Annotated in this window: 218 protein-coding genes, 3 tRNA genes and 12 pseudogenes (2 of these 233 only partly in view); 129 read left to right on the forward strand and 104 right to left on the reverse strand. The window is 62.5% G+C overall.

The features are described from left to right. Positions 1-12,985, forward strand: partial view of a hypothetical protein gene (locus ACG873_RS06385; RefSeq protein ID WP_394890958.1) — the 3' portion only. 5,396 nt of this gene lie to the left of the window's left edge; 12,985 of the gene's 18,381 nt are visible here — the last part of the coding sequence; its start codon lies off the left edge, out of view; the stop codon is at positions 12,983-12,985. 421 nt (positions 12,986-13,406) lie between these two features. After that, the gene (locus ACG873_RS06390) at positions 13,407-14,219 is read left to right on the forward strand and encodes a SapC family protein (RefSeq protein ID WP_394890959.1); all 813 of its coding nucleotides are present in this window, start codon (positions 13,407-13,409) and stop codon (positions 14,217-14,219) included. A 276-nt stretch (positions 14,220-14,495) separates the two neighbouring features. On the opposite strand, the gene ACG873_RS06395 is transcribed toward ACG873_RS06390, so the two are convergent. From ACG873_RS06395 to ACG873_RS06410, 4 genes are all read right to left on the reverse strand, one after another. Further along, positions 14,496-15,428: a tyrosine-type recombinase/integrase gene (locus ACG873_RS06395; RefSeq protein ID WP_394890960.1), complete on the reverse strand. Its 933-nt coding sequence runs from the start codon at positions 15,426-15,428 to the stop codon at positions 14,496-14,498. Between the two features lie 269 nt (positions 15,429-15,697). Further along, entirely contained in the window at positions 15,698-16,891 is a 1,194-nt protein-coding gene (locus ACG873_RS06400) for a porin (protein ID WP_394890961.1), read from the reverse strand. Between the two features lie 254 nt (positions 16,892-17,145). Beyond that, positions 17,146-17,236 (reverse strand) — tRNA-Ser (locus tag ACG873_RS06405). 172 nt (positions 17,237-17,408) lie between these two features. After that, positions 17,409-17,633, reverse strand: a complete 225-nt coding sequence (locus ACG873_RS06410) for a hypothetical protein (protein ID WP_394890962.1) — start codon at positions 17,631-17,633, stop codon at positions 17,409-17,411. 45 nt (positions 17,634-17,678) lie between these two features. On the opposite strand from ACG873_RS06410, the gene ACG873_RS06415 reads away from it, so the two are divergent. Continuing rightward, positions 17,679-18,851, forward strand: a complete 1,173-nt coding sequence (locus ACG873_RS06415) for a porin (RefSeq protein ID WP_394890963.1) — start codon at positions 17,679-17,681, stop codon at positions 18,849-18,851. A gap of 392 nt (positions 18,852-19,243) precedes the next feature. Then, entirely contained in the window at positions 19,244-20,371 is a 1,128-nt protein-coding gene (locus ACG873_RS06420; RefSeq protein WP_394890964.1) for a porin, read from the forward strand. Between the two features lie 115 nt (positions 20,372-20,486). On the opposite strand, the gene ACG873_RS06425 is transcribed toward ACG873_RS06420, so the two are convergent. Then, positions 20,487-21,374 (reverse strand): alpha/beta fold hydrolase, encoded by an 888-nt coding sequence (locus ACG873_RS06425; protein WP_394890965.1) that lies wholly within the window; start codon positions 21,372-21,374, stop codon positions 20,487-20,489. A 119-nt stretch (positions 21,375-21,493) separates the two neighbouring features. After that, positions 21,494-23,578, reverse strand: coding sequence for a lytic transglycosylase domain-containing protein (locus tag ACG873_RS06430; protein ID WP_394890966.1), 2,085 nt, complete (start codon positions 23,576-23,578; stop codon positions 21,494-21,496). A gap of 224 nt (positions 23,579-23,802) precedes the next feature. On the opposite strand from ACG873_RS06430, the gene dapA reads away from it, so the two are divergent. From dapA to ACG873_RS06445, 3 genes are all read left to right on the forward strand, one after another. Further along, positions 23,803-24,684 carry a 4-hydroxy-tetrahydrodipicolinate synthase gene (gene dapA, locus ACG873_RS06435; RefSeq protein WP_394890967.1) on the forward strand — a complete coding sequence of 294 codons (882 nt, stop codon included), beginning with the start codon at positions 23,803-23,805 and terminating at the stop codon, positions 24,682-24,684. Positions 24,685-24,910: 226 nt separating this feature from the next. Beyond that, positions 24,911-25,387 (forward strand): SsrA-binding protein SmpB, encoded by a 477-nt coding sequence (gene smpB, locus ACG873_RS06440; RefSeq protein ID WP_394890968.1) that lies wholly within the window; start codon positions 24,911-24,913, stop codon positions 25,385-25,387. Positions 25,388-25,583: 196 nt separating this feature from the next. Next, positions 25,584-26,180: a GH25 family lysozyme gene (locus tag ACG873_RS06445; RefSeq protein ID WP_394890969.1), complete on the forward strand. Its 597-nt coding sequence runs from the start codon at positions 25,584-25,586 to the stop codon at positions 26,178-26,180. Here ACG873_RS06445 and ACG873_RS06450 read toward each other — a convergent pair. Then, a complete protein-coding gene (locus tag ACG873_RS06450) occupies positions 26,164-26,844 on the reverse strand; it encodes a uracil-DNA glycosylase (RefSeq protein WP_394890970.1) in 681 nt (226 codons plus the stop codon). The genes ACG873_RS06445 and ACG873_RS06450 overlap by 17 nt on opposite strands. Beyond that, positions 26,841-27,431 (reverse strand): NYN domain-containing protein, encoded by a 591-nt coding sequence (locus tag ACG873_RS06455; protein WP_394890971.1) that lies wholly within the window; start codon positions 27,429-27,431, stop codon positions 26,841-26,843. The genes ACG873_RS06450 and ACG873_RS06455 overlap by 4 nt, the downstream gene beginning before the upstream one ends. Positions 27,432-27,709: 278 nt before the next feature. Between ACG873_RS06455 and rpoZ the strand changes: the two genes are divergently transcribed. The 10 genes and pseudogenes from rpoZ to ACG873_RS06505 all read left to right on the forward strand — a co-directional run bounded on the left by rpoZ (position 27,710) and on the right by ACG873_RS06505 (position 38,111). Next, positions 27,710-28,108: a DNA-directed RNA polymerase subunit omega gene (gene rpoZ, locus ACG873_RS06460; protein ID WP_394890972.1), complete on the forward strand. Its 399-nt coding sequence runs from the start codon at positions 27,710-27,712 to the stop codon at positions 28,106-28,108. A gap of 131 nt (positions 28,109-28,239) precedes the next feature. Next, positions 28,240-30,465 carry a RelA/SpoT family protein gene (locus ACG873_RS06465; protein WP_394890973.1) on the forward strand — a complete coding sequence of 742 codons (2,226 nt, stop codon included), beginning with the start codon at positions 28,240-28,242 and terminating at the stop codon, positions 30,463-30,465. A gap of 15 nt (positions 30,466-30,480) precedes the next feature. Beyond that, positions 30,481-31,059: an orotate phosphoribosyltransferase gene (pyrE, locus tag ACG873_RS06470; protein ID WP_394890974.1), complete on the forward strand. Its 579-nt coding sequence runs from the start codon at positions 30,481-30,483 to the stop codon at positions 31,057-31,059. Positions 31,060-31,061: 2 nt separating this feature from the next. Then, a pseudogene (acpS, locus tag ACG873_RS06475) lies at positions 31,062-31,464 on the forward strand (holo-ACP synthase). A 91-nt stretch (positions 31,465-31,555) separates the two neighbouring features. Beyond that, positions 31,556-32,305 carry a signal peptidase I gene (gene lepB, locus ACG873_RS06480; RefSeq protein WP_394890975.1) on the forward strand — a complete coding sequence of 250 codons (750 nt, stop codon included), beginning with the start codon at positions 31,556-31,558 and terminating at the stop codon, positions 32,303-32,305. 7 nt (positions 32,306-32,312) lie between these two features. Then, positions 32,313-33,032, forward strand: coding sequence for a ribonuclease III (gene rnc / locus ACG873_RS06485; RefSeq protein WP_394890976.1), 720 nt, complete (start codon positions 32,313-32,315; stop codon positions 33,030-33,032). Beyond that, positions 33,029-33,943, forward strand: coding sequence for a GTPase Era (era, locus tag ACG873_RS06490; protein ID WP_394890977.1), 915 nt, complete (start codon positions 33,029-33,031; stop codon positions 33,941-33,943). Before rnc ends, era begins: the two co-directional genes overlap by 4 nt. An 18-nt stretch (positions 33,944-33,961) precedes the next feature. Beyond that, complete coding sequence (gene recO / locus ACG873_RS06495) at positions 33,962-34,723, forward strand: DNA repair protein RecO (RefSeq protein ID WP_394890978.1); 762 nt, start codon at positions 33,962-33,964, stop codon at positions 34,721-34,723. Beyond that, the gene (locus ACG873_RS06500; RefSeq protein ID WP_394890979.1) at positions 34,720-35,238 is read left to right on the forward strand and encodes a PaaI family thioesterase; all 519 of its coding nucleotides are present in this window, start codon (positions 34,720-34,722) and stop codon (positions 35,236-35,238) included. The genes recO and ACG873_RS06500 overlap by 4 nt, the downstream gene beginning before the upstream one ends. A gap of 137 nt (positions 35,239-35,375) precedes the next feature. Beyond that, entirely contained in the window at positions 35,376-38,111 is a 2,736-nt protein-coding gene (locus ACG873_RS06505) for a DUF2339 domain-containing protein (protein ID WP_394890980.1), read from the forward strand. 10 nt (positions 38,112-38,121) lie between these two features. Here the strand turns inward: ACG873_RS06505 and ACG873_RS06510 are convergent, their stop codons facing one another. Beyond that, entirely contained in the window at positions 38,122-39,357 is a 1,236-nt protein-coding gene (locus ACG873_RS06510; protein ID WP_394890981.1) for an MFS transporter, read from the reverse strand. Between the two features lie 234 nt (positions 39,358-39,591). On the opposite strand from ACG873_RS06510, the gene ACG873_RS06515 reads away from it, so the two are divergent. From ACG873_RS06515 to ACG873_RS06535, 5 genes are all read left to right on the forward strand, one after another. After that, positions 39,592-40,110 (forward strand): sigma-70 family RNA polymerase sigma factor, encoded by a 519-nt coding sequence (locus ACG873_RS06515; protein ID WP_394893383.1) that lies wholly within the window; start codon positions 39,592-39,594, stop codon positions 40,108-40,110. After that, the gene (locus tag ACG873_RS06520) at positions 40,107-40,901 is read left to right on the forward strand and encodes an anti-sigma factor family protein (RefSeq protein WP_394890982.1); all 795 of its coding nucleotides are present in this window, start codon (positions 40,107-40,109) and stop codon (positions 40,899-40,901) included. The genes ACG873_RS06515 and ACG873_RS06520 overlap by 4 nt, the downstream gene beginning before the upstream one ends. Positions 40,902-41,102: 201 nt before the next feature. Then, entirely contained in the window at positions 41,103-41,585 is a 483-nt protein-coding gene (locus ACG873_RS06525; protein ID WP_394890983.1) for a GNAT family N-acetyltransferase, read from the forward strand. Beyond that, the gene (locus ACG873_RS06530; RefSeq protein WP_394890984.1) at positions 41,582-43,045 is read left to right on the forward strand and encodes a RimK family protein; all 1,464 of its coding nucleotides are present in this window, start codon (positions 41,582-41,584) and stop codon (positions 43,043-43,045) included. The genes ACG873_RS06525 and ACG873_RS06530 overlap by 4 nt, the downstream gene beginning before the upstream one ends. 132 nt (positions 43,046-43,177) lie before the next feature. Next, complete coding sequence (locus ACG873_RS06535; RefSeq protein ID WP_394890985.1) at positions 43,178-43,861, forward strand: response regulator; 684 nt, start codon at positions 43,178-43,180, stop codon at positions 43,859-43,861. Positions 43,862-43,926: 65 nt separating this feature from the next. On the opposite strand, the gene ACG873_RS06540 is transcribed toward ACG873_RS06535, so the two are convergent. After that, positions 43,927-44,211: a hypothetical protein gene (locus tag ACG873_RS06540; protein ID WP_394890986.1), complete on the reverse strand. Its 285-nt coding sequence runs from the start codon at positions 44,209-44,211 to the stop codon at positions 43,927-43,929. On the opposite strand from ACG873_RS06540, the gene ACG873_RS06545 reads away from it, so the two are divergent. After that, positions 44,195-45,787, forward strand: a complete 1,593-nt coding sequence (locus ACG873_RS06545) for a sensor histidine kinase (protein WP_394890987.1) — start codon at positions 44,195-44,197, stop codon at positions 45,785-45,787. The two genes, ACG873_RS06540 and ACG873_RS06545, sit on opposite strands and share 17 nt — an antisense overlap. A gap of 6 nt (positions 45,788-45,793) precedes the next feature. Here ACG873_RS06545 and ACG873_RS06550 read toward each other — a convergent pair whose 3' ends face one another. After that, positions 45,794-46,117: a hypothetical protein gene (locus ACG873_RS06550; RefSeq protein ID WP_394890988.1), complete on the reverse strand. Its 324-nt coding sequence runs from the start codon at positions 46,115-46,117 to the stop codon at positions 45,794-45,796. Between the two features lie 247 nt (positions 46,118-46,364). On the opposite strand from ACG873_RS06550, the gene ACG873_RS06555 reads away from it, so the two are divergent. Further along, positions 46,365-46,535 carry a hypothetical protein gene (locus ACG873_RS06555; protein ID WP_394890989.1) on the forward strand — a complete coding sequence of 57 codons (171 nt, stop codon included), beginning with the start codon at positions 46,365-46,367 and terminating at the stop codon, positions 46,533-46,535. Positions 46,536-46,608: 73 nt separating this feature from the next. On the opposite strand, the gene ACG873_RS06560 is transcribed toward ACG873_RS06555, so the two are convergent. Together ACG873_RS06560 and ACG873_RS06565 are read right to left on the reverse strand one after the other, a co-directional pair. Then, positions 46,609-47,220: a YfbR-like 5'-deoxynucleotidase gene (locus ACG873_RS06560; RefSeq protein WP_394890990.1), complete on the reverse strand. Its 612-nt coding sequence runs from the start codon at positions 47,218-47,220 to the stop codon at positions 46,609-46,611. Then, on the reverse strand, positions 47,220-48,101 hold the full coding sequence (locus ACG873_RS06565) for a YgfZ/GcvT domain-containing protein (protein WP_394890991.1): 882 nt from the start codon (positions 48,099-48,101) through the stop codon (positions 47,220-47,222). The genes ACG873_RS06560 and ACG873_RS06565 overlap by 1 nt, the downstream gene beginning before the upstream one ends. A gap of 85 nt (positions 48,102-48,186) precedes the next feature. Between ACG873_RS06565 and ACG873_RS06570 the strand changes: the two genes are divergently transcribed. Further along, positions 48,187-49,518: a dihydroorotase gene (locus tag ACG873_RS06570; RefSeq protein WP_394890992.1), complete on the forward strand. Its 1,332-nt coding sequence runs from the start codon at positions 48,187-48,189 to the stop codon at positions 49,516-49,518. Here ACG873_RS06570 and ACG873_RS06575 read toward each other — a convergent pair whose 3' ends face one another. The 3 genes from ACG873_RS06575 to ACG873_RS06585 form a co-directional block, all read right to left on the reverse strand. Next, a complete protein-coding gene (locus ACG873_RS06575; RefSeq protein ID WP_394890993.1) occupies positions 49,519-50,139 on the reverse strand; it encodes a class I SAM-dependent methyltransferase in 621 nt (206 codons plus the stop codon). A 101-nt stretch (positions 50,140-50,240) separates the two neighbouring features. Further along, positions 50,241-51,032 (reverse strand): hypothetical protein, encoded by a 792-nt coding sequence (locus ACG873_RS06580; RefSeq protein ID WP_394890994.1) that lies wholly within the window; start codon positions 51,030-51,032, stop codon positions 50,241-50,243. Between the two features lie 76 nt (positions 51,033-51,108). Further along, positions 51,109-51,372 (reverse strand): hypothetical protein, encoded by a 264-nt coding sequence (locus ACG873_RS06585; protein ID WP_394890995.1) that lies wholly within the window; start codon positions 51,370-51,372, stop codon positions 51,109-51,111. 255 nt (positions 51,373-51,627) lie between these two features. Between ACG873_RS06585 and ACG873_RS06590 the strand changes: the two genes are divergently transcribed. Both ACG873_RS06590 and ACG873_RS06595 read left to right on the forward strand, forming a co-directional pair. Continuing rightward, the gene (locus ACG873_RS06590; RefSeq protein WP_394890996.1) at positions 51,628-51,978 is read left to right on the forward strand and encodes a hypothetical protein; all 351 of its coding nucleotides are present in this window, start codon (positions 51,628-51,630) and stop codon (positions 51,976-51,978) included. Next, complete coding sequence (locus ACG873_RS06595) at positions 51,962-53,434, forward strand: hypothetical protein (RefSeq protein WP_394890997.1); 1,473 nt, start codon at positions 51,962-51,964, stop codon at positions 53,432-53,434. The genes ACG873_RS06590 and ACG873_RS06595 overlap by 17 nt, the downstream gene beginning before the upstream one ends. A gap of 819 nt (positions 53,435-54,253) precedes the next feature. Here the strand turns inward: ACG873_RS06595 and ACG873_RS06600 are convergent. From ACG873_RS06600 to ACG873_RS06610, 3 genes are all read right to left on the reverse strand, one after another. Further along, on the reverse strand, positions 54,254-54,376 hold the full coding sequence (locus ACG873_RS06600) for a hypothetical protein (protein WP_394890998.1): 123 nt from the start codon (positions 54,374-54,376) through the stop codon (positions 54,254-54,256). Positions 54,377-54,505: 129 nt separating this feature from the next. After that, positions 54,506-54,664, reverse strand: coding sequence for a hypothetical protein (locus ACG873_RS06605; RefSeq protein ID WP_394890999.1), 159 nt, complete (start codon positions 54,662-54,664; stop codon positions 54,506-54,508). Positions 54,665-54,766: 102 nt separating this feature from the next. Continuing rightward, the gene (locus tag ACG873_RS06610; protein WP_394891000.1) at positions 54,767-55,030 is read right to left on the reverse strand and encodes a hypothetical protein; all 264 of its coding nucleotides are present in this window, start codon (positions 55,028-55,030) and stop codon (positions 54,767-54,769) included. A 605-nt stretch (positions 55,031-55,635) separates the two neighbouring features. Between ACG873_RS06610 and ACG873_RS06615 the strand changes: the two genes are divergently transcribed. From ACG873_RS06615 to ACG873_RS06630, 4 genes are all read left to right on the forward strand, one after another. After that, on the forward strand, positions 55,636-56,181 hold the full coding sequence (locus ACG873_RS06615; RefSeq protein WP_394891001.1) for a hypothetical protein: 546 nt from the start codon (positions 55,636-55,638) through the stop codon (positions 56,179-56,181). Between the two features lie 12 nt (positions 56,182-56,193). Further along, complete coding sequence (locus ACG873_RS06620) at positions 56,194-56,826, forward strand: hypothetical protein (RefSeq protein ID WP_394891002.1); 633 nt, start codon at positions 56,194-56,196, stop codon at positions 56,824-56,826. A 246-nt stretch (positions 56,827-57,072) separates the two neighbouring features. Next, complete coding sequence (locus ACG873_RS06625; protein WP_394891003.1) at positions 57,073-57,543, forward strand: HK97 family phage prohead protease; 471 nt, start codon at positions 57,073-57,075, stop codon at positions 57,541-57,543. Positions 57,544-57,640: 97 nt separating this feature from the next. Continuing rightward, a complete protein-coding gene (locus tag ACG873_RS06630) occupies positions 57,641-58,024 on the forward strand; it encodes a hypothetical protein (protein WP_394891004.1) in 384 nt (127 codons plus the stop codon). 90 nt (positions 58,025-58,114) lie between these two features. Here ACG873_RS06630 and ACG873_RS06635 read toward each other — a convergent pair whose 3' ends face one another. After that, on the reverse strand, positions 58,115-58,390 hold the full coding sequence (locus tag ACG873_RS06635; protein WP_394891005.1) for a hypothetical protein: 276 nt from the start codon (positions 58,388-58,390) through the stop codon (positions 58,115-58,117). Positions 58,391-59,063: 673 nt separating this feature from the next. On the opposite strand from ACG873_RS06635, the gene ACG873_RS06640 reads away from it, so the two are divergent. Further along, positions 59,064-60,107, forward strand: coding sequence for an Ig domain-containing protein (locus ACG873_RS06640; RefSeq protein WP_394891006.1), 1,044 nt, complete (start codon positions 59,064-59,066; stop codon positions 60,105-60,107). Between the two features lie 41 nt (positions 60,108-60,148). On the opposite strand, the gene ACG873_RS06645 is transcribed toward ACG873_RS06640, so the two are convergent. Continuing rightward, a complete protein-coding gene (locus ACG873_RS06645; RefSeq protein ID WP_394891007.1) occupies positions 60,149-60,310 on the reverse strand; it encodes a Flp family type IVb pilin in 162 nt (53 codons plus the stop codon). 461 nt (positions 60,311-60,771) lie between these two features. Between ACG873_RS06645 and ACG873_RS06650 the strand changes: the two genes are divergently transcribed. The 4 genes from ACG873_RS06650 (at position 60,772) to ACG873_RS06665 (ending at position 63,234) form a co-directional block, all read left to right on the forward strand. Beyond that, positions 60,772-61,185 carry a hypothetical protein gene (locus ACG873_RS06650; protein WP_394891008.1) on the forward strand — a complete coding sequence of 138 codons (414 nt, stop codon included), beginning with the start codon at positions 60,772-60,774 and terminating at the stop codon, positions 61,183-61,185. A gap of 1,201 nt (positions 61,186-62,386) precedes the next feature. Then, complete coding sequence (locus tag ACG873_RS06655; RefSeq protein ID WP_394891009.1) at positions 62,387-62,689, forward strand: hypothetical protein; 303 nt, start codon at positions 62,387-62,389, stop codon at positions 62,687-62,689. Between the two features lie 9 nt (positions 62,690-62,698). Next, the gene (locus ACG873_RS06660) at positions 62,699-62,953 is read left to right on the forward strand and encodes a hypothetical protein (protein WP_394891010.1); all 255 of its coding nucleotides are present in this window, start codon (positions 62,699-62,701) and stop codon (positions 62,951-62,953) included. 80 nt (positions 62,954-63,033) lie between these two features. Beyond that, positions 63,034-63,234 carry a hypothetical protein gene (locus ACG873_RS06665; RefSeq protein WP_394893384.1) on the forward strand — a complete coding sequence of 67 codons (201 nt, stop codon included), beginning with the start codon at positions 63,034-63,036 and terminating at the stop codon, positions 63,232-63,234. Here ACG873_RS06665 and ACG873_RS06670 read toward each other — a convergent pair. Continuing rightward, entirely contained in the window at positions 63,231-63,572 is a 342-nt protein-coding gene (locus ACG873_RS06670) for a hypothetical protein (RefSeq protein WP_394891011.1), read from the reverse strand. The two genes, ACG873_RS06665 and ACG873_RS06670, sit on opposite strands and share 4 nt — an antisense overlap. 521 nt (positions 63,573-64,093) lie before the next feature. Between ACG873_RS06670 and ACG873_RS06675 the strand changes: the two genes are divergently transcribed. The 3 genes from ACG873_RS06675 (at position 64,094) to ACG873_RS06685 (ending at position 65,533) form a co-directional block, all read left to right on the forward strand. Further along, the gene (locus ACG873_RS06675; RefSeq protein WP_394891012.1) at positions 64,094-64,402 is read left to right on the forward strand and encodes a hypothetical protein; all 309 of its coding nucleotides are present in this window, start codon (positions 64,094-64,096) and stop codon (positions 64,400-64,402) included. 278 nt (positions 64,403-64,680) lie between these two features. After that, positions 64,681-64,923: a hypothetical protein gene (locus ACG873_RS06680; RefSeq protein ID WP_394891013.1), complete on the forward strand. Its 243-nt coding sequence runs from the start codon at positions 64,681-64,683 to the stop codon at positions 64,921-64,923. Positions 64,924-65,239: 316 nt separating this feature from the next. Beyond that, on the forward strand, positions 65,240-65,533 hold the full coding sequence (locus ACG873_RS06685; RefSeq protein ID WP_394891014.1) for a hypothetical protein: 294 nt from the start codon (positions 65,240-65,242) through the stop codon (positions 65,531-65,533). A gap of 333 nt (positions 65,534-65,866) precedes the next feature. On the opposite strand, the gene ACG873_RS06690 is transcribed toward ACG873_RS06685, so the two are convergent. Continuing rightward, positions 65,867-66,304 carry a MucR family transcriptional regulator gene (locus tag ACG873_RS06690; RefSeq protein WP_394891015.1) on the reverse strand — a complete coding sequence of 146 codons (438 nt, stop codon included), beginning with the start codon at positions 66,302-66,304 and terminating at the stop codon, positions 65,867-65,869. Positions 66,305-66,570: 266 nt separating this feature from the next. Between ACG873_RS06690 and ACG873_RS06695 the strand changes: the two genes are divergently transcribed. From ACG873_RS06695 to ACG873_RS06705, 3 genes are all read left to right on the forward strand, one after another. Beyond that, positions 66,571-66,813 (forward strand): helix-turn-helix domain-containing protein, encoded by a 243-nt coding sequence (locus ACG873_RS06695; protein WP_394891016.1) that lies wholly within the window; start codon positions 66,571-66,573, stop codon positions 66,811-66,813. Next, entirely contained in the window at positions 66,797-67,102 is a 306-nt protein-coding gene (locus ACG873_RS06700) for a helix-turn-helix transcriptional regulator (protein ID WP_394891017.1), read from the forward strand. Before ACG873_RS06695 ends, ACG873_RS06700 begins: the two co-directional genes overlap by 17 nt. A gap of 187 nt (positions 67,103-67,289) precedes the next feature. Beyond that, positions 67,290-68,159, forward strand: coding sequence for a tyrosine-type recombinase/integrase (locus tag ACG873_RS06705; RefSeq protein ID WP_394891018.1), 870 nt, complete (start codon positions 67,290-67,292; stop codon positions 68,157-68,159). A gap of 148 nt (positions 68,160-68,307) precedes the next feature. Here ACG873_RS06705 and ACG873_RS06710 read toward each other — a convergent pair whose 3' ends face one another. Together ACG873_RS06710 and ACG873_RS06715 are read right to left on the reverse strand one after the other, a co-directional pair. Then, positions 68,308-68,685, reverse strand: coding sequence for a TIGR02301 family protein (locus tag ACG873_RS06710; protein WP_394891019.1), 378 nt, complete (start codon positions 68,683-68,685; stop codon positions 68,308-68,310). Positions 68,686-68,733: 48 nt separating this feature from the next. Continuing rightward, positions 68,734-69,159 carry an NUDIX hydrolase gene (locus ACG873_RS06715; RefSeq protein ID WP_394891020.1) on the reverse strand — a complete coding sequence of 142 codons (426 nt, stop codon included), beginning with the start codon at positions 69,157-69,159 and terminating at the stop codon, positions 68,734-68,736. 113 nt (positions 69,160-69,272) lie between these two features. Between ACG873_RS06715 and ACG873_RS06720 the strand changes: the two genes are divergently transcribed. Next, positions 69,273-70,031, forward strand: a complete 759-nt coding sequence (locus ACG873_RS06720; RefSeq protein ID WP_394891021.1) for an SOS response-associated peptidase — start codon at positions 69,273-69,275, stop codon at positions 70,029-70,031. Here ACG873_RS06720 and ACG873_RS06725 read toward each other — a convergent pair. Further along, complete coding sequence (locus ACG873_RS06725; protein ID WP_008836087.1) at positions 70,028-70,183, reverse strand: hypothetical protein; 156 nt, start codon at positions 70,181-70,183, stop codon at positions 70,028-70,030. The two genes, ACG873_RS06720 and ACG873_RS06725, sit on opposite strands and share 4 nt — an antisense overlap. Positions 70,184-70,575: 392 nt before the next feature. Here ACG873_RS06725 and cysS point away from each other — a divergent pair, with 392 nt between their 5' ends. The 7 genes from cysS to rarD all read left to right on the forward strand — a co-directional run bounded on the left by cysS (position 70,576) and on the right by rarD (position 77,112). After that, entirely contained in the window at positions 70,576-72,108 is a 1,533-nt protein-coding gene (cysS, locus tag ACG873_RS06730) for a cysteine--tRNA ligase (protein ID WP_394891022.1), read from the forward strand. Next, positions 72,105-72,488 (forward strand): VOC family protein, encoded by a 384-nt coding sequence (locus ACG873_RS06735; protein WP_394891023.1) that lies wholly within the window; start codon positions 72,105-72,107, stop codon positions 72,486-72,488. The genes cysS and ACG873_RS06735 overlap by 4 nt, the downstream gene beginning before the upstream one ends. 93 nt (positions 72,489-72,581) lie before the next feature. Further along, the gene (locus tag ACG873_RS06740) at positions 72,582-73,073 is read left to right on the forward strand and encodes a GFA family protein (protein WP_394893385.1); all 492 of its coding nucleotides are present in this window, start codon (positions 72,582-72,584) and stop codon (positions 73,071-73,073) included. Further along, entirely contained in the window at positions 73,070-73,546 is a 477-nt protein-coding gene (locus ACG873_RS06745) for a GFA family protein (protein ID WP_394891024.1), read from the forward strand. The genes ACG873_RS06740 and ACG873_RS06745 overlap by 4 nt, the downstream gene beginning before the upstream one ends. Then, positions 73,543-74,502, forward strand: coding sequence for a prolyl aminopeptidase (gene pip / locus ACG873_RS06750; RefSeq protein ID WP_394891025.1), 960 nt, complete (start codon positions 73,543-73,545; stop codon positions 74,500-74,502). Before ACG873_RS06745 ends, pip begins: the two co-directional genes overlap by 4 nt. Beyond that, positions 74,499-76,115: a citramalate synthase gene (gene cimA / locus ACG873_RS06755; protein ID WP_394891026.1), complete on the forward strand. Its 1,617-nt coding sequence runs from the start codon at positions 74,499-74,501 to the stop codon at positions 76,113-76,115. The genes pip and cimA overlap by 4 nt, the downstream gene beginning before the upstream one ends. A gap of 85 nt (positions 76,116-76,200) precedes the next feature. Beyond that, entirely contained in the window at positions 76,201-77,112 is a 912-nt protein-coding gene (rarD, locus tag ACG873_RS06760) for an EamA family transporter RarD (RefSeq protein WP_394891027.1), read from the forward strand. Here the strand turns inward: rarD and ACG873_RS06765 are convergent. Together ACG873_RS06765 and ACG873_RS06770 are read right to left on the reverse strand one after the other, a co-directional pair. Further along, the gene (locus tag ACG873_RS06765; protein ID WP_394891028.1) at positions 77,109-77,462 is read right to left on the reverse strand and encodes a DUF1428 domain-containing protein; all 354 of its coding nucleotides are present in this window, start codon (positions 77,460-77,462) and stop codon (positions 77,109-77,111) included. The two genes, rarD and ACG873_RS06765, sit on opposite strands and share 4 nt — an antisense overlap. 83 nt (positions 77,463-77,545) lie before the next feature. Then, positions 77,546-78,157 carry a TIGR00730 family Rossman fold protein gene (locus ACG873_RS06770; RefSeq protein WP_394891029.1) on the reverse strand — a complete coding sequence of 204 codons (612 nt, stop codon included), beginning with the start codon at positions 78,155-78,157 and terminating at the stop codon, positions 77,546-77,548. A gap of 114 nt (positions 78,158-78,271) precedes the next feature. Here ACG873_RS06770 and ACG873_RS06775 point away from each other — a divergent pair, with 114 nt between their 5' ends. The 5 genes from ACG873_RS06775 to ACG873_RS06795 all read left to right on the forward strand — a co-directional run bounded on the left by ACG873_RS06775 (position 78,272) and on the right by ACG873_RS06795 (position 84,017). Beyond that, the gene (locus tag ACG873_RS06775; RefSeq protein WP_394891030.1) at positions 78,272-80,134 is read left to right on the forward strand and encodes a LysM peptidoglycan-binding domain-containing protein; all 1,863 of its coding nucleotides are present in this window, start codon (positions 78,272-78,274) and stop codon (positions 80,132-80,134) included. A gap of 50 nt (positions 80,135-80,184) precedes the next feature. Next, positions 80,185-80,517 (forward strand): ArsR/SmtB family transcription factor, encoded by a 333-nt coding sequence (locus ACG873_RS06780; protein ID WP_394891031.1) that lies wholly within the window; start codon positions 80,185-80,187, stop codon positions 80,515-80,517. A gap of 22 nt (positions 80,518-80,539) precedes the next feature. Next, positions 80,540-82,417 carry an ABCB family ABC transporter ATP-binding protein/permease gene (locus ACG873_RS06785; RefSeq protein ID WP_394891032.1) on the forward strand — a complete coding sequence of 626 codons (1,878 nt, stop codon included), beginning with the start codon at positions 80,540-80,542 and terminating at the stop codon, positions 82,415-82,417. Between the two features lie 88 nt (positions 82,418-82,505). After that, the gene (locus ACG873_RS06790) at positions 82,506-83,204 is read left to right on the forward strand and encodes a phosphatidylserine decarboxylase (protein ID WP_394891033.1); all 699 of its coding nucleotides are present in this window, start codon (positions 82,506-82,508) and stop codon (positions 83,202-83,204) included. After that, positions 83,205-84,017: a CDP-alcohol phosphatidyltransferase family protein gene (locus ACG873_RS06795; RefSeq protein WP_394891034.1), complete on the forward strand. Its 813-nt coding sequence runs from the start codon at positions 83,205-83,207 to the stop codon at positions 84,015-84,017. A 1-nt stretch (position 84,018) separates the two neighbouring features. Here ACG873_RS06795 and ACG873_RS06800 read toward each other — a convergent pair whose 3' ends face one another. Both ACG873_RS06800 and ACG873_RS06805 read right to left on the reverse strand, forming a co-directional pair. Next, positions 84,019-86,250, reverse strand: a complete 2,232-nt coding sequence (locus ACG873_RS06800) for an AMP-binding protein (protein WP_394891035.1) — start codon at positions 86,248-86,250, stop codon at positions 84,019-84,021. A 318-nt stretch (positions 86,251-86,568) separates the two neighbouring features. Further along, a complete protein-coding gene (locus tag ACG873_RS06805) occupies positions 86,569-87,489 on the reverse strand; it encodes a DMT family transporter (protein WP_394891036.1) in 921 nt (306 codons plus the stop codon). Positions 87,490-87,647: 158 nt separating this feature from the next. Here ACG873_RS06805 and ACG873_RS06810 point away from each other — a divergent pair, with 158 nt between their 5' ends. Then, positions 87,648-88,175, forward strand: a complete 528-nt coding sequence (locus ACG873_RS06810; protein WP_394891037.1) for an OsmC family protein — start codon at positions 87,648-87,650, stop codon at positions 88,173-88,175. A gap of 9 nt (positions 88,176-88,184) precedes the next feature. Here ACG873_RS06810 and ACG873_RS06815 read toward each other — a convergent pair whose 3' ends face one another. Continuing rightward, positions 88,185-88,811, reverse strand: a complete 627-nt coding sequence (locus ACG873_RS06815; RefSeq protein ID WP_394891038.1) for a hypothetical protein — start codon at positions 88,809-88,811, stop codon at positions 88,185-88,187. Between the two features lie 89 nt (positions 88,812-88,900). Beyond that, positions 88,901-89,662, reverse strand: coding sequence for an SDR family NAD(P)-dependent oxidoreductase (locus tag ACG873_RS06820; protein ID WP_394891039.1), 762 nt, complete (start codon positions 89,660-89,662; stop codon positions 88,901-88,903). 190 nt (positions 89,663-89,852) lie between these two features. On the opposite strand from ACG873_RS06820, the gene ACG873_RS06825 reads away from it, so the two are divergent. Beyond that, a complete protein-coding gene (locus ACG873_RS06825) occupies positions 89,853-90,257 on the forward strand; it encodes a DoxX family protein (RefSeq protein ID WP_394891040.1) in 405 nt (134 codons plus the stop codon). 320 nt (positions 90,258-90,577) lie between these two features. Here ACG873_RS06825 and purF read toward each other — a convergent pair. The 4 genes and pseudogenes from purF to ACG873_RS06845 form a co-directional block, all read right to left on the reverse strand. Beyond that, positions 90,578-92,048, reverse strand: a pseudogene (gene purF, locus ACG873_RS06830) (amidophosphoribosyltransferase). 60 nt (positions 92,049-92,108) lie between these two features. Beyond that, positions 92,109-92,762, reverse strand: coding sequence for a CvpA family protein (locus tag ACG873_RS06835; RefSeq protein ID WP_394891041.1), 654 nt, complete (start codon positions 92,760-92,762; stop codon positions 92,109-92,111). A 100-nt stretch (positions 92,763-92,862) separates the two neighbouring features. Then, positions 92,863-94,260: a DNA repair protein RadA gene (gene radA, locus ACG873_RS06840; RefSeq protein ID WP_394891042.1), complete on the reverse strand. Its 1,398-nt coding sequence runs from the start codon at positions 94,258-94,260 to the stop codon at positions 92,863-92,865. Between the two features lie 161 nt (positions 94,261-94,421). Beyond that, the gene (locus ACG873_RS06845) at positions 94,422-95,912 is read right to left on the reverse strand and encodes a replicative DNA helicase (protein WP_394891043.1); all 1,491 of its coding nucleotides are present in this window, start codon (positions 95,910-95,912) and stop codon (positions 94,422-94,424) included. Positions 95,913-96,080: 168 nt separating this feature from the next. Here ACG873_RS06845 and ACG873_RS06850 point away from each other — a divergent pair, with 168 nt between their 5' ends. Further along, positions 96,081-96,230, forward strand: a complete 150-nt coding sequence (locus ACG873_RS06850; protein ID WP_394891044.1) for a hypothetical protein — start codon at positions 96,081-96,083, stop codon at positions 96,228-96,230. Beyond that, complete coding sequence (locus ACG873_RS06855; RefSeq protein WP_394891045.1) at positions 96,227-97,210, forward strand: NAD-dependent epimerase/dehydratase family protein; 984 nt, start codon at positions 96,227-96,229, stop codon at positions 97,208-97,210. Before ACG873_RS06850 ends, ACG873_RS06855 begins: the two co-directional genes overlap by 4 nt. Before the next feature lie 54 nt (positions 97,211-97,264). Here ACG873_RS06855 and ACG873_RS06860 read toward each other — a convergent pair whose 3' ends face one another. The 4 genes from ACG873_RS06860 to rpsF all read right to left on the reverse strand — a co-directional run bounded on the left by ACG873_RS06860 (position 97,265) and on the right by rpsF (position 100,210). Further along, on the reverse strand, positions 97,265-98,554 hold the full coding sequence (locus ACG873_RS06860; protein WP_394891046.1) for a class I SAM-dependent methyltransferase: 1,290 nt from the start codon (positions 98,552-98,554) through the stop codon (positions 97,265-97,267). Positions 98,555-98,673: 119 nt separating this feature from the next. After that, the gene (rplI, locus tag ACG873_RS06865; RefSeq protein ID WP_394891047.1) at positions 98,674-99,249 is read right to left on the reverse strand and encodes a 50S ribosomal protein L9; all 576 of its coding nucleotides are present in this window, start codon (positions 99,247-99,249) and stop codon (positions 98,674-98,676) included. 218 nt (positions 99,250-99,467) lie between these two features. After that, positions 99,468-99,716, reverse strand: coding sequence for a 30S ribosomal protein S18 (gene rpsR, locus ACG873_RS06870; protein WP_006203718.1), 249 nt, complete (start codon positions 99,714-99,716; stop codon positions 99,468-99,470). After that, entirely contained in the window at positions 99,716-100,210 is a 495-nt protein-coding gene (gene rpsF / locus ACG873_RS06875) for a 30S ribosomal protein S6 (protein WP_394891048.1), read from the reverse strand. Before rpsF ends, rpsR begins: the two co-directional genes overlap by 1 nt. A gap of 406 nt (positions 100,211-100,616) precedes the next feature. On the opposite strand from rpsF, the gene ACG873_RS06880 reads away from it, so the two are divergent. Next, complete coding sequence (locus tag ACG873_RS06880; protein ID WP_394891049.1) at positions 100,617-102,233, forward strand: pilus assembly protein TadG-related protein; 1,617 nt, start codon at positions 100,617-100,619, stop codon at positions 102,231-102,233. A gap of 38 nt (positions 102,234-102,271) precedes the next feature. Here ACG873_RS06880 and ACG873_RS06885 read toward each other — a convergent pair whose 3' ends face one another. Next, entirely contained in the window at positions 102,272-104,197 is a 1,926-nt protein-coding gene (locus tag ACG873_RS06885) for an LTA synthase family protein (RefSeq protein WP_394891050.1), read from the reverse strand. Between the two features lie 184 nt (positions 104,198-104,381). Between ACG873_RS06885 and fabD the strand changes: the two genes are divergently transcribed. The 7 genes and pseudogenes from fabD (at position 104,382) to gmk (ending at position 110,802) form a co-directional block, all read left to right on the forward strand. Further along, entirely contained in the window at positions 104,382-105,323 is a 942-nt protein-coding gene (gene fabD / locus ACG873_RS06890) for an ACP S-malonyltransferase (protein WP_394891051.1), read from the forward strand. A gap of 63 nt (positions 105,324-105,386) precedes the next feature. Then, positions 105,387-106,124, forward strand: coding sequence for a 3-oxoacyl-[acyl-carrier-protein] reductase (fabG, locus tag ACG873_RS06895; RefSeq protein ID WP_394891052.1), 738 nt, complete (start codon positions 105,387-105,389; stop codon positions 106,122-106,124). Between the two features lie 219 nt (positions 106,125-106,343). Further along, entirely contained in the window at positions 106,344-106,580 is a 237-nt protein-coding gene (locus tag ACG873_RS06900) for an acyl carrier protein (RefSeq protein ID WP_008836051.1), read from the forward strand. A gap of 34 nt (positions 106,581-106,614) precedes the next feature. Continuing rightward, positions 106,615-107,877, forward strand: coding sequence for a beta-ketoacyl-ACP synthase II (gene fabF, locus ACG873_RS06905; RefSeq protein WP_394891053.1), 1,263 nt, complete (start codon positions 106,615-106,617; stop codon positions 107,875-107,877). A 100-nt stretch (positions 107,878-107,977) separates the two neighbouring features. After that, positions 107,978-109,164: pseudogene (mltG, locus tag ACG873_RS06910) on the forward strand (endolytic transglycosylase MltG). An 84-nt stretch (positions 109,165-109,248) separates the two neighbouring features. Then, on the forward strand, positions 109,249-110,139 hold the full coding sequence (locus tag ACG873_RS06915) for a YicC/YloC family endoribonuclease (protein WP_394891054.1): 891 nt from the start codon (positions 109,249-109,251) through the stop codon (positions 110,137-110,139). Between the two features lie 6 nt (positions 110,140-110,145). Further along, positions 110,146-110,802 (forward strand): guanylate kinase, encoded by a 657-nt coding sequence (gmk, locus tag ACG873_RS06920; protein WP_394891055.1) that lies wholly within the window; start codon positions 110,146-110,148, stop codon positions 110,800-110,802. Between the two features lie 11 nt (positions 110,803-110,813). Here gmk and ACG873_RS06925 read toward each other — a convergent pair whose 3' ends face one another. The 7 genes from ACG873_RS06925 to lptF all read right to left on the reverse strand — a co-directional run bounded on the left by ACG873_RS06925 (position 110,814) and on the right by lptF (position 118,772). Continuing rightward, positions 110,814-111,155 (reverse strand): ASCH domain-containing protein, encoded by a 342-nt coding sequence (locus tag ACG873_RS06925; RefSeq protein WP_394891056.1) that lies wholly within the window; start codon positions 111,153-111,155, stop codon positions 110,814-110,816. Between the two features lie 7 nt (positions 111,156-111,162). After that, the gene (gene rsmA / locus ACG873_RS06930) at positions 111,163-111,987 is read right to left on the reverse strand and encodes a 16S rRNA (adenine(1518)-N(6)/adenine(1519)-N(6))-dimethyltransferase RsmA (RefSeq protein WP_394891057.1); all 825 of its coding nucleotides are present in this window, start codon (positions 111,985-111,987) and stop codon (positions 111,163-111,165) included. Continuing rightward, positions 111,987-113,006 (reverse strand): 4-hydroxythreonine-4-phosphate dehydrogenase PdxA, encoded by a 1,020-nt coding sequence (pdxA, locus tag ACG873_RS06935; protein WP_394891058.1) that lies wholly within the window; start codon positions 113,004-113,006, stop codon positions 111,987-111,989. The genes rsmA and pdxA overlap by 1 nt, the downstream gene beginning before the upstream one ends. A 6-nt stretch (positions 113,007-113,012) precedes the next feature. Beyond that, positions 113,013-113,948, reverse strand: coding sequence for a SurA N-terminal domain-containing protein (locus ACG873_RS06940; protein ID WP_394891059.1), 936 nt, complete (start codon positions 113,946-113,948; stop codon positions 113,013-113,015). A gap of 92 nt (positions 113,949-114,040) precedes the next feature. After that, positions 114,041-116,476 carry an LPS-assembly protein LptD gene (locus ACG873_RS06945; protein WP_394891060.1) on the reverse strand — a complete coding sequence of 812 codons (2,436 nt, stop codon included), beginning with the start codon at positions 116,474-116,476 and terminating at the stop codon, positions 114,041-114,043. A gap of 11 nt (positions 116,477-116,487) precedes the next feature. Continuing rightward, positions 116,488-117,573: an LPS export ABC transporter permease LptG gene (gene lptG / locus ACG873_RS06950; protein WP_394891061.1), complete on the reverse strand. Its 1,086-nt coding sequence runs from the start codon at positions 117,571-117,573 to the stop codon at positions 116,488-116,490. After that, on the reverse strand, positions 117,570-118,772 hold the full coding sequence (gene lptF / locus ACG873_RS06955) for an LPS export ABC transporter permease LptF (protein WP_394891062.1): 1,203 nt from the start codon (positions 118,770-118,772) through the stop codon (positions 117,570-117,572). Before lptF ends, lptG begins: the two co-directional genes overlap by 4 nt. Before the next feature lie 357 nt (positions 118,773-119,129). Here lptF and ACG873_RS06960 point away from each other — a divergent pair, with 357 nt between their 5' ends. The 6 genes from ACG873_RS06960 (at position 119,130) to ACG873_RS06985 (ending at position 124,056) form a co-directional block, all read left to right on the forward strand. Then, complete coding sequence (locus ACG873_RS06960; RefSeq protein ID WP_394891063.1) at positions 119,130-120,629, forward strand: leucyl aminopeptidase; 1,500 nt, start codon at positions 119,130-119,132, stop codon at positions 120,627-120,629. Positions 120,630-120,650: 21 nt separating this feature from the next. Next, positions 120,651-121,100 (forward strand): DNA polymerase III subunit chi, encoded by a 450-nt coding sequence (locus ACG873_RS06965; RefSeq protein ID WP_394891064.1) that lies wholly within the window; start codon positions 120,651-120,653, stop codon positions 121,098-121,100. Positions 121,101-121,152: 52 nt separating this feature from the next. Continuing rightward, complete coding sequence (locus tag ACG873_RS06970) at positions 121,153-121,764, forward strand: hypothetical protein (protein ID WP_394891065.1); 612 nt, start codon at positions 121,153-121,155, stop codon at positions 121,762-121,764. 10 nt (positions 121,765-121,774) lie between these two features. Then, entirely contained in the window at positions 121,775-122,635 is an 861-nt protein-coding gene (locus ACG873_RS06975; RefSeq protein ID WP_394891066.1) for a 23S rRNA (adenine(2030)-N(6))-methyltransferase RlmJ, read from the forward strand. Between the two features lie 82 nt (positions 122,636-122,717). After that, complete coding sequence (locus ACG873_RS06980; protein ID WP_394891067.1) at positions 122,718-123,194, forward strand: hypothetical protein; 477 nt, start codon at positions 122,718-122,720, stop codon at positions 123,192-123,194. Between the two features lie 160 nt (positions 123,195-123,354). Then, positions 123,355-124,056: a ribonuclease T2 family protein gene (locus ACG873_RS06985; RefSeq protein ID WP_394891068.1), complete on the forward strand. Its 702-nt coding sequence runs from the start codon at positions 123,355-123,357 to the stop codon at positions 124,054-124,056. Between the two features lie 89 nt (positions 124,057-124,145). Here ACG873_RS06985 and ACG873_RS06990 read toward each other — a convergent pair whose 3' ends face one another. Next, on the reverse strand, positions 124,146-125,318 hold the full coding sequence (locus ACG873_RS06990; protein WP_394891069.1) for an acyl-CoA dehydrogenase family protein: 1,173 nt from the start codon (positions 125,316-125,318) through the stop codon (positions 124,146-124,148). A gap of 194 nt (positions 125,319-125,512) precedes the next feature. On the opposite strand from ACG873_RS06990, the gene ACG873_RS06995 reads away from it, so the two are divergent. Both ACG873_RS06995 and ACG873_RS07000 read left to right on the forward strand, forming a co-directional pair. Then, positions 125,513-126,235, forward strand: a complete 723-nt coding sequence (locus tag ACG873_RS06995; RefSeq protein ID WP_394891070.1) for a winged helix-turn-helix transcriptional regulator — start codon at positions 125,513-125,515, stop codon at positions 126,233-126,235. Positions 126,236-126,321: 86 nt separating this feature from the next. Next, positions 126,322-126,918, forward strand: a complete 597-nt coding sequence (locus ACG873_RS07000) for a glutathione S-transferase (RefSeq protein ID WP_394891071.1) — start codon at positions 126,322-126,324, stop codon at positions 126,916-126,918. Positions 126,919-126,988: 70 nt separating this feature from the next. Here ACG873_RS07000 and ACG873_RS07005 read toward each other — a convergent pair whose 3' ends face one another. After that, positions 126,989-127,654 (reverse strand): outer membrane protein, encoded by a 666-nt coding sequence (locus tag ACG873_RS07005; protein ID WP_394891072.1) that lies wholly within the window; start codon positions 127,652-127,654, stop codon positions 126,989-126,991. A gap of 395 nt (positions 127,655-128,049) precedes the next feature. Between ACG873_RS07005 and ACG873_RS07010 the strand changes: the two genes are divergently transcribed. The 6 genes and pseudogenes from ACG873_RS07010 to ACG873_RS07035 all read left to right on the forward strand — a co-directional run bounded on the left by ACG873_RS07010 (position 128,050) and on the right by ACG873_RS07035 (position 134,773). Continuing rightward, a complete protein-coding gene (locus ACG873_RS07010; RefSeq protein WP_394891073.1) occupies positions 128,050-128,814 on the forward strand; it encodes an SDR family oxidoreductase in 765 nt (254 codons plus the stop codon). After that, a complete protein-coding gene (gene uvrC, locus ACG873_RS07015) occupies positions 128,811-130,901 on the forward strand; it encodes an excinuclease ABC subunit UvrC (RefSeq protein WP_394891074.1) in 2,091 nt (696 codons plus the stop codon). Before ACG873_RS07010 ends, uvrC begins: the two co-directional genes overlap by 4 nt. Before the next feature lie 93 nt (positions 130,902-130,994). Continuing rightward, on the forward strand, positions 130,995-131,585 hold the full coding sequence (gene pgsA / locus ACG873_RS07020) for a CDP-diacylglycerol--glycerol-3-phosphate 3-phosphatidyltransferase (RefSeq protein ID WP_394891075.1): 591 nt from the start codon (positions 130,995-130,997) through the stop codon (positions 131,583-131,585). 8 nt (positions 131,586-131,593) lie between these two features. Continuing rightward, the gene (gene moaD, locus ACG873_RS07025) at positions 131,594-131,848 is read left to right on the forward strand and encodes a molybdopterin converting factor subunit 1 (RefSeq protein ID WP_394893386.1); all 255 of its coding nucleotides are present in this window, start codon (positions 131,594-131,596) and stop codon (positions 131,846-131,848) included. Between the two features lie 4 nt (positions 131,849-131,852). Beyond that, positions 131,853-132,325 (forward strand): annotated as a pseudogene (locus ACG873_RS07030) (molybdenum cofactor biosynthesis protein MoaE). A gap of 201 nt (positions 132,326-132,526) precedes the next feature. Continuing rightward, positions 132,527-134,773, forward strand: a complete 2,247-nt coding sequence (locus ACG873_RS07035; RefSeq protein WP_394891076.1) for a putative bifunctional diguanylate cyclase/phosphodiesterase — start codon at positions 132,527-132,529, stop codon at positions 134,771-134,773. A 68-nt stretch (positions 134,774-134,841) separates the two neighbouring features. On the opposite strand, the gene ndk is transcribed toward ACG873_RS07035, so the two are convergent. Beyond that, the gene (gene ndk, locus ACG873_RS07040) at positions 134,842-135,264 is read right to left on the reverse strand and encodes a nucleoside-diphosphate kinase (RefSeq protein WP_394891077.1); all 423 of its coding nucleotides are present in this window, start codon (positions 135,262-135,264) and stop codon (positions 134,842-134,844) included. Between the two features lie 95 nt (positions 135,265-135,359). Further along, on the reverse strand, positions 135,360-136,052 hold the full coding sequence (locus ACG873_RS07045) for a glutathione S-transferase family protein (RefSeq protein WP_394891078.1): 693 nt from the start codon (positions 136,050-136,052) through the stop codon (positions 135,360-135,362). A 70-nt stretch (positions 136,053-136,122) separates the two neighbouring features. Here ACG873_RS07045 and ACG873_RS07050 point away from each other — a divergent pair, with 70 nt between their 5' ends. Both ACG873_RS07050 and ACG873_RS07055 read left to right on the forward strand, forming a co-directional pair. Continuing rightward, positions 136,123-136,635: a DinB family protein gene (locus ACG873_RS07050; protein WP_394891079.1), complete on the forward strand. Its 513-nt coding sequence runs from the start codon at positions 136,123-136,125 to the stop codon at positions 136,633-136,635. Beyond that, positions 136,628-137,944 (forward strand): amidase, encoded by a 1,317-nt coding sequence (locus ACG873_RS07055; protein ID WP_394891080.1) that lies wholly within the window; start codon positions 136,628-136,630, stop codon positions 137,942-137,944. The genes ACG873_RS07050 and ACG873_RS07055 overlap by 8 nt, the downstream gene beginning before the upstream one ends. Positions 137,945-137,946: 2 nt before the next feature. Here the strand turns inward: ACG873_RS07055 and ACG873_RS07060 are convergent, their stop codons facing one another. Next, a complete protein-coding gene (locus ACG873_RS07060; protein ID WP_394891081.1) occupies positions 137,947-138,708 on the reverse strand; it encodes an ABC transporter permease in 762 nt (253 codons plus the stop codon). Next, the gene (locus ACG873_RS07065; RefSeq protein WP_394891082.1) at positions 138,705-139,631 is read right to left on the reverse strand and encodes an ABC transporter ATP-binding protein; all 927 of its coding nucleotides are present in this window, start codon (positions 139,629-139,631) and stop codon (positions 138,705-138,707) included. The genes ACG873_RS07060 and ACG873_RS07065 overlap by 4 nt, the downstream gene beginning before the upstream one ends. Positions 139,632-139,883: 252 nt before the next feature. Here ACG873_RS07065 and ACG873_RS07070 point away from each other — a divergent pair. Together ACG873_RS07070 and ACG873_RS07075 are read left to right on the forward strand one after the other, a co-directional pair. Continuing rightward, positions 139,884-141,760 (forward strand): annotated as a pseudogene (locus tag ACG873_RS07070) (ATP-binding cassette domain-containing protein). Positions 141,761-141,824: 64 nt separating this feature from the next. Beyond that, positions 141,825-143,933, forward strand: a complete 2,109-nt coding sequence (locus ACG873_RS07075; RefSeq protein ID WP_394891083.1) for a molybdopterin-containing oxidoreductase family protein — start codon at positions 141,825-141,827, stop codon at positions 143,931-143,933. 16 nt (positions 143,934-143,949) lie between these two features. On the opposite strand, the gene ACG873_RS07080 is transcribed toward ACG873_RS07075, so the two are convergent. From ACG873_RS07080 to purM, 4 genes are read right to left on the reverse strand one after another with little or no spacing between them, the layout of a single operon-like run. Next, complete coding sequence (locus ACG873_RS07080) at positions 143,950-144,471, reverse strand: hypothetical protein (RefSeq protein WP_394891084.1); 522 nt, start codon at positions 144,469-144,471, stop codon at positions 143,950-143,952. Between the two features lie 54 nt (positions 144,472-144,525). Continuing rightward, a complete protein-coding gene (locus ACG873_RS07085) occupies positions 144,526-145,038 on the reverse strand; it encodes a SixA phosphatase family protein (RefSeq protein WP_394891085.1) in 513 nt (170 codons plus the stop codon). Between the two features lie 28 nt (positions 145,039-145,066). Next, entirely contained in the window at positions 145,067-145,780 is a 714-nt protein-coding gene (gene purN / locus ACG873_RS07090) for a phosphoribosylglycinamide formyltransferase (RefSeq protein WP_394891086.1), read from the reverse strand. Beyond that, a complete protein-coding gene (gene purM, locus ACG873_RS07095; protein ID WP_394891087.1) occupies positions 145,777-146,841 on the reverse strand; it encodes a phosphoribosylformylglycinamidine cyclo-ligase in 1,065 nt (354 codons plus the stop codon). The genes purN and purM overlap by 4 nt, the downstream gene beginning before the upstream one ends. Positions 146,842-147,027: 186 nt before the next feature. Between purM and ACG873_RS07100 the strand changes: the two genes are divergently transcribed. The 4 genes and pseudogenes from ACG873_RS07100 to ACG873_RS07115 all read left to right on the forward strand — a co-directional run bounded on the left by ACG873_RS07100 (position 147,028) and on the right by ACG873_RS07115 (position 150,315). Beyond that, the gene (locus ACG873_RS07100; RefSeq protein WP_394891088.1) at positions 147,028-147,585 is read left to right on the forward strand and encodes a CDP-alcohol phosphatidyltransferase family protein; all 558 of its coding nucleotides are present in this window, start codon (positions 147,028-147,030) and stop codon (positions 147,583-147,585) included. Continuing rightward, on the forward strand, positions 147,557-148,735 hold the full coding sequence (locus ACG873_RS07105) for an AI-2E family transporter (protein WP_394891089.1): 1,179 nt from the start codon (positions 147,557-147,559) through the stop codon (positions 148,733-148,735). The genes ACG873_RS07100 and ACG873_RS07105 overlap by 29 nt, the downstream gene beginning before the upstream one ends. Positions 148,736-148,740: 5 nt before the next feature. Further along, positions 148,741-149,443: pseudogene (gene hdaA / locus ACG873_RS07110) on the forward strand (DnaA regulatory inactivator HdaA). A 392-nt stretch (positions 149,444-149,835) separates the two neighbouring features. Continuing rightward, a complete protein-coding gene (locus ACG873_RS07115) occupies positions 149,836-150,315 on the forward strand; it encodes a GGDEF domain-containing protein (protein WP_394893387.1) in 480 nt (159 codons plus the stop codon). 144 nt (positions 150,316-150,459) lie between these two features. On the opposite strand, the gene ACG873_RS07120 is transcribed toward ACG873_RS07115, so the two are convergent. Next, entirely contained in the window at positions 150,460-151,260 is an 801-nt protein-coding gene (locus tag ACG873_RS07120; protein WP_394891090.1) for a class I SAM-dependent methyltransferase, read from the reverse strand. Positions 151,261-151,555: 295 nt separating this feature from the next. Between ACG873_RS07120 and ACG873_RS07125 the strand changes: the two genes are divergently transcribed. Continuing rightward, complete coding sequence (locus ACG873_RS07125) at positions 151,556-152,806, forward strand: glycoside hydrolase family 5 protein (RefSeq protein WP_394893388.1); 1,251 nt, start codon at positions 151,556-151,558, stop codon at positions 152,804-152,806. Between the two features lie 39 nt (positions 152,807-152,845). On the opposite strand, the gene ACG873_RS07130 is transcribed toward ACG873_RS07125, so the two are convergent. Further along, positions 152,846-153,706, reverse strand: a complete 861-nt coding sequence (locus ACG873_RS07130) for an endo alpha-1,4 polygalactosaminidase (protein ID WP_394891091.1) — start codon at positions 153,704-153,706, stop codon at positions 152,846-152,848. 198 nt (positions 153,707-153,904) lie between these two features. Further along, complete coding sequence (locus ACG873_RS07135) at positions 153,905-154,225, reverse strand: hypothetical protein (protein ID WP_394891092.1); 321 nt, start codon at positions 154,223-154,225, stop codon at positions 153,905-153,907. A 715-nt stretch (positions 154,226-154,940) separates the two neighbouring features. On the opposite strand from ACG873_RS07135, the gene ACG873_RS07140 reads away from it, so the two are divergent. The 5 genes from ACG873_RS07140 (at position 154,941) to ACG873_RS07160 (ending at position 157,858) form a co-directional block, all read left to right on the forward strand. Then, on the forward strand, positions 154,941-155,264 hold the full coding sequence (locus tag ACG873_RS07140; protein WP_394891093.1) for a hypothetical protein: 324 nt from the start codon (positions 154,941-154,943) through the stop codon (positions 155,262-155,264). After that, positions 155,245-156,123, forward strand: coding sequence for a DUF7146 domain-containing protein (locus ACG873_RS07145; RefSeq protein ID WP_394891094.1), 879 nt, complete (start codon positions 155,245-155,247; stop codon positions 156,121-156,123). Before ACG873_RS07140 ends, ACG873_RS07145 begins: the two co-directional genes overlap by 20 nt. Continuing rightward, positions 156,123-157,274: an AAA family ATPase gene (locus ACG873_RS07150; RefSeq protein ID WP_394891095.1), complete on the forward strand. Its 1,152-nt coding sequence runs from the start codon at positions 156,123-156,125 to the stop codon at positions 157,272-157,274. The genes ACG873_RS07145 and ACG873_RS07150 overlap by 1 nt, the downstream gene beginning before the upstream one ends. A 179-nt stretch (positions 157,275-157,453) precedes the next feature. Continuing rightward, the gene (locus ACG873_RS07155) at positions 157,454-157,672 is read left to right on the forward strand and encodes a hypothetical protein (RefSeq protein ID WP_394891096.1); all 219 of its coding nucleotides are present in this window, start codon (positions 157,454-157,456) and stop codon (positions 157,670-157,672) included. Between the two features lie 9 nt (positions 157,673-157,681). Further along, positions 157,682-157,858 (forward strand): hypothetical protein, encoded by a 177-nt coding sequence (locus tag ACG873_RS07160; RefSeq protein ID WP_394891097.1) that lies wholly within the window; start codon positions 157,682-157,684, stop codon positions 157,856-157,858. On the opposite strand, the gene ACG873_RS07165 is transcribed toward ACG873_RS07160, so the two are convergent. The 3 genes from ACG873_RS07165 to ACG873_RS07175 all read right to left on the reverse strand — a co-directional run bounded on the left by ACG873_RS07165 (position 157,859) and on the right by ACG873_RS07175 (position 158,697). Continuing rightward, the gene (locus ACG873_RS07165) at positions 157,859-158,017 is read right to left on the reverse strand and encodes a hypothetical protein (protein ID WP_394890999.1); all 159 of its coding nucleotides are present in this window, start codon (positions 158,015-158,017) and stop codon (positions 157,859-157,861) included. Positions 158,018-158,119: 102 nt separating this feature from the next. Beyond that, the gene (locus tag ACG873_RS07170; RefSeq protein ID WP_394891098.1) at positions 158,120-158,383 is read right to left on the reverse strand and encodes a hypothetical protein; all 264 of its coding nucleotides are present in this window, start codon (positions 158,381-158,383) and stop codon (positions 158,120-158,122) included. A 50-nt stretch (positions 158,384-158,433) separates the two neighbouring features. Next, on the reverse strand, positions 158,434-158,697 hold the full coding sequence (locus tag ACG873_RS07175; RefSeq protein WP_394891099.1) for a hypothetical protein: 264 nt from the start codon (positions 158,695-158,697) through the stop codon (positions 158,434-158,436). A 390-nt stretch (positions 158,698-159,087) separates the two neighbouring features. On the opposite strand from ACG873_RS07175, the gene ACG873_RS07180 reads away from it, so the two are divergent. Together ACG873_RS07180 and ACG873_RS07185 are read left to right on the forward strand one after the other, a co-directional pair. Beyond that, positions 159,088-159,276: a hypothetical protein gene (locus tag ACG873_RS07180; RefSeq protein WP_394891100.1), complete on the forward strand. Its 189-nt coding sequence runs from the start codon at positions 159,088-159,090 to the stop codon at positions 159,274-159,276. 20 nt (positions 159,277-159,296) lie between these two features. Next, positions 159,297-159,512 carry a hypothetical protein gene (locus ACG873_RS07185; RefSeq protein WP_394891101.1) on the forward strand — a complete coding sequence of 72 codons (216 nt, stop codon included), beginning with the start codon at positions 159,297-159,299 and terminating at the stop codon, positions 159,510-159,512. A 283-nt stretch (positions 159,513-159,795) separates the two neighbouring features. On the opposite strand, the gene ACG873_RS07190 is transcribed toward ACG873_RS07185, so the two are convergent. Further along, a complete protein-coding gene (locus ACG873_RS07190; RefSeq protein WP_394891102.1) occupies positions 159,796-160,248 on the reverse strand; it encodes a phasin in 453 nt (150 codons plus the stop codon). A gap of 333 nt (positions 160,249-160,581) precedes the next feature. On the opposite strand from ACG873_RS07190, the gene ACG873_RS07195 reads away from it, so the two are divergent. Then, on the forward strand, positions 160,582-162,003 hold the full coding sequence (locus tag ACG873_RS07195; RefSeq protein WP_394891103.1) for a hypothetical protein: 1,422 nt from the start codon (positions 160,582-160,584) through the stop codon (positions 162,001-162,003). Positions 162,004-162,448: 445 nt separating this feature from the next. Here the strand turns inward: ACG873_RS07195 and ACG873_RS07200 are convergent, their stop codons facing one another. Beyond that, positions 162,449-162,700: a hypothetical protein gene (locus ACG873_RS07200; RefSeq protein ID WP_394891104.1), complete on the reverse strand. Its 252-nt coding sequence runs from the start codon at positions 162,698-162,700 to the stop codon at positions 162,449-162,451. A gap of 89 nt (positions 162,701-162,789) precedes the next feature. On the opposite strand from ACG873_RS07200, the gene ACG873_RS07205 reads away from it, so the two are divergent. The 5 genes from ACG873_RS07205 to ACG873_RS07225 all read left to right on the forward strand — a co-directional run bounded on the left by ACG873_RS07205 (position 162,790) and on the right by ACG873_RS07225 (position 164,978). Then, entirely contained in the window at positions 162,790-163,413 is a 624-nt protein-coding gene (locus ACG873_RS07205; RefSeq protein WP_394891105.1) for a hypothetical protein, read from the forward strand. Further along, a complete protein-coding gene (locus tag ACG873_RS07210; RefSeq protein WP_394891106.1) occupies positions 163,410-163,607 on the forward strand; it encodes a hypothetical protein in 198 nt (65 codons plus the stop codon). Before ACG873_RS07205 ends, ACG873_RS07210 begins: the two co-directional genes overlap by 4 nt. Next, positions 163,594-164,157, forward strand: a complete 564-nt coding sequence (locus ACG873_RS07215; RefSeq protein ID WP_394891107.1) for an HK97 family phage prohead protease — start codon at positions 163,594-163,596, stop codon at positions 164,155-164,157. Before ACG873_RS07210 ends, ACG873_RS07215 begins: the two co-directional genes overlap by 14 nt. A gap of 111 nt (positions 164,158-164,268) precedes the next feature. Then, positions 164,269-164,613 (forward strand): hypothetical protein, encoded by a 345-nt coding sequence (locus ACG873_RS07220; RefSeq protein WP_394891108.1) that lies wholly within the window; start codon positions 164,269-164,271, stop codon positions 164,611-164,613. Positions 164,614-164,615: 2 nt separating this feature from the next. Then, positions 164,616-164,978, forward strand: a complete 363-nt coding sequence (locus ACG873_RS07225) for a hypothetical protein (protein ID WP_394891109.1) — start codon at positions 164,616-164,618, stop codon at positions 164,976-164,978. Positions 164,979-165,007: 29 nt separating this feature from the next. On the opposite strand, the gene ACG873_RS07230 is transcribed toward ACG873_RS07225, so the two are convergent. The 5 genes from ACG873_RS07230 to ACG873_RS07250 all read right to left on the reverse strand — a co-directional run bounded on the left by ACG873_RS07230 (position 165,008) and on the right by ACG873_RS07250 (position 168,339). After that, positions 165,008-165,832 carry an IS5 family transposase gene (locus ACG873_RS07230; protein ID WP_394885740.1) on the reverse strand — a complete coding sequence of 275 codons (825 nt, stop codon included), beginning with the start codon at positions 165,830-165,832 and terminating at the stop codon, positions 165,008-165,010. 92 nt (positions 165,833-165,924) lie between these two features. Further along, positions 165,925-166,491 carry a hypothetical protein gene (locus tag ACG873_RS07235; RefSeq protein ID WP_394891110.1) on the reverse strand — a complete coding sequence of 189 codons (567 nt, stop codon included), beginning with the start codon at positions 166,489-166,491 and terminating at the stop codon, positions 165,925-165,927. A 36-nt stretch (positions 166,492-166,527) separates the two neighbouring features. After that, the gene (locus ACG873_RS07240; protein ID WP_394891111.1) at positions 166,528-166,779 is read right to left on the reverse strand and encodes a hypothetical protein; all 252 of its coding nucleotides are present in this window, start codon (positions 166,777-166,779) and stop codon (positions 166,528-166,530) included. Positions 166,780-167,334: 555 nt separating this feature from the next. Next, positions 167,335-167,514, reverse strand: coding sequence for a CsbD family protein (locus ACG873_RS07245; protein ID WP_394891112.1), 180 nt, complete (start codon positions 167,512-167,514; stop codon positions 167,335-167,337). A 561-nt stretch (positions 167,515-168,075) separates the two neighbouring features. Next, positions 168,076-168,339, reverse strand: coding sequence for a hypothetical protein (locus ACG873_RS07250; protein ID WP_394891113.1), 264 nt, complete (start codon positions 168,337-168,339; stop codon positions 168,076-168,078). A gap of 150 nt (positions 168,340-168,489) precedes the next feature. Here ACG873_RS07250 and ACG873_RS07255 point away from each other — a divergent pair, with 150 nt between their 5' ends. Both ACG873_RS07255 and ACG873_RS07260 read left to right on the forward strand, forming a co-directional pair. Next, positions 168,490-168,786 (forward strand): DUF982 domain-containing protein, encoded by a 297-nt coding sequence (locus ACG873_RS07255; RefSeq protein ID WP_394891114.1) that lies wholly within the window; start codon positions 168,490-168,492, stop codon positions 168,784-168,786. A 506-nt stretch (positions 168,787-169,292) separates the two neighbouring features. Continuing rightward, complete coding sequence (locus ACG873_RS07260; protein WP_394891115.1) at positions 169,293-169,553, forward strand: exopolysaccharide production repressor protein; 261 nt, start codon at positions 169,293-169,295, stop codon at positions 169,551-169,553. A 49-nt stretch (positions 169,554-169,602) separates the two neighbouring features. On the opposite strand, the gene ACG873_RS07265 is transcribed toward ACG873_RS07260, so the two are convergent. Together ACG873_RS07265 and ACG873_RS07270 are read right to left on the reverse strand one after the other, a co-directional pair. After that, on the reverse strand, positions 169,603-169,827 hold the full coding sequence (locus tag ACG873_RS07265; protein ID WP_394891116.1) for a hypothetical protein: 225 nt from the start codon (positions 169,825-169,827) through the stop codon (positions 169,603-169,605). Positions 169,828-169,916: 89 nt separating this feature from the next. Then, the gene (locus ACG873_RS07270; RefSeq protein ID WP_394885781.1) at positions 169,917-170,225 is read right to left on the reverse strand and encodes a DUF1236 domain-containing protein; all 309 of its coding nucleotides are present in this window, start codon (positions 170,223-170,225) and stop codon (positions 169,917-169,919) included. 395 nt (positions 170,226-170,620) lie between these two features. Between ACG873_RS07270 and ACG873_RS07275 the strand changes: the two genes are divergently transcribed. Then, complete coding sequence (locus tag ACG873_RS07275; protein ID WP_394891117.1) at positions 170,621-170,833, forward strand: hypothetical protein; 213 nt, start codon at positions 170,621-170,623, stop codon at positions 170,831-170,833. A gap of 394 nt (positions 170,834-171,227) precedes the next feature. Further along, positions 171,228-171,377, forward strand: a complete 150-nt coding sequence (locus ACG873_RS07280) for a DUF1059 domain-containing protein (RefSeq protein WP_394893390.1) — start codon at positions 171,228-171,230, stop codon at positions 171,375-171,377. Between the two features lie 684 nt (positions 171,378-172,061). On the opposite strand, the gene ACG873_RS07285 is transcribed toward ACG873_RS07280, so the two are convergent. Then, positions 172,062-172,499 carry a MucR family transcriptional regulator gene (locus ACG873_RS07285; RefSeq protein ID WP_394891118.1) on the reverse strand — a complete coding sequence of 146 codons (438 nt, stop codon included), beginning with the start codon at positions 172,497-172,499 and terminating at the stop codon, positions 172,062-172,064. A gap of 203 nt (positions 172,500-172,702) precedes the next feature. Here ACG873_RS07285 and ACG873_RS07290 point away from each other — a divergent pair, with 203 nt between their 5' ends. After that, positions 172,703-172,954, forward strand: a complete 252-nt coding sequence (locus tag ACG873_RS07290; protein ID WP_394891119.1) for a helix-turn-helix transcriptional regulator — start codon at positions 172,703-172,705, stop codon at positions 172,952-172,954. 161 nt (positions 172,955-173,115) lie between these two features. Here the strand turns inward: ACG873_RS07290 and ACG873_RS07295 are convergent, their stop codons facing one another. Then, positions 173,116-173,463 (reverse strand): hypothetical protein, encoded by a 348-nt coding sequence (locus tag ACG873_RS07295; protein WP_394891120.1) that lies wholly within the window; start codon positions 173,461-173,463, stop codon positions 173,116-173,118. Between ACG873_RS07295 and ACG873_RS07300 the strand changes: the two genes are divergently transcribed. Beyond that, a complete protein-coding gene (locus tag ACG873_RS07300; RefSeq protein WP_394891121.1) occupies positions 173,463-173,888 on the forward strand; it encodes a tyrosine-type recombinase/integrase in 426 nt (141 codons plus the stop codon). The two genes, ACG873_RS07295 and ACG873_RS07300, sit on opposite strands and share 1 nt — an antisense overlap. On the opposite strand, the gene ACG873_RS07305 is transcribed toward ACG873_RS07300, so the two are convergent. From ACG873_RS07305 to ACG873_RS07315, 3 genes are all read right to left on the reverse strand, one after another. Continuing rightward, positions 173,859-173,935 (reverse strand) — tRNA-Arg (locus ACG873_RS07305). The two genes, ACG873_RS07300 and ACG873_RS07305, sit on opposite strands and share 30 nt — an antisense overlap. 60 nt (positions 173,936-173,995) lie before the next feature. Further along, positions 173,996-174,301: an ETC complex I subunit gene (locus ACG873_RS07310; RefSeq protein ID WP_394891122.1), complete on the reverse strand. Its 306-nt coding sequence runs from the start codon at positions 174,299-174,301 to the stop codon at positions 173,996-173,998. 28 nt (positions 174,302-174,329) lie between these two features. After that, a tRNA-Pro gene (locus tag ACG873_RS07315) sits at positions 174,330-174,406 on the reverse strand. Between the two features lie 339 nt (positions 174,407-174,745). On the opposite strand from ACG873_RS07315, the pseudogene ACG873_RS07320 reads away from it, so the two are divergent. The 3 genes and pseudogenes from ACG873_RS07320 to ACG873_RS07330 form a co-directional block, all read left to right on the forward strand. Next, positions 174,746-175,739: pseudogene (locus ACG873_RS07320) on the forward strand (mechanosensitive ion channel family protein); the annotation flags it as partial. Between the two features lie 273 nt (positions 175,740-176,012). After that, positions 176,013-176,813, forward strand: coding sequence for a hypothetical protein (locus ACG873_RS07325; protein WP_394891123.1), 801 nt, complete (start codon positions 176,013-176,015; stop codon positions 176,811-176,813). Between the two features lie 155 nt (positions 176,814-176,968). After that, positions 176,969-177,485: pseudogene (locus ACG873_RS07330) on the forward strand (DUF6065 family protein). Positions 177,486-177,526: 41 nt separating this feature from the next. Here the strand turns inward: ACG873_RS07330 and ACG873_RS07335 are convergent. The 10 genes and pseudogenes from ACG873_RS07335 to ACG873_RS07360 form a co-directional block, all read right to left on the reverse strand. Further along, complete coding sequence (locus ACG873_RS07335; protein ID WP_394891124.1) at positions 177,527-179,407, reverse strand: hypothetical protein; 1,881 nt, start codon at positions 179,405-179,407, stop codon at positions 177,527-177,529. A 300-nt stretch (positions 179,408-179,707) separates the two neighbouring features. Next, positions 179,708-180,181: a hypothetical protein gene (locus tag ACG873_RS07340; protein WP_394891125.1), complete on the reverse strand. Its 474-nt coding sequence runs from the start codon at positions 180,179-180,181 to the stop codon at positions 179,708-179,710. Between the two features lie 120 nt (positions 180,182-180,301). Next, positions 180,302-180,538, reverse strand: a pseudogene (locus ACG873_RS07345) (hybrid sensor histidine kinase/response regulator); the annotation flags it as partial. 280 nt (positions 180,539-180,818) lie between these two features. Further along, positions 180,819-182,399 (reverse strand): annotated as a pseudogene (locus tag ACG873_RS07350) (response regulator); the annotation flags it as partial. Further along, a complete protein-coding gene (locus ACG873_RS32570; RefSeq protein ID WP_417568625.1) occupies positions 182,399-184,072 on the reverse strand; it encodes a response regulator in 1,674 nt (557 codons plus the stop codon). The gene ACG873_RS32570 and the pseudogene ACG873_RS07350, both read right to left, overlap by 1 nt. A gap of 248 nt (positions 184,073-184,320) precedes the next feature. Further along, positions 184,321-185,640 (reverse strand): annotated as a pseudogene (locus ACG873_RS32575) (GAF domain-containing protein); the annotation flags it as partial. Continuing rightward, complete coding sequence (locus ACG873_RS32580) at positions 185,549-186,058, reverse strand: HAMP domain-containing protein (protein WP_417568626.1); 510 nt, start codon at positions 186,056-186,058, stop codon at positions 185,549-185,551. The gene ACG873_RS32580 and the pseudogene ACG873_RS32575, both read right to left, overlap by 92 nt. Before the next feature lie 42 nt (positions 186,059-186,100). After that, positions 186,101-186,469: pseudogene (locus ACG873_RS32585) on the reverse strand (HAMP domain-containing protein); the annotation flags it as partial. Next, positions 186,366-188,048, reverse strand: coding sequence for a HAMP domain-containing protein (locus tag ACG873_RS32590; protein ID WP_417568623.1), 1,683 nt, complete (start codon positions 188,046-188,048; stop codon positions 186,366-186,368). The pseudogene ACG873_RS32585 and the gene ACG873_RS32590, both read right to left, overlap by 104 nt. Before the next feature lie 385 nt (positions 188,049-188,433). Next, entirely contained in the window at positions 188,434-189,603 is a 1,170-nt protein-coding gene (locus tag ACG873_RS07360) for a cystathionine beta-lyase (protein ID WP_394891126.1), read from the reverse strand. Between the two features lie 397 nt (positions 189,604-190,000). Here ACG873_RS07360 and ACG873_RS07365 point away from each other — a divergent pair, with 397 nt between their 5' ends. The 5 genes from ACG873_RS07365 to ACG873_RS07385 all read left to right on the forward strand — a co-directional run bounded on the left by ACG873_RS07365 (position 190,001) and on the right by ACG873_RS07385 (position 195,054). After that, positions 190,001-191,029 carry an amino acid ABC transporter substrate-binding protein gene (locus tag ACG873_RS07365; protein ID WP_394891127.1) on the forward strand — a complete coding sequence of 343 codons (1,029 nt, stop codon included), beginning with the start codon at positions 190,001-190,003 and terminating at the stop codon, positions 191,027-191,029. Between the two features lie 75 nt (positions 191,030-191,104). Further along, on the forward strand, positions 191,105-192,292 hold the full coding sequence (locus ACG873_RS07370; protein WP_394891128.1) for an amino acid ABC transporter permease: 1,188 nt from the start codon (positions 191,105-191,107) through the stop codon (positions 192,290-192,292). Between the two features lie 3 nt (positions 192,293-192,295). Beyond that, on the forward strand, positions 192,296-193,456 hold the full coding sequence (locus ACG873_RS07375; protein ID WP_394891129.1) for an amino acid ABC transporter permease: 1,161 nt from the start codon (positions 192,296-192,298) through the stop codon (positions 193,454-193,456). Between the two features lie 19 nt (positions 193,457-193,475). Then, positions 193,476-194,279 (forward strand): amino acid ABC transporter ATP-binding protein, encoded by an 804-nt coding sequence (locus tag ACG873_RS07380; RefSeq protein WP_394891130.1) that lies wholly within the window; start codon positions 193,476-193,478, stop codon positions 194,277-194,279. A 103-nt stretch (positions 194,280-194,382) separates the two neighbouring features. Then, positions 194,383-195,054 (forward strand): TIGR02117 family protein, encoded by a 672-nt coding sequence (locus ACG873_RS07385; RefSeq protein ID WP_394891131.1) that lies wholly within the window; start codon positions 194,383-194,385, stop codon positions 195,052-195,054. Positions 195,055-195,061: 7 nt separating this feature from the next. Here ACG873_RS07385 and ACG873_RS07390 read toward each other — a convergent pair whose 3' ends face one another. Continuing rightward, complete coding sequence (locus tag ACG873_RS07390) at positions 195,062-196,276, reverse strand: FAD-dependent monooxygenase (protein WP_394891132.1); 1,215 nt, start codon at positions 196,274-196,276, stop codon at positions 195,062-195,064. Positions 196,277-196,300: 24 nt separating this feature from the next. Then, positions 196,301-196,543: a zinc-finger domain-containing protein gene (locus ACG873_RS07395; RefSeq protein WP_394891133.1), complete on the reverse strand. Its 243-nt coding sequence runs from the start codon at positions 196,541-196,543 to the stop codon at positions 196,301-196,303. A 156-nt stretch (positions 196,544-196,699) separates the two neighbouring features. Here ACG873_RS07395 and ACG873_RS07400 point away from each other — a divergent pair, with 156 nt between their 5' ends. Next, positions 196,700-198,904, forward strand: coding sequence for an RNA degradosome polyphosphate kinase (locus ACG873_RS07400; RefSeq protein ID WP_394891134.1), 2,205 nt, complete (start codon positions 196,700-196,702; stop codon positions 198,902-198,904). After that, positions 198,904-200,442, forward strand: a complete 1,539-nt coding sequence (gene ppx / locus ACG873_RS07405) for an exopolyphosphatase (protein WP_394891135.1) — start codon at positions 198,904-198,906, stop codon at positions 200,440-200,442. Before ACG873_RS07400 ends, ppx begins: the two co-directional genes overlap by 1 nt. A gap of 17 nt (positions 200,443-200,459) precedes the next feature. On the opposite strand, the gene ACG873_RS07410 is transcribed toward ppx, so the two are convergent. The 4 genes from ACG873_RS07410 to ACG873_RS07425 all read right to left on the reverse strand — a co-directional run bounded on the left by ACG873_RS07410 (position 200,460) and on the right by ACG873_RS07425 (position 203,763). Next, entirely contained in the window at positions 200,460-200,861 is a 402-nt protein-coding gene (locus ACG873_RS07410) for a DoxX family protein (protein WP_394891136.1), read from the reverse strand. A 122-nt stretch (positions 200,862-200,983) separates the two neighbouring features. Further along, positions 200,984-201,406, reverse strand: a complete 423-nt coding sequence (locus ACG873_RS07415; RefSeq protein WP_394891137.1) for a DoxX family protein — start codon at positions 201,404-201,406, stop codon at positions 200,984-200,986. A 102-nt stretch (positions 201,407-201,508) separates the two neighbouring features. Next, positions 201,509-202,918 carry a class II fumarate hydratase gene (fumC, locus tag ACG873_RS07420; RefSeq protein WP_394893391.1) on the reverse strand — a complete coding sequence of 470 codons (1,410 nt, stop codon included), beginning with the start codon at positions 202,916-202,918 and terminating at the stop codon, positions 201,509-201,511. Positions 202,919-202,998: 80 nt separating this feature from the next. After that, positions 202,999-203,763 (reverse strand): NIPSNAP family protein, encoded by a 765-nt coding sequence (locus tag ACG873_RS07425; RefSeq protein WP_394891138.1) that lies wholly within the window; start codon positions 203,761-203,763, stop codon positions 202,999-203,001. 94 nt (positions 203,764-203,857) lie between these two features. On the opposite strand from ACG873_RS07425, the gene ACG873_RS07430 reads away from it, so the two are divergent. Then, entirely contained in the window at positions 203,858-204,466 is a 609-nt protein-coding gene (locus tag ACG873_RS07430) for a TetR family transcriptional regulator (protein ID WP_394891139.1), read from the forward strand. A 38-nt stretch (positions 204,467-204,504) separates the two neighbouring features. Here the strand turns inward: ACG873_RS07430 and ACG873_RS07435 are convergent, their stop codons facing one another. The 7 genes from ACG873_RS07435 to ACG873_RS07465 all read right to left on the reverse strand — a co-directional run bounded on the left by ACG873_RS07435 (position 204,505) and on the right by ACG873_RS07465 (position 212,951). Further along, entirely contained in the window at positions 204,505-205,281 is a 777-nt protein-coding gene (locus ACG873_RS07435; RefSeq protein ID WP_394891140.1) for a sulfite exporter TauE/SafE family protein, read from the reverse strand. A 472-nt stretch (positions 205,282-205,753) separates the two neighbouring features. Beyond that, on the reverse strand, positions 205,754-207,409 hold the full coding sequence (gene groL, locus ACG873_RS07440) for a chaperonin GroEL (RefSeq protein ID WP_394891141.1): 1,656 nt from the start codon (positions 207,407-207,409) through the stop codon (positions 205,754-205,756). A 63-nt stretch (positions 207,410-207,472) separates the two neighbouring features. Beyond that, the gene (gene groES / locus ACG873_RS07445) at positions 207,473-207,769 is read right to left on the reverse strand and encodes a co-chaperone GroES (RefSeq protein ID WP_214393390.1); all 297 of its coding nucleotides are present in this window, start codon (positions 207,767-207,769) and stop codon (positions 207,473-207,475) included. A 239-nt stretch (positions 207,770-208,008) separates the two neighbouring features. Continuing rightward, on the reverse strand, positions 208,009-208,314 hold the full coding sequence (locus ACG873_RS07450) for a hypothetical protein (protein ID WP_394891142.1): 306 nt from the start codon (positions 208,312-208,314) through the stop codon (positions 208,009-208,011). Between the two features lie 522 nt (positions 208,315-208,836). Continuing rightward, complete coding sequence (locus ACG873_RS07455; protein WP_394891143.1) at positions 208,837-209,469, reverse strand: LysE family translocator; 633 nt, start codon at positions 209,467-209,469, stop codon at positions 208,837-208,839. 181 nt (positions 209,470-209,650) lie between these two features. Beyond that, on the reverse strand, positions 209,651-211,627 hold the full coding sequence (locus tag ACG873_RS07460) for a pilus assembly protein TadG-related protein (RefSeq protein WP_394891144.1): 1,977 nt from the start codon (positions 211,625-211,627) through the stop codon (positions 209,651-209,653). Between the two features lie 136 nt (positions 211,628-211,763). Then, positions 211,764-212,951: an EAL domain-containing protein gene (locus ACG873_RS07465; RefSeq protein ID WP_394891145.1), complete on the reverse strand. Its 1,188-nt coding sequence runs from the start codon at positions 212,949-212,951 to the stop codon at positions 211,764-211,766. Positions 212,952-213,154: 203 nt separating this feature from the next. On the opposite strand from ACG873_RS07465, the gene ACG873_RS07470 reads away from it, so the two are divergent. Next, positions 213,155-214,015, forward strand: coding sequence for a TIGR01459 family HAD-type hydrolase (locus ACG873_RS07470; RefSeq protein ID WP_394891146.1), 861 nt, complete (start codon positions 213,155-213,157; stop codon positions 214,013-214,015). An 11-nt stretch (positions 214,016-214,026) separates the two neighbouring features. Next, a complete protein-coding gene (locus tag ACG873_RS07475) occupies positions 214,027-215,004 on the forward strand; it encodes a bifunctional riboflavin kinase/FAD synthetase (RefSeq protein WP_394891147.1) in 978 nt (325 codons plus the stop codon). Positions 215,005-215,022: 18 nt separating this feature from the next. On the opposite strand, the gene ACG873_RS07480 is transcribed toward ACG873_RS07475, so the two are convergent. Then, a complete protein-coding gene (locus ACG873_RS07480) occupies positions 215,023-215,457 on the reverse strand; it encodes an RES family NAD+ phosphorylase (RefSeq protein ID WP_394891148.1) in 435 nt (144 codons plus the stop codon). Further along, positions 215,458-215,907 carry an antitoxin Xre/MbcA/ParS toxin-binding domain-containing protein gene (locus ACG873_RS07485; protein WP_394891149.1) on the reverse strand — a complete coding sequence of 150 codons (450 nt, stop codon included), beginning with the start codon at positions 215,905-215,907 and terminating at the stop codon, positions 215,458-215,460. A gap of 293 nt (positions 215,908-216,200) precedes the next feature. Here ACG873_RS07485 and ileS point away from each other — a divergent pair, with 293 nt between their 5' ends. Beyond that, on the forward strand, positions 216,201-219,359 hold the full coding sequence (gene ileS, locus ACG873_RS07490) for an isoleucine--tRNA ligase (RefSeq protein WP_394893393.1): 3,159 nt from the start codon (positions 216,201-216,203) through the stop codon (positions 219,357-219,359). A 176-nt stretch (positions 219,360-219,535) separates the two neighbouring features. After that, entirely contained in the window at positions 219,536-220,231 is a 696-nt protein-coding gene (locus ACG873_RS07495; RefSeq protein WP_394891150.1) for a hypothetical protein, read from the forward strand. Between the two features lie 3 nt (positions 220,232-220,234). Here the strand turns inward: ACG873_RS07495 and ACG873_RS07500 are convergent, their stop codons facing one another. Next, positions 220,235-220,684 (reverse strand): nucleoside deaminase, encoded by a 450-nt coding sequence (locus ACG873_RS07500; protein ID WP_394891151.1) that lies wholly within the window; start codon positions 220,682-220,684, stop codon positions 220,235-220,237. Positions 220,685-220,761: 77 nt separating this feature from the next. Here ACG873_RS07500 and ACG873_RS07505 point away from each other — a divergent pair, with 77 nt between their 5' ends. The 5 genes from ACG873_RS07505 to ACG873_RS07525 form a co-directional block, all read left to right on the forward strand. Beyond that, positions 220,762-222,687, forward strand: coding sequence for a pseudouridine synthase (locus tag ACG873_RS07505; protein ID WP_394891152.1), 1,926 nt, complete (start codon positions 220,762-220,764; stop codon positions 222,685-222,687). Then, positions 222,668-223,222 carry a 16S rRNA (guanine(966)-N(2))-methyltransferase RsmD gene (gene rsmD / locus ACG873_RS07510; protein WP_394891153.1) on the forward strand — a complete coding sequence of 185 codons (555 nt, stop codon included), beginning with the start codon at positions 222,668-222,670 and terminating at the stop codon, positions 223,220-223,222. Before ACG873_RS07505 ends, rsmD begins: the two co-directional genes overlap by 20 nt. Before the next feature lie 174 nt (positions 223,223-223,396). Further along, positions 223,397-224,821, forward strand: a complete 1,425-nt coding sequence (locus ACG873_RS07515) for a M16 family metallopeptidase (RefSeq protein WP_394891154.1) — start codon at positions 223,397-223,399, stop codon at positions 224,819-224,821. Positions 224,822-224,841: 20 nt separating this feature from the next. Then, the gene (locus ACG873_RS07520; protein ID WP_394891155.1) at positions 224,842-226,200 is read left to right on the forward strand and encodes a M16 family metallopeptidase; all 1,359 of its coding nucleotides are present in this window, start codon (positions 224,842-224,844) and stop codon (positions 226,198-226,200) included. Then, positions 226,197-226,804 carry the 5' portion of a patatin-like phospholipase family protein gene (locus ACG873_RS07525; protein WP_394891156.1) on the forward strand. Its footprint extends 238 nt past the window's final position, so only the first 608 of its 846 coding nucleotides appear in the window; the start codon lies at positions 226,197-226,199; its stop codon lies beyond the right edge, outside the window. Before ACG873_RS07520 ends, ACG873_RS07525 begins: the two co-directional genes overlap by 4 nt.

The following is a 226,804-nucleotide window of genomic DNA, read 5'->3' on the forward strand; positions in this document are numbered from 1 at the left end:
CATTTCGGGCACGGTCGAAGTTTCTGGATCGCTCTCCCGCACGGGCGGCAGTGTTGGCCGTATCCTCGAAATAGGCTTGGTAAGTGCGATCAGCGGCGACATTGCACTGAACGACCTCGCAATCGAGTCGAGCGCCGGCGGCGGCATACGGATCGACCAGATTGATGCCGGTGCGTCCGTCCAGTTCGACCAGAACTCGACCATCGATCTGACCGGAACCAGCGGGGGCATCGAGCTGACCGATGTTGCCGGCGTCGTCTCCATCGACGCGGCCGTAAACATCCAGAATCCAACGTCCACCGGAATCTCTGTGTCCGACACCACGGGAACGGTTGCGTTCGGCGGCCCTGTCACGGTGAGTTCCGGCGCCGTCAATGCGGTCGCCCTGTCCAACAATGCCGGCGGTACTATTACTTTCGACGGCGCGCTCGACATCGACACGAGCACGGGCGTCGGCTTCAGCGCTGACGGCGGCGGCGCCGTCTCCATCGGCGGCGCGGGCAGCCAAACCATCGACACGGAGGGCGGGACCGCGCTCCAACTGTCGGGCGTCGAGATCGGCTCCATCGATATCGACCAGATTACGGTCACAGACGGCTCCGGGACCGGCACGGACGTTGCCGTGTCCATCGATGGGACAACCGGTGGAACGCTGGCTTTGGGCGGGGTGTCGACTGAAAACGCCACGAGCACCGGCGTATTCATCGCCAACGCTGCCGGCACTTATAATTTCAACGGCGTGACGTCGGTCGAAGGCTCGCAGGGCGTAGGCATTCACATCGTCGGGTCCGCCGGCGCAATCTCCTTCGCCGAAGTCGATTTTGATGACATCGACATACAGGGCACATTCCTGGTTTCGAACGACTCGGTCGCCATTCGCGGCGGCACGATCGGCCGCACGGGCGACGACGCCATTTTGAGCAGCGACACGTCGCTGACGGTTCAGGACCTGACGATCGGCGCCGGCGCCGGATCGGCTGTGAACGGCATCCGGATCGTCAATTGGGACCAGGACCGGACCGTCGCGATCGAAAACCTGAATACCACATCGACGTCGGGTATCGGCGGTTCGGCGGTCAGCGCAACGGCCACCGGGTTAGGGACGCTGACGCTCAACCTAAGCGACAGCGTGCTCCGCTCCACGGGCACGGCGTTTGACGTATTCGCGAGTACAGGGCTGGCGAATACGATCCGCCTCACCACGGATAGCAACAGCTTCGAAACCGCAACTGGCGTGCCAACGGTGCGCATCGACGGCCAAAACCTGTCGGCTACCGAAAACACGATTGTCGTGCAGTCCTTCGCCGATAACACCATCATCGGCAACGGCGTTGGCGGCGGCGTATCCTTCAGCGATGCCACCTTCGACGCCGACCCGGACGCGACGGGCATCCAGCAGCCGGCAGCAGGCGCCTTTCAGATCGGCCAGGGTACGGCCGCTGGACAGCGCGTGCAGGGCGCCGGCCTGACCTTCACGAACACCAGCGGTGACATCGGGTTCACCGCCCTCGACATATTCAACAGCGCCGGTACCGGCCTCCTGGTTTCGACGTCCGCTACCGATTTCACGCTCGGGTTGGCGGCCGGCACGCTCGACACGGCCGGCGGGCCGGCCATCTTTCTCGACGGCGTGAATTCGGCGATCACGTTCACGAACGTCACCTCCGCAAACAGCGCTACCGAAGGCCTTACGTTCAATGACGTGAGCGGCGCGTTCGCCGTGACTGGGACGACGACCGTAACCAATCCGGGCGCCACCGGAATAACGATCGGCGCGAACCAGGCGGCGATCACGTTCGGCACCGTGGCGCTGAGCAACATCGGCGCGAACCGGACGGGCCTGGCGCTAACCGGCACCAACGGCGGCAGCATCGCTTTCGGGTCGCTTTCGATAGCGCTGGCCGGCGACAACGCCGTCGGCGTCGCGCTCAACGACGCCATAATGAACGGCGACCTCAGCGCCACCGATTTCGACCTGACCAGCACCAGCAATGTCGGGACCATCGGCGTCAATCTGGTGAACACCACCGGTTCCGGCACGATCCGCCTCGGCGACACTGTGGCGGATGGCGGGCAGAGCGCCTCGATAACGGGCGTCGACGACGGCGTGCTTTTCTCCAGCACGACGAATGTGAATTTCATCTTCGGCGATGGCGAGAACATCACCGATATCGGCTCGCTCATCGACGCCGTCACGCCGGTGAACACGATTGACACGCTTCCGCTCGCCGGAAACTACAATTTCCTCGATGCGACGCTGGTCGGCGATACCTCGTTCCTGCAGGGGTTGTCCTATTTCGTCGTCGACAATCTCGGGACCAGCGGCCTCGGCACTTTCGATGACCCTGGCACGATCGCGGAGGCCGAGGCGTCGGGCGCCGCCGTCATCGTGCTGGTCGACCGCACCCTCGACAACACCAGCAACCTGATCGACCTTCTTCTGCAGGCAAGCGGCGGCAGCGCAAATTCGCTCGACCTGGACGATGGCCAGGTCCTGATCGCGCTCAGCGCGGGTGAGGGGATCGATGTCGCCCCGCTTGGTGCGCTCGCCACCGGCGCGCCGCCCTCGTTCCAGTTCTCGGCCATCGGCGGCACGACGATCACCGCGCCGACAACCGGCATCGACAACGTCCTGCCGACGCTGACCACCGGGGTCGGCAATACGGTCAACCTTGCAGGCCAGGCCGGCGTCCAGAACTTACTGATCGGCAACACCGGCGCGGGCGACGGCATCTTCGGCTCGTTCGGCACGGGCGAGAACCTGACGATCCGCAACTCGACCATCGGTGGCGCGACCGCGCTCAACATCTCGGCGACAGCCGGCGTGACGGTCTTCGCCTTCAACGACCTGACACTTGAGGGCACGCTGCGGCTGGACGGGACAGGCGGCGACCTGACGGCGACCGGCACGGGCGTGAACACGATTGCCGTCGCTGGCGGGCAGGCCGTCCTCATCCGGGACGTGCTCGCCGACATCACGCTCGCCTCGATATCCGGCTCAGGAGGCGCGGTCCCGCAGAATGGGGTCGAATTCCTTGATTTGGCAGCCAATTCGGATTTTGCAGTCACCGGAACGACCACGCTCGACAATTATGCCGGCGGCAACGCGATCTTGATCGACGGCATTGCCCAGGACGATGTGTCTGTCTCGTTCGGCCAGACCGACATCAATACCATCTTGAACGGCACCCCGGCCAACGGCGGCGTCCTGGTCAGCAATATAATTGGTCAGAACACGACGATTGATTTCGGCGCGGTCAATTTCGGCAGCGCGGCGGTCACGCGATCGAATGTCGGGCTGGAACTTTCCGCGATCAGCGGATCAGGCTTCGATCTCGACATCGCCAGCCTGACCGTCAACAACGCCGTCGGCGGCATCCTCGCTGGCGGCGTGAATGCAGGGTCCGTAACGCTCGGCGGGTTGTTCTCTTCAACCAACCTCCTTTCGGCGGCCATAGACGTTTCAAACTCGGCGGCCGAGTTCGGGTTCGACGGCACAGCCACGGTCACCAATGCCGGAGCCGGTCTCGGCGGGGGCATAAGGCTGTCCGGCAACAGCGGCCCGGTCGTCTTCGCGCAGCAAACCACGATCAGCGTCGGAGACGCGACCGGTGTCGAGATCTCCGGCGCGACCGGCGCGACCAGCTTCAACGGGCTGGACATCACCGTCGGAAACGCCACCGGCTTTGCCGCCGGAACCGGCGCGGCGGGCACCGTCGCCGTGCTGGGGGCGGACAACGACATCACCGTCGCCAGCGGGGTGGCGCTCGATCTCGCGGCGCTGAGCGTAGGGGCGGGCGGGCTCAATTTCGACATGGTTGCCTCCGGAGGCGGAGCAATCGGCATTTCCGCGAGTGGCCTGAACCTCGCCGCCGGCGATGTCGCCATCGCGTCGGTAGATCTCGACGGTCACGCCCCCGCGTCGGTCGTCCTCCTGAACATCAACGGCGCAGGAGGAAGTTTCACCATCGGCGGCGGCGATATCGATGCCGCCGGAACCGGCGTGCTGGTGGCGGGCGGCAATTCTGCCGTCATCAACATCGCGACCGCCGGCGGCCTTACCATCGACGGCGGCGCGATCGGACTGGACCTGCAGCACAGCGCAGGCACCGTCAATATCGGCACGGGTTCCGGTTTCGTGGCGGTCGGCAATACGGCTAGGCCGGTAGCCGGCCTGGTATTCGCCTCGTCCGGCATCGTCAACATCGGCAATGCCGCCAATGCTTCTTCCATCGGCGCCGTCTCGCATGCGATCTCGCTTGACTCGGCAGGCACGCTCAATGTCGTGAACCTCACGGCGCGCAGCACCGGCGGCAGTGGCATCGCGGCCGCCAATTTCGGCGGCAGCGCCAGTTTCAACGGGCTTACCATCCTGGGCATCGCCGGCGCGAACAATGCGATCGCCATCGTTCAGGCCGCCAATTCCAGTACGTTCGACTTTACCGGCCTGACCATCGGCGGCTTTGCCGCGCTGGCCACTGGCAACGGCATCGACATCGCCGCGAGCGGCGCCGGCAGTGTCGAGTTCAATCTGATTTCCGGCAATTCCGTCGCCTCACCCGGCACGGGCCTGAACGCGTTCCAGTCGGCCGGCGCGACGGGCACGGTGGCGCTGGGACTCGACGGAACCGTTTGGGAAACGATCGCAGCGGGCACGCCCGCCATCTCGGTCGGTAGCGATACGCCCGGCGGGACATTCATCACTGCCTTCGGCTCCAACACCGTCACCGGCAATGGCGTCGGCGGCGGGATTTTCTTCAATGGCGTCAGTTTCGACGCTGATGCCGATGTCGGCAACGGCATCCAGCAGGTGGTCGCCTCCGGCCCGAACCGGATCGGAACCGGCGCCGCAAATCGGGTTTCCGGCGCTGGCCTGTCCTTGCTCGACACCAGCGGCAGCCTCGATGTCGGCGCGCTGGATATCTTCAACGACAGTGGAGCAGGGGGCTTTGCGCTGGTCGTCGACACCACGACGCTCGGAACGACCTTTGCCTTTGAAAGCAATGGCGGCACGATCGACAACGCGAATGGCGGCGCGGTTCGCGTCGATACGGCGACGCTATCGGGTTCGTTCGCCTCGACCAGCGCCACATTTGCTTCGGGCAGCGGCATCGACCTGCAGCGTGTTGCCGGCGGCTTCGATTTCGGCGGCGGCGCGCTCATCAACAATGGCGGTTCCGCGGCGTTCAACATCGGTGCGGCGGCGACAAATCTGTCCGGCGGCTCGGCCGTCATCTCCTACGGCGGGAATGTCGTCACCGGCGCTGGCGCGACCGGCCTGGCTGTTTTCATCGCCGAACTCGACGGCGGATCGGTGACGCTGTCGGGCAATCTGATCGATTCGAGCGCGGCAGCCGGCGGCGGCATCCTGGTCCAGAACCTCGACAACGGTGCGGCGAGCGTGACCTTCTCCGGCAACAGCGCGATCAGGACCGGCGCCGCAACGGGCGTGACGCTTGCCGACAATGCCAGCGGCACGATCGGTTTCACCGGCGGACTGACGATCGCCACCACGACCGGCACCGGCTTCCTGGCGTCGGGCGGAGGCGTGGTCAACGTCGGAGCGGCCGGTTCGCAGACGATCGGCACCGAGGCGGGAACAGCGCTGAATCTTAACGGAGTTACGCTTGGCAGCGTCAATTTCGACCAGATCGAGATTGTCGACACCAACGCCACCGGTACGGACAGCGCGGTCATCCTTGACGCCACTTCGGGCGGAACGCTGACTCTTGGCGGCTTGTCGACCGAGCGCGCGATCAGCGACGCCGTCTCGATCAGCAACGTCGTCAGCGGCGTCTACAACTTCGGAAACACGAGCGTTCTCAGCACCGGCTTCGGCTCCGATGTCGTGAGCATCTTCAATTCGGCCGGCTCGTTCACCTTCGCGGATCTGGATGCATCACAGCTCACCGGCATGGCGTTGAACCTCGACGCAAGCAGCGCGACCGTCACCGTCTCTAGCGGCACGATCGTGAAGGGTAGCGTCGGCAGGGCGATCTCCGTGACGGGCGGGGATACCAGCACCGTCGTCTTCGACGCGGCGGTCACCGCAACCAACGGTACCGGCCTGCTGTTCGACGACGCGGACGGTTCCTACAGCTTCGGCGCAGCGCTCGTGCTCAGTGATGCGGGCTTCGCCTCCGGCATCGGCATCGACATCCTCAACGATTCCGACGGCGGCTTCACCTTCGACGATGTGCAGATCACCAATACGGCGGCTGCCACCGCGCTCGGAGACGACATCCTGCTCGGCGCGGCGGCGATCGCGGTGGATATCTACGACAGCGCCGATGCAACGACGAGTTTCGGCGATCTCGACATCGTCTCGGCGGCCGACATCGGGGTGGCCGCACGCGACGGGGGCACGGTGAATGTCGGCTCGGCGGGCGATCCGAGCACCATCAATGCCGGCTTCGGACTGGTTTATTACGATTCCTCGGGCTCGGTCATCAATGCCAACATTACCGCTGGCACGCTTGTCGCGCCCGGCGACCTTTGGATCGAGACGACGGCGAGTTCGTCGTTCGGCTTCTACCCGCTGGATGGCCAAACCGGCGTAAGCCTCATTGCCGATCAGGCCGATACCAGCTTCTCCATGGCCGACAGCACAATCTTCGGCGCAGGCGGCTTGATCAGCGCCAATGTCGGCTTTGTCGATCAGCAGATCGCCCTGGACCGGAACGCCTTCAGCAGCGATGGCGGCCCCGGAATCTACGTCAATGGCTTCGGCCCGGGCGGCGTCTTCGTCACCAGCCTCGACAGCAACACGATGGACGACAGCGACGGCAATCCTCAGTTCGACGAAGCTGGATTCGTCTTCGATACCGTCACGTTCGACGCCGATCTGTCGAACGGCGTCATCGACATCGTGACTGGTGGCGCGACCCGCATCGGCAGCGCCGGGATCCGCGTCAACAATATCGGCCTGCAATTGATCGATGTCGAAGGCGCGCTGTCCTTTAGCGATCTCGACATCGCCACCGAAGGCGAGTTGGGCCTCGACGTGTTCGGCGCCGGCCCGACGCCGGCCGGCTTCGAATTGGATATCCTTGCAGGCGATATCGACGCCCTGGACGGGCAGGCGCTATATCTGGAAAACGCGACGCTCGACGTGACGCTATCCTCGGTCACCAGCACCAACGCTTTTGGATGCTGCTTCTCGACCGGCGACGGCATTGCATTGATAAACCTGGCAGGCAGCTTCGAGGTCACCGGAACGACAACGGTCACCGGAGCGCAGGCCAACGGCATACTGATCGAAGACAGCGCCGCTTCGATCGCCTTCGGAACCACTAACGTCGTCATGACCGGCGGACCGGGCAAATCCGGCATCGACTTCGCCGGCACGAATGCGTCGGTGACCTTCGGCACGACGACCGTTTCGGGCATCGGCGAGAGCCAGACCGGCATTGATTTCTCCGATGCCGAAACTACCGCGACCTTCGGCCTGACAACGATCACTTCGCCGACCGGCAGCGGCGGCAGCATCGGCATCGACCTTTCCGGCACGCTCGGCAACCGCACGATCACCTTCGCCCAAGGATCGAATATCGACAATCTCAATGTCGGGGTACAACTCGGCACCGCCGGGCGAGGTGGGGCGACGGCGAACGCGACCTTCACCTTCGGCGACGGCAATGCCGTGGACGGCCTGGAATCCTTCATCACGGCAGCCGCCGGCGGCTATACGGTCGATACGATCGGCCTCGATCCGGCTTCGGGCTCCTACGATTTCGACGATGTCTTTTTCATCGGCGACGCCAATCTGGTGGTTGCGCCCGATTCGGCGACCTTCGTCTCTCAGAGCGGTGGACAGTTCACGGCGGGCGGCGCATTGGGCCTCAGCCAGACCATCGATACGATCTCACTGGCCGACGCGGATGCGCTGACGGCGGCGGGAACCGTTTTCGCCTTTGTCGGCCCGATCAACCTCGCGGCAGCCGGCTTCGACCTCGATGCCGGCCAGTCGATCACCGGCTTCGGCAACGGCAACATCGTGTCCTTCGGCACGATCCAGCCGGCCAACGTCTTCGGCGATCTCGGCGCGACCGGCGCCGCTGTCACCGGGAACGAGACGACCATCATCGGGACCGACACGCTGTTCACGCTCGCTGGCGGCAACGAAATCCGGCACACGACGTTCGACCTGAGCTCGGGCGTGGTGGGCAGCGCCGTTTTCTCCGCTACCACCATAGGCGCCGGCAACGACATAACGATCGAGGGCGTCACGATCACCGGCGTCGGGCAGGGCAGGGTCGCCTTCGATCTGACCGATCTCGCCTCCGATGTGTTCATCCAGAACAACGACATCGCCATCGCCGGCACTTTGCTCGACGTCTCCGGCGGTTCGGGCGACATCACCATCACGCGTGGCACGCTGCCTAATGGCGGCCCGGCCGGCACGCTGTCCGCCGCACGGGTCATCGTCAATGGCAAAACCGCGGGCGCCACGGTCGCTTTCACCAACGGGCTGACGCTGTCCAGCGGCGCGGACGACGCCGTCCTCCTGACGGGCAATACAGGTGCGGCGGTCTCCTTCGCCGGCGGCCTCGACATCGCCTCGACCACCGGCCGTGGCTTTGTCGCGACAGGCGGCGGCACGATCAATGTCAGCGGCGCGGGCAACACGATCGCGACGACCACCGGGACCGCCATCGACCTCAACGGCGTGGGCATCGGCGGCGACGGCATGAATTTCGCCACCGTGGGGGTCAACGGCGCGGCGACCGGCATCAATCTCACATCGATCATGTCGGCAGGCGGCGGCGTTGCGCTCGGAACCGTCAACCTGCAGAACGTCACCTCGCGCGGCGTCGACATCGAGACCGCGCTTGGCGCGGCCCTTTCCATAACCGACCTCGACATCGGATTGGCCGGCGGTGCAGCGATAGGCTTCGACCTCAGCAGCGTCGCCGGCCTGAACGCCGATATCACCGTCAATAATCTCGGCATTACCAGCGCGGCAGCAGGCACGACGATCGGCGTCGACCTGAGCGGCGCCGCCGGCTCGGGCGTGGTGCGGTTCGGCGGTGATGCCGCGGCCGGCGACAATGCGACGATCTCCGGGGTCCTCAACGGCGTCATGTTCTCGGCAACGACCGATCTCGGCGAGGACGGCGTCTCTCCCGGCCTGGTATTCGGGGATGGCGAGGGCTCGGACATCGAATCGTCGATCGCGAGCAGCGGGCTGGCGATCGCCGGCACGCTTCCCGGCAATGGCGACTACAACTTCCAGGATGTCGATTTCGGCGCGAGCAGTGTCAGCAATCTGAGTCCGGTGTCGATCTATTACGTAGACCCGGAAGGCAATGGCGACGGCTCGCTCTCCAATCCGGGCAGCATCGGCGGCGCCGAGGGTTCGACCGCAAACGTCATCGTGTTGATCGACAATTTGGTCGATGGCTTGTCGGGCATCATCGACATGCTGACGCAAACCAGCGCCGGCAACGTCAATTCGCTCGACCTCAGGGACGGCCAGGTGCTGATCTCGTTCAGCAGCGGCTCACCGGCGACAATCGACGTGGCGGAGCTCGGCATCAATCCGGGCGGCGGCGCTCCGTCGACTTTCTCGTTCACCGGCGTGCAGACGTCGACGGTCATCGACCGGCCGGGCGGCCTCGACACGGAGCGCCCGACGCTGACCACCAGCGCCGCGGCAGGAACCGTGCTGCTGCCGACGCTGACCGACGGCGTCGGCCGCATCACTTCCGGTATCGACAATGTGCTGATGACCAACACCGGCGCGAGCGGCGACGGCGTCAATCTCTACAACGACGATCTGTCGACCTTCGTCATCCGCAACAGCTCCATCACCGCGAACGGCAACGCCATCGATATCTGGGACCAGGACAGCGTGGGCCTAGCGGCCGATACGCTGATCCTGTCGATCGACGGCAATACGCTGCGCTCGAACCTCAATCTCACGGCGGGCTTCGATGGCCAGACCCTCGGCTTGACATCGAACACCGTCGCCATCCGATCCTTCGCCAACAACGTTCTCGTCGGCGGCGCCACTGGCGGTGGCGGCATCCTCTTCAGCGGCGTCACCTTCGATGCCAGCGACGCTGCAGGCATCCAGGCCGTGAATGCGGGCAGGCTTTCGATCGGCGCGGCGGGAACGCCGCAGCAGGGCTATGGCCTGTCGATGAACAATGTTTCGGGCACACTCAATTTCGCCGACCTCGACATCGTCAACAATGGCGGCACTGGCCTGTTCGTCGATAACGACGCGGCCAATGACGGCACCAAAGACACGGACTTCACGCTGACCGTCGACAGCGGCGGCGTCGGCAATGCCACCATCGTCACCACCAATGGAACGGCGCTCGATGTCGACCCACTGACTTTCAATGCGGTATTCAGCGCGATTACGGCGAGTGGCGACGTCAACGGCATCCGGCTGGACGGGCTGACTGCGACATCCTCGCTACGCGTCAGCGGTGCCACGAGCATCACCGGGACCAGCGGCTTCGGCCTCTCCTTCACCAACAACGCCGCCGGCGCGACCTATCAGTTCGACGGTGCGCTCACCATCGACAATAGCCTCACTGGCGAAGGCATCCTGCAAACGAGCGGCGTGCTCACGGCGGCCGGCCAGGTCGTTATCACTACATCGATCGGCGTGGGAATTTCGCAATCCGGCGGCACCGCCAACTTCAATGCCGGCCTGACGATCGCCTCCACGACCGGCACCGGCGTATCGGCTACGGGCGGTACGATCAACGTTGCAGCGTCCGGCACCCGCACCATCAATTCGACTGCCGGAAAGGCACTTGACCTGAACGGCGTCACCGCCAACATCAACCTGCAATCTGCAGCCGCGGGCGGTGGCAACATCGGCGTTAGTCTCGTAGGCATGTCCGGCTCGCTCGATGTCACCGGCACGGTCACGATCAACGATTCGGGCGCCGATGGCATGTGGATCTCCAACTCGCCGGGCACGGTGACCTTTGGGAGCGTGGCCATCAACGGCTCCGGCGGCACCGGCATCGAGATAACCGGCGCCAACGGCGTTATCGCCATCAATGGCGGCAATATCGGCGGCAGCGACGACCCGAATAGCCTCGGCGTTTTCATCGACGGCGGCACCGCCAACGTCACCATCAATGCCGCGATCACCAAGGCTAGCACTGGCAAGATCGTCCAGGTGTTGAACCGAACCGGCGGCACCGTCACCTTTGGTGGCAATCTCAGCGCGACAGGCGGCTTCGACAACGGCATCGACGTCCATTTCAACAGCGGCGGCGCGGTCAACTTCACCGGCACGACCAAGACGCTGAGCACCGGCACAAACACGGCGGTTTCGCTCGCCGACAACGCCGGCGCGACGATCAACTTCACCAATGGCGGACTGGACATCGACACCACCACCACCGGCGTCGGGTTCAACGCCACGGGCGGCGGCACGGTGACGGTTCAGGGCGCGGGCAACAGCATCGCTTCGGTGAGCGCAGCCGCGCTGAATGTGCAGAACACATTCATCGGCGCGAGCGGCTTGACGTTCCAGAGGATCGATGCGGGCAATGCGACGGCGGACGCCGACCCGGCAAACGGCATCGTGTTGAACACTACCGGCACCACGGCCGGCACTCATGGCGGGCTGACCATCACCGGGACAGGCACAACAGATGGTTCGGGCGGCGTCATCCAGAACATCGGCACCCGTGGCGTCTCGATCATCAACGCGAGGGCGATCTCCCTTAGCAACATGACCCTGACCAATGCCAACATGACCGACGGCACGTCGCTCGATCTCGACATTTCCGCCTCGAATGCCGCCATCTATTTGAGCGGCGTCACCGGAGCTGCGCTTAACAACATCGACATCAGCGGGACGGCGGATAACGGCATAACCGGCCTCAACGTCAGCGATTTCACGATGGACAACAGCACCATCACCCAGGCCGGGAACAACGCTAACGAAAGCGGGATCGAGTTCAGCAACCTGTCGGGCACCTCGTCCATCTCGAACTCAAGCATCACCTTCTCGGAGACCAACAGCCTCGACGTCGTCAACACCGACGTCAATCTGAACCTGACCCTCAATAACGTGACTTTCAGTGACACCCAGACCGTCTCGTCGGGCGGTGCGACAAACCTGAATGGCGAAGGCGGGTTCCAGTTCAGGAGCTTCAGCAGCGCGGCCGGGGCGCCGGTGACCGACATCAACGTCCTCGACAGCGACTTCCTGCGTCTGCGTACCCAGGGGATTCAGGTCATCGGTGAGGATGATTCGGTCGTCAATGTCGACATCACCAACAACGTGATGAGCAGCGAGGCCGGCGTTGCCGTCGTCGATCCGAGCATCAATATCGGCGCCGGCATCGATATCAACGGCAACGACATCGCGAACGTCACCTTCAATATCATAGGCAATACGATCCAAAGCCGTGGTGGCGCGGCGGCCAATATCACGTCGTTCCTCGACTCCAATGTCGAGGGCCGGATTAACAATAACACAATCACTGTGAACGGAATCGGATCGGGCGTGCGCACCGTCGCGCAAGAGACTTCCAACATGATCGTGGAAGTTCGCAACAACAACATTACTATGGGGCCGGCCAACAACAGCACCTCCATTGACGCGCAAGCCCGCTTCCAGACTGCGCGGCTCGATCTGACGCTCGACAACAACACACTCAACTCCGACCCGACCGCGGTCGCCGACATCAACATCACTTCCGGGTCGTCGACCGCCGGCGAGAGCAACCAGGTCTACGTCAACATCATCAACAACACCGTCGTGGCAGGCGGCCCGACCAACATCCTGCGACTGCGTGTCTCCGACCTGAGCGATACCAACAGGCTCTTCCTGCAGGGATTTGTCGACGGAGGCGGCGGAATTGAGGATGACGCTGTCGCCACCTGGAACGCGAACGGAAACACACCGACGGCGACTACGGCGAACGTGAATGTTAGCCTGACCCTCAGCGCGATCGGGCCGGGCGCTGGCGTAGCGCTGGTGCCGGACAATCCGGCGCCTTAGTCGGCCGTCGACAGGCCGCGTCGTGGGTCTGACCAAAGACATGCCAGATTGACCATTGCCGCGCGGTCTTCGTCCATCAGCTCGGCGAAAGGCGGTTGCCAGGCGAGTGTATTCGCCGGGGACGAACGTCTATTAGGCAGCTCTCTCCCGTAGGAGACGGCTTGGCACGTGGCGTGCCAAAGCCTTATCGGCCTGTGCAGCAGAAGGGACGGCGGGCCGACGAAGATCGGCGAGCGCTTTCGCGCAACGCTGTTCCCGGCGGTCTTGCACCCTTCGGACTAGCGCGACATTGATGAATGCTGTTGTGCGTCCCGAATTCCGAGTGCTTGAAATGGCGTCGGCATCGTTTGCGCAAAATTGCTGGCTCGCGTAGAAAAACCTCGGGGTGCGCTCAGGCGCTCGACACAGGGGAGTAGACGATTTGGCCGATGCAAATGGAGAGGCTGCCGTAGCAGAAGCCAGCGGCAGGGAGGCGGCGTCTCCGAAGACGCAATTGCCGATGTTCTACCGGAAGCCGGAGGCCCTGCATCCGGCACGGCACGGCGCGCTGAGCCTCATAACCAGGCCGGATTTCAGTTTCGCCGCCACTGCGCACGCAATACCGATCATGGCCTCCGAAATGCCGGCGGCCATGCGTTCTTATCCGATCGTCTTCGTCGGCCCGCAAAAAGCGCCGGTCGTCATCACCGGCCTGCGGCAGAACGAGAACCTGTTCGTGGAGCCGGACGGCTCGTGGACCGCGCCGCACTATGTGCCCGCCTATGTGCGCCGCTATCCTTTCGTGCTGGCGGAAGACAAGCAGCCCGCGGAGCGGCTGACGCTGTGCATCGATCGCGACAGCGACCGCATCGTCGGGGCCGCGCCGCCAGCCGGCGACGGCTCCCTGGCCACGCCGCTGTTCGACGGCGCCGAACCCAGCCAGGCTACTCGCGGCGCACTGGAATTCTGCAACCAGTTCCAGATGGGCTTCGCCGCCACGCGCGCAATGATCGAGAGCATCGACGCGCTCAACCTGTTTGCGCCGCGCAAGAGCACGGTGACGCTGGAAGGCCGCGAGGTGCTCAACTTGACCGATTTCCAGGTCGTCGACGAGGCCGCCCTGAACGCTCTTGGCGACGATGACTTCCTTCAGCTCAGAAGATCCGGCGCCCTCGCCCTGATCTATTGCCATCTTGCGTCGTCGAACAGCTGGAATTCCTTGGCCTTTCAGGCGAAGTCCCGGAAGTCGAAATAGCTCCAGGCGTGTTCCGCTGACAGCGGGGCAGGGGATCGAGCCACGCCTGCGATGACTTCCGCGCTGTGGCGCAAGTGCTGTTGCGCCGGTCCCTGGTCCAGCAACAGGAAGGGCCATAGGCGACCCCGTCCGGGATGGCCGATGCGCCAGGGAATCGCATGTGGTTTGCCGAGCTGAATTCCCTCCACTCCGCTTCGCGGAAGTGGGTCGAAGCCCCAGGCGATTGCCTTGCCGAGCGCGCTCACCTCGCCCAAACCCACAAAACGCCGTTTAGCCTCAGGCCGTCCTTGATTTGCGTTCGAGAACGACGACGCAGGAATCGAGATCGTTGGTCGCGAGATGCGCGTAACGCATGGTCATTTGAAGGGTTTGATGGCCGAGCCACATCTGGACTCGCCTGATGTCGATGCCGCCCTGGACGAGGCGTGACGCACAGGTATGGCGCAAAATATGGGGAACCACCTGCTTGTCCGTTCCCAATCCGATCTCCGCCTTGGCATCGTTCCAGATTGCGCGGAAATTGGCCTGGTTCAGCATCGAGAACGGCCCCTTCTTCCGGGCGCCTTCGCCGGATAGCGATTCCAGCGCCCGCCCCGTGAGCGGCACGGTTCGGCTGCGCCCCGACTTGGTTATCCAGAAGGAAACGCGATGATCGTGCACATCATTCCAGATAAGCCCGATCGCTTCGCCCAGGCGGCAACCCGTGTCGACCAGGAAGATGCACAGCCGGTAGCTGTTCTCGCATCTGGCCTTCACGGCCAAGAACAGGCGCTCTTCTTCTTCGCGGTCCAGAAAGCGGATTCGTCCGGCACGCTCTTTTTGTCGGCGGAATTCCGGAAGGTTGTGGATATTGCCCATTTTATACGCCTTGCGCAGCAATTTGCTGAGCGCCGCCATCTTTCGATTGATGGTTGCGTTGCTGTTACCGCGTTCGCGCAATTTTCCGATCAGGCCGTCGACGGTATCCTGGTCAAGAACGCTGAAGCGCTCTCCAAGCAGTATCTCGTCTAGTTCTCCAACGAAGGAGCTGACATTGTATTTGTGGTTTCCATCGTCCCACAAAATGTCTTTATAGAGGGAAAAGAGGTCAGCTATACTGAAAGCTTCAACTTTTTTCAGCTTGGACAGTCCGTAGTCTGCCGTTTGCGAGCTGTAGGAAGTGAAGGATATACCTTCCTTCCATAGCGAATTTCCGTCGTCAAGTTTCATAGCTTAAGCGCCCCCGCCCGCATAAAAGACGGCAAAGCATAAGCACGAAATGTACGAACATAACAATAGCGAGAGACATCCTTCGCCTCAGACCGCAATGTGCAAAATTCCGCAGCCCAAATGCGGAGATTTCGCTCTACGTTTACCCCCTCCCGTCAGCCCCCCTGATTTGTTGCCCGTCAAAATCGCGCCGAAGCAGCTATTCACGATCGGTCTTCGAAAAAGCTGACCCGGACAAACTTGTCCGGGTCAGCTTCACACCCGTTCGATTAGAACGTGCGCTGGAAGCGAACCATGCCGCCGAAAGCGTCGTTGTCATCGCCGAGATCGTCGTCGAAGTTGTCGACATAGACAATTTCAGGCGTGATCACGAGGCCAGGAACGAGCTCGTAAGCAACATTGAGGCCGGCCGAGAAGTTCTCGGCTTCGTCGTAAGCGAGCTGGGCGTTGATCTTGGTCTTTTCCGAAACGGTGTACGTGGCACCGCCCCAGACAGCCCAGTCGCCGCCCCAGCTGCCGTAGTAGTTCGGGCCGCCGTTGACGAATCCAAAGCCGCCCGCGTCAACGAAGTCATCATCCTTCGACGCATAGCCGGCCATGACGAAGAGCGCGAGCTGTTCGGTGGCGTTCACATCCAAGCGTGCCTTGGCTGCCCACTCTTCCCACACCGAGTCATAGCCGACGACAGCCGAAACACCGCCCCATGCCGCCGTGTAGGCAACGCCGCCGGTAACATGCGGGACATAGCTGTCGACGGTGTAGATGTCGGAGATGGAGCTAACTGCATCGACAACACCGTCACCATCGGTGTCGATGCCGAAGGCTTCATCATCGCCGTCGCCCATTTCAAGAGCGATGGCGGCGGAGAAGCCGTTTGCGCCGGTCCAGGTGTAGGCGATCTGATGCGTATCGAACGGGCCATAGCCAACCGCGATATCGTCCAGGATCACGGCGCCGGCATAACCGGTCCAGGTGGTGAACAGCGAGTCGGTCTTGCCGATGCGGAAGCCGCCGAGTTCAATATAGACATGGTTGACGTCGATCGCCGATTCATTGTCGGTGAATCCGCCGTTAACGGCGGTGTTGAAATTGTACCTGATCTCGCCATAGCCACGCAAAGTGCCGAGCTCGGTTTCAGAACGGGCATCGACGCGCAGATCGAAACGAGCACGCTTTTCATACGTGTCGTTTTCCTCGAGTTCGCCTTCGGCGAAATCCTTCTTGTCGATGACGTCCTGGTTGCCGATGGCGTCGCCAACGCGGATGTCATAGCGGACGTAGCCGCTGATGCGCAGGCAGGTCTCGGTGCCCGGGATGTAGAAGAAGCCCGTGCCGTACACGTCGCAGACGCGCACATATTCCATGGGCTCCGGTTCGGCGATCACGACCGCATCGGCCGCGCGTGCGCCGGAAACTGCGACGAGGGCCGCAGCTGAGCCGAGAAGAAGGCTCTTAATGTTCATTTTCTGACCTCCAGTCAGAATCTGAAGGCTGCATCGACCGGAAACTGACTACCACTTTGATTAATATGAATAAATTGCCGCAGGCCTGCTCCAGTGCTTGCGTGAAAACGATGAGATCGAGGGGAATCGCGACGAGCGCGCGCCACAGCTGCTCGGCCGCGGTCAGTCGCCATTTGCGAAATGTAGGGTGGATTCTGGCTCGATCGGGTGCGTTTCCCGAAAGGGCGGACCGTTTTTCCGTCAAATCCAGATGCTGGCGGAGAGGAAGGGATCCGAACCCTCGAGAAGCTTTTGACCTCTACTCCCTTAGCAGGGGAGCGCCTTCGACCACTCGGCCACCTCTCCAGCGCACCGCTGGATAGAGAAAACGGACGCGACAATCAATAAGGCCGCTTTATTATATCGAAAATAACCGCAGGCCGCATCTCGAGGTTCCGCGCGCCTGGCGCCAGGGCATCAACCGATTCGTCAGTGCGAATCGCACAAAGCCAAGGGTTTCCGGCGTTTCCAGATCATTTCAGCGCGGCTCCGGCTCCGCATGATTAACGAGTTCTTTCCGGCCGGCGATAAATCGTGTCATTTGTGCCACAGCGATGCGGGATAGCGTGCCGTCATCGCCGCCGCGGCAACGATCATGGTTGAACGCCGTCCCCCCGTGAGTATTGTCGGTCTCGAGGAAGGGGCGTGCATGCGCATCTTTTTCGACATTGGGGATGGGGCAGGGAAAGCTGTCCTTCAGCAAAAAATACCCAGACCCGCTTTTTAACTTTTGACTGGAGGTCAGAAAATGAACATTAAGAGCCTTCTTCTCGGCTCAGCTGCGGCCCTCGTCGCAGTTTCCGGCGCACGCGCGGCCGATGCGGTCGTGATCGCCGAACCGGAGCCCATGGAATATGTGCGCGTCTGCGACGTGTACGGCACGGGCTTCTTCTACATCCCCGGCACCGAGACCTGCCTGCGCGTCGGCGGTTATATCCGCTACGACATCGGCATCGGCGCTCTCGGGCAGCAGGACGTGCTCGACAAGGAAGACTTTGTCGAAGGCGGTTTCGTCGACGAGAACGACACCTACTATAAGCGCGCCCGCTTCCAGCTGCGCGTCGACAGCCGTTCCGAAACCGAGCTCGGCACACTGCGCACCTACGCCGCGATTAACTTCCAGTGGACGTCGAGCGACAGCACGCAGAACGAAAGCTTCGGCGGCGCTGGTGTTACCGACGCACAAGACGATTTCGCCATCGAGCATGCCTATATCGAACTCGGCGGCTTCCGCATCGGCAAGACCGACTCGCTGTTCTCGACCTTCACCGGCTATGCTGGTGGCATCATCAACGATGACCTGGTTCCCTTCGGACCGTTTGAAACGCACCAGATCGCCTACACCTTCACCGGCGGCAACGGCTTCTCGGCGGCGGTCGCTCTCGAATTGGGTGATGGTGATACCGGTTACACAGGCCTCTCCAACGACTTCACGCTGGACAGCTATGTCCCGCATGTGGTCGGCGGCTTGGCCTGGACGCAGGCCTGGGGCGGCATTTCGGCCGTCGCCGGTTACGATGCCAACTGGGAAGAGTGGGCCGGCAAGGTTCGCCTGGACGTGAACGCCACCGAACAGCTCGCCCTCTTCATCATGGGCGGCTACAAGTCCGGTGCGGATGACGACTTCCTCGGCATCGAGGATCTCGACCGTCCGAACTACTACGGCAACTGGTCGGGCGATTGGGCTGTCTGGGGCGGTGGCACCTTCACCGTTTCGGAAAAGACCAAGATCAACGCCCAGGTCTCCTATGACGAAGACGAGAACTTCGCAGCGGTTGCGAACGTCAACTACGAACTCGTTCCGGGCCTCGTGATCACGCCTGAAATCATCTATGTCGACAACTTTGACGACGACCTCGATGATGATGATGATGATGAAGACGAAATCGGCGGCTTCCTCCGCTTCCAGCGCACGTTCTAATCGACTTTATAGGATCGATCAGAAAAAACCCGGCGGGCAACTGCCGGGTTTTTTTGGCCGCCTGCTGGCTTCGGCGAGCGAAAATGGATGGAGATTGCACGGACCAGTATGCCTTCCGGCTCGACGGGCCACCGCCGGGTTTTCATTGGGACAACCGATCGCTCGCGGCTATGCGCTGCCGGCGAAGCCCGTGCGAATAAAGCGGTTGCGGGCCGAGCACCGCTACTCCGGGCAGCAGATGCGCAATCGCTAAAATAATGGTTCACCATTGAACAAATCTTGAAGTCAGGGCAAACAAGGATCGTCCGGGAGGGGGCAACTGATTCCGCCGGGTTAAGCGTGTCACAAACCATTGCTACAGCTTAGCCTCGCCCTAATCCTAAGGAGCTACCATGAACTTCAAAACCCTGCTTTTCGGTTCGGCCGCGGCTTTAGCCACGGTTTCGGTCGCCCGTTCGGCCGATGCCGTTGTCATCGCCGAGCCGGAGCCGATGGAATATGTGCGCGTCTGCGACACCTACGGCACCGGATTCTTCTACATACCCGGCACCGAGACCTGCCTGCGCATCGGCGGCTATCTCCGCTACGACATCGGCGTCGGCTTCCTCGGGCACGAGGACGTCTTCGACAAGGAAGACCTGGCGAACGGCATCGAAGACGAGAACGACACCTACTACAAGCGGGCCCGCGCGGCTTTGCAGATCGACTCCCGCTCCGAAACGGAACTCGGGACTTTGCGCACCTACGCGCATATCAACTTCCAATATACGACCGACGACGATGACGGCATCACCGATGCGAGGGACGCGTTCGAAATGGAGCATGCCTATATCGAACTCGGCGGCTTCCGCGTAGGCAAGACCGATTCCCTGTTCGTCACCATGACCGGCTTTGCCGGCGGCGTGGTGAACGACGATCTCGTCGACTACGAACCCGACCGCACCCATCAGATCTCCTACACCTTTACGGGAGCCAACGGCTTCCAGGCTGCTATCGCGGTGGAAGAGGGCGACGGGGAACGAGATTTCGACCTTGACGATGACGGCGTTACCGATTTCACCGCAAGCTATACCCTCGACAGCTACGTTCCGCACGTCGTCGCGGGCGCATCGCTGACCCAGGGCTGGGGCGGCGTATCGGCGGCCGTGGGTTACGACTCGGTATGGGACGAATGGGCCGGCAAGGCGCGCCTCGACGTGAATCTGACTGAGGCCATCTCGGCTTTCATCCTGGCCGGCTACAGCTCGACCGACACTGGCAGCTATTACGCGACCTGGAGTGGCGACTGGGCCGTCTGGGGTGGCGGCTCGATGGAGGTTACGGAAAAGGCGACCATCAACGTGCAGCTGTCCTATGACGAATCGGAAGACTTCGCGGCGGTCGCGAATGTGGCCTACGAACTGGTTCCCGGCCTGCGGGTAACGCCCGAAGTTGCCTATTTCGACAATTTCGACGACGAAGATGACGAGGACGATGGCGACGAGATTGGCGGCTTCCTGCGCATCCAGCGTTCGTTCTGACAGCAAACGTAGTCGACACTTTATCCAAACCCGGCGGGCGACCGCCGGGTTTTTTCGTCCCTTAGGGCGCCGCGCGTCCTTTGGGACGCAAGGACGCTCTGAAACCATGCGTTAGTCAGGCGGGCTGCTCAGCCCGATCGAGAAACGCCTCGATCCGGGCGGGAAGCGCTCCGGTTTCGAGCATCGGGACGTGGCCCTGGCCCTCGACGGTGATGGTTTCGATGGCAGGGTGACGCTGCACCATCTCCTCCAGCGTCGCCGCCGACAGCAGTCTGGAGTTCTCGCCCCTGATCGCAAGCATCGGAACGCCGGTGAGTCCCTGGAACTGCGGCCACAAAACGGGGAGAGGCTGGGCGAGATCGAGGCTGGTGATGGTTTTCAGGAGCGCCGGATCGAAATCCGGCACCGGCTTTCCATCTTCGTCGCGGTAAAGCGCACGCACCATCCGCTCCCAATCACGGTCGGTCAAAGCCGGAAACGCCGGGCCATGGGTGGTGCGCTGCAGGGCGACCGCGTCGGCGAAGCTCGCCGGCTGCGGGGCGCGCTCGAGATAGGCGCGGATATGGGCGAAGCCTTCGCCTTCGACCACCGGGCCGACATCGTTGAGCACAATCGCTTTCAGTAAGGCGGGCCGCATCGCCGCCAGAACGTGAACGATCAGGCCGCCGCGCGACCTGCCGATGAAGGCCGCGTGCTCGATGCCGAGCGTGACAAGGCCGGCAAGAATGTCTCCGGCCTCGACGCCGATATTGTAGTTCTGCCAGTTCTCGTCATAGGCGGAATCGCCGCGCCCGCGGTAATCGAAGGCCACCACCTTGCGCGGCCTTTTAGCCTTGTGCGAGAGATGCAAGGCGAGTTCGTGGAAATCGCGCGCGTTGCGGGTCAGTCCGGGCAGGCAGACGACGGGGCGCGCGCCGTTGGCACCGTCTCCATAGACCCGGGCATGAAGCTTCAGCCCGTCGGTCGAAGAATAGTAGAAATCGCTGAAGCTTTCTTCCGCCATCGCCCGTTTTCCTGCCTGTGCATCTCGTCAGGACGTACAGGCGAGGGCATTCCGGGTCAAACGGGGAGTGCGTCGGAGATCAGACGGGGTATGGTGGCTGTCACCGATGCCGACGCTGCTCAGCGGCCTTTGACCAGATCGCCGACGATGTCGAATTTTCCCGACAGGCGCATCTTGTAGACTTGGTAGTTTTCCATGACGCGCTGGACATAGCTGCGCGTCTCCGTGAATGGGATGCGCTCGATCCAGTCCACCACCGCGTCGATGTCCTGGCCGCGTGGGTCTCCGTAGCGTTTGATCCAGTCCAGGGCGCGGCCCGGCCCCGCATTGTAGCCTACGAAAGTCAGCACATACGAGCCGTCGAAACGGCCGAGCTGGTCGCCGAGAAAAGCGGCCCCGAGCGTGGCATTATAGCCGGCGTCGGTGGTTAGCCGCGCCTTCGAATAAGTCATGCCGGCCTTCTTCGCCATCTCCTTCGCGGTCCCGGGAAGGAGCTGCAGCAGCCCGTGCGCTCCGGCGCCTGAAACGGCGGCGATGTTGAACTCGCTCTCCTGGCGCGCGATCGCGTAGGCAAGCGCCTTGCCGGAGCCGGAGATGTTCGCCGAGGTGGGGATTGCCCCCATCGGATGGGATAGCGAACCGATGTCGATGCCGCGCGAAGACGCGATCTTGCCGACCTTCAGCGCCAGGAAATGGTCGCCGCGATTTTCCGCCATGACGGCGAGCAGCGTCAATTGGCCAGGGCTGGTGAGTTCCGCCGCGAGGTTGCGGGAGAGCATATCTGCAAGGCTTTCCTGGCCCATGGCCTTTAGCCGCTTGATTGCCCTTACGGGTTCGCGGCCCACGAAATTCTCGTGGTCGGCCATTGACGGGTGCGGATAGCCAACGTTGATGCGTCCGAGCCCGATACGCTGGGCCGCAAGCTGTCCGTAGAACGTCGTGCGATAGGCGCCGGCGCGCTCGAAATAGGCTTTCGCTTCGCCGGGCGCACCCGCTTCCGCGGCGCGGCCCAGCCAGTAATAGGCGCGCGAAATCGAGATCGGCCCTTCGGCGACTTCGGCGATGCGGGAAAAATGCCGCGCGCCGGTTTTGGCGTCGCCCAGTCCGCGAAACGCATACCAGCCGGCGTGAAACTCGGCGTCGGCTATGTTTTTCGGATCTTCCGCCGCATGAGCGGCGGCGATCCGGTAGGCTGTCTTGAAGTCTCCCAGATCGACCAGTTCGCGCGACAGCACCCGTCGCTCTATCCACCATGCATCGGGATCTACGAGAGACACGCCGTGCGTGGGAACCTTGAGCATCACCTCCGCTGCCTCGGTGAACTTCTTGCTCCGGCGAAGATATTTGGCCTTGGCGAAAAACCAGCCGGCCGAGCGCTGATTGGCCGGCACCTCGTCCAGGAGCTTGCCGGCGGCACGTTCGCCCCGGATCACCGCCGCCCAGGCATCGGCCAGCGATTCCGCACCGGCGAGCGCGGCGACGCGCTTCGCCGAATTGATCCGTTCCGCATGGAGCATTCGTTCCATGCGCGCGCGATGGTCGGCAGCCGGGATCAGTTCGCCGAATTCCTTTATGACCGCGATCTCTCTCCTCGGCTCAAGCTTTTCCGTGCGCCAGAGCGGCGACAGCACCGCCCGCGCCGCTTCGCGGTCGCCGAGCGTGATATGCGAACGGGCGAGGAGGATCACGCCTTCCGAAGTCTGTGGCGGGCTATTTTCAAATCCCCGAATGACGGCCGCCGGGTCGGGCTTCTCACGATAAAGGGCCCGTTCGGCCTGGCGGCGCAACGCATCCTTCCCCGGCCAGTCTGGCAGCGCCTGCGCCGCCGCGATATCGCTGTTCGTAGTCAGCCCGCCGCCTTTCACAGCGATTGCCCAGGTCAGGATGTGGCGATCGAGCGACCGCTCCGGAAGGCTGTCTCGCACATCGCGAACCTCTCCGATATCTCCGGCCGAAAGCGCTTCAAGGCCGGATTTCAGCTTCGCGGTGCTGCCGGCGATCGACATGTCGGGGCGGATCGCAACCGAGGCAGGGGTTGCCTGCGTGCCAAAGTTCTTCTCGATGGCGGCCTTCGGCGGCGATGGAAGGATCGGCGCATACGGAAGCTCGCCGGTTTGCCCAAACGCGGCGATAGGACTGAAGGCGGCGACCGCCCACGCAAGCGCGAGGCTGGCTGACCAGTGGATCGGCATGAAATTCGTCATCCCCGTCCCCACACGATACAAACGGAAGCGGTCGGGGCATCCTACGCGCTGCCGGTGAAAAGGAGGTAAGCCCACGGCCGTCGTCCGCACTCCGTCGGATCGCGACCTGTCCACTCTCTTGCCGCCCATCCGTGGCAAGACTATGGTGCGCGGCTTCGCTTTCGGATAGAAAGCCGCGACATCAAGAAGGGCCGGCCGGCAAGGCCGCATGGAGTTGGACTTAAATGCTGAGAGGCTCGATCACCGCACTCGTGACCCCGTTCGAAAAGAATGGCGGCTTCGACGAGAAAGCCTTTCGCGCATTTGTCGAGTGGCAGATCGCCGAGGGCACCAAGGGGCTCGTTCCGGTCGGCACGACGGGTGAATCGCCGACGCTCTCGCATGACGAACATCGCCGGGTGGTGAAGGCCTGCGTGGAAACCGCCAAGGGCCGTGTGCCGGTCGTCGCCGGCGCCGGATCGAACAACACCGACGAAGCGGTCGGCCTCGTGCGCTATGCCGAGGAGGTGGGCGCCGACGCAGTCCTTGTGGTGACGCCTTATTACAACAAGCCGACCCAGCGCGGACTCTACGAGCATTTCGCCGCCGTGGCCCGGTCAACCAGCCTGCCGCTCATCATATACAATATCCCGCCGCGTTCGGTGATCGACATGATGCCGGAAACGATGGGCCGGCTGGCGCACGACTTCAAGAATATCGTCGGCGTCAAGGACGCCACCGGCAAGGTCGAGCGGGTGTCGGAGCAGCGCATGACCTGCGGCAAGGACTTCATTCAGCTTTCAGGCGAAGATGCATCCGCCCTTGGTTTCAATGCACATGGCGGGGTAGGCGCTATCTCGGTCACGTCGAATATCGCTCCCAGGCTTTGCGCCGAGTTTCAGGAAGCGACGCTGAACGGCGACAAGGAGAAGGCGATCGATCTGCAAGACCGCCTGATGCCGCTTCACAAGGCGATCTTCATCGAGCCGGGCGTATCGGGTGCAAAATACGCGCTGTCGCGGCTCGGAAAGGCAGAAAACGTGGTGAGATTGCCGCTGATGACCGTCGAAGCTGAAACCGCCGAGAAGATAGACGCGGCGATGAAGCATGCCGGGCTGATCAATTAGGCCGGCTCTTGCCAAAGATCATCGCCGCGGCCATGTGATGGTTCCCTCGTTGTGCGTCCTTCGAGGCTCGCTATCGCTCGCACCTCAGGATGAGGAAGTTTTGCGCCGTTGAGCGTCAATCCGGAAGCGATTGCCTGCCAGGAGGTAAGTCGCGCACAACCTCCCGCATCCTGAGGTGCGAGCGATAGCGAGCCTCGAAGGACGCACCTAAAGTGTACATGACGTCATGAACCAGAAGAAAGCCGACCCGAACAACAAGACCGTCGCGGAAAACCGCAAGGCACGCTTTTCCTATGAGGTGCTCGACACGGTCGAGGCCGGCCTTGCGCTGACCGGCACCGAGGTCAAGTCGCTGCGCCAGGGGCAGGCCAACATCCAGGAATCCTATGCCTCGGTCGAAGGCGGCGAGATCTGGCTGATCAATTCCTACGTGCCCGAATACCTGCAGGCCAACCGCTTCAACCACGAGCCGCGGCGCCGCCGCAAGCTCCTGCTCAACAAGCGCGAGATGGCGCGGCTGGCGCAGAGCGTCGAGCGCGAAGGCATGACCATGGTGCCGTTGAAGATCTACTTCAACGACAAGGGCCGCGCCAAGCTGCTGCTTGCCGTCGCCAAGGGCAAGAAACTGCACGACAAGCGCGAGACCGAAAAGCAGCGCGACTGGGCGCGGGAAAAAGGGCGGCTGCTGAAGGAGCGGGGATAGAACCCATCCCAAATGGCTGCCTAGCAAAGAACTAAATCCGGCCCAATTTCCCGCTGAGGCTCCAGCCAACGTCGAGAGGGTGGATTCGGTGGCTCGGATTGCAATTGCGCTGGTACTTGTCGTCTGTTTCGCTGCCGGCGGCGCGATTGCATATGTCTACTTCCTGAGTTTCTCACCCGATCGAAGCAGATACCCCGTGCGCGGCATCGATGTCTCCAATCATCAGGGGGCAATCGACTGGCAGCGGGTAGCGGACAATGATGTTGCTTTCGCGATCATCAAGGCGACAGAGGGCGGCGACTTTGTCGACAAATCTTTTGCGCGCAATCTGAAAGGCGCGCAGGCGGCAGGCCTGGCTGTCGGCGCCTATCATTTTTTCACGTTCTGCCGTCCGGGCGCGGACCAGGCTGCCAACTTCCTTGCGACCGTCCCGCGCAATCGCCCGCTTCTGCCACCGGTGATCGACATCGAATTCGTAGGCAACTGTGATCAGCGGCCGCCAGTCGACGAGGTGCGGGCGCAGGTAAAGGCTTTCCTCGACCCGGTCGAGGCAGCTTTCGGCAGGGCGGCGATTGTCTACCTCATCGGCGAAGCTGCGGACGCTTATGGCATAGCAGTGCCCGTGCGTCAGCGCTGGGTGCGATCGCTTGCTTACCATCCGGGGCACGAGGACTGGATCTACTGGCAATATCACGACAAGGGCCGCATCGCCGGTATCGAGGGCGATGTAGACCTGAATGTCCTGCAGGGCGACGAATCCGCCGTAAAACGAATACTCAATCCAGATTCCTGAGCCCGGAAAGGAACTCCGCCAACTCCCCGAACACGCCCACGAACATCTCCGTCGTCAAGCGCCCGGTATTGGTGTTGTAGCGCGAGCAGTGGTAGCTCGAAAAAAGCCGCACGCCGCCGGCGGTCTGGCCGGCGCCGTGCCTGAACGGGTAGTCGGCCACGCGCTTTCCAAGGGCGCGGACGGTCGACTGGTGGGCGATAGTGCCGAGCGCCAGGATCGCTTCCAAGTTCTTGAAACGGTGGATCGTCGGCCGCAGAAAACCCCGGCAGGTGTTGATCTCGGCTCCGATCGGCTTGTTTTCAGGCGGCACGCAGCGGACAGCGTTGGTGATTGCCGTTCCGATCAGTTCAAGGCTGTCGTCCGGCCGCGCCTCGAAGCGGCCGCGGGCGAAGCCGAAGCGGATCAGCGTGTTGTAGAGCAGGTCGCCGGCAAAATCGCCGGTGAAGGGGCGCCCAGTCCGATTGGCGCCGCGCAGGCCGGGCGCCAGACCAACGATCAGAAAACGCACCGCGTCCTCGCCTTCGGGCGGCAGGAATGTTGGTACCGGTCCGTTGAACCAAGCCGGCTCGCGCATACGCCAGACCGTCCTGAACTCGGCGAGCCGTGGGCAGAGCGGGCAGTCGTGCGACGGCTCGGCGGTGGATGGACGGCTCAACGCGATCAAAAATCGCTTTCCTCGGTTTCGGAGGCTTCGGCGGGTTCGGCACGGCGCACCGGCCGCTCCGAAGGATCGCGTCCGATCTCGCTCCTGAGCGACACAAGGTCGATAAAGTGGTCGGCCTGGCGGCGCAGGTCGTCCGATATCATCGGCGGCTGCGAAGCCATGGTGGAAACGACACTGACCTTGCAGCCGCGTCTTTGCAAGGCCTCGACCAGCGTGCGGAAATCGCCGTCACCGGAAAAGATCACGTAGTGGTCGACCTTCTCGACAAGTTCCAATGCATCGACGGTGAGTTCGATGTCCATATTGCCCTTGATCTTGCGGCGGCCGGTCGAGTCGGTGAATTCCTTCGCCGGCTTGGTGATCACCTTGAACCCGTTGTAGTCGAGCCAGTCGATCAGCGGGCGGATGGAGGAGTATTCCTGATCCTCGACAAGCGCGGTGTAGTAGTAGGCCCGCAGCAGGTATCCCCGCTTCTGGAAGCTGGCGAGCAGTTTGCGGTAGTCGATGTCGAAACCGAGCGCGCGCGAGGTGGCGTAGAGGTTGGCTCCGTCTATAAAAAGAGCGATCTTTTCGCGAGGATCAAACATGGCCGTAATATCCCTACAAAAATAGCAATCACTTTAAATACGCGGGCGCAGGCCCCTCGGTTGCACGGGAAATACGTTCCGGCCGCCTCACCATGAAATTAGAGTTTGCCTCGGCCCATTCCAAGGCTTGACGGTCCGGAAGCAAGAAAATGTGATCTCGTGCCGGATCGGCCGCCCGCGCGGCTGTTCAAAAAAGCCTTCAAGCTTGTATTTGACGCGCGCTCGGGTTATGGACCGCGCCTGTTTTCCATTACATCATCGTATGAAAGGGGCAATCCATGGCCCGCGTAACCGTTGAAGATTGCATCGACAAGGTCGATAACCGGTTTGAACTGGTGCTCCTGGCCGGCCATCGCGCCCGTCAGATATCCCAGGGCGCGCAGATAACCGTGCCGCGCGACAACGACAAGAACCCGGTCGTGGCGCTGCGCGAGATCGCTGAAGAGACGCTGTCGCCGGGCGATCTCAAGGAAGATCTGATCCACTCGCTGCAGAAGCATGTCGAGGTCGACGAACCCGAGACCGACGGCCAGGAACTGACCGACCAGACCGACGCCGCGGCGATCGCTGCCGATACGGACGAGGAGGACAACGTCACCTTCGACCGCATGACCGAAGAGGATCTGCTCGCCGGCATCGAGGGGTTGGTGGCGCCAGAAAAGAGCGACGACTACTAGGGAGAGCTCTCTCCGTAGCGCTTGAAACAAAGGCCGGCACTTTCGTGCCGGCGGTTTCGTGTTTATCTATGGCATGCGCCGTATCGTCCGATGCGGCGCATGATCTCTTTTACAGCCCCGGGACTTAGCCCATGATGCGTCAGTATGAGCTTGTCGAGCGCGTCCAGCGCTACAAGCCCGACGTGAACGAGACGCTGCTCAACAAGGCCTATGTCTATGCGATGCAAAAGCATGGGCACCAGAAGCGCGCATCGGGCGATCCCTATTTCTCGCATCCGCTGGAAGTGGCGGCCATCCTCACCGACATGCACATGGACGAAGCGACGATCGCCGTCGCGCTCCTGCACGACACCATCGAGGACACGACGGCCACCCGCCAGGAGATCGACGAACTGTTCGGCCCCGATCTCGGCAAGCTCGTCGAGGGCCTGACCAAGCTCAAGAAGCTGGATCTTGTCTCGAAAAAAGCCGAGCAGGCCGAGAACTTGCGCAAGCTGCTGCTGGCGATCTCGGAGGATGTTCGTGTTCTCCTGGTCAAGCTCGCCGACCGGCTGCACAATATGCGCACGCTCGACCATGTTCCCGACGCGAAGCGCCTGCGCATCGCCGAGGAGACCATGGAGATCTATGCGCCGCTTGCCGGGCGCATGGGCATGCAGGGCATGCGCGAGGAACTAGAGGAACTGGCGTTCCGGTACATAAACCCGGAAGCCTACCGTACGGTCACGGCGCGCCTTGCCGATATTTTCGAGCGCAACCGAGGTGTGGTCGAGGAGATCGAAAAGTCGCTGTCGGCCTTGTTCGAGAAGCATTCGATCGAGGCGGTCGTGAAAAGCCGCCAGAAGAAGCCGTGGTCGGTTTTCCGCAAGATGGAGGCGAAGGCGCTTTCCTTCGAGCAGCTTTCCGACATTTTCGGCTTCCGCGTCGTCGTCGGCACGGTCGAGGATTGCTACCGCGCGCTGGGTGCCATCCATACAACCTGGTCGATGGTTCCGGGACGTTTCAAGGACTACATCTCGACGCCGAAGCAGAACGATTACCGCTCGATCCACACCACAATCGTGGGCCCGTCACGCCAGCGCATCGAGCTGCAGATACGCACCCGCGAGATGAACAAGGTCGCCGAATACGGCGTCGCCGTGCATGCCCTCTACAAGGACACCGGTGGCAAGGTGAACGGCTCGGTCCCGTCGATCTCGAAGGAGACCAACGCCTATGCATGGCTGCGACGAACCATCGAGCAGCTTGCCGAGGGCGACAATCCGGAGGACTTTCTCGAAAACACCAAGCTGGAACTGTTCCAGGACCAGGTGTTCTGCTTCACGCCGAAGGGCATGCTGATCGCCCTGCCGCGCGGCGCAACTCCCATCGATTTCGCCTACGCGGTCCACACTGATGTCGGCGACACTTGCGTGGGCGCCAAGGTCAATGGCCGCATTATGCCGCTGATGACCGAACTCAAGAATGGCGACGAGGTCGAGATCATCCGCTCAAAGGCGCAGGTGCCTCCCGCCGCCTGGGAATCAATCGTGGTTACCGGAAAGGCGCGCGCCGCGATCCGCCGCGCCACCAAGAACGCCATCCGCAAGCAGTACTCCGGGCTCGGCATCCGCATACTCGAACGCGCCTTCGAGCGCGCCGGCAAGCAGTTCTCGAAGGACAGCCTGAAGCCGGTGCTGCATCGCCTGGCGCGCAAGGACATCGACGATGTGGTGACGGCGGTGGGCCGCGGCGAACTGTCGTCCACCGACGTCATGAAGGCCGTCTATCCCGATTTCAAGGACGAGCGTGTTACACCGGCGCCCAAGCTGCGCGAGGAGGGATGGTCGAAGATCCGCAACGCCGCAGGCATGCTGTTCCAGATACCCGGCCGTTCGTCGCGCAAGGACAAGAGCCAGCCCAAGGAAGACGCCGTGCCGATCAGGGGCATAAGCGGCGACCTGCCGGTCCGTTTCGCTCCGGAGGGCGCGGTGCCCGGGGATCGGATCGTCGGCATCATGCAACCGGGCGCGGGAATCACCATTTATCCGATCCAGTCGCCTTCGCTGACCGATTTCGACGATCAGCCGGAGCGCTGGATCGACGTTCGCTGGGATATCAACGAGGAAACCAAGGAGCGGTTTCCGGCGCGGATTTCGGTTACCGCGATCAATGCACCGGGTTCGCTGGCGGAAATCGCGCAGGTGGTCGCGGTCAACGACGCCAATATCCATACGCTTTCCATGGTCCGCACCGCGCCCGATTTCACCGAGATGCTGGTCGATCTCGAAGTGTGGGACTTGAAGCATCTGAACCGGCTGCTGTCGCAGCTCAAAGAAAATTCGAGCGTCAGCGAAGCGCGGCGCGTCAACGGCTGAAGCATCGGGACGGCAATGGACAAGACAGAAGTTCTGGATATTTTTCGCGACGCAGGCGCGGTGCTGGAGGGACATTTCATCCTAACTTCCGGCCTGCGAAGCCCTATTTTTCTGCAAAAGGCTCGCGTGTTCATGCACGCCGACAAAACCGAAAAACTTTGCCGGGCTCTTGCCGAAAAAATTCACGCCGAAGTGCCGGGCAGGATCGACTATGTGGTTGGACCGGCGATCGGCGGCCTGATACCCGCTTACGAGACCTCGCGACACCTTGGAGCACCGGCGATCTGGGTCGAGCGCGAAGACGGCAAGTTCCGGCTGCGCCGGTTCGAAATCGAAAAGGGCGCACGGGTCGTGATCGTCGAGGATATCGTCACCACCGGGCTTTCGATACGCGAAACGATTGACTGCCTGCGCGAGATCGGCGCCGAGGTGGCTGCCGCCGCCTGCATCATCGACCGCTCCGCGGGAAAGACCGATGTCGGGGTGCCGCTGATCGCGCTCGCCGAATACGAGGTGCCGGCCTATCCGGCCGATAGACTGCCGCCGGAGCTTGCGGCGTTGCCGGCGGTCAAGCCGGGCAGCCGGAATATCTGATCATGATCATCGGCCTCGGCAGCGATCTGATAGATATACGCCGCATCGCGAAGTCGCTCGAACGTTACGGCGAACGCTTCACCGCTCGCATCTTCACCTGAGGTCGAGCAGGCCAAATCCGATCGGCGCAAGGAGCGCGCCGCCTCGTACGCCAAACGCTTCGCCGCTAAGGAGGCCTGCGCCAAGGCGCTGGGCACCGGGATGTCGCAGGGCGTGTTCTGGCGCGACATGGGCGTGGTCAACCTGCCGGGCGGCAAGCCGACGATGCGCCTGACCGGCGGCGCGGCGGCGCAACTCGAAAAAATGCTGCCGCCGGGACATCGCGCGGCGATTCATTTGACGATCACCGACGATTTTCCGATGGCGCAGGCCTTCGTGATCGTGGAAGCGCTGCCTGCCGAATAACGGCCATGTTCTTGGGGCTTGTCGCCTCGGCACAGACGTTGCCCAGCGCGCGGCGAGCCCTTATACCCAACCGAAGAAATCTGAGGACGACATGAGCGTGGCTGAAAAAACCGAGAAGAAAAGCGGCGGACTAAGCGAGACCGTCAGCGTCATCGTGCAGGCCCTGATCCTGGCGCTGGTGATCCGCACCTTCCTGTTCCAGCCCTTTTCCATCCCCTCGGGCTCGATGCGGCCGACGCTTCTGGAAGGCGACTATCTTTTCGTCACCAAATGGGCTTATGGCTACTCGCGGCATTCGCTGCCGTTCTCGCCGAATCTCTTTTCCGGCCGCATCTTCGGCAGTCCACCCGAGCGCGGCGATGTCGCCGTGTTCAAATATCCGCCCAACCCGTCGCTCGACTACATCAAACGCGTGATCGGTCTCCCTGGCGATCGGATTCAGATGAGGGAAGGCCAGCTTTTCATCAACGGTGAAGCCGTGCCGCGCGAGAAGGTCAGTCAGATCGACAATCCCGACATCACCGAGGTCAGTGGTCCGGTCGACGTCTATCGGGAGGTGCTGCCGAACGGCGTCGCCTATGACACGCTCGACCTCACGCCGAGAGGCATCGGCGACGACACGCGCGAATTCGTCGTGCCGGAAGGCCACTATTTCATGATGGGCGACAATCGCGACAACTCCACCGACAGCCGCTTTACCGTTGGATTCGTGCCGGAGGAAAACCTTGTCGGGCGCGCCAACATCATCTTCTTCTCGATAGCCGAAGGCGCAAGCCCGCTCGAAATCTGGAAGTGGCCCTCGCAGATGCGTCCGTCGCGCCTTTTCAATTTCGTACGCTGACGAAGCTATGGCCGCCAAGCGACTAGACGAACATGCCCTCGCCGAGGCGGTCAGGGAGCGAACGGGCTATGCATTCCGTGATACCGCGATATTGCGGCGCGCGCTGACGCATGCGAGCAAGCGCGGTTCCGACGGGGCGGACAATGAGCGGCTCGAGTTCCTGGGCGACCGGGTGCTCGGCCTCATCATCGCCGAAATGCTTTTTCTACGCTATCCCGACGCCCGCCAGGGAGAACTCGCCGTGCGTTTGAACGCGCTGGTGAGCGGCGAAAGCTGCGGCGTGATCGCCATTGAAATCGGGCTGGACAAGCTTATTCACGCCGACCCTGTGGCGAAGTCCGCGAAGGGTCGAAGGGTCGGCAACGCGCTTGCCGACGCCGTCGAGGCGCTGATTGCGGCGATCTATATCGACGGAGGCCTCGAAGCGGCCCGCGCATTCGTCGCCCGCCATTGGGAGCATCGTGCGGAGACCGTGGCCAAATTGCTGCGAAGCGCCAAAACCGAGCTTCAGGAATGGCTTGTGCAGCGCGACGGATTGCGGCCGATCTATTCGATCGTCAGCCGCGAAGGGCCGGATCACGAGCCGGTCTTTACGGTTTCGGTGACGGCGGATGGCTTTGCGGCCATCAGCGGCGCCGGTCCCTCGAGGCAGGCTGCCGAGCAAGCTGCCGCCGCCGCCTTCCTGATCCGTGAAGGCGTGTGGGGCGAGGAAGGAATGCCATCGTGACCGAACCGGAAAACCCTGTCGAGACGCGGTCGGGCTTCGTCGCCCTGATCGGTGCGCCCAATGCTGGCAAGTCGACCCTAGTCAACCAGCTTGTCGGGGCCAAGGTGTCGATCGTCACCCACAAGGTGCAGACGACGCGCGCCATCGTCCGCGGCATCGCCACCCGCAACAATGCCCAGATCGTCTTCGTCGACACGCCGGGCATTTTCCGCCCGCGGCGGCGTCTCGACCAGGCGATGGTGACCACCGCCTGGGGCGGCGCGAAGGACGCGGACGTGGTGCTGGTGCTGATCGACGCCGAACGCGGCATAAAGGGCGACGCCGACGCCATGCTGACCAACCTTGCCAGTGTCCGCCAGCCGAAGATCCTGGTGCTGAACAAGCTCGACCGGGTCAAGCCCGAAAGCCTGCTGGCGTTGGCTGCCACCGCCAATGAACGCGTCGACTTCCAGCGCACCTTCATGGTTTCGGCGCTGACCGGCGCCGGTTGCGACGCAATTCTCGACCACCTCGCCGAAACTCTGCCCGTCGGCCCATGGTTTTATCCGGAAGACCAGATTTCCGACCTGCCGATGCGCCAGCTCGCCGCGGAGATCACGCGCGAAAAGCTCTATCTGCGCCTGCACCAGGAACTGCCCTATTCCTCGCATGTCGAGACTGAGAGATGGGAAGAAAAGCCGGACGGTTCGGTGCGCATCGAGCAGGTGATCTACGTCGAGCGCGACAGCCAGAAGAAGATCGTACTGGGCCACAAAGGCGAGACGATACGCTCGATCGGGCAGGCGGCCCGCAAGGATATCGGCGAGATCCTCGAACAGAAGGTCCATCTCTTCCTGTTCGTGAAGGTGCGCGAGAACTGGGGCGACGACCCCGAGCGCTACCGCGAGATGGGGCTTGAATTCCCGCACTGAGGAGTAAACTCTCCGGCGATGGAATGGCGCGACGAAGGAATCATACTCGGCGCCCGCAAGCATGGCGAAACCAGCGTCATACTTGAGGTGATGACACGCGCGCATGGCCGTCATCTCGGACTGGTGCGCGGCGGGCGCTCGCGCAAGCAGCAACCGCTTCTGCAGGCGGGCAACCGCGTCGACCTGATCTGGCGCGCGCGCCTCGACGAGCATCTCGGCACGTTCCAGGTCGAACCGCTCGAACTCAACGCGGCGCGGCTCTTCGACAGCGCGGTCGCCGTCTTCGGGCTGCAGACCTTGGCCGCCCACCTTCGGTTGTTGCCCGAGCGCGACGCCCATGCGGGGCTCTACGAGATGCTGGTGCTGATGATCGAGCATCTCGACGATCCCGATGCCGCCGGCGAACTCGTCGTCCGCTTCGAAATGCTCGTGCTCGACGAACTCGGTTTCGGCCTCGATCTGACGCAATGCGCCGCCACCGGCGCGCGCAGCGATCTGGCCTATGTGTCGCCCAAGACCGGTCGGGCGGTTTCGCGCGCCGCCGGAGCGCCCTGGAGTGCGAAAATGCTGCCGTTGCCTGCCTTCCTGCTCGGCAATTCCGGCCTGCGCGCCGACCGCACGTCGATCGAGGATGCCTTCCGGCTGACCGGCTTCTTTTTCGCGCGCCATGTCTACGAGCCGCGCGGAATGGACTCGCCCGATGCCAGGGCAGCATTTCTCACAGCGCTTCGAAAGCACTGTCCTAACGAACCGCACAGTACCGGAGAACATGCCGCATGAGCGAGGTCGAACTGTTTCCGGGTTATGTGTCCCCACTCGGCCTCGGCACCATCCCTTTCGAAGATATCGCCAGATTTTCTGGCATCGAACTTCTGCAGCGGATCATCGACCGGGAATACGCCGCGCCGCCCATCTCGGCGCTTCTGAATTTCGCCCTGACCGAAGTCTCGGAAGGCCGGGCCGTGTTTCGCGGCCTGCCCGGCGAGCGTCACCTCAACCCGCTGGGTGGCGTCCATGGCGGCTGGGCCGCCACCATTATGGATTCGGCGCTCGCCTGTTCGGTCCAGACGCTTCTGGAGAAGGGCGAGGCCTACACCACCGCCGAGTTCAAGGTGAATTTGATCCGGCCGATCACGCCGAAAACCGGAGAGGTCGTCTGCGAGGGACGCGTCGTGCACAAGGGCCGCACGCTCGCCGTCTCGGAAGCGACGCTGAAGGACAGGGACGGAAAACTGCTCGCCTTCGGCACAGAAACCTGCTCGATTTTTCCAATGGCTAACCTGGCGGCGCGCTAGAGGCGATTCATTCCGATGGGATCGGAATGGGCTGTAACCTGTTGACTAGATTAACAATCTAGTCCGAAAGTCTGCAACTTTTCGGGATTGTGCTATAGCAAGTACGAACTGCCACGGCTGAATTCGGGGGAACGGCCATGTTTTTCGACAGCTTCGGGCTCCTGGGCACGCTCGGCCTCCTGGCGCTTGTCGTGATCGTCATTCGCCTGAATACGCGTCTGAAGCTGGTCGAGCGCGAGCTTGGCGCGCTGCGCTCCCTCGTGCTTCCCACGCCGCAAGCTGCCGCGACCTCGGCCGCGGCGGAAGGACAAGCGCCGGCCGCCGCAATCGAGCGGGCCGGCGAACCCATCGTAGACGACGCGGTTTCCGAGGCCGCGGAGCAAGCTGTCGGTGAGCCTGCCGAACCAGCCGGGCCATGGGGAACGCGCGAGGGGAGGGATGCGGCCAGCGCCGCGCCTGCCCCAACTGCAAGGCCGCCAGCCGCGAAGGCCGACATAGAAACGGCGCTCGGCACGCGCTGGGCGGTCTGGGTTGGCGGCATAGCGCTGGCGTTCGGCGGCGTGTTCCTGATCCGCTATTCGATCGAGGCCGGCATCTTTGGCCCTGGCGTGCGCCTGACAATGGCGGCGCTGCTCGGCCTCGCGCTCGTCGGCGCTGGCGAGTTCATCCGCCGCACCGGTTTCGAGATACCGCTGAACGGCGGCAACAACGCTTACATCCCCGGCATATTGACCGCCGCCGGCGCGTTCACCCTATTCGGGGCGGTCTATGCCGCGCACGGCGTCTATGGCTTCATCGGCCCGGGTCTCGCCTTCGTTCTGATGGGGGTAATCGGTGTCGGCGCAGTCGCGGCCGCGCTCCTGCACGGGCAGGCGCTGGCCGGTTTCGGTCTGCTCGGTTCGTTGGTCACGCCGCTGCTCGTCGCGTCCGAAGTCCCGAACGCCTGGGCGCTGTTCGGTTATCTGGCGATCGTGCTGGTGGCCACGACCGCGATTGCCAGGCTGCGCGACTGGCGCTTGCTTGCCGGCGCGGCCTTCGCCGGAACAGGGCTCTGGTGCCTGGTCTATATGGCCGGATCGAACACCGTCGACTTCACTGTCGTGCTTTTCATCAACCTGGCCATACTGCTATCGCTGGCTTTCGTCTGGCTGGGCGGGCGTGCCCGGGGCGAAGAAGCGCCGGTTGCCTTCGACTGGCCGACGGCCATTCCGGCATTGTCGGTTGCGCTTGCGGCACTATCGCTGCTGATCAACCCGGACTATCAGGCCGCGGGCGGCGCGCTCTACGGGGCAATCCTGATCGCGGCGATGGTCGCTGTAGCGCTCTATCGCCCGGGCGCGCTCGCGCTTCTCCATGCCGCCGGTGCGGCGTCCGTCGCCGCTTACGTGCGTGCGGCGCTGAGCGGCACCTTCGCGTTCGATTTTGCCGGCGGAAGCCTCGTCGTCGAGGGCTTTCCCGCCGCTCCGTTTTCGACGCTCATGCCTTACATCGGAGCCACAATTGGTGCGCTCTTCCTGACCACGGGGCTTTGGAGCGCAAGAAATCTGGCGGCATCGGCACCGGTTCGCGGCGCGCATTGGGCAGGCTGGGCTGCAGCCGCGCCCCTCGTCATCCTCACGGCGGTCTGGATCATTTCCGGAAATCCCGACCGCGACTACGGCCTCGCCGCCGTGGCGCTGTTGCTCGGCGCGATCCTGGCAACTGGCGGCGAAATGATCGCCAGGGCCGAAAACCCGCCGCTCGCCGGCGGCCTATCCGTTTCCTTCGCGCTGGCGGGAGCGGGCGTCGCTTTCGTGCTGATGCTGCACATGGCGTTCGGGCCCGGCCTGACGACGGTTCTTGTCGGCGCGGCAGCGGCACTGCCCCCACTGGCGACGCGGCAACGTAGCTATCCCGTACTGGGCTGGCTTTGCGTCGGCGCGGTGATCGTCGTGATGGCGCGCGTCGCGGTTGACCCGACGATCGTCGGCCAGGAATTCCTCGGCAGGACGCCGGTGTTCAACGCCCTCCTGCCCGGCTACGGCATCCCGGCGCTCGCCTTCGGCTTCGCGGCGTGGCAGTTGGCCCGGACGACGGCCGGACGGCCACGCCTGGTCATGGAAGCGGCGGCTGCGCTGTTTTCGCTTCTGACGGTGGCGATGCTGGTGCGCCACGCCATGCATGGCGGCGTGATCGACGCCAGCGAGCCCACTCTCGCCGAGCAGTCGATCTATACGCTGCTCGCGCTCGGGACAGGGGCGATCCTCATTGCGCTCGACATGCGGTCGCCGAGTCCCGTGCTGCGCTACGGCTCGATTGCCGCCGGAGTTGTGTCCGCCATTCTCATCGTCGCGAACCACTTCTTCATCCTGAATCCGCTGTTTACCGATGAGTCGACAGGACGAGTCCCGTTCTTCAACCTGCTATTTCTGGCTTATCTTTTGCCGGCAATCGCCGCCGGAGCGTTGGCGCTCTATGCGCGCGGCAAACGCCCGCGCTGGTATCCGGCGATGCTGGCGCTGGTTGGAGCCGCACTCGCCTTCGCCTATGCGACGCTGTCGGTGCGGCGGCTGTTCAAGGGCGAGTTCATCGGCTTCTGGAGCGGGCTGGGCCAGCTCGAGACCTATTCCTATTCGGCGCTCTGGCTGGCCATGGGCGTCGGCCTGCTGGTCGCCGGCGTCTGGCAGAAGTCGTACATTCTGCGCATCGCATCGGGTGCGTTGATCGCGATCGCCGTCGCAAAGGTATTCCTGTTCGACATGTCCGAACTGGAAGGCGTGCTGCGTGCGCTGTCCTTCATCGGCCTCGGCGCCGTGCTGATCGGCATCGGACTGTTTTACCAGCGGCTGCTGACGCGGGCAGCCAGGCCGGACGAGCCCGCAGAGGCGCAGTAGGCGAAATAACCTACTCCGCCGCCGCCAACTGCATCCGTTCGACCGGCCGTTCCTTGATCGGCCAGTGGACCACGGCCGCGAACAGGCCGAGCGCGACGCCGAGCCACCACACCGGGTCGTAGGTGCCGAAGCGGTCGTAGAGGTAGCCGCCGAGCCAGACGCCGAGGAACGAACCGATCTGGTGCGACAGGAATACGAGGCCGCCCAGCAGTCCGAGATGGCGCGTGCCGAACATGATGGCGACAAGCGCGTTGGTCGGCGGCACCGTCGAGAGCCACAAGAGACCCATCACGATCGCAAAAACGATGACGCTCGTCGGCGTCTGCGGCAGGAGCAGGAATGCCGTCACGGCGATCGACCGCCCGATGTAGATCCAGGCGAGGAAGATCGGCTTGGAATATCTCTGGCCGATCACGCCGGCCGCAAGCGAACCGATGATGTTGAAGAAGCCGATCAGCGCCAGCGCGATGACCGCGTAGCGCGCGTCGATGCCGAGATCGCCGATATAAGCGGGAAAATGTGCGGTGATGAACGCCACCTGGAACCCGCAGACGAAGAAGCCGGAGACGAGAAGCACATAGCTCCTGTGCGCGAAGGCTTCGCGCAGCGCATGGCCAACCGACTGCTGCGCCGCCTTTTGCGCCGCATGCGTATTGTGCGAACTGCCGTAGAGCGGCATCGCCAGCACCGGAATGATCAGCATCGCCGCGCTCATGTAGATCAGCGTATCCGACCAGCCGTAGGCGTCGATCATGCCCTGGCTGATCGGTGCGAAGATGAACATGCCGGCGGAGCCCGCCGCGGTTCCGATGCCGAAGACGATGGAGCGCTTTTCGGGCGGCGTGTGGCGGGCGAAGGCCGCGAGAACGATCGAGAACGACCCCGCCGCGACGCCGAGGCCGACCAGCACGCCGCCACCTATATGCAGCGCCGTGACGGAGGAGGCCGTGGCCATCATGTAGAGGCCGGCGGCGTAGATGACGCCGCCAAGCGCCAGCACGCGCCAGGTGCCGTAGCGGTCTGCGATAGCTCCGAAGAAGGGAAGGCCGAGGCCCCAGAACAGATTCTGCAACGCCATCGCCAGGCCGAACGTTGTGCGGTCCCAGCCCTTTTCCGCCAGCATCGGCAACTGGAAAAAGCCCATCGCCGAGCGTGGGCCGAATGTCAGCGCGGCGATCAGGCAGCCGCAAATGATGATCAGCCATGGCACAGATTTCGCCGGGGCCGCGTTCGCCGTTATCGCCATCGCCGTATCTCCATTCGCTGGACGCCGACTTTTTAGCCGATCGGCCCGACGCAGCAAAATGAATTGCTCATGCATGATGCTTCAATATCGTTGATGCGAGCGGCAGGAGCGGGACGAATCCGGCCAGGTGGAGCGTTGTTCATTAAGCAGCAATCCTGCTATCTCGACCGCGCATTGTCCCTTGCGGACGGCGGCCCGAACTGGAATCAGGGTGGCGGGGACAACGGACGCGCGATGGACGACCGGAAGGCAGCGATACTTGCCGAAATTCCACGCTTGCGCCGCTATGCGCGCGCGCTGCTGCGCAACCGCGACGCCGCCGACGATCTCGTTCAGGACAGCCTCGAGCGTGCGCTGCTGCGCATGGACAATTGGCGCACCGGTGACAGCCCACGCCGCTGGCTGTTCACCATCATGCATCATCTGTTCGTTGACCAGATGCGCAAGGTCAAACGTCGGGGCGAAACCGCGATGCTGCCGATCGATACGAGCGAAGCGATGTCGCAGCCCGCTCACCAGGCCGAGGACGTCGCCTCCCGCGAGATACTGGACGCGTTGCAAGCCATTAGCCCGGACCGCCGCGCTGCCATACTGATGGTCGCGGTAGAGGGATTTTCCTACGCCGAAGCAGCCAATGTGCTTGGCGTGCCCGCTGGTACGCTGATGTCGCGGATCGCGCGCGGGCGGGACGAACTGCGCAGCCTGCTGGATGACGGGGCGCGCCGTCGATCGATCAGGGTGGTAGAGCCATGACCTCCCGAGAATTCACCGAACGCGATATCCATCTGGCGCTGGACGGCGAACTTCCCGCGGACGAGCGGGCCGGCTACGAGCGCTGGCTCGATGCCCATCCGGACATGAAGGCGCGAAGCGGACGCTATCAGGCCGACAGCGACCTGTTGCGCAGCGCGCTCGCCGGCGTGCTCGACGAAGCCGTGCCCGACCGCCTTGCGAAGATCATGACCGGCGAAGCCCCACCGGTGCGCAATTTAGCGCCGCCGCGCTGGCGGATGGCCGCGGCCGCCGCGTTGATATTCGCGGTTGGTGGCCTGGGTGGCTATTTCCTGGGGATTTCGGGGTGGCGGCCCGTCGACGCCACAGCGGCCCAACTGGCGGACGGCGCGATCGCCGCCCACGCGATCTACGCGGCCGAGAAGCTGCATGTCGTCGAAGTCGGCGCGGACCAGAAAGAGCATCTGGTCAACTGGCTGTCCAAGCGCATCGGCGTGACGCTGGTAGCGCCCGACCTAACGGCGAACGGCTTCGAACTGATAGGGGGCCGCCTGCTGCCTGCGGCGGCAACAAAAACGGCCGCGCAGTTCATGTACCAAGATCGTACCGGCAACCGCGTCTCGCTCTACGTCGCCCGCGACGCCTCGAGCACCGAGACGGGGTTCCGGCTGCTCGAGGAGGGCGACACGCGCGCGCTCTACTGGCTGGACGACGGCTATGGCTGCGCCATTGCAGGCAATTTGCCGGAAAAGGATCTTCTGACCATCGCCAATTCCGCCTATCGCCAATTGCTCGAAGGTATGGAGGGTTGAACGGTCGCCCGCCGATGTTGGTTGGGCCACTGTCGTGCCGCCGATGAACCACCGCCGGTGGTAGACAATGGCTAGCTTGTCCAGTCACAATTCAGCCCGAATCGAGGAGCGATTCGCATCCGATGCTTCAGCTGACGCTGGGCAGGGGACGCCCGCGAGTTAGCCTGATCTTCACCCTTCCGACTGAGGTTTCCGGTCCGCATGCCTGCCGAAATCCGCCCGGCCCGCGCGTCTGACGTCGATGCCCTGGCGGAGCTCGAAAACGCGGCCTTTCAGGCGGACCGCATTTCGAAGAGATCGTTTCGCAGAATGATCGGGAGTCGTTCAGCCACGATTCTGGTCGTAGCCGGGCAAGACGCCGTCGTCGGCTATTGCGCCGTCCTGTTTCGCGCCGGCAGCCGCAAAGCGCGCCTCTACTCGATCGCGGCCGCTCGCGGCAGCGGCATCGGCCGGGCGCTGCTGGGCGCTGCCGAAGACACGGCGGCCGCCCGCGGCTGCGAGGAAGTACGCCTGGAAGTGCGCGAGGACAATGCGCGGGCGATAAGCCTTTACGAGAAATGCGGCTACCGCCGCTTCGGGCGCAAGCCCGGTTACTATGCAGACGGCGCGGCCGCGCTTCTGTACGAAAAGCCGCTTCATTTGGCCGAACCGGCCGCCACCCACCGAAAGCGTGAACGATCATGACGTGGGTCATACTTACCGGCCGGCAAAGCCATCTCGATCAGGTTGCGACGCCGCACAAGATCATCACCAACCGCGACTACCTCGCGCATCCGGCCCTGTTCCGCGGGCAGCGCCCGAAAGTCATCAACCTTTCGAGCAGCTACGCCTATCAGAGCCGCGGCTACTACGCGTCGCTGCTGGCGAGCTCCCGAGGTCACAAGGTCATCCCGACCGTCGAGACGATGATCGATCTTTCCGAGCACAAGCTCTACGAAAACGCGCTGCCCGAACTGGAGCTTGTGCTCAATAAATGCCGCAAGGAGCTTGGCGGCTCGTATCCCGTGAAAGTCACGTTCTTCTTCGGCATCGGGCCCTCCAAGGCGTGGGACCGTTTCGCCAAGCTCCTGTTCGACTGGTTTCGCGCACCGGCCCTGGAGGTCGTAATCAGGGACAGCCAGCAATGGGCTTCTATCCACAAGATCGGCTTCTACCCGCTCACGCGCATGAGCCCCGAGGAAAAACCCCGGTTCCTGGAGAGCCTTGCATCCTACACCAACCGCGAATGGCGTGACACCAAGACCAGGACGCCGGCGCGCTACGCCTTCGCCACGCTCGTCAATCCCAACGAGGAACTGCCGCCATCGGAGATCAGTTCGCTGCGCTACTGGGCCAAGATCGCCGAGAAGATGGGCGTTGAAGTCGAGCCGATCACCAGGAAGGATCTGGCAAAGCTCGCCAATTACGACGCGCTATTCATTCGCGAGACCACGTCAATCTCGAACCATACCTATCGCTTCGCGCGGCGCGCGCAGCAGGAGGGCATGCCGGTCATCGACGATCCGCTGTCGATGATCCGCTGTACCAACAAGGTCTATCTCAACGAGCTGATGACCTACAACAAGGTGCCGGTGCCGCCCACCGTGATGATCGCGGGCTTGTCCGACCTGGAGGTGGCGGCGCAGACGCTGGGCTTCCCGCTGGTTCTGAAAATCCCCGACAGCTCGTTTTCGCGCGGCGTGAAGAAGGCGTCGACCTTCGAGGAGCTGAAGACGCTGGCGACCCTCTGGCTGGAAGATTCGGATCTTTTGATCGCCCAGAAATTCATCCCGACCGAATATGACTGGCGCATAGGCGTGCTGGGCGGCCAGCCGCTTTTCGCCGTGCATTACCTGATGGCGAAGAAGCACTGGCAGATCGTCAATCATGAGCGGTCCGGCAAGCCGGACCAGGGCGGCATCCGGACCTTCACATTGAAGGACGCGCCCGCCAACGTCGTGGAGACGGCGGTCAGCGCTGCGCGCTGCATCGGAGACGGCCTCTACGGTGTCGACCTGAAGGAAACCAGCGAAGGTGTCTTTGTCATCGAAGTGAACGACAACCCGAATCTGGACCATGGCTGGGAGGACTCCGGCGAAAAGGATGAGGTCTGGGTGCGGCTGACACAGTGGTTTCTCGATAGGCTGGAGCGCCAGGGGCGGTAAGGCCTACAGGAGTGCACTTCTGCCCGCTCCGATCCGCCGCTCGAAGATCGATAGCCCCATGATTATGGCTGTCGCGGATTGTGCGGCGGCGTATAGTTCGGGCTTGAGCTACGGGGGACTCCAACGGATCGCATGGCGCCGCAATCGGCCGAAGCACGGCCTGACAAGACGATCACGGTGCTGCTCGTTGAAGACGACAGCCCAACCTGTGCGCGCTTGCGTGACGCGCTCGCAGGCGCCGGCGAATTCGAAGTCACGACGGCCGCTACGCTGAAGGAAGCGCGGGCCGCGCTGAAAGATGTGCGCCCTCGGGTGCTGCTGACCGACCTGCAACTGCCGGACGGCCACGGGATGGACCTGATCCGGCAGACGCGACTGGACTGCCCGGACACCGAGATCATGGTGATTTCCATTCTGGGCGACGAGCAAAGCGTCATATCGGCGATCATGGCCGGCGCTACCGGCTATCTGCTCAAGGATGCATTCCCGACCGATATCGCTGCCACTGTCCGCGAACTGGTTGCCGGACATTCGCCGATCTCGGCTTCTATCGCCCGCTTTATTGTTCGCCGCACACAACGCGCCGCGGCGGGTGCGGCACATCCCGCACTCAACACCGCCAAGCTAACCCCGCGCGAGATCGACATTCTGTGGGGCATTGCAAAGGGGTTCAGCTACGCCGAGATCGCCGGCCATCTGGGGCTCTCGCGCCAAACGGTGCCGGGCCACATCAAGAGCATATACCGCAAGCTGGAGGTCAATACTCGAGGCGAGGCGGTCTTCGAGGCGCTTCAGCAAGGCCTGATCCGGCTGTGAGCGTCGCGGAGGCGATCGAGGCTTCCGTCCCGGCGCGTCAATGGCGCTACCGGCTCGGCTTCTACTTACTGATCCAGGCATTGATCGTGCTTGCCTGCATCTTCGTTTTGCGCCTGTCGCCTCCGGAACCATCCGCCCGCTATCAGGTAATCGAGGCGATGCTGAGCGAAGACGGAGTGCAACGGCCTGTGCGCCTGCCATACCATCTGCCTGCGCGCTTCACCTCGAGCCGATCCGCAGGTTTTTTCCCTCTCGTTCGACCGGCCGGCGGGTGCGGCCGCCCAGACCTGGTCGGTCCTGCTGCCCCGCTTCATCAGCGGCGTCGAGGTCGCGGTGAACAGCTCGATCATTCTCGACAGCCGCATGCATCCGTCCGCCAACAGGCCCGACCGGAACACGCCGGAGATTGCCACCATTCCGGCCGTGCTGCTCCATGACGGCCCCAATGCATTGACGGTCAAGCTTCATGCCTGGGGGCCTCTCACCGGATTTCTCGACCGCGTGTTCGTCGGGCCGGACCAGGAACTTCGCCCGGCCTATCAGAGCCGGGCGCTGCTTTTTATGACGCTGCCGGTCGTGTTTTCCGCATGGCAGGCCATCCTTGCCGTGCTTCTCGGGGTTATGTGGCTGAAGCGGCGTCACGAGCCCACCTACGGAGTGCTTGCAGCCGCGATGGCGCTTGGCCTCCTCCAGGCCTTCGTTTCCGCGCCGGTAGGGCAAACGGACCATGCAGGCCTGAACTCCATGCTGATTGCTTCGGCGCCGCTCGAGTCCGCCTGCGTCGTGTTCTTCGTTTTTGCATTTCTGGGGCTGAAATGGCCGAAATACTGCTGGGCTCTTTTCCTGCCGGGCCTCCTCATAGTCGCGATGGCGCTGCTTGGAGATTCCGCACTGGTGAGGCGGACTTACCTGTTTCTAGGTCCGCCCACGGTTTTCGTGTCGCTCCTTCTCATCTGCGCGATCGTAGGGCGGGCGGCGGTGACGCGCGGCGATGGCGTTGCGCTGCTTCTCGGCTGCGCGGTCACGGTCGTCCTGATCTTCCTGGTGCACGATCTGCTTCTGGCGTTCGACGTCGTGGTGGAAGGGCGCATCCTCGTTTCGCGCCTGTCTTATTCGGCGCTGTTGGTGGCGATCGGCATCGGCCTCATCGGGCGTTTTGCCACGGCGCTGAACGAGATCGACGGTTTTGCCGGCCGTCTCGTCACCCTCGTCCGTGAAACCGAGGAAAAGCTGCGGGCAAGCCTCGCACTGGAGGAGGAACGAGCGCGGGCGGCAGCGCTCGCGAACGAACGCAACCGGCTGACGCGTGACCTGCATGACGGCCTCGGAGGACAGCTCGTCAGCATCGTCGCGCTCAGCGAACGCGGTGCCTGGGAGGGCGACCGGATCGGCGAGGCAGCCCGCGCGGCGCTCAAAGATCTGCGGCTCGTGATAGACGCCATGGACGATATAGACGGCGACCTGATGCTGGCGCTCGGCGCCTGGCGCGAACGCACTACGGCGCAACTCCGTCCGCATGACCTAGCGCTCGATTGGCATGTGCTGATGCCGGCGGGCATGCCGGTTCATCCGGAACTCAGGCCATGGCACGTGATCCAGATACTGCGCCTGCTCGACGAGGCCGTCACCAACGCGGTGAAGCACGCCGGCGCGAAGCGGATCGGCATCAGGATCGAGACGGTCGACGATACGGTTGAAGGCCAGCGGGGCCGCATCACGGTGGAAGATGACGGGCGGGGGTTTGTCGCGTACGACAATGGCCGCAGGGCAGCGGATGCCCCGAATACGGCGCGCGGCCTTGCCAATATGCACAAGCGCGCCGCGCGTTGCGGCGCGCAACTGGAGGTGACATCAGGAAGCGGCGGGACCAGAGTTCGCCTCGATTTGCCCCACCGCTTCCCGGATGTCGAGCTGGCGAGTGGCTGAGCCAGGTCAGCGCCGTCCGACGCGGTTGACCGGCCCGCCGCGATTGCCGACCCGGCCGGGAGCCACGCCAACGCCCGGGGCTCCAACGCCCACCCGCGGCGCCACCACGACAGGCGCCACCACGACCGGAGCCACTACGACAGGCGCGGGCCTCACCACCACGCGCGCGACAGGCGCCGTCGGACGGACCACGCAACCCCTGGGCACACCCACGGTCTTGCAGTAGACCACCGCGGCTTCGGCCGATGCCACGCCCAAAGGCGTCGCCGCCAGGGCGGACAATGCGAAAAGCGCCGCGGCGGGGTGCGGCAAACGGATTCGACGAATCATGACGTTCTCCTCATTCGGCGCCGATTCTGCGAGTGATCAAGCGAACGACGCCGCTTCGTATACGTCTCTCGGCGCGCTCGGCGACATGCCATGATCATGGCATAGGCCGCCGACGGTTCGTCTCCGATGGTTCGCCGGCGCCCGCCCTGCGGAGGGTCCGGGCATCGACTCACGCTTGAAAGGACAATCGATGATGAAACCGGTTTTCGTTGCACTCATGCTCGTCGCGGCAGGCAGTTCGGCGGCAATGGCGCAAGCCTCGCTGAGCAATGAGGAAAAAGCCGCCTGCCGCTCCGATGCGATGAAGCTTTGCTCCGCTGCTGTCGGCAAGCCGGCGCAGATGAATGCCTGCCTTCGGGACAACAAGGCCGAGCTCTCCGAAGCGTGCCGAAAGGTTGTGGAAGCGCACGGCGGCTGATCGCTGCATTTGCGGGACTGGCCAGATGCGGCGACAATTTGGCCATCCTTCACAAAGGGCCTCGACTGTCGGATTACCTGCCGCGCAATTTCTGAATGGCCTCGAAGCGTTTCAGGAACGCCTTCTGTACGGCTTTGGTCGAGACGGGCAGGATTTCCAGCCCGTCGGCCGAAATGCCGCGCGGCCTTCCAAAGAACTGGGTGGCCTCCGCCACCGAGAAGCCCGCAAGCATCGTCGCCTCGAAATACGCGGCGACCTGGTCTGCTCGCTTGATGTCCTTCTTCAGCGTCTCGCCGATCTCGGCCGGGAGGCAGAAGCTGATATGGATCGAGCGCTGCAGCCGCTCCTCGACGGCCTTGTAGCCGCCGCCGACCACCGATTTGAAAGGCGAGATCATGTCGCCTATGACGTACTCCGGGGCGTCGTGCAGCAGGGCGGCGAGTTGCTTGTCCGGCGACACGTCCTTCGCCTGCCTGGAATAGATCGCCTCGACCAGCAGCGAGTGCTGGGCGACGGAGAAGGCATGGTCGCCGCCGGTCTGGCCGTTCCAGCGAGCGACGCGCGCCAGGCCGTGGGCGATATCGGCAATCTCGATGTCGAGCGGCGAAGGGTCGAGCAGATCGAGGCGGCGGCCCGACAGCATGCGCTGCCAGGCGCGCGGCGGCGCTCCGGCCTTGTCGGCCATCAGGCGTCACCTGCCGCGGCCGTCTCCTGGGGGAACGAAAATGTCGCCCATGGCGGTATCGCAAGTGAGAGCGGGACGCCGCCGGCAAGGATGGGTACGCCTTCGTCCATCGCCGCCTTGACCTTGTCGATGCGCACAATCGCTAGGCCGGAACTGCCCGCGACGGAGCCGAGCGTTCCGATCGACCGGCCGTCGGCAAGCACATCCGTACCCGAAGGCGGCAGCGCTCTTTCGGTCGAAGCGATCAGCGTGCGCCGGCGCGCGGTGCCGCGATGCTGCATGCGTGAGACCACTTCCTGTCCGACATAGCAGCCTTTCCTAAAGCCGATGCCGCCCATCTGGTCGAGCAGGATATCGTGCGGAAAGGCGTCGCTCAGCTGATAGTCCGCTCCGCTTTCCGCGATACCATGGCTGATGCGGAATGCATGCCACGCGGCAACGTCGCCGCTGGTCGACTGTCCGTAGTGCCTTGTTACCTGCGCCGGCGCCGGAAAGCGCAGGTCGCGCAATCCGGTTGATTCAGTTTGCGAAGAGCTTGAATCGGAAGCTGAGGCCTCCGAAGCATCCTGCCACCTAACGGAGACAAGTGCTTGATCCTGCACCGAAATGTCGACCTTGGCGCGCAGCCTGTAGAGCATCAGACGGCGGACGAAATCGTCCGCCACGTCCCCCCGGCATTCGAGGATGAAGCCGGTTTCGCCATCGCGGGAGATCAGAAAATCGAAGAGAATCTTGCCCTGCGGTGTCAAAAGCGCGCCCGGTTTCGCTTCGCCGGCCGGCAGCGCGTCGAGATCGGCGGTCACTATGTTCTGCAGGAAGTGCTCCGCGTCCGCTCCCGATACGGATATGAGCGCACGATCGTCTAGCTGGGCGGTGGGCATGGGCGGCAACGCACCTGATGTTGCAAATCGGTCGGCCATTACGTAAGCCGCACGCAACGCGCGAGCAAGAGCCAGAGGCAGGCAGATGACGGCGACTTTCGATCTCGTCCTGAAGGGCGGCACGGTGGTCAACCAGGACGGGGTCGGCCGGCGCGACGTTGGCGTGACCGGCGGGCGCATCACCGCGATCGGCGATCTCGCGCAGGCTTCCGCAGGCCAGATCATCGAATGCCGCGGCCTTCATGCCCTACCCGGCGTCGTGGATACGCAGGTCCACTTCCGCGAGCCGGGCCTGGAGCACAAGGAAGATCTGGAATCCGGTTCACGCGCAGCGGTTCTCGGCGGCGTCACCGCCGTCTTCGAAATGCCCAACACCAATCCGCTGACCACGAGCGCAGAGGCGCTGGCCGACAAGGTGGCGCGCGCCACCGCCCGCATGCATTGCGACTTCGCCTTCTGGGTCGGCGGCACGCGCGAAAATGCGCGCGACGCCGCCGAACTGGAGCGGCTGCCCGGCGCGGCCGGCATCAAGGTATTCATGGGTTCGTCGACCGGCGACCTGCTCGTGGAGGACGATGAAGGCGTGCGCTCGATCCTGATGAATACCCGCAGGCGCGCCGCCTTCCATTCGGAAGACGAATTCAGGCTGCGCGAGCGGCTGGGCGAACGCATCGATGCCGATCCATCGTCCCATCCGGTCTGGCGCGACGAGATCGCGGCATTGCGCTGCACCGAGCGGCTGGTGCGCATCGCCCGAGAGGCGCGGGCCCGCATCCATGTGCTGCATATCTCGACGGCCGAGGAGATCGCGTTCCTCGAGGGGCACAAAGACGTGGCGAGTTGCGAGGCGACGCCGCATCACCTGACGCTGTCGGCGGACGACTATGCACGCCTCGGCACGCTGATCCAGATGAACCCGCCGGTGCGCGACAAACGGCACCGCGACGGGATATGGCGCGGCATTTCGCAGGGTGTTATCGACGTGCTTGGCTCCGATCACGCGCCGCATACCCTGGAGGAAAAGGCGAAGGCCTATCCGGCTTCGCCATCGGGAATGACGGGCGTGCAGACCTTGGTGCCGATCATGCTCGACCATGTGAATGCGGGACGGCTGACGCTCGAACGCTTCGTCGACCTCACCAGCCACAGCCCGCATCGCCTGTTCGGCATGGCCCGCAAGGGTCGAATTGCGGCCGGCTACGATGCCGACTTCACCATTGTCGACCTGAAACGGCGCGAAACCATCACCAACGCGCAGGCCGGCTCGAAGGCGGGCTGGACGCCCTACGACGGTAAGCAGGTGACTGGCTGGCCTGTCGGCACCATCGTACGTGGCCGGTGCGTGATGTGGGAAGGCGAGATCGTGGAAGCCGGGCAGGGGCGGGCAGTCGAATTCTCCGAAGCGCTGCCCCTATAGTCAGCGATCCGACGAGCGGACCGTGGAAATAAAATGGAGGCTGCGGTCGAAGGCGAGGCTGAACGGCTGCGGGTAAAGATCGAGGCTCTGGTTCCACGTAACCGGGGCGATCCCGACCTGCTCGAAAACCGCATCCCATTCCGCTTTCGACAGATAATTGTAGGGCAGCCGCACATCGTGGCCCCTGTTGCCCACCCAGTCCATCAACCGCAGCGTCGGAAAGGCGCCAAATCCTTCGCGCAAATGGTCCTTGATGACCACGCCCAGTTTGGCCACCCGCGAGCATTCGGCGAGAACTTGGGCGGGGTCGTCGGTGTGATGCAGCACATCGACGATGGTGACCCAGTCGAAGGACCTGTCGTCGAACGGAATGCGATCGCCGTCATAGACCGTCACCGGAATGGCCGCCTGCGGGCGCAGCAGGACATCGATGCCCTGGAAGTTGAGCTGGGGCTTCAGCGCCATGATCGCCTGCGCGATCGAGCCGTCGCCGCAGCCGACGTCGAGCACCGTTTCTCCGCTTTCGATCTCTTTTGCGAGATGCCCCGACAGGACGCGCACGCGCCGCTGGAAGACGGCTACATCATGAACGCTATTCAGGACCTGCTTGTGAATACCCATCTCGGCTCCTGGCAAGGCTATGCGCCGCTGCTGTCGCGGCACGTGGATATCCGCCTACAGCATAAGAATTAAGATAGGGTGAGACTTGCGGGGGCGGAGAGCTATTCCCCCGCCACAAAGAACGCCCAGCGGCCGTCCGGGGTTATGCCGAGGCGGTAGAAAATATACGAGCCGAAGTTCTTCATGTCCTCGTAGTCGCCGGCGGTCACGATCTTGAACAGTTCTACATGCTGGCGCGCGTCCAGCCTGTCCAGCGGAATGCCGAAGAAATAGGGCCAGACATAGAGTTCCTCCGGGGTTCCAGCGTCCAGGTGGACATAGCCGGCGCTCAGGACTTCCTCCATGATGGCGAGGATCTCGCGACCTTCACTGTCTCCCGACAGAGTTTTAAGGTGCGCGATGGGGTCTCCCTCGATGCCGCTCAGCGAGAGCTGGGTCATGTCGTCGCCAAGTCCGATCAGCGGCCGCAGCTTCTCGATGTCGCCGCTCTTCGCCGCCTCGATCAGCAGTTCGCGCATGCGCTTCACGTCGGGCGGCAGCCTTTCAAGGTCGTAGATCACCTCCGGGATCGGCGTCGCGGCTTCGATATCCGGCTGTTCGGCGTCCTGAGGCGTTTCCGACTCGGACGGACCGGTCTTTTCGGGATCGATTGGCTGGCCGGTAGTCGGCGGCTGCACCGGGTCGGGAAACGGCACCGTGTTTTCGAGGCTGTCGTCGGAAGGGGCAGGCGCGTTCGGCGCCGGCAGTTCTTCACGCTTGATCTCGCTCAGCGCGAAGGTCGGCGTAGTGGCGAATATCCCAAACGGCAGAGCAAGGCTGATTCCTACTGCCAGGCGCGCGAGCAGTCCGGCGGCAGCGCCGCATAGGCGCGTTTCGCCTGTTCCATGATCCATTCCGCAGTTTCTCCGGGCGCGCAGCCATTGTCGCCCCCCACGCCCTAGCACAATGAAAAGCCCTAGGCGGAACGTGTCAATGTCGCACGCGCACCGGCTCGAACTCGCCGGCAATGACTTTCTCGCGCATGCGGTCGAGCAGCGCCAGGGCCGCGTCCTCGCCATTGGTGCGCAAAATCTCGGCAAATGCCGTTGCGAGCGCGGCCTCCGCGATAATTTCGGATTCGATGCCGGCTGAAAGCCCTTCCGCCCAAGCCTCATTATGACATTCGACGGCGGTCAGGCGCTTTTCTTCCCGGACCAGTGCATCGAGATCGCTAACACTCTGTTCAACTGCCACTTTTACCACCCTTCCAAGTTCGGAGCCGGCGATTTCGGACCAACTTGAGCTATTCCCTTAATGTCCCGATAAATACGGCGGTATTAAGTTATTGAATTTACGCTATTTTTTTGGCTGAGTTTTACAATAGCGTTGTAGTTTTACAAACCACCATACCGAGTCACGGCAATCTTAGTTCATTAACCGGCTGTCCGACACCGAAAGCTCAAATTTAAGTTAATCCAAAGCGGGGTGATTAAGCCTTAATTCAGGTGTGTGGCGAGAACGCCACAATTCATCAAACCACAAGACACCGCCGGAACCAACCGGCGACTCGCCTTTCTCACCAACCAAAATCTGGAGCAGTTAATGCAGATCCTGCATATCCATCCGGAGCCGCCAGGCGGTTCCGGCAGCACCGTCGCGCGGTTTGATCTCGCGCTTACCGACGAATGCCGATTGTTCGGCCTTCGCCTTACCGCACGCAGTGCCGGCGGCTATGCCGTGTATTCCCCGAACGCCCACGGCACTCGCGTCGCAACGTTCTCGCCGAACCTTGTCCAAGAAATCGCCCGCGCCGCTCTCGCCGCGCTTGAGGAGCTGAAGCCGCATGACCGTGGAAAATAAGGCGCCTGCCGAGGCCAGGCTGCCAAAGCCAGAAAGCCTAGAGGCTAAATTCAAACTCCTATCAATGTTGCCATACGACAGCCGCGTCCGCAGAAAACACGCGCTCGTGTTCGGCTTCATTCTGGATTGGTTCCATTCGAAATACGGCGATGCCCTCGCCAGTGTGCGGCACGTGGTCAGCACCATCAAGGAGCGCGACCCAGCCGGAAAAGGGCTGTACGCGGGAGACGTCCATAGCGCGCTCTCCGACCTCGTGGCGTGGGACTTTCTCCATCAGGAAAAAGGTAGCGGTCGGCGCGCCAGCCGTTATGTGCCAAACTGGTCGCTGGTCTGTAGCGTTCGGGAAACTACGAACACTACGGAATCGACGGAAGTTGAAATTAGCGTTCGGGAAACTCCGAACGCAGATGTTCGGGAAACTCCGAACGCTACGGGCGATAGTGTTCGGGATTTTATGAACGAAGACCCATCTACCCGGACCCGGCCACAAGACCGGGTTAACGGGATAGATGGAATTGAATGCGCCGCGCCTACGGCGCCGCTTTCGGCTGGGCTTTCGCCCGCCGACGCGGGGACGGCGCAAGAAGCGACAAAAGCCAAAGACCCATTCGAGCAGCTTTGGCGCGCGTACGACCACAAGCAGAAAAAGAAAGAGAGCCGAGCAGCTTATACGAAGCTCGCGCCCGACGCCGACCTGCATGCCACCATGATGGAGTCCGCGATTGCCTGGCAGGCTTCATGGTCCGCACAGAACAAGCGGGACGCGCCGCGCTATACGTTGGCAAAGTGGATAGAGCGCGAAGACTACGAGTGCTCGCCGCCTACCGCATATAAGCCAAAAGAACGGAAGGCAAAGGACCGGCCAGCCGCCAATGACAACCGGTCGCGGGGCAAGCTGTCCGACCAGCTTCGCATCCTTGAGGTTGAAGCAATCGGCAACCCATTCGGCGACTATCGATATCGCATCAAGCTGGACGGGCCGGCCGGGGAGCAGGAGCATGTGCTGAGGGTGCTGAACGAGAACGGCGTGGCGGAGGACAATGAGGCTTTTAACAAGATCCAGCGCGCCTTCGGCTCCGACACTGCTGAATGGCCGGGCCAGCGCTGCCGCGTTGAAATGGACGACGGCCGCATCGTTGACGTCGTTCCGCAGAAGGCGCCTGCCCGCGTAGTCGAAATCGCGGAAGCCGATGCGGTTGTGGTCGATGATGCAAAGATCATCGTGGCGAAGCTTACCGATGCGGATGGCAAGCCGGAAGGAACGATTGATATCGTCTACGAGTCCGATGACGAGGGGGAACAGAGGGCCGGACAGGAAAGCCTCAAGAGTCTCTGCCGCGCGGTCGACGTTGATAGCCTTGGTGACACTGACGAACTCCTGTTCAAACCGTTCATTCTGACCGCAACGGGCGAGTTCAAGCGGATACCGACTGAGCAATTGGTGGTGGCAGCATGACCCTGCCTTCGCTGCATGACTTTCGCCAAACCGGCCGACCGGTTTGGTGCCTCACCAGCCAACAGGAAGCCACAATGACGCCGGCACCGATCGACTTCACCCGCACCACCAGCCGCGAACCCGCCAGCGAATCCGCCAGACCATTCCGCGGGCGGCGCCTGAGTTGGGCCGAATTTTTCAAGGAGAGGCCGGATCTGCGGCCGGCGAATGATAATCAAGAGTGCGACGTGCGCCCAAACTCTTAGATGTCGGGCGCCTTCTTGCGGCGGTCTTTCTGGCTGCTGGCTTACGCGGTGGCGGCGTAGCCGCCGACCGACGTTCGGCGTCGTAGACGACCAACGCGGCAAACGCCAGAATAGCAAGCACGGCTAGCCGGATCATTTGGTGCGCTTCCTTTCCCGCTCAACACAGGCGGCGCGCCTTGGTTCCGGCCAGACCTGCGCGGCCTTGCCAATCACAACGGGGAGTGCGACGTGCGCCGCGCTCGAAAATCTGTGATCTAAAATAGGGCCGGTTGCGGCGGCCAACAAATGTAGGCAGATTGTTTTGGAGCACCCGAACGGGAGGTGCCTAAACACCTCCCGAACGCGGGTATAGCTCCAGACCGGCAAGTCGGAGGTTGCGGCAGTTGTCATTTGCTAGGTGACGCCGCAACCTCCAGCCGATCAAGGTGAATCTACACGATCGGCGCTCCGACATGCGCCGTCCGCAACCGAAAAAGGCCTGCTGTCCACAAATAGTTTTGTTCTTTTTCTGTTCCGGGCTCTCATGTATCGAACATGATAACGGCAAGCAGTGCTTAACGATGCGGCAATCGCCTTACTGGGGCAAGGAAACCGCAGGCGGCTGCTCGCCGACAGTGTCGGACTTGCGCACCAATTCTGCGAGACCGTAGGCGAAGGCGGCAAGCAGGGCCGCCACGATCAGCAGGCGCGCGGGCATGGCGAATTGTACCACGCTCGCCGTAAACGATGAACCTGGCGCGGGCTGTAAGTGGAGCTTTATCGCGAGCGGCCGGACCTGCGGGCGGACAATGACAACGAGCGGCTGGCCAACCGGCCGTCCGCATAATCAGAAGAAAAAGTATCCGACCGCAATGCCGAGAACCCCCAACACGGCGGGGAAAAAGAAGTCCATTGCCCGCGTCGCGAGGGATGGATTTTCTTTGGCCATTGGACCGTCGAAATTGAAATGGTGTTGAGAAGGCTTTGTCATCGCCGTGGCGGCCACCCGTTTAACTTCGAACAGGCTGCCACACGGTCGTTAACGAGTGACAATCAAAACTCGTGCAATGTTAGCAATGGCTAAATCAAAGCAGTCGGTTGTTTCCCGTTAGTGCAGCGTTCTCGATCGGTCCTCAACAAAGGTACTGATACCCTCGTCTTCAATGACTTGCATTGCGGTATCGAGCGCCGCCTGGTCGGTTTCAAATTTATCGTCAAAAACAGTCGAGGCGCCCTCGTGGTCCACTACTTCAAGGGTCCAAGCGGTTTCGTACTCCAGGCGGTAAATTTGGATATCGACCGACACGCCTCCGGCCGTGACGCGGCTGCAAAGCGCAGACACGATAACGGTGGGATTGCTCTTGTCCTGCATAATAATAGCTTACGCGCCCGGCGCTGGAGAAGGCAAGGCGCCGCTCCGGCCGGGCCTTCGACTCATCGATGGTATGCTATTGGCCAGGGAGGTGTTCGCCGATCTGCGTGCATTCGCACACGAAGATAACGCGGCCTCGGAGACGAATGATACGCTGCCAATCCGGCATGCCTATGCGCTCGGCCGGAAAGCGGGCGATCTTCCGGTAAAAATCAATGTCGCGGCCAACCAAAACATGCGGGCGATTAGGTCGGTCGCATAGGGGGTGGGGGCCGCCTACCCCTCTTTGTGCTATACTGATATTCCGAATTGAATGACGCCTCGCCCTAACCCGGTGAGGCGTTTCTGATTCCGCGCCGTTCCATGTGTCCGGCGGGGATCACCGGCGAAGAAGTTCCGCGGAGCTTCGCCGGGCCATTTCTGCGGGGACGTTCTGCTAGGTTCTTCCCTGCTCGCCGGCTGCTTGTTCCCTCCCAAGCGCCGGCACCCTTTCTGTCATCCGCACGGCCGCTGCCGGCAGTGCGTTGATCGATCCCGCCTGACGCTCCGCGTCGGCGGGCTACCGTTTTAACCAGACATTCCACACTTTTGGAAAGGAGCCGCCCATGGCCACCGCGAGGCAGGCATGTGAAATTCTAGACGCTACACTCCGGCTGCCGGATGGCACTGCACGCTGGCACGCCGACCGCCTCCGCGGTGTCGGCCACCTGGCTAGCACACAAGGACGGCCCACACAGGCCACTAGTAACGACGTGGCGTTGATACTGCTCAGTCTCATGCTCGGCTCGCCGGCAACGTCCGCAGCCGACATGGTGCCCGCCTACGCCGCGCTGCGCCCTATTGAGGGCGGGCCATCGCTCGGCGACGCGCTGGCCGGCTACATTGATCGGCCAGACGACTTTTTCGAGCTTTCCGTAAATACGATCTCGCCCGGCGCAACGCTGACCTTCGGCGGTGAAGATCACGGCATGCGGGTCGCAACATACGCCACCGAAGATTACCAACCGCGGCCCGCCTTTGACCGCGTCGCGATCATCGGCGCCGACACGATGACGCGACTGTCATCGGCAATCTCAGCAGCGCCGCCTGTGCGGGTTGGTCCGCGCCGTGTGGGCGATCGGTACCGGCGTCTCGAATACGCAATCCAATAAATAGGACTACAGATGTTCAAGAAACCTACCAAAGCAACCGCGCCGACCTTGCGCTTCGATCTCCGTGACGAGGATCCCACCTACGCCACGTGGTCCGAAAAGGTACTAGAGTTCAAAGCGAGTGTGTCCAAGCTCGACCAAGAGGAATCAGACCTGTTGGGGCGTCTTGCCGCTCGCCCGAAAAAACATTCGGACAGCGCCAATTTGGCCGTCTCCAAGCTTCTCGGCGACGAAGTTGATGAAGCCGATCCGGCTTCGGTTGGCCTTTCTATCCGACTGCGGGAAGTGCAGTCTCAACGCCGCGACGTCCGAGCAGCTCTAGCAATTGCCGAGGAACGTAAGGCTGCAGCACGGAATGCTGCGTCTCGCAACATATGCGAGCGACTGCTGCCCGACTACAAAGTCCGCGTGACCGCGCTGGCCGAAACTCTGATCTCTGCGCATAAGGCTAACGCCAGCCTCTACGAACTCACAAGCGCACTCGATGCCGCGGGCGTGACGTGGACTGGCGTGTTGCCGCCCATTCCCGGACGCATGCTCGGCGCCACTTACGACAAGTCAAATCGCGTCGGGCTGTGGCTCAAAGAAGCTGCAGGCCACGACCTTATAGACCGGAAAATTATCCCATCGGAGTTGGCGGCGTGAAAGAATTTAGAGATTACGAAGATGGTGAGATCTCGCAGGGAGCGCGCAACTAAGCGCAATGGCGACGAGGCGAAACTGTGCCGCATGACAGTCAAATCGGCAAGCGGAACCACCAGGTCGGAAATGCTTCCGTCTGACCCACAGGAGGTGGCACGCATCCTCAAAGAGCGTCGTAGCAAATCGCCTGCCAAGCGAGTCAAGGATAGGCTTGCCGCGGAGATGACAAAGCGCATCGGCAGAAGGTAGATGTGGTTTACGGAGAGCGGGCGAGCACCGTTGCCAGGCAGCAGAACTGTGGCCGGCTACTGTTTAGAATGGGGCGTCCCGTCACCTGTGCGCGACGGATTTGACGAGTGCTTCACACCTCACTCAGTCGAATGGCCGTCCGATTTACGCCTGTGTCGTAACCATGAAAAGACGCGGCCACTTACTCGACTTGGCCATGGCTTCCGGCTCGCATCTGACAGTCGCGGCCTTTGGGCCGAGGCGGACGCTGACGCCATCTATGATGGTGACGGCGTCCTTCATGGCGCCCGGTTTGGTGCCTTACGCGGTTGGTCGGTGTCGTTCGTTGCGTGCCGCGAACGTTGGGACCGCTCCGGCGACAGACCATTGCGCATCATCGAAGGCGCACGGCTTCTGGAGCTGTCCATCGTCGACCGTGGAGCGCATCGAACCTCAATCGGCGTGCTGTCACGGATGCAGCGCGCGGCATGACCCGGAGGGGCGAGTCGATCGCGTCGAACCGCTTACCCTTTTAGACCGCTTGGGGGGTTTGCGCACATTTCCACACATCCAACAATGGAGGTACGCCTTGGCGCCACCACGTAAACCGCTGTACCTGGCCCATTTGACGGGCGCGGTGGCAAAGAATCCGCAGCGCTATCGTACCCGCCACGAGCCTTCTGGCTTCGGCCTGCTCGCCGAGCCGAGCGAATGGCTCTCAGACGGCGCTAAGAGTGCGTGGCGGGAGATGGTACCCACCATGCCTTGGCTGAATACAACCCACCGATTCATTGTTGAAATCGCGGCTATTTTGACAGCGAAGATGGCGGCCGGTGAGCTTGGCGTGCCTGGGATGCAGTTATTGCGTGTTGTGCTTGGGAAGTTGGGAGCATCGCCTGCAGACTTCGGCAGGGTTAAGTGGGCGCCGCCGGTCGATGATGAGGACGATCCGGCTGCGGAGTATTTTAGGTGAGAGCGGATGATTCAGTGCTGCCTAAGGCGCATGAGAAGGCCGCTAAGGGCAAACCAGAAGCAAGGCCGGGAAAGAAGAAGCCCGACAAGGCTACTGCAAAGTAGCGTTCTGCTCAGCAGCCTGTTCTGTCTTGAGATTTTCAATCTGCCGAAGAATGCCTTTTGCCATGTCCTCAGCGCCGGCAAGCGGCATCACCAGCCGACCGATCACAACGCGGTCCAAATTGGCCGGTGATTGTGAGTAGTCCGAACGGAGCGTTTCAAAGGTGATCCTCATGCAACCGGCAAAGGTGAAGAATCCCAGGGCCGCGTCGGCAAACACGTCTGGCGAATGCGGGTTGTGGAGTATAACTGGCCCATTGCTCATGACTGTCCCCTCAGTTGGCGGTTTTGTTGATTACCGCGCCGAGACGTTAGGCGATCCGTTCAGGGTTTGGGAGTCTTCCTGCGAAGCAAAAGACGACGACGCGCCTTCTGCTTAGGTGTTACCGGCTTCACCAATCCGCCGATAGGTGATGGCCTCCCCAAAAATGGGCCGCCTCAATGGGCTGCCTTTTCGTTGCCGCAGAAGGCCGGCGCCATTCGGGGGGTAGTGAACAGCGCCGGCCCAGGCAGTCCTTAAAGGTCCACCGCAGCTACAACGTAACGTAGCGTAAGCCTCCCGCAAGCCGCACTTTCGCAACTCCACAGGAATCCCGCATGACCAATTCCCAACCCGCACGCGCGGGATCGCCCCCGCTTGCCGCGTGGGCGGCCTTCACCGCTTCAATTTCAATCATTCTCGCGCTCGCCTGGTGGCCGGCGGTCTAACGGAAAGGTCACAACATGCCGGTTCCCACGCACGGATTCTTCCCACGCATCGAAGCGGTCACGGTTCCCGGCTTCGGGCGCTTTGATCTGACGACATGTGAAGGCTTGCGCGCCTGGATTGGCGTCTGCGCTGCCAGCACCGGGCTTGCGATCGGCGACGAATATTCATGCTCCACAAATGGCGGCGACGGCTGCCGTGGTGGCTGGAAACAGGGCAAAAGGAGATTTAGATGCTACCAGGATTTAACATGGGCCAGATGATGGTTCATCGACCGGCTGGCGGCGGCGCGCTCGCCATCTCGGGCACACCGGTTCTCACCGCGACTGAGGGCACGGCTTATGCCGGCTTCACGGTCTCCGCGACGGGCGGCACTGCGCCCTACACCTTCAGCGTTGCCAGCGGCGCGCTGCCCACCGGAATCACTCTGAACTCCTCGACCGGTGCCGTGTCCGGCACGCCGACAGTCAGCGGCAGCTTCGCCGGCATTGTCATGCGCGTGACCGACAATGCGAGCGCGACGGCCGACCTTGCGGCGTTCACGCTGGAGGTGGAAGCGGCCGGCATCCTCGACGGTCTTTCCCCAACCGGCGCATGGTCGATGTCTCGCGATCTACTCACGGCCTTTGCTGGCTCACGCTACACCGATGTTTCCGGTGCTGTGTCGTCGTGGAACGACCAATCGGGCAACTCGCGGCACATGGCCCAGGCCACGGCGGGCAATCGCCCGCTGGTCGCCACTGCGGGACCAAATAGCATCGCGTGCGCCGACTTCGACGGGACCGACGATATCCTGGTCGGTTCCATAGCCATATCTAATTTCATATCAGCCAGCGCCGGCTACTTGGTTGTGTCTTTCCTCGCCGACACCATCACAGTGAATAACGCGAACGCTTGGAGCAATCACGCGATTATCGAGGACTTCGGCCAGTTCTTAGGCCTTCATCTGCGCGACACCGGCAGCCCGGACACGATCTCGGCATACAACTGGGATGGAAACGCCGACGTTGCCGCCCGCGTCGAAATCAATGCCGGAACGGCCAATGTGGCCGAATGGCGGCACGAAGGCGGGAATGTCTATGTCCGCGTCAATGGCGGCACGGAAGCGTCGGCCGCCTCGGGCAACACTCAATTGCTGACCGGCCAGCTCCGCTTCGGCGGCGCTAGCGCATGGCTCGATGGCAAGATTTTTGAGGTCGCAACATTCTCGACAGTGCCTGCGTCAGGCGACCGTGACGCGATCGTCGCCGATTTCATGACGCAGGTTGGTATCTAAGAAGAGGCCGGTGCTCCACATGGGCACCGGCCTTCTTTGTCTTAGAGCGCCGTGGCGAGCGAACCCCAACGGGCAGTAACCCAGGCTGCTACGATGACGATCGAAGCGATCACCGCGACGGTGATCATCCCGATCAGGATGGTATATTCAACCATCGCCGCGCCGTCTTCGTCAGCGATGAATTTTGCAAGAAGCTTTTTCATTTAAATTCCCCTTACCCTTTGACGCGACGGGCCCGTGTCGCAGCAAGCAAAGCAGCAGCCCGTCCAAAAATGATCCTCTTCTTTCAGCCGGCAAGGAGTCAACAGGGTTTAACGAAACGTTAACCCTCGAATACCTGGTAGAGACATACCTTTGACGAGGTAAGCCCGTGTCTCGCCTACGCTTTTTGCCACACTTACCTATATTGGATGATGGCCACCCCACTTCAGCGGGAGAGGCCGTTAAAGGCCGGCGGCTGGGGTTGCGAAAAAGCTCAAAAGCAACACCAACCGCCGCGCCGCGCCCCATATCAGGACGTGCCGAACTGCTCCCAAGGGTAAAGAAAGCAGTTACCGGCGGAAGCAGCATCATCCAGTTTTCCTGAAAACTCAATCTGCCGGTAGCTACATAGACGTTGACGTTACCTTGCCGCTGCGTGATCCTTGGCTGGGGAGGCAGGGGCATGCTCCGGCTGATTGAAAACAAGCCACGACGGCAGGAAGACGATCCTTGGCGTCGACGGCTGCGGCGGCAAACAAAAGCTGCGCCGACAGGCCTAAGCATCAGATTCTTGCTCGCGTCAGCGACCGTCCTCGTTGCAGGTGCAGCCGTCCTTTACCTTCTCATCGAGGGGCCGGGCCGGCTTCCGACGGTTCACCGTTTCGGCGTATCTGACTCAAACGTCCGTACCGTCGCCCGCCAAAACGTTCCTGGCTGCGACATCAAAGGAAACATCAACAAGTGGGGCGAGCGCATTTATCACATGCCGGGCCAGGAATATTACTCCGAGACGGGCATCAGCCTCGCTCGGGGCGAGCGTTGGTTTTGCTCGCAGTGGCAGGCGTGGTGGGCCGGCTGGCGAAAGGCGAAGGTTTAGCAAGGGAGGGAACAAATGACAGGATTCACTGACAAAGAAGTCGCTGTTGAGTTGGAGCGAAGGCGCAATGCCCAGCGCGGAAGCGAGACAGGGCGAGAACCCTCCACGCGGGTGCACCAGGAATCGCAGAACGACATGACTTGCATTCATTGCGGGCGCGGCTTCCGCAGTTACACGTCATCTGCCGGAGAACACGGGCTTTGCGACGACTGTCTACACGCCGACTGATGCAGGCTCCCGCACCATAGCTCTTGCATCGGGCCCGCCGACCAAGCGGTCAAGGCGCGCGCCCGCCGCGCCCCTATTGCGGAGGCCGGTTTCTTCGCGCGAGCAGTTCAGCGTTTATGGCGTAGCGATCGCCAGCATGCTGTGCAATCAGAGCCCGCGCTTCTTTCAGGCTGACATTGCCTAGCTTCATCAAGTAACCTGCTTCGTAGGGCGATGGGGCGTAACAAGGCTTCCGCTTGCGCAGCTTCAGGCGGACGTTCCCATCTTGGTGCAACATGGCGTGGCTCCTCCGTTATGCCGGAGGTGCAGCAAAACTCGTGCCAGAGTAGGCAGGTCTACAACAGGCGGGCTAACTCGGCCAACGCAGCGATTATCGCGACCGCCAGTTGCGTGGCCATAGCCGACATGAAAAACGTCTGAACCAGCGATAGTGCGAGATCGAGCTGAAACATGCGGCGAGCTGTTACAGAACAGCAAATCCGACCGCGAGCCCCAAAAGCGAGGCGGCAAGGATGATCTCTGTGACATTGATCGACATTGATTCCTCCTCCCCAGCGCACTGCAGAATGGAGAGGAGGCGGTGTCCTGTCCAATCACCTTGGATGGCTCGCTAAAATCCGGCGTGTGTCGGTGAAAAGGGGCACGAAAAAGGCCGGCGCACCGCGGAGTAGCGAGGAGAGGGGACGACGCGCGCCGGCCTTCCGCCATATGGGGATATGGGCAGGGTTGATTATACGTCAGTGCAACCCTGATTCATGCTTGGCCAATCGAATAGGCTCACTCCTTCGGAGTATGGGCGGCCCGTCTCGGCGTTGCTTTGTTTGAGTGCGGCGTCGTCCCTTCCGGTCGGGGAACGCTGCACTGACAAGATATGTATTCCCGGACAAGTTGCTGGACCCGAAGGTAACGACAATTTTCGGCTTGGTAAGTAGATTGTTTCTCAATGTGCGAGGGAGATGCGGGAGTTCCCAAAATGAAGGCAAAGATCAAAGGCGAAGCTCGGCGCGAGATGATTGTGGAGGGGTACGCTAACAACGAACCATTGAAAGATATTGCGGCCAAGATTGGCTGCTCACTGGCGAGTTTAAAAGTCAGTGCAAGTCAACTCGGTTGCACTCGAACGCACAAGGAAGCGGCGGCATTTCGGCGCGGATTCTATATCCCGGAACATAAGCGGGACGATTATTACCAACTGATGGTCGCGGGAAACTATCGCGCTCGCGAGTGCGCGCTGATTCTGGGGCTTTTAGGATCGGGATCAAGAAGTCCGCAGTGAGCTGTGCAAATGCCCCGACGCTACGACACCCAAAAGGATCCCGACGAGCTGTGGACGGTGTACGATAAGTTCACCGGATGGCCCGCCGAACTGGACGGCCTTGTTCTAACTGGGCTAAGCGAGCGGGCCGCCAAAAAGTTCGTTGGCACGCTTAGCCTGAGGGACCACATCGACCGAATGGCCAGGGAGTATCGTGTAAAGAACGCCCGCCGGCTGGTTAGCCAGCGCGCGTTAGGCTGGGCCGCTATACTACTGCGGAAATGATCCGAGAGACCTAAATCCAGAACATAAAGGGCGCGGGCCAAGTTCAGCACATAGGCAGCGCCCGCAAGGCAGCCGAATGGCTGCTCAACGAATGGCCTACCGAAATTGACGCCGCCAAGCAACGCGCTGCGCGGAAAGCCTGCCTGGAGGCTCTGGAATGGCCAATGCAAGGCGGCTGCGGCCCGAAAGGCGTTCCGCGAGGCTGCGGAGGAGGCGGGCATATTGATCGGCGACGACAATCGGCCGCCGCCACGGCCCGCGAAGCGCAAGCGATAGCCTAGATTATATATGCGTCAAATTCCTCGATCGACGCAAAGCTCATAGGGCCGGTCATCGTTTCAGCCACCACCGATCCGTCAGTGTAGAGCGTTACCTTTCGGCCTTTGTGCACCGTTTCTGACTGCACTTGCTTCTCCGTAGGAGCTGTCGCCGGTGCTTCCCCGACGACGGGTGCGGCCTTGTTCGCGGCCCTACTCACCAGATCCCGAAAGCCATCCGTGTTTCTCTCAATGTTGCCCAGATGCACAACAGCTTGGCCAAACGCTGCCAAGAGGATGCTATTGAGTATTCCAGCAGCGAAGAGCGGCGCCAACGAGCGCGGTAGTTCGTCATTGGTCAAGCTTAGAAGCATTCCGATGCCGCTGAGACATGCGAGCACGACACCTATCACGAGAACAGCCTGGCCCATCTCTCCCCCCCAAGAGCGAAGCATCACCCAAGCGCGTCCAACGCGCAAGCGTCGCAAAGCAACTACCCCGCCAACGCCAACCCAACGGCTATGCCAAGGCCGATAGCCAGGCCGGTCAGGAGGTTGCCACCGCGCTCGCGATCACGGGGCGCCAGTCGAAGGGCTGGCGCTGAAGCAAGGCGGCGAGTTCGTCAAAGATCGTATCCATTTGCTTCATCCCAATTGGAGTCCAAATTTGGATGAAGTATCGTGCGAGTCAACGACAGTACTTATGCGTTTCCGCCTAGGAAGTCAAGAGTAATATGCGAAAGCGCCTAAGGATTATATGCGAAAACGCCTACGCGGAAAGTAGGGGATAACTGCAAAACCCGGATAGACACTCAGGCGAACGCGACATCACCATCTATGCGCACTTGAAAATGGCTTCAAGTGATCCAGATGGAGACACCAAAATGTTTCAGGAATTCGAAGGACGAGGCGGCTTCCAGTTCGGGATCGGTGAATATGTCGATCACTGCGATGGCGGCTTCCTGGCGGTAGTGCACGCCCGAACCAAGGCCCGTCTTGGCTCTGGCGTGAGTGGCCCGGAGCTGTACACCGTGGAATTACTCGCCGGGCCGATCGCAGGCGAGTGCCGCATGATGCTTGGAGACGCTCTCGTGTCTGTGGCGGACTGGCGGCCGCCAGGGGGCTGCGCGCCTGGATTACCCGCACTTGAGCCGCACGCCCGGTCCACCCTCGATGCATTCGCCATCCGCTAAGAAAATCACGCCGTGCGCCTCAAGGGCCATGCGGATGTCTTGAACTGTTCGCTCACGCAACAGATCGCCCCGCTCCAGTCTGGTGATCGTGTTTGTCGAAACCTTTGCTGCCTCAGCAAGTTCTCGCACCCCAAGCTGAAGCGCTGCCCTCGCCATTCTGCATTGTGATCCAAACAAAGTGCTACCTCGTAGCGATTTCGCGTTGACGTCCGCATTCGATTGCGTATAATGAGACACAGTAGCGATTCCGCTACCTAAGCGCAATAAGGAGCAACGCCATGAACGCCAACGTAGTTAACGCCGAGCCAGGCGACATCGAACGCTACATAGCCACGCACAACGCCCTAGAATGCCTTGCCCGCAAGATGGCCCCGATGCCGGATGATGCCATGAACGCCCTCGTGGACGCGATCTCCGTCGTCAAAGCCAACATCCTCGCACTGCTGCCGATATCGAACGACAAGATCGCGGCCGAGGTCTTGGCACCATTTATCGGTCGGTTGGTGGAGGATGCCTCCTGACATGGGGACGATTGCAACCCGGCCGCGGGCAGCATTGATAGAATACCGATTCTATTCGCCTACGCGTCAATCTAAATATTCTCATAGAAGTCAAATAGCTTCTTGGACAAGCGAGGCGAAAACGACTATGTCTTGCTTGTTCTTCGGAACGCTTCGCCTTCGGGCCATGTCTCGCACTCGCAGCCTTCGGGCCAGCCCCAACCTAGCGAGACTCTTCAACGCATCAATGCCTGCCGTTGGCAGGAACGGAAAGCTTTGTCCGTCGCAATTCCGCGGCGGCGATCAACGTGCGCTTGCGCGCAATGAGGAGAGAGACATGGATCAAGAATCGCTTGCAGAGTTCTTCAACGATCAGGCCGACTGGCGGGATCAGAAGGCACGAGAATATCCGGATGATGAGCGAAATCGCGCGGCCGCAGAGCATCTACGGATGCTCGCCAAATCTGCTTCCGATTGCACTCAGTCAGTAATCACCGCGGCCGAGGAGTTGAGCGAGGACGCTCCTGATACGGAAGTATGGCATGAGCAGCTAAAGCAAGTGGGCTTTCATTATTTTCCAACCACGGCCGAGCAGTTTGTTCGGGACTTCATAGCAGCCAGGACCTGCTAGAGGCGCCAGACAGCCGTAAAAAAAGCCCGCTGCGGGAGGGGGATCGCGCAGCGGGCTCGATGGGGCGCTCTTGATGCAAAGCGCCTACCAGATCGAAGAACGAGCTTTGATGAATATTGTTCCCTTTGGAACACTATGAAAAAAGCCCGACCGGCTGGGCGGGGATAGGGATGGGGCCGGCCGGGCTGTTCGGCGAGTTGCGGTGCCGATGCGGGCGATCGGCTTGCGCCATATATGCCCACCTTCGTCTTCGTATCCACAATATGTTGGGATTCCTGTCGCGCCAGCAAGGACGGGAAAACAGTTGACGCTCCCACGGCAGCCCGCCGCGGTTTACGCAGCCTTGCGACCACGGCGGCCTTTCAGCTTTTCACCTGGCTTGCGGCCGAGACCCATGCTCTTGGCCAAAGTCGAGCGGGTGGCGGCGTAGTTCGGCGCGACCATGGGATAGTCGCTCGGCAGTTTCCATTTCGCGCGGTATTCGTCCGGCGTCATGCCGTAGTGCGCGCTGAGATGTCGCTTCAGCGATTTGAACTTCCTGCCGTCCTCGAGCGAGATAATGTAGTCCTGCGTTACCGATTTCTTGATCGGCACTGCCGGCTTTTGCGGTTCAGCCTCGGCAAGAATTGCGGCGCCATTGACCTGGCCAAGCGCTGTGTAGATGTCAGCAATTAGCTTTGGCAGTTCGCTGGCCGGGACGGGGTTGTTGCTCACATAAGCGGCCACAACGTCGGCCGTGAGTTCGATGTGCAATTCGCTTTTCTCGGTCATTGAAATTCTCCCTCAAATTCGCGCGCTTTGTTTAGCCGCGAATGCAGGGGAGGGCAATTGTGCTGCATGCCGATCGGCCCACTAGTGTTCCGACAAGTCTCACCGACCATGTGCTTGCAGGAAAGGCCCGCTGCGGCTGGCTTTTCGTGTCGCGGAAAATCGTGTCGCCAAAAAAGCAGCACAATGTAGCATTGACTGTCGAGGCGAAAACAACTACATTGTATCAATAATGGCTAAACTTCCTCCAATGCCGGGATTCTGAACGTATGATGCTCTACCGCACTGCGCGCACCCTCGCGCGCCTGACAGTTCGCGAACTCGCGGCCGAGGCAGACGTGTCGACGGCAACCATCACCAAGCTTGAAAACGGCAAGGACTTGAAGCCGGCGACGCTCCACAAGATTCGCACTGTGCTGGAGGAGCACGGGGTCGAATTCATCCCGCATAAGAGGTGGGCCGAATGGGTACAGCCGAGGTTTGGGGGGAAGCGTGATGATAGCCGCCAATGACAATGTCCGCCACTATCCACCAGAATGGTGCTCGGCGGAGACGATGGCGTATCTACTCGACGTCGGCGTGAGCACCTTCCGGGCCTACACCGCTGGCGGCTTGTTGCCGCCAGGCGTGCGACGCGGTGGATCCGTTCGGTGGCGCCGACAGGCCACCTTGGATGCATGGGACGGCACGACTTCCAAGCCAGTGTCGAGAGCGGTCAACGACAATTCCGAAGATAATGTGCAGCAACAGATTGTAGCGAGCATCAAACGCCATGGCGCGACCAAGAAAGCACGGGGCTGAGCTACCGCCGCACGTCCATCGCGTGATGGCCAAAGGTAAACCGTACTATTTTTACCAGCCGTTCCGCGGGACCGTGAGGCAGGGCGCACGCGTGGCTCTGCCACGAGATGCGCAATCGGTGGAGTTTTGGGACGCGGTTAGGCGGCTTGCCGGGACAGTGCCGGGATACAGCGGGACGCTTGCGGCGATGATCGATGCCTACATAGCGTCACCTGAATTCAGTCCACCCAATGACGGAGTGAAGCGCAAGGTGTTGTCGGAAAGCACCCGCTATACTTACAAACTTCACCTCGGCTATTCGCGAAGCGCTATAGGCAAGTTTTCGCCAGACGTGATCAAGCCATCCGCCGTGCTTACCTTGCGCGATGAGTACGCTGACCAGCCCGGCTCGGCGAACATGATAATTCGCGCATTGTCCGCCTGTTACGAATGGGGCCGACTTCGCGACTTCGCGACAAACAACCCTGCCAAGGGCGTGCCTACTTTCACGCTTGGCGAACACGAGCAATGGGCAGAGCCGATGGTTGATTTGCTGTTGGCTGAGGGAAGTCCGCTTATTCGCCGGTTCGCGCTCATTACACTGCACACGGGCCAGCGCATCAGCGATGTATGCCGCATGACGACCGATGATGTTGTGGACTGCGAAATCCGCGTGAAGCAAAAGAAGACCGGCAAGGAACTCTGGATTCCTTTGTCTCCCGACTTGCAGGCGGAATTAGACGGAATTTCCGGGCCGCTGCTGGCCAATGGTAAGAGCAAGGTTTTTTCCAGCGGAACGTTTCGCGACGTTTGGGATACGGAACTCAGCGGGGACACCCTAGCGCCCATCAAGGCCGCCGGGCTTGTACCGCATGGCTTGTGTAAGAACGCACACAGCCGTTTGCGCGAGGCAGGGCTTAGCACCGAGCAAATCCAAGCGATTACCGGCCGCTCGCCGAAGATGGTCGATTACTATTCTAAAGGCGCTGACCAGCGGGTGCAGGCGCGTGCTGGAATGGAGAAAATGAAGGAGGCCGGGGTCAAAAAGGTTTTACAAACGGCTGATATTCCTCAATGAAATCAAGCGCCATTTAGCAAGAGTTTGTAAAACAAAATGCGCATGAAAACAACGAGTTAAGTGGCAATTGTTGTAATGTCCCGTTAAGAGTCCTAGCACACGAATTCGCGCCTGTACGCCTGCCATTGCCGGAAAAGTTAACCCCGGCTTAATTTCCGTAGCGGCCGGCGACCTCGCGCGTCAGCTCCTCGCCCTCCTTCATATAGCGGCGGATCGCCTCGGTGGCGGAGGCCGTGCAGCTTGTGTAGGTGCCGGCGTAAGCGCGATAGCCGCGATTGAAGCTGGCGATGAATTTGGCGCGCCGCGCCGGATCGGGGTTTTCCGCTAGCAGCAGCTTCTCCATTTCGCCGCGCCATTGCTCGCCCGGTTCGCCGCAAAGGTTGCGCAGGAAATGCAGGGAGCCGAGAATTTCGGCAAGCCGCACCAAGCTGGGCTCGAACGGGGCTTCCGCCGCACGCGCCGGCGGCGGAAAAGCCGTCGTGCTGAAGGCGACAAATGCGACGAAGAACAATGAGGCTCGGCCCATAAGCCTTTGTGGCGAAACAAATTGTCTGCCGCAAGCCGGGGAGGATAGCTAATCCCCGCGAATTGCCGTCCAACCGATGAGTTCGCGGGAGACGTCCAGAATGGAATCTGTGAGCGGGAGATTCTCCATCTCCGCCAATGTGTAGAAGCAGGCCTCTTCGGCATCGCTGGCGCAGGCCGGTTCGCCACTTGCCGCTTCTCCGGTAAACACCTCAAGCCGGTAGGTGATCTCCTCGCCGTCGACCTGTGTGTCGATCAGATATTCGCGCAACGGTGACAGAACGGCTGCGATCATACCGGTTTCCTCCAAAAGTTCGCGCCGCGCTGCGTCTTCGCTGGTTTCGCCGGGCTCGACCCGCCCGCCCGGAAAGGCATAGAGCCCGCGCGACGGCTCCAGCGCGCGCTTGACCAGCAGCACAGTTTCCCCACGCAGCAGGGCTACCGATACTGCTGCGATCGTCCGCCTCTTCGTCATATCCGCCGGCTCCGCTGATTGTTGAGGATAGCTTGGGGCGACCTTTGGATAGCGGTTGCGGCGAGGCTTTTCCATGGCCACATTGCCGGCTGCTGTCAAAGGGATCGATGACAATGTGCGGACGCTTTGCGCTGACCGCGACGCCGGAGGAGATCGAGGCGATGTTCGCGCTCCTCGACGTCGTCGCGTTTCCGCCCCGCTACAACATAGCAGCGACGCAACCGATCCTGATGGTGCTGGCCGGCGAAAGGCAGGAGCCGGGCGCGAACCGGCCCGACCGGCGCTCGCTTCTGGTGCGCTGGGGGTTCATTCCGGCATGGGCCAAGGACACCAAGACATTTCCGCTGCTGCTCAATGCCCGCTCCGAAACCGCGATTGAGAAAGCCGCGTTCCGTAACGCGATGCGCCATCGCCGGGCGCTCATTCCGGCCTCCGGGTTTTACGAGTGGAAGCGGGACGGCAGCAGCAGGTCGCAACCTTACTGGGTGCGCCCGAAGCATGGCGGCGTTGTCGCATTTGCGGCGCTGATGGAGATGTATGCCGAGCCGGGCGGATCGGAGATCGACACTGGCGCAATCCTGACCACGGCCGCCAACGGGGATATCGCCCATATTCACGACCGCATGCCGGTGGTTATTCAGCCGGAGGATTTTTCGCGCTGGCTCGACTGCCGTACGCAGGAGCCGCGCGATGTCGTTGATCTGATGCGTCCGGAGCAGCCAGATTTCTTCGAAACAATTCCGGTTTCGGATCTGGTCAACAAGGTCGCCAACACGGGGCCCGACCTTCAGCGCAGGGTGGAGCCGACAGCAACCGCCCCACGGGAGCCAGCGAAGAAAGCGCCGGCGGCCGATCAACTGACGCTTTTTTAGGCTGCCTTGCTGGGTGTGGGCGGAGCGGGCTTGCGCTTCTTGGCCGCCAGAAGGGCGGCGACGATGGCCGCGGGTCCGATCGCGCGATAGTGGCGCGTCAGCATGGCGTACTGGGCGCGAGCGCGTTCCTGATCGCTCTTGAAGGCTGACATGGTTCTCTTCCCTAAGGTCAATTCTGTATTTGGCCGTCCAGATGATGGCCGATTTGGTCCAAATCGTGACGTCGGACTGCGTTCCGCGCCGGCTTCCCGATTCATGTTTAGACATGTTTAATAAAACCTTTGGGTTTTCGTTCCGACATAGGAAAGGCGACCAGTTTCCTGCGAAGTTGCGACTTGACGGCAACACCCGCCAGGCGCGATAAAGCTGCCCATGAAAACGTATCGCGCCATTTGTGGCATTTGCATTATTGGCTAGCGCTCGCGCTGGTCCGGACGTTTTCGCCTTTTCTCTCGACAGACAGGACAAACGCCCCGGCCAGCAGGCTGGAGCACGATCGCGCCTGCACTGCGATCGGGCTTCGTGAAACCGGACTGGATTTCGAATGGCGGACGGACAAAAGGGCCTGAAACTCTACAACACGCTGAGCCGCGCGAAGGAGGACTTTGTTCCGATCGATGCGGAGAATGTCCGCATGTATGTCTGCGGCCCGACAGTCTATGACTTCGCCCATATCGGCAACGCACGGCCGGCCATCGTCTTCGACGTGCTTTTCAGGCTGCTTCGCCATCTCTACGGGCCGGACCACGTCACCTATGTGCGCAACATCACCGACGTGGACGACAAGATCAACGCGCGCGCCGCGCGCGATTTTCCCGACCTGCCTCTCAACGAGGCGATTTGCAGGGTCACCGAGACCACAAACGCGCAGTACCAGAAAGATGTCGCGGCGCTCGGCTGCCTAGACCCAACCTTCCAGCCGCGCGCCACCGATTTCGTGCTGCCCAGGCCGGACGGCAAGGCCGACATGGCGACGTTGATTCAGCGTCTGATCGAACGCGGCCATGCCTATGAAGCCAAAGGCGAAATCCTGTTCGATACGGCGTCCATGGCCGACTACGGGCAGCTTTCGAAGCGCAATCTCGACGAGCAGCAGGCTGGCGCGCGCGTCGCGGTCGAGGCGCGCAAGAAGAACCCGCAGGATTTTGTGCTCTGGAAGGAATCATCCGCCGAGGAGCCGGGCTGGGATGCGTACTTCACGCTGCCAGGCGGCAGGGCCGTCACGATCCGCGGCCGGCCGGGCTGGCACATCGAATGCTCGGCCATGGCGGAGGCATATCTCGGCGAGGTCTTCGACATCCATGGCGGCGGCCTCGACCTGATCTTTCCGCACCACGAGAACGAGATCGCGCAATCGCGCTGCGCCCACGGCACCGACGTGATGGCGAAATACTGGATGCACAACGGCTTCCTCCAGGTCGAGGGCCGCAAGATGTCCAAGAGCGAGGGGAATTTCGTCACGATCAACGAGTTGCTGAGCGGCTGGAACGGTTATGCTTGGCCAGGTCAGGTAGTCCGCTTTGCCATGCTAGCAACCCACTATACGCAGCCGCTAGATTTTACCCAAGTGGGGTTGGAGCAGGCTTCGATCGCGTTGTCGGAATTTTCAACTTGGGCATACATCGATGACGATGCTGAACCGTCAGAAGAATTTATCGCCGCCTTGCTGGATGATCTCAACACTCCTCGCGCAATTGCTGAACTGCATCGGCTAGCACGTGCCGCAAGATCAGGAGTGAATTCGCTAGCGGAAAGAATGACGATCCCCGACGCGATGCTCAGTGATGAGGATTTTTCTCCCGACCGGCAACTTTACGCCGGATTGCGTTGGCTCGGCATTGGCTTGAAAACGTTTGACCGCTCTTGGCTCCAACATCAAATGAACGCGACTATTACAGATGCAAGTGCAAAAGTAATCAATGCAGCTATCGATGAACGCCTCTCTTACATCCGCGAAAAAAACTGGGCCGAGGCGGACCGCATCCGCGACGAGCTTCTGGCGCAGGGCATCCAGTTGAAGGACGGTAAGGACCCCGTCACTGGCGAGCGCGTGACCACTTGGGAGGTGAAGCGGTGATCGATCATACCGGAATATCCGTCGCAAATTTCGACGCCTCGAAGGCGTTCTACGACCGAGCGATGGCGCCGCTCGGCGCGTCGCTGCTTTATATGGTGCCGGCCGAATTCACCGGCGGCGCCAAGGTCGGCGGCTACGGCCGCGACCGGCCGACATTCTGGCTGCATGAGAACGCAAATACCGGGCCTGGCCGGCATTATGCGTTCACGGCGCGCTCAAGGGCCGAGGTCGACGCCTTTCACGCGGCGGCGCTCGCCGCCGGCGGCAGGGACAATGGCGCGCCAGGTCCCCGCCCGCACTATCATGCGAACTATTACGGTGCCTTCGTATTCGATCCGGACGGCAACAATATCGAGGCGGTCTGCCATGCGCCCGAATAGGCCGACGGTGGCGGAAAACAAGGCGATTTCAGGCGGATGCGTGCGGCGGCGGAATCCGTTTCGCAGCCGGACGAGAGAGGGAGCGTCGCCATGCTGAGCCTTGACAACAAGCCGCTCTATACCGGCGGCTGCCAGTGCGGCGCGGTGCGCTTTCGCGTCGAGGGCGCGCTCGGCGACGCCTCGGTCTGCCATTGCCGCATGTGCCAGAAGGCGTCCGGCAATTTCTACGCCGCGCTGGTTTCCGTGCGCGACGCGAAGCTTGAATGGACGCGCGGCGAGCCGAAGCGCTTCCAATCGTCGAATTATGCGTTTCGCGGCTTCTGTCCCGATTGCGGCACCCCGCTAACCTTTGAGGCGCCGGAGGGCATGGCGCTGGCCATCGGCGCGTTCGACGAACCGGCCGAGATTGCTCCGCGTATCCAGTGGGGGATCGAGGCGAAGCTGCCCTACGCCGACGGCATTCCCGCGCTACCCGGCGCGGAGACCATCACCGATGAAGAGACAAACTCCTACCTGGCCCACCTCGTCTCCTATCAGCATCCAGACCACGACACCGAAACTTGGCCGCCGGAGGATAGATCATGACCGAGACCGTTAGAACCGGGGGATGCCAATGCGGAGCGGTGCGTTTCCGCATCCGCGGCGCGCTTGGACGCGCCTCCATCTGCCATTGCCGCATGTGCCAAAAGCAGTTCGGCTCGTTTTTCTCCGCACTTGTGACCGTTCCCAAGGACGGGGTCGAATGGGTCCGCGAAGAGCCCAGCTATTTCCAATCTTCCGTCAACATCGACCGGGGCTTTTGCCCGAGATGCGGAACGCCGCTGACCTATCGCTATCCCGGCGGGCTGGACATCGCGATCGGCACGTTTGACGATCGTTCCGATCTCGCGCCGAAGATACAGATAAACTACGACGCGCGTCTGCCGTGGGTGGAAACCATTTTCGACCAGCCGGTTCTTGACGATCCCGATCATTATGCCCGGCAAGAAGCAATCATCTCTTTCCAGCATCCCGATCGCGAAACGCCGGTCTGGCCGGCCCAAGGTTTGAAATTATGAGCACTGAACTGCGCACATTCTACCCCGAGATCGAGCCCTTCGAGACCGGCATGCTCGACGTCGGCGACGGCCACACGATCTATTGGGAGCGCGTTGGGACGGGCGGCGCGAAGCCGGCGGTATTCCTGCATGGCGGGCCTGGTGGCGGCTCTTCGCCCAAGCAGCGGCGGGTTTTCGATCCGAAACTCTACGACGTGATCCTGTTCGACCAGCGCGGCTGCGGAAAATCGACGCCTCACGCCGGGCTGGAGGCCAACACGACCTGGCATCTGGTCGCCGACATCGAGCGCCTGCGGGAGATGGCCGGCTTCGACAAATGGCTGGTGTTCGGCGGCTCGTGGGGCTCGACGTTGGCATTGGCTTACTCCGAGACACATCCGGAGCGGGTTTCGGAACTGGTGGTGCGCGGCATCTATATGGTCACTCGCCCCGAGCTCGAATGGTTCTATCAGTTTGGCGTCTCGGAAATGTTCCCGGACAAATGGGAGCGTTTCGTTGCGCCTATTCCCGAGGCCGAGCGCGGCGACATGATGGCGGCCTACCGCAAGCGGCTGGTGGGTAACGATAGGCAGGCCCAGGTCGAGGCGGCGCGCGCCTGGAGCATTTTCGAGGGCGAGGTGATCACCTTGCTGCCGGAGCCGGAGACCAGCGGCAAGTTCGGCGAGGACGATTTCGCCGTCGCCTTCGCCCGCATCGAGAACCACTATTTCGTCAATGGTGGCTGGCTAGAGGACGGGCAGCTGCTCCGCGACGCCGGAAAGCTCAGGGACATTCCGGGCGTTATCGTGCATGGCCGTTACGACATGCCGTGCCCCGCGAAATATGCTTGGGCCTTGCACAAAGCCTGGCCGGAAGCCGAGTTTCACCTGATCGAGGGCGCCGGACACGCGTTTACCGAGCCGGGCATTCTCGACCAGCTGATCCGGGCGACCGATAGGTTCGCAGGGAAATCATGACCCGCGAACGGATCCACCTCTTCGACACGACGCTGCGCGACGGCCAGCAGACGCCGGGCATCGACTTTTCCGTCGAGGACAAGATCGCCATCGCGAAACTGCTCGACGAATTCGGAATGGACTATGTCGAGGGCGGCTATCCAGGCGCCAACCCGACGGACACGGCGTTCTTTGCCGAGAAGCGGACGCAATCGGCGAAATTCGTCGCGTTCGGCATGACCAAGCGGGCAGGGGTGTCGGCCTCCAACGATCCCGGTCTCGCCGCACTGGTCCAGTCGAAATCCGACGTCATCTGCTTCGTAGCCAAGAGCTGGGACTACCATGTGCGCGTCGCGCTCGGCTGCACCAACGAGGAGAACCTGGATTCCATCAAGGCGTCAGTCGAAGCGGCCATCGCGGCAGGCAAGGAGACGCTGGTCGATTGCGAGCATTTCTTCGACGGGTTCAAGGCCAATCCGGATTACGCGCTGGCGTGCGCCAGGACGGCGTTCGAGGCCGGCGCGCGCTGGGTGGTGCTCTGCGACACCAATGGCGGTACGCAGCCGTTGGAAGTGCGCGACATCGTAGCGAAAGTGATCGCGGCGGGAGTTCCGGGCGAAAACCTCGGCATCCACGCGCATGACGACACCGGTCAGGCGGTCGCAAATTCGCTGGCCGCGGTCGAGGCCGGCGTGCGCCAGATCCAAGGCACGCTGAACGGCATCGGGGAGCGCTGCGGCAATGCAAATCTGATTTCCATCATCCCGACGCTGGCCCTGAAGCCGGCTTTTTCCGAACGGTTCGAGACCGGCATCTCGACGGAAGCGCTCGCGGGCATATCGCGCTTGTCGCGCGCGTTCGACGAATTGCTGAACCGCGCCCCCGAAGCGCAGGCGCCTTATGTCGGCATGTCGGCCTTCGCCACCAAGGCGGGCATCCACGCATCCGCGCTGGCCAAGGACCCCGCCACCTACGAACACGTGCCGCCTGAGGCGGTCGGCAATCGGCGCAAGGTCATGGTCTCCGACCAGGGCGGAAAGGCCAATTTCGTCGCCGAGCTGAAAAGGCGCGGCATCGAGGTGCCGCAGGGAGGTGACCGGCTCGACGCGCTGATCAGCGTTGTGAAGGCGCGCGAGGCGGAGGGCTACGCCTATGAGGGCGCGGATGCCAGCTTCGAGCTTCTGGCGCGCAAAATGCTGCACACGGTGCCGGAATTCTTCCGCGTCACCTCGTTCCGCTGCATGGTCGAGCGGCGGTTCGACGCCATAGGCCAGCTGAAGACCGTGTCGGAGGCGATCGTGAAGGTGCTGGTCGACGGCGAGGAGAAGATGTCAGTCGCCGAGGGCCACGGGCCGGTCAATGCGCTCGATCTGGCGCTGCGTAAGGATCTCGGCAAGTTCCAGCACGAGATCGGCGACCTCGAGCTGGTCGACTACAAGGTCAGGATCCTGAACGGAGGCACCGAGGCGATAACCCGCGTGCTGATAGAATCGCGCGACGCTACCGGCGCGCGCTGGTGGACGGTCGGGGTGTCGGACAACATCATCGACGCGTCTTTCCAGGCATTGATGGATTCGATCGTCTTCAAGCTGATGAAGAACCGCGAGATGGCGGGGCTGGTGGCGGCGGAATAAGCGCGACCCGACCTATAAGCGCAACACCACGGCGCATCAGAAAATTGAAATAGTGCTCCGGCACGTTGCGGCCCATATGAGCCCGATGACGACAGAGACCCTGACCGCCAGAGACAGCGCGACGCGCGGATTCTTGTTCGCACTGTCGGCGTATCTTCTTTGGGGCTTCCTGCCCTTTTACATGAAGGCCGTGGCGCATATTCCGGCGGCCGAAGTGGTGGCCCACCGCATAATCTGGTCGGTGCCGATCGCCGGGGCGCTGTTGATCTGGCTGGGCCGTACCGCCGACATCAAGACGGCGCTGCGTTCGCCGCGGACGCTAGCCATGGGCGGCCTCACCGCTGCGCTGATCACGGTGAACTGGGGCGTCTATGTCTGGGCCATCGCCGCCGACCGGGCGCTGGAAACCGCACTCGGCTATTACATCAATCCGCTGTTCAGCGTCTTTCTCGGCGCCGTGCTTCTCGGCGAAAAGCTTAGCCGCGCGCAGACCGCGGCGATCGCGCTCGCGGTGGCGGCGGTAGCTCTGCTGACATGGGAGGCCGGCGGCCTGCCCTGGGTCTCAATAGCGCTGGCGCTCAGCTGGGGATTTTACGCGTTCTTCAAGAAGACCCTGCCGATCGGGCCTGCGCAAGGCTTCTTCCTCGAGATACTGGTCCTGAGCATACCGGCGATCTGCTATATAGGCTGGCTGGGAGCTTCGGGCGCCGGCCATTTCGGACGAACCGGAGCTGTCGATATCTGGCTTCTTCTTGGCTGCGGCCTGACTACCGCGGTGCCGCTCATTCTTTATGCAAACGGCGCGAAGCTGCTTCGGCTGTCGACCATCGGGATCATGCAGTACATCGCGCCGACGATGATTTTCGTGATCGCGATCTTCATCTTCCATGAACCGTTCAGCAGCAACCGCGCGATCGCGTTCGCGATGATCTGGGCTGCCCTCGCGCTCTATTCCTGGTCGATGTTCTTCCCCGGGCGGGCTAAGAGCGATTCCTAGAATTCGACAATCGACCGGAAGCCGCCATAGATCATGCGCTTACCGTCGAACGGTGAATCCTCCATGTCCATCTTCAGCCGCGGGTCGGCCATCACCTTCTCGTTTATGGCATCGCGCTTCTCGCGCGATTCATAGGTGATCCAGGAGAATATGACCGTCTCGCCGTCCTTCTGCTGCACCGCGCGCGGAAATGAAGTGAGTTCACCGTAAGGCACGTCGTCGGCGACGCATTCGACAAAAGACAGCGCGCCGTGCTCCATCCACACCTCGCCGGCCTTCTGCGCCATCTTCTTGTATTCATCGAGCTTGTCAGCCGGCACGGCAAGCAGAAAACCATCGACATAGGGCATGGGACGCTCCTCATCTTCGGGTTTGCGGGATGGCAGGCAACGACCTGAGCGGGGTTTGGTTCCCCCGGCCGCGGGACATGGGCCTACATCTTGTCGATGAGCGACTGCACTCCCTCGGTCGGCGCATCAACCGACGCACCTTCCGTGAGCAGGGCGGCGACGACCGCCTCGGCGCGGTTGATGACCAGCGGCTTGACCAGATGCGCTGTGTGGACGAAACCCTCCGCGCGCATATGGTCGAGCAGGTTCATCATGGGATCCCAGAAACCTTCGACATTCACGAACACGATTGGCTTGCGATGGTGGCCGAGCTGGGCCCAGGTCATGATCTCGACGATCTCCTCCACGGTGCCAATGCCCCCCGGCAACGCCACAAAGGCGTCCGATTTCTCGAACATCATGTGCTTACGCTGATGCATGTTCTCGGTGACGACCAGTTCGTCGAGCCTGCCGAGCGCAGGTTCGGTCGCTTCCCGGTTGACGAGGAAGCGCGGGATAATGCCCGTCACTTTCCCACCGGCGCGCATAGCGCTTTCGGCGACAGCGCCCATTATGCCTTTCGTGCCGCCGCCATAGACGAGCCGCAGGCCGGCTTCGGCGATCGAGCGTCCAAGCGTGTGTCCTGCTTTCATGTAGACGTTGCTGCGGCCCGGCGAAGAGCCGCAATAGACGCAGACGGATCGAATCGTGTTCATGCTCAGATTGGTGATTGCCTACGGAACTGCGGTCAAGTGTTGACTGGGGCTTTTTCTTGTCGATCCGGCCAAAACAGGTTAGACCCGGCTTTAGGTGGCTAAGGGGCAGGCAATATGGCGTTGACACCGATAAAGGCTCTTCTGTTTCTCGCGGGCGGCGCAGCCGCCGCGGGCGGGGTGGCCTATGTGTCTGGCGTGTTCGATCCCTACCTCGACGGCGCCGATGCAAAGATGGCCTCCGCTCCGGTCCCCGAGGCATCCGAAACGCCGGCTCCCGGAACATCCCAGGCCAATCCCAAGACGGCGAGGCTGCCTCAGCCTCCGGGCGCAAATGCTCCTGCCGGCGAAGCTCCTGTTGCGGGAACGCCTGCCGCGCAGGAAGTCATGCCGCCATCGTTCGATGTGGTTCGCGTCGAGGGAGACGGCTCGATCGTCATCGCCGGCAAAGCCGTGGCGAAAGCAACGGTCGAGATCGTCACCGGCGCACGCGTTATCGGCAACGCGGTCGCGGGACCCGACGGCGATTTCGCCGTGGTGATCGACGAGCCGCTGAAACCCGGCGGATATCAGATCGTGCTGCGTTCGACCGCGCCAGACAATGTGGTGGCCACCTCGCTGGAAACCGCCGTCGTCTCCATTCCCGAAAAACCGGATGGCCAGGTGCTTGCGCTGGTGGAGAAGCCGGGACAGCCGAGCAAGCTGATCACTGTCCCGGAGCCGCAACCCGCTCCGCCGCTGAGCGGCGCGAAAGCACCGACTTCCGGCGAGCCGGCCCCGCCTCAGGACGCCGCGGGCGCGTCGACCAAACCGCCGGAAGCTTCGGCCTCGGCCGGTGGGTCTTCGCCGGCTGCGGAGCCCCCAGCGGCGAACCAGCCTGCTACTGCGCCGGTGCCGCCGGGAACGCAGACGTCCGAGCCAGCGCCCGCCAAGCCCGCTCCAGCCGGACAGCAAGCCGAGGCGAAGCCGGATCCCGCGCCGGTCGAACTCACGCCGAGCGCGCCACCCGGCGAGCCGCAGGTCGCGGTCGAGGCTGTCGAGATCGAGGGCCGCAAGGTGTTTGTCGCCGGCCTCGCGGATGCCGGGCGCAAGGTTCGCGTCTACGCCAATGACATATTGCTCGGTGAAGCAGAGGCATCGCCCAGCGGCCGTTTCCTGATCGAGACAGAGCGGGATCTTCCAGTCGGCGACTACATCATTCGCGCAGACGCGCTGGAGCCGGACGGCGTGAAAGTCGCAGCACGCGCGGCCGTGCCGTTCGAACGCGAGGAAGGCGAAAACCTTGCCGCAGTGGCGCCGTCGGCATCTCCGCCGGTCGCGGCCGAACCAGGGTCGGCATCCGGCGCTCCGACGACGGCCGCACCTCCGGCAGGAGACGCGCAGGCCCTCACGGAAGCGCCTGCTTCCGGCGAAACCGCCAAGCCGGGCGATGCGCCGGCTGCGCCCGGCGTGACGACGCCAAGCGCTCCTCCGGCCGCAGCGGATGTTTCGCCGCCAACCGCGCCTTCCGGCACGGCGGACGCCTCGAAGCCTGCGGCGCCAGCGCCGTCGGAAGCTGCGGGAGCGCCCGCGACGCCGCAAGTCGAGCAACCCGGCCAGTCGGCCGCCGCTCCCGCCGAAAGCGGAACCGCACCGGCGACTGCTGCTGCGCCGACTGCTCCCACGGAGCCGGCGACGAAACCTGCGACTGGCGCCGATATTGCGACCGCGGCCGAAGCCACGCCGCTCGCGCCGAAGCTCGAAAGCGCAGACGGAGCCGTCATCATTCGCCGTGGCGACTCGCTGTGGCGGATTTCCCGGCGGGTTTACGGGAAAGGCGTTCGTTATTCGACCATCTACCTGGCCAATCAGGAGCAGATCAGCAATCCCGACCGCATCTGGCCGGGACAGGTGTTCAAGGTTCCGGAAAAGACCAGCGAAGGCGAAGAGGCCGACATGAAAGCGGTCGGCGAGCAGGCGACAACCACCACCACGCAGTGATCGTCGCGGAGCTTGCAGTAGAGGACTTCATCGTTTATCGTCGATAGACGATGAACGTTTCTCCGCCTATCGATTTCAGGGAATGCGGTTCCGCGTCGGCCAAGGCGCTTGCGGCGAAACTTGCAGCCCTGTCGCACCCAGCCCGGATTGAAATCCTGAAGCATCTTTCCGGCAATCGGGCATGCTGCTGCAAGGATGTGGTCCAGCAACTGGACCTCGCGCAATCGACGGTATCGCAGCACCTGAAGGTGCTGGTCGAAGCGGGGCTGGTGCGGTTCTCGGCGGAGCGACAGCGTTCGCGCTACGAAATCGACCGCGAGGCGCTGGCCGACATGTCGGCCTCGGTTGCAACGCTCGTAGATACCTGCTGTTCCGGCCGCTAAAATCAAACTGAAGGCAAGAAACTTGGCCGCAAAAACCGTCTCCGCAGGCTCGACCTTCAGCACGCTGCTCAATTTGTGGCCATACATGTGGCCGGCCGATCGGGCCGACCTGAAGGCGCGGGTGGTGTGGGCGACAGTGTTCCTGTTCGTGGCCAAGCTCGTGCTTGTGGCGGTGCCGTACTTCTTCAAATGGGCGACGGATGCGCTGGTGGGCGATGCCAAAACGCCGCCGCCGCTTCCCGATTTCATGGTCGGGCCGGTGGCTTTGGTCATCGCCTACAATATCGTGCGCGTGGTGCAACTCGCGTTCAACCAGTTGCGCGACGCGCTTTTCGCGCGCGTCGGCCAGCATGCCGTCCGCCAGCTCGCTTACAGAACATTCGTGCACATGCACGATCTGTCGCTCCGCTTTCACCTTGAGCGGCGCACCGGTGGGCTGTCGCGGGTCATCGAACGCGGCACCAAGGGCATCGAAACGATCGTCCGCTTCACCATCCTGAACACCGTGCCGACGGTGCTCGAATTCGCGCTGACGGCGGTGATCTTCGCGGTTGCCTACGGCTGGGTTTATGTGCTGGTCGTCGCCGTCACGGTGGCGGCCTACACCTGGTTCACCGTCTGGGCGAGCGACTGGCGCATCACCATCCGCCGCGAAATGAACGATTCCGATACCGACGCCAACACCAAGGCAATCGATTCGCTGCTCAATTTCGAAACGGTGAAATACTTCAATAACGAGCACATGGAAGCGCAGCGCTTCGACCGCTCGATGGCGCGCTATGAAGTAGCGGCGACGAAAACCTGGACCTCGCTCGGCTGGCTGAACTTCGGGCAGGGCGTCATCTTCGGTGGCGGGATGGTCATCGTCATGTGGCTTTCGGCTCTCGAAGTGATGGCTGGCACCCAGACGATCGGTGACTTCGTCTTCATCAACGCCATGCTGATGCAGCTTTCGGTGCCGCTCAACTTCATCGGCTTCATCTACCGCGAGATCCGTCAGGGCCTGACCGACATCGAGCAGATGTTCGATCTCCTGGACGTGAGGCAGGAGGTGGTCGACCGGCCAGGAGCGAAGCCGTTGGCCATCACCGAGGGCAGGGTCGAGTTTCGCGACGTTCAGTTCTCCTACGATCCCAACCGGCGGATCCTGAAAGGCGTGAGCTTCGAGGTCCCGGCTGGCAAGACGATCGCGATTGTCGGGCCATCGGGGGCGGGCAAGTCGACCGTGTCGCGGCTGCTGTTCAGGTTCTATGACATCCAGGGCGGCGCCATCCTGATCGACGAGCAGGACATCCGCGACGTGACCCAGGAGAGCCTGCGCGCCGCGCTCGGCATGGTGCCGCAGGACACGGTGCTGTTCAACGACACAATCGCCTACAATGTGCGCTACGGGCGCCCGAACGCCACCGACGATGAGGTGGAGAAGGCCGCCGAACTCGCCCAGATCGGTGGTTTCATAAAGAGCCTGCCGGGTGGGTATAAGTCGATGGTCGGGGAGCGCGGGCTAAAGCTGTCGGGTGGCGAAAAGCAGCGCGTGGCGATTGCCCGTACCATCCTGAAGGCGCCGCCGATCCTGATGCTGGACGAGGCGACCTCGGCGCTCGACACCCACACCGAGCGCGAGATCCAGGCCGCGCTCGACATGGTCAGCCGGGGACGTACCACGATCGTGATCGCGCATCGCCTGAGCACCGTGATCTCCGCAGACGAAATCATTGTGCTCAAGGACGGGCAGATCGCCGAGCGCGGCACCCATGCCGATCTGCTGGGCCAAAAGGGCCTTTATGCCTCCATGTGGGACCGCCAGCGCGAGGCCACCGAGGCCGAGGAGCGCCTGCGCATCGCTCGCGAATCTGACGAGTTCGGCGTGGTGGTTCGCCGCCGCACAGCCGAAGTGTGACCCTTCTGGATCAGGCCGGGATTGCCGCGTTGCGGCGGACGGTGCTTTCGGCTAAGCAGACCGCATTCAATCGGAGCCGCCCAGCGCGATGAGCCTCGTCGACACCGTCAAGAACGTTTTCGTGCCGATCCATCGCGAAGGCTATCCGTTCATCGGCGCGTTTGCCGGCGTGACGCTGATCCTCGGCCTGTTCTCGACGAGCCTGTTCTGGATCGGTTTGATCCTGACCGCCTGGTGCGCCTACTTCTTCCGTGACCCGGAGCGCGTCACGCCGGTCGACGACCGGCTGGTTATCAGCCCGGCCGACGGCGTTGTTTCGGCGGTCGGTCCGGCGGTTCCGCCGCGCGAATTGGGCATCGGAACAGCCGAGATGACCCGGATATCGGTGTTCATGAACGTCTTTTCCTGCCATGTGAACCGCTCCCCGGTGCGCGGCCGCATCACCCGGATCGAGCATCGGCCCGGCAAGTTCCTCAATGCGGAACTGGACAAGGCGAGCAGCGAGAACGAACGCAACGGCCTCGTCATCGAAAGTCCCAACGGCACCATAGCGGCCGTGCAGATCGCCGGCCTAGTCGCAAGACGCATCCTCTGCTGGGCCGAAGCGAACGGCAATATCGCGGTCGGGGAGCGTTTCGGGCTGATCCGTTTTGGATCACGGGTCGACGTGTTCCTGCCGCTCGACGCGACGCCGCGCGTCGCCGTCGGGCAGACCGCGGTTGCCGGCGAAACCGTCATCGCCGAATTCGGCGGCGGCGCGGCGACGCCGCTGGTGAGGGTGTCGTAGGTGGCCACCCCATTCCAGCCATTCGAACCGCATGGGCGGGGAGGGCCGCGCATTCGCGAAATTCCGCTGCGCCTGGTGCTGCCCAACCTGATCACTGTGCTGGCCATTTGCGCCGGGCTTTCGGGCATCAGGCTTGCCTTCGAGGGCCGGTTCGAGACCGCCGTGGCGATGGTGCTGATCGCAGCCTTCCTCGACGGCATCGACGGCCGTATCGCCCGGATGCTCAAGGCAACGTCGAAATTCGGCGCGCAGATGGATTCGCTTGCCGACATCGTCAATTTCGGCGTGGCGCCGGCGCTTGTGCTCTACGCCTATCTGCTCGACCAGGCTGGCTCGCCAGGCTGGATCGCTGCACTTCTGTTCGCCATCGCCTGCGGCCTGAGGCTGGCCCGCTTCAATGTGCTCGACGAGGATTTGAGCCGCCCGGCCTGGCAGGCGGAGTATTTCGTCGGCGTGCCGGCTCCCGCCGGGGCAGTGGTCGTGCTTCTTCCAATCTATCTGGTCTTCGTCGGCGCCATCGAGCCCGGCCGCACGGTTGCTTTCATCAGTTCCGGATTTACCGTCCTCATCGCGATCCTGCTGGTCAGCCGGCTGCCGATCTATTCCGGCAAGAAGTTCAGGATTCCCGGCGACAAGGTGCTGCCGGGGATCTTGGCGGTGGTGTTCTTCGTGTTGTTGTTGTCGACGTACACCTGGGAAACGCTGGCGGTTTCGGTGATAGCTTATCTCCTGTTCCTGCCGCTCAGCGCGCGCGCCTATTCGCGGCGGGCCAAGCTCGAAGAGGCGAAAGCCGCCGAGCCTTCGGCAGAATAGATCATGCCGCCGCGCTGAGACCCAGCCGGTCGAGCGCCAGAAGCCGCGCCGAGGCGTAATCGGTCTTGCCCGAGCCGAGCAGCGGGATCTCGGGAACCTTGACGATGTCCTGCGGCACCATCAGCTCGGTGGCGCCCGACAGTTTCCCGAACTGCCGCAGCATGCCCGGGTCGGCATCTCCGGCTGTGGTGACCAGGACGATGCGCTCGCCGCGGCGCTTGTCCGGCACGGAAACCACGGCGTGGCGTTCTTCCGGCCACAGCGACTGCACCAGCATCTCGACCGCGCCAAGCGAGACCATCTCGCCGGCAATCTTGGCGAAGCGCTTGGCGCGGCCGCGTATCGAGATGAAGCCGTCGCGGTCGACCGAGACGATGTCGCCGGTATCGTGCCAGCCGCCCGCGAGCGGCTGCAATTCTCCGGGGCGATCGGCCGTCATGTAGCCCAGCATCATGTTGGGGCCGCTGAGCCAAAGCCTGCCGCCGTTCTCGACGCCTTCGACTGGCTCCAGCCGCATGCGCATGCCCGGCAGCAGCCTGCCCACCGTGCCCTCCCGGTTGTGCGTCGCGGTATTGACGGCGACCACCGGCGCGGCCTCGGTCAGCCCGAACCCTTCTATGATCTCGGCGCCGAAGCGCTCGCGCCAGATGCGGCGGGTCTCGCCCCTCACGCTCTCGGCGCCCGAGACGACGAAACGCAGGCTGGAGAAATCGTCGTCGCCGGCCGTCCTCGCGTAGGCGGAGAGGAAAGTGTCGGTGCCGAACATGAAGGTTGGACGGACTTTTGCCGCGACTTCCGGGATGAGCTTGTAGTGCAGCGGCGACGGATAGAGGAACAGCTGGACGCCCGAGACCAGCGGCAGGATGGTCCCGCCGGTAAGCCCGAAGGAATGGAAGACCGGCAACACGTTCAACAGCTTGTCTCGCGGCGAGATAGAGATGCGAGCCTCGACCTGCGCGGCGTTGGCCAGGAGATTGCGGTGCGACAGCACGACCGCTTTCGGCGCTCCTTCGGAGCCCGAGGTGAAGAGGATGACCGCCGGCCCCGCGGCATCGGGCTGTGCGGCGACAGGGCGGCGCCAATTGAGGGCGGCGGCCAGCTTCTCCGCGGCGCTTACGCCGTCGCGCAGCTCCTCCAGCCAAACGAACGACGCGCCGCCTACTTCGGCGGCCGCGACTATGTCGGCCAGTCCGGCCTTTTCGATGAATGCGCGCGAGGAAACCACCGTGCGGATCTGGGCGGTGCGGACCGCCGCCGTAACGCTGGCCGGGCCGGCGGTGTAATTGATCATGGCGGCGACGCGCCCTGCCGACATCAGGCCGAGCAGTGACAGGACCACGCCGTTGGCATTGGGAAGCAGGATGCCGACCGCCTCGCCGGACGTGGTCAGAGCCGAAAAGCGGCCGGCGAGCACGCGCGCGCCGACGAACATCCGCTTATAGGTCATGGAGCCGCTGACCACATCCTCGATGATCGGGTGGTCCGGTCCGTAGCGGTCGGCCGCGTCGCGGATCGCCTGAAACAGGGTCAGGTTGGGATCGGTGGCCGCGAAACGGGCCTCCGCCAGCCGGTCGAACAGCGCGTTGGAGGCAGGCCCGGACTGGGCGCCAGACCGGACTGTCAGCTCGGCTACGGTCATGGGCGGCAAGGTCGAGATTGTGAGGCGCGGGAACAGCCGGCGCGGCGCCTTCTCGGCCGGGACCAGCGAGAACGGCAGGTGCCGCGCGCCGCCCACGAAGACCGGCACGATGCGGGCATCCGCCTGCATGGCGATGCGCGCTACCGCCCGGTAGAGCCGCAACGACTTGGTGTCGGGCTCTATGTTTTCGGGGATATAGACCGCCAGGCGGCCCTTGCCTTTTAGCACGCGGACCAGGCGGCGGCTGACGAAAACATGCTCGGCGTTGAAGGCGATGGTGCGGGCAAGCTCCCGCCACGGTTCGAGCCAGGGCGACTTCGCCGACCACAGGTCGAGAATGTGCAGCGTGTTTTCCGGAAGAAGCGACAGCATGAGCGCGGGATCGAGGCGCGACTGGTGCGACACCACGTAAATCACCGGAGCGGCAGCCCTTTGGGCATCGCGCATCGCTTCGTCCTGGACGCGATAGGCGAGCTTCAACGGCACGTAGAGCAGCGCCTGGTGCACGCTGATGCCGAGGCGCAGCTTCTGCAGCAAGGCGAAGGCCGCATAGGCAAGCGCGATTCCAAGCAGAATCAGGCTGGTCAGGACCATGCCGCAACCTCCCAACGCATTGTCACGCCGCCAGCGGACGCCGCGACGAAAAAATAGACTAAGCTGGGGGAACGTCAATGCGTTGTCTTTGAGGTGAGGTTTTCTCCGCGTTTCCATCGCCAAGGGGGCAAACGGGGGAGAAGGCAGCGCCTGCTCAGGCTTTGGCTCGGCGGCGGGACGATCGCCGAGGCCTTCTCCCTAAAGAAAAAGCCGGCCTTGCGGCCGGCTTAGTAAGGAGGACGGGCGAGGGGGTTTGGGCATGGGGACAGCCCGTCCGAGCAACAAACACCCGAAACCGGATATGGTTCCAAGAAAAATTCAATTTTTCTTCGCGACAGCGCATTTTTCCAAAATCGCCGGTTCGGCGCGCGCCACCGCGAGGTCGCGCGCCCCATGCGCGAACACCGCCGTGAGCACGATCGCGCCGCCGATCAGGCTGGCCACTGGCGGAAATTCGGTCAGGAACAGCCAGCCGAACAGGATGGCGAAGGGCACTTCTGCGGAGCCGAGCAGGCCGGCCTCGGCGGCGGGGATGAGCCGCGAGCCTTCGGTCCACAGCACGGAGGCGATGGCGAAGGACACGCCGAAGGCCGCGAGCAGGACCGCGTCGCGCATCGAGATTGCAAGGGGATCGGTGACGAACCAGCCGAACACGAACAGGAGAAAGGCCGACACCGCGCCTGCCCAGACCACCGGCGTGTCGCGGAATTTGCGGATCAGGACCATGTAGAGCGCGCTGCCCAGCGTCATCAGCAGAGCCAGCCCGTCGCCGAAGGGCCGGCCGGTGCCGATGCCTGAAAACACCATAAGGCCGACGCCGGAAAGCGACAGGGCTGCCGCAAGCATGGTTTGCGAGCGTATCTTTTCGCGCACCAGAAGCCAGGCGAGAAGGGCGGCGACGAAGGGCGCAGTCGCGTAGATGATCGCGACATTGGCGACATAGGTGTTCTTGAAGGCCGCGATAAAGGCGATGCTGGCCAAGGCTCCGACCACCGCCATCAGCCAGCCGCGCCAGCCGAGCCTGAGCGGTCGCGGTGCGGCCTCGCGGGAGCGCCGCCAGAAGACGTAAGCCGTTATAAGCAATGCGCCGACCAGCCCGCGCCAGCAATTGATCGTCAGCGGATCGGCGTCAATCGACTTGGTGAGCACGCCGGCAAGGCCGAACACGGCGGCCGAGCATGTGACCAGCGCGATGCCGAGGCTGTGTGTTCGAGCTTCGCCTGTTCCGGCCCGGTCCATGCCCATATCTCCGCCTACCGGCCCTCAATCTATGTCGGCCCAACTGCCAAAGCCTGTCAGGAGATTCCGGCGCCGACATCGGTTGCGCCGCCGATTTTGACATGTGATCCGTCATGACTAGCATGGCGGCAGATGGATCACTTGGGAAGGAGGCAGCCATGGACGCGGCGGAATTGAAGAATGTGCAGGGGCCGCTGAAACAGGCCTATCGCGAGGATGCCGAAAGCGCCGTGATCACGCTGCGAGCGAAGGGCTCGGTCGACGACCAGAAGATAGCCTGCAAGGTCGAGACCGGGAGGGCTATCGCGGTCGCCGGGCTGCATCCCGCGACCGGCGGCTCCGGGCTCGAACTCTGCTCCGGCGACATGCTATTGGAGGCGCTGGTGGCGTGTGCCGGCGTGACGCTGAAGGCGGTGGCGACCGCGCTGGAATTCCGGCTCGACGGCGCGAAGGTGGAGGCCGAGGGCGACCTCGATTTTCGCGGCACGCTGGGCGTCGCCAAGGATGCGCCAGTCGGCTTTCGCACGATACGGCTGCGCTTCGAACTGGACACAGACGAGCCGCAGGATCGGATCGACACGCTGATCAAGCTGACGGAGCGCTATTGCGTGGTATTCCAGACCATCAGCCAGAAGCCGGAACTGTTGGTGACGGCCGAGCCGCATCGCCTGGCTGCGCGGATGTGACGTGGACGCTCAGTTGGTTGCGAAGCAGTAGAGCAGGCCGTCACCGCCGGTGCTCTTGAGCGCTTCCAGACTGCACCCGCCCCGTGAAGGATGCGCAGCGTTCCAGGATTTCGCGGTGGGCAGCGTGTCGGGACCCATGCGGTCGTGATGGCCAGTCATAGCGGCGCCTTCCGCACCGCCCAACGTCCAGTCGCCGCAAGTCTGGTCGGCCGCCACGGTGCCATCGGCCTGGCTTCCGGTCAGAATATCGTGCCGGTTGGGCTCGTCGCCGCGGCCGCTGACCACCTCGCCCTTCTCGGTGAGCGCGGTCTGCTTGGTGATGTTATTGGCGTCACTGTGTAGCGAGGCGACGTCGTCGGCGATCTTCTCGCCCTTCTGGTTGAACCACGGACCGGAGCCGATACGGTCCTTGGCGTTCTCGCTGCTGGTCGAGAGATAGGCGCGCCAGGTCTTGCCGCTGGAACCCGCGGCTTCGGCGAGGCTCTGGCAATGTGCGTCCGCGCCTGCGAGACCGCCGAGATTGGCGCTGCCGAGGCCCTGGCTGGTTATGAAGAAGCTCATCGCATTGTCCTGCGCGCCGGCGAGCGAGATTGTCGCGGCGAGCGCGGTGGACGCCAGAAAGAGACTGCGTTTCATGGAATTTCCTCCCGGATGCAACCTGCCCGGGAGGAAATTAGGGCTGGCGCAAAATTACGGCGAATCACAAGCCCGTGTTGGCCGGGCTCCTATTCGGGCAGCCGGTAGGAGACAAAGCGGTCGTTGCGGGCCTGGTAGATCTTGCCTGTTTCCTTAAGCGCGGGGCTCGCCAATGGCAGCACCTTGGCCGCGATCTCGGACGGGTGAGGGAGGGTTTCGGGGTTTTCGCCCGGCATCGCCTGCGCGCGCATGGCGGTGCGGGTCGCGCCGGGATCGAAGCTGTTGACGCGGAGCGCGATGTTCTTCGTTTCGTCGGCCCAGGAGCGGGCGAGCGCCTCGACGGCTGCCTTGGAGGCGGCGTAGGGAGCCCAGAAGGCTCCAGCCGAGTGGGCCGCCCCCGACGACATGATGATGGCGCGGCCGGCGTCCGACTTGCGCAGCAGCGGATCGACCGAGCGGATCAGCCGCCAGGTGCCGGTGACGTTCACCGCCATCACCTTCTCGAAAACCTTGGCCTCGACATGGCCGATCGGCGCGATGACGCCCAGCACGCCGGCACTGGCGACGAGAATGTCGAGCTTTTTCCAGCGCTCGTGGATCGCGCCGCCGAGCCGGTCGATGCCGGCCATGTCCGTCAGATCGAGTGGAACCAGCGTCGCCTCGCCCTTTCCGGTGCGCGCGTTCTCGGCCTTGATCTCGTCGTCGAGTTCTTCAAGGCCGCCGACGGTGCGAGCGACCGCGATGACATGAGCGCCGGCGGCCGCCATCTGCTTTGCGATGTGGTAACCGATGCCGCGCGAAGCGCCGGTGACGAGGGCGACGCGGTCGGTGAGTTCGGGGGTGGGGATCATGCGGGCATCCAATTCGGGCCTGTCGAAACCGGCACCAGATAGGACTTATTTGCCGAGAACGGAACCCTGGAATACAGATTCGCAATCCGACTTGAGTCTCGACACGCGCAATCTTCAGCGGCCGATGTCGGAAACGCGCGCTGCCCACCGTCCTAGATGTAAAATGAACATCGTTGGAGGAATTGGACCCATGAGCAAGACCGTTGCAATCCTTGTCGCAAGGCTGATCTTCGCCGGCATCTTTGCGATGGCGGCGAGTTTCAAATTTGCCGGAATGTCGGATACGGCCGGCTACATCGCAGCGGCGGGATTTCCGTTTCCGCTGCTTCTGGCCTGGCTCGCCGCGATCTTCGAAACCGCGCTCGTCCTCGCTTTCCTGACCGGCGCCTTCTTCTCGGAAGCCGCACTGCTCGCCGGGGTCTATGTGATCTTCCTGGCCTTCGCCTTCCACGGCCCGTCGCACTGGGAAGGCAACCAGGTCGAGTTCGGCTTCTTCGTCGACCACTTCACCTTCCTGGCGGGGCTTCTGTTTGCGGCCGTTCACGGGCCGGGCGAGCGGCTGGCTGTGCGCCGGAGTTTTATCTGGAAAGACTAATGCCCTCGAATAGCAGGTAGAGAGCCAGGAGCAGACCGAAACTCGCGATCAATTGAATAAGAAACCAAGAACTTATGGCCAGCCAGTAGCGTGTAGGTTCCGTTCCGCGACGATAGTCACGTCCTCGTGCCGGCATGGTTCCGGACCTAATCGCCTGTGGACTAATCGCCTGTGGAATTGTCCGGATGACATGATTTGTCACAAGCCAAAACATCCAAGCAAATGCGATTATCGATGCCAGCTTTAGGAAGGTCTCATACATAACGCTTCCGGGATGAACGTGCCGAGGTCAATGTGGCAACACAGGTTATCGGCGTTTCCTACTGCCCGCCGGTCGCCAGGAGCGACAGGGTGCGGACGTTGTCGGAGCCTTCGAAATCGGCGAGCCGGGTCGGGTAGTCGGCGGTGAAGCAGGCATCGCAGAATTGCGGCTGCTCGTTGTTGCGGGCCGGTTCGCCGACGGCGCGGTACAGCCCGTCGATCGACAGGAAACCGAGCAGAATCCACCCGGATAAAATCGGCCATTTCCTCAACCGACATGCGCGACGCGAGCAGCTTCGCGGTCTCGGGCGTGTCGACGCCGTAGAAGCAGGACGAGCGCGTTGGCGGCGATGCGATGCGCATATGTACTTCCTTGGCGCCGGCTTCGCGCACCATCTGCACAATCTTCTGGCTGGTCGTGCCGCGCACGATCGAGTCGTCAACGAGCACGACGCGCTTGCCCTCGATCATCTTGCGGTTGGCGTTGTGCTTGAGCTTGACGCCCATGTGACGGATGGAATCGGTCGGCTGGATGAAGGTGCGGCCGACATAGTGGTTGCGGATGATGCCGAGTTCGAAGGGCAGGCCGGCCTGCTGGGCAAAGCCGATCGCCGCCGGCGTGCCCGAATCTGGCACCGGAACGATGATGTCGGCGTCTACAGGGCTTTCGATCGCAAGTTCCGCGCCGATGCGTTTTCTCACGTCATAGACGTTGCGGCCTTCAACCGACGAATCCGGCCGGGCGAAATAGACATATTCGAAAACGCAGAAGCGCGATTTCTGCGGCTCGAACGGGAACAGGCTCTCGATGCCCTTTGTGGTGACGACGACCATCTCGCCGGGCTTCAAATCGCGGACGTATCTTGCACCTATGATATCCAGCGCGCAGGTCTCGGAGGCGAGGATCCAGGCGCCGTCGAGATCGCCGAGCACAAGCGGGCGGATGCCGAGCGGATCGCGGCAGCCGATCATCTTCTTGGAGGTGAGCGCTACCAGCGAGAACGCGCCCTCGAGCGTCCGCACGGCCTCAATGAAGCGTGCATTGACGTCCTTCTCGCGGCTGGTGGCGACGAGATGGAGGATGGTCTCGGTGTCGGAGGTCGAGGAGAAGATCGCGCCCTGCTTCTGCAGCGTGCGCTGGACGGTCATGGCGTTGGTGATGTTGCCGTTGTGGGCGATGGCGAAGCCGCCGTCGGCGAGTTCGGCGAACAGCGGCTGGACGTTGCGCAGGCCGGAGCCGCCGGTGGTGGCGTAGCGGGTATGGCCGATGGCGCGGCTGCCCTTGAGGCTCTCGATGACGCGGGGCTTGGTGAAAGTGTCGCCGATCAGGCCGATATGGCGCTCGACATGAAATTGCGTGCCGTCATAGGAGACGATGCCCGCCGCCTCCTGGCCGCGATGCTGGAGCGCGTGCAGGCCGAGCGTGACGATTGCCGCCGCGTCCTGCCGGCCAAAAATACCGAACACGCCGCATTCGTCGTGGAAATGATCGTCGGCCTCGGCCAGCAAGGTGTCGTCTGCATGCGCCATGGTGGGCGGTCTCTCGTCAGAAAGCACTCATATAGGACGACCGCGCGCTGCGCGCCACCGTCAATTGTTTGCCGGCGGCGCTTCCCCGGCAGGCGCTTCGCCCGCCGGCGCTTCCTCGGAGGGAGGCGTCTCGGTCGGGGCGGCTTCGGCTGGCGGCGTTTCGGCCGCGGGCGGCGCGTCCGTGCCTGCCTCCGGTTCCGCCTCGTCCAGCTGCAGCCGCTTCAGGATCGAGTTTTCGGGGTCGTCGGGCAGCATCGATTCCAGCGTGTTGCCGATCGATTCGAGCAGCGGGCGCGATTTCGCCTCGGAGATCCAGGCGGGCGGATTGGTTCCGACCAGCCAGTTGAAGAACAGCAGGCCGACCGCGACGACCAGTATGCCGCGCGCCGCGCCATAGAGAAAGCCGAGCGTGCGGTCGAGCGCGCCGACGCGGCTGTCGATGATGAAGTCGGCGATCTTCATGGTGATGACCGTCACCACGATCAGCGCGATGATGAAGACGATGCCGGCTGCTGCCGCCATGGCGAGCTGTTCCTGGTCGATATAGGGCTGCACATAGGGCAGCACCGCCGGATAGAAGAAGAACGCCGCGGCCGCCGCCGCCACCCAGGAGGCGATGGAGAGGATTTCTCGGGAGAAGCCGCGGACCATGGCCAGCATCGCCGAAACCAGGGTGAAGCCGACGAGGATTCCGTCAAGCAGCGTTATCGGCATTGTTTCCCACTCCATCTGGCGGTGTGTCGATATTCAGGTGGGCCAGCCTGCAAAATGGCGGCGTTCTGAAATCCACACACCCTTACCGGTCGCCGCCGGTTCAGTCTTCCGCGTTCCGGCGCAATGTGCCCGCGATCCGCACCACCAGATCGGTGAGCGTTTCGGGCTGAAAAGCGCCGAATCCGTTTCCCCCGGAAATTTCCTCGCTGCCGCGCGGCAGAACCGCCTGTCCAAATCCCAGCTTTTCCGCTTCCTTGAGCCGTTGCTGCGCATGCGCAACCGGCCTGATGGCGCCCGAAAGGCTGATTTCGCCGAAATAGACGCAATCGGCGGGAAGGGCAATACCGGTGAGCGACGAAACGAGCGCGGCGGCGACGGCGAGATCGGCCGCGGGTTCGGTGATGCGGTAGCCGCCGGCGACGTTCAGATAGACGTCATGCGTGGCGAAGCGGACGCCGCAGTGGGCTTCAAGCACCGCGAGGATCATGGACAGCCGAGCCGAATCCCAGCCGACGACCGCGCGGCGCGGCGTGCCGAGCGGCGAGGGCGCGACCAGCGCCTGGATCTCGACCAGCACCGGCCGCGTACCTTCCATGCCGGCGAAAACCGCCGCACCCGGCGACTTGGCGTGGCGCTCGCCGAGAAAAAGCTCTGACGGATTGGAGACTTCGCGGAGACCCTTGTCGGACATTTCGAAGACGCCGATCTCGTCGGTCGGGCCAAAGCGATTCTTGACCGTGCGCAGGATGCGGTAGTGGTGGCCGCCTTCGCCCTCGAAATAGAGCACCGCGTCGACCATGTGCTCGACGACGCGGGGACCGGCGATCTGGCCTTCCTTGGTGACATGGCCGACGAGAACCACCGCCGCGCCGGTCGACTTGGCGTAGCGGATCATCGCCTGCGCCGACGAGCGCACCTGCGTCACCGTTCCCGGGGCCGAATCAGCCATGTCGGTCCATAGCGTCTGAATGGAATCGAGGATGAGGAGGTCGGGGCGGCGGCCGTCGGCGATGGTCGCCAGAATGTCCTCGACGTTGGTTTCGGCGGCAAGCTCGACCGGGGCCGCGGCGACACCGAGGCGTTGGGCGCGCAACCTGATCTGGGCGACAGCCTCCTCGCCCGAGACGTAGACAATGCGGTGGCCCTTGGCGGCGAGAGCGGCGGCGGCCTGTGTCAGAAGCGTCGACTTGCCAATGCCGGGATCGCCGCCGACGAGCAGCGCCGAGCCGCGCACAAAGCCACCGCCGGTGGCGCGGTCGAGTTCGCCGATGCCGGAAGCGATGCGCGGCGCGTCCTCGATGTCGCCCGACAGCGTGGTGAGCGCCACCGCACGGCCCTTGCGCGGGGAGCGAAGACTTGCGGGACCGCTGCCGATGCCGCTGTTGGTTCCTTCCTCGACGAGCGTGTTCCACTCGCCGCAGGCGTCGCACTTACCGGCCCAGCGCTGATGCACCGAGCCGCAATTCTGGCAGATGAACTGGATGCGGGATTTAGCCATGGCGACCCTAACCCTCCCCTTGCGGGGAGGGTCGGCGCGTAGCACCGGGGTGGGGGTGGTGAAGAATACAGGGTTCTTGTGGGATGGAGCACGTCGTCTCCACCCCCCACCCGGCCCTGCGGGCCACCCTCCCCGCAAGGGGGAGGGTAAGGCGGCCGGGCCTACTCATACCGCTCCGGCAGATGATGCTCTTCCGCTAGGTCGGAGAAGCGGGTGAATTCGCCGGTGAAGGCCAGGGACACTGTGCCGGTCGGGCCGTGGCGCTGCTTGGCGATAATGACTTCGGCCTTGCCGCGCACCTCGTTCATTTCGGTCTCCCACTGCGTGTATTCGAGCGTGCCTGGCTTGGGTTCCTTGTTCTTGAGATAATATTCCTCGCGGAAGACGAAGAGCACGACGTCGGCGTCCTGCTCGATGGAGCCGGATCCGCGCAGATCGGAGAGCTGCGGCCGCTTGTCGTCGCGGCTTTCGACCTGACGCGAGAGCTGCGAGAGTGCGATGATCGGAACGCCGAGTTCCTTGCCGAGCGCCTTGAGGCCGGTGGTGATCTCGGTGATTTCCTGGACGCGGTTCTGGGAGGATTTTGAGGAAGAGCCCTGCATGAGCTGGATATAGTCGATGACGATGACGTCGAGGCCGCGCTGGCGCTTCAGCCGACGTGCGCGCGCGGCAAGCTGGGCGATCGAGATGCCGCCGGTCTGGTCGATGAACAGCGGGATTTTCTGCATCGTCTGCGAGCAGGCGACGAGCTTTTCGAAATCGGTCTCGGTGATCTCGCCGCGGCGGATCTTTGACGACGGGATTTCCGTCTGCTCGGAAATGATGCGGGTGGCCAACTGCTCAGACGACATTTCGAGCGAGAAGAAGCCGATGACGCCGCCATTGGCCGCTTTGAACGAACCGTCGGCCTGCTGCGCCGGCTCGTAGGCATGGGCGATGTTGAAGGCGATGTTGGTGGCGAGCGAGGTCTTGCCCATGCCGGGACGACCGGCGAGCACGATAAGATCGGAAGGCTGCAGCCCGCCCATGCGGCGGTCGAGGTCGCGCAGGCCGGTGGCGATGCCGGACAGATGGCCGTCGCGCATATAGGCGGCGTTGGCCATGTCGACGGCCGTTTTTACAGCGTCTGTAAAACTTTCGAAGCCGCCGTCGTAGCGGCCGGTCTCGGCAAGCTCGAACAGCCGGCGTTCGGCATCCTCGATCTGGTCGGAGGGCGACATGTCGACGGGCGCATCATAGGCGATGTTGACCATGTCCTCGCCAACCGTGATCAGTGCGCGGCGGGTGGCGAGGTCGTAGATGGCCCGGCCGTAATCGGCGGCGTTGATGACGTTAACGGCCTCGGCGGCGAGGCGGGCGAGATAATGCGCGACGGTCATATCGCCGACCTTCTCGGTGGCCGGCAAGAAGGTTTTTGTCGTCAGCGGATCGGCCTTCTTGCCCATGCGGATGAGCTCGGCCGAGACCTCGAAGATCTTGCGGTGCAGCGGCTCGTAGAAATGGCCGGACTTTAGGAAGTCCGAGACGCGATAGAAAGCGTCGTTGTTGACCAGGATCGCGCCGAGCAGCGCCTGCTCGGCCTCGATATTGTTGGGCGCCTCGCGATAAAGCGGTTGCTCCGCCACGCCGAATTTGCGCGCTGCCTCTGCCATTTCTGTCCCCGGTTCTGGTCTTGCATCTTGGGTATCAGAAGCTGCGGCCGGCGACCGAACAAAAGTCAGGTTTTCCTGCTTGTGCCCGCGATCCACAGGAGTTGGGAAAATGCCTCCGGCCGTCAGATTCCCGGTTGACGCGAATCAGGTTGGTAGCATAGCGCGCGAATGGAGAACAAAACAAGAAAATGCGGTGCGCTGTCACTTCGGTTGGCCGCGATGGACATGAAACGTTCGTTGCAGGAATTCACCGTAACAAGCCTCCCTGCTAAGTTCGGCGTCGATTCCGTGGGTCAGGCGAAAAGCGAGGCGGCATGAGAGTTCTGGTTACGGGAAGCGCCGGTCATCTCGGCGAGGCGCTGGTCCGCGCCTTGAGGAATTTGCACCATGACGTCGCGGGTCTCGATATCGCGTCGTCGCCATTCACGACCGAGACCGGCTCGATAACCGACCGCTCTTGCGTGGAGCGGTGCATGGTCGGCGTGGAGAAGGTGTTTCATGCGGCCACCCTGCACAAGCCGCATGTCGCCACCCACAGCCGGCAGGATTTTGTCGACACCAACATTTCGGGCACGCTCAACCTTTTGGAGGAAGCCGCGAAGGCGGGCGTGAAGTCATTCGTCTATACGAGCACGACCAGCGTCTTCGGCGACGCGCTCGTGCCGCCGGCCGGCGCTCCGGCTGCCTGGGTAACCGAAGAGGTCAACGCCGTGCCCAAGAACATCTACGGCGTCACCAAGGCGGCGGCCGAGGACCTTTGCCAGTTGTTCAGCAGGAACAACGGGCTTGCGTGCATCGTGCTCAGGACCTCGCGCTTCTTTCCGGAAGAGGACGACAGCAGGGAAGTGCGGGAGACCTATTCGGACGAGAACCTGAAGGCGAACGAGTATCTCTATCGCCGCGTCGACATCGAGGACGTGGTGAGCGCGCATTTGCTTGCCGCGGAACATGCGCCGGCGATCGGGTTCCGCAAATACATAATCAGCGCGACCACGCCCTTCCTGCCCGAAGATCTGGCCGACCTGCGCGCTGATGCGCCACGCGTGGTGGGAAAGCGCGTTCCGGGCTACGAAGCGGAATACCGGCGGCGGGGCTGGAAAATGTTTCCGACCATCGAGCGGGTCTATGTGAACGAGCGCGCGCGAACCGAACTCGGCTGGCGACCGCGCCATGATTTTGGGTCGATCATCGGACGGCTGGGCAAAGGCGGCGAGGTCGCCAGTCCGCTCGCCCGAATAGTCGGGTCGAAAGGGTATCACCCCGAAGCGTTCGCCGAGGGGCCGTATCCCGTCGAATAAGTATTTGGCTGCGGTCGGCCCAAAGACACCTGGCGGGAGACGAAGTAGCTGTACTTATTCTCCGGGCTCCGGCATCCGCTTCTTGCGCGGTTTTCGGGCAGCGGCGGGCTTTCGGTGCGCCTCCTCGTGGATGGCCAGGGCCTTCTCGCATTTGCCGATATAGTCGCGGGTGATCGGCAGCGTATCGTTGCGGCGCGTGAGCTGAATCTGGAAAACCATCAGATCCTGCCAGCGGAACGAGGCTTCCGAGCCGGCGAGATAGAACTCCCACATACGGCAGAAACGCTCGTCGTAGATCTCCCTGACGTGGTCGCGATTGGCGAGGAAGCGTTCGCGCCAGTGCTTAAGCGTCTCGGCGTAGTGCAGGCGCTGGATCTCCACATCGGCGAGCATCAGCCCGGAGTTTTCGATCGCCGGCAGCACTTCGGACAGCGCCGGGATGTAGCCGCCCGGGAAAATGTGCTTGCGGATGAAGGCGTTGGTAGCCCAGGGCTGGCCGTTGCGGCCGATCGAATGCAGAAGCATCACGCCGTCGGGCTTGAGCAGCGACGCGCATTTGTTGAAGAAGGTGGCGTAGTGGTTGACGCCGACATGCTCGAACATGCCGACCGAGACAATGCGGTCGAAGCGTTCGGTGAGTTCGCGGTAATCCCTGAGCTCGAAATGGACGTGGTTTTCCAAGCCCTCGGCATGGGCGCGCTCGGTGGCGACCGCGTGCTGTTCGGTCGAAAGCGTGACGCCGAGCACCTCGGCCTCGAAGCGGCGCGCCAGATAAAGGCCGAGCCCGCCCCACCCGGAACCGATGTCGAGCACGGTCTGGCCAGGCTTCATTCCGAGCTTGGCGGCGATGTGGCGCTTCTTGGCTATCTGCGCCTCTTCCAGCGTCATGCCGGGGCGCTCGAAATAGGCGCAGGAATATTGCATGTCGGCGTCGAGGAAGAGTTTGTAGAATTCGCCCGAAAGGTCGTAATGGCGCTGGACGTTGCGCCGGGCGCGAGCGGCCGTGTTGACCTGCTGGAAACGGCGGAACGCATGGCGCAGGCCTTCGACGGCCTTCGTCCATGACGCCTCGATGCCGCCCGGTCCCATATTCTGGTAGACGATGCGCAGGAGGCCGAGCATGTCGCCCTCGACGACCTCCAGCTCGCCTTCCATGAAGGCTTCGCCCAGCGCCAGCATGGGATCGAAGGTGATGGCGCGTTCGGCGTGAATTGTCTTGATCACGACATGGACGGGATCGCCGCTGCCGTCGCCGAAAACATGGTTGGTTCCGTCCGGGCCTGTGACGGTGAGATTTCCCGTCCTTACCAGCCGTTCGACAACACGCTGCAGCAGTTTGTTCATCGCAAATCCCGATCATCGCGAAGCGAAATCAAGCCCATGCGGTCCCCACTAGATTCCAAATAGCAAAAAAAAGCCCGGGCACAAGGCCCGGGCATTGGTCCAGCACTATGCGAACCGGATCAGGCTTCCTCGCCTTCTTCCGCGTTCGGATCGAAGAAATTGTCCGGGCGCGCATTGTCGTTGATGTCTTCGCCGTAGATCGCCTCGGCGGTGGTCAGCGTCTCGCCCTTCGCCTGGCGCTCTGCTTCGTCGGCCGTGCGCGCGATGTTGAGCGTGATCGTGACCTCGACCTCCGGGTGCAGCGCGATCGCCACATTGGTGAGGCCGATCGTCTTGATCGGCTGGTTGAGCTCGACCTGGTTGCGGCTGACCGAAAAACCCTCGGCGGTGACGATCTCGGAAATGTCGCGGGTCGAGACCGAACCGTAGAGCTGACCGGTTTCGCCGGCCGAGCGCACGACGATGAAGCTCTTGCCGTCGAGCAGGTCGGCAATCTGCTGGGCTTCCGACTTGCGCTCGAGATTACGCGTCTCGAGCTGGGCGCGCTGGCCTTCGAACTTGTTCTTGTTGGCCGCGTTGGCGCGCAGCGCCTTGCCCTGCGGCAGCAGGAAATTGCGGGCGAAGCCGTCCTTGACCTTGACGGTGTCGCCCATCTGGCCGAGGCGGGAAATGCGTTCGAGAAGAATGACTTCCATTGTCTTGTCCTTTCAGAGCCTGAAGCGGCTGATTCAAAAGACGAGGTCAGGAAGCAAGTGGCGGCGCGGGCCGCTTGTGTCGCTGTCCTGCCTGTCGCGGCAGTTAGGGTTCAGAACCAAAGAACCCAACCCTGGATTTTCATGTCGCCCCTGAGAACCGCGCCCGTCGCGGAAGGGGAATGGCTGCGGGCGGCGAAACCGCCCGCAGCCGAAGAGATTTACCTGACGACGTAAGGCAAGAGACCGAGGAAACGGGCGCGCTTGATCGCCTTGGCGAGTTCGCGCTGCTTCTTCTGGCTGACCGCCGTGATGCGCGACGGCACGATCTTGCCGCGCTCGGAAATGTAGCGCTGCAGCAGACGCACGTCCTTGTAGTCGATCTTCGGAGCGTTGGCGCCGGAGAACGGGCAGGTCTTGCGGCGGCGATGGAACGGGCGCCGGGTCGGGATCTGATTGATGTCGACCATTATTCTGCACCTCCTTCAACGCCTTCGCGCGGACGGCGCGGGCCACGATCGCCACCTTCGCGGTCGCCGAACGAGCGCGGGCCGCGATCGCCGCGGTCACGATCGCCGAACGAGCGCGGGCCACGATCGCCACGGTCGCGGTCGCCGAAGCCGCCGCGGTCGGAACGTTCTTCGCGCTTCTGCATCATCGCGGAGACGCCTTCCTCATGCTTCTCGACCTTGACGGTCAGGAAGCGCAGCACGTCCTCGGAGAGGCCCATCTGGCGCTCCATCTCGTTGAGGGCGGCCGGAGGACAATCGAGGTCCATCAGCGTGTAGTAAGCCTTCCGGTTCTTCTTGACCCGGTAGGTGAGGGACTTCAGTCCCCAGTTCTCGACCCTGCCGATCGACCCGCCATGCGAGGAGACGACATCCCTGTAATGTTCTACAAGGGCGTCGACCTGCTGCTGCGAGAGGTCCTGCCGGGCAAGAAACACATGTTCGTATAGAGCCATTGTTCTTTGCCTTTCTTCGTTTCCCTGTCGGCCCCGGCGGCTAAAGCCTCTGCAACTTCTCTTGGATCCTGCGGGAGCCTGACGGCGCTCGAGGAGAAGAAAGGAGCATGACGAGACGGTCGAGAGCGGAGACACGGGAGGCGGAAGCACTTTTGCTTCACACGGCGACTTTCCTGAAGAAAACCTCCGGCCCTCCGTTCAGCCCCCAGCTGGGACCGGCAGATTGCGCGGGTCTATACAGGGTTTTGGCGCGGATGCAAGGCTTGCCGGAGCCCGTGCGGCAAAGCGCCTTCGTGGCCAAGCACAGCATTGGTTAACCACGGCCGCAATCGCGGCCACACATCAATCCAATTTTCATCAATCCCTCGCAGAAATCGCGATGCGGGTTTTTCATTTGGGGTTTACGATGCTTCTCAAACGGTTCTGGCGCTCGACCGCTGGCAATTTCAGCATGATGCTGGCTGTGGGTCTGCCGGCTATGCTCGGGTCCGTCGGCCTTGCCGTCGACGTGACCAATCTTATGACGGCCAGGACTAATTTGCAGAACGCGCTGGATTCGGCGGTGCTTGCCGCCTCACGCCTCATGGATGGATCGCAGTCTCGCGAGGAGACTTTCGACGGCTTCTTCGCGGCGAACGTGCTCGGCCGAAACGGGATCGAGAACGCGGAAGCCGATTTATCGGTGGAGGAGGGGCCTAATTACATCAAGACGACTGCCACCGCGCATGCCGACGTCAAATTGCATTTCGCCTTCCTCTTCGGCAGGAGCGCCAGAGTGACAGCCGAGGCCAGCGCCTATGAATCGACCGCGAACCTCGAAGTGGCCCTGGTGCTCGACAATACCGGCTCTATGGGAGACACAAACATGAAGGCGTTGCGGGAGGCCGCGACCGACCTGATAGAAACCCTGGAAGCCGAGCAGATTGAAAAGTCCGAGCGCGAAATTCGCGCGGCTCTCGTTCCTTTCGCCACGGCGGTGAACGTGAATGGCGAAGGGTTCAAGAAGTCCTGGATCGACACGAGGAAGAGACTGCCCGACAACGACCCGAGCTTGAACGGGACAAATTTCGAGCTCGAAGACGGGAAGCGCCTGGGCCATTGGGAACTGTTCAAGAGGCTTCATGCAAAAGCCAAAGTGGACGTCGAATGGAAAGGGTGTGTGGAAGCGCGGCCCGCCAGATACAACGCCGACGGCACGCCCAAACTGGGCGACACGCCCAATCTGGACGATACCGCGCCCGACAAGTCGAAGCCCGAAACCCTGTTCGTGCCGTATTTTGCTCCGGACGAACCCGGGGAAGCCAGGGCCGCCATCAACAATGCAAACAGCCTGAACAACACCTATCTCGACGATGAGGACGCACCGAAGAATGCGGACGCACGGACTATTCAGAAGTCGCTGGCCAAATACAGCGCCAAGGACATCGACAACGTCATCAGCGAGAAGGCTCCGCTGACCAGCGGTCCGAATTATGCTTGCCCAACACCGATCGCGCCGCTTACCGACGATCTTGAGGAGCTAAAGGACGAAATCAAAAACATGGTCTATTGGTATGGCTCAGGCACCAATGTTTCGGAAGGCCTGGCATGGGGAATGCGGGTTCTTTCGCCGGGCGAGCCATACACGCAAGGAAATCCCTTCGACGCCAAGGAAACCACCAAAATGGTCGTAGTATTCACCGACGGCGACAACAACGTGTTCGGCGCGGCGAACGCCCTGATCAACAAGTCGGATTACGGCTCATACAATTTTCTCGACACGGGTCGCATGGGAACGACCAACCGGAACACGGCGCTGGACAATGTAAACAAGCTGACCCTTGGCGCATGCACGTCGCTGAAGGATAAGGACGTGCGGATCTTTACCGTGGTTCTGGGCGCCGATTCTCAGAAAAACCGCGATCTCTACAGCGCCTGCGCCACAAGCACGGCCGACTACTATCCGACGAAGAACCCCGAACAGCTCAAGGCCGCCTTCAAGCAGATCAGCTACTCAATCTCCCAGCTTGCGGTTACAAACTGACGGGGCAGGCAAATTGCCTTCACAGCCTTCACCAGGACTCAACTAGTGCTTCGCTTTTCCTTTTTCGGCGCCGGGAAGAAAGCCTTCTCGCCGTGGCGCTTGCCGAACATGATGTCGAATTGCAGCAGGCGGAAGTCGCGGATAGCCGGATCGATCTCCTTCGCCCGCCCCCAGTCGAATGTCGCCATGCCCCGCGGCGTCACGAGCACGTTGCGGTCCACGACGCGATAACGCTGGCGCATCTCGCCGAGGAAGCCGGTGTAATAGGGGTGGCTCATGCCGGCCGTCTCCAGCACGTGGAGCGGCAGGAAGGACGGGCTGATCGAGCCGAGATGGTCGACCGGACCCTTGCGGTTCGACCAGATCACCAGCGGCGTTTCGTGCTGGATGCGCATTTTCGCGAGTGGCGCCTTGCGCTCGGCGACCGGGTTTTTCATGAACCCGGTCTCGACGAAGACGGGGCCGAGCGGCGGCAAATGGTCGCCGAAGAAGGCGATGACGGTTGGGCGCTCTCGCTTTTCAGCCCACTCGATCAGCCGAGCCAGGCCCTGGTCGGCATCGGCGGCTCCCTCGGCGAAGGTCAGGATCGAACCCCTGCTCCAGGCGCTCACCGAGGTTTCGACCTTGTGGCTGGTGGTGGGGTAGCGGTTCGGCTCGTAGGGGCCATGGCTCTGCAGCGTCACGGCGAAGAAGAAGAACGGCTCGGCGGTCACTTCGGCCTGGCGGATGATTTCTTCCGTGAGGGCGGCATCGGAGACGAGCGGTCCGCGCGTGGCCAGCGGCGGCAGGTTCTCTTCCGACATGAAGCTGTCGAAGCCGAATGCCTCATAAACCGGCGTGCGATTCCAGAACCAGCCTTCGAACGGGTGGATTGCGCGGGTGGCGTAACCCTGACTCTTCAGGAAGGTGGCGAGCGAGGGCAGTGGCTCGCGGACATATTGCTGATAGGGAATGCTGCCATAGGGCAGGAAGGCATTTGAGAAGCCGGTCAGCGCCTCGAATTCGACATTGGCCGTCATACCGCCGAATTCCGGCGAAAACACATGCCCGGACTGCACCGCGCGGACATTGGAAACCGGGTCGGGCGTGATCGTGACGCCCGGCAGCCGGGTGGGATCCCAGAACGATTCGCTCATCACGATGATGATGTCGGGCCGTTCCGGCGGAACCGACGCCGAGGCCACGGGGCGCCTGACGGCCTCTATCGCCTCCTTTGAATAGCCCTCAGGGGCCTTGACCTTGGCCATCGGCACGTTGAGCGCAAAGGCGATGGCGAAGCCGTTCGAGGCGTAGTTTTCCTTCTGGTCCCACATCATCGGGATGATCTGAAGCCGGTCGCGCGCCCAGGAGAAGGTCGCGTAATCCATGATCGAGCCGAAGAACAGCAACGCCGGCAAAGCGACCGCGAGCCGCGCGGCGCGGGCGCGCATCGGCAGGGCGGGAACCTTGCGCCGCCAGAATCGCCAGAGCGCCACCAGAAGCGCGATCGCGGCGATCGTGGTGACGACGAGCATGATTGCCAGCAGCGGGCGCTCGCGAACCAGCAGCGGCGTCAGTTCCACGATCTGGCGCGCATAGAGGAAATCGGTCGGGTAGAGCGGATCGCCGAGGTAATGCGCTTTCTGATGACCCACAAAGGCTAGGAACAGGACAGCGGGCGCGACCACCAGCAGCGCGTGATAGGCGCGGCCGAGCAGGGCGTCGAAAAAGACGATGAGCAGCGCAAACAGGATGATGGTGGTCCAGCCGGGGCGGAACGGCTGCTGGAAGAAAAGCAGCGTTTCGGGGAGCGAGCCGCGCACGATCCATTCGACCGAAAACACCAGGACTGCCGAAACCAGGAGCGTCAACGCCGCCGAACCGGCAATGCGCAATAGACGGACACGTCGCCGCGTTTCGGCCAAATTCCCTTTTCCCGAGGCTTCCCGCGTCGCCGAAACCCGGTCTGCGACAATCTTTGCCAACTTAATGTCCTCAATGCGTAATAAAAAACGTCATGCAACTGTCATTGTTCCGTCACAGAAGCTAGCGCGTGTGGCGGAAATAAGAAGTTCAGCAGCGCTTTGTTCCAAAGCAGGAGGCACGGGCTTGACTCGCCGGCCCGCGTCACGCCACACGGCAGCGGAGAAGAAATCGCGGAGCGAGATCATGGCCGTCGCATTCACTTTTCCGGGGCAGGGGAGCCAGGCCGTCGGAATGGGCAAGGACCTCGCCGACACGTTTCCCGAGGCACGCCGGGTATTCGACGAGGTTGATGACGCGCTCGGCCAGAAGCTCTCGAAAATCATGTGGGAAGGGCCGGAAGAGACCTTGACGCTGACCGCCAACGCGCAGCCCGCGCTGATGGCGGTGTCCCTCGCAGCGGTGCGGGCGCTTGAGGCGCGAGGCTTCTCGCTGAAGGACAAGGTTTCCTATGTTGCCGGCCATTCTCTCGGCGAATATTCCGCACTTGCCGCCGCAGGCATGTTCACGGTGGCCGACGCCGCCCGGCTGCTCCGCATCCGCGGCGATGCGATGCAGGCTGCGGTTCCGGTCGGCGAAGGCGCAATGGCCGCGATCATCGGACTGGAGCAGGGCGATGTCGAGGCGGCCTGCACGGAGGCCGCCAAGGGGTCGGTGTGCCAGATCGCCAACGACAATGGCGGCGGACAACTGGTGATTTCGGGCGCCAAGGCGGCGGTCGAACTCGCGGCCCGGCTCTGCACCGAAAAAGGCGCCAAACGGGCATTGATGCTTTCAGTCTCCGCTCCCTTCCACTCCGCTTTGATGGGTCCGGCCGCAGAGACGATGCGCGAAGCGCTGGCCAGCGTGAAGAAAAGTGCTCCGGCAGTGCCAGTGGTGTCGAACGTCTCGGCGACGCCGCTTAGCGATCCGGACCAGATCGTCGCCCGCCTCGTCGAGCAGGTGACCGGCCGCGTGCGCTGGCGCGAGACGGTGGAATGGTTCGGCGCCAATGGCGTGACGACACTTTACGAAGTGGGAGCAGGGAAAGTGCTCTCAGGACTGGCGCGGCGGATCAACAAGGAGATCGCTACCAGCGCGATCAACAATCCGGCCGATGTCGAGGCGGCGGTTGCGGCGTTAGGGTGAACGATTAAGCTAGAACACTCCCTTACCAAGGGAGTGCCCTATCAATTGGAACGGGAGTCAAAAATGTTTGATCTGACCGGCCGCAAGGCGCTCGTCACCGGGGCGAGCGGGGGTATCGGCGAGGCGGTGGCGCGCGCGCTGCATGCGCAGGGCGCGATGGTCGGCCTGCACGGCACGCGGGTGGAGAAGCTGGAGGCGCTGGCCGCCGAGCTCGGCGACCGCGTGAAAATATATCCGGCGAACCTGTCGAATCGCGACGAGGTCAAGGCGCTTGGCGCAAAGGCCGAAGCCGATCTCGAAGGCGTCGACATACTGGTCAACAATGCCGGCATCACCAAGGATGGGCTTTTTGTCCGCATGTCGGACGCGGATTGGGATGCGGTGATGGAAGTCAACCTGACGGCGGTGTTTAGGCTCACCCGGGAATTGACCCATCCGATGATGCGCCGCCGCAACGGCCGCATCATCAACATCACCTCGGTGGTCGGCGTCACCGGCAATCCCGGCCAGGCGAACTACTGCGCCTCCAAGGCAGGCATGATCGGCATGTCGAAATCGCTGGCGCAGGAGATCGCGACGCGCGGCGTGACGGTGAATTGCGTGGCGCCGGGCTTCATCGAATCGGCCATGACCGACAAGCTGAACGACAAGCAGAAGGAAGCGATCATGGCCGCCATCCCGGCCAGGCGCATGGGCACCGGCGCGGAAGTCGCCTCGGCGGTGGCGTACCTCGCTTCCAACGAGGCTGCTTACATCACGGGCCAGACTATTCACGTGAATGGCGGCATGGCGATGATCTAGCGATGCGAGATATCCAACAGCCTTACCTCTGGTGTCGGTTGAGAAGCCGTTTTCGCCTTGGACGTGCGCGTTTTTTCGTGTAATGCCGCGCTTAACCCGGCGGTTCGCACCAGTCGCGCCGCGGGCGGTTGCGTTCCTGCAGGGAACATTCTTTCAGCTTGATTAGCGGCATTCCGGCCGCTAACGAAGACAGACAAACACACAGACGAGGATGCCCAAATGAGTGACACCGCAGAGCGCGTCAAAAAGATCGTTGTCGAACATCTCGGCGTCGAAGCCGAGAAGGTGACGGAAGCGGCGAGCTTCATCGACGACCTCGGCGCCGACAGCCTTGATACGGTTGAACTCGTCATGGCCTTCGAGGAGGAATTCGGCGTCGAGATCCCGGACGATGCGGCCGAGACGATCCTGACCGTCGGCGACGCCGTGAAGTACATCGATAAGGCGTCGGCCTGACGCTTTGCCAGGCGCAAGCTTCGGGAATTCCGCGATGAGGCGAGTAGTCGTCACCGGCATGGGCCTGCTCTCGCCGTTCGGCGTGGGCGTCGAACACGGCTGGCGCGAACTGCTGACTGGCCGCAGCGCCGCCAAGCGGATTACCGAGTTCGAGGTCGAGGATCTCCCCTGCAAGGTGGCGCACGTCATCCCTCGAGGCGACGGCGGCAACGGCACCTTCAACCCTGAGGCGTATCTCGAGCCTAAGGAACTCAGGAAGATCGGCGATTTCATCCTCTACGGGATCGCGGCCGCCGACGAGGCGCTAAAGGATTCCGGCTGGGAACCGAAGTCGGACGAAGACCGCAACGCCACCGGCGTGATGATCGGCTCCGGCATAGGTGGCATCGACGGCATCGCCGAAAATGCCATGGTGCTGAGGGACCGCGGCCCGCGCCGCATCAGCCCGTTCTTCATTCCCGGCAACATCATCAATCTCGTATCTGGCCAGGTGTCGATCCGGCACGGACTGAAAGGCCCGAACCATGCGGTAGTGACCGCCTGTTCGACGGGTGCGCATGCGATCGGCGATGCCGCGCGGCTGATCATCTTCGGCGACGCCGACGTGATGCTTGCCGGCGGCGCGGAATCCCCTGTTACGCGCCTGTCGCTCGCGGGCTTCGCCGCTTGCAAGGCGCTGTCGACCGACCGCAACGACGCGCCCGGGACGGCCTCGCGCCCCTATGACCGCGACCGCGACGGCTTCGTCATGGGCGAGGGCGCCGGCGTAGTGGTTCTGGAGGAACTGGAGCACGCCAAGGCGCGCGGCGCGAAAATCTACGCCGAGGTGACCGGCTACGGCCTGACCGGCGACGCTTATCACATCACCGCTCCGGCGGCCGATGGCGACGGTGCGTTCCGCTGCATGGGCGCTGCGCTCAAGCGCGCCGGACTGGCGCCCGCCGATGTCGACTACATCAATGCCCACGGCACCTCGACCATGGCCGACACGATCGAACTCGGCGCAGTCGAGAGGCTGATCGGCAACGCGGCCTCCAAAGTTTCGATGTCGTCGACCAAATCGTCGATCGGCCACCTGCTCGGCGCGGCCGGCGCCGCCGAGGCGATCTTCTCGGTTCTCGCCATCCGCGACAATATTGCCCCGCCGACCATCAATCTCGACAATCCCGAACGCGAGACGGCGATCGACCTCGTGCCGCACAAGCCGCGGGCGCGCCAGATCGATGTCGCGCTGTCGAATTCCTTCGGCTTCGGCGGCACCAACGCATCGCTGGTTTTCCAGCGCTACAATGGCTAAGCGCCGGGATAGCGCCTTCCTCGCCGCGAATTTTGCCATACTCTGGTGATTGAGAAATGATGGCGCGGCGGGGGCGGCGCAAGGGAATTATCGAGGCAATATGAACACCAATCCAGCGAACCCTGGGGAGTTCGGCCAGCGCGCCGAGGCGCCGAAACCGATCGTGCCGAAGACGGCGAGCGAAGTCTTGCGGCCCGAGGTCGGAACGCCGCCGCCGAAGCGCTCGCGCGCGTCACGTAACCAGATCGTCGTGTTCATGAACTTCATCGTCTCTTCGGCGATGCTCCTTGTGCTGGCGGCCGGCCTCGCCGTTTATCTCGGCAAGCGCGAGTTCGACGGACCCGGCCCGTCGGAAACGACGCAGACCTTTCTGGTCAAGCCCAAGAGCGGGCTGATCGAGATCGCCGACCAACTCGAGCGGCGCGGGTTGGTCAGCGACGCGCGCATCTTCCATCTCGGCGTGCGCGCCTACGGCAACGAGGGCGAGCTGAAGGCCGGCGAATACGAGATCGCGGCCGGCGCCTCGATGCGCGACATCATGGAAATCCTGAAAAGCGGCAAGTCGGTGATGCAGTCGCTGACCATTCCGGAAGGGCTGACGGTCGTGCAGGCTTTCCGCAAGATCGCCGAGCACGAGGCGTTGACCGGCGACATGCCTTCCGAGATTCCGCCGGAGGGCATGCTGGCTGCCGACACGCAGCGTTTCACGCGCGGCGCTGAGCGCAAGCAGATCATCGACAAGATGCTGGCGCACCAGAAGGAACTGGTCGAGGAAATCTGGGCGCGCCGCGCGCCGACCTGCCACTGGCCAACATAAATGAGTTCATCACGCTGGCCTCGATCGTCGAAAAGGAAACCGGCAAGGGCGACGAACGTTCGCGCGTCGCCGCGGTGTTCCTCAACCGGCTGAAAAACAATATGCGGCTGCAATCGGACCCGACGATCATCTACGGCCTGTTCGGCGGTTCCGGAAAGCCGGCTGACCGGCCGATCTATCAGTCTGATATCGAGAAGCCTACGCCCTACAATACCTATACGATCGACGGGCTGCCGCCGACGCCGATCGCAAATCCGGGCAAGGCCGCTCTCGAAGCCGTGGCCAATCCGTCGAAGACCGACGACCTCTATTTCGTTGCCGACGGCACTGGCGGGCATGTCTTCGCCAAAACTCTGGAAGAGCACAACGAAAACGTCGCACGCTGGCGCAAGATCCGCAAGCAGCAGGCAGACGAAGCGGCCAAAGCTGCTGCCGGCGTCGGGGCGGCGGAGCCGGCCGCCGCGCAATAGCGTAATAGGTTCGTTGGGGTCGAATCGGGTTATTTGAGGCGTGGTCCATTCCGGATCATTGTCGTTGGGGATGCGGGGCGCGCCATGAATCTGCAGAGCATGACCGGCTTCTCGCGCGCCGCCGCCGAACATGACGGCGCGGCGATCGCCTGGGAGCTGAAATCGGTCAACGGCAAGACCATCGAGGCCAGGCTGCGCCTGCAGCAGGGTTACGAGAGGCTGGAGCCTCTCGTCAGGCAGTTGGTGCAGAAGCGCTTTTCGCGCGGCAACATCCAGGCGTCGCTGACCGTCGGTCGGGCCGCGGGAACGCTGGCGCAGCCTGTCATCAACGAAGCGTTCCTGAAGGATCTGGCAGGACTGGCAAAACGTCTGGAGGAGCAGTTCGGCTTGGCACCAGCCAGCGCCGACGGGCTCCTGGCGCTGCGCGGCGTGCTCGACATTCCTGAAGTGGCCGAGACCGAGGAGGCGCGCGCCTCCGTCGACGCGGCGGTGCTGGGCGTGCTTGACCTTGCCCTGGCGGGACTCGAGCAAGCAAGGCTGGCGGAAGGTGCGGCGCTTGGAACGGTCCTATCCGCCCATATCGACACGATCGAGGTCCTGGTGCTGCGGGCCGAAGCCGACCCCTCGCGCGACCCGGCGGCGATCCGTGCACGGATGGCCGAGCAGGTCGCGCTGCTGATGGATGCATCGGCCAATCTCGACGAGAGCCGGCTGCACCAGGAGGCGGCGTTCCTAGCCACCAAGGCGGATATACGCGAGGAGATCGACCGGCTGAAAACCCATGTCGCTTCCGGACGCGCGCTGCTCGACGGCGGCGGCGCGGTAGGGCGCAAGCTCGATTTTCTGGCGCAGGAATTCAACCGCGAATCGAATACTCTGTGCTCGAAATCCAATGCGGCGACGGTGACCGCCATCGGGCTGGAACTGAAGGCGGTCGTCGACCAGTTCCGCGAACAGGTTCAGAATCTGGAATAGCAGCCAATGACAGCGGATATTGTTCCTCCAGCCATCCGCCGCCGCGGCCTGATGCTGGTTCTGTCGTCGCCGTCGGGCGCAGGCAAGTCGACCATCGCACGCAATCTCCTGGAGAAGGACCACGATCTCAGCCTGTCGGTCAGCGTGACCACGCGGCCGCGCCGCGCCAGCGAGATCGATGGCGTACATTACCACTTCGTTTCGCAGCGCGAGTTCGACCGCCTGCGCGATTCGGATGCCCTGTTGGAATGGGCCGAGGTTCACGGCAATTCCTACGCGACGCCGCGAGAGCCGGTGGAAAAGGCGATGGCCGAAGGCCGTGACATGCTGTTCGACATCGACTGGCAGGGCGCGCAGCAGCTCAAGGAAAAGATGCGCGCCGATATCGTCTCGATCTTTATCCTGCCGCCTTCCATGCGCGAACTGAAGGCGCGGCTGAAGCGCCGCGCCGAGGACCAGGAGGCGGTGATCGAAACGCGGCTGACCAACGCCCGCACCGAGATCGAGCACTGGAAGGAATACGACTTCATCGTCATCAACAACGATCTCAACCATGCCTACGCCGAGGTGCGGGCGATCGTCACGGCCGAAAGGCTGCGGCGCGACCGGCGGCCGGGCCTGTTCGACTTTGTGTCAGGGCTGCTGGACGAGAAGACCACATAAAGCGACCGGGTCTATGCTGGAAAGTCTGAACGCTTGAGCGTTTCGGCGGGCGTCAGATGCTCGACGATCTGCACCATGTCGTCCCACCGGATTTCCGGATAATGCTCGCGCATTCCAGCCAGTATGACTTCCTTCGGCCATTCCGCTTCCCGTCCGACGAAAGCGGCTGCTTTAGACAGTGGAACGTCCGTGGAGCGGGTGACCCACACGACGGCCGTCTTGGCAGGATCTCCATCGCAAACGTAACGCAGGTAGCCGGGGGCGATTCGGGCCTCCCGCCATCTTATGGTGGACGTCTTGTCGCCGGCCTCGATCAGCGGGAAAAGGCGTGCGACGACACCTAGCGTCTGCATTGCGGCCTCACACTGCGTTGGCCAGCGCCACGAACTCTTCGACGCTGAGCGTCTCGGCGCGCCGGGTTCCGTCGATGCCGGTTGCTTCGAGCAGGCGCACGCCCTCGATGCCCTTGAGGCTCTGGCGCAGCATCTTGCGGCGCTGCCCGAATGCAGCCTCGGTGACACGGCCAAGGGTGCGGACATCGGCCGGCAGCGGCGCCGGCCGCGGGACCAGATGGACCACCGAGGAAGTGACCTTGGGCGGCGGCGTAAAAGCCTGCGGCGGCACGTCGAAGGCGATCCTCGCATCGGTACGCCAGCCTGCGAGAACGCCGAGCCTTCCATAGGAATCGCTGCCCGGCCTCGCCACGATACGCTCTGCCACCTCGCGCTGGAACATCAGGGTCATCGACTGATAGAAGGGCGGCCATTCGGTAACGGTGAGCCAGCGCACGAGAAGTTCGGTGCCGATATTGTAGGGCAGGTTGGCGACGATCTTCACCGGCCCGCTGCCGGCGATCGCCGCGAAATCGGTCTTCAGCGCGTCGCCGGAAATCGTTTCGAGGCGGCCGGGATAGTGCGCGGCGATCTCGTCCAGGGCTGCCAGGCAGCGCTCGTCGCGCTCGACGGTGACGACTCGGGCCGCTCCGTTCATCAAAAGCGCGCGGGTGAGGCCGCCGGGACCGGGGCCGACTTCGATGACGGTCGCTTGCGACAGGTCGCCGGCAGCGCGGGCGACCTTGCCGGTCAGATTGAGGTCGAGCAGGAAATTCTGGCCGAGCGATTTCTTCGCCTGCAACCCATGGCGCTCGATCACGTCGCGTAGCGGCGGCAGGCCATCAAGGCTCATCAGGCCTTGCTTTCGTTGTCGGCGAGGTGCCGCGCAAGCTTCAGCGCCGCGATCAGGCTGTCGGGCCGGGCGATGCCCTTGCCGGCAATGTCGAAGGCGGTGCCGTGGTCGGGCGAGGTGCGAATGAAGGGCAGGCCGAGCGTGACGTTGACGGTCTCGTCGAAGGCGAGCGCCTTGGCTGGGATTAGCGCCTGGTCGTGATACATGCAGATCGCCGCGTCGTAGCGTTCGCGCGCACGCGGATGAAACATGGTGTCGGCCGGCAGCGGTCCGACGGCGTCGACCCCTTGGCTCCGGAGGGCCTCAATGGCCGGGCGGATCACCGTAATCTCCTCGACACCCATTGCCCCACCTTCGCCGGCATGCGGATTGAGGCCGGAGACTGCCAGGCGCGGATTCGGGATGCCGAAGCGGGCTTTGAGATCGCGCGCGGTGATCAGCGCCGTCTCCACGATGGCCTCCAGCGTCAATGAGGCCGGCACGTCGGCAAGGGCTATGTGTATTGTCACCGGCACGGCGCGCAGATCGGGTCCGGCGAGCATCATCACCGCAGTCGCCTTCGCGCCAGTCTTCGTCGCCGAAAGATAGGCGAGGTATTCGGTATGGCCGGGAAAGCGGAAGCCTGCGTCGTAGAGCGGCTTCTTTGCGATCGGGCAGGTTACCACTGCTGACGCAAGTCCCGACATGACATCCGAGACGGCGCGGTCGATCGCCTCGATGATGCCCTGCGCATTCGCCTTGTCAGGCCGGCCGGGCGCATCGACGAAGCGCGCCGCAAGCGGGACTATCGGCAAACCTTCGGGATACCGCTCGGCAGATTCCTCGGGCATCGTTTCGACGATCGGGATATCCAGCCCAAGCCGCCGCGCGCATGCCGCAACCGAGGCAGGATCGCTGAGGAGGTAGAACGGCGGAACAGTGTTTTCCGTGCGCCGAAGCCACGCGGCAATGGCGATCTCGGGGCCAATCCCCGATGGATCGCCCGCCGTCAGCGCCAGCGGCGGTTTGATGCTGCCCACAATGGGCTAGCGTTCGACGATGCGGGCTCTTTCCCGCAGCTCGGCAATGTACTTCTTGTCCAGTTCGCCGGCTTGGTCGTCGGTCTTGGTTTCGGACTGGAACACCATCTTGGCGACCCGGTCGTCCGACACCTCGCGGCTGCTGCAGATGCCGATGAACTCTACGCCGCGGTCGGTTTCCTTGACGCCGGTGGCGCTGCCGGTTTGGGTCTTCTTGATCTGGTCGGCCCATTCCGGCGGAAGTTCAGGCGCAAGCACGCGGCCGAGATCGCGGACGGTCACGTCGATCAGACCCTTGGCGAATTCACGCGAGCTGTCGCAGCCGTTGAAGCGCGCGCGCATCGCCTCGGCCTCGCGTTTGCGCTGACCCATTTTGCCTTTTTCCGCCGCGGGCACGACGAAAATGACTTGCTGCAGCATGTATTCGGTGGCGCTGGGCTTGTTGCCGCCCTGCTGCAGCATACGGCGCACCACGTCCTGCTCGCTCATCGTGCCGCCTTGCGACTTGAAACGCGACGAAAGCGCCTGATTCCATCCCATCTGGGCGCGGATGAAGTCCTTGAAGTGCTGCTGGGTGATGCCGTTCTGGTCGAGGATTCCGGCCATCTGAGTGGGCGAAAGCTTGTTGGAGCCGGCGAAACGTTTGAACGCGGCGTCCACCGCCTCATCGGTGATCCTGATCCCGAGCCGATTGATCTCGGCGACCCGCAGTGTCTGCTCGACCATCTCGTCGGCAGCCATCTTGTTGAGGTTGCCCTTGCGGTTCTGCAGCTTCAGGAAGGCGGCGCGGCGCTGGATGTCGTAGGTCGTCACGGGAACGTTGTTGACGACGTATTTGATCTCGCTGGCCGCCGCGGGCAGGGCGATCACCGCAGCTGGGACCGCGGCGGCAACTGCAATAGCGAAACTTGCCGAAAACAGGTACTTCCTGATCGAAAACATGCCAGATACTCCCCGCATTCCGCTTTTGTTCTTGATGGACTTGAGCCGTGATGCCCAGCCTATGCGGCGAAACGATGACCGCGGTCAGGCGGTCACTCTTCCCCGAATGTATCGGCCAACGTGCTTGTTGAAGATCCGAAGTCGCCAAGCGTGCGGAACGAGATGTTGAAGCCGATCGAACGCTCGTCCGGTTCTCGCTCAGATTCGATGCGGTTCGGATCGCGTTTTGTCGACAACGTCATCATGTAAGTGAAGCACTCGTCGTCATAGGCGAAGCCGATCAGATCCCGGACCAGAACGCCGGATTCAAAATCGTAGGTGCCTGAACCGAAGGCCCGCCAGTTCTCGTGGAAACGGCCCGAGGCGGCAAGCGTGACCTCGCGGCGGTCGTCGGAGAAGCCATAGAGCGGCTGAGCCTGGATGAAGGCGTATTTGGCCGTGACCGAAATGGGCGTCCCCGCATAGCCGACCTTCACTTCGGCGCGCCGCACCTCGAAACTCTGCTCGTCGAAGCGCGCGCTGGTGGATGCGGACAGGCCGACCGGGGTGGTGAAACCTACGAGGCCGACATAATCCGATGTATCGGTATCGAGGCCCGAATAGGCGCCGACATTGACGAGGTCAGCCGCCGCGAACGGATTGTCGCCGCCCAGCTGATAGGACTGGCCAAAGAGCGCGTTGGTTGCCCAGCCATTGCCGAAGGCGCCGGAATAACGCAGGCCGATATTGGCGCGCGAGCCGCCCTCAATGCGGTCGTAACCGGAGAATTTGTCGCGTTCGAACAGCGTCGAAGCGTCGAAGACGAAGCTCTGCGCGTCCTCATTAGGAAGGCCGAGCGTCTCTTCGTAAGCCGCATCCGGGCGGGCGAACACTTGGGCCATCGGCTCCAACACATGAGTGGCGCTGGTGGTGGAGAACAGGACAGGCCAGCGCAGTTCGAGGCCGGCAGTGGCCATGGCGCGGTAATAGGCGGAGCGAATGTCGGCGGCGACGCCGATATCGGGATCGCCTGCCATGTCGTTGATGGCGTCGAGCGAAGCGTTCGAATAGCTCGCATAGGTCGCGTCGCTCTGGAAATGCAGGAGCGGCGTTACCACCAGACCACCATCAGTGACGAAGGAGCGCTTCCACTCGGCTTCGGCCGTAATCCGGGTCGAATTACCATCGATGCCGCGGATGACGTCGGATTTTGGGTCGGGCGTCAAGGCACTGGGTATGACACGATCGAGCTCATCGCGAAGGATGGTGCGGGCATTGACGTCGATGTTGAGTTCGCCGCCTGCCAGCGGAGCGTCCGGCGTGTAGGAATAGTCGAACGACGGAAGCACCCAAGGCTGCTTTTCGCTGATGGAATCGGGGTCGCTGTTGAACCGGTCTTCCTGGACCTGGAAGTACACTCCCCTCAGGTCGAAATAGTTCCGATCATGCAGGCCGACCAGGTAGATTTCGGATTGGTGGGTGGAATCCGAATACCCGTCGATCTCATAGGTGCGGGAGAAATTCTTGTCGGTCTGGACAAGCGCCTCCCAACCGAACACCCAGCGCGGATTAATGTCGAAGCGCCCAGTGGTGCCGACCATGCCGCGGAATTTGTTGGGGTCGTCTTCGCGGCCGGAATCGACGTTCTCGCCGGTGTCGTTAAAGGCTTCCGGATCGTTCTGGTGGATGCCGGCGATCTTCAGAGTGTATTCGCCGTTGTTGAAGCGCTGGCGCCATTCAGCTTCGCCGAGAAAACCTTGCTTGGTGTATCCGGTCCCGGTGAGCGTCAAGTCATAGGTCGGCGACAGAGCGAGGTAGTAGGGGATCGATACGCCGACACCAAGCTCGCTTTTGTAGTTTATGCCTGGGAACAGGAAACCGCTCTTGCGCTTCACCGTCGGGTCGGCGATCTCGAAGGAAGGCAGGAAGGCTAGCGGGAAACCGAAGAACTCGAAACGGGAATTCTCGAAGCGCACGGTCTTGGCGCGTCCGTCCCAGATGATCTTGCGCGCCTTGATTCGCCAGATCGGCGCTTGGTCCGGCTTTTCCTCGCAGGGTTCGCAGGCCGTGTAGACGCCGTTGTTGAAAGTGGTCAGCACGCCGCCCTTACGCTCCGCGCTTTCGGCCGCGAAGTAGGTCTTGTCCACCGTTTCGACACGCAGCGCGTTGACGAAGCCGTCGCCGAAATCGTCGGTGATGTCGATCTCGTCGGAGAAGATCTTGGTGCCGCTGCTGTCGACGATCTCGACATTGCCGCTGGCGATCAGCCGCGAGGTCTTGCGGTCATAGGTGACACGCTGCGCGACCAGGCGATTGCCGCCGTAGTCGATCTGCACGCCGCCGACGGCGGTAACCGTGTTGGCGTCGTTGTCGTAAACCAGCGTATCGGCTTCCAGCAGCATCTGGCTGCCTTCCGGAACGCTCTCGCCGATGTCGGGCAGTTCCTGCGCGGAGAGGAGCGCGGCAGGCAGAACGTAAATGAAAACGCAGGCAAGCGCCGTCGCGCCATACAGGCGCGCCAAACAGGCCGATTTGCGGTCAGATGTCACCGCCAACCCCACTAACCGTCCTCCTTGTAGAGCAGGAACGTCACCCCGAAAAACAATGCTACGACAACCGGAAGCCAGGCCGCAACAAAGGGTGGCACGAATCCCGCATTGCCAAACGCTTTTACCAATACCGAAACGACATAAAGCAGAAACCCGGCGAGGACGCCACCCAGAATCATCGTCGCCGACTGCCCCATTCTGGCGAACCGCATCGACACTGTTGCGGCGATCAGCGTCATGGCCACGAGAAGCGGCGGAAGCGCCATCAAAGAATGGAATTGCATGGCGAAAGCGTTGGCCCGGAGGCCGAAGGAACGGGCCACCTCGATCGTGCTCGGCAGGTCGAAGAAGGGAATCGTTTCAGGCCGCGCCAATCTTTCCTGTACGAACTCCGGTTTGAGATTCGTCGCGACGCGATCCTGCTCGAGCGATTCGGCCGCGCCGCCGCGATAGCGCTTCACGTCGTTCAGTTCCCAGTAGCCGTCGCGCAGATAGGCGCGCACCGCGTCCTTGCGCTCGACGATCTCGCCGTCGGCGCCGATCTCGAAAAACACCGCGTCAGAGAGTTCGAGGCCCTGGTTCAGGACGGCGCGCGCGCCGATGATGGTATCGACATTGTTGGCCTTCTGCCGGATCCAAGGCGCCGAGAAGGCGGAGATCTGATTGGAATGGCCCGAGCGAATGGTGGTTTCGAGAAATTCGGAGCGAGAAAAGCCGTAGGCGGCGATTGGATTGAGCACGCCGACGGTCAGGATGCCGAAAAGCAGCGCGCCGATACAGGCCGGCAACAGGAACTGCCACGCCGAGATCCCGGCGGAACGGGCGATGACCAGTTCATACTTGCGGTTGAGCGATATCAGCGTGGCCATGGCGGAGAACAGCGCAACGAAGGGCACCGTCTGCTGCATGATCATGGGAACCCGCAGCGCCGAAACGGCGACGGCAGTACGGAAGGTGAAGTTGGGCAGCCCTGAGGTACGGCTGGAGAATTCCGTGAAATCGATAAGGAAAACCAGCGCGAAGATGCCGACGAAGAACCATGCGGTAATGGCCGAATAGCGGATGAAGAAATAGCGTCCAAGCGTCCAGCCCATCACACGCCTCCACCGGAGGCGGCGCGGCGTCCGAAAAGCCTGGTCCAGAACCGGGCCATACCCTCGTTCACGCGACGGCTCAAAGCCAGGCCCTGGTCGGTCCAGGCGACGGGCACCTCCATCGTGCGGTTGCTCTGGATGAACCAGATCGCAACGGCCGAGGCGACGAGGGGCACCGCATAGGCGAACGGGGTGAAAGCAGCCGAGGACTGCGCCTGGTTTGTCGCGAAGAAACCGAGCCAGCGGACAAAAAGGGCAATGGTGATGGAGGTGATCAGCGGGTTGATCTGCGCCTCGCGGTGGGAGCGCGCGTCGCCGGCGACCGCGAGCGCTATCAAGGCGAAGACCAGCGGATAAAGCCATTCCGTGAAGCGCCTGTGCAGTTCGGCACGGAACGATTGCGGCTTCTGCTGGAAGACGGGATCGTTTGGATCGGGATCGAGCAGATATGCGATTGTCCGGTCCTTCGGAAACATCGTGATGTTGCCGCTGGACGAGGAGAAGGCGGACAGGTCGAAGGCGTAGGAGGTGAAGCGGATGACGGAAACCTCGCCTGCCGGCGTCTTTCGGTGCACCACGCCATCCGCCATCACCAGCAGGCTCTTGTCTTCACTTTCGACGACGGCGCCTTTCTTGGCGTAATAAACCAGATCGATGCCTTCCTCGCGCGAATCGGCGACGAATATGCTGCCGAGCTGGCCGTCCGGCAGCCGTTCGCCGACCTGTACGAACAGGCCCTCGTCGACCTTGCGGAAGGTTCCTTCCTGGATGACCAGCGACAGGAGATCGGCCCTCGCCGCGGCGACCAGTTGGCGGCCGCGTTCGCGCGCGTAGGGATCGACGCCGTTGTCGACCGCGAAGGAAAAGACGCTTGCCATCAGCGCGAGCAGGATAATGGGGCGGACGATCATCATGCGAGAAGCGCCGGCGGCGGAGATGACAACCAGTTCCGAATCGGTGTTCATCACGCTTAGAGTCTGCGCGACGGCGATGATCAAGGCGAACGGAATGATGATCGGGATAATCGACGGCAGGATCAGCGTCGCGATCTCGAAGAAGGTGAGGGCCGACTGGCCGCTGTCGGTCACGAGATCGATGCGCGCCAGAACCTGCGTGGTCCAGACGATCGCAAGCGTCCAGAACAGCGCCGCGACGAAAACTTCGAGCGTGCGACGCAGTATATAGCGTTCGACGACCTTCATGAGATGCGCGATTCCGTTCCGGCGACAATTGTCCTGCCGCGGACCGTTCCCGCAACCAGATACGCGCGCAAATTACCCGTCGGAGAACGGGAGCACAACCGGCTCGAATTGGTATCCGTCCCGTCTCGATATTCCGGCATGCTTAAATTGTCCCTACTATTGGATAAGGAAGTGCCAACGCGAATGGTGAATCGCGCGTTAACGCGATCCGCGCCCGACCACCGAAAGGGTCGGCGCGACCTTGCCGGCCAATTGGAGCAAAAAGCTGGCGCGATGGCTTTCGCCTTGCCAAATGCCTCAAAACGCCCAAATGTCGCACACTCCGATTTGCGACTTGTCCCCGAAAGCAGGAAATCCATGACGTCCAGACCATCGATCAGCTTTGCGAAACCCGGCGTGCCGAAAAACGGCAGCGTCATCGTTCTTGCGACCGAGGGAGGCGAACTGAGCGACGCGGCGAAGGCCTGCGACCCGGGAGGGACATTCGCGCGCGCCTTTCCGGCGGCCGAGTTCACGGGCAAGCTCGCCAGCACGGTCGAGGTTCTGGCGCCTCAGGGCGTGCCGTTCAACCGGCTGGTGGCGCTCGGCGCCGGCAAGACCGACGGCATCGACGGCCATGCCTGGCTGAGGATCGGCGGCGCTGTCGCCACGCAATTGCGCAAGGACGGCGAAGTAGCGGTCATAGCCGATCTGGCAGGCGCCGAGGTCGATGCCGCCGCGACGGCGAATCTCGCCGCCGGCGTGCTGCTCAGGGCCTATTCCTTCGACAAGTACAAGACCCGCAAGGACAATTCGGAAGGCGAACAGCCCAAAACAGCCAAGCCTGCGAAGATCACCATCCATTGCGCCAATCCGGCAGCAGCCAGGAAGGCCTTCGCCGAGGTGCAAGCCGTTGTCGACGGCGTGACGCTGGCGCGCGATCTCGTCAACGAGCCGGCAAACGTGCTGGGACCGGTTGAATTCGCCGCACGCGCCAAGGAGCTCGAGGCGCTGGGCGTCACGGTCGAAATCCTGACCGAGAAGGAGATGAAGAAGCTCGGCATGGGCGCCCTGCTTGGTGTGGGGCAAGGCTCCATACGGCCGCCGCGGCTGGTGATCATGAGCTGGAACGGCGGCAAGGCCAAGGACAAGCCGGTCGCGTTCATCGGCAAGGGCGTGGTGTTCGATTCGGGCGGCGTCTCGATCAAGCCGGCCGCCGGCATGGAAGACATGAAAGGCGACATGGGGGGTGCTGCCGCCGTGACCGGCCTGATGCATGCGCTGGCGGCGCGCAAGGCCAAGGTGAACGCCGTCGGCATTCTCGGCTGTGTGGAAAACATGCTGGACGGCAACGCCCAGCGTCCGGGCGACATCGTCACCTCGATGTCGGGGCAGACCATCGAGGTCCTGAACACCGACGCGGAAGGACGGCTCGTGCTGGCTGACGTACTCTGGTATTGCAACGACCGCTTCAAGCCCAAATTCATGGTCAACCTGGCGACGCTGACCGGCGCCATCATGGTGGCGCTGGGGCAGAGCCACGCCGGCCTTTTCTCGAATAATGACGAGCTGGCCGGAAGGCTGACCGCCGCGGGTCTCGCTACGCAGGAGAAGCTGTGGCGCATGCCGCTGGGCAGCGAATACGACAAGCTGATCGACACCAAGAACGCCGACATGAAGAACATCGGCGGGCGCTATGCCGGCGCCATCACCGCGGCCCAGTTCCTGCAGCGTTTCGTCAAAGATACCCCGTGGGCGCATCTCGACATCGCCGGGATGGCGATGGGCTCGCCTTCCAGCGACATCAACCAGTCCTGGGCCTCGGGTTTCGGCGTGCGGCTGCTGGATCAACTGGTCCGAGATAATTATGAGGGCTAATGCCTTCATGTCGGAAGCGTGATGACCGAAGTGCTGTTCTACCACCTGACGGAATCTACACTCGAGGACGCTCTTCCCGGGCTCCTGGAAAAGAGTGTCCAGCGCGGCTGGCGGGCGGTCGTCCAGACCGGGACCGAGGAGCGGCGCGATGCGCTCGATGCGCATCTGTGGACGTTTCGGGACGATTCTTTCCTGGCGCACGGGACCGACCGCGAGCCGCATGTGGCCGAACAGCCGGTGCTGCTGACGACTGAGGCCAATAACGGCAACGACGCCGAGATCCGCTTCATCGTCGACGGCGCGGCTCCACCCGACGTTGCCGCCTATGAGCGGGCGGTGTTTATGTTCGACGGCCACGATGCCGAGCAGCTCGAAAAGGCGCGGGAACACTGGAAGGCGATGAAGGCCGGTGGGCACGCCGTCACCTACTGGCAGCAGACGCCGGAGCGTCGCTGGGAACGCAAGGCGTGAGCGGCCGCTGCATCGCAAAGGTTTGGCGCGTTGCTGGCGAGAGGTATCGCTGATGCGCGTGCTGTTCTTCGTCATGCTCGTCGCCGGCTTGGGATTCGCGAGCTATCCATGGGTGTCGGCAAACTTTCTCGAACGCAATGTTGGCGCCTGGAGAATCTATGACGCTGTTTCCGGCCCGTTGCCGGCGCATGCTCGGCTAACGGAGAGCGATGCTCCGCTGAGGGTCATTGTCGAAATGACGACCACCGGCGTGCTCGATCCGGCGGATGACCAAGCGGTCCTGACTCTAACCGCAACGACCGGCGGGCGGACCGTTTTGGCCGAGGCCCTGGACTTCGAGGATGCAGAGCCGCGCGAAACCAATCCGCAAACCCAGGAGAAAGTGTTTCGCGATACCGCTGGCGTGCTCGATATGCTTGAACCCGGCGCCTATGTCTTCACGGCCGGCCCCGGCGACGCGGAGGGCGTGTCTGTCCGCTTCGTCGATCTGGTTCTGCGCACCGAAGCCGCGCCCTTTGACGAGCGCCTTCAGCCGCTTGGCTTCGCTCTGATGGCGATAGGCTTCTTCGGCTTCGTTCTGGCGCTGCGCCGTGGCCGGCCCGAGCGCAACCCGAACTCGCAGCCGCCTGGCCCGCGCTGGGGCAGGGGCGGCGCACCGCGCTGAGCCCGGTCCGATGAACTATCGCCATGCCTATCATGCCGGCAATTTCGCCGACGTCGTCAAGCACGCGGTGCTGGCGCGGCTGGTCGAATATCTGAAGCAGAAGGACAAGGCCTTCCGCGTCATCGATACCCATGCGGGGGTCGGTCTTTACGATCTTTCGGCGGAGGAGGCACAGAAGACCGGCGAGTGGCGAAGCGGCATCGCGCGCCTTATCGAGGCGAAGCTCGAGCCCGAGGCGGCAGCGCTGCTCACGCCGTATGTAGATGCGGTGAAGGCTGCCAATCCAGACGGCGGGCTTTCGCGCTATCCGGGCTCGCCGCTGATCGTGCGCAATCTTCTGCGCAAGCAGGACCGCCTGTCGGCGATCGAACTACATCCGCAAGATTCCGCGGTTCTGAAGAAGCTGTTCGCGGACGACTACCAGGTCCGGATCATCGAACTCGACGGATGGCTGGCGCTCGGAGCGCATCTGCCGCCGAAGGAAAAGCGCGGCCTGGTGCTGGTCGATCCGCCCTTCGAGCGGGAAGGCGAGTTCGACCGCCTGGTCGACGGCCTGCTCAAGGCGCACCGGCGCTGGCCGGGCGGCATCTATGCGCTGTGGTATCCGGTCAAGGACCGCCGGGCGGTGAGGTCCTTCCATGAGGCGCTGGCCGGCTCCGGCATTCCGAAGATCATGGACCTACGCTTCGACGTCAGGCCGGCTTCGGACGAGCCGCGCCTCGACGGGACGGGGATGATCGTAGTCAATCCTCCCTTCACGCTGGAGAAAGAACTCGGCATCGTGCTGCCGGCACTGCATGGGGTGCTCGCCGAGAGCAGGGGAGCCGGATGGCAGATCGAATGGCTGACGGGGGAAGAAACCGCCGCTTGACGGCGGCTTGACCGCCGCGCGGCCTTTGCGCAAACTGCCGGCCATAGTGCTTCGCGCCGCGCGCCTATTCACGAGGACATCCATGACCCGTATCGCCCGTTTCGCCATGGCTGCAGCGCTGGGCCTTGGCTCCTTCATGACTCCGGCAGTGGCGCCTGCGGCCGACATGAGGATCTACCAGCAGCAGGATTCGGGCGTCTGCGCCGACAGGCGCTTTCTGGCCAAGATCACCGACCGTTTCCGTTACCAAGTGCGGCACGTTCCGCACCTGCCCAATGTCGCGATCACCAATTTCCAGCGTATCCGCGCTACCCTTTTCGAGCCGAGAGCCGAGCGCAAACCCATCGCGCGGCAATATTGCGAGGCCGACGTCGTGCTTTCCGACGGTTATACGCGCAACATCTGGTACCTGATCGAGGGCGGCATGGGATTTGCCGGCATCGGTGACAATGTCGAATTCTGCGTCGACGGTTTCGACCGCTGGTACGTCTACAACGGGCGCTGCCGCGTCCTGCGCCCGGGTGCGGATGGGATGTGGGCGGGCACAGCCTACAAATGACGGCTTGCTGCGCTTCCGGTGCTCGGGTGCCCGAATGTACGCTCCGCTCCGGTTCTCGAAATCCCCCATTCTGGTCGCTGCGCGCCCTCTTCGATCCGGCTCGTCCTGACCTGAATCGCAACACACCTTAAGCCGATACATGGCAGCGGGCCGAAGCCGATTGTTTGCCGCGGGAGCAATCCTGGCGCTGATCGCGGTCGCGGCCATGTTCTGGAAGCCTGCAGGCCAAGGCGTCGGCGAGACTATCGACCCACCTGCCACCCTGGCGCGGGGCGACGTGCCGGTCGGTACCGGCTTTGATTTCTACGTGCTCTCGCTGTCCTGGTCGCCGAGTTACTGCGAGGCCGAAGGGGAAGACGCCAACCGGCAGCAATGCGTGTCGGCGCGGCCCTACGCCTTCGTGGTGCATGGGCTATGGCCGCAATTCGAGCGCGGCTATCCCGAAAATTGCCGCACCGACGAGGAGAGCGTCGACGATGCGACGCTCCGCACCCTCTACGACATCATGCCGTCGGCCGGCCTGATCCGGCACCAGTGGCGCAAGCACGGCAGTTGCGCGGGGCTCGCGCAGGACGATTATTTTGACGTGCTGCGTGCCGCCCGCGAGAAGGTCGCCATCCCCGCTGAATTCCACCGGCTCGAAGCCTATAAAACGCTCCATCCCGACGATGCCGAACGCGTTTTCCTCGAAGCCAATCCCGGACTGGCAGGCGAGGGCATCGCCGTCACCTGCGACCGTCACTTCCTGCGCGAGGTACGCATCTGCCTATCCAAGGATCTGGCGTTCCGCGCCTGTCCGGAGGTCGACCGCCGCGCCTGCCGGCGCGACAGCGTGGTGATGCCGCCGGTGCGCGGCAGCTAGGGCGGACCTAACCCTCACCCTCTCCCCGTGAAGCACGGAGAGAGGGGGACGCCAGCGTTGCAGGAACCGGTCCATCGCCTACCGCGTCCTCAGAAAATATTCGCGGTCGGCAGACCGAGGGCCGTCGCGCCGGCATATTGCGCCTGCGGACCTTGCTGGAGCGGGTGATAGCGCGCGCCCTGTATGTCGCGAAAGCGCCGCTCGAGGCCTTGGCTGCGGTAAAAACCCGCGCCTCCGGCGAGTTCCATCGCCAGTTCGACGGCCGCAATCGCGTTCTGGGCGATCAGGGTGCGGCCGATCATCACCTCGTTGATCGTGTCCGCGGAGGGGGCGTTGCGCTCGACGGTTTCGATCATGTGCCGCTGCGCGAGCTGCGCCGCTCGCAAGGCGGTATCCATCCGCCCGGCAAGCTCCATGGCGTGATGGGTAGGCGGCCTCTTGTTTGCGAGCTCGATCGCGATGTCGCGGGCGCTTTCGGCAACGCCGAGGTAGACCGAATAGACCAGCGGGAAGGCGATGGTCGCGATGATCTGGAACAGCGGATGCCATTCTCCGCTGCGCCTTGTAACGGCGACGCTTGCATCGGGAACGAAGAGGCCGTCGATCACAACGTCGTTCGAGCCGGTTCCGCGCATGCCGAGCGTGCGCCAGGTCTCGACAATCTTCACTTCCGGCGCCTTCATCGAGACCGGGAAGTGGATGACCATGTCCGGCTCGCCCTCAGTCCGCACGACTGCGCCAGTCATCAGAAGGTCGCCTGCTTCAGCGCCGGAGGTGAATACCTTGCGCGCCGAAATCCGGTAGCCGCCCTCGACCTTGACGGCCTGCCCAGAGCCGGCGATCCAGTCGGAACCGCCACTCGAAAGGAGAACGAGGTGTTCGCCGGCGACCCTTTTCAGCAGCGGCTCAACGGCGGCCACCTTTTGGTGACGCCACCGCCAAGCAGGAATGGCGACCTGGTGCGTGTGCATGGAGAAGGCGAGGGCGGTCGAGCCGCAGTGGCGCGCCAGTTCGCGCAGCATCGCTGCGAGTTCGGAGACTTCCGCGCCGCCGCCGCCGAGTTCGCGCGGCACCGCCGCTTCGACGAGGCCGGCTTGTTTGAGAGATTTGTAGTTTTCCGCGACAAAGCGGTCATTCTCGTCCGCATCGGCGGCGCGCGCGGCCAGTTGCGGGCCGAGCGAGCGGGCGATTGCAACGAAGTCGGTGGGGGGCGGGTCCGCCTGGTCAGTTTTCATGGCGACTGCAAGTCCTGTGGTGCTCATGGTTTTGTTCCTCCGTGGTTGTATTTTCAGACACCGCGGAAGAATTGCGCCGGGATAACGTCCGGTCCAGTTCAGGAACTGTATCACCATACGGACATCACGGCATGGGGTGTGCGCGATACTGCAAGTCAACTTGGCAGGAACGCCGCGGAGGCGTATCCTCGACAGGGAAATTGCTTTCAAAGGGAGTGGGCATGGAAGAACGCGGCGGATATGGACAGTTCTGTCCGGTAGCAATGGCCGCGGAAATACTGTGCACGCGATGGACGACGCTGATCGTTCGCGAATTGCTTTGCGGCACAACGCGTTTCAACGATTTGAGGCGCGGCGTTCCCCGCATGTCGCCGTCCCTGCTGTCCAAACGATTGAAAGAACTCGAGAAAGCCGGCGTCATAGCGACCATGCGCAGCGCCGGGGCATCTGTCGAATACCGTCTGACGCCGGCCGGCGAAGAGCTCGGCCCGATCGTTATGGCGATGGGATTCTGGGGCCAGCGCTGGGTGGAATCGACCCTGTCGCTAAAGAATCTCGACCCGTCCCTGCTGATGTGGGACATGCGGCGCAAGCTCAATCCTGATCCCTTGCCGCCCGCGCGGTGCACGATTCAATTTCAGTACCCCGAATTGCCTCCCGCGCGGCAGAACTGGTGGCTGGTGGTCGAGGACGGGAACGTCGATCTTTGCGGCTTCGACCCGGGCTACGAACTGAATCTCCTTGTCAGGTGTTCGCTGAAGGTCATGACCGCCATATGGATGGGTCTGACCGTGGTTCGCACGGAGATCGAAGCCGGACGCCTCGAACTGAACGGCGATCCGTTGATCGCGAATTCGATGCAGCGATGGCTCGGCCTCAGTCCCTTCGCCGTCGAGAGCCGACGCGTTCCTGATCCGGCAAGCAAGTTTTCAGAGCTGGCCTAGCAAATCCCGACGAGCTGAACGCTGTTCGCCGTTGCCGACGGCTCTCCGCAGCAATAGCTTGCGCCTGAGCCAGGAGCCAGCAAAGCATGCCGAAAATCCTCTATTCGCCGACATCTCCCTATAGCGCCAAGGTGCGCATGGCCGCCGCCTATGCCGGTATTCCGCTGGAAGCGGTGGTGGTCGACACGAATTCGCAGCCGGCCGAACTGACGGGCCCCAACCCGCTCGGCAAGATCCCGACGCTGGTGACCGACGACGGCCGGGGAATCTATGACAGCCGAACCATCACGCAGTACCTGAACCGCCTATCGGGCAATACGCTGTTTCCGCGTAATCCTGCGAAGCGGCTGGATGCCGAAATGCTGGAGGCGCTGGCCGACGGCGTCTGCGACAGTCTGCTCGCCCACGTCTACGAGCGGCGCATGCGTCCGGCGGAGAAAGTGCATCAGCCGTGGCTGGATTTGCAATGGTCGAAAGCGATGCGCGCGTTCGACCTCTTGAACGCCAATCCGCCAAAACTGCCCAAGAAAATCACCGCCGGCCACATCGCTCTGCGCGCCTGCCTCGGCTATATCGACCTGCGCTTTCCCGGGCAGTGGGAAAAGGGCCGATCCAGGCTGAAGCGCTGGGCGGCGCGCTTCGACGAGAAGTTTCCGGAACTGAAGCAGTACGTTCCGGCGTGATTTCACCTGACGGGACGCAAAAAAGCCGGGCGTCGAAACGCCCGGCTCTCTTTTGATCGCTATATGCTGATCAGAACTTCATGCCGACGCCGAAGGTGATGCGGTGATCCTTGGCATCGACATCACCCGAACCGCCGGCCGTTGTGAACTCTTCACTGCCGTAGTCGGTGTAGCGATATTCGACACGGCCGAACACCTGCTGCGTGATCTTGACGTCAGTGCCGACGCCAGCCGTCCAGCCGACCATGGTGTTGTCATCCGAGACGCCGCCTTGCGAGACTTCCATCTGCTTCGCAGCGCCACCAGCGGTAGTGTAGAGCAACACGTCCGGGGTCACGACATAGCCGAGGCGGGCGCGCAGGGAGCCTTCGACACCGGATTCGACTTCGGTGCCGGCATTTTCGCCCTCGACGCCGCTGTAGCCGATGTCAGCTTCCACGCCAGCGACGATGCCGCCGGTTTCCCAGTTGTAGCCGGCAAAGGCGCCGCCAACGAAACCGTCGGTGTCAATGGAATTGTCAAAGCTTTCGTCCTCGGACTCGCCGCCGAAGGCGTAGCCGGCGCTGAGACCGGCATAGGGGCCGGCCCAGGACGCCACTGGCAGTTCCTCGACCGGCGCAGGCGCCGGCGGCTCTTCCATGATGACGTCGGCGGCGTTTGCTCCATTCACGCCGATGAAGGCGATGAGCCCCAGAGCAGTGGCCGCAGGCCATGCCAATTTAAGTTTGTTCGTCATTCTTTTACTCCTTGCCACAGCTCACTCGAAACAGGCTGTGGTATTTCGTTCGATAGAGCGCCCCTGCCCGCCGGGAGGACAAACGGGCTCGGCGCCTCACAGTTCCGAATTTCTGAGCCAAATGCGGCTGGAGCTTACCGGAAATCGGGTCATTCCCCGGCGCGAATGAGGCAGAAGCTAGACGTTGCACTTTCGCAACAAATCCTGTCAGGAGCTTTGCCAGCACAGCCCGCGAACCCGCTTGGTGCAAGGCGTCGCGGTCCCTATATTGCTGTTTGCAGCTCTTGCCTTGCGGCTCACGGCAGCGGCGTACAAGGTCCGTCGCCACATTGCCGCCAAATGAACGAACCGCAAATTAACGAAACCGCCGCCGGGCATCGTATCGGGAATCTGACATGGCGCAAGCCCGCAAGACAGCTTTGGTTACCGGAGGCGCGAGGCGTATCGGCCGAGCGATCGTGGAGGATCTCGCCGCGCATGGCTTCGCCGTCGCCATCCACTGCAACCGCTCGAGAGCGGAAGCCGACGCGCTGGCGCGCATGCTGCGCGAAAGGGGCGGGCGGGCCGAAGCGGTCGAAGCGGACCTGACCGACATGACGGCGGCGGGCGGCTTGCTTGCCGCAGCCGAGCGCGCTGTCGGCCCTGTGACGCTGCTCGTCAACAATGCTTCGGTTTTCGAGGACGACCAGGTGACCGATTTCGACTGGGCGGTCTGGGATAGGCATTTCGCCGTGCATGTGAAGGCGCCGGCCTTGCTGGCCAGGAGGTTCGCCGAGGCGCTTCCCACCGGCGAGGAAGGTCTGATCGTGAGCATCATCGACCAGCGCGTCTGGAAGCCGACGCCGCATTATTTCTCCTATGCGCTGTCGAAGTCGGCACTGTGGGCCGCGACGAGGACCATGGCGCAGGCGCTGGCGCCGCGCATCCGGGTCAATGCGATCGGGCCGGGGCCGACGCTCGCCAGCACGCGACAGGGCCCGGACGACCTCGAGGCCCAGATCGAAGGACTGCTTCTCGGCCGCGGACCGCAGCTTTCGGAGTTCGGCGCCACGATCCGCTACCTCTGGGAGGCGCGCTCCGTGACCGGACAGATGATCGCCATAGATGGCGGCCAGCATCTTGCATGGCAGACGCCGGATGTGACAGGCATGGCGGAATGACGATCAAGGACGATACGATGAAGAGGCCGCCCATACCGCGCGGCGACAAGGCAGGCGGCGACATAGCCGGCTATATGCCGGGCCATGAGGTCGAGGAGGAGGAGGAGGAGAACGAGCCCGCGGCCGAGGCGACGCCTATAGCCGGACCGGACGTGCCGTTCACCGCCATAGACTGGAGCGCGCATGCCGGCGACGCCGACGGAATGGTCGGCGCCGAGGTCATCCAGACGCTGGTCAAGCGCCTGCCCAACGCGCCCGGCGTCTACCGCATGATGAACGCCGCCGGCGACGTTCTCTATGTCGGCAAGGCGCGCAGCCTGAAGAAGCGCGTGACCAATTATGCGCAGGGCCGGTTCCACACCAACCGCATAGGCCGGATGGTGCGCGAGACCGCGACGATGGAATTCGTCGTGACCCGCACCGAGATCGAGGCGCTGCTGCTCGAAGCCAATCTTATCAAGCGCTTGCGGCCGCGCTTCAACGTGCTTCTGCGCGACGACAAGTCGTTTCCATACATCATGCTGACCGGGGATCATCCTTCCCCCGGCATTTTCAAGCATCGCGGTGCGCGCTCTCGCAAGGGAGATTATTTCGGTCCCTTCGCCTCGGCCGGCGCCGTCGGACGCACCATCAACTCGCTGCAGCGCGCGTTCCTTCTGCGCACCTGCACCGATTCTGTATTCGAGAGCCGCACGCGGCCTTGCCTGCTCTACCAGATCAAGCGCTGTTCGGGTCCATGCACGGGCGAGATCTCTGCGGCCGACTACGCCGAACTGGTTTCGGAGGCGAAGGATTTTCTGTCGGGCCGTAGCCAGAAGGTGAAGACCGAGATTTCGGCGGCCATGCAGGAGGCCTCGGAGGATCTGGATTTCGAGCGCGCCGCGATCTATCGCGACAGGCTCGCGGCGCTGTCGCATGTCCAGAGCCACCAGGGCATTAATCCGCAATCGATAGAGGAAGCGGACGTGTTCGCCATCCACCAGGAAGGCGGGCAGGTGGGCATTCAGGTGTTCTTCTTCCGCACCGGTCAGAACTGGGGCAACCGCGCCTATTTCCCCAAGGCCGATCCCGCGCTGGAGGGGGCGGAGGTGCTCGGCTCGTTCCTGGCGCAGTTCTATGACGACAAGCCTTGCCCGCGCCTGATCCTGCTGTCGCAGGTTGTTGAGGACCAGGAACTGTTGTGCCAGGCTCTAGGGACGCGCGCCGGTCACAAGGTGACGATCACCGTCCCGCAACGCGGCGAAAAGAAGGATCTCGTCGACCACGCCGTCCAGAACGCTCGGGAGGCGCTAGGCCGTAGGCTCGCCGAAACCTCGACGCAAGGCCGGCTGCTTGCCGGCATGGCCGAGACGTTTGGGCTGGAGAAGCCTCCGACGCGCATCGAGGTCTACGACAACTCGCACATCATGGGCACCAACGCTGTCGGCGCGATGATCGTGGCCGGGCCGGAAGGCTTCGTGAAGAATCAGTATCGCAAATTCAACATCCGCTCGACCGAGATCACGCCGGGCGACGATTTCGGCATGATGCGAGAGGTGATGGAGCGGCGCTTCTCTCGGCTTTTGAAGGAGCATGGCGAAAACGGCCATACCGGCGAAAGCGAGGCTGACGACGCCAATGGCTCTGGCTTCCCGGCCTGGCCGGACGTTATCCTGATCGACGGCGGGCAGGGACAGATGACGGCGGTCCGCTCGATCCTGGACAATCTCGGCATAGCCGATCGCGTCGTGGCAATCGGTGTCGCCAAGGGCCAGGATCGCGATGCCGGACGGGAGCGCTTCTTCGTCAAGGGACGCGAGTCCTTCTCGCTGCCGGTGCGCGACCCGGTGCTCTATTTCGTGCAGCGGCTGCGCGACGAGGCGCATCGTTTTGCCATCGGCTCGCATCGCGCGCGGCGCAAGAAAGAAATGGTGAAGAATCCGCTCGACGAGATCAGCGGCATCGGGCCGGGCCGCAAGCGGGCGCTGCTTCTTCATTTCGGAACAGCCAAGGCGGTAAGCCGCGCGGCGGTGGAAGATCTGACGGCGGTCGACGGAATTTCGGAATCGATTGCAAAGTTGGTCTACAATCACTTCCACGAAAATTGACACAATTGCGCTGGCTCATCGCTTTTCGATGATTGACCCCGCACGGAGGCATCTGATTTGAGTATCTCTGGATCTGGAGAATTGCGGAAAAACATGGGCAAGCGCGCATTCAATCTTCCAAACATGCTGACCTATGCGCGAATTCTCGCCGTGCCGATGGTGGTGCTGTGCTTCTTTTTGGAAGGCCGACTGCAGTCAAGCGAATTCGCCCGCTGGAGCGCCCTGGTGATTTTCATCGCCGCCAGCGTGACCGACTATCTCGATGGCTATCTCGCCCGCGCCTGGCAGCAGACCTCCAATATCGGGCGCATGCTCGATCCGATCGCCGACAAGCTTCTGGTCGCGACCTGCCTGCTGCTGCTCGCAGCCGACACCGACAGGACGATAGCCGGTTGGTCGCTGTGGGCCGCGATCATCATACTGTGCCGCGAAATACTGGTGTCGGGGCTGCGCGAATATCTCGCCGCACTGAAAGTCAGCGTACCGGTGACGCAGCTCGCAAAATGGAAGACGGCGATCCAGATGATCGCCATTGCGTTCCTGCTGCTTGGCCCGGCGGGCGACAAGATGGTCCCCTACTGGACGCAGATCGGCATTTTCCTGCTATGGGTTTCGGCGATCGTGACGCTTTACACCGGCTATGACTATTTTCGCGCAGGCGCCAAGCATATCATGGAAGAATGACAGAGCCTCTGACCAAACTCGTCTACTTCGCCTGGGTGCGGGAACGGATCGGCAAGCCGGAGGAGGAAGTTTCGCTTCCCGCCGCCGTCGAGACCGTGGCCGACCTCCTGCATTGGCTGAAGGCGCGCGGCGAGGAATATGAAAATGCGCTGCAATATCCGGACGTAATCCGCGTCGCGATAAACCATGAACATGTCGATCACCGCGAGAGGATTTCCGGTGCGCGCGAGATCGCGCTATTCCCGCCGATGACCGGAGGCTGAGGCGATGCCGTCCGATGTCCCGCCCGTCGTGCGCATCCAGGCGGAAGATTTCGATATCGCTACGGAAATCAGCCGGCTGACCAGGGGCGCGCCGATGTCGGCGCCGTGGTGACGTTCTCGGGCTTGTGCCGTGACGAGGAAGGACGGCTCGCCGCGCTCGAACTCGAACATTATCCGGGCATGGCCGAGGCCGAAATCAGCCGCATAGCCGAAGAAGCTTTGAGGCGGTGGCCGCTGTCGGGCATCACCGCCATTCACCGTTTCGGCAAGATAGCGCCCGGCGAAAACATCGTGCTCGTGGTAGCGGCGTCCACGCACAGGCAGGCGGCGTTCGAGGCGGCATCGTTCCTGATGGACTATCTGAAATCGCGCGCGCCCTTCTGGAAGAAGGAGCATAGCGTCGACGCCTCCGAAGGCGAGTGGGTCGACGCCAAGGAAGCGGACGACCAGGCCGCCGCGCGCTGGAAATCTTCCTGACAGGTCTGCTCCATAGTCTCCTGACGCGATCTTCGCTTCACCGTCATTCCGGCTCGAATGTCCGCTGCGCTCCGGTTCCTGAAAGCCTCGCGGAACAGGCCGCAACCTGCTGTTAAGCATGCGTTTCGACTGTTTGCCGGTTTAGAGAATTCTAAAGTTGTCGTGATTACGGTCACCCGGTAAACCGCGTCGCGAAGCAGAATGCATCCAGTATTCAGTTCATTGCTCGACATAGAGGCTGGCAAGGACTGGCTGCTCGCCGCAAATATCGTTTTGTCGGCGCTCGTTGCGATCTGGACCGTTCGCTATCGCCGGCTTTACCTGCAGACGCTGAGCGAGCAGGAATACAATGCCGACCTCGTCGAAAATCTTTCGGAAGGCATTTATCGGGCGCTGCCGGATGGCCGCCACATCAAGGGCAACCGGGCGCTGGTGCTTCTGAACGGCTATGCGAGCGAAGAGGAGATGCTCGCCGGCGTCCTCGACAGCGACAAGCCGTGGTATGTCGAGCCGGGCCGCCGCGCTGAGTTCCATGCGATGCTGATGCGCGACGGCAAGATTGAAGATTTTGTATCCGAAATCTACCGCCACAAGACGCGCGAGCGCATCTGGATCACCGAATCCGCCCGTCTCGTCTGCGACAGGAAAACCGGCCGGAAGCTGTTCTACGAAGGCTCGGTGCGCGAAATCACCGAAACCATCAAGCGCCTGAAACTCGAGGAGCAGTTCCAGAAGCTGACGAGCCGGTTGCACGGCGGCCTGTTCCAGTTCAGGAACTTTCCCGACGAGCGGAGCGAAATGCTCTACGTCAGCGCCGGAATCGAGCAAATCTCCGGCATTTCGCCGCAGGAACATCTGGCGGATCCGTGGGCGTTCACCAACCTTGTCGTCGCCGACGACCGCGAAGCCTATCTCGCGTCGCAGCAGGAGGCTGCCGCAAAGCTGGAGCCGTGGAATTGCGAAGTCCGGATACGGGCCCGCGACGGCGAGGAAAAATGGGTAAGCATGGATGCCCGGCCGGAACTGTCGGGAGATTGCGTCACCTGGCACGGCTATGTTTCCGACATTTCGGTGCGCAAGCGGCACGAGATGGAGATCGAGGAACTGGCCTATTTCGATCCGTTGACCAAGCTGCCGAACCGCCGCATGTTCCTGAACCGCATGACGCAGGCGATAACGGCTTGCGAGCGGCGGGGCGATACCGGCGCTCTGCTGTTCATCGACCTCGACAATTTCAAGACGCTGAACGACACGCAGGGCCACGACATCGGCGATTGCTTCCTGGTCCAGGTCGCGGGCCGGCTGCGCCGCTGCATCAACCCGCGCGACATGGTCGCCCGCATCGGCGGCGACGAGTTCGTGGTCGTTTTGGAGGAAACCGGATCCGATACCGCCCATGGCACGCTGAGGGCCATCACCACGACCAACCAGATACTGGCGGCGCTGAACAGGCCTTTCGAACTCGGGCCTCTGCGCCATGTCGGGTCGGCCAGCGTCGGCGTCGTGGTGTTCGACGGCGCCGAAAAACGCGCCGACGAGATACTCAAGCGCGCCGACATCGCCATGTACCAGGCCAAGGCCGCGGGCAGGAACAGCATGGCCCTGTTCGACCCGGCCACCATGGACCGCGAAGCGCAGCGCTACCGCATGCTGAACGATCTGCGCACGGCGTTTTCCGAAGAGCAGCTAGACCTCTATTTTCAGCCCCAGGTCGACGATACCGGCCGCGTGACCGGCGCCGAAGCGCTGGTGCGTTGGCATCATCCCTCGTTGGGCCGCATTTTTCCCGACCAGTTTGTAGCGCTCGCGGAACAGTTCGGCCTCAACGACGAACTTGCCGACTTTGTGTTTTCCAAGGGCCTGGAGGCTCTGGCCGGCTGGCAGCGGGATCCGGTGATGGCGCATCTGCGGCTGGCGCTCAACGTCAGCGTGCAGTCGTTCTCCAGCAACGACTTCATCGGCATGGTGAAGGGCAAGATCAAGACTCACGGCGTCGACGCCAGGATGCTGACTTTCGAACTCACCGAGCACGTCATGGCCAAGGACCACCAGCGCGTTGCCGCCAGGATGGACGAAGCCAAGAAGCTGGGCGTGCGCCTGTCGCTCGACGATTTCGGAACCGGCTATTCGTCGCTGGCCTATCTGAAGCAACTTCCTTTCGACGAGGTGAAGATCGACGGCGGCTTCGTCGCAGACATCGAAAGCTCCGAAAGCGACCGCGCGCTGGTCAAGACCATCTTGGCGATGGCACGCACGCTCGGTCTGACGTCGGTGGCCGAGCATGTCGAGAACGTCCGGCAGGAGGCTTTCCTGAGGGCATTCGGATGCGACTTCTTCCAGGGGTTTCTCTACAGCGCGGCCGTGCCGGCCGACCGGTTCGCCGAGATGTTCCACGGCGCGCCGCCGCAGGTCGCCGCGCCGCTGCCGGCGATGCTGCAGCAGGCATGAAAAAGCCGGAGCGTTGCCCCGGCTTTTTTTCGTTCAGGCGCCGCGGCCTGAAGTGGAGACCGAAATCGTTAGCCGACGATTTCAGTGTCCGAGAACCAGTACTTGATCTCCTGCGCGGCGGTTTCGGGCGCATCGGAGCCGTGCACCGAGTTCTCGCCGATCGACAGGGCATGCACTTTGCGGATCGTGCCTTCGGCGGCATTGGCCGGGTTGGTGGCGCCCATCACATCGCGGTTCTTTGCTATGGCGTTCTCGCCTTCGAGGACTTGGACCACCGTCGGGCCCGACGACATGGATTCTACCAACTCGCCGAAGAAGGGGCGATCCTTGTGGACGGCATAGAAGCCTTCGGCCTCGCGGCGGCTCATCCAGACGCGGCGGGAAGCGACGACGCGCAGGCCGGCATCCTCCAGCATCTTGGTGATCGCGCCGGTGAGATTGCGCCGGGTCGCGTCGGGCTTGATCATCGAAAACGTGCGTTCGATCGCCATGGTGTATCCTTCTGAGCAATGGGATGAAAAAGGTGGCGGACCTATACAGACCGCCCGCCGCATTGCCAAGCCCGAGGCGCTTCGTTCCAGGTGCCCTATGCCGCAGCCGGAATCTTGCGGCCGATACCGCCATGCAGGTCGAGGCAACGGCCGAACCAGTCGGCCACCGGATCGTCTTCCGCAAGGACCGGGAAGGGCGAGGTGATGCGGACCCACTGGAAGGCGCCGAAGACGATGTAGTCGGCGAACAGCGGCGATGTGCCGCCGATCCACGGCTGGTAGGAAAGCATCGACCTGAGCGGTTCCAGCGAGGTGCGGAATGTAGCGAGCCCTGCCTCGCGCCCGGCCGGAACCTCTTCCAGCCGCTTGCCGTAGCGTGCCTCGCGGCTCTTGCGGAAATAGGCTTGATCTTCCGGGGCCAGCACGTCGTGTATGTCCATCAGCGCCGCCGAACCGAGATAAGAATGGATGGTCAGCTGCGACCAGCGCTCGATGAAGCGGGCCATCGCCTTGCCGCCTTCGCCGCCGAACAGCGTCGGCCGGTCCGAATAGGCGTCTTCCAGATAAAGCGCGATTGCGAAGGAATCCGACACCGTCTTGTCACCGTCGCGGATGACCGGAACGATCTTGCTGACGCCATCCTCGACGCCAGGAACCGCGGTGAACGGCGTCGGCACGCTTTCGAAATCGAGGCCCTTGTGGGCGAGCGCCATCGCCGCTTTCCAGCAATGCGGGCTGAACGGGCGGGACGCGTCGCGGCCGACGAGATCGTAGAGCAGAATGGTCATTGGCGCTTCTTTCACGGCAGTTTAGGAATGGCGCGCATATACAGCGCGCCGCGCGTCAAAGGTAAAGTCCATGAAACAGCATTTCACCATGTTCGCGGCCTATAATTCATGGGCCAACCAGCGCGTATATGACGCGGCCGCAGCGCTTTCAGCCGAGGAATTCCGGCGCGACACCGGCGCGTTCTTCAAGTCGATGATGGGGACGCTCAATCATCTCGTCGCCGCCGACCGCATCTGGATGAAGCGCTTTACCGGCGAAGGCGACGCGCCGACGGCGCTCGACGTGATCATCCACGAGGACTTCGCGAGATTGCGGGCGGCGCGCGAGGCGGAGGACAAAAGGATAGTGAAGTGGATCGGCAGCCTGACCGAAAAGGCGCTTTCCGGGCGATTCACTTACATGACCGTTACCGACATGCGCACCGTTTCGCAGCGGCTTGCGCCGGCGCTCGACCATTTCTTCAACCACCAGACCCACCATCGCGGCCAGGCGCACACGATCCTGACCGCGCTCGGCAAGTCCTCGTTGCAACTCGACCTGATCGCATTCCAGCGTACCGAAGAGGGCAGGGCCTATGCGTGAGTCGGGGAAGCGCTCGGCCAGGGACAAGATTGAAGAGGTTCTGACACGGCTCGCCGAGCGCGCGAACGACGAACGGGTCTTCCTGAAACTCTACCCGGACGCGACCAGGCTTGCCGCCGACGCTGCAGATGCGCGCCGCAGGGTGGGGATATCGCTCGGCCCGCTCGACGGCCGGATCGTTTCGATCAAGGATCTGTTCGACGTCGGCGGCGAGACGACGACCGCCGGTTCCGCCGCACTCGCCGTTGCGCCGCCCGCTGTCCGCGACGCTACGGTCGTGGCGCGGCTGAGGCGGGCAGGGGCCGTGATTGTCGGCAAGACCAACATGACCGAATTCGCGTTTTCCGGCATCGGTCTCAACCGGCATTTCGGCACGCCCGGCAACGCAGCCGACCCCACGCGTGTTGCGGGCGGCTCGTCGTCCGGCGCTGGCGTATCAGTCGCCGAAGACACGAGCGACATCGCCATCGGCTCGGATACGGGCGGGTCGGTGCGCATTCCCGCCGCGCTGAACGGCGTGGTCGGCTTCAAGCCGACGCATGGGCGAGTGCCGCTCGCTGGCGTATTTCCGCTGTCCAGTACGCTGGATTCGATCGGGCCGCTGGCGCGGACGGTGGCGGATTGCGCGCTTGCCGATGCAATCATGGCGGGCGAGGAGCCGGCCGAGATCGCGCCGTTTCCGCTGAGCGGCTTGCGGATCGGCATACCGCGCGGGCGGCTATTCGGTGACATGGATGCTGCCGTTGGCGAAGGTTTCGAACGCAGCCTTAGGGCGCTGGAGGCTGCCGGCGCAAGGGTTGCCGATCATTCCATCGACGACCTGCTGGCTGAAATGAGGGAGGCGACCAGGGCGGCGTCGATCGCATCGGTGGAGGCGGCGGAGGTCCACGCCGACCTGATGGCAACGCAGGCATGGTCGCTGGTCGATCCGCGCATAGGCGGGCCGATAGCGCGCCGCGCCGCCGTGCCGGCCCACGCCTATATCAGGCTGCTGCGCAGGCGTAGCGCGCTTGCCGCCGTGATGGACGAGCGGCTAATGCCGGTCGATGTGCTGGCCCTGCCGACCACGCCGGTGGTTGCGCCGGCCATTCAGCCGCTGCTGGAGGATAATGACCTTTATGATCGGACCGACGGGCTGCTGCTGCGCAATCCGCAGGTTGCGAACCAGTTCGACCTGACTGCGATTTCGCTCCCAATGCCGGGAATAAACCTTCCGGCCGGCCTGATGCTGTTCGCTCGCAACGGCCATGACCACCACCTGCTGAGCGTAGCCGCTGCGGTCGAGGAGCTTTTTCGCCGCGCTTTGTAGGCTCAGGTCTTGAGCCGGTAGCCCGTCTTGAAGATCCAGGCGACGACGCCGAGACAGAGCGCGAGGAATACGAGCGTCATGCCGAGGCTGATGCCAACGCTGACGTCGGCGGCGCCATAAAAGCTCCAGCGAAAGCCGCTGACTAGGTAGAGCACCGGGTTGAACAGCGTGACGTTCTGCCAGAAGGGCGGCAGCATGTTGATGGAGTAGAAGCTGCCGCCGAGGAAGGTCAGCGGCGTGACGATAAGCAGCGGCACCAGCTGCAGTTTCTCGAAGCCGTCGGCCCAGATGCCGATGATGAAGCCGAACAGGCTGAAGGTGACCGCCGTCAGCACCAGGAACAGAATCATCCAGAAGGGATGAATAATCGTGAGATCCACGAAAAGCGCCGCGGTCGCCAGTATGATCGTGCCGAGGATGATCGACTTCGTAGCGGCCGCGCCGACATAGGCGATCGTAATCTCCAGGAACGACACGGGGGCGGAAAGAATCTCGTAGATCGTGCCGACGAATTTCGGGAAGTAGATTCCGAACGAGGCGTTGGAGATGCTTTGGGTGAGCAGCGACAGCATGATCAGCCCCGGCACGATGAATGCGCCGTAGCTGACGCCGTCGATCTCGGGGATGCGCGAGCCGATCGCTGCGCCGAAGACGACGAAATAGAGCGACGTCGATATGACGGGCGAAACGATGCTTTGCAGGAGGGTGCGCCAGGTGCGCGCCATCTCGAAGATGTAGATTGCGCGAATTGCGTGGAAGTTCATGGCCGCTTCCTCACTAGGCTGACGAAAATCTCCTCGAGTGAACTCTGGTTGGTCTGGATGTCCTTGAACCGTATTCCCGCCGCGCTGAGATCCTGCAGCAGCGTCGTGATGCCGGTCCGCTCGCCCTGGGTGTCGTAGGTGTAGACCAGTTCCTGGCCGTCTTCGGCGAGTTCCATTCCGTACGGGCGCAGATTCTCCGGGATGGCGGCAAGCGGATACTGGAGCTGCAGGGTCAGCCGCTTCTTGCCAAGCTTGCGCATCAGCTCGACCTTGTCCTCGACGAGGATGAGCTCGCCCTGGTGGATCACGCCAATGCGGTCGGCCATCTCCTCAGCCTCCTCGATATAGTGCGTGGTAAGGATGATGGTGACGCCGGTATCGCGCAGCGAGCGCACGACATTCCACATATCGCGCCGCAATTCGACGTCGACGCCGGCTGTCGGTTCGTCGAGGAACAGGATGCGCGGCTCGTGCGACAGCGCCTTGGCGATCATCACCCGGCGCTTCATTCCGCCGGAGAGCGTCATTATCTTGCTGTCCTTCTTGTCCCAGAGCGACAGGTCGCGCAGCACGCGCTCGATGTGGGCAGGGTCGCGCCTCTTGCCGAACAGGCCGCGGCTGAAGCTGACGGTCGCCCAGACCGTCTCAAAAGCGTCCGTCGTCAGTTCCTGCGGCACGAGGCCGATCTGCGAGCGAGCCTGGCGATAGTCGGCAGCAATGTCGTAGCCGTCGGCAAGCACCGTCCCTTCGGTCGGATTGACGATGCCGCAGATAATGCCGATCAGCGTGGTCTTGCCGGCGCCGTTCGGACCGAGAAGCGCGAAGATCTCGCCGCGCCTGATATCCAGGTCGATGTTCTTGAGCGCCTGGAATCCGGACGCGTAGGTCTTGGAAAGATTCGAGACGGAGATGACTGGCTGCATGGGGAATGGCGATGGCGGTTGGAGGGGCGGCTCGCGTCGCGGGGAGGATCGATCGAAGAAAATGCGGAAGTGGTTCGGAAGCCGAATGTCTGCGCGAATATATGGGCTGCTGGTGAATGCACAAGCCTAGGCACGAGATCAAAACAGGAGGCGAGGCTTGGCAATCTCCCGACACTGGTCGCCGACGCTTAAAGGTGCGGCGCAATATCGGGGGCCTTGCCTTCCGCGGCGGTCTCGGCCAAAACGCCGCCCATGCTTATAATCAACGATCTTTCGCTCCGTATCGCCGGACGCCTGCTTCTCGACCATGCCTCGCTGACGCTGCCGGCGGGAACGAAGGCCGGGCTCGTCGGCCGCAACGGCACCGGCAAGACCACGTTGTTCAAGGCGATCACCGGAGACATGGCGGCCGAGACCGGCTCCGTTAGCCTGCCGAAGAACACGCGCATCGGCCAGGTGGCGCAGGAAGCGCCCGGCACCGAGGAGCCGCTGATCGACATCGTGCTCAAGGCCGACGTCGAGCGCACCGCGCTGATGGCCGAAGAGCTGACGGCGACGGACCCGCATCGTATCGCCGAGATCCACATGCGGCTGGCCGACATCGACGCACATTCGGCCGAATCGCGCGCGGCGACCATTCTCGCCGGTCTCGGCTTCGACGCCGACGCGCAGCAGCGGCCGGCCTCATCCTTTTCCGGCGGCTGGCGCATGCGCGTAGCGCTGGCGGCCGTGCTGTTTTCGGAACCGGACCTGCTGTTGCTCGATGAGCCGACCAACTATCTCGACCTCGAAGGCACGCTGTGGCTGGAAACCTATGTCGCCAAATATCCGCACACGGTCCTGCTGATTTCGCATGACCGCGATCTGCTCAACCGCGCGGTCAATTCGATCGTCCATCTCGACAAGCAGAAGCTGACCTTCTGGCGCGGCGCCTACGACCAGTTCGAGCGCCTGCGCGCCGAACAGGCGGAACTTCAGGAAAAGAGCCGCGCCAAGCAGATGGCCGAGCGCAAGCACATGGAGGCGTTCGTCGAACGCTTCCGCGCCAAGGCGTCCAAGGCGCGGCAGGCGCAGTCGCGCCTGAAGGCGCTGGAACGGATGAAGCCGATCGCGGCAGTGGTCAACGAAAGCGTCAGGCCGTTTTCCTTTCCCGAGCCGGTGAAGACCGTGGCCTCGCCGATCGTGGCGCTCGACCATGTCAATGTCGGCTACCAGCCGGGCAGCCCGGTCCTGAAGAAGATGACGCTGCGCATCGACGCCGACGATCGCATCGCGCTTCTCGGCGCCAACGGCAACGGCAAGTCGACCTTCGCCAAGCTTCTGGCCGGTCGGCTGAAGCAGGAAACCGGCACGATGACGGTTGCGCCGGGGCTGAAAGTCGCGATCTTCGCCCAGCACCAGCTCGACGATTTGAGGCCGGAGGAGAACGCCTACGAGCATGTCCGCCGCCTGATGCCGGAGGCGCCGGAATCGAAGGTCAGGGGGCGGGTCGCGCAGTTCGGCCTGGCGACGGAGAAGATGAACACGCCGGCCAAGGATCTGTCTGGCGGCGAGAAAGCGCGTCTCCTGATGGGGCTTTCCGCCTTCGAGGGACCGAATTTGTTCATCCTCGACGAACCAACCAACCATCTCGATATCGATTCGCGCGATCGTTGATCCACGCGCTCAATGATTTTCCCGGCGCGGTTATCCTGATCTCGCATGACCGGCATCTGATCGAGGCGACGGCCGACCGGCTGTGGCTGGTCAAGGATGGCCATGTGAACCCTTATGACGGGGACCTTTCCGATTATCGCCAGCAGGTCACCGGCGTCGCCGGCGACCGCAAGGAGCGACGCGAGGCTGAAAAGGCCTCCAAGGCCGACCGCCGCCGCGAGGCTGCCCAGCGGCGCAATGCCATGGAACCGGTCGCCAAGGAGATCCGTGCGACCGAGGCGCTGATGGACCGCATCCGCAAGCGCATCGACGGCATCGAGGACGAACTGGCAAATCCGGCGGTCTACGAGAAGGACCCGTCGACCGCGACACGCCTCGCCAAGGAGCGCTCACAATTGACCCAGACGCTTGCCAGCCACGAGGAAAAATGGCTGGCGCTGTCGGCGGAATACGAGGAAGGCACGGCGGAGTAGCTGACCACAGCCGTTACTTCGCTGGCCCTACACGCTGATCGAAAATGCCTGTAGGTTCTCTCCCATGAACCAGCACGCCAAGATCAAAATCGGCCATTCGGCCTGCCCGCACGACTGCCCGTCGACCTGCGCGCTCGACGTGGAAATCCTCGACAGCAACCGCATAGGCCGGGTGCATGGCGCCAAGGACAACACCTACACGGCCGGCGTGATCTGCGCCAAGGTGGCGCGCTATGCCGACCGCATCCACCACCCGGACCGGCTGCTGAAGCCGCTGGTCCGCGCCGGCGCCAAGGGCGAGGGCGCCTGGAAGGAGGCGAGCTGGGAGGCCGCGCTCGATCTCGTGGCAGAAAAGTTCATCGCCGCGGAGGAAAAGAACGGCTCGGAGACGGTCTGGCCGTATTTCTACGCCGGCACCATGGGGCTGGTGCAGCGCGACGGCATAGAACGGCTGCGCCACGCCAAGAAATATTCCGGCTTTTTCGGCTCGATCTGTACGAATCTGGCTTGGACCGGCTGGATGATGGGAGCGGGCGCGCTGCGCGGGCCCGATCCGCGCGAGATGGCGAAGTCGGATTGCGTCGTGATCTGGGGCACCAACGCGGTTGTCACCCAGGTCAACGTGATGACCCATGCCGTCAAGGCGCGCAAGGAGCGCGGGGCGAAGATCGTCGTCATCGACGTCTACGAGAACGCGACGATGAAGCAGGCCGACATGGGGCTGGTGCTGAAGCCCGGCACAGACGGCGCGCTTGCCTGCGCGGTCATGCACGTGCTGTTCCGCGATGGGCTGGCCGACCGCGACTACCTCGAGAAGTACACGGATGATCCGAAGGGGCTGGAGGCTCATCTGGCGACCCGCACGCCGGAATGGGCGGCCGCGATCACCGGGCTTTCGGTGACCGAGATCGAGGCTTTCGCCCGGCTGGTCGGTACGACGAAGCGCACCTTCTTCCGCTTAGGCTACGGGTTTTCGCGCCAGCGCAACGGCTCGGTGAACATGCACGCGGCGATGTCGATCGCGTCGGTGACGGGGTGCTGGCGGTATGAGGGCGGCGGCGCCTTCCATTCCAATTCGGGCGTTCTCAAGCTCAATGGCGAGCTCCACGAGGGAACGCGCCTGCGCGACCCGAAAATCCGCTATCTCGACCATTCGCGTATTGGCCCGGTGATGATGGGGCACGAGGACGCGCTCTATGGCGGCCCGCCAGTCACGGCGATGTTGATCCAGAACACCAACCCGGCCAATGTGGCGCCCGAGCAGCGCCTGGTGAAGCGGGGTTTTCTGCGCGACGACCTTTTTACCTGCGTGCACGAGCAGTTCATGACCGACACGGCGAAGCTCGCCGATGTCGTGCTGCCTGCAACCATGTTCATGGAGCATGACGATATCTACAAGGGCGGCGGCAACCAGCACATCACGCTGGGGCCGAAGCTGATCGACCCGCCGGAAGGGCCGCGCACGAACCATTTCGTGATCGAGGAGCTGGGCAAGCGACTGGGCGTGTCGCATCTGCCGGGCTTCGGCATGACGGAGCGCGAGCACATCGAGATCATGATCGAGAAGAAGGGGCTGGGCAGCTTCGACACCTTCCGGGAGCAGCGCTGGGCCGACCTGCAGCCGGAATTCGAGGACGCGCATTTTCTCAAGGGTTTCGGCCACCACGACGGAAAGTTCCGCTTCAAGCCCGACTGGACCGCGCAGGCCGCACCCAATCGTCCGCCCAAGAGCATGGGCATCTTCGGCCCGTATGAGCGGCTGCCGGAATTCCCCGACCATGTCGAACTGATCGAGGTTGCCGACGAGGCGCACCCGTTCCGGCTGGCGACTTCGCCGGCGCGCAATTTCTTGAACTCGACCTTCACCGAGACGCCTGTTTCGAAGGCGCGCGAAGGCCGGCCGGAACTGCTGATCCATCCCGAAGATGCGGCCGATCTGGCGATAGCCGGGGGCGACCGCGTCGAGATCGGCAATTCACGTGGCGAAGTGGTGCTGCACGCAAAACTTTTCGACGGGATGAAACGCGGTGTGGTGATCGCCGAGGGCATCTGGCCGAACGATGCGCATGAGCGCGGCGAGGGCATTAACGTGCTGACCGGCGCCGATGCCCCGGCGCCCTATGGCGGCGCGGCGTTCCACGACAACAAGGTGTGGGTGCGGGCGGCGATGTGACCCGACCTGCGGGCCCTCAGACGCCCGCTATTGCAAGGAGCCAGGCAAGGAGATTGAGCAGCAGCAGGACCAGCGCGAGTTGTAGCGCCACGCGCAGCCGCTGTATAATTCGCCAGTTATTGGTCATGTCCGCTTTGATACGAAGAGCAAGCTCTCGGTGCATCGTAGACATGGTTGTGGACGCGTCGCCGTCGATATACCGGCGAAGCAACTCCTCGGGATCGAAGCGAAACGTGTAGTTGTAGTAGGGCCAGACTACGAAGACGATGAGCGCTCCGATGCCGAACAGCAAAGTCACGGCGACCCAGTCCCATACTCCAAGGCCATCGGCCAACGCTCGGCCGCCAAGCAATGAACTCGCGAACGCGGTCGCAAAGATCAGATTTCCGGCTCTTGTGTTCAGGCTCTCCACGACGTTCTGTTGGTGCGAGAGACCTCGAACTGCCTCCTGATAAATGAAAGCCAGACGGGGATCGTCGGCACCGTGATCACCTGTATGGGCACCATGCTTCTCTTGCCTTTTTGCCGATTCAATCATGAGAATCGTCCCTCGACCTATTATTCCATCTGGGAAGTACGCCCCTTCCGACCGTCAGCCCAGGTCTTTCGGCCGTAGACAATGGGTGAGCCGCGCACGGCCGAAGCCAAGTTCTGGCCATTTGCCGTCGAAATCAAAGCGGGCGAGCGCGGCGGTCGGGAATTTTTCGCGAAGCTGCTGCAAGGCCTTTTTCTCGGAGTTGTCGCCAGCAAGCTGTCTGGCGAGGTCTTCCAGACCCGGATTGTGACCGAGGATGAGTAGCATTTTCACCGCATTCGGCGTTCGTTGAACTTCGGACAGCACATCCTCCGCTGTAGCGTCGTAGAGACTGTAGGGGAAATCGGCCGACACGGAGCCGGACAATGCAGCGGCGACCAGCTCCCACGTATCGCGCGTGCGCACGGCCGGCGACACCAGCGCCAGTTGCGGCAGCCAGTTACGGGCGGCAAGTTCTCGCCCCATGCGCTCAGCAGCTTTGCGTCCGCGCGGTGCGAGCGGCCGGTCGAAATCCGCGAGGGCCGGATCGTCCCAGCTCGACTTGCCATGGCGCAGCAGAAGCAGTTTCATGAACCCGGTTCGCGGTTGACGGGCCGTGTCACGGAGTGAAGCGCGCGAGCTGCTCCAGGTCGACGGCATCGCGGACGGCGCTTGGCGACGACAGGAAGCCGCCGGCGCTTTGCTCGACCAGCTCGGTATCGGCAAAGACAGTGCGGCCACCTTCCATCCGCGCCATACCGAGCGCGACCATGCGCAGGGCGAGCGGATAGAGATGGTGCTCGGCCTTGAGCACGCGGGCGGCAAGTGTAGCTTCCGTGTCGTCGAGAAGCACCGGCACTGCTGCCTGCGCGATGATCGGGCCGGAATCGGTTTCCGCCGTGACGAAATGGACCGTGCAGCCATGGATGCGCATGCCGGCTTCCAGCGCGCGCGCATGTGTGTCGAGCCCCCGGAAAGCGGGAAGCAGGGCAGGGTGGATGTTGAGCATCCGGCTCTGCCATTTTTCTACGAAACCGGCGGTCAAAAGCCGCATATAGCCGGCGAGGCAGACTATCTCTGCCTCGAAGGTCGACAGCGCATCGTCGATGGCCGCGTCATGAGCTTCCTTGCTGGAAAAATCGCCTTTGGCGATGACGCGTGCGGGCAGGCCCTTGGCTGCGGCTATGTGCAGTCCTCGCGCGTCCGCCTTGTCCGAGATGATGCCGACGATCTCTGCCGGGAAGCTCCGCTCGGATGCTGCTTCGATCAGCGACGCCATGTTGGAGCCGCGCCCGGAAATCATGATGACGGTGCGTTTACGGCTGACGCTCATAGCGCGATCGCTCCCCGATAGATGACGCCGGCGTCGCGGCGCGGCACGATGCGGCCGATCGGCGATACGGTTTCGCCAGCCTCCTGAAGTACGGCCGCGACCTGCGCGGCTTGGCCCGAGGCGACGACGAGGATCATGCCGACGCCACAATTGAAGGTGCGCATCATCTCGGCAGGCGCGACGCCGCCCATCTTGGCGAGCCATCCGAAGACCGGCGGCACGTCGATCGCCTCGAGATCGAGTTCGGCGGAAAAATCCTTCGGCAGCACGCGCGGGATGTTTTCGGGGAAGCCGCCGCCAGTGATGTGCGCCAGCGCCTTGATGCCATGAGTGCCCCGGATCGCCTTGAGCACCGATTTCACATAGATGCGGGTGGGTTCGAGCAGTGCTTCGGCCAAGGTGCCTTCATCGGCGAAGGGCGCGGCGTCCGACCAGCCGACGCCGCTAGCGGCGACGATGCGCCGGACCAGCGAAAAACCGTTGGAATGCAGTCCGGAGGAGGCGAGGCCGAGCAGAACGTCGCCTTCGACAATGTCGTCAGTGGGCAGGAGCTGGCCGCGCTCGGCGGCGCCGACGGCGAAGCCGGCGAGGTCGTAGTCGTTGCCGTGATACATTCCGGGCATTTCCGCGGTCTCGCCGCCGATCAGCGCGCAGCCGGCCTGACGGCAGCCTTCGGCAATGCCCGCGACGATCGACGCGCCCTGGTCGGGATCGAGCTTGCCGGTGGCGAAATAATCAAGGAAGAACAGCGGCTCGGCGCCCTGGACGACGATGTCGTTGACGCACATCGCGACGAGGTCGATGCCGATCGTGTCGTGCTTGCCGGCTTCGATCGCGATCCTGAGCTTGGTGCCGACGCCGTCATTGGCCGCGACCAGTATGGGATCGGAGAAGCCGGCGGCCTTGAGATCGAACAGGCCGCCGAAGCCGCCGATCTCGCCATCCGCGCCGGGACGCCTCGTCGAGCGGACCAGCGGCTTGATTTTTTCCACCATCGCGTTGCCCGCGTCGATGTCGACGCCAGCCTCGGCGTAGGTCAGCCCGTTTTTCCGTTCGCCCATTTCGCTTCCCTGGCTGCGGCCGCTATCATGGCGCTCTTCGCATGAACCGCACCGGCTCGCAAGAAGAGGCTCGACAAGCGCTGGCCCATCGAAAGCGTCGAAAACAAACCTTGCGCCCTTGCGCCTTGCGGCACATGTTCGTCTCGACCATGTAACAGGAAGGTCGGCCTGGAATATGGAGATGCCGTGACCGTAGCCAACATGATCACCGTCCTCCGCTTCGTCCTCGTTCCGGGCGTCGTCTACGCGCTGCTGTCCGGCCGCATGGACTGGGCTTTCGCCGGATTCCTGATCGCGGGCATTTCCGACGGCGTCGACGGCTTCGTGGCCCGTCATTTCAACCAGCGCTCGGAACTTGGCGCCTATATGGATCCGATGGCCGACAAGCTTCTGCTTGTCTGTGTTTTCGTCGTTCTTGGCTTCATGGGCGAGCTGCCGCTCTGGCTTGTCGTGACGGCGGTGTCGCGCGACGCGCTGATCGTGAGCGCCGTGCTCTTGTCGACGATCATGGGCAAGCCGGTGGCGATGAAGCCGCTGATGGTTTCCAAGGCCAATACGCTTGTCCAGATCGTACTTGCGGCGGTGGTGCTTGCCGAACTTGCGTTCGCATCGACATTCGGCCCGCTCCGCACGGGCCTGATATTCCTGTCCGGGCTCTTGACCGTAGCTTCGGCCGCAGCCTATCTCGTGGCCTGGCTGAGGCATATGAGCGGCTATGGCGAAAGCAAAACTCCAGACGGTTGACGTGACGCTCCAGGACGCTGCCTCCGCAGCGTTCCGCCGGCAGATCCGTTTCTGGATCGTCACCGCCGTCATACTTGCCATCTTCGTCTATCTGTTCAGCGACATCTTGCTGCCCTTCGTGGCCGGGATGGTGCTCGCCTATTTCCTCGATCCGGTCGCCGACCGGCTACAGCGGCTCGGTCTGTCGCGAGTCATGGCGACAATCATCATCTTGATCGCTTTCCTCATCGTGCTGGTGCTCGCGCTGGTGATATTGATCCCGGTGCTCGCCTCGCAGCTTTCCGATTTCATCGTCAAGCTACCGGAATATCTGAGCCGGTTCCAGGCGCTGATCACCTCTTACGACCCGAACTGGCTGGAACAGCGGTTCGGACTGGATGCGGGCAGCCTGCAGGAGGGCCTGAATTCGCTGCTGACTTCGGGTATGGGCCTGGTCACGACGGTGTTCCAGTCGATCTGGAACTCAGGCGTCGCCATATTCAGTATCGCAGGGCTGTTCATCGTCACGCCGGTCGTGGCGTTCTACATGCTGCTCGACTGGGACCGCATGGTGGCGACGGTCGACAGCTGGGTGCCGCGCGACCATGTCGAGACGGTGCGCCAGATCGCGACGGACATCAATACCGCGACGGCGGGCTTCGTGCGCGGGCAGGGCACACTCTGCCTCATTCTGGGCGCCATGTATGCTTTCGGGCTGACGCTGACCGGTCTGAGCTTCGGCATCCTCATCGGCCTGTTTGCGGGGCTGATCAGCTTCATTCCCTATGTCGGTTCGCTGGTCGGGCTCGTGCTCTCGGTCGGGCTCGCCTTCGTGCAGTTCTGGCCGGACTGGACCATGGTGCTGGCGGTGGCCGGCGTGTTCTTCGCCGGCCAGTTCATCGAGGGCAACATCCTGCAGCCGCGGCTTGTCGGGAAAAGCGTAGGCCTGCATCCCGTCTGGCTGATGTTTGCCTTGTTCGCGTTCGGCGCGTTGTTCGGCTTCGTCGGCTTGCTGATCGCGGTGCCGGCGGCTGCGGCAGTGGCGGTGCTGGTGCGCTTCGCCATCTCGCGCTATCTCGAATCGCCCCTCTACAAGGGCCATGCGGAACAGCCAGTGAAGGCCAAGGCGGTCCGGCTGACCAAGCCGGCGAGTTCCGAAGGCGAAACGTGACGGCGATGCGCGAACCCGAAAGACCGCGCCAGTTGCCGCTCGATCTCGGTCATTCCACCGCCTATTCGCGTGACGACCTCGTGGTTTCGGAGGCCAACAGGCAGGCCGTGGCGCTGATCGACCGCTGGCCGGACTGGCCGGCGACGGCAGTCGTGCTGGCCGGCCCCGCCGGCTCAGGAAAATCGCATCTGGCTTCGATCTGGCGGGAAATGTCCGGCGCGGCGACGCTCGATCCCCGACGGATCGAGGGCGAAGTCTCCGGGCTGGATGTGGGCCGGCCGGCGCTCATCGACGACGCCGATCGCGGCGGGCTTGACGAGCAGGGGCTGTTTCACCTGATCAACGCCGCGCGCGCCGCCGGCACGCACGTGCTCCTGACGGCGCGGCGCTTTCCCTCGGCCTGGGGCGTGGCGCTTCCCGACCTCATGTCCAGGCTCAAGGCCGCCGCCACAGTAGAAATCCATGAACCGGACGATTTACTCCTGGCCGGCGTCATCACCAAGCTCTTCGCCGACCGGCAGATCGAGGTCGACGCCAATGTGGTGCAGTTCCTTGTCCGGCGCATCGAACGCTCCCTGTCGACCGCTATACGCATCGTCGACAGACTGGACCGCGCCGCGGCTCGAGCAGAAGACCCGTATCACGCGCAGCCTGGCCGCCGAAGCGATCAGCGCCATCGACCGCGGCCAGGCCGAGTTCGAAGTCTAGACCCCGTAGAAGCTCATAACGCCGCGCCATTCGAATCGGCGGCTAAAAATTTACGAAATTCGATAAACGGTATTTCATGCCGCGCGCCTAATATCCCGGGCATGGATCAGCGGACAAAACGCATTCTCAGCAGGATCTCGATTGTCACCGCCATTGCAGTGGCGGCGACCTATTTCATTTCCTTTTCCGTGCGGTGGGCGGCGGGCATGCCGATCGACTGGCTGAGCTGGGTCGAATGCCTGGTGATCCCGGTTGTCATCGGAACGCCGATCGGCTGGTACGTCTTCTCCCAGGGCGAGGACTTGCAGGCAGCCCATGCGAAGCTTGAGAAGGCGCACCTCGATCTGAACAAGGCGCATGAGCGCCTGGCCTTCAACGCGCGTCACGACCACATGACGGGGCTGCTCAACCGCGAGGGCTTTCTGCACCAGCTCGAACAGCATCGTGAGCGCAACGACAGCCACGTCGTGCTGATCGTCGATGCCGACCATTTCAAGCGGATCAACGACCGCCACGGCCATCCAAAGGGCGACGAGGCGCTGATGAAGATAGCCAAGGCGCTCCAATATGCGGTGCGGCGGAAGGATTTCGTCGGCAGGATCGGCGGGGAGGAGTTCGGCATCCTGCTCGTCTCCGTTGGCCTCGATGAGGGCATGCAAATGGCCGACCTCATCCGGCGGCAGGTGCAGTGTATCCCCTGGCATCCAGATGCTTCGGAGGCGCCCGGCCTCACCGTCAGCATCGGCGGAGCGGCGATGGACCGGACCAAAATTGCCGACGTGCTGCGCCAGGCTGACCGCTGCCTCTACGAAGCCAAGCGGCTCGGCCGCAATCGCGTCGCATTCGACTACGCCGTGCCGGCAGTGGCGTAGCTCAGCACGTCTTGTGGAGATAATCCGGGTCGTCCGGTGACGAGAGGCCGCGGTCGCGCAACACGATACAAATGCGATCGCCGCGCCGCGCAGGCGTGCGCCGCTCGGCGATCATCGTGCACATCGAGCCGCAGTATCGCGTCATTAGTGGGTTAGCTGCGAGCTTCTCCGAACGGCGTCCAGCGAAAATGCGTGCGCACCCGTCGGCTGAGGCCGCTTTTGCGAGAACACGAGTAGGTTCGTGCGCATGGCAGGCGGCATGGACCATTGCAGAAGCGAGACGAGGGCAAACCCGACTGCCGTCCCTCCGTGATATCTTGGAGTGCCATTGGAAGTGTACCCGTGGTGCGTCCAGTTTTCTTCGCCCAATGCGCGCCGGACGCTGCCCAAAGTGTTCATGCGATAGAATGTTGGAAACACGTCCTCCTGCGGCCGCTCTGGCCAGACACGCCGCATCAGGCGGTCCTTGAACGCTTCCGGCACGACCTTGTTGGAGATGCCGACATAGCCAAAACGATTTGGCGTGAGCGCGCAGAACCACCCGCCGGGCTTGAGAACCCTCTGGACCTCCCGTGCAAATTCCTTGGGATGTTCGACATGCTCGACCACCCATTCACAGAAGATGACATCGACGCTGCTGTCTGCCAGCGGCAGGCTGCCGCCCGCCTCGATCACGTGAGCTTCGTCAAGATGTGGATGCTCCATGACAACCGGATCGACGTCTAGTCCGATGACCTTCCTGACGCGGCCCTGAAAATTGCAAAACGATTTGCGAAATGGAGCGCTTCCGCCATCGAAGCGGGACCCCCGTCCAGCTCCCAAATCGACCACTACCATATCTGGGCGCACAAGGGCGTTGATATGTGTGTAGAACGCTATGTCCTCATCGTCCCGAGTAAATCCGCCTGCCGCCGTCTCTGGTCGCCACCGGTCAACCACCGTCATGTTATCCAGCTCCTGCCCATTGCTTGTCGCCAGAAATAAGCAACTGCCGCGTTCGGAAAATGCGAGTTGAAATTGTTATGGTTCGTTAGTTCAGTTCTTATACGCCGTCATGGCGGTAGCTCAAGGAGGAGGCTCCCGGTCAATTGAAGCACGGTTAATTCGCCTCGGCTATCGTAGAAAACGAACGTTGATGACCAACAATTCAACCGACTTGAAAAAGGTTGAGCGCAACGCTATCGGCAGCCGCCATAGCGCTAACCAAAAGAAGTCCGGCGATGACATTTGGAGGCGCTCGATGATAAAAGCCACTTACTTCAGGAAGCTTTTGGTTCTGGTCGGGGCAGCCCTGCTCCTTTCCTTGTCGCCGCTGGAAGCGGCCAGTTTCTCGGCCAAACGCGGAATCAATCTCGACCTCTGGGTCACCTGGCCGGATGAAGCGGAATGGTCGAAAGAGGACGTGCTCCTTCCTTACCCCGAATGGCGGCGAACCGTCGGTCTCGATGAACTGGCCGTATTGAAGGGCACGGGCTTTGACTTCGTTCGCATACCGGTCGACCCGCTGCCGTTCTTGTCGTCGCAATCGGCAGCGCTGAAACCGCGCCTGCTCGCCTCGGTTCTGGAGGCGGTACAGCTTGCCGATACCGCCGGCTTGAAAGCCATCGTGGACCTGCATCCGATCCCGCTCGGGGCTGATCGTTTTGCCGGAGCCGAGGAGCTCTTGCGGGACGAAGTGCTGTTCGAGCGTTATCTCGACCTCGTTCGTGAGATGGGTCGCACACTTTCAGGCCAGGATCCCGAGCGTGTTGCCTTCGAACTCATGAACGAGCCGGTTATCGGCTGCGAAGGGGAAGAGGCCGATCAGTGGCGCGACAAGCTGACCCGGCTCTTTGCGGCTGCCCGCAGTTCCGCACCGCGATTGACGTTAGTGCTCACGGGCGCCTGCTGGAGTAGCGCGGAAGGCCTTGCCGCTATCGATCCAAAAGCGATCTGGGATGACAATATCCTTTGGGGATTTCACTCCTACGCGCCATTCATCCTTACAACGCAGGGGGCACAATGGGCTGGCGATTTCATCCGTTATGTGACCGGCATTCCCTATCCGCCCTATGCCTTTCCAGAGGAGTTCGCCGAAGGCGTCGAGAACGCGCGTCAAAAGATTGGCAGCGACGCTCCCTTGACGCGCCGCCCGGGCATGCTCGCCTATCTCGAAGAACAAATCGCATTGGTCGATACCCAGGAGGAGTTGGAAGCGGAGATGGGCGCGCCATTTCGCGTGGTGGCGGAATGGGCGCAGAAAAACGGCATTGAACCAGGCGATATCATACTCAGCGAGTTCGGCATGATCCGCCAGGAATACCGAAATCCTGCCATTATGCCCCCGCAATGGCGGGCCGCCTATGCGCGCGACATGATCCGGCTTGCCGAAAAGCACGGGTTCGCGTGGTCGCTTTGGGGATATGGCGGGGCTTTCGGCATCGTCGAAGAATTCGACGGACGGAAAGCTGAGAAGGATGTTCTGGAAGTGATCAAACAACTTGGCGAATGAGAACAGCCATTTCCGCGCTGGCGGTAGCGTTGGAAGCGTTCAGCACGTCCTGTATCGGTAATCAGGGTTGTCCGGCGACGAGAGGTCGTGGTCGCGCAGTACGATCGAGATTTTGTCCCCGCGCGCCGCGCATGCCTCGGCGAAATGATCCCGCTCGGCGTCGGGATATTCGATCTCAATAACGTGGTCGCCATAGACGGAAATGTAGTTGTCGCACTCGTCATGGACCTGGCAGGATTCAGCGATCGCGAAATCGAAGCCGATCACGGATTTGCCTACGGGCCCGAGTTCGCTGGCATTCTTCTGCGCCGCCGCCAGCCCTCTTGAATGCGCCCGCTCGACGATCATCGCCGCCATCAGTATGTTGCTCGCGGCCTTGAGCTTTCCGTCCGACCGGGTCCATGTGTCCAGATTGTCCGGCTCGATTGCCCGGAACCCATTTTCGGCGCATTCGTCGATCCAGCGGCCGATCACCGACAATATGCCCGCGCGCTTCTCGTCGGTGGATGTGTCGAGCAGGATTTCGCCCGGCCAGTTCGGATCCTCGAAATAGCCTCCGGATCCGGCGGCGAGCAGCAGGTCGGGGTGGTTCTCTTTCCACCAGCTCGAATCCTCGGCCTGCGTCTGGAATGCGTTCAGGTAGCAGATCGAATAGGCGCCGTCGGCAGGCGGGTCGCCACGGTCGCGGCTGACGATTTCAACGCCTTCGGCCGGCGGATAGGCGCCGCCAAGCTGCGTATCATACGGAGCATTGGCCCTGGGAGGCGCCGCGGCCGATTTGTCCTGCGCTCGAACATCGCCCGCCGCCATGCACAGCGCCAGCACCAGAAGTCGGATTTGAAGCTGAGCGGCATGCATGCAGGCGTCCCCGAAATACACGGCGCCAAATGAGACCAGCATGCGCCAAAGCGTCGCCGCAGGCTACAGGTCGGTCAAGCAAGCGGCACGAGCTTGTCACCTATGTCTCAAGGAGAACTGTTACCCATGTCGCCGGGTCGGGCTTTTTGCCTTTCAACCGCCCTCGCAAAGGATGGCGTGGTGTCGATGCGGATCGACAGCCCGCTAAATACCAGCATCTAGCGGCCGGGTGTCCGGTTGTTAAATCAGCACAAAATCAGAGTTGGTGAACGCCAGGCCAGTGAACGTCGTTGCGAACAGGTAATTCCCGCCGGCCGCGTTTCCGTTGAAGTCGTAGAAGATCCGACCGCTGTCAGTCTCGTAGATGATGCGGTCATCGGCATCCTCGGCCTGGCCGGTTGCGTTGGCACGAAATTCGTTCGCCAGCAACGTGCCCAGACCGTCGACGCCGCTGCCACGTGCCTGTCCAAAAATGTTGCTCGCCAGAGCCACGGTGTCATCATTCACATTGAAGTCGCCGATCGTGTCGATGTTGCCCGGCCCCAGAGTCGTGTTGAACACGAAGGTGTCCCGGCAGCCCAGCCGGGTGACCAGCTAAATGATTGCGAAGTCGTCTGCGTTCGGTTCAGCGTGATTTTCGATTACCGCAAAGCGGATAGGGTCGTGATCTGCGCCGGACCCGTCTCGATCGTAGAAGAGGTTGCCGGTAGTCGCGTCGTAGAGGATGCGGTCGTTGCTATCGATCGCCGGTGCTCAATCCTTGAACGCGAATTCCGACATCGCTCCTTCATCGGCAAAGTGTTGAAAGATGTTGATCTCCAGCCGAATGGTGTCCTGGCCGGGCGCGAAGTCGGTGATCGTGTCGACGTTGGTCGCCAGAGGGCTGCTGTTGAGTTCTGCGAAAGCACGGGCTTTGGGCCGTCGTAGATCGATCGAGCCATGCGTCGTAGGGAGCCTGGTCGAGAATGACAGGCATGCGGTCGTGGATATGGCTCGTGGGTCGACTGCGGGCGCGGTGATGATTGCGCAGCTCGTGATCCCCAGCTTCTTGTTGTGCGGCCATCGGGGCGCGAAGGTGAAAACCTGGTTGCGAGCACCAGGTCTCGTGGCGGGATTTAGGGAAACCGGAAACAAAAAGTTGGAGCTCGCTCCGTGCGAAGTTGGAACTTTCGCCTTGCGCGCCCGCTAAGTCATTGAAAAATGGCGATCCCGACAGGATTGAAAGCTGGCAATTAAAACAAAGGGTTAGTTCTACTAACCTTCCGAAATCGTCTCATTGAATCTCATAGAGATTTTTCGAGATCGCCTAACCATCCCCACCCAAAATCTGGAGCAGTTAATGCAGATCCTGCATATCCATCCGGAGCCGCCTGGCGGTTCCGGTAGGACGGTCGCGCGGTTTGATCTCGCGCTTACCGACGAATGCCGATTGTTCGACCTTCGCCTTACCGCCCGCAGTGCCGGTGGCTATTCGGTTTACAGCCCAAACGCCCACGGCACCCGCGTCGCAACGTTCTCACCGAACCTTGTCAAAGAAATCGCCCGCGCCGCTCTCGCCGCGCTGAAGGAGCTTTCGCCGCATGACCGCCTTCAACATTAAATCTGCCGCCCGCGCCCTTGGCGGGAATATTTCTGGCCGCAATCGGATCCTTTGCCCTGGCCCAGGCCACGGAAAGAGGGACCGCTCTTTAAGTGTCACGTTTAGCGATGACGGCAGCTTTGCCGTTCACAGTTTTGCCTGCGACGACTGGCGCGAATGCAAGGACCACGTTCGGGCGTTGCTCGGCTTTGGCCGTTTCGAACCGCAAGCGGGCAACGACAACCGCCCGACGTTCAGCACGGCTGCGCTCCTAGCAGACGCTCTTGACGAGGCACGGCGCACCGAACGCGCGCTCGGCTTCTGGCGTGAGGCCGTGCCGATCGAGGGCACGCTTGCTGCCGCCTATCTTGCGAACCGCGGACTCGCCTATTCCGGCACCGCTTTGCGGTTTCATGCTTCTTGCCCTTTCCGGCAAGAACGCCACCCGGCCATGCTCGGTCTTATGGTCGATATCGTGACAAACGTACCGCGCGGCATTCATAGAACCGCGCTCCTGCCCGACGGGACCGGCAAGGCCGCTCCCGGCAAAATGATGCTGGGCGTTGCCGCCGGTGCTTGCGTCAAACTCACAGACGACGCGGACGTCGCCGAAGGCCTCGGCATTGCGGAAGGCATCGAGACCGCCTTGGCAACTGGCTACGCACCCGTGTGGGCGTGCCTGTCAGCTGGCACCATGCGCGACTTCCCCGTGCTTGGCGGCATAGAGGCGCTGACCATCTTTGCCGATAGCGACAGGACCGGCATTGAGGCCGCAAATGATTGCGGGCGCCGCTGGCATGAGGCTGGACGCGAAGTCACGATTGCAGAACCAATTGAGCCAGGCGCGGACTTCGCGGACCTCGTGAAGGAAGCCGCATAATGACCGCCATTCCGAAACTCAAAGTCACCACGAGCGAGCCGGGCAAGCCGTTTATTCTATCTCCGCTGCCGGTGGCGGCGAACGACAATATCGGCATCCGCCTTCTTTCCTATTCCGAATTCAAGGCACAGGACGGCGGGACGGCCGACTCCCTTATCAAGGGGCTTGTCCGCACCGGAACTCTTATCGCCATCGGCGGCAGACCAGGCGCGGGCAAGACGGCCCTAATGCTTGCCATAGCGGGCGCACTGGACGCGGGCGAGCCGTTCCTTGGCCGTGACACCAAACCAACAACGATTGCCTATGTGGCAGCCGAAGACGGCGGCGACATTGCCAATCGGCTTGAGGCTATGGACAACGAGCGCATCAAGATCGTGAAGTCACCGGAAGGAATGCCACTCACCAAGCCCGACCGGGCGAAGGTGACTGCGCGGGAAATCATTCGGCAGGCGAAGGCACTGGATCCCGACCGCCACGTCCTGCTTGTGGTCGACACCTTGCGCGCTGCGCTTGGCGGTGTGTCAGTGCTGGAGGACAAAACGACCTCTCCCGCGCTCAACGCCTTGCGTGAAGTGGCAGAAAGTGAGGGCGTTGTGGTCGCGGTTCTGAATCATACGAACCGCGAAAACAACAAGGCGACCAAAGGCGAAACGCTCGAAGCCGTCGCGGCGCTGGAGCTTGTCTTGCTGGAAGGTGAAGGCGGCTGGTTCACGATCTATGTCGGCAAGAACCGAAGCGGACCAGGCCACATGAACATCGGGCGCGTTCGCTATACGTCAGCTGAAGTTGGCGACGTAACCGCTGCAGTTGTGGAGCAGATGATTGCCGACGACACGCCAGTTAGTGACGAACCGAAAGAGCGGAGGACGCCTGATAATGCTCGCCTTCTGGAGGGGATTGTCCGTACCGCCCTGTTGGACTCCACGACTTACCTGACGCCATTCGGTCCAGATGGTCCGCGCGTCAAGGCCGTAGACATCACTGCCCTGCGCGAGACTTTCTATGCGCGAAAGACGGGACTGGCCGACAGCAAGCTCAAGGCGTTCAATCGTTCGCTGGATTACTGGTTGCGCAAGGAATGGATCGTGAAGGGAGACTACGGCGTCGAAGGCGCGGTCTGGTTTGGCAGGTCAAGCGAACCGGACACTTAGGAAATGCGCAAATATGACGACAGCCGGACGGACAAGTCCCCAACCAAGTACTTGTCCGTCTTGTCCGGTTGAAAAAGACCGGACGGACAGGACGGAGATATAGGGAATTGTCCGTCTTGTCCGTCACGGCCCACAGAAAAAGAAACCAGAGGAGAACACCATGAAAGCATCCAACACAAATGACCGCATTCGCAATCGAGCCCTTCGACGCTCAACATGAAATCTTCGCCACAGACGGCACGTCAAAATGGACACCGTGCCGGGTGATCGGTGTGACGATCAAGGACGGCGAGCCGTCATACGTCGTTGCGCTGCCAGGCAGTTCGCTCGAATGCCTGGCGCTGGCCGACTACATCCAAATTCCGGAACCATGGCGCCCGCGCCGGCCATCAGCATGAGGATCCGCAATGACCAACCCCGCACCTATCGACGCCTACCAGCGCACCACGGGCCGCGAGCCAGCCAGCGAATCCGCCCGGCCCTACCGTGGGCGGCGCCTTTCGTGGAAGGAGTTCTATCGCGAGCGGCCGGACCTGCGGCCGGACAATGACAACGAGCGGCTGGCCAACCGGCTGTCCGCATAATCAGAAGAAAAAGTATCCGACCGCAATGCCGAGAACCCCCAACACGGCGGGGAAAAAGAAGTCCATTGCCCGCGTCGCGAGGGATGGATTTTCTTTGGCCATTGGACCGTCGAAATTGAAATGGTGTTGAGAAGGCTTTGTCATCGCCGTGGCGGCCACCCGTTTAACTTCGAACAGGCTGCCACACGGACGTTAACGAGTGACAATCAAAACTCGTGCAATGTTAGCAATGCCTAAATCAAAGCAGTCGGTTGTTTCCCGTTAGTGCAGCGTTCCCGATCGATCCTCAACAAAGGTACTGATACCCTCGTCTTCAATGACTCGCATTGCGGCGTCGAGCGCCGCCTGATCGGTTTCAAATTTATCGTCAAAAACAGTCGAGGCGCCCTCGTGGTCCACTACTTCAAGGGTCCAAGCGGTTTCGTGCTCCAAGCGGTAAATTTGGATATCGACGGAGATGCCGCCGCCCGTGACGCGGCTGCAAAGCGCAGACACGATAACGGTGGGATTGCTCTTGTCCTGCATAATAATAGCTTACGCGCCCGGCGCTGGAGAAGGCAAGGCGCCGCTCCGGCTCACCGATACCGATCATACCAGTGCCTTGAGCGTTCTTCCGATTGGCCGAGAGCCAGCCCGACAAGCAAACCGAGAATCCCGCCAAGGACGAAAGCGGACCCGACCGCGCCGGGGTTCTCCCTGACGGGCGTGACAACCGCTTCGGTTGCACGCGAAGCGGCGGCGATCATATCGTCTCGACGTTCGGCTAGCACTGCCCTTAGATTGGCCAGTTCGCGCCGAAGTCCATCAGTATCATCGTCGTCGGTGTTGTTGTCGGCCATGGTGCTGCGCTCCGAAATGGGTGATCACGCGCAACGGCGGGCAGCAGGTAATGGTTCCGCCGCCCAAGGTGGACGGTGTGCAAAGCGTGTATTCACAGTGGAAGTCTATTTCTACGGCCTTGCTGCCGGTTGCCGCCTCCGTCTGTCGCTCTCTTTCTGGCCGGCCGCGGTTTGCGGCGTTTCGGCGGAGGAGGCGTAGCTGCCTGCCGGCGTTCAGTCTGATAGACGATATATGCAGCATAGGCCAATACAGCGAGAACAAACAGCCGGATCATTGGCTCACTCCCATTTCCCGCCCAACACGGACGTCGCCGCGATGGTTCCCGGACTCGCCAGGAACTTCGCAGTTAGGCGTCCGTTTAGGCATGCACCAAGGGGAGGACGTTCGCTATGGATAAGGAAGCAACCAAGAAACGCACCAAGCGCACCAGGCTTGCAAAGGGCCAAGAGTTGGAAGTGCAACACCTGACCGAAACCATGGACCTGTCGCCAAATCAGGCAAAAGCCCTACTTCAGCGCCACGGGAACGACTGGGCAAAGATTCGGGAAGAGGTGGAGAACTATAAGGCTAAAGGGTGACCCGGAGGGGAGGAGGCAACATGCCCAATTTCTATTCCTCGCAAATCGACGAGATTGTCGCTGACACGGCTCTCTCGAACGAAGAAAAAATAGAGAGACTTCTGGTTATTGAATCCCAGGCCCGCGATCTCCAGCGCGCCGCATCGAGCAGTACCGCCGACAATTCGGGAGATACGGATGATGACGTCGCCAAGGTGACACGCGCTCTCGCTCGACTGCGAGAGGCCAGGCCTTAGCAGACGCGGTAGGGGGTGCCTTCATCTCTGGTGCCCCTCAGCCGCAGGACCGCTCAGGGAACGCACGCGCGACGCCGCAGGTTTTCAGAATATTTTTGATGGGCTGGGATCCAGATTCTGCCCGGCCGCTCTCAAACCTCAACGGATCTCTCGCAGCCTTGCCATCGCTTCCTATTGCCAAGGGTAGCTTGACAGCAAAAAACAAAAAAAGACCGGCGGGATGATGTGCCGGTCTTTTTCCTACTATGTGTGGCCAGCGGGAGGAGTGCTGGCCGTGAACGTGTCAGGCGATCTTGAGATCCTTCATCGCCTTCTCGAAGACGTCCTTGATCGGCTTGGACACGTCGTCGGCGGCCTTGGTCGTCACGGTCTGAAATTCCTTGGCCTGCTCGACGGTCTTTTCAACCTGCTTGCGGAAGAAGGCAGTCTGCAGTTCGATGAACTCGGACGGCGACTTCACGGCAACCAGCGCTTCGAGGTGCGAGAAGCCGGCTTCGGCATTGGCGCGCAAGGCGGCGATCATATTCAGCGACAGTTCGTTGCCGACAGTCTTGGCGGTTTCGAAGCTCGACTGCAGAGCCTTCTGGGTCGTCTCGGTGCCCGAGGCAAATTTTGCATAGGCTTCTTTCGACTGCTCGACGCCCTTTTCGGCGACAGCGCGGAACTGGTCGGCAGTCTTCGACGCGTCGAAGGTGGGGAATGCGGTGTTTTCAATGGTGTCAGCGGTCTTGGACATATTCCATCCTTTTTGGTGGACAGCCTTTCACAAAAGCCGTCTCGTTCATTTATGATGCTGCCGTAACGGAAAGTGCGGTGCATTGCAACATTATTGTGCATTGCACCATAAACTTTCTTCCCCAACGTAAACCTATTGCTGAATTTTTTTCTACATGTAGTGCCAGAGCCTCTATAAAACTCCCACATCTTGACTTTCTAGGCGAATTCGCCTATACGTTTTTCTGCGCTTCGGCGCGCCAATAACAACGCGGTCACGCGGATAGCCCCGGCCCGGCCGGACAGACTGAGCAGCCGCGGACACGGCGATTCATCCACTCGGGGAACTTCAAAAATGACAATCACCACTGCCGGCTCGCTGCCGGCCGCCACCTTGTGCGCGGCTAATGACAATCGCCCGGCGTGGCCTGCCAATCCTGGGAAACCGTCAACACCGGAAACGGCAGACTTCTGGTTGAACTGGTCACCGCGTAAGCCCGAAAGGCTGACGCCGGTCGTCCGCAAGCCAAGGGCGCCACGCGAGGCCGCCAACGACAACGCCAAATACCCCCGCCGATACACGGATGGCGGCGTCTGGTCGCCTCCTCCGCGATTGCCTGTCAATGACAATCCGGAGCCGGTCGCGACATTGCCCACTAGCCTGCCTGTGAAGGCTGCCGACTTCCCCGACATGCACTCCTATCGCGCATGGTCGGATACCATCAGGAGGAAGGCGAAACCTGTCCTGTCGTGGCCGACAATCGAGCGTCTTGAGCGGCTGGAGTCGCCGAATAGCGCAAAGCTGCTGGCAACGTGGGCGGAGCTATCTCAACCGCCCCGGCCGGTGGCGGAAAACGATAACGACCCGGAGCATGCGATTATCGAAGAGGACAAGCGCGAAGACATCCGCCCGAGCATCGGTGAGATTGCCGCCGCAATTGGCTGGACGAAGGTTGGACGGGAACGGAGCGAGCCTGCGGGCCGGTTTGTATCTCTGTACGAACGACCTGACGGCCGGCTGGCCGGTAAAGAGCACGGCAAGGTTGCCAGGGAAACCCATTCGGCCGTCGCGCCAGAAGGGAAACGGAATGGCGGCTTCGCGCTCGGCGACCTGCGGTTCAATCCGGCCGGCCATCTTGTCGAGTTCGGCATGACCAAGAGCGGCAAGGTGCTTCGCCCCGTCGAGCAGAAGCGCGCAGCCAAAGGTGAAGATAAGCAGCCCAAGGGCAGAACTGATGCGCAGATTTGGTCATATCTGGCCCTACGCGGAGAATGGCCAGACGAACCGAAATACGTGATGCCTGGCGAGGCGCCCACGTTCAAGCGAAGGCCAGATGCAGCCAAGGCGCATAAAATGCTGCAGCGCCGCTACGCCGAGTGCGGTGTCAATCTTGATTGCGTTGTGGACTTCAGTGAAGCCCGCCGCCTTGCTGGTATCCCCCACGGGGAGCGCTGCCCGACCGTATTAAAAACTGGATGGGAATTTGTTGGCGGTGTGTCGCGAATGATTGGCACGGCAAAGGGTGGCACGAGCGAACCGGACTTCGGCGCACATCGGTCGGCGGTCGAGTTGGCGCGATGCGCTGATTTCGAGTGCCTGCGGAAGGCTATAGGCGAGCACGCGGAAGTCCTCGACATGGCTTGTACTGACGCAACGGCGAAGCAGATTGGCCTATCGCGCGGGTATAGAGACAGCTACGCCGAGAAGGGTGGAATCGCCGCGATAAATAAGGCGCTGAAGGTATTTTCAGAAATCTTCGGCAGCAATGTCAGGTAAAGCGCCGCGCCGGAGCGTATAGAGCAAGAGAAAGAGTTCTATTTGCCGCCGCTGCTTCCCCGAGCAGGGAGCGGCATTAGCGGCGCTGTTTGTCCACGGCGCCGCAACCTTTCCTAATTCCGTCATCCCATGCGGCCGCTGCCGGCAGCGTGGTCGATCGATCCCGCCCGACGCACTCCGCGTCGGCGGGATAACGTTTTTTTGTTCTGCAAACCAACCAACTTCGAAAATCAAAGGAATTGAAATGACCACGACCGTCCAGGCCGTTCACGCGCTTGCCGCGCGATGCGGTTTTCCTAAGAAACGTGTGCGCGCTGTGGCGCGGGTACTTACAGACGGCGGCTCGCTGCCTTCTGGCGCCCCCGGCAAGTCGCCTAATCTATCTCCAGAACATGTCGTAGACCTGCTGATCGGGTGTGCGGTCGACGTGTCGTTGCGCGCGGTTTCAGACACCGTTTCCCTCTACCGCGGGCTCCGCATGCCTGGACACGATGCGCGCGGCATGCCGCGGGGCCTTGCGGCTCAGTATCGATCTGCCGGTGAATACCTCGACATCATGGCTGAAATCGCGGCTCACGGCGATGCGGCCGACGCCCGGAAAATAAAGATTGAGATAGTCGGAAATTGGCCCGAAGTCGCCCTGCACAACCTGGAAGGCATCGTTCGCTTTCGAGAGGCCGGAACCTTGGCAGATCATTGGGGCGAACGCGGGCACCGCAAATCAACGACAGTCAACGGCGCCGCATTTGTCGACGCCATTTCCGATCTTTTTTGGAGCGAAATAACATGGCCATTTTCAAACAGAAACCACAGGCGTCCGCCCCTACTACGTTCTGTGTGCGAACGCTTGGCGAGGCACTACCTGAGCATGAAGTGCTTTCGAAACGAGACGCCGAGTTTGTCGCGCTGGTTTGCCAGGCCGAGGCAGAGAGAGTACGTCTGCTACAGGTCGACCAGAAGAGTTTCGAAACAGAGCAGCGGAAGGCCCGCGTTGCCTCCCTTGCGGAGGGCATTGGGTCTGTTGATGAACTTCCCGAAGAACCTAAGTCGCTGATGGGCGCCAGGTTCGCGGAAATCAATAGGCAAACCGCTGACCTCCGCTCGGCCAGAGACGTTCTTCGCGAGAAACTCACAACGGCCCGCATGAAGGCGTCAGCCATCATCGTAGATGAGGTCCGTGCCGAGTATCGCACCCGCGTTTACGCGGTGTGCAAGGCGCTGATAGCGGCATTCCAGGCCAGTCGGTCGCTCGAAGACCTCAAGTCGGATCTCAACGACAAAGAGGTAGCGTGGACGTCACTCAATCCAGTTGGCGTAGAAGGCTTACACCATCGTTTCGCACATTTCCTGCAGGAGTCGATCAGATGCGGCTTCATCGACGCAGCCGAAGTGCCGGGAGCCCTAAAATGAGCAAGCTAGAGCGAGCGACAGCGCGGACAAATCGTCGTGAACATACGGTCTCGTTAAACGGCAAGCCGTTCGAGGTCGCAGATTTCGATCCTGTGGCGATGGCGAGGTCCATCAAGCGCCGCAAGAAGCCCGCCACGCTGGCGGAGAAGAAAGCCCGCGTCGAGAAGCTTGCGAGGCTGCATGGCCTTGCTTGAACTCGAAACACGTACAAAGTCGATCGACCCTGCCGACGGAAACTTGATCGCCGGTTACGCCGCTATCTTTCATTCGGAGGCCGTCATCGCAGGCGAGTTCCGGGAGAAGATAGCGCCCGGCGCGTTCGCCCGCTCTCTGCGAGAGAACGACGTCGTCGCCTTGATAGCCCACGACAGCGGGCGCGTTTTGGGGCGCATGTCCAGCGGTACGCTTCGCCTCCGGGAAGACGCCAAGGGCCTAGCCTTCGATCTCCATGCTGATCCCTCTACACCAGATGGCGCGACGGCCCTCGGCCTTGTCCGCAGGCGGGATCTGCGTGGGATGTCATTTGGTTTCAGGGTGCGGGACGAAGCTTGGACTGAAACCAGCGGCCTGCCTCTTCGAACGCTCAATGATATCGACCTGGCCGAGATCACACTAACCGCGTTCCCGGCGTATGAGAACACAACCGCAGCATTGCGCAGCCTTGCAGCCTTCCGGAGCGCAGCAGCAGCCCGCCTAGCCATGCGGATGAAGACTGACTTGCGCGTGCGAGGGCGGCAGCTGTAGCCGGGCCGGGGCCTCCGCATCGCTCCGGGCCGTTTACCCTTAGTACCGGTCAGGGGCGTCGCGCACGCAAGCGACTCCCCGATTGAATCGTGATTCCTAAAAGGAGGCAAAATGGGCGAAAAGCCACAAAAGCCGCCGGCACACCTGTCGCCAGCGGCGCGCAAGTTCTTTCGCGGCGTGGTCGAGGACTACTGCCTGGACGAGCATCACATCAAGCTTTTGGTGCTGGCTTGCGAAGCCTTAGACCGCGGCGAGCAAGCGCGAAAAACGCTGGCAGATTCGGGGGTTACGTTCATCGACCGCTTCGGCTGCCCCCGCGCGCACCCTTGCGTCGCAATCGAACGCGACTCGCGCCTGGCATACGCCAGGCTGCTCAGAGAGCTTTGCCTAGATGACGATGACGGCTCGCCGCAAGAGACGGCGAGACCGCCCGCATTGCGGGACAATAGAGGTTAAAAATGCCACGAAAATCGCGAAAATCGAAGCGCAGACAAACCGTTTCCGACGCCTGGATCTTATGGGCATGCGACGGGGAAATACCTGAAGATGAGCCGAGGCGGGACGACTGGCTAACGTTCCAATACTTCAGCAACGAAGCCGAGTTACGCGCCTTCTGGCAGCAAGACGGCCAGCGCGCGATTGAAGCGTGGATCGCGGCAAACGGGCCAGGCACGCGACCTGCCAATTACTGGCGATACGCTCTCCCCCGAGCCGGTGAACTACGGTTTGGCCATCCGCTTGCCTCGCCGTTTTTAGACGATGAATCCCAGGCAGAATACTTGGTGCGGCACGGGCTTTTGTTGAACGGCGAGCGCGTCTAAGAGCCTGAATCAAAAAGGATGTTTTGATATCAAGCTCTTGCGAGCCTGCGTGTGAGCAGGCGAATGTGGGCGACGTATAACCAGGCTTCTGCGGAGGCGATGGATTTCTCCCAGTCCTTAGCCAGCCTGCGGCATCGCCCCAGCCATGCGAATGTGCGCTCCACGACCCAGCGGCGCGGCAGGACCTCGAAGCCTTTGGCTTTGTCCGTCCGCTTGACGATCTCCAGGGTGAACGTGCCGATCTTTTGCATCGCGCCCTTAAGCTTCGGCCCGGCATAGCCGCCGTCGGCGAAGACGTGTCGCAGCCACGGCCAGCGTTCGAGAATGGTCTTGAGGGCAGCCGGTGCGCCGTCCCGGTCCTGGATATCGGCGGCATGGACGACGAGACCGACCATCAGCCCGATGGTGTCGACAACGATGTGACGCTTGCGCCCGTTGATCTTCTTTCCTGCGTCGAAGCCCCGAATTCCGCCGCTTTCCGTGGTCTTGACCGATTGGCTGTCGATCACGCCCGCCGTCGGACTCGCTTCCCGACCCTCGGCCTCGCGCGCCGCCATGACGAGGCTGTTGCTGATGGTCCGCAACAGGCCCTCCTCACGCCAGCGATAGAAGTACTTCTGCACCGTTGAAAAGGGTGGGAAGTCTTTCGGCAGCAATCGCCACGCGCCGCCCGACGAGGCGAGGTAAAGAAGTGCGTTCACGACCTCGCGCAGGTCCGTCTTGCGCGGCCGGCCGATGCGGTTCGCCGACGGCATCATCGGCGCAATCAGCGCCCACTCCGCATCGGTCAGATCGCTTGCGTAACGGGCGCAACGCCGCTCATAATGCGCACGGGTGATTTCAGTCCAGGCCATCGTGATCTCCATCAGATCTCGCAAATCCGACGGAATCACAACCTGCTGAAATCACTCAACTCTTTTTGGAACGGACACTAACGTACGAACCGTCAGACGTTCTCTGCCGTGATTTTGCGGTAGAACTCATTGATAAAATCCGCAGTTACGACGCCCATCGGATCGCAGGAAAAGTTGATCAGATTCAGTGCGAGAACAGTGCAGCGGGCGGATAAGTCGTCCAATTGTGCGGGAGTGGTCCGCTGAATCTGTGTTCCTTTCTTGAGCGGCTTATTGCGGCGGCGCATGACTAGCCGCTTGTTCTTGTCTGTTTGAATGACGCTGTGGACAAATGTGTTCCGCTGCGCCGCTATCTCTACCGCCTCATTCAGCAATGGTTCTATGGCCTGCAGGTGTGCTTGGTATTTGGGGTCCGACGAGAACACAGCGCGCAAATAGGGCGGCTTTCGATTGAAAGATCTTGGAAGTTGCTGCTCGAATTTTCGTGGATTAAGCACCTCGTGGACGTAGAAAATGATGGTATCGAGCGCTTCTTCGGCGAATGCCCAACTGACTGCCAGGTGCCCGATATGGGCGCACAGCTTCTGATATTCAGGCGGGCTTTGATCTAACCCCATGCCAATGCCTGCCAAAGCGGGATTTTCTTTATAGGAGAACAAGCATCACCATGGCATTCAATGTCCAGCCCGGCGAAACTATTTTGATAGGTTGCCCTTTACCCTTATCGCGGCCTGTCCGAATGTTTCTACGACTGCATTCTTGGCTTCGTCCATTACTCTCCGGCTGTGCGCGTCTGGTGGCGCGAGAACGTTGATAGCGTGCAGCATGGAATCCTTCATCTCCTGAAGTTTCCCCATCGGATCGGTATGATCCAAAGCTATGCCCGCGACGTGCGCCCGCATAAACAGCTCCAACGCAATTATTCGACCTTGTAGGTGATCGTCCATTTGTCATTCCCCCATTTTGCCCTGCGAGGCTAGCGTACCGGGTAGGTGGAGTCGATTCACCTGCCGCTTTGCTAGCGCACACTGCGCGCCGGACCGCTCCCCCTTTTCATTGCCGCACAAATAGAAGGCCGGCGCCATTCGGGGGGTAGTGAACAGCGCCGGCCCAGGCAGTCCTTTAAAGGTCCACCGCAGCTACCAACGTAACGTAGCGTAAGCCTCCCGCAAGCCGCACTTTCGCAACTCCACAGGAAACAAATGACCCGACTTACACAACCCGCACCCGCGGGATCGCCGCCGCTTGCCGCGGCGCTCGCCTTCACCGCTTCAATTTCAATCATTCTCTCGCTGGCCTGCCTAGCCGGCTGCGTAAATCGGAACGGAGAGGTCATGCCGGGAGCCAGAAAAAGGGAGCCGGGGAGGTCTTTCCCGGCCCATCAAGGTGGACTGGGCGGGCGCTTTTGTTAGATCATCTGCCGCCTCAGTCGAGTGTCAAACGGGGAACGTCCGGCGCATGTTCCCTCGATTGTGCCAAGGTGCCTTGCCCTGGCCGTCCGATCAACCCTTGAGACGATCCCGGATCTTGTCCTCGGTCTTCCCCAGGCCCTTTTTAGTGCTTTCATCAAGCTCGTCGGCAGTTCCGGCTGCACTAGCGTTCTTGTCACCAGTCGCCGCTTTGCCGATCCTTTTCCGGTCTTCGCCGCGCTTGGCGGAGCCTTTCACTTCATCTTTGTTCATGGCTCTCTCCATAACTGGAGAAACCAACATGCGCGCTCACTAAAAGTTCCAGTTTAAGCGCATGCGAGCGGCCAGAGCGGACTGCCGCTACCGGTCAACTTTCTCCGCTTCTGCGTAGACCGCGCGCGTTGAGACGATGAGCATCTACGAGATCGTCAGCATGCTCCGAGATCGGACGTGGGCGTCCGCCAAGGAGAGCGAACGGCCCGCTCGCTTAGCCCCGTCAGAACAAGGCCGTCCAGTTCGGCGGGCCATTCGGTGAACTTATCGTACACCGTCCACAGCTCGTCGGGATCCTTTTGGATATCCTAACGTGGGGGCATTTGCAGACGCTAAGGGCAGGCTGAAGATGATGGCAAGGTGGGACGATAGAAGAGCGCTGCACTGACGGTCAGATATGTATTCCCGGATAAGTTGCCGGACGCGAAGCTAACGACAACTTTCGGCCTGGTAAGTAGATTGTTCTCACAGGCTGGGGGAACAGACCTCCCCCGGTTCAACTTGAAGGCCCGGCCGATAACGTCCCTTCCGGTCGGGCCTCTCTTTATGTTCTGGATTAGGTCACTCATTCGGAAGGGCACTGGCAGCCTGCTTATAGCCAGGATGCAGTTCAGCCCTCGGAGTCCGCATCCAAGGCGCTTTATCGCCCGTGACTGCCTCAATGGCCGTGACGATCGCCGCATTCAATTCTGTCAGCGCGCGGGAATGGTCGCATGACGGGGAGATGATCGGATCGCAGCAGGCGCGGTGCAGTTCCGTCGCCGCGTTCATGAACCGCTCGATTTCGGATTGGGTGAGGTAGGTGATTTCCTTACGCCTGGACATGGCTATCTCCGATGGGTTGAGAATCGCCGCACTAGGACATTATTCCTGACGCGCTGAATGGGACCAAGGCTTGCCCAAAAAGGCTAAAGTTGCCGGAAGCCTGCCAGACGCGATAGCGTTGGGGCGCAGCGCAATTTGGGGTTGGGGTATATGGCTAGGCTTGAGGACAAGCCATTCAACGAATACGTGACGATTAAGGCCGCGCGAGGTCAACGTCAGAACATTTCCAGCGCCCGCGAGGCCGCCGATTGGCTGCTCTATAAATGGCCGGCCGAGGAGGACACGGACAAAGCTTGGCGGGCGCGCAAGGCCTGCCTTGAAGCTCTGCAGGGGAAGGTCGAGACGGCAGCTGCTCGCCAGGCATTCAGAGACGCTGCCGAGGAAGCGGGCATCCTGATCGGCGACGCTTTCCGGCCGGCGCCCAAGCCCATGAAGCGGAAACGATAGTCCTGCGCTGGCAGAATAACAATCTTGCAACTGGGCCGAACTTCTTGCGAACATCCACGGCGGATTCGCCGGAGATTGCAATTCTTGCGCGTGTTGAGAGGCATCCATGCACGATCATAGATCCCCGCGTCCAATCCCTTTGCGCTGAATTCGACGTCGAGATTGTTCCCGGCAGCATTTATTCTGAGCCGGGGCAGACCAGGGCGCCGGTGACCATCCACGGCGAGGCCCACGCGCGCCTCGTCCTGTGCGGAGGACAAGGGCAAACGCGCTGGCTGACCAGCGCGTTTTTACAGGTAACGTAACCCTTGGGCATTCGGTCGACGTAGTCCCTCAGGTTAAGCGTGCCAACGAACTTTCTTGCGGCCCGCTCGTTTAGCCCCGTGAGAACCAGGCAGTCCAGTTCGGCGGGCCGTGCGCTTCCCCACGATGCATGCTTCGCCGGGGAGGAATTTGCGCATGAAATTAGACGCACGAACGCATCTGAGCGGCACGGCGGGATAGAAATGACCTTTCTGCTGTTCCTCCGCGGCCTTATCCTCGTGCTTTTGGTGTTTGGGATCACCACCTATGTGGTTACGCAATCGCTCTGGGCGACGTTCATTCGAACCGTGATCTGCGCGGTTCTGCTGCAGATCGGCTATTTCGCCGCGGTCCTGTTCCTCGTATGGCGGTCGGCCGGTACGAGGAAGATTGAAGAAAGCATGGCACATGAACCCGAAGGCTCGCCCGACCAAAGACCAGGCAGGCAAGGTCGGCCTGTTTGACGGGGGTCGTCCCGCGCTCGCATCATCCGTGAGCGGAGGTGCGTGAGGACTAATCGGACCTGCAGATGACTTTGCTGAACATGGTGCCGTTGCGGTTAAACGCCCGGAGATGATCGAGCGTGCGGGCGTCATCCATCGTGTCGCCCCAGCTGCCGACGATGGCCAGCAGATCATCGGCCGCACCGAGCTTCGCTAGGGCGAAGTAGATTTCGTTGACGATGGCCCGCCTTATGGGGTCGTCCGCGGGCAGCGCCTTGATCTCAATCACTCTCATCAATCAAACCTGCTCAAAGGGCAGATCGCCGAAGGACAGGACTTTGCATTCAGCGATCTGCCCGCCCGCCCCTTAATGAAATTCAACAGTCATTTGATAATATGCACGATCTTGCGGGTTTCCGGTTCGACTAGGACAGTCTGCCCACCGGCGACAACGTAGCTGTACTTCACGTCCGGAAGGTCCACTTTGTGCACCTCGACCGACTCCGGCAGAGTGGCTCCGATTTCAATCTTGACATCGGCAGGCAGCTCGACGGACGCCACGTTCTGTTTCGTGACGTACTCCCGAATAACGGTCTCTTGTTCGGGAGCGATTACGACGGTCTGAGCAGTCGCGATGCTGACGCTGCCAAGAAGCAGAAGGCCAGCGGCGATGCCGGAAAGATGCATTCTCATAAATTTTCTCCCTTGTGCAAACAATTGATAAGCCGTCGCATTGCGTCAGCAGCAAACCCTAAACACCGTGACAAGCACTTCCGCCCGGCGACCTACTCAAACTCGGCTAGGCAAAATTTGTTCCCTTGGAAGCACTTATTCAACTCGACGGGACTTGCCTGGTAGCATTCTTCTTCAAATCGCTAAATTTGTTACAATTTCGGATGCTCGCCAAGGCGTACGCGGAACCAACACGGCACGACCGCGGTGCCGGGAAGCCAAAGCGGATATACTTCTGCTAGCTACCTTGCGAAGGGACAGCAACGGAATAAGGTCAACAGGTCGCCCGCCATCCTCTGGCATCCGGGCGATTGAAAGAGCCGATCACGCTTTCGCCTAACAGGCAGGAGGCGTTCATGGCTTTCACCGGAATATATAGGCCCCACGAACTGGCGTTGCTCCGCAAGGTCCTGGATGACGCAAGCGCTGGTATTGAGCGGTCCAGCCTTGACCACCTAGACGCCGCTTACCTTGTTCTGTCCCTGTTCGAAAAGGGCGCGAGAACTGCCGAGGAGTTGAAGGCAGCACTGGACGACGCCTTGGCAGGCAACGAGCGCCGTCGGGCCTAATCAGACTTTCTCAAGCGGCCACAGCGCGAATGGGAAACCGCAGCGCTCAGCGCCACGGTTCAGCCAGCCAAGGCAAGGCCTACAGCCATGCTGAGACCGATGGTTACGCCGGTCAGAAAGTTGCCAACCAACCAAGCGGCAACAGGGCGCCAATCAAAGTCGGCGCGTTAATCAGCGCTGTGAGTTGGTCAATGTGTTGTCCATACACGCATAATGGATCAGACCGCAGCGCCCTCCCTTGCCGCTAGCACCAGGTGTGGTCGCTGTGTGGCTGATGGCTGTGGTCGCCGCTGCGGTCGTGGTCTACTGTGACGGTGAAGCCGACATGCGGCCGAAAAGGGAGGCAGGAATGGGTTATTATTCCTACGCTTGCAAAGAGTATCCGGGAATGGAGATGTGCCCAGGACGGTTCGAAGCGGAGACAGAAGAAGAGCTATGGAAGCACATTGAGCTCCATGCCTCAGTCGCTCACAAAGAGGATTCTGCCTTGTGGTCTCCTGACGATAGAGCACAGGTCGAGGCTCTCATTAGGAGGTCTGCCTAAGGGGGTTCCTCTATGCCTGATGCTTGCGCCAAAAGCCAAAACGGACGGGCGGCTGGGTCGTCCGGCCATTGGCAAGCCGCAACAAAAAAGACCCGGCGCAATCTGGCGGGAGAGACCGGGCCTTTTAGGTCACGATGAGTTCAATGCAGCGGTGACATTTCAAAGTCTGCGCCCGTTTGGTTAATGAGCGGTTAACGGGCAGGAGGGCGACGGTTGGAATCGCAGAGCCAGCACCGCCATTGTCTACATCTCGTTGTTCTCGATGATCCCAGCTTCGCCTTCGGCCGGCTGCCCTGGCTGAGCTGCTTTCCGCAGCCTCACGCCTGCGCCGCGCCGCTTAGACTGCTACATAGAGCAATGCCGTGGCTCGAAGCCGGTCGGCGTGATTGGCTTACCTACTGCACCATCAAACGCGGCGAGCATTACGAAGCTGGACGATAGAAAGCCCGCTGCGGACGGGGCGATCGCGCAACGGGCTTTTCGGCGCTCTTGATAGTAGGCGCCTTTACTAGCTCCAACAACCGTTGCGGACGGCACTTGTTCCGAATCGGCGGCATTAATTGCGGAAAAGCCCGACCGGCTGGGCGGGGATAGGGATGGGGCCGGCCGGGCTGTTCGGCGAGTTGCGGTGCCGATGAACTATACTGGAAGCGAAACGGGGCGAAGGTGAGGCGCGCGCCGCTTCTACGCTGCCGCCTTGCGGCCGCGGGTCTTGCGCTTTTCACCCGGCTTGCGGCCGAGACCCATGCTCTTGGCCAAAGTCGAGCGGGTGGCGGCGTAGTTCGGCGCGACCATGGGATAGTCGCTCGGCAGTTTCCATTTCGCGCGGTATTCGTCCGGCGTCATACCGTAGCCTGTCTTGAGATGGCGCTTCAGCGATTTGAACTTCCTGCCGTCCTCGAGCGAGATAATGTAGTCCGGCGTTACCGATTTCTTGATCGAAACGGCAGGCTTCTGAGGTTCAGCCTCGGCAGGAAATGCGGCGCCATTGACCTGGCCAAGCGCTGTGTAGACGTCAGCAATTAGCTTTGGCAGTTCGCCGGCCGGGACGGGGTTGTTGCTCACATAAGCGGCCACAACGTCGGCCGTGAGTTCGATCTGCAATTCGCTTTTTTCGGTCATTGAAATTCTCCCTCAAATTCGCGCGCTTTGTTTAGCCGCGAATGCAGGGGACGGCAATTAGATCAAAGACGTTCGACTGGAGAAATCCGGGGCTAAACCATACATTGTAGCTGCCGCTAACCCGGCAAGCACCGCACGGCCAATCGCCATGTGAAAACCATGGAACACTCGCCGTGCGGTGCTTTCTATTTGAGGAGGGGAAAATGCAGGACATCCAGCCGCGCGGGCTTCGACGCACCGCGGCCGCAGCCTATATCGGCATTTCGCCATCGCTTTTCGACAGAGCGCGCGCCGCTGGCGTCATCCCGGCTCCAAGGCAGATGTTCGGAGTGGCGCTATGGGATCGACACGATCTGAACTCGTTGTTCGACGGCAAGCCGGCAATGAAGGCTGATAACGACAATTCCTCCGATTATTGGGACCGCGAATGCGCCACCGGAAACCTCGCTTCATAAACGAATACATTGATCGGCACGGCAGGCCGCGCGTCTATTTGCGCCGACCCGGTTCGCCACAGATTGCGCTGCCGACGCCGCTCTACTCACAAGGGTTCTGGACGGCATATCACGCTGCGATGGATGACAACCCGGTCAAGGCCAGCCGCCTTAAGCCGGGATCAGTCGCATTGGCGGTACTCGGCTATTATCGCTCGCTGGAATTCAAATCGTTGGCGGCATCGACGCAGGCTGTTTATCGCGGCGTGCTCGACCGGTTCCGCGCCAAGCATGGCGACGCACCGATTGCCGGTCTCCAGACGCGCCACGTTAACAAACTGATTGACGACATGGCCGACACGCCAGCGGCGGCTAGCAACTTCCGAAAGCGGCTTTCCGCAGTCATGGATTATGCCGTGTCCGTTGGTATGCGAACCGACAATCCGGTCGGCACCGCCAAGCGAATCAAACTGAAATCGCCAGGCCATCGGACATGGACAGAGGAAGACATAGCCGCCTTCCGCAAGCATTGGGCAATCGGAACGCCCCAGCGGCTGGCTACGCACCCGCCTTTATCTCGACCAGCTTTGGCGCGGCACGATCGGAGAAGGCGTTTTCTGCCTACATATCGGAAGCGGCGGGCAAGGCTGGCCTGCCGCCTAAGTCGGCGCCGCATGGTCTTCGCAAGGCAGCCTGCCGTCGATTGGCGGAGGCTGAATGTTCGGCGATGGAAATCATGTCGATTACCGGCCACACCGATATCAAGGAGATTGAGCGCTATTGCCGAGACGCTGCCAAGAGGCGGCTATCCGCGACTGCGATGGATAAATTGCAGAAGGGCTTCGACATAAGATTGCCTAACCCTGATGAGGGGTTAGGCGAAACCGACGATAACGCATTGATTTCATTGATGCAGAAAGGAGATTGGCGATCCCGACAGGATTCGAACCTGTGACCATCGGCTTAGAAGGCCGGTGCTCTATCCAGCTGAGCTACGGGACCGCACTCCGCCCCTTGCGGGCCGGCGCCCGCTGCGGCGCGTCTGGCGCAAGAATTTCGCGCTCAATGCGTCCAGGGGATTTTGCGGTCATAGCGGAAATTCTCCGCATAGGAAATCTGCCGGCGCTTGGCTTCCTTCGGCTCCTGCACCCGGAAGTCCAGTCCGTGCTTCTGTGCGTAGGCGATCGCCTCTTCCTTCGAATTGAAGGTGAGACGAATCTGGCTCTTCATATCGCCTGACGACGTATAGCCCATCAGCGGGTCGATCTTGCGCGGCTGCTCGGCGTCGAATTCGAGAACCCAGTAGCCGGTCTTGGCTTGGCCGGACTGCATCGCGGTCTTGGCAGGGCTGAAAATGCGTGCGGACATCGATGCCTCACTTCCCGGTTCAAGCATCTGGTCGGAGTGGCAGGATTCGAACCTGCGACCCCCTGATCCCAAATCAGGTGCGCTACCAGGCTGCGCTACACTCCGGTGTCGATCTTCGACGCTGAATTCCCTAGGGTTTTCGCTGTTTCGGCGCAAGGGGCAGAACAGCGAAAGCGCACAGAAATTGGAACAAAACGCCTACAGTGGTACCGAATGGTTCCGTAAGTCCCACGAACGTTCGGTGGATGTTCCTCCGACGGAGTGAAGGATCGTCTCTAGTGAGCTGTCGATATGAGGCTCAGGGACTCAAATTGTAGTAGTGGCGGCGCGGAGATAGCGAGCTATGCCCATCAAGCCAGTCCAGCAAGCCGAAGTAGATGGTGTGGAGTTCGGAGGCGTTCCCGCAGCGGTTCTTGTCAGGATTGCTGCGCCGACGAAGTGATCCGGGGAACACGGGCTGTGGTCATCCTGCTCGCCGTGCTGTGGTTGGGCGCGGTCTTCCAGCTACACCCCGGCGCACTGGCGGCAAATGACACAATGCTCACCCGGACCGTGCGGGGCGTGCTGCGAGGCATCGTTGTCATTCTGGCCGCCGATCTGCTCTGGCAGTTGGTGAAGGCCTACATCGACCGCAGGCTAGAAAGCGCGGCCGGCGACGCGGGCGTCAACGCGGTCGAGACAGCGCCCGGGGCGTCTGCGCACGCTGCTGCCGATCTTTCGCAATTTGATGCCCGTCCTGATCGGCACCGTTGCCGTTCTTATAGTGCTGGCGGAACTCGGAGTGCAAATCGGGCCGCTGATTGCCGGTGCGGGCATTTTCGGTGTCGCCATCGGATTCGGCTCGCAAACCTTGGTCAAGGATGTGATTGGCGGCGTCTTCTACATGCTCGATGACGCCTTCCGACTCGGGGAGTACATTCAGAGCGGCAGTTACAAGGGAACGGTCGAGTCCTTCAGTCTCCGCTCGGTGAGGTTGAGGCATCACCGGGGCCCAGTCTTCACGGTTCCATTCGGCGAATTGGGCGCGGTACAGAACATGAGCCGCGACTGGTCGATCGACAAGTTCGATCCAGGTACCGTTCGACACGGATATCAAGAAGGTCAAGAAGCTGGTGAAGGGGATCGGCGCAGAACTGCTCGAAGACCCTGAGCTGGCGCCGTACATCGTCGAGACACTCAAGATGAAGGGCGTCGAACAGTTCGGCGACTTCGGGATTGAGCTCAGCTTTTCGGTCATGACCAAGCCGAGGCCAGCAGTCGGTAATCCGGCGGCGGGCTTACAACATGATCCGGGGATTCCTTCATTGCCAACGGCATCGAATTTGCCCAGCCGACTGTCCAGGTTGGCGCCGACGAGAAGCCGGCAGCTGCAGCTGCGGCGACGGCAACAACGGCACTTGCTCGACAGCGGGCGAAAGAAGCTGCAGAAAGAGGCTAGGTCAAGCCATGCTGTAGGATTCACGTGCGGCTACCGGGAATGAGTTAGCCACTGCCTATGCCACCAACCTGCTTCGATCCCATGTACCTGTCGTCTGGCCGAATCCTTGTCAGAAGCTGCGCGGTAAGGATTGCAATGCCGACCTCTTGAACAGTTCAGGACCTCGGATTCAGTTTTCGAGAGTTGGCGCTCCGAGTTGGCGCATTTTTTTGGCGACTTGACGAGAGGTCTGCCGCAGATAGATTGGCCCGGATCGGCGCAGGAGAGAATTTCATGGCCCGTCTCGGTTGTCTCATTCTCGCGAGCCTGTGCGTCGCTGGCCCGGCTCTCGCAGCGGATGCGGTTCAGGAGCCGCTGCCGCCAGTGGAGCCCCAGGAAAGCGGCTGGACCCTGACTGTGGCGCCATATCTCTGGATGGCTGGGCTTAATGGCGATGTCGGCCTCTTCGGGCGTGAGCCGGTCCCTGTCGACCAGAGTTTCGGCGACATCCTCGATGACCTGGAATTCAGCGGCATGGTCGTCGGGGAGCTGCACAACGGAACCTGGGGTGTGTTCGCCGATGTGATCTACGTGAAAACATCCGCGGACGGTGAGATCACGCGTGCGATTGGCGGCGTTCCGGTCGAACTCAATGCGAGTCTCGAAACCGAAAGCTTCACCGCGACCGTGATGGGCGAATATCGCGTCCTGTCCAACGAGCGGGCGACGGTCGACCTCATGGCAGGCGCACGCATCTGGAGCGTGGACAACGACATATCGGCCTCCCTAGTCGCCGGCGGCGCGCCGGTAGCGGCTTTCAGCGGCAACGATGGCGACACTTGGGTCGATGCGATCGTAGGCGCCAAGGCCCGGGTCAACCTCGACGCGAAATGGTATCTGAACGGATGGGGAATGATCGGCGGCGGGGGATCGGACCTGACCTGGGATGTCCTCGCCGGCATCGGCTATCAATGGAACGATCGCCTTTCGACAACCTTCGGCTACCGGGCATTGGGCGTCGACTACGAAGAGGACGGCTTCGTCTACGACGTCGTCCAGCACGGCCCGGTCCTCGGCCTGGTGTTTCGCTTCTAACTGGATCACAGCCGGAAAGCGCGATCACGGACGCTGCTATTATGGCTCCCGAGTCTCCGTCCAGCCGGCCTTGCGCAGGCCGGTAACCAGCGCTTGGACGCACGACCGCCTTTTCGGCGATCTGGGACGGCCGGAAAACCAACGATGCGGTCCGCATCAAGGCAAAACCCGGGACGACGCCGCTGGCAGTCAGCCATTTCGGCGGCGGCGTCCTGACGTTCCACATTCCCTGCCTTTTCCGGACTGATCCGGGTGTGGACTTGTTCGTAACCGGGCCGATCAACCGGCCCAAGGACGCGATCTCTGCACTGTCCGGGGTCATCGAGACGGACTGGTCGCCCTACACGTTCACCATGAACTGGCAGTTTACGCGGCCCAGCGCGTCCATTTCGAGGTCGACGAGCCGTTCTGCCACCTATTTCCGGTCCGGCGCGGCCAGCTCGAAGACGTGCGGCCGTCCGCAACCTCTCCGAAAATCCCGAACTCGAACGCGAGCACAAATTGTGGTCGGAGAGCCGCAATACGTTCAACTCCAGCCTAGCCGATCCAGCCTCGAAAGCCGCACAGGACCAATGGCAAAAGACATATTTCCGGGGCAAAGCGCCCTCGGGTGCGCCCGCTGCTGAGGGGCATCGCAGCCGCCTGCGCCTGCGGCCATTCGCAACGAAATGATCGTAATCAGCTGGCGCAGACACTCGCGTAGCATAGGACCTTCAAGCGGTGGGACAGGAAGCAATCACTCGCTGCTGCCGCGTGACCGCGCCGCCGCGATCGTCAAACCCGCGTCCTCGCACATCGCGTGGAACGCATGGCGTAGAATCAGGCCCATCGCCTTGTGATTGAGGCCCGCCGCCTGATGCGGTGTGACCACGGGTGCGCGAAAAAACTCGATCATCGCGCTCCGATCGTAGGGCAAGTCGAAGGCCGGCGAGATCCCGCAGCATGGCTAGAAAGTCGACGGCGAGCTCACCCTCCCAGGCCAGCATGCTCGGGACAAATGACCGGACTTCGTCGAATGGCACGGTGTTCTGCATCTGATCGAAATACGGCACCTCGGCCCATTCGGGACGAAAGTGTCCAACGATCCGCGACAACAGTCCGGCTTGTGCCCTGTCCATGGGCGAACCCTGCATCGCTTCCGCGATGAAGCCCGGCGACAAAAATGGCATGACCGTCTTCGAACCGAGATTGGCACCTGCGCTGAGGCGGTTCGTAAGCCACCAGTAGTCAAGGAAGCGGTAGCCGTGAATGCCCTCGGCGGTAGCCTCCCGTTGCGCGTCGTAGACCAGGGCGGGCAGGCGCGGCCTGAAACCTTGATCGATGAAGGGTAGCGTGGACTGCGCGGTCAGCGGGTGGGTGCTCAGCCGGACGCCGATCTTTGTCTGGATGTCCTCTCGAAACCGTTTGAGGCTGCGAGCATAGGCACCCGAGGCCATGTTCGGGCTCCAGTAATAGGCCTTTGCACTTTCACCGCCCATACCACCGATGGAAGGAATGAAGGCGTCCTTATCGGAAAACATGTCGGGCGGCTCCTTGCCAAGCGAGACGGCGGTGTACAGCCCTTCGACCTTTTCCGCCCAACGCCGCGCCCGGGCATGGATGGCGGCGTGATCCTGCTGTGTAACATTCTCCCACCACAGCAGCCGGCCATTTGCAGCGAAGGCTTCTGTTTCCTGGTCATTATATCCGCCGAAGTCGTGCAGCCGCTCCATGAGTTGCCGAGCAATGACGGTTTCCAGTTGGGGCGGCGTGTTCGTCCGAAACCGGTTGAGGGACGGACGATAGTGGGTCGCGACCGCGGCCGAAGCGCGCGAGTCGCGACCGCCGCTCAGCGTCACATCGACAAAAGGGGGCTCCGTGAGTTCGGCAAGTTCGCAAAAAAATCGTTCTAGCGCGGCGAATGCGTCTTGCGCCGGCGGCTCGACGAACCAGCGGCCGGCGAGATTGCGTCTTTCCTCCGTTAAGCCACCGCCATCGAAGTCGATTGTCGTGCCGCCGAGGAGGCGACGCATTTCGCTGTACGGCGTGAGGTCGCCAAGGAACCAACCATGCAGCTGCTCCGCAGCCCATCCCTCCTCGGAAGGCTTGGGGGCGATCCCCGCCAACAGATGAGCCGCGATCGGGCGGTTCGACAGTGCGCAGGCGCCTTCCGCCTGCAGCAGGAATGTTCGGCCCAGCCCAAGCAAGTCATTGCGGAAGCGCACGCGCTGCGCCCGGATGTCGACGGACAGGATGCCCTGCGGAGGCGGCAGGCGCAGGAGCGATGAAGGGTCTTTGTCGATCGCCGCTGCAAAAGCCCCGGGAATCTCGGCGATCGTCGCGGAGGGTGCGATCGATCGGTAACCGAACGGCGCATGAGTGAGGAAATGCGCCGTGTTTCCATCCTCCGAGAATCGGACGAAACGCAGCCCCTGCTGTTTCTGGTGGGCGACGAATACACCGATGCCGGCTTCGGCGAAGAACCATCGGTGCTCGATAAGGTCGCACCGGGCATGGAGGCCGTATCGATCCCGCAATAGATCGATTCGCGCGTCGAGCGGCAGCGCTTGCCATTCCCGATGATTAAGCTGTGCCGCTACGAATAGCAGTGCCATACCGGCCGATGCAGAAACCTTGGCATTATAAACTTCGGCATTTTTTGTTGAGAAAGCCCGACATCGGCACCTCCTGCTTCCGGAGGCATGCGGATGATACTTGTTGCGGTCAAAACCGCAACGACGACGCACGATAATTTGTATGAGGGAGGGACATGTGATCCCAAATCAGGTGCAGCTACCAAGCTGCGCTACACTCCGGATGCTCCGGGACCCGTATTATCTCAGCGTATAGGCGCAAGGGGAGAAATGCACATGATGGCAAATCAGTGCAAGGAGATTTCGCTCGATTTCCGCCGATCACGCGAAATCCATCGGAAATCGCCGCCGTCCGCCGGGCGACTGCACCCGATAGAATGCCTGCACGGGCGGTTGCAGGCCCATTTTCCGGACAAGCGCGGTGGCAACCGTGTTGCTGTTCGTTCCGAGGACGAAATAGCGCAGTCCGAGCTTTTCGATAGCGGCCGCAGCAGCTGTTCCGTTTGCCCAGCATTGCAGAACATCGGCCTCGCTGCCTTCCATGAGAATCGACACGGTCGATGCCGGCCGCCGATAGAACTCCGGGAAGAAGGCGGTGTCCCTGCGGGAGTAGTCGGTCTCCACGGCGGTGAGAGGCCCCCTGAACGCCAGGTAGTTGAATGTTCCGTCCGGATTCTTCGCACCGCCGTTCAGTTCCCTGACGGGGTTTTCTTGCCCGTCCACCAGCGCCAGGAAGTTGTGGCGGGGCATGTATCCGAACATGGGAATCGGCCATGAGCCGAACAGGATCTTCAAGGTCTCACTCGAACCGCTTCTATTAACTCCTGTATCAGATGGCTTTCCGCAGCGCGGCCTGCAAGACGGACCTCGCATTTCTTGACGGCGGGCCGTGCTGGCGACATGCCAGGGCCGGCGTTACCTCCGGGCGGCGGGCGGCGATTTCACCAAGGCGGCCTGGACGCCCTCGATCAGCGCGGCGTCGGTGAAAGGCTTGTTCAGAAGCGGCACGTCTCCGGGGCGGTCGGCGATGGCGTTGGCGTCGGCGTAGCCGCTGATGATGATGGCCGGCCAGTCCGCCCGCAAGCTGCGGGCGAAGCGGATCACGTCGAGGCCGGAGACCAGCGGCATGGCGAAGTCGGTGAGGATGAGGTCGAATTTCTGCGGCTCGCGGCTCGAGCAGGCCGAGCGCCTCGGCGCCGCCGCCTGCGCTGACGACGCCGAAGCCGTTGTCGCGCAGCACCCGTGCGGTCAGTTCGCGCAGGCTGATGCTGTCGTCCACCAGCAAGATGACCGGAGCCTGGCCGCCGGCGTGGGTCCACGTTCTGGCCGCCGAATTCCGCACCGGCGGCAATGATACCGGTTTCTCCACCGAGCGCGGCAGCAATATGTGCATGGCGGTGCCGCTGCCCACCACGCTCTCGATGAGCAAGGTACCCCCCGATTGCCTGGCGAAGCCATAGACGGTGCTGAGGCCGAGCCCGGTGCCTTTACCGACATCCTTTGTGGTGAAGAACGGCTCGACGACCTTGGCCAGGTGCTCGGGCGAGATGCCGCAGCCTGTATCCTCGACCGTCAGCACGACATAGTCTCCCGGCCGCAGATCCTCCGATTCCCGCTCGACTGTCCGGTTGGCGCCGCGCACGGTGATCGTACCACCCGAAGGCATGGCGTCGCGCGCATTGAAGATCAGGTTGAGCAGCGCCAGTTCGAGCTGTCCGGCGTCGACATAGGCAGGCCAGACGCTTTCGTCCACCTCCCACTCGAAGCGGACAAGACCGCCGAGAACGGGAGCCACAAGCCCGTTCATGGTTTCCCCGAGTTGCGAAAGGCAGACAGAGTCCGGCTTCAGCCTCTGACGCCGTGAAAAGGCGAGCATACGATTGATCAGTTCGGCGCCTTGTTTGGCTGCGTGGCGTATCATCTGGACGATCTGGGCGGTTTCTTCGTTGGCCGGCACCCGGCGTTCAAGCAGGCCGAGGCCGCTCAGGATAGCGGCCAGCAGGTTGTTGAAATCATGGGCGATGCCGCCCGTCAGCTTGCCGATCGCATCCAGGCGCTGCGAGTGCATCAATTGATCCTCGAGCTGCCGCCGTTCGGTGACGTCGAGCAGCGTGCCGAATATCTCGGCGGGCCGGCCCTCTTCGGCGTTCGAAACGACACCCTGGTCGAGGAAGATCCGGTAGCCCCCATCGGAGCAGCGCCAGCGGAACTCGCAGGTATAGGAACCGGTCTCGCGCGCGCCGCTCAGCGCCCCTACCAGGCGCGGCAGGTCGTCGGGATGGACGCGGCTCAGCCCGAACTCCGGCTCGCTGGTGAGGCGCTCCGGCGGGAAGCCTGTCAGCCGCTCGACTGCTTCGCTAACGAAACGTGCGGCAAAAGGCGGATCGATCTCGCGCGAATGGAAGCAGATCGGCACCGCCCGCAGAATGGCTTCCTGGCGCTCCTCGGACCGGCGCAGGGCCTGCTCCGCCAGCAGCCTCTCCGACTTGACGCGAAGGTTCTCCTCCATCAGGCGCTGTTCTATCTCGGCCTGATGCTTGATCTCGCGGGTCTTCTGGTAAAGGTCGACGAAAACGGCCACCTTGGACTGGAGCATGACCGGGTCGAAGGGCTTGAACACGTAGTCGACCGCGCCGGCATCGTAGCCGCGCAGCATGTGCGCGTCCTCCTTGTTTATGGCCGTCAGGAAGATGATCGGCGTGTGCTTCGACTGATCGCGCTGGCGTATGAAGCCGGCCGTCTCGTAGCCGTCCAGCCCCGGCATGAAGACGTCGAGCAGGATCACCGCGAACTCGTCCTTGAGCAGGAAGCGAAGCGCTTCCTCGCCGGAGCTTGCGCAGACGATTTCGGCGGTCTCCTCCAGCACGACGCTGATCGCCTGCAGATTGCGGCGGTCGTCGTCGACGACCAGAACTTTTGCTCTTTCCATCGGGGCAGGGGCCTGCATCACGGCGGGTTCTGCCGCGTTTTCGGCCGCGCTCTTCTGCTTCTTCGCCTGACGACCGTGACCCATCAGTGGACCACGGCCAGCGTTGCGCCTTTTGCGGCCCGCCCAGCGCCGGCCCGGTCACGCGAGCGACCGACCCACACGCGCAGCAGCGCCAGCAGCAGGTCGAGATCGACCGGCTTGGCGATGTAGTCGGAGGCACCCGCTTCGAGGCATTTCTGCCGGTCTCCCTTCATCGCCTTGGCGGTCACTGAAATCAGCGGAATGTTGGCGATCGCGGGCCGGCTGCGGATCTCCCGCATGGTCTCGTATCCGTCCATTTCCGGCATCATGATGTCGACCAGGGCGACCGCCGTGTCGGGTGCCTGCTCGAGGATCGCGATGCCGTCCCTTCCTCGCTCGGCGTGGAATACCTGGATACCGTAGGTTTCAAGCACGCTGGTCAGCGAATAGATGTTGCGGATATCGTCGTCGACGATGAGCACCTTCGCTCCGGCGAGATCGGCATTGCCGGTGGTCGCGAACGGCTCGTCTCCTTCTTCTGGAATGGGCACGTCGCCTTCCATGCTAGGCAAGGCCGCGGCGATGAGCAGGCCGAGCTGCGCGAAATTCTCGGCCCTCGGCACGTCGGCGAATGTGGGATTCTGCGCCAGTGCCGGCTCGATCGCGTCGGCATTGGGGGCAAAGACCAGCAATTTGGAGATGAGGCCGCCCAAATACTGCGACAGACCCGCCGCCAGTTGTGTGTTCTCCTTCAGGTTGCGCCCGAAACCGAGCACGATAGCGTCGTAGCCTGAAAGATCCATGTCGTCGGCGTTGGCGGCCAGACGCCCGATCGCAGTGACCGATGTGACGCCGTCCCTTATCTCGTCGACCAGCGAGAGCCGCCGGTCGGCGTCGGCATCGATGACCAGGACCTTGCGCTGAACCCGGATCTTGCGGCGGTGGATATCCTGGAACACCCGCGCCAGCTCTTCCTGCGTCACCGGCTTGGTCGAGACGCTGGATGCGCCTTGGCGGACGAGCAGATCCAGGTGATCCGAACCCGAAATGACGGAAATCGGAATACCCCTCGTCTTCGGGTCGTGCCGCAGGAGATCGAACAGCACCCAGCCGTCAATGTCGGAAAGGCCGAGATCGAGCGTGATCGCGTCGGGCATCAGTCTGCGCGCGAGCGCCAGCGTGCCCGATCCCGCTGTGGACAGCACGCCCTTCAGCCCGTTGGAGCGAGCAAGGCCGAGCAGGACCCCCCGAACGTTGGATCGTCTTCGATTACAAGGACTACACGGTCTCCGGGCGTGATCGAGTCGCGATCGTCGTTGAACTCGACCGTCTTGTCCTGTTCCTGCACGGGAGGGGGAAGGGCGTCCGGCGGAGCGGCCTCCGATTGGGCTATCGTGGTCACAGCCGCGCGCGGACCGTCGAATGGTATCACAAGCGTGAAAGTCGAGCCCTTGCCGGGCGTGCTTTCGACCCGAAGTTCGCCGCCCAGAAGGCGTGCGATCTCGCGACTGATAGAGAGTCCCAGGCCGGTGCCGCCATATTTGCGGCTGGTGGTCCCGTCCGCCTGCTGGAACGCCTCGAAGATCAGCTTCTGCTTGTCCTTGGGGATGCCGATGCCGGTGTCGGTGACGGCGATCGCCAGCGCGTCGTTTGCCGGTTTCACGATGCCGTTGCCCGCGCCGCCGGGCGCGGCCCTGAAGCTGAGCACGACGCTGCCTTCCGAGGTGAACTTGAATGCGTTCGACAGGAGGTTGAGCACGATCTGCTGCAGTCGCTTTTCGTCGGTCCTGACGGTTTCGGGAAGCTTCGGATCGACATTGATGGTGAAGCCGAGGCCCTTGTCGGACGCCAGTTGCCGGAAAGTCCGCTCCATGTGCTGTTTCAGATGGGCGAGCGGCATGTCGCCGATTTCGATGGAAACCGTGCCGGACTCGATCTTGGACAGATCGAGGATGTCGTTGATCAAGCTGAGCAGGTCCGTTCCCGCGGAATTGATGGTGCGGGCGAAATCGACCTGCTTCTCGTTGAGATTACCCTGCTGGTTGCTTGCGAGCAGCTTCGAGAGGATGAGCAGCGAATTGAGCGGCGTGCGCAGCTCATGGCTCATGTTGGCCAGGAATTCCGACTTGTATTTGGAGGTGAGCGCAAGCTGCTCGGCCTTCTCCTCAAGCGCGCGCCGCGCCATTTCGATTTCGAGGTTCTTGGTCTCGACCTGCTTCTTCTCGTTTTCGAGAAGCTGGGCTTTCTCCTGAAGCTCCTCGTTGGTGGCGTGCAGTTCTTCCTGCTTCTTGGTCAATTCGCTCTGGCGCGCCTGCAATTCGGCGGTCAGCAATTGCGACTGCTTCAGCAGGCCCTCCGTTCGCATCGTCGCCGCGATCGTGTTCAAGACGATGCCGACCGATTCCATGAGCTGGTTGAGGAAGGACTGGTGGGTGTCGCGGAACTCGCCGAACGAGGCGAGTTCGATAACCGCCTTGACGTCGTCCTCGAACAGCGCCGGCAGGATGATGACGTTGGCCGGCCCGGCGTCGCCGAGCCCGGAGGTGATACGCACGAAATCGGGGGGCACATTGTCGAGGAGGATGGCTCGCTTGTCGGCGGCGCTCTGGCCGATCAGGCCTTCGCGCAGGGCCACGCGCTGTTTGATGGCTGTCGAACTCTCGGCTCCGTAACTGGCGGCGAGCTCGAGATAGGTGTCGCTCTCGTCGCGGCCCGCGACGTAGAAGACGCCGTATTGCGCGTTCACCAGCGGCGCCAGTTCCGACATGATCAGCCGTGAGACCGTGGTCAGGTCGCGCTCCCCCTGCAGCATGCGGGAGAAGCGCGCGAGGTTGGTCTTCAGCCAGTCCTGTTCAGCATTCTTCAGCGTCTGATCCTTCAGATTGCGGATCATCTCGTTGATGTTGTCCTTGAGCGCCGCCACCTCGCCCGACGCCTCGACCGCGATGGAGCGGGTCAGGTCGCCCTTGGTCACGGCGGTCGACACTTCCGCGATAGCGCGCACCTGCGTCGTCAGATTGGCGGCGAGCTGGTTGACGTTGTCGGTCAGGTCGCGCCACAGGCCGGCGGCGCCCGGCACGCGCGCCTGGCCGCCGAGCTTTCCTTCGATGCCCACTTCGCGCGCCACGTTGGTCACCTGGTCGGCGAAGGTGGCCAGCGTCTCGATCATGCCGTTGATGGTGTCGGCGAGCGAGGCGATTTCGCCCTTCGCGTCAACTGTCAACTTGCGCCTCAGATTGCCCTGCGCCACCGCGGTCACCACCTCGGCGATGCCGCGCACCTGGTTGGTCAGGTTGGTCGCCATCAGATTGACGTTGTCGGTCAGGTCCTTCCATGTGCCGGCAACGCCTTCGACCCGCGCCTGGCCGCCGAGCTTGCCTTCGGTACCGACTTCGCGGGCAACGCGCGTCACCTCGCCGGCGAAGGAATTGAGCTGGTCGACCATGGTATTGATGGTCGACTTCGAGCTCGAGGATTTCGCCCTTGACGTCGACGGTGATCTTCTTCGAAAGGTCGCCGCGCGCGACGGCGGTGGTCACTTCGGCGATGTTGCGCACCTGGCCCGTCAAGTTCTGGGCCATTGAGTTCACATTGTCGGTCAGATCTTTCCAGGTGCCGGCGACGCCGCGCACCTGCGCCTGGCCGCCGAGCTTGCCGTCGGATCCGACCTCACGGGCGACGCGCGTCACCTCCGATGCGAAGGAGTTCAACTGGTCGACCATCGTGTTGATGGTATCCTTGAGCTCCAGTATCTCGCCGCGCACGTCGACGGTGATCTTCTTCGACAGGTCGCCTTGCGCCACCGCGGTGGTGACTTCGGCGATGTTACGCACCTGGCCGGTGAGGTTCGCCGCCATAGCGTTGACGTTGTCGGTCAGATCCTTCCAGGTGCCGCCGACGCCGCGCACCTGCGCCTGGCCACCGAGCTTGCCGTCGGTGCCGACCTCGCGGGCAACGCGCGTCACCTCCGATGCGAAGGAGTTGAGCTGGTCGACCATCGTGTTGATCACGTCCTTGATCTGCAGGATCTCACCCAAGGCATCGACGGTGATCTTCTGCGTCAGGTCGCCGGTGGCGATGGCGGTTGCAACTTTCGACACATCCCGGAGCTGAACAGTCAGATTGCCGGCCATGGCGTTGACGTTGTCGGTCAGATCCTTCCAGGTGCCGGCGACGCCTTCCACATGGGCCTGGCCGCCGAGTTTGCCCTCGGAGCCGACTTCGCGGGCGACGCGGGTGACTTCCGACGCAAATGAATTGAGCTGGTCCACCATCGTGTTGACGGTGTCCTTCGAGCTCGAGGATCTCGCCCTTGACGTCGACGGTGATCTTTTTCGAGAGGTCGCCGCGCGCGACAGCGGTGGTGACCTCGGCGATGTTGCGCACCTGGCCGGTCAGGTTGGCCGCCATCAGGTTGACGTTGTCGGTCAGGTCCTTCCACGTGCCGCCGACGCCGCGCACCTGCGCCTGGCCGCCGAGCTTGCCTTCGGTGCCGACTTCACGCGCGACGCGCGTCACTTCGGAAGCGAAGGAATTCAGCTGATCCACCATCGTGTTGATGGTGTCTTTCAGTTCCAGGATTTCGCCCTTGACCGCGACCGTGATCTTCTTCGACAGGTCGCCCGACGCCACCGCCGTGGTAACTTCGGCGATGTTTCGCACTTGGCCGGTAAGGTTTTCGGCCATCAGATTGACGTTGTCGGTCAGGTCCTTCCAGGTGCCGCCGACGCCGCGCACCTGCGCCTGGCCGCCGAGCTTGCCTTCGGTGCCGACCTCGCGCGCCACGCGCGTCACTTCCGAGGCGAATGAATTCAACTGGTCGACCATCGTGTTGATGGTGTTCTTCAGCTCCAGGATTTCGCCCTTCACATCGACGGTGATCTTCTTGGACAGGTCGCCCGAGGCGACGGCGGTGGTCACTTCGGCGATGTTTCGCACCTGGCCGGTTAGATTATCGGCCATGAGATTGACGTTGTCGGTCAGGTCCTTCCAAGTGCCGCCGACGCCCTCCACACGGGCTTGGCCGCCAAGCTTGCCTTCGGTGCCGACCTCGCGGGCCACGCGCGTCACTTCGGAAGCGAAGGAATTCAACTGGTCCACCATCGTGTTGATGGTGTTCTTCAGTTCGAGGATTTCACCCTTCACGTCGACGGTGATCTTCTTGGACAGGTCGCCCGACGCGACGGCGGTGGTGACTTCGGCGATGTTTCGCACCTGGCCGGTGAGGTTGGTCGCCATGGCGTTGACGTTGTCGGTCAGATCTTTCCAAGTGCCTGCTACGCCCTTCACGCGGGCCTGACCGCCAAGCTTGCCCTCGGTGCCGACCTCGCGGGCGACGCGCGTCACCTCGGAGGCGAAGGAGGCAAGCTGGCCCACCATGGTGTTGACGATCTTGCCGATGCGCAGGAACTCGCCGCGCAGCGGCCGCCCGTCGATCTCGACCATCATCGTCTGGGAAAGGTCGCCCTTGGCGACCGCGCCGATCACGCGCGCCACTTCGGCCGTCGGCTGGACCATGTCCTCGATCAAATCGTTGACCGAGCGGACGCCGGATTCCCATGAGCCCGTGGCATTGCGGACGTGTCCGCGCTCGCCGATACGGCCGTCCTTGCCGACGACGCGGGAAAGGCGCTCGAACTCACGCGTGAGCTGGTCATTGAGCTCGACGATCTCGTTGAAGGTCTCGGCGATCTCCGAGATCCAGCCCGTCATAATTATTGACGAGGCGGACCGAGAAGTCGCCGCGGCGAAAGGCCCTGAGCGCCATCAGAATCTGGCGGCGATCGAGTTGGTCCCATGGAGCCTCGATATTCATGGCCTGCTCCTCAGGATGGCTGGAATGTCGAGTGACGATGTGGTGATTGGGCCGGTGCCCGGTTGATACGCCAAGTTCGCCCCCCTGCGACTGTGGACCGCGAGCAAGCCGATAGACCCCCGCCGACGCGCTCAACGCATGATCCGGCGAAAAGTTCCATAGATGCGCACCGTAGCGAATTTCTCGGGCGGGAGGAGCGCAGCTGGTTCTACCTTGTGCGCCTCGGCGCCTTCGCCCTGATCATGGCTGCCGTGATAGCGAAGAACCGGCGCGCCTGAACGGTCACACCGCCGCGGCCGCCAGCCCCCTGGCGATGTCGGCTTTCAGATCCTCGACATTTTCCAGCCCGATCTGCAGCCGGATGATCGGACCCTCGTAGGGGCCCTTGGCCACGGTGCGGTCGGCAAGCGAGACGTGCACTGCCAGGCTTTCATAGCCGCCCCAGGAATAACCCAGCCCGAAAATTCGGAGCGCGTCGAGGAAGGCGTGCGCCTGTTTCACCCCGCCGCCTGCCAGAACCACCGAAAAAATGCCGCTCGAACCGCAGAAATCGCGCTTCCACAGCGCATAGCCGGGATGGCTCTCGAGTGCCGGGTGCAGCACGCGGGCGACGCCCGCCTGCGTCTCCAGCCAGCGCGCGATGTCGAGCGCGCTTTCCTGGTGCCGCTCCAGACGGACGCCCATGGTGCGCAGGCCGCGCAACACTTGGTAGACATCGTCGGGGCCGGCGCAGCAGCCGAGCGTGATGAAGCCTTCGTGGAGTTTCGGCCAGCATTCGGCGTTGGCTGAGACCGTGCCGAGCAGCACGTCGGAATGTCCGGCCGGATATTTGGTCGCCGCGTGAATGGAAATGTCGACGCCGTGATCGAGCGGCTTGAAATAGAGCGGCGTCGCCCAGGTATTGTCCATCATCACTACCGCGCCACCGGCGTGCGCCGCCTTGGCGATGGCTGGAATATCCTGCATTTCAAAGGTGTTGGAGGCAGGCGATTCGGTGAAGACGACCTTCGTATTCGGCTTCATCAGCGCCGCGATCCCCGCACCGACATGCGGGACGTAATATTCGACCTCGACACCGAGGCGCGCCAGCATGGTGTTGGCGAAATTACGGGTCGGAAAATAGACGGAATCGACGATCAGCACATGGTCGCCCGCCGACAGGAAGGCGAGCAGCGGAATGGTCACCGCGGCAAGTCCTGACGGAACGATGATCGTGCCCGCCGAGCCTTCGAGGGCATCGATGGCCTCTGCGAGCGCGTCGGTGGTCGGCGTGGCGCGCGTGCCATAGGTATATTTCTGCGACCGCCCAGCCATTGTCGCCGCATCGGGAAACAGCACAGTCGAGGCATGCACGACCGGCGGATTGACGAAGCCGAAATAGTCGCGCGGGTCGTTGCCCGCATGCGCGAGCTGCGTGTTGATGCCCATCTTGCCAAAATCGCGTCGCGCCATTTTTGTCCCTGCCGTGCTGGTGAGGCCCAACGCATAAAGCGGTGCGCTGGCGGGCGCAACCGGACATGCTGGCAGGCCGGCGGAAGTCGTTTGAGCCAGAACGGCTTTTGGCAGGCTGAGCCCAAATTCGCGGCAAAACCAGTTGCCTGGCGGCCATTTCGTGGCCAATTGGCCTAGCGAATGGTCATTTTAGGCTCTGGATTTTCAAACTCTTGCCGATTCAGTCATTCCACTTGACCTCACTAAAATAATCGCCTTCGATGCAGTTCGTGAACGGGAGCTCAGCACGCGCGTCTTTTAGCGATGCCACGTTTCGGAAATGGGCCGGAGCGGAATGCTGCTTTCGCACGAAAAAAACAGGGATTCGATCCCGAACAACAGAAAAGGGTTAGCGGGTATGAAACACACTGTGAAAGTCATTCTCGGCGCGGCCGTGCTCGGAATGGCGGCTTCGGCCGCTTCCGCCGCCACGCTGGACGATGTCAAGGCGAAGGGGTTCGTGCAATGCGGCGTCAACACCGCTCTTGCCGGATTCTCGGCGCCGAATGACAAGGGCGAATGGACCGGCCTCGATGTCGATTTCTGCCGCGCGGTCGCGGCTGCCGTATTCGGCGACGGCACCAAGGTCAAGTTCACCGGCCTGAGTGCCAAGGACCGCTTCACCGCACTGCAGTCGGGCGAAATCGACATCCTGTCACGCAATACGACCTGGACGGTCAACCGCGACACGGCGCTTGGTCTGAATTTCGGCGGCGTCACTTATTACGACGGCCAGGGTTTCATGATCAACGCCAAGAAGCTGCCCGGCGTTAATTCGGCGCTGCAGCTTTCCGGCGCCTCCGTTTGTGTCCAGGCGGGCACCACGACCGAATTGAACTTGGCGGACTACTTCAAGGCCAACAACCTCGAATACAATCCCGTTGTCTTCGAGAAATTCGAGGAGGCGAACGCCGCCTACGACGCGGGCCGTTGCGATGCCTATACGACGGACCAATCCGGCCTCTACGCGGTGCGCTTGCAGATGTCGGCGCCGGACGACCATGTCGTGCTGCCCGAGATCATCTCCAAGGAGCCGCTCGGACCCGCCGTGCGTCAGGGCGACGACCAGTGGTTCGACATCGTCAAATGGACCTATTTCGCGCTGCTCAACGCCGAGGAAGCGGGCGTCACCCAGGCCAATGTGGAGGAGATGAAGAACTCGCCCAACCCGGACATCAAGCGGCTGCTCGGCGTGGAGGCTGAGACGAAGATCGGCACCGACCTCGGGCTCGACAATGCCTGGGTTGCCAACATCATCAAGGCTACCGGCAACTATGGCGAGATTTTCGAGCGTAACGTGGGCAAGGATAGCCAGCTGAAGATCGCGCGGGGCGTCAACGCCTTGTGGACCAAGGGTGGCCTTCAATACGGCATGCCCATCCGCTGACCGCCGCACGGGCCGGAGGGGATTTCCCTTCCGGCCTTTGGGTCTTTTTGCCCCAGTCATAGGAAGGGGAACCCTGTGGCGACCCAAGACATCCTGCACGCTGAGCCTGCCAAGGCTTCGATCCTCTATGATCCCAAGGTGCGCAGCCTGGTGTTCCAGGTGGTGCTCCTTGTGCTGCTGGTTCTCGGCGTCTGGTGGATCGTCGACAATACGATCGAGAACCTGCGTCGCTCGAACATCTCGACCGGTTTCGCCTTTCTTCGGGGTCGTGCCGGATTCGATATTTCGGACAGGCTGGTAGACTATTCGTCGGACTCCTCCTACGGCCGCGCGCTGCTCATCGGGTTTCTGAACACCCTGGTGATTGCCATCACCGGCATTATCGCGGCCACGATCATCGGCTTCCTGGTCGGCATTGGCCGGCTGTCCCACAACTGGTTGATCCGGAAGATCGCCACGGTCTATGTCGAGTTGTTCCGCAACATCCCGCCGCTGCTCGTTATTCTCTTCTGGTATCAGGGTGTGCTCGCGCTGCTGCCGGCGGTGCGCGACAGCTACGGGCTGCCGTTCGGCTCTTACCTGAACAATCGCGGTTTTTATTTTCCGAAGCTCATCTGGGGCGAGGGCGCCTGGCTTATCCTCGCCGGTCTTGTTCTCGGCGTCGCATTCAGCTGGTTCGTCGCCTACCGTGCGCGCCAACGGCAGATGGCGACGGGGCAGCAATTCCCGGTGTTTCTGACCAGCCTGGCGCTGATTATCGGCATGCCGTTGCTCGGACTTGTCCTCGGCGGCTTCCCGGTCACCCTCGATTTTCCGCAGAAGGGCACTTTCAATCTGACCGGCGGAACCAATGTGAAGCCCGAGTTCCTGTCGCTTTTCCTCGCGCTTTCCTTCTACACGGCGGCCTTTATCGCCGAGATCGTGCGTGCCGGCATTGTCGGCGTCAGCAAGGGGCAAACCGAAGCCTATTCGGCGCTTGGGCTTAGTTCGGGGCAAGGTCTCAGGCTGGTCATCATTCCGCAGGCGATGCGTATCATCATCCCGCCACTGACCAGCCAGTTTCTCAACCTGACCAAGAACTCGTCGCTGGCGGTGGCGATCGGTTATCCCGACCTCTACGCGATCGGCGGGACCATCCTCAACCAGACCGGCCAGGCGATCGAGATCGTCGCCATTTTCATGGTCATCTATTTGAGCTTGAGCCTGCTGACGTCGCTGTTCATGAACTGGTTCAACGCCAAGATGGCGCTCAAGGAGAGATGAGCCATGGATGAACATGATCTCTCCTGGGTGCGCACCGAGATGACGCTTGCGCAAGCCGCGCCGCGGTCGGAGGTTGGACTGGCGGCATGGGCCCGCAAGAACCTTTTCGCGTCGCCCCTGGATTCCGCCTTGACGATTCTTGCGGCGCTGGCACTCGCATGGGCGCTGCCGCAGATACTGAACTGGTTGTTTTTCAGCGCCGTATGGAGCGGCGCCGACCGTACGGCCTGCCTGACAACCGAACAGGGCGGCCAGCTTCCGGTCGGCTGGTCGGGTGCATGCTGGCCGTTTGTAAGCGGCAGGTTCGGACAGTTCATGTTCGGTCGCTATCCGCTCGACGAGCGCTGGAGAGTCATTCTTACCGGCATCATTTTCGTTGCATTGCTGGTGCCGCTGCTCACCCCGCGCGCACCGTTCAAGCGACTGAATGCGATCCTGTTTTTCGCAATTTTTCCCTTCGTCGCGTTCGTCCTGCTCCTTGGCGGGTATTTTGGACTGCCCTATGTCGAAACGCCGCTTTGGGGCGGCCTGATGGTCACGCTGGTGATCTCTTATGTAGGCATCGTGGTGTCCCTGCCGCTCGGCATACTTCTGGCGCTGGGGCGGCGCTCCAAAATGCCCGCAGTGAAACTGTTGTCGGTGATCTTCATCGAGGCCATTCGCGGCGTGCCGCTGGTGACGGTGCTGTTCATGGCGAGTTTCATGCTGCCGCTGTTCGTTCCGCCCGGCATAACCTTCGACAAGCTGCTGCGGGCGCTGATCGGCGTCGCCTTGTTCGCCTCCGCCTACATGGCCGAGGTGGTACGAGGCGGCCTGCAGGCGATCCCCAGGGGCCAGTATGAAGGCGCCGATTCGCTTGGCCTCAGCTATTTGCAGAAGACGCGGCTCATCATCCTGCCGCAGGCGATCAAGCTCGTCATTCCGGGTATCGTTAACACCTTCATCGGTCTGTTCAAGGACACGACGCTGGTGCTGATCATTTCGATGTTCGACTTGCTCGGTGTGGTGAAGCAGAACATTTCGGGCGATCCGACCTGGGCAACGCCGCAGACCGCCAAAACCGGGTACGTCTTTGCCGCCGCGGTCTTTTGGATGTTCTGCTTCGGCATGTCGCGCTATTCCATGTACATGGAACGCCGGCTCGATACCGGCCACAAACGATAAAAGATAAGGGGAACTGCCGATGGTCATCGAAAACGCAGTCAGCGCCGACGAGATCAAAGTCGATGTCAAGAAAATGCATGTCTCCGACACCGATGTCGCCATCGACATCGTCAACATGCACAAATGGTACGGCGATTTCCACGTCCTCAAGGACATCAATCTGAGAGTGATGCGCGGCGAGCGTATCGTCGTGTGCGGCCCTTCCGGTTCGGGCAAATCGACGATGATCCGCTGCATCAACCGGCTGGAAGAGCACCAGAAGGGCAAGATCATCGTCGATGGCAAGGAACTGACCAACGACCTGAAGAAGATCGACGAGGTCCGCCGCGAAGTCGGCATGGTGTTCCAGCATTTCAACCTGTTTCCGCACCTGACGATCCTGGAAAACTGCACGCTGGCGCCGATCTGGGTGCGCAAGACGCCGAAGAAACAGGCCGAAGAGATCGCCATGCACTTCCTGACCCGGGTGAAGATACCGGAGCAGGCCAACAAATATCCGGGCCAGCTTTCGGGCGGCCAGCAACAGCGCGTGGCGATAGCGCGTTCGCTGTGCATGAATCCGCGCATCATGCTGTTCGACGAGCCGACCTCGGCGCTCGATCCCGAGATGATCAAGGAAGTGCTGGAGACCATGGTCAGCCTCGCCGAGGAAGGCATGACCATGATTTGCGTGACGCACGAAATGGGATTTGCCCGCAAGGTCGCCAACCGGGTGATCTTCATGGATCAGGGCCAGATCGTCGAGCAGAACATGCCGAGCCAGTTCTTCGACAACCCGCAGCACGAGCGCACGAAACTGTTCCTGAGCCAGATTTTGCACTAGGCGAAGGCTGCTCTGGTGGAACGCCGGCGTCAAAGCGCCGGCTTCGCCTCGCAGCGCCATAATTCAGCAGACCATTCACGCAGTTCTTCGTCCATGGGGGATCATGAGAAAGTTTGCGCGGCGGCTTTGCCTGGCAGTCGTCGCCACAGCATTCGCGGTTGCGTTGGGAATGCTGGTTCCACGCCCGATCTTTTCCGCCGCCGAGGCTGAGGACGCTGCCGCAACGCGGCGTATCCTGGTGCTGACCAATCCGATACACACCGATATCGCGATTCCCATCGACGCCCGCATACGTGACAAGTTTGCGTTTCTGGAACAGGCCGGCATTCCGGCGGGTCATCACGATGCCCGCTGGCTGGTTTTTGGCTGGGGTGGGCGCGCCTTCTATCTTGAAACGCCGGCTTGGAGCGAGTTGAAGCCGCTCCCTGTATTTAAGGCGCTGACGCTCGACCGCTCGGTCATGCATGTCGATGTAGCCGGCGAGATAGCGGAACCGCACCCCGCGGTCACCGGCTTCGATGCGAGCGAAGCCGAGTTCGACCGTCTCGTCGACTTCATCGCCGACAGCTTCGAGCGTGGGGAGGATGGGCCGATCCTTATTGCCGGCGCCGAATACGGCTCAGACGACCGGTTTTTTGAATCAAAAGGCTATTTCAACGCGTTCGCCGGTTGCAACACCTGGACCGCACGGGCGCTGCGCGAGGCAGGACTAAGGACCGGATGGTGGAATCCGCTGCCCGCGACACTGGCTGTGTCGCTACGGCTCTACAATTGACCTTCTGTCAGAGTTCACTGGGCTCCCATCCGTAGAGCCAGTCGAGGTCGGCGGCGAGTTTTTCGGGCGGACGCGTCTTCAGCACCAGATTTCGCGCGAGCGCCACCGGCCCGGATGCGTGCCAGGCGAAGCGGTTGAACGCCCCGCGCCGCGCGACTTTTTCGACGCGTGGGCGGCGGGCGGCCTCCCAAGCGGCAAGCGCTTTAGCGAGATTGTCGGGAGCGGCTGCGACGTTGGCGGCCAGCGTCCAGGCATCTTCGACAGCCATGGCCGCGCCCTGCGCCGCAAATGGCGTCATCGCATGGGCGGCGTCACCGATCAGCGCTACGCCGGGGAAAGTCCAGGGCGGCCTGCGGTCGACCGTGTGGACAGGCCATGCGGTCCATGGGCCGGCCTCGTCGGCGAGCCGGGAAAGCACCGGTGCGGTGGAGCGCATCGCCCTTCTGAGCGGCGCGACGTCCGCTTGGCCCGACCAGGTCTCGGCAAACCCTCGGGCAGGCGTGAAGGCGGCAAGGTTGATTGCCGCGCCGCCGCGAACCGGATAGGCGATAAGGTGGAAGCCGCTGTGCAGAAAGGCGGTAACCGCGTCCGCGGACGTGATCTCGACCAGCGCCCTGCCGGCCGGGCTGTCCGAAGGCAGCGTCGTCCGCCAGGCGACTTCCCCGGAATAGCGGCTCTGGCGCGATCGGCTGAAATGCGCCCGCACTGCCGACCTGACGCCGTCGGCCCCGACAAGCAGCAGCCCGCCTGCTTCGCTTCGCCCGGCCTCGCCGGCGATTGTCACCACGACGCCGGCGCTCGATTGCGCCAGGCCGGTAACGGCCGCGCCCGTGACCAGGCGGATGCCGGATGTCTCGTTGACCCGTGAAAGCAGCGCGCCTTGCAGGTCGGCACGGTGCAGCGCGAGGTAGGGGGCGTTCCAGCGCCTTTCGGCGGCCTCGCCGAGCGGCACCCGAGCAAGCTCGGCGAGCGTGCGGCCGTCGCGCAGGAGCACGGCACTCGGACGCACGGCAGTCTCAAGCAGCGCAGGAAGCACGCCAAGCCGACCGAGGATGCGGGTCGCGTTGGGCGAGAGCTGGATGCCGGCCCCGACTTCTTCCAGTTGCGGCGCGCGCTCGAACACCTGAACGGAAAAGCCGCGCGACGCGAAGGCCAGAGCGGCGGCAAGCCCTGCAATGCCCGCGCCGGCGATGATGATCTGGTTTTGCGGCGTACCGTTCACCGGACGGCCGGACCGGACGTCCGGTCAGGCGGCGCGGTGATAGAAGCTGCCTTCCGGCCGCGTTTCATCGGTCCTCAGCGAAGCGTTGAAGCGAAAGAGGGTCGAGCAATAGGGGCAGACGATCTCGGAATCGCTCCCTATATCAAGGAAGACATGCGGATGGTCGAAGGGCGGATTGGCGCCGACGCACATGAATTCCTTGACGCCGATTTCGATGACGGGGTGGCCCGCATCGTTCTGAAAGTGGGGAATGGTGCCGCCGGCCATCTTTGTCTCCTGTCGCTTGCGCGTCGCGTCATAGCAAGCGCTTGCAGCATAGCCAATCCGTTTGCAAGACATGTGAAATGAAACTGTCGCAAAAGCCTGTCAGAAGCTAAGCTGAGCCGGATAACGGCCGAGAGCGATGCAAGGGACTACGGGAACATGAACGAACTAAAGCCGGTCCAGTCCGAATTCATCACGGTCGCCCCTGATGGCGAAGCGGGCTACGGCAATCCCGACCGCTTCGTCAACCGCGAGTTCTCCTGGCTGCAGTTCAATCGCCGGGTGTTGGAGGAATCGCTCAATCCGCGTCATCCGGCGCTGGAGCGCGTGCGCTTCCTGTCGATCTCGGCCGACAATCTCGATGAGTTTTTCATGGTCCGCGTCGCCGGCCTCGCCGGCCAGATCCGCGAGGGGATCACGCTCAGGAGCCCCGATGGCCGCACGCCGGAACAGCAGCTCGAGCAGTTGCTGGTCGAGGTCGGGCGTCTGCAGGAGGACCAGCAGAAGAGCCTGTCCATGCTGATGAGCCTCCTGAAGAAGGAAGGCATCGAGATCGTGACAGCGGAGGCGTTGAGCAAGGACGAGAAGGGCTGGCTGGAAAGCCATTTCCAGGAGCAGGTTTTTCCGGTTCTGACGCCGCTTTCCATTGACCCGGCGCATCCGTTCCCGTTCATTCCCAATCTCGGCTTCTCGATCGCGCTGCAGCTCCGCCACCGCAAGAATAACGAGCAGATGACGGCGCTGCTGCGCCTGCCGGTGGCGCTCAAGCGCTACATCAGGCTGCCCGACCGCAAGGGCTCGGTTCGCTTTATCCCGATCGAGGAAACCGTCGGCGTTTTCATCGGCAGGCTTTTCCCGGGCTACGAGGTCAAGGGATCTGGCACCTTCCGCATCATCCGCGACAGCGATATCGAGGTCGAGGAGGAGGCCGAAGATCTGGTGCAGCTCTTCGAAACGGCGCTCAAGCGGCGGCGGCGCGGCTCGGTCATCCGTATCGAATTCGACGCGCAGATGCCGTGGGAGCTGCGCGACTTCGTGGCTGGGGAGCTAGGTGTGTCGGGCAGCCGCATAAGCGTGCTGACCGGCCCGCTGGCGCTCAACCAGATTTCGGAAATCGTCGCCATTCCTCGCGACGATCTGAAGTTTCCACCCTACAATCCGCGGTTTCCGGAGCGCATCCGCGAGCATGGCGGCGACTGCTTTGCAGCCATCCGCGAGAAGGACATCATCGTCCACCACCCCTACGAATCCTTCGACGTGGTCGTGCAGTTCCTGCGCCAGGCAGCCGCCGACAACGAAGTCGTCGCCATCAAGCAGACGCTCTACCGCACTTCCAACGACAGCCCGATCGTGCGCGCGCTGATCGACGCGGCCGAGGCGGGCAAGTCGGTCACGGCGCTTGTCGAGCTCAAGGCGCGCTTCGACGAGGAGGCCAATATCCGCTGGGCCCGCGACCTGGAGCGGGCCGGTGTGCAGGTTGTGTTCGGCTTCCTGGAGCTGAAGACCCATTCGAAAATGTCACTGGTGGTTCGGCGTGAGGACGGCCGCCTGCGTAGCTACGTCCATCTCGGCACCGGCAACTACCACCCGATCACCGCGCGAATCTACACCGACCTATCCTTTTTCACCACCGACCCGCTGATTGCCCGCGACGTCGCGCAACTGTTCAATTTCATCACCGGCTATGCCGAACCCACTGAGGAAATGCGTCTGGCGATTTCGCCATTTACACTGAGAAGCCGCATTTTGAAGCACATCGCGGATGAAATAACGCATGCGCGAGAAGGCCGCCCCGCGCGCATCTGGATGAAGATGAATTCGCTGGTCGATCCGGTCATCATAGACGCCCTTTACGACGCCAGTCGCGCCGGCGTCGAAATCGATCTCGTGGTGCGCGGCATATGCTGCCTCAGGCCGCAGGTGCCGGGCCTGTCGGAGAATATCAGGGTAAAATCGATCGTCGGCCGCTTCCTGGAGCACAGCCGCATCTACTGCTTCGGCAACGGACACGGCCTGCCGTCGGACGAGGCGATCGTCTATATCAGTTCGGCCGATCTGATGCCGCGCAACCTCGATCGCCGCGTCGAGACGATGGTGCCGATCACCAATCCGACCGTGCACGAACAGGTGCTCGGCCAGATTATGCTCGGCAACCTTGTGGACAACCAGCAAAGTTTCGAAGTATTGCCTGACGGCACCTCGCGGCGCGTGACGCTGGACGAGGGCGAGGAACCGTTCAACGCGCAGGAATATTTCATGACCAATCCGAGCCTTTCGGGACGGGGTGACGCGCTGAAGTCGCATGCCCCCAAGCGCATCGCGCAGTTCAAGCGCCGCAAGAAAACCATCGCGTCCGTCGACTGATGATCGCCCAATCCCAGGGCCGGCTGCAGGGCCGCCGGCCACTGTCGATCATCGACATCGGGTCGAACTCGATCCGCCTCGTCATCTATGAGGGCATCGCCCGTTCGCCGACCGTTCTGTTCAACGAAAAGATGCTTGCCGGCCTGGGCCGCGGCATCGTTTCGACCGGCAGGCTCGACCCGGAAGCGGTTACCCGCGCCATCGAGGAGTTCCGGAGATTTCGCGCGCTTTCGGACCAGGCCGGCGCGGAGGAGCTTCATGTCATCGCCACCGCCGCTGCACGCGAGGCGGTAAACGGTCCCGACTTCATCCACCGCGCCGAAAATATCCTCGGCACCGAAATCCGCGTGCTTAGCGGCCGCGAAGAGGCCCATTACTCGGCGCTTGGGGTGATCTCCGGCTTCCACCCGGCCGACGGCATCGCTGGCGATCTCGGCGGCGGCAGCCTCGAGCTTGTCGATGTGGCGGGCGAGGCGATCGGCGACGGCATCACTTTGCCTCTCGGCGGCCTGAGATTGCAGGATATGTCCAGGAACTCGCCTGCCGTAGCCGCACGGATCGCACGAGAGGAGCTTGCCAAGGCCAAGCTGCTCAAGGCCGGGCAGGGCAGGGTGTTCTATGCGGTCGGCGGCACGTGGCGAAACCTTGCCCGTCTGCACATGAACATGACCGGCTACCCGCTCAACGTCATGCACCATTACGAACTGGGCATCGAAAGCTCCTCCGCCTTCCTGAGGCAGGTCGCGCGCGGCGACATCGACAAGATGAAGGGCATCGAGGGCATCTCGAAGAACCGCCGCACCCTGCTGCCTTACGGCGCCGCCGTTCTGCTTGAGATCATCGCCGCGATGGAGCCGTCGAAGATCGTGGTCTCGGCGCTCGGCGTTCGCGAGGGCTTCCTGTTTTCGCTGCTATCGAAGCAGGAGCAGCGCCTCGATCCGCTGATTGCGGCCTCCGAGGAGCTTGCCGTGTTGCGCGCCCGCTCCGTCACTCACGCCCACGAACTGGTGCAGTGGACGGGGCAATCGCTTGCCGCCTTCGGTGTCGAGGAGACGGAAGAGGAAGCCCGTTATCGCCACGCCGCCTGTCTGCTGGCCGACATCGGCTGGCGTGCGCATCCCGAATACCGCGGCACGCAGTCGCTGAACATCATCGCGCATGCCTCCTTCATCGGCGTCGACCATCCCGGCCGCGCCTTCCTGGCGCTGGCCAATTTCTACCGCCACGAAGGGCTGTTCACCGAGGCGGCCGCTTCGGTGCTGACCGCGCTGGCAACGCCACGTTATGTCGAGCGTGCCCGGCTGCTCGGCGGACTGCTACGCGTCGTTTATTTGCTGTCGGCGTCAATGCCCGGCGTCATTCCGAAGCTCAGATGGGAAAACCGCGTCGGCGGCGCCTTGGCATTGGTCATTCCTTCCAGCCATGCCGGGCTGGCCGGCGAGCGCCCGGCCGGACGGCTGGCGCAACTGGGGAAGCTCACCGGGCGCAAGCTCGAACTCGCCGTGGAAGGCGAGCAGGCGATCTTCGCGATCAAATAGCAGACAGCCGCTCGCCTTCAGTCGCGCCTTGCGTCGACTGACAGCGCGCCAGGTCCATGGACGGCGAGAACCAGGAAGCCGCCGGCGATGGCGATGTTCTTCATCAGCGCCTGCATGTTCATCAGCACCAGCACCGGATCGTCGCCTCCCCGGCCGTAGTGGCCAAAATACGCGGCAGCGAGGCAGAACGCGGCAAGCAGCCAGCACGCGATCCGGGTCTGGAAGCCGACCAGGATACACAAGCCCGCGATCAGTTCGAATAGGCCGCTGGCCCATGTCACCAAGTCCGGCATCGGCAGGCCGAGGTCGGTGAAATAGGCAGTCGTGCCCTCGATGTCGCCGAATTTGTCGAAGCTGGCCAGGATGAACATGGCCGCAAGGAGAATGCGGCCGACGAGAACGATCGCGCTGCCAGTCATGGTAATTCCCCGAATTGCAGATCGGGAAAAGATACTGCGTTTTCGTTTGCGGGCGAGTCACGGCGAGCGCGTGAACGCAAAAAAGCCCGGGCGAACCCGGGCTTTTTTGAATGCGGATAAGATCAGCCGCGGCCGTCGACCGAAAGCGCACCGGCGCCGAAAGCTGCAAGCACGGCCAGCCCACCGGCAATCGCCAGGTTCTTCTGGAAGAACAGAAGCTGGACCTGGTCGGCAAAGTCGAGATGCGCGATCAGGGTGGCCGCGATGGTGAAGAGCGCCAGCGCGATTGCGGCGATTCGCGTCTGGTAGCCTACCAGTATCGCGAGACCGCCAAAGAGTTCGAGCAGGCCGACGAGAACCGCTACCACGGTCGGGAAGGGCAGGCCGATGCTGCCGAACCAGCCGGCTGTTCCGGCGATGCCGGTGAGCTTGGCGAAGCCAGCAAGAATGAAGATCAGCGAAAGCAGGACGCGTCCGACCGCGATCAGGGCGGCGTTGTTGGCGACGAAGCCGCTCTTGACGACAGCGACGTTGGAAGAAGACATGAGTGATTCTCCGGAGGGTTTATTCCTCCGCCAGATAAACGAATCCGGCCGCTCACCAAAGCCCGGAATTTGGCGACAGATCGTTCACAGGAGAATATTTTTCTAGCCGGGACGCGTCATGTCCTCGGGGCGGACCAGCCGCTCATATTCCTCTTCGGTGACAAGCCCGGTGGCGAGCGTTTCCTCGCGCAAGGTGGTGCCGTTCTTGTGCGCCGTCTTGGCGATTTTGGCAGCATTATCGTAGCCGATTTTCGGCGCCAGCGCCGTCACCAGCATCAGCGACCGGTCGAGCGCCGCCTTGATGTTGTCTTCGCGAGCCTCGATGCCCACGACGCAATTGTCGGTGAACGAGACCGCCGCGTCGGCCATGAGTTGCACCGATTGCAGGAAATTGTAGGCCATCAGCGGATTGTAGACATTGAGTTCGAAATGGCCCTGGCTGCCGGCGAAGGTGATAGCTGCATGATTGCCGAACACCTGGACGCAGACCTGCGTCAGCGCCTCACACTGGGTCGGATTGACCTTGCCAGGCATGATAGACGAGCCCGGCTCGTTTTCCGGCAGCGCCAGTTCTCCGAGCCCTGAGCGCGGGCCCGAGCCGAGGAAACGGATGTCGTTGGCGATCTTGAACAGGGCGGCCGCTGCCGCGTTGATCGCGCCGTGCGAAAAAACCATCGAATCGTGCGCTGCCAGCGCCTCGAACTTGTTGGGCGCCGTGACGAAGGCGAGGCCGGTGATGGCGGCGACGCGCTCGGCGACCTTTTCGGCGAAGCCGACCGGCGCGTTGAGGCCCGTGCCGACCGCGGTGCCGCCTTGCGCCAGTTCCATCAGCCCGGGCAGGGTCAACTCGATCCGCTTTATCGACGAAGCAACCTGCGCGGCGTAGCCGGAAAATTCCTGGCCGAGCGTCAGCGGCGTGGCGTCCTGCGTGTGGGTGCGTCCGATCTTGACGATATTGGCGAACGCCCTGGTCTTGGCTTCCAGGGCGGCACGCAGATGCCGTAAGGCGGGCAGCAGGTGATGAACGATCCGATCGGCGCAAGCGATGTGCATTGCCGTGGGATAGGTGTCGTTCGACGACTGGCTCATGTTGACGTGGTCGTTTGGATGGACCGGCTTCTTCGATCCCATGACGCCGCCCAGCATTTCGATGGCGCGGTTGGAAATGACCTCGTTGGCGTTCATGTTGGATTGCGTGCCGGAACCGGTCTGCCAGACCACCAGCGGGAAATGCTCGTCGAGCTTGCCCTCGATGACCTCCTGCGCCGCCTTGACGATCGTCTCGCCGAGCGCCGGATCGAGGCATCCAAGTTCCATGTTGGCTTCCGCGGCGGCGCGCTTGACGATGCCGAGCGCCCGCACCACCGACAGCGGCTGCTTTTCCCAACCGATCCTGAAATTGCCGAGCGAACGCTCGGCCTGCGCGCCCCAGTAGCGGTCGGCAGTGACTTGGATCGGCCCGAACGTGTCGGTTTCGGTTCTTTCAGCGCACACGGTCCGTCTCCCGGAAATTTTTCAATGCCGGCAACGGCCTACCGCTTTGCACAATGGGCTTCAAGCGCAGATTGGGCGGGCATTCGATACAAATCGGTTCAAAGCAGTGAACGCCCTGTACGCGCAAGCCTGAACGCTTCCGGGGGCTTGTAAAAGTGCCTCTGCAGGCGGGGGAGCAGGTCGCCTTGCCAAGCGGCGGAACTGGCCAGCGCCGATTGGTGGCGTGCGTGCGCCGCAGCATCGGCGAAGCGGAAGAACGCGACGAACACATTTTCATTGGCGCGCACCGGCAGGCGCGGAAAACTATTTTCCGCGTGTTCGGTGACGAAAGCGGCGAGGAGCGGCGCTCCGAGACCGGCAAGCTGCGGCGCTGCTTCCTTCCGGAACAAATCGACGAAATCCGCTTCCCCGGCGGGTTCGACGTGGAAGACCGTCGCCGTGACAATGGTGCCTGCGGGGTCGCGCCCGCCGCGTTCGGCTCCGGTGAGGTCGAAGGCCGAACCCGGCCATGCCGGCGTAAGCAACAGCACGTCGTCGGATGAGATCATCGTGGCGTTGGCGGCGTCCTTGTGCTCGGCCCAGACCGGACCGCCATAGAAGGCTTCCAGCGACGCCCGCCGCGCTTCCATGTCGTCGAAGCCGCGCAGCCAGATAAGCCGATCGGGACGGTCCAGGTCGCGGAACTGGCCGATGACCTTCATGCCGGTCTCTTCCTGTGGTTCGACGAGATGGTTGTCGAAGACGTCGATCAGCGCATCACGCCTGCCGGGATGGAGCGTATACTGGCGCAGTTCGACGACCGGCGAGAACCTCGTTTGCGCGCCGTTTGCGAATACGCCGGCAGTCCAGGCCTGTTCGTCCATGCAGTTTCTCCAAAACAGGGTGATTGCCCTGTTAATAACAGACCGGTTGCCCGGTTTTGTCAATGTGCTATTTTCGCGGTGAAGGAGTGCGGTGATGGTTGGACGAACGGGAAGCCCGCACAGACGGACGAACGACCCCGAAGGCATGCGGCAGAGGATACTGGACGTGGCCGAACTGGCCTTCCAGGAACGAGGGTATCACGCTACCAGCCTGGGCGACCTGATGCAGGCCGCGGGGGTGACGGGCGGCGCGCTGCACCACCATTTCGCGACTAAGAAGGCGCTTGGCATGGCGGTGATCGCCGAGCGGGTGGCGGCGGCGGTGGAAGAGACATGGCTAAGGCCAATCGAGGAAGCGGCGTCGGCGCGTGAAGGCGTCGCCCAAGTCTTTGCGGCGGTGGCCGGCGAACTGGAGCGCCAAGGTTTCGTGCGCGGCTGCCCGCTCAACAATCTGGCGCATGAATTGTCGCTGGCCGATGACGATTTCCGCTTGGTGCTCGCCGGCATCTTCGAGGCGTGGCGGGAGGCCATCGCCGACAGGCTGCGGCTCGACCAGGAAAGCGGCGCGGAGCAGGGAACCGATCCGGACCGCTTCGCCGCGCTGACGGTCGCAGCCTATTCCGGGGCGATGTCCATGGCCAAGACCGAGCAGGATGCCGGCATGCTGAGGGTTTGCGCCGAGGCGCTGGCGGCGGGCCGCTGACGCCCGCCCGGTCCGTTGCCCGAAAGGGCGGGGCTGCGTCAGACGAATCCCAACTGCTGTACCGTCTGGAACAGAGCGAGCAGCATGATGAGGCAGCCGACGAGCCGCAGAAGTGTCTGCTCGCGCATCGCCTTGACCATCCATCCGGCAAGTGGCGCGGCGACTATGCCGCCCACGATCAGCCCCAGCACTGAGCTTGCATGCGTCGACAGCGCCCCCGCCTCCTGCCAGTGCCCAGTGACGAGCGCGACGATGAAGGTGATGGACACTGCGAGCGTGATCAGGAATTCGCTGGCGTTGACGGTACCGATCACATAGCGGGGCGGTGCGCCGGCCCCGAGCAACCCAGTGACCACCATCGGCCCCCATCCGCCGCCGCCCGCCGCGTCCAGGAACCCGCCCGCCGCGCCCAGCGGCGCCACAAGGCGGGTCGGAACGGGATTGCTGGGGAGCTTGCGGAACGATCGGACGAACAGCCACAGCCCGATCACGGCGAGGTAGGTCGTGACATAAGGTTTCACCATATCGCCGTCGAAGGAGGTCAGCACGAAGGCGCCGAGGCAGCCGCCCAGAACGCCGAACGGCGCGAGCCGCCAGAACAGCTTCCAGTCGATATTGCGGTGATAGTGATGGGCGTAGCCGGATGCGCCCGTGGTGAATACTTCGGCCGCATGCACAGCGGCGGAAGCCTGCGCGGGCGGGACGCCGAAGGAGAGCAGCACGGTCGACGAGATCGCGCCGTAGGCCATGCCGAGCGCGCCGTCGACCGCCTGGGCAAGAAAGCCGACAACGGCGAACAGAATGAATTCAGTCATTGGTGTCCGCCATGAGAGAGCGCCGCGCCAGGCGCCCATGGATTGGACATGCCCGATATTTTTGCATGTAGAGCATGCCGGTGCACCCTTCGGCAAAGCACGATATTCCAGAGACGGCGACTGGCTTGGCGGAAACACCGCGACGCCATCCAAAATTTTGAAAAGCAGAATCCTCGAGTCTGGCGCAAAAGGCCGCTTCCCACGTGGTTCGGTCTCGCCCGTGCCCATCAGCGGTGTTTGCCCACATGCAAGAGCGCCCCTCGCAGTGGTTGGTTGCGGGGGGCGCCTTTTGTCAAATTCGTTTCTTCGGATTTCTCCTCCGAAACTCCTTTGACACCGCGCAAACGCCGATGGCGGTCATTGGTTCCAAAAAATTTCGTGAGCCGCCGAATTTTTCCGACCGAGGTTTTGCCGCAAACAAAAGGGCGGCATCGCTGCCGCCCTTTCGGTAACTGAAGGCTAATGGGCTGGATTAGAAATCCATGCCGCCCATGCCGCCCATGCCGCCGCCGCCCATGCCGCCCGGCATGCCGCCGCCGGCCGAGTCCTTCTTCGGAGCTTCGGCGATCATGGCTTCGGTGGTGACCAGCAGGCCGGCGACCGAGGCCGCGTCCTGGAGAGCCGTGCGCACGACCTTCATCGGATCGACGATGCCCATGGCGATCATGTCGCCATATTCACCGGTCTGGGCGTTGAAGCCGAAGGTCACGCCCTTGTTGTCGAGGATCTTGCCGGCGACGATCGAGGCCTCGGCCCCGGCGTTGGCGGCGATCTGACGGGCCGGAGCCTGCAGTGCGCGGCGCACGATGTTGATGCCGGCCTGCTGGTCCGAGTTCACACCGGTCGCCTTGATGGCCTGCGAAGCGCGCAGCAGCGCAACGCCGCCGCCGGCCACGATGCCTTCTTCAACGGCTGCACGCGTGGCGTTCAGCGCGTCGTCGACGCGGTCCTTCTTTTCCTTGACCTCGACTTCGGTGGCGCCGCCGACGCGGATGACGGCAACACCGCCGGCCAGCTTGGCGAGACGCTCCTGCAGCTTCTCCTTGTCGTAGTCCGAGGTGGTCTCCTCGATCTGCTGCTTGATCTGGGCGACGCGGCCCTGGATCTCGGCCTTCTTGCCGGCGCCGTCGACGATGGTGGTGTTCTCCTTGGAGATCGACACCTTCTTGGCGCGGCCGAGCATGTTGAGGCCGACATTCTCGAGCTTGATGCCGAGGTCTTCGGAGATGACCTGGCCGCCGGTCAGGATCGCAATGTCCTCGAGCATGGCCTTGCGGCGATCGCCGAAGCCCGGCGCCTTGACGGCGGCGATCTTGAGGCCGCCGCGCAGCTTGTTGACGACCAGCGTCGCGAGAGCCTCACCCTCGACGTCCTCGGAGATGATGAGGAGCGGCTTGGAGGTCTGGACGACAGCCTCGAGGATCGGCAGCATGGCCTGCAGGTTCGAGAGCTTCTTCTCGTGCAGGAGGATGTAGGCGTCCTCGAGATCGGCGACCATCTTGTCCGGATTGGTCACGAAATAGGGCGAAAGGTAGCCGCGATCGAATTGCATGCCCTCGACGACCTCGAGCTCGGTCTCGGCGGTCTTGGCTTCCTCGACGGTGATGACGCCTTCATTGCCGACCTTCTGCATCGCCTTGGCGATCATCTCGCCGATGTCGGTTTCGCCGTTGGCGGAGATCGTGCCAACCTGCGCAACTTCCTCGGAAGTCTTGATCTTCTTGGTGTTCTTGTTGAGGTAGGCGACGACTTCGGTCACGGCCAGATCGATGCCGCGCTTCAGATCCATAGGGTTCATGCCGGCGGCAACGGCCTTGTGGCCTTCCTGCACGATCGACTGGGCCAGAACGGTCGCGGTCGTGGTGCCGTCGCCGGCGATGTCGTTGGTCTTCGAAGCGACTTCGCGGACCATCTGCGCGCCCATGTTCTCGAACTTGTCCTCAAGCTCGATTTCCTTGGCGACGGTGACGCCGTCCTTGGTGATGCGCGGTGCGCCGAACGACTTGTCGATGACGACGTTGCGGCCCTTGGGTCCGAGCGTCACCTTCACCGCGTCGGCGAGGATGTTGACGCCGCGCAGCATGCGCTCGCGGGCGTCACGGGAGAATTTTACGTCTTTAGCAGCCATTTTTTAGCTCCTGGGCTCAGTGCCCTTAAAAGTCTGTTGAAGAGGCGAACTGGTTTCGGCGGTTCAGCCGATGATGCCCATGATGTCGGATTCCTTCATGATCAGAAGGTCTTCGCCATTGAGCTTCACTTCGGTGCCGGACCACTTGCCGAACAGGATGCGGTCGCCCGCCTTCACGTCGAGCGGAACAAGCTTGCCCGCCTCGTCGCGCGCGCCGGAGCCGACGGCGATGATCTCGCCTTCCTGCGGCTTTTCCTTTGCGGTATCGGGGATGATGATCCCGCCGGCGGTCTTCGCTTCGGACTCGACGCGGCGAACGACCACGCGGTCATGCAGCGGCCGGAATTTCGACTTTGCCATTTTTGGATGTCCCTGGTGCGGATGTTGAACGGTTCTCCGTTGCCGGAGCGTGGTTAGCACTCGCCAGAAGCGAGTGCTAACGTGGCGGTGAAATAAGCCGTAGGCTGATACGAGTCAAGCTGGAAGAGGGTACGGGCGAAGAGCAAAAGATTTGGAATCGGCGCGGAAGCACCAGGCCCCTTTACGTGGGGAGAAAGCTCGTTCCGCACCTTTGCCGCCCGCCGCTCGTCCTGTCTGCCTCAAAACATCTCCGCCAGCGGAGCCTGCCTGGTGTGGCCGGCGGGGAAGGGCCTGAACGGCAGTTCGCCGAGCGACTTCTCGGCGAAGAGCGCGGCGCGGATATCCTCCGGGTCGGCGCGCATCAGGAAGCAGATCATGCCCATCGCCAGCGCCTGCGAGGGCGGCGTGTCGGTGAGGCCGGTTTCAGGCGACAGGCTGTCGCCGGGGAGCATCGCAGCCAGTTGGTGCGCCAGGGCGACGAGGCGGTCTATAGCGGCTTGGCATTCGGGGCTGAACTCGATCTCGGGTCTTGTCTTCCGGGTCATGTGGAGGTCTTTCCATGTTTGAGGGCGCGCGGGAGTGTTCCCGCGCTTCTTGTCGAAGCCGGGGTGTGGGAAGCGGCGCATGGCAGCGACGCCTAATCAATTTAATTTAGTGACGCGCTGCCATGCGCCGCCGGCGTTTTCTCCCCTTGCCGCTCCCGGCCCATGCCCTGTCCCGGTATTCTGGGACAGAGGCGCGGGCGCACAGGTTCGACCCGGGGCCGGAGCGCCCCGCACGACCATGCGGGAATCATCTCCGGCGCCACACTTGCCTGGATGCCGGTCGTGTACACCCGTTCCCACCAGCAAGCTGCGGGATGGAGTATGCGGGCAGCGCCAGGGGGTGTGGATAAAGCGAAGGAAAACATTCCTGACAGATGCTGACAGAGTGGGGCGCGTTGATCGCCATCCTGCACTTCCGCTGGCGTCCGGTCACGGCATGGGTCCTCGGGTCAAGCCCGAGGATGACGAAGCGGAGGTGCCTGGTGTCGGCGAAAGAAGAAGTGGGGCGCGGAGTAGAAGCTCTCAGCGCTGCGCCTCGGTCGCCATCCTGAGCGCGAGGCCGGCAAGCACCGTGCCCATAAGCCAGCGCTGGACGACCAGCCAGAGCGGCCGGCCGGCAAGGAAGGCGGCGATGGAGCCCGCCATGACGGCGATGATCGCGTTGACGGTGACGCTGATCGTGATCTGCACGCCACCGAGCGCGAGCAGCTGCGTCAGCACGCTGCCGTGCTCGGGGCTGATGAACTGCGGCAGCAGCGACAGATACATGACCGCGACCTTGGGGTTCAGGAGGTTGGTCATGAGGCCCATCATGAACAGCTTCCTCGCGCTGTCCTTCGGCAATTGCCGGACCTGGAACGGCGAGCGGCCGCCCGGCCGCACCGCCTGCCAGGCGAGCCACAGCAGATAAAGCGCTCCGCCGAAGCGCAGCGCGTCGTAAGCGTAGGGCACGGCGAGCACCAGCGCGGTGATGCCGAACGCGGCGCAGATGATGTAGAAGACGAAGCCCAGCGCCACGCCGCCCAGCGAGACCAGCCCCGCCATCGGTCCCTGCGACAGCGAACGCGAGATCAGGTAGATCATGTTGGGGCCGGGCGTCAGCACCATGCCGAGCGCGATCAGGGCGAAGGCTGCGAGGTTCGAAAGCTCGGGCATGGAAAAATCCTGGAATCTGGCGGACGACGGTCCGCTGGCGCGGGACGATGGCCGTGTCGCGCTGCGCTCAAGGTCTAGATCGGGGGAAAGGATTGTTCCACCACGCCGAAGCGGATGCCGCCGCAACGAAAACGCCCCGCCTGCGAGGGCGGGGCGTTTGCGGTTCCGCGATCCGGAGGCGCTATCCGACGATGCGCAGGTTGGACAGTTCGTCGGCGATTTCCTTGAACTTTTCCGCCAGATTGCTGCCGGTGGCGTTGTAGAACAGCTTCGTCGGCGTTCCGTCGGCATTCGTCTTGAAGCGGGACTCCGAGGCGCATGCGGTCAGGGCGTCGATGGCTTTCTTGTCCGCCGGCTTGGTCGCATCGAGATCGAGCGCGACGGTGACCACGATGACGTTCCCTTGGTCGGGAGCCTTCGCGTTGGCGCAGACCATCTGCATCTGCTCGTCCATAGCGGTCTGGTAGTTGGTGTTGGTGTAGGTTGATTTGCTTGCATCGGTCGTGTCCATGAACATGCGCGTGGTGCCGGTCTGGTCATAGCCCTTGCCCGTGTAGCCATAGGCGGCGTAGGTCGATTTGTTGTCGGCAGGATCGGTGTAACTCAGGTCTCCATAGGTGTTTGCGCCGTCAGTCAGCACGATGATGACCTTGTCGTTGCCTTTTTCGATATCCGGACGGCCTTCTGTGAAGGGCGCGCCGTGGGAGACCACGCGCCAGCCCCATGCAGTTCCTTCCGGTACGTTGGTGTTGCCGGTTGGCTTCATAGCGTCAATCGCGTCGAGGATGACCTTCTTGCCGTCAGCTGTGGTGACGTCGTGAAGCGGCGTGATCGCATTGGTGGTGCAACTGAAGTTCGGACCCTTGCCCGCTTGGGGCGATGGCGCTTGGTAGGGCCGCACCTCCAGGTATTTCGCCATGTTCTTTTGGCGTGCCTTATTAATCTCGAGGGTGTTGTCGCCCTCCACGCCGTCATTCCACCAGTTGTTCTGGGCATCGCGGTTGTCCGGGTACGGATCGGCGTCTGTCGCCCAGTTGTCGCCGGGCTCGTCGGGCGCGAACATGGGCACGAACAGGGTAGCCGGCTTGCTGGTGGTCGGCGTGGTGTCATTGTTGTTGTAGGGTGCCGGTCGGGCCTCGACGCAGCCCTGCCACAAGGCGAAAGGCCCCGGCGTATCGAGGTTGTAGCCTTCGATCTTCCAGCCATCTTCGGTACATCTGCCCTTGCTGTTCGTCTTCAGGCAAACCCACTCGCGGCTGGTCTCGACAAATTCTCGCGACACGACTTTCTGGGTGTCCATGTAGAGCGAGAAGCGCGTGAGCGGGGTATTTACGGACTCGCCCCATCCGGCGCCTCGCTTGTACCAGGCCGCACCCGTAAACTCGGCGTATCTATCTGGGAACATAGCAGGGCTCAGCGTCGTCCAGTCGAAATTCTCGTGATGGACGGGCGATATGCCCAACGTGTCCATCCAAGGCTGTTCATCGTTTGTAGGCCCGACATTGACGGAGGCCGAGAACGGCACCAACCCGAACTGGACCGGCTTCGGAACCTGCTTCATCATGGCGGCCTGGTTGGACATCGTTTCGACCAGTTGCTTGGCCGCCGCCTTGAGAAGGTCGATGCGCTGCTGGCCGGTGCCCGAGCCGTATTGGGACATCGAACCTGAATTATCGAGGACCAGCGCCACTTCGAGCGTGTTCTTCAGCCGCACTTCGGACTGCGCCTTGACGTCCACGGTTTCCTTTTCGCGCGGCTGGCCGATCAACGCGGCGAATGCCGGCAGGAAGTAGGGTTGGTATGTCAGCCCCGCCGTCAGCTTGAGGGTTCCGCCGCCGGCATTGTTGTTGGGCAGCACGACAGTGAGGGTGGTGTCTGCCGGGTTGACCGGACCCAGATTGGCTTCGAAGAAATCCCTGGCGTATTTCTTGATCGCGGCATCGTAGGCGGCCGGATCGGCTGTGCTGATCGCGCCGCTGACGATGTGGGCGCCCGTGGCCACGCTTGCGGCATCCAGCGCATTGAGTGTTATCTGGCGCTGCCTGGATAGTTCGGCATAATCGACGGCCAGCGCGATCCCGCCCAGGATCGGGACCGTCGCCACCACCATCATCATTGAAAAATTGCCGCGCTTGTCACTCGCAAACTTGCGGATCATATGCTTCGCACCCCTTACGCCTCAGCCCTAGGCCAGGGAACGATCTCACAAATCGTTAAAAAAACCGGCGCGAAAAACCGTTGAAATGCCCGGTGAAGGCTCACCCTCGGTTAACCATTCGGCCGGAGTTGGGGCGTCAGAGATGGGCAAGCCGCTCGGCGGAAGCCTCCGGCCCGCGGCGCAGGGAGGCGGCGAACCGCCGGCCGGTCATCAGGTTGACGCCGAGGTCGATCAGGCCGACCGCCTCCCCGTCGCCGGCAACGTCGGTCGCCACCACCGGCAGGTTTGCCGACACAGAGCGCCGGACGAGCGCCTCGGCCTCCGGGAGGGGAACCTGCGAGCGGTCGAGCAGCCGCGCCGCCGGAAGTTTCAATAGCGCGACGCCGCGGCTGCGCATCGTTTCGAGTTCCTCCGGCGATCCGGACCAGCCTTCGGCGGCGAGCCGGGCGCCGGTGGCGGCAAGAAGCGCCAGCGCCTGGCCATGCTGCCCGTCGGTAATGACGGCGGCCGGCGCGGACAGCACGAGGCTGCGCGCCAGTTGGGGATGCTGGCCAAGCAGCGTGAGCACCGTGGCGAATTCGGCGCCGTCGTCGAGCAACGCGCCGGATATGGCGACATGCAGCGGAGCCGCCTCGCCGGACGGGTGGGACGGGCGGTCGAGGGCGGCTGCCGCCGCCGCTACCATGAGCCGCTCGCAGGATGCCGACGCGATGCCCGGCAGGTCGAAATCGGCGCGGCCGAGTTCGATCTGTTCGCCGCCCGGCAGATCGGCAAGGGCGACCGCCTCGTGGCCGACCGCAGCCCCTTGCGAGATGGAGATGATAGGCTGGAGGCCAATCGCAATGCGCCCGGATGCGAGCGCGCGCTGGACGGCTGCGCGGCGCGAGGGGTCGAAGTCGGCTGCGTCCCCGGTTCCGACGAGGCGGGCGGCCGGATGCGGCACGATGGTCGCGCTTCTGGGGTGGGCGGCCGGCCTTGCATGGCGCGACGGCAGGCTAGCGGCCAGCGTTTCGAGCCTGCGCGACAGCGATGCGTCGATCTCGCCGATGGTAACGGCGTCGCCGTCGCTGCGCGCCGAAAAATCGCGCAGCGCAGCCTCGACCGAAAGCGCCAGGCGGCGGATCTCTCCGGCCGAACGATTGGCGCGCGCCAGCGCGATGGAGCCAAAGGCGGCGGCCACTGCGGCCAGCGTGAGCGCCGCGGCGCAGGTGGCGAGCACGATCTCCTCAAGCGCCCGGCCGCTGCCGACCATGCCCTGCAGGAAATAATAGGACAGGCCGCACAGCAACCCGGCCGAGGCGACGACAGACAATCCGCGCGGCATACTCTGAAACTTTCCCCGCAAGCGCCCCGGCGCTTCCCGAAAACCCCGCATCGGGCGAGCCCGACGCCCGGCCAATTTCGCATGCCGCGCGGCGGCTGTCAGCCGAAAGCTCGTGACAGGGTGAAGAGGTTCGGTTAATTGCGGGCCGGCCCGGGCGAGCGGCCGGCCCGCAATTCGAGTAGCGACTGCACGAGGAACAAATCATGGCGGCTTCGCCCGAAAACATCGCATCGCTGGACGCCGTCGCCGGCAGGTATGCGGCGCTGCTCTGCGATGTGTGGGGCGTGGTCCACAATGGCGTCGACGCCTTTCCCGACGCAAGTGCTGCGCTGAAGCGGGCGCGCGACAAGGGCGTCGCGGTGGTGCTGATCACCAATTCGCCGCGCCCGCACGAAGGCGTCGAGGCGCAGCTCAGGACGCTCGGCGTGCCGGACGATGCCTGGGACCGCGTCGTCACCTCCGGCGACGTGACGCGCGACCTGATCCGCGAAGCGCCGCGAAAACTGTTCCACCTCGGGCCGGAGCGCGAACTCGCGATCTATGACGGCATCGATGTCGAACTGGTCGAGGAATTCGAGGCGCAGGCGGTGGTCTGCACCGGGCTGTTCGACGACGAGACGGAGACGCCGGAGGAATATGCCGAAATGCTGCGGCGTTTCCGGTCGCGCAACCTGCCCTTCATCTGCGCCAATCCCGATATCGTGGTGGAGCGCGGGGAGCGGCTGATCTGGTGCGCCGGCGCGCTGGCGCGGGATTACGCGCAGCTCGGTGGCCGCACGCTGGTTTCGGGCAAGCCGCACCGGCCGATCTACGAAGCGGCGTTGAAGGCGGCGAGCGAGGTGCTCGGCCGCGAGATCGCCCGCTCCGAGGCGCTGGCGATCGGCGACGGTATGCTGACCGACATCAAGGGCGCGGCCGACCAGGGCATCGGCGCGCTCTACGTCTCCGGCGGCATCCACGCCAGCGACTACGGCCATCCGCTTGCGCCCGACCAGGAGCGCCTGGCGGAGTTCCTGGCCAAGCACGGCGCGACCCCCGTCGCCACCATTCCGCGGCTGCGTTAGGCGTCTGCGCGATGGGCTTCAGGCGCATTCCCGGCGATGAGAGGCTGCCAGCTTCCCTGCGAGGCGGCGTGGTGGCGATCGGCAATTTCGACGGAGTGCACCGCGGCCACCAGTCCGTGCTGGAGCGCGCGCTGGATGAAGCGCGCCGCCGCGGCGCGCCGGCTCTGGTGCTGACCTTCGAGCCGCATCCGCGAAAAGTGTTTCGCCCCGATGTGCCGCTGTTCATCCTGACGCCGCCGCCGATGAAGGCGCGGCTGCTGGCCGATCTGGGTTTCGACGCGGTCGTGGAGCAGGCGTTCACGCGCGACTTCGCCAGCCTCGACGCCGAGGCGTTCGTGACCAGGGTGCTCGAGGAAAACCTCGGCATCAGCCATTCGGTGACCGGCTTCGACTTCCATTTCGGCAAGAACCGGCAGGGCGGCCCGGCCTATCTGATGGCAGCGGGAGAGCGGCACGGTTTCGGCGTGACGCTGGTCGATGCTTTTCGCGACGAGGGCGCCGAGATCGTTTCCTCCAGCCGCATACGCGAGCTGCTTGCTGAGGGCGACGTGGCGCAAGCCGCCGGCCTGCTCGGCTACCGCTTCACAATCGAGGCGGAGGTGACCCAGGGAAAACAGCTCGGCCGCACGCTGGGCTTTCCGACGGCCAACATGGTCCTGCCGCCGGAGGCCGAACTGAAACACGGCATCTATGCGGTAAGGCTGCGCCGCGCCGACGGTTCCCTGCATGACGGGGTGGCGAGTTTCGGCCGCCGCCCGACCGTCGACGAAAACGGCGCACCGTTGCTCGAGACGTTCGTGTTTGACCATTCCGGCGATTTTTACGGCGAAACCTGCCAAGTGTCGCTGTTCGGCTATTTGCGCGGCGAAGTGAAATTCGACGGGCTCGACGCGCTGGTGGTGCAGATGAAGCGCGACGAGGAAGAGGCGAGGGCGCTCTTGGCCAGCGTCAGCCCGCTCAGCGAACTGGATGCGAAGGTGGCGTTTTAGTGAGCAGGTTGCGATCCGCTACCGAAGAAACCGTGCGTCAATCGGATGGGCCGTCGTGCTGACAATGCCGATCCCCTCGCGGCCCAGCAATGCTGGATTGAGCAGATAGTTCTTCGTGAACGGAACTATGACGCACGGAATTTCCATCACCGCATGCTTGCCGGCGGCGATGAAATTCGTGCCAATCTGTCTGGTTGCGGCCAGATCGTCCCGCCAGTTCGACGGCAAGTCCGGAACGCTGATGCTCACGGTGTCAGGCGCCTGGATTTCCAGAAGCTGGTAAGTCGGCGGCAGATCGTCGGCATCGATGTGCACGAGAATCTCCAGCAGCGCTGTGGCGGGATGATCTGCGCAATAGACGACGGGCGTGTTTTTAACATTCCAGCGACCGGCACTGACTATGCCGCCTCGGCCCGATAAATCAGCGAAGCTGGAAATCCGCCATAGGCGCATCTAGGAGAACATTCCGTAGTCGATACGATGGAGTTCCTCTTCAACGAGAGTAGCTCCGGTCTCCGACTGTAGGAGTTCAATGGGGGCCTCGTTGAGTACTCTGCTTCGCTTGCGCAACCAACGCTGGGCTTTTTCATGATTGGCAAAAACACGATCTGCCATCGCTGAAATTCTTTCAAGCCGCAGCACGCGATCGGATTCAGACGTGGTCAGGCGCTGATTGAGTTCTTTCCGGCGCGCCAGCGTTCGACGCGGAGCAACGATCCTGTAGATTTCGTCGTTGGTGAAACCGAGCGCTTTCAAATTGTCGATGCTGTCGGGGGGAAGCTGAAACCTTCCCGGGGCGACCTCGCCTTCCCGAAACCCGCCATGCGGCGTGCTGATCTGCTCCCATGCTCCGGAAGTGGGAGATTTGTCCTTGGGCTTTCGAACCTGACCTGCCTTCGCCATCGAAGTGTTCCTTGCCAGTTGCCCATGAATATAGGCGCAAATGGCACAGAACGCAAAAGGGCGAAATGCCCTTTATTCCCGGCCGCGTCTCCGCTAAAAGCGCCGCCATGACATTTTTCGCGCGCTTCATAGCTGCCATACGAATTACTAGCCCGGTCTTCCGGACGGCCTGAGTTTCTGCAGGCTGCCGGAGGCTCCGGGAGTTTTTTGGCGGCGCGCTCTCGCGCTTTTCCCAGATCGTGATAGTTGAACGCCCGAGGCCGCACGCGGCCGGGCAAACTCATGGCTAGATGATGACCGACACGTCCGAAAAGATCGATTATTCGAAAACGCTCTATCTACCGCAGACGGAATTTCCGATGCGCGCCGGGCTGCCCGAAAGGGAGCCGCTGCTGGTCAAGCGCTGGCAGGATATGGGCATGTACAAGCGCCTGCGCGAGGACGCCGCCGGCCGCGAGAAATACGTGCTGCATGACGGCCCGCCCTACGCCAACGGCAACATCCATATCGGGCACGCGCTGAACAAGATCTTGAAGGACGTCATCACCCGTTCGTTCCAGATGCGCGGCTACGATAGCAACTACGTGCCCGGCTGGGACTGCCACGGCCTGCCGATCGAATGGAAGATCGAAGAGGAGAACTACCGCTCCAAGGGCAAGGCGAAGCCTGACCTTTCCGAGCCGGCTGCGATGATCGAGTTCCGCAAGGAATGCCGCGCCTATGCGGAAAAGTGGATCAACGTCCAGGGCGAGGAGTTCCAGCGGCTTGGCGTGGTCGGCGATTTCGACAATCCGTACCTGACCATGGCGTATCATGCCGAGGCGCGGATTGCCGGCGAGTTGTTGAAATTCGCGATGAGCGGGCAGCTCTATCGCGGCTCGAAGCCGGTGATGTGGAGCGTGGTGGAGCGCACCGCGCTGGCTGAGGCCGAGGTCGAGTACCAGGATTACGAGAGCGACACGATCTGGGTGAAGTTTCCGGTGGTGGAGGCGGAAATCGCCGAGACGCGTCGGAAAAATGACCCGGATAGAGCGGCGCTCCGGCTAGGGCAATTGAAGTCGGCATCGGTTCTCATCTGGACGACGACTCCTTGGACGATCCCGGGCAATCGGGCTGTGAGTTACTCCCCTCGGATAGAGTACGGCCTCTATGAAGTGTCGACGGCGGAGAATTCCTTTGGCCCGCAGCCGGGCGACAAACTTGTTCTGGCGAATGCGCTCGTCGACGACTGCGCAGCCAAGGCAAAGGTCACTTTGGCTCTGCTCACGCACCTTGAGAAGTCGGAACTTGCATCGATGACACTGGCTCACCCGCTGGCGGGTTGGCGCCCCTCCTCCCCCCTTGCGGGGGAGCTGTCGGCGGAGCCGGCGGAAGGGGGTGGAGACGAAGCGCTCGGTTCTTCGCGGACACAGTATTCTGCACCACCCCCACCCGGCCCTTCGGGCCACCCTCCCCGCAAGGGGGAGGGAGGGCAACCCTATTCTTTCCCCGTCCCGCTGCTCCCCGGCGAGCATGTCACCGACGACGCCGGCACTGGCTTCGTCCACACAGCGCCTAGCCATGGCCGCGAGGATTTTGACGCCTGGACGGATGCGGCGCGGGAGCTTGAGGCGAGGGGGATCGAGACAGGAATCCCCTTCACGGTCGACGATGCCGGCTTTTTCACCAAGGACGCGCCCGGCTTTGGGCCGGACCGTCCGGGCGGGGCGGCGCGCGTTGTCGACGACAACGGCAAGAAGGGCGACGCCAACAAGGCGGTCATCGACGCGCTGATCGAGAACAACATGCTGTTCGCGCGCGGGCGGCTTAAGCACCAGTACCCGCATAGCTGGCGTTCGAAGAAGCCGGTGATCTTCCGCAACACGCCGCAGTGGTTTGTCCATATGGACAAGGAGTTGGGCGGGTTTGGTGCGATTGGCCAATCGCCGAAGCCCGACACGCTCCGCTCCCGTGCCCTTGCCGCCATCGACGCGACGCGTTTCGTTCCCGCCGCCGGGCAGACGCGGCTGCGCGCCATGATCGAGGAGCGGCCGGACTGGGTGCTGTCGCGCCAGCGCGCCTGGGGCGTGCCGATCGCGATCTTCGCCGATGCCGACGGCAATGTGCTGAAGGACGAGGCGGTCAATGCCCGCATCGTCGAGGCATTCGAGAAAGAGGGCGCCGACGCCTGGTTCGCGGAAGGCGCGCGCGAGCGTTTTCTCGGCAGCCGAGCCAACGAGCCGTGGACGATGGTCAAGGACATCCTCGACGTCTGGTTCGATTCGGGCTCGACGCACGTCTTCACGCTGGAGGACAGGCCCGACCTGAAATGGCCGGCCGACGTCTATCTAGAAGGCTCCGACCAGCATCGCGGCTGGTTCCACTCGTCGCTGCTCGAAAGCTGCGGCACGCGCGGCCGCGCGCCATACGACACAGTCGTCACCCATGGCTTCACCATGGACGAGGACGGGCGGAAAATGTCGAAGTCGCTCGGCAACACGGTCGTTCCGCAGGACGTGATGAAGCAGTCGGGCGCCGACATTCTGCGCCTGTGGGTGATGACGACCGATTATTGGGAAGACCAGCGGCTCGGCAAGAACGTGCTGCAGACCAATATCGACGCTTATCGCAAGCTGCGGAATACGATCCGCTGGATGCTCGGCACGCTCGCGCATGACGAGGCCGACGTCGTGCCGGTGAAGGAGATGCCGGAACTGGAGCAGCTGATGCTGCACCGGCTGGCGGAGATCGACGAGATCGTGCGCGCCGGCTACGACGCCTTCGAATTCAAGCGCATCACGCGGGCGCTGATCGATTTCATGGTGGTCGAGCTTTCGGCCTTCTATTTCGATATCCGCAAGGACGCGCTCTACTGCGACGCGCCGTCGAGCGTGAAGCGCAAATCGGCGGTGCAAGTGGTGCGCCATCTGTTCGATCACCTCGCGACCTGGCTGGCGCCGATGCTGCCCTTCACCATGGAAGAGGCCTGGCTGGAGCGCTATCCCGACGCCGAGTCCGTGCATCTGGAGCAGTTCCGCGCCGTGCCTTCCGACTGGAAGAACGAGGCGCTGGCGGAGAAATGGAAAAAGATCCGGCAGGTCCGGCGCGTCGTCACCGGTGCGCTGGAGATCGAACGGGCGAAGAAGACAATCGGCTCGTCGCTGGAGGCGGTGCCGGCGGTCTATATGGACAACACCGCGCTCGAAACCGCCATCCGCGACGTCGACATGGCCGAAATGGCGATCACCAGCGACCTCGTCATCTCGCACGAAAGCGCCCCGGCGGACGGCTTCAGGCTTGACGATGTGGCGGGCGTTGCGGTCGTCGTCGAGAAGGCGGCGGAACGCGGGCTGGTCAAGTGCGCGCGCTCCTGGCGCTACACCGGCGATGTCGGCAGCGACCGGGAGTTTCCGGACGTTTCGGCCCGCGACGCGGCCGCACTCAGGGAACTGCAGGCGCTGGGCCGGCTGTAACCGGTGCAAAAACGCAACGGCGGCCGGCGCATTGCCGGCCGCGCGTTGCCGTTAACAAATGGTTGAGGTAGAAGCGCGAAACTCCGGCCGACAAATTGTCGCCGGATTTTCATCGGATGGACATAGCCGGCAAGACTCGGCTTTTGGGTCGCCAACAATCGCGAGGCGGGGGTTCAGTGAAGTTTTCTGGCAAGATCGTGGGCAATCGGGCACGGCTGGCGGTACTTTCGCCGCTGCTCGTTTCCGGCCTCGCGCTTTCGGGGTGCATGGGTTCGCCGACCTACGGCACGGACAAGACCGCCAACGAACAGCTCGTCGGCGACGTGACGGGCATCCTTTCGCTCGGCCCCAAGCAGCGCCCGCGGATCGACTACAAGCCGCGCCCGGAACTGGTCAAGCCGTCTCCCGCCGCCGTGCAGAACCTTCCGCCGCCGCAGGATTCCGTCGCCACCGTGGGAAACCCGAACTGGCCGGAATCGCCGGAGCAGAAGCGGGCAAGGGTCGTGGCCAACGCGACCGAGAACCGCGACAAGCCCGGCTTCAGGCCCGAGATCGTCAACGACATTGTCGACGGACCGGCTACGTCGACGCCGCGCGCTCGCTCGGCCAAGGCCGACGATTCTGGCATAATGTCGCCCGTCGCGGCCGAGCAGGAGAGCGAAGCCTTCAAGAAGAAGCTCGTCGAAACGCGCCAGGGCAGTCCGACCTCGCGCAAATATCTGAGCGAGCCGCCGCTTGTCTATCGCCAGCCGTCCGAGACGGCGCCGACGGACGATATCGGCGAGGACGAAGTCAAGAAGGAACGCCGCCGCAAGGCCGCGGCCCGCAAGGGCGGCGATTGGTCCTGGCGCGACCTGATACCGGGCGTGTGATTACTATTCGCGGCGCGATCTGAAAAAATCGCGCAGGATAGCCGAGGCGTTCCGTTCGCCGATGCCCGGATAGATTTCGGGCGCATGGTGGCAGGTGGGCGAGGAAAAGAAGCGCACGCCGCTGACCACCGCACCGCCTTTTTCGTCCGACGCCCCGAAATAGAGCCGCCTGATGCGGGCGAACGAGATGGCGCCGGCGCACATGGCGCAGGGCTCCAGCGTCACGTAGAGGTCCATGCCGCCGAGCCGTTCGGCGGAGTGTTTCGCCGCCGCCTCGCGGATGACCAGCATTTCGGCGTGGGCGGTGGGATCGCTGAGTTCGCGGGTGCGGTTTCCGGCGCTGGCGACGACTTCGCCGCCGCTGGTGATGACCGCGCCGACCGGCACTTCGCCGCGCACGGCCGCGGCCTCCGCCTCGGCAAGCGCCAAGCCCATGAAATCCGGACGCTTCACGCTTCGTCCATCCCCGAATTCTCCTCGCAACGCCACGGCGTTCCTGTTATCTACCGCCCCGGAAAGGCAAACGCCACATGGCCGACGACGACAAGAAATTTACCCGCAAGAGCGGCCCTAAACCGTCCGGCCCGCGCCCCGGCCCGAAGAAGGGCGGCAAGCCCGGTTTTGCCGGCAAGCCGCGTTTCGAAGGCGGCAAGCCTTTCGAGAAGCGCGAAGGCGCGGCCAAGAAGCCGTTCGCCAAGCGCCGCGACGAGGCGGCCGGCGACGAGCGGCCGAAGCGTGAGTTCAATCGCGACGACCGTCCGCGCGCGGCTGGCGATGCCCGGCCCGAACGCAGCGGCGCGCCCTTCCGCAAGGGTCCGCGTCCGGAGGGCAAGCCGTATCAGAAACGCGAAGGCGCTGCCGAATCGCGCCCCGGCCGCTTCGAGCGCGGCGTGCGTGAAGGCGGCGAGCGGGCGGAGGGCGGCGAGAGAACATTTCGGCCAAGGCCGGAAGGAAAGCCGTTTGTCAGGCGCGCGGAGCGAAGCGAAGAGGCGGGCGGCGAGCGTCCGGCCCGCCGTTTCGACCGCGCACAAAATGCGCGCGACGGCGCCGCCGAGCGGCGCCCGCGGCCCGAGGGTTTCAAACCAAGCGGCGACCGCAAGCCGTTTGCGCGGCCTCGCGAAACGACCGAAGAGGCGCCCGGCGAGCGCATCGCCAAGCGGCTTGCGCGCGTCGGCATCGCCTCGCGCCGCGACGCCGAGGAACTGATCGCCGCCGGCCGCGTCAGGGTCAACGGCAAGGTGCTGGCGTCGCCCGCATTCAACGTGATGCCGGACGACACGATCGAGCTCGACGGAACCGCAATTCCGCCGATCGAGCGCACGCGGCTCTTCCTGTTCCACAAGCCGGCGGGCGTGGTGACCACCAATCGCGACCCGGAGGGCCGCAAGACCGTTTTCGACCTGCTGCCGGAAAATCTGCCGCGGCTGATGACGATCGGCCGGCTCGACATCAACACCGAGGGCCTGCTGCTGCTCACCAACGATGGCGGGCTGTCGCGGGTGCTGGAGCTGCCGGCGACGGGCTGGCTCAGGCGCTACCGCGCGCGGGTGCACGGCAAGGTCGACGAGAAGCAGCTCGCCGGCCTGAAGGACGGCATGGCGGTCGACGGCGTGTTCTACGGTTCGATCGAAGCCTCGCTCGACCGCGAGCAGGGCTCGAACGCCTGGCTGACCATCGGCCTGCGCGAGGGCAAGAATCGCGAGGTGAAGAACATCCTCGGCGCGCTCGGCCTCGACGTGACCCGGCTGATCCGCATCTCCTACGGTCCGTTCCAGCTCGGCGAATTGCCGGAGGGGCATGTCCAGGAAATCAGCGGCCGCATGCTGCGCGACCAGCTCGGCGAGCGGCTTGTCGAGGAGTCGGGCGCGAATTTCGACGCCGACATCGTAAAGCCGTTCTCCAACAAGCCGGTGCGGCGGGAATATGCCAAGCCGGTCGAAGTGGCGCCGGAGCGCGGACCGCGTACGCCGCGGCCGGAACGCATCGGCGAGGGCGGCCTGATCAAGAACCGCAAACGCGACAATGAGCGCCATCGCGAGGATATGCTCGGGCGGCTGCAGACGAAGCCGGACCGCCCCGCGCGACCGGATCGCGGAGAACGGCCCGAGCGCGGACCGAAGCCGGGATTCGGCGACAAGCCACGGGGAAAGAAGGCCGGCGAGCGCGAAACGCGCCCGATCGAGCCGCCGGGCGGCCGCAAGGCCAATGTCTGGATGGCGCCGGGCGCACGGCCGATCGGCAAGGGCCGCGCCGCGGCCGAAAAGGCCGAGCACGAGGCCCGCAAGGCGAGCAAGGCAAGCTACGGCAAGCCGAAATTCGGCAAGCCGGGCGGCGGCAAACCCGGCTTCGGCAAGCCGCGCGGTGACGATTCCAGAGGCGGCGAAAAGCCAAGGGACGGCGGCGACAGGCCGTCGGGGCCGCGCAAGGGAAGGCCCGATGCGGATCGTCGGCGGTGAGTTTCGCGGCCGGCCGCTGGCCGCGCCGCGCACCGGCGCCATCCGCCCGACCACCGACCGCACCCGCGAGGCGGTGTTCAACGTGCTTGCGCACCGCTTTCCGCAAAGCCTTGATAACGCGCGGGTTCTCGACCTGTTTGCGGGGACCGGCGCGCTCGGGCTGGAGGCCATGTCGCGGGGTGCGGCCTTCTGCATGTTCATCGAGGATTCGGCCGAGGGGCGCGGCCTGATCCGCGAAAACGTCGAGGCCTTCGGCCTCACCGGCCGCACCAAGATATTCCGCCGCGACGCGACCGGCCTCGGCGAGGCCGGGACGGTGCAGCCTTTCGGTCTTGTGTTCGCCGATCCGCCCTACGGCAAAGGTCTCGGCGAGCGGGCGCTGCGTTCGGCGCGGGACGGCGGCTGGCTGGCTCCGGGCGCGCTCTGCGTCATCGAGGAAGCGGCCGCAGCCGCCTTCGATCCGGGCGATGGCTTTTCGGTTGTCGACGAGCGCGACTACGGCGACACCACCATACGCTTCATCGAATCCGCCTGAATCCGGCCTCCTTCGCGCCCATTATGACCAACAATTAACTTTCCGCCGGGCCGCCGCACTGCATATACCGTCCTACCTATTGATGCGCAGGAGCCGCCGATGAAGTCCGATGCTCTGGAGCCAGATTCCATTCCGATGGTATCGGAATGGAGCTCCAATTCGTTATTCCGACGCATGATCTTGTCCGAAAAGTCTGCAACTTTTCGGGATCATGCTCTATTCTTGCCCCAGCGCGGACGGCGTGCGCTCGCCGGCTGCGTGCTGCTGGCTGCAGCATTCTTGCCGGGGGCGGCCGCCTTGGCTGAAACGGCGGGCCAGCCTCAGCAGCAGCAAGTGGCAAATTTCCTGCTCGATAACGGCATGGAAGTGGTGGTGATCCCGGACCATCGCGCCCCGATCGTCACCCACATGGTCTGGTACAAGATCGGCAGCGCCGACGAGCCACCCGGCCAATCCGGAATCGCGCATTTCTTCGAGCATCTGATGTTCAAAGGGACCTCGAAGCATAAGGCAGGAGAGTTCGGCGCGAAAATCGCGGAGATCGGCGGCAGCGAGAACGCCTTCACCTCCTACGACTACACCGCTTACTTCCAGCAGGTTTCGCCCGAAGCGCTCGAGACGATGATGTCGTTCGAGGCCGATCGCATGCGCAACCTGATCCTGACCGACAAGGTGATCAGCCCCGAGCGGGACGTGATCCTGGAGGAGCGGCGCTCTCGCGTCGAGGGCGATCCGGACGGGTTGCTCAGCGAGGAGATCCAGGCGACGCTGTTCCAGAACCATCCCTACCGCATCCCGGTCATCGGCTGGATGCACGAGATGGAAAAGCTGAACCGCGCCGACGCCGTGGCCTTCTACGACCGCTATTACGCGCCGAACAATGCGGTGCTGATCGTGGCGGGCGATGTCGAGCCGGAGGCGGTGCGCATGCTGGCCGAAAAGACGTTCGGCGAGGTGCCGCCCGGGCCCGACCTGCCACCGCGCGTGCGCCCCACTGAACCGGAGCAGAACACCGCGCGCACCGTGACCCTGACCGATTCGCGCGTGTCGGTTCCGAGCGTTTCCAGGTTCTGGGTAACGCCGTCCTACAACAATGCCGAGCCCGGCGAAGCCGAAGCGCTGGACCTCCTGTCGGAAATCCTCGGCGGCGGCACGAGGAGCAGGCTCTATCAGGCGCTGGTGGTGAAGGACCGGATCGCCTCCGGCGCGGGCGCCTATTTCAGCGGAACGATGCTCGATTCGTCGAGTTTTACGGTCTACGGTGCGCCGCACGGCGCGGAGGGGCTGGACAGAGTGGAAGCCGCTATCGACGTCGAGATCGCGCGCATCGTCAGCAGCGGCGTGACCGATGCGGAACTTGAAAACGCGAAGGATCGTTTCGTGCGCAGCATGATCTTTGCGCGGGACAACCAATCGAATATGGCAAACATATACGGACAGACGCTGGCCACCGGCGGAACCGTGGAGGACGTGCAGGAATGGCCCGACCGGATCATGGCGGTGACCGCGGACCAGGTGCAGGCCGTGGCCGCCAAATATCTGAATCCGGATGTTTCGGTGACCGGCTATCTGCTTCCCGAACCGACCGCGCGGAATTGAGCAGGGCCCGGATGAACAGCATGGCTCAGACGTCGGATATGCGGTTGCGAGCGGGCCCTTTCACCTGGACCTTGTTCCTGGCCCTGGTTTTCCTCGTCCTGCCGGCGATCGCGCCGGCCAGGGCCGAGGTCCGCATCCAGGAGGTGAAATCGCAAAGCGGCGTAACCGCCTGGCTGGTGGAAGACTATTCGGTGCCGATCATCGCCATCCGCTTCGCCTTCGAAGGCGGCAGCACGCAGGATCCTGCGGGCAAGGAGGGTCTGGCAAACCTGATGACAGGATTGTTCGACGAGGGTGCGGGCGATCTCGACAGCGAAGCCTTCCAGATCCAGCTCGACGATGCCGGCGCCGAGATGGGGTTCGGCGCGAGCCGCGATTACATCTACGGGTCGATGCGGATGCTGGCCGAGCGCAAGGACGAGGCGCTGGCGCTTCTGCAACTCGCCATCGAGAGGCCCCGCTTCGACGCCGCCCCGATCGAGCGCATTCGCGCCCAGATCGTCTCGGGCATAGTTTCCAGCGCCAAGGATCCCGAAACGGCCGCGCAATACCGCTGGGCGACCGCGCTTTATGGCGACCATCCCTATTCCCGCCGCGACGAGGGTACCGAGCAATCGCTGGCAACGATCACCGCGGATGATTTGCGGGCCTTCCACAAGGCGAATTTTGCCCGCGAAAACCTGCGTGTCGCGGTGGTCGGCGCCATCGACGCCGAAACGCTTCGCGGCGAGTTGGACAGGCTATTTTCAGGCCTGCCGGAAAAACCCGCCCTGCAGCCCGTCAATTATGTGAAGCCGAAACTCGCCCAGGAAGTCCGCGTCGACTACGTCCTGCCGCAGGCCTCGCTGCAGCTTGCCTATCCGGGGATCGAACGCGAGGAGCCCGAATTCTTCGGCGCCGTGCTGATGAACCATGTGCTCGGCGGCGGCTCGTTCTCGTCGCGCCTGTTCGACGAAGTGCGCGAACGGCGCGGACTCACCTACGGGATAAGCTCTTCCATCGTCAATCACGAGCACGCCACGGCCTTGGTGATCGGCACGTCGACCCGCGCCGACAAGGCCGACGAGACGCTGGCAGTCATCCGCGACGTGGTGCGCAGGATGGCCGAGGAGGGGCCGACGGAGGCGGAACTCGAGGCAGCCAAGAAATACCTGATCGGCTCCTATGCGATCAACAATCTCGACTCTTCGAGCTCCATAGCCGCAACGCTGGTCGAGTTGCAGACAGAAGATCTCGGTATCGACTACATCGATCGGCGCGCCGGCCTGATCAACGCGGTGACGCTGGAGGATGCACGGGCGGCGGCGAGGAAACTCCTGTCGGCCGAACCCGCCGTGCTTGTCGTCGGCGGGAAGCCAGCCAGCGGGAACAAGGGATGAGCCCGACATTCGCGGTGGCCTTCGGTGGTGGCGGCGCCCGCGGGCTCGCTCATATCCATGTCATCGAGACGCTCGACGAACTGGGCATCCGGCCGGTCTCCATTTCCGGATCGTCGATCGGCGCCATCATGGGCGCGGGCATGGCCGCCGGCATGACCGGCAGGGAAATCCACGAGTTTTCCCGCTCGATTCTTGGACGGCGCACCGAGGTCGCGACCCGCATGTGGCGCGCCCGGCCAGGCAGCTTCGCCGATTTCATGGAAACCGGGATACGCGTCAGCCAGTTCAACATCGAGCGCATCCTCAGGGCGTTCCTGCCCGACGCCATTCCCGACACGTTCGAGGAACTGGAAATCCCGCTCAAGATCACCGCTACCGATTTCTTCGGCCACAGCCTGTCGGTGTTCAGCGAGGGCGACCTGCATTCCGCCCTGGCGGCGTCGGCTGCCATCCCGGCGGTGTTCCGCCCGGTTCGGCGCGACGGAAGGCTGCTTATCGACGGCGGCATTTATAATCCCGTTCCCTTCGATCTGGTCACCGGCGAGGCCGACATCGTCATCGCCATCGACGTCGTCGGCGCGCCGGACGAGAACGGCCGCAAGCG

The organism is Allomesorhizobium aridi (assembly GCF_043769475.1).
GTDB lineage: Bacteria > Pseudomonadota > Alphaproteobacteria > Rhizobiales > Rhizobiaceae > Allomesorhizobium.

Coding starts and splice junctions, on each gene's coding strand:
- ACG873_RS06395 (WP_394890960.1), bottom strand. CDS start 15,428: ATGAAACTTGACGACGGAAATTCGCTATGGAAGGAAGGTATATCCTTC.
- ACG873_RS06400 (WP_394890961.1), bottom strand. CDS start 16,891: ATGAACATTAAGAGCCTTCTTCTCGGCTCAGCTGCGGCCCTCGTCGCA.
- ACG873_RS06415 (WP_394890963.1), top strand. CDS start 17,679: ATGAACATTAAGAGCCTTCTTCTCGGCTCAGCTGCGGCCCTCGTCGCA.
- ACG873_RS06420 (WP_394890964.1), top strand. CDS start 19,244: ATGAACTTCAAAACCCTGCTTTTCGGTTCGGCCGCGGCTTTAGCCACG.
- ACG873_RS06425 (WP_394890965.1), bottom strand. CDS start 21,374: ATGGCGGAAGAAAGCTTCAGCGATTTCTACTATTCTTCGACCGACGGG.
- ACG873_RS06430 (WP_394890966.1), bottom strand. CDS start 23,578: ATGACGAATTTCATGCCGATCCACTGGTCAGCCAGCCTCGCGCTTGCG.
- dapA (WP_394890967.1), top strand. CDS start 23,803: ATGCTGAGAGGCTCGATCACCGCACTCGTGACCCCGTTCGAAAAGAAT.
- smpB (WP_394890968.1), top strand. CDS start 24,911: ATGAACCAGAAGAAAGCCGACCCGAACAACAAGACCGTCGCGGAAAAC.
- ACG873_RS06455 (WP_394890971.1), bottom strand. CDS start 27,431: ATGTTTGATCCTCGCGAAAAGATCGCTCTTTTTATAGACGGAGCCAAC.
- rpoZ (WP_394890972.1), top strand. CDS start 27,710: ATGGCCCGCGTAACCGTTGAAGATTGCATCGACAAGGTCGATAACCGG.
- ACG873_RS06465 (WP_394890973.1), top strand. CDS start 28,240: ATGATGCGTCAGTATGAGCTTGTCGAGCGCGTCCAGCGCTACAAGCCC.
- pyrE (WP_394890974.1), top strand. CDS start 30,481: ATGGACAAGACAGAAGTTCTGGATATTTTTCGCGACGCAGGCGCGGTG.
- lepB (WP_394890975.1), top strand. CDS start 31,556: ATGAGCGTGGCTGAAAAAACCGAGAAGAAAAGCGGCGGACTAAGCGAG.
- rnc (WP_394890976.1), top strand. CDS start 32,313: ATGGCCGCCAAGCGACTAGACGAACATGCCCTCGCCGAGGCGGTCAGG.
- recO (WP_394890978.1), top strand. CDS start 33,962: ATGGAATGGCGCGACGAAGGAATCATACTCGGCGCCCGCAAGCATGGC.
- ACG873_RS06500 (WP_394890979.1), top strand. CDS start 34,720: ATGAGCGAGGTCGAACTGTTTCCGGGTTATGTGTCCCCACTCGGCCTC.
- ACG873_RS06505 (WP_394890980.1), top strand. CDS start 35,376: ATGTTTTTCGACAGCTTCGGGCTCCTGGGCACGCTCGGCCTCCTGGCG.
- ACG873_RS06510 (WP_394890981.1), bottom strand. CDS start 39,357: ATGGCGATAACGGCGAACGCGGCCCCGGCGAAATCTGTGCCATGGCTG.
- ACG873_RS06515 (WP_394893383.1), top strand. CDS start 39,592: ATGGACGACCGGAAGGCAGCGATACTTGCCGAAATTCCACGCTTGCGC.
- ACG873_RS06520 (WP_394890982.1), top strand. CDS start 40,107: ATGACCTCCCGAGAATTCACCGAACGCGATATCCATCTGGCGCTGGAC.
- ACG873_RS06525 (WP_394890983.1), top strand. CDS start 41,103: ATGCCTGCCGAAATCCGCCCGGCCCGCGCGTCTGACGTCGATGCCCTG.
- ACG873_RS06530 (WP_394890984.1), top strand. CDS start 41,582: ATGACGTGGGTCATACTTACCGGCCGGCAAAGCCATCTCGATCAGGTT.
- ACG873_RS06535 (WP_394890985.1), top strand. CDS start 43,178: ATGGCGCCGCAATCGGCCGAAGCACGGCCTGACAAGACGATCACGGTG.
- ACG873_RS06540 (WP_394890986.1), bottom strand. CDS start 44,211: ATGATCGAGCTGTTCACCGCGACCTCGACGCCGCTGATGAAGCGGGGC.
- ACG873_RS06550 (WP_394890988.1), bottom strand. CDS start 46,117: ATGATTCGTCGAATCCGTTTGCCGCACCCCGCCGCGGCGCTTTTCGCA.
- ACG873_RS06555 (WP_394890989.1), top strand. CDS start 46,365: ATGGCGCAAGCCTCGCTGAGCAATGAGGAAAAAGCCGCCTGCCGCTCC.
- ACG873_RS06560 (WP_394890990.1), bottom strand. CDS start 47,220: ATGGCCGACAAGGCCGGAGCGCCGCCGCGCGCCTGGCAGCGCATGCTG.
- ACG873_RS06565 (WP_394890991.1), bottom strand. CDS start 48,101: ATGCCCACCGCCCAGCTAGACGATCGTGCGCTCATATCCGTATCGGGA.
- ACG873_RS06570 (WP_394890992.1), top strand. CDS start 48,187: ATGACGGCGACTTTCGATCTCGTCCTGAAGGGCGGCACGGTGGTCAAC.
- ACG873_RS06575 (WP_394890993.1), bottom strand. CDS start 50,139: ATGGGTATTCACAAGCAGGTCCTGAATAGCGTTCATGATGTAGCCGTC.
- ACG873_RS06580 (WP_394890994.1), bottom strand. CDS start 51,032: ATGGATCATGGAACAGGCGAAACGCGCCTATGCGGCGCTGCCGCCGGA.
- ACG873_RS06595 (WP_394890997.1), top strand. CDS start 51,962: ATGACCGTGGAAAATAAGGCGCCTGCCGAGGCCAGGCTGCCAAAGCCA.
- ACG873_RS06600 (WP_394890998.1), bottom strand. CDS start 54,376: ATGCCCGCGCGCCTGCTGATCGTGGCGGCCCTGCTTGCCGCCTTCGCC.
- ACG873_RS06610 (WP_394891000.1), bottom strand. CDS start 55,030: ATGCAGGACAAGAGCAATCCCACCGTTATCGTGTCTGCGCTTTGCAGC.
- ACG873_RS06615 (WP_394891001.1), top strand. CDS start 55,636: ATGGCCACCGCGAGGCAGGCATGTGAAATTCTAGACGCTACACTCCGG.
- ACG873_RS06620 (WP_394891002.1), top strand. CDS start 56,194: ATGTTCAAGAAACCTACCAAAGCAACCGCGCCGACCTTGCGCTTCGAT.
- ACG873_RS06625 (WP_394891003.1), top strand. CDS start 57,073: ATGTGGTTTACGGAGAGCGGGCGAGCACCGTTGCCAGGCAGCAGAACT.
- ACG873_RS06635 (WP_394891005.1), bottom strand. CDS start 58,390: ATGAGCAATGGGCCAGTTATACTCCACAACCCGCATTCGCCAGACGTG.
- ACG873_RS06640 (WP_394891006.1), top strand. CDS start 59,064: ATGCTACCAGGATTTAACATGGGCCAGATGATGGTTCATCGACCGGCT.
- ACG873_RS06645 (WP_394891007.1), bottom strand. CDS start 60,310: ATGAAAAAGCTTCTTGCAAAATTCATCGCTGACGAAGACGGCGCGGCG.
- ACG873_RS06650 (WP_394891008.1), top strand. CDS start 60,772: ATGCTCCGGCTGATTGAAAACAAGCCACGACGGCAGGAAGACGATCCT.
- ACG873_RS06655 (WP_394891009.1), top strand. CDS start 62,387: ATGAAGGCAAAGATCAAAGGCGAAGCTCGGCGCGAGATGATTGTGGAG.
- ACG873_RS06660 (WP_394891010.1), top strand. CDS start 62,699: ATGCCCCGACGCTACGACACCCAAAAGGATCCCGACGAGCTGTGGACG.
- ACG873_RS06675 (WP_394891012.1), top strand. CDS start 64,094: ATGTTTCAGGAATTCGAAGGACGAGGCGGCTTCCAGTTCGGGATCGGT.
- ACG873_RS06680 (WP_394891013.1), top strand. CDS start 64,681: ATGAACGCCAACGTAGTTAACGCCGAGCCAGGCGACATCGAACGCTAC.
- ACG873_RS06685 (WP_394891014.1), top strand. CDS start 65,240: ATGGATCAAGAATCGCTTGCAGAGTTCTTCAACGATCAGGCCGACTGG.
- ACG873_RS06690 (WP_394891015.1), bottom strand. CDS start 66,304: ATGACCGAGAAAAGCGAATTGCACATCGAACTCACGGCCGACGTTGTG.
- ACG873_RS06695 (WP_394891016.1), top strand. CDS start 66,571: ATGATGCTCTACCGCACTGCGCGCACCCTCGCGCGCCTGACAGTTCGC.
- ACG873_RS06700 (WP_394891017.1), top strand. CDS start 66,797: ATGATAGCCGCCAATGACAATGTCCGCCACTATCCACCAGAATGGTGC.
- ACG873_RS06705 (WP_394891018.1), top strand. CDS start 67,290: ATGATCGATGCCTACATAGCGTCACCTGAATTCAGTCCACCCAATGAC.
- ACG873_RS06710 (WP_394891019.1), bottom strand. CDS start 68,685: ATGGGCCGAGCCTCATTGTTCTTCGTCGCATTTGTCGCCTTCAGCACG.
- ACG873_RS06715 (WP_394891020.1), bottom strand. CDS start 69,159: ATGACGAAGAGGCGGACGATCGCAGCAGTATCGGTAGCCCTGCTGCGT.
- ACG873_RS06720 (WP_394891021.1), top strand. CDS start 69,273: ATGTGCGGACGCTTTGCGCTGACCGCGACGCCGGAGGAGATCGAGGCG.
- ACG873_RS06725 (WP_008836087.1), bottom strand. CDS start 70,183: ATGTCAGCCTTCAAGAGCGATCAGGAACGCGCTCGCGCCCAGTACGCC.
- cysS (WP_394891022.1), top strand. CDS start 70,576: ATGGCGGACGGACAAAAGGGCCTGAAACTCTACAACACGCTGAGCCGC.
- ACG873_RS06745 (WP_394891024.1), top strand. CDS start 73,070: ATGACCGAGACCGTTAGAACCGGGGGATGCCAATGCGGAGCGGTGCGT.
- pip (WP_394891025.1), top strand. CDS start 73,543: ATGAGCACTGAACTGCGCACATTCTACCCCGAGATCGAGCCCTTCGAG.
- cimA (WP_394891026.1), top strand. CDS start 74,499: ATGACCCGCGAACGGATCCACCTCTTCGACACGACGCTGCGCGACGGC.
- rarD (WP_394891027.1), top strand. CDS start 76,201: ATGACGACAGAGACCCTGACCGCCAGAGACAGCGCGACGCGCGGATTC.
- ACG873_RS06765 (WP_394891028.1), bottom strand. CDS start 77,462: ATGCCCTATGTCGATGGTTTTCTGCTTGCCGTGCCGGCTGACAAGCTC.
- ACG873_RS06770 (WP_394891029.1), bottom strand. CDS start 78,157: ATGAACACGATTCGATCCGTCTGCGTCTATTGCGGCTCTTCGCCGGGC.
- ACG873_RS06775 (WP_394891030.1), top strand. CDS start 78,272: ATGGCGTTGACACCGATAAAGGCTCTTCTGTTTCTCGCGGGCGGCGCA.
- ACG873_RS06780 (WP_394891031.1), top strand. CDS start 80,185: ATGAACGTTTCTCCGCCTATCGATTTCAGGGAATGCGGTTCCGCGTCG.
- ACG873_RS06790 (WP_394891033.1), top strand. CDS start 82,506: ATGAGCCTCGTCGACACCGTCAAGAACGTTTTCGTGCCGATCCATCGC.
- ACG873_RS06800 (WP_394891035.1), bottom strand. CDS start 86,250: ATGGTCCTGACCAGCCTGATTCTGCTTGGAATCGCGCTTGCCTATGCG.
- ACG873_RS06805 (WP_394891036.1), bottom strand. CDS start 87,489: ATGGACCGGGCCGGAACAGGCGAAGCTCGAACACACAGCCTCGGCATC.
- ACG873_RS06810 (WP_394891037.1), top strand. CDS start 87,648: ATGGACGCGGCGGAATTGAAGAATGTGCAGGGGCCGCTGAAACAGGCC.
- ACG873_RS06815 (WP_394891038.1), bottom strand. CDS start 88,811: ATGAAACGCAGTCTCTTTCTGGCGTCCACCGCGCTCGCCGCGACAATC.
- ACG873_RS06820 (WP_394891039.1), bottom strand. CDS start 89,662: ATGATCCCCACCCCCGAACTCACCGACCGCGTCGCCCTCGTCACCGGC.
- ACG873_RS06825 (WP_394891040.1), top strand. CDS start 89,853: ATGAGCAAGACCGTTGCAATCCTTGTCGCAAGGCTGATCTTCGCCGGC.
- ACG873_RS06835 (WP_394891041.1), bottom strand. CDS start 92,762: ATGCCGATAACGCTGCTTGACGGAATCCTCGTCGGCTTCACCCTGGTT.
- radA (WP_394891042.1), bottom strand. CDS start 94,260: ATGGCTAAATCCCGCATCCAGTTCATCTGCCAGAATTGCGGCTCGGTG.
- ACG873_RS06845 (WP_394891043.1), bottom strand. CDS start 95,912: ATGGCAGAGGCAGCGCGCAAATTCGGCGTGGCGGAGCAACCGCTTTAT.
- ACG873_RS06850 (WP_394891044.1), top strand. CDS start 96,081: ATGGAGAACAAAACAAGAAAATGCGGTGCGCTGTCACTTCGGTTGGCC.
- ACG873_RS06855 (WP_394891045.1), top strand. CDS start 96,227: ATGAGAGTTCTGGTTACGGGAAGCGCCGGTCATCTCGGCGAGGCGCTG.
- ACG873_RS06860 (WP_394891046.1), bottom strand. CDS start 98,554: ATGAACAAACTGCTGCAGCGTGTTGTCGAACGGCTGGTAAGGACGGGA.
- rplI (WP_394891047.1), bottom strand. CDS start 99,249: ATGGAAGTCATTCTTCTCGAACGCATTTCCCGCCTCGGCCAGATGGGC.
- rpsR (WP_006203718.1), bottom strand. CDS start 99,716: ATGGTCGACATCAATCAGATCCCGACCCGGCGCCCGTTCCATCGCCGC.
- rpsF (WP_394891048.1), bottom strand. CDS start 100,210: ATGGCTCTATACGAACATGTGTTTCTTGCCCGGCAGGACCTCTCGCAG.
- ACG873_RS06880 (WP_394891049.1), top strand. CDS start 100,617: ATGCTTCTCAAACGGTTCTGGCGCTCGACCGCTGGCAATTTCAGCATG.
- fabD (WP_394891051.1), top strand. CDS start 104,382: ATGGCCGTCGCATTCACTTTTCCGGGGCAGGGGAGCCAGGCCGTCGGA.
- fabG (WP_394891052.1), top strand. CDS start 105,387: ATGTTTGATCTGACCGGCCGCAAGGCGCTCGTCACCGGGGCGAGCGGG.
- ACG873_RS06900 (WP_008836051.1), top strand. CDS start 106,344: ATGAGTGACACCGCAGAGCGCGTCAAAAAGATCGTTGTCGAACATCTC.
- fabF (WP_394891053.1), top strand. CDS start 106,615: ATGAGGCGAGTAGTCGTCACCGGCATGGGCCTGCTCTCGCCGTTCGGC.
- ACG873_RS06915 (WP_394891054.1), top strand. CDS start 109,249: ATGAATCTGCAGAGCATGACCGGCTTCTCGCGCGCCGCCGCCGAACAT.
- gmk (WP_394891055.1), top strand. CDS start 110,146: ATGACAGCGGATATTGTTCCTCCAGCCATCCGCCGCCGCGGCCTGATG.
- ACG873_RS06925 (WP_394891056.1), bottom strand. CDS start 111,155: ATGCAGACGCTAGGTGTCGTCGCACGCCTTTTCCCGCTGATCGAGGCC.
- rsmA (WP_394891057.1), bottom strand. CDS start 111,987: ATGAGCCTTGATGGCCTGCCGCCGCTACGCGACGTGATCGAGCGCCAT.
- ACG873_RS06940 (WP_394891059.1), bottom strand. CDS start 113,948: ATGTTTTCGATCAGGAAGTACCTGTTTTCGGCAAGTTTCGCTATTGCA.
- lptF (WP_394891062.1), bottom strand. CDS start 118,772: ATGAAGGTCGTCGAACGCTATATACTGCGTCGCACGCTCGAAGTTTTC.
- ACG873_RS06960 (WP_394891063.1), top strand. CDS start 119,130: ATGACGTCCAGACCATCGATCAGCTTTGCGAAACCCGGCGTGCCGAAA.
- ACG873_RS06965 (WP_394891064.1), top strand. CDS start 120,651: ATGACCGAAGTGCTGTTCTACCACCTGACGGAATCTACACTCGAGGAC.
- ACG873_RS06970 (WP_394891065.1), top strand. CDS start 121,153: ATGCGCGTGCTGTTCTTCGTCATGCTCGTCGCCGGCTTGGGATTCGCG.
- ACG873_RS06975 (WP_394891066.1), top strand. CDS start 121,775: ATGAACTATCGCCATGCCTATCATGCCGGCAATTTCGCCGACGTCGTC.
- ACG873_RS06980 (WP_394891067.1), top strand. CDS start 122,718: ATGACCCGTATCGCCCGTTTCGCCATGGCTGCAGCGCTGGGCCTTGGC.
- ACG873_RS06990 (WP_394891069.1), bottom strand. CDS start 125,318: ATGAGCACCACAGGACTTGCAGTCGCCATGAAAACTGACCAGGCGGAC.
- ACG873_RS06995 (WP_394891070.1), top strand. CDS start 125,513: ATGGAAGAACGCGGCGGATATGGACAGTTCTGTCCGGTAGCAATGGCC.
- ACG873_RS07000 (WP_394891071.1), top strand. CDS start 126,322: ATGCCGAAAATCCTCTATTCGCCGACATCTCCCTATAGCGCCAAGGTG.
- ACG873_RS07005 (WP_394891072.1), bottom strand. CDS start 127,654: ATGACGAACAAACTTAAATTGGCATGGCCTGCGGCCACTGCTCTGGGG.
- ACG873_RS07010 (WP_394891073.1), top strand. CDS start 128,050: ATGGCGCAAGCCCGCAAGACAGCTTTGGTTACCGGAGGCGCGAGGCGT.
- uvrC (WP_394891074.1), top strand. CDS start 128,811: ATGACGATCAAGGACGATACGATGAAGAGGCCGCCCATACCGCGCGGC.
- pgsA (WP_394891075.1), top strand. CDS start 130,995: ATGGGCAAGCGCGCATTCAATCTTCCAAACATGCTGACCTATGCGCGA.
- ACG873_RS07035 (WP_394891076.1), top strand. CDS start 132,527: ATGCATCCAGTATTCAGTTCATTGCTCGACATAGAGGCTGGCAAGGAC.
- ndk (WP_394891077.1), bottom strand. CDS start 135,264: ATGGCGATCGAACGCACGTTTTCGATGATCAAGCCCGACGCGACCCGG.
- ACG873_RS07045 (WP_394891078.1), bottom strand. CDS start 136,052: ATGACCATTCTGCTCTACGATCTCGTCGGCCGCGACGCGTCCCGCCCG.
- ACG873_RS07050 (WP_394891079.1), top strand. CDS start 136,123: ATGAAACAGCATTTCACCATGTTCGCGGCCTATAATTCATGGGCCAAC.
- ACG873_RS07055 (WP_394891080.1), top strand. CDS start 136,628: ATGCGTGAGTCGGGGAAGCGCTCGGCCAGGGACAAGATTGAAGAGGTT.
- ACG873_RS07060 (WP_394891081.1), bottom strand. CDS start 138,708: ATGAACTTCCACGCAATTCGCGCAATCTACATCTTCGAGATGGCGCGC.
- ACG873_RS07065 (WP_394891082.1), bottom strand. CDS start 139,631: ATGCAGCCAGTCATCTCCGTCTCGAATCTTTCCAAGACCTACGCGTCC.
- ACG873_RS07075 (WP_394891083.1), top strand. CDS start 141,825: ATGAACCAGCACGCCAAGATCAAAATCGGCCATTCGGCCTGCCCGCAC.
- ACG873_RS07080 (WP_394891084.1), bottom strand. CDS start 144,471: ATGATTGAATCGGCAAAAAGGCAAGAGAAGCATGGTGCCCATACAGGT.
- ACG873_RS07085 (WP_394891085.1), bottom strand. CDS start 145,038: ATGAAACTGCTTCTGCTGCGCCATGGCAAGTCGAGCTGGGACGATCCG.
- purN (WP_394891086.1), bottom strand. CDS start 145,780: ATGAGCGTCAGCCGTAAACGCACCGTCATCATGATTTCCGGGCGCGGC.
- purM (WP_394891087.1), bottom strand. CDS start 146,841: ATGGGCGAACGGAAAAACGGGCTGACCTACGCCGAGGCTGGCGTCGAC.
- ACG873_RS07105 (WP_394891089.1), top strand. CDS start 147,557: ATGGCGAAAGCAAAACTCCAGACGGTTGACGTGACGCTCCAGGACGCT.
- ACG873_RS07115 (WP_394893387.1), top strand. CDS start 149,836: ATGACGGGGCTGCTCAACCGCGAGGGCTTTCTGCACCAGCTCGAACAG.
- ACG873_RS07120 (WP_394891090.1), bottom strand. CDS start 151,260: ATGACGGTGGTTGACCGGTGGCGACCAGAGACGGCGGCAGGCGGATTT.
- ACG873_RS07125 (WP_394893388.1), top strand. CDS start 151,556: ATGATAAAAGCCACTTACTTCAGGAAGCTTTTGGTTCTGGTCGGGGCA.
- ACG873_RS07130 (WP_394891091.1), bottom strand. CDS start 153,706: ATGCTGGTCTCATTTGGCGCCGTGTATTTCGGGGACGCCTGCATGCAT.
- ACG873_RS07145 (WP_394891094.1), top strand. CDS start 155,245: ATGACCGCCTTCAACATTAAATCTGCCGCCCGCGCCCTTGGCGGGAAT.
- ACG873_RS07150 (WP_394891095.1), top strand. CDS start 156,123: ATGACCGCCATTCCGAAACTCAAAGTCACCACGAGCGAGCCGGGCAAG.
- ACG873_RS07155 (WP_394891096.1), top strand. CDS start 157,454: ATGACCGCATTCGCAATCGAGCCCTTCGACGCTCAACATGAAATCTTC.
- ACG873_RS07160 (WP_394891097.1), top strand. CDS start 157,682: ATGACCAACCCCGCACCTATCGACGCCTACCAGCGCACCACGGGCCGC.
- ACG873_RS07170 (WP_394891098.1), bottom strand. CDS start 158,383: ATGCAGGACAAGAGCAATCCCACCGTTATCGTGTCTGCGCTTTGCAGC.
- ACG873_RS07175 (WP_394891099.1), bottom strand. CDS start 158,697: ATGGCCGACAACAACACCGACGACGATGATACTGATGGACTTCGGCGC.
- ACG873_RS07180 (WP_394891100.1), top strand. CDS start 159,088: ATGGATAAGGAAGCAACCAAGAAACGCACCAAGCGCACCAGGCTTGCA.
- ACG873_RS07185 (WP_394891101.1), top strand. CDS start 159,297: ATGCCCAATTTCTATTCCTCGCAAATCGACGAGATTGTCGCTGACACG.
- ACG873_RS07190 (WP_394891102.1), bottom strand. CDS start 160,248: ATGTCCAAGACCGCTGACACCATTGAAAACACCGCATTCCCCACCTTC.
- ACG873_RS07195 (WP_394891103.1), top strand. CDS start 160,582: ATGACAATCACCACTGCCGGCTCGCTGCCGGCCGCCACCTTGTGCGCG.
- ACG873_RS07200 (WP_394891104.1), bottom strand. CDS start 162,700: ATGATCTGCCAAGGTTCCGGCCTCTCGAAAGCGAACGATGCCTTCCAG.
- ACG873_RS07205 (WP_394891105.1), top strand. CDS start 162,790: ATGGCCATTTTCAAACAGAAACCACAGGCGTCCGCCCCTACTACGTTC.
- ACG873_RS07210 (WP_394891106.1), top strand. CDS start 163,410: ATGAGCAAGCTAGAGCGAGCGACAGCGCGGACAAATCGTCGTGAACAT.
- ACG873_RS07215 (WP_394891107.1), top strand. CDS start 163,594: ATGGCCTTGCTTGAACTCGAAACACGTACAAAGTCGATCGACCCTGCC.
- ACG873_RS07220 (WP_394891108.1), top strand. CDS start 164,269: ATGGGCGAAAAGCCACAAAAGCCGCCGGCACACCTGTCGCCAGCGGCG.
- ACG873_RS07225 (WP_394891109.1), top strand. CDS start 164,616: ATGCCACGAAAATCGCGAAAATCGAAGCGCAGACAAACCGTTTCCGAC.
- ACG873_RS07230 (WP_394885740.1), bottom strand. CDS start 165,832: ATGGCCTGGACTGAAATCACCCGTGCGCATTATGAGCGGCGTTGCGCC.
- ACG873_RS07240 (WP_394891111.1), bottom strand. CDS start 166,779: ATGGACGATCACCTACAAGGTCGAATAATTGCGTTGGAGCTGTTTATG.
- ACG873_RS07245 (WP_394891112.1), bottom strand. CDS start 167,514: ATGAACAAAGATGAAGTGAAAGGCTCCGCCAAGCGCGGCGAAGACCGG.
- ACG873_RS07250 (WP_394891113.1), bottom strand. CDS start 168,339: ATGTCCAGGCGTAAGGAAATCACCTACCTCACCCAATCCGAAATCGAG.
- ACG873_RS07255 (WP_394891114.1), top strand. CDS start 168,490: ATGGCTAGGCTTGAGGACAAGCCATTCAACGAATACGTGACGATTAAG.
- ACG873_RS07260 (WP_394891115.1), top strand. CDS start 169,293: ATGACCTTTCTGCTGTTCCTCCGCGGCCTTATCCTCGTGCTTTTGGTG.
- ACG873_RS07265 (WP_394891116.1), bottom strand. CDS start 169,827: ATGAGAGTGATTGAGATCAAGGCGCTGCCCGCGGACGACCCCATAAGG.
- ACG873_RS07270 (WP_394885781.1), bottom strand. CDS start 170,225: ATGAGAATGCATCTTTCCGGCATCGCCGCTGGCCTTCTGCTTCTTGGC.
- ACG873_RS07275 (WP_394891117.1), top strand. CDS start 170,621: ATGGCTTTCACCGGAATATATAGGCCCCACGAACTGGCGTTGCTCCGC.
- ACG873_RS07280 (WP_394893390.1), top strand. CDS start 171,228: ATGTGCCCAGGACGGTTCGAAGCGGAGACAGAAGAAGAGCTATGGAAG.
- ACG873_RS07285 (WP_394891118.1), bottom strand. CDS start 172,499: ATGACCGAAAAAAGCGAATTGCAGATCGAACTCACGGCCGACGTTGTG.
- ACG873_RS07290 (WP_394891119.1), top strand. CDS start 172,703: ATGCAGGACATCCAGCCGCGCGGGCTTCGACGCACCGCGGCCGCAGCC.
- ACG873_RS07295 (WP_394891120.1), bottom strand. CDS start 173,463: ATGCTTGCGGAAGGCGGCTATGTCTTCCTCTGTCCATGTCCGATGGCC.
- ACG873_RS07310 (WP_394891122.1), bottom strand. CDS start 174,301: ATGTCCGCACGCATTTTCAGCCCTGCCAAGACCGCGATGCAGTCCGGC.
- ACG873_RS07325 (WP_394891123.1), top strand. CDS start 176,013: ATGGCCCGTCTCGGTTGTCTCATTCTCGCGAGCCTGTGCGTCGCTGGC.
- ACG873_RS07335 (WP_394891124.1), bottom strand. CDS start 179,407: ATGGCACTGCTATTCGTAGCGGCACAGCTTAATCATCGGGAATGGCAA.
- ACG873_RS32580 (WP_417568626.1), bottom strand. CDS start 186,058: ATGGTCGACCAGTTGAACTCCTTCGCATCGGAGGTGACGCGCGTCGCC.
- ACG873_RS32590 (WP_417568623.1), bottom strand. CDS start 188,048: ATGACGGGCTGGATCTCGGAGATCGCCGAGACCTTCAACGAGATCGTC.
- ACG873_RS07360 (WP_394891126.1), bottom strand. CDS start 189,603: ATGGCGCGACGCGATTTTGGCAAGATGGGCATCAACACGCAGCTCGCG.
- ACG873_RS07365 (WP_394891127.1), top strand. CDS start 190,001: ATGAAACACACTGTGAAAGTCATTCTCGGCGCGGCCGTGCTCGGAATG.
- ACG873_RS07375 (WP_394891129.1), top strand. CDS start 192,296: ATGGATGAACATGATCTCTCCTGGGTGCGCACCGAGATGACGCTTGCG.
- ACG873_RS07380 (WP_394891130.1), top strand. CDS start 193,476: ATGGTCATCGAAAACGCAGTCAGCGCCGACGAGATCAAAGTCGATGTC.
- ACG873_RS07385 (WP_394891131.1), top strand. CDS start 194,383: ATGAGAAAGTTTGCGCGGCGGCTTTGCCTGGCAGTCGTCGCCACAGCA.
- ACG873_RS07395 (WP_394891133.1), bottom strand. CDS start 196,543: ATGGCCGGCGGCACCATTCCCCACTTTCAGAACGATGCGGGCCACCCC.
- ACG873_RS07400 (WP_394891134.1), top strand. CDS start 196,700: ATGAACGAACTAAAGCCGGTCCAGTCCGAATTCATCACGGTCGCCCCT.
- ppx (WP_394891135.1), top strand. CDS start 198,904: ATGATCGCCCAATCCCAGGGCCGGCTGCAGGGCCGCCGGCCACTGTCG.
- ACG873_RS07410 (WP_394891136.1), bottom strand. CDS start 200,861: ATGACTGGCAGCGCGATCGTTCTCGTCGGCCGCATTCTCCTTGCGGCC.
- ACG873_RS07415 (WP_394891137.1), bottom strand. CDS start 201,406: ATGTCTTCTTCCAACGTCGCTGTCGTCAAGAGCGGCTTCGTCGCCAAC.
- ACG873_RS07425 (WP_394891138.1), bottom strand. CDS start 203,763: ATGGACGAACAGGCCTGGACTGCCGGCGTATTCGCAAACGGCGCGCAA.
- ACG873_RS07430 (WP_394891139.1), top strand. CDS start 203,858: ATGGTTGGACGAACGGGAAGCCCGCACAGACGGACGAACGACCCCGAA.
- ACG873_RS07435 (WP_394891140.1), bottom strand. CDS start 205,281: ATGACTGAATTCATTCTGTTCGCCGTTGTCGGCTTTCTTGCCCAGGCG.
- groL (WP_394891141.1), bottom strand. CDS start 207,409: ATGGCTGCTAAAGACGTAAAATTCTCCCGTGACGCCCGCGAGCGCATG.
- groES (WP_214393390.1), bottom strand. CDS start 207,769: ATGGCAAAGTCGAAATTCCGGCCGCTGCATGACCGCGTGGTCGTTCGC.
- ACG873_RS07450 (WP_394891142.1), bottom strand. CDS start 208,314: ATGACCCGGAAGACAAGACCCGAGATCGAGTTCAGCCCCGAATGCCAA.
- ACG873_RS07455 (WP_394891143.1), bottom strand. CDS start 209,469: ATGCCCGAGCTTTCGAACCTCGCAGCCTTCGCCCTGATCGCGCTCGGC.
- ACG873_RS07460 (WP_394891144.1), bottom strand. CDS start 211,627: ATGATCCGCAAGTTTGCGAGTGACAAGCGCGGCAATTTTTCAATGATG.
- ACG873_RS07465 (WP_394891145.1), bottom strand. CDS start 212,951: ATGCCGCGCGGATTGTCTGTCGTCGCCTCGGCCGGGTTGCTGTGCGGC.
- ACG873_RS07470 (WP_394891146.1), top strand. CDS start 213,155: ATGGCGGCTTCGCCCGAAAACATCGCATCGCTGGACGCCGTCGCCGGC.
- ACG873_RS07475 (WP_394891147.1), top strand. CDS start 214,027: ATGGGCTTCAGGCGCATTCCCGGCGATGAGAGGCTGCCAGCTTCCCTG.
- ACG873_RS07480 (WP_394891148.1), bottom strand. CDS start 215,457: ATGCGCCTATGGCGGATTTCCAGCTTCGCTGATTTATCGGGCCGAGGC.
- ACG873_RS07485 (WP_394891149.1), bottom strand. CDS start 215,907: ATGGCGAAGGCAGGTCAGGTTCGAAAGCCCAAGGACAAATCTCCCACT.
- ileS (WP_394893393.1), top strand. CDS start 216,201: ATGACCGACACGTCCGAAAAGATCGATTATTCGAAAACGCTCTATCTA.
- ACG873_RS07505 (WP_394891152.1), top strand. CDS start 220,762: ATGGCCGACGACGACAAGAAATTTACCCGCAAGAGCGGCCCTAAACCG.
- rsmD (WP_394891153.1), top strand. CDS start 222,668: ATGCGGATCGTCGGCGGTGAGTTTCGCGGCCGGCCGCTGGCCGCGCCG.
- ACG873_RS07515 (WP_394891154.1), top strand. CDS start 223,397: ATGATCTTGTCCGAAAAGTCTGCAACTTTTCGGGATCATGCTCTATTC.
- ACG873_RS07520 (WP_394891155.1), top strand. CDS start 224,842: ATGGCTCAGACGTCGGATATGCGGTTGCGAGCGGGCCCTTTCACCTGG.